Origin of the sequence: Dietzia maris, assembly GCF_036287335.1 — a bacterium.
GTDB lineage: Bacteria > Actinomycetota > Actinomycetes > Mycobacteriales > Mycobacteriaceae > Dietzia > Dietzia cinnamea.
This window is the reverse complement of sequence record NZ_CP143053.1, coordinates 968505-1199190: the sequence shown is the minus strand read 5'-3', so window position 1 is coordinate 1199190 and position 230686 is coordinate 968505. Positions and strand designations below refer to the sequence as shown.

General features: G+C 71.7%; 206 protein-coding genes, 9 tRNA genes, 1 other RNA gene, 2 pseudogenes and 1 riboswitch (2 of these 219 only partly in view). Of the genes and pseudogenes, 86 read left to right on the top strand and 132 right to left on the bottom strand.

Features of this window, described 5'->3' with window-relative positions; all coding sequences use genetic code 11:
* The 4 genes and pseudogenes from VYL96_RS05485 to VYL96_RS05470 form a co-directional block, all read right to left on the bottom strand.
* A protein-coding gene (locus VYL96_RS05485; protein ID WP_131884912.1) for a valine--tRNA ligase crosses the window boundary here: on the bottom strand, window positions 1-2510 show its 5' portion. Its footprint begins 202 nt before the window's first position; only the first 2510 of its 2712 coding nucleotides appear in the window; the start codon lies at window positions 2508-2510; its stop codon lies off the left edge, out of view.
* A gap of 376 nt (window positions 2511-2886) precedes the next feature.
* Complete coding sequence (locus VYL96_RS05480) at window positions 2887-3879, bottom strand: malate dehydrogenase (protein ID WP_063974031.1); 993 nt, start codon at window positions 3877-3879, stop codon at window positions 2887-2889.
* 162 nt (window positions 3880-4041) lie between these two features.
* Entirely contained in the window at window positions 4042-4671 is a 630-nt protein-coding gene (locus tag VYL96_RS05475; RefSeq protein WP_061228476.1) for a 3-oxoacid CoA-transferase subunit B, read from the bottom strand.
* Window positions 4668-4847 (bottom strand): annotated as a pseudogene (locus tag VYL96_RS05470) (CoA-transferase); the annotation flags it as partial. The pseudogene VYL96_RS05470 and the gene VYL96_RS05475, both read right to left, overlap by 4 nt.
* On the opposite strand from VYL96_RS05470, the pseudogene VYL96_RS05465 reads away from it, so the two are divergent.
* A pseudogene (locus tag VYL96_RS05465) lies at window positions 4847-5503 on the top strand (acetyl-CoA C-acyltransferase); the annotation flags it as partial. The pseudogenes VYL96_RS05470 and VYL96_RS05465 sit on opposite strands and share 1 nt — an antisense overlap.
* A gap of 366 nt (window positions 5504-5869) precedes the next feature.
* Here the strand turns inward: VYL96_RS05465 and catC are convergent.
* The 7 genes from catC to VYL96_RS05430 form a co-directional block, all read right to left on the bottom strand.
* The gene (catC, locus tag VYL96_RS05460; RefSeq protein ID WP_131884913.1) at window positions 5870-6154 is read right to left on the bottom strand and encodes a muconolactone Delta-isomerase; all 285 of its coding nucleotides are present in this window, start codon (window positions 6152-6154) and stop codon (window positions 5870-5872) included.
* Between the two features lie 66 nt (window positions 6155-6220).
* Complete coding sequence (locus tag VYL96_RS05455) at window positions 6221-7108, bottom strand: muconate/chloromuconate family cycloisomerase (RefSeq protein ID WP_279432734.1); 888 nt, start codon at window positions 7106-7108, stop codon at window positions 6221-6223.
* Between the two features lies 1 nt (window position 7109).
* The gene (gene clpX, locus VYL96_RS05450; RefSeq protein ID WP_061228474.1) at window positions 7110-8378 is read right to left on the bottom strand and encodes an ATP-dependent Clp protease ATP-binding subunit ClpX; all 1269 of its coding nucleotides are present in this window, start codon (window positions 8376-8378) and stop codon (window positions 7110-7112) included.
* 146 nt (window positions 8379-8524) lie between these two features.
* Window positions 8525-9148: an ATP-dependent Clp protease proteolytic subunit gene (locus VYL96_RS05445; RefSeq protein WP_007626669.1), complete on the bottom strand. Its 624-nt coding sequence runs from the start codon at window positions 9146-9148 to the stop codon at window positions 8525-8527.
* 68 nt (window positions 9149-9216) lie between these two features.
* The gene (locus VYL96_RS05440) at window positions 9217-9858 is read right to left on the bottom strand and encodes an ATP-dependent Clp protease proteolytic subunit (protein ID WP_007626671.1); all 642 of its coding nucleotides are present in this window, start codon (window positions 9856-9858) and stop codon (window positions 9217-9219) included.
* Between the two features lie 237 nt (window positions 9859-10095).
* A complete protein-coding gene (gene tig / locus VYL96_RS05435) occupies window positions 10096-11493 on the bottom strand; it encodes a trigger factor (RefSeq protein ID WP_106385802.1) in 1398 nt (465 codons plus the stop codon).
* Window positions 11494-11544: 51 nt separating this feature from the next.
* A tRNA-Pro gene (locus VYL96_RS05430) sits at window positions 11545-11621 on the bottom strand.
* Window positions 11622-11822: 201 nt separating this feature from the next.
* Between VYL96_RS05430 and VYL96_RS05425 the strand changes: the two genes are divergently transcribed.
* Window positions 11823-11896: transfer RNA gene (locus VYL96_RS05425), tRNA-Gly, on the top strand.
* Window positions 11897-12110: 214 nt separating this feature from the next.
* On the opposite strand, the gene VYL96_RS05420 is transcribed toward VYL96_RS05425, so the two are convergent.
* From VYL96_RS05420 to VYL96_RS05410, 3 genes are all read right to left on the bottom strand, one after another.
* Window positions 12111-12947 carry an Fpg/Nei family DNA glycosylase gene (locus VYL96_RS05420; protein WP_131884914.1) on the bottom strand — a complete coding sequence of 279 codons (837 nt, stop codon included), beginning with the start codon at window positions 12945-12947 and terminating at the stop codon, window positions 12111-12113.
* A gap of 41 nt (window positions 12948-12988) precedes the next feature.
* Window positions 12989-13462: a ribose-5-phosphate isomerase gene (locus VYL96_RS05415; RefSeq protein ID WP_063974016.1), complete on the bottom strand. Its 474-nt coding sequence runs from the start codon at window positions 13460-13462 to the stop codon at window positions 12989-12991.
* Window positions 13463-13525: 63 nt separating this feature from the next.
* Window positions 13526-14152 carry a mycothiol-dependent nitroreductase Rv2466c family protein gene (locus VYL96_RS05410; RefSeq protein WP_063974013.1) on the bottom strand — a complete coding sequence of 209 codons (627 nt, stop codon included), beginning with the start codon at window positions 14150-14152 and terminating at the stop codon, window positions 13526-13528.
* Between the two features lie 110 nt (window positions 14153-14262).
* Here VYL96_RS05410 and pepN point away from each other — a divergent pair, with 110 nt between their 5' ends.
* Window positions 14263-16872, top strand: coding sequence for an aminopeptidase N (gene pepN / locus VYL96_RS05405; protein WP_131884915.1), 2610 nt, complete (start codon window positions 14263-14265; stop codon window positions 16870-16872).
* Window positions 16873-17017: 145 nt separating this feature from the next.
* Here the strand turns inward: pepN and VYL96_RS05400 are convergent, their stop codons facing one another.
* Window positions 17018-17629 (bottom strand): HNH endonuclease, encoded by a 612-nt coding sequence (locus tag VYL96_RS05400; protein WP_131884916.1) that lies wholly within the window; start codon window positions 17627-17629, stop codon window positions 17018-17020.
* Between the two features lie 432 nt (window positions 17630-18061).
* Between VYL96_RS05400 and VYL96_RS05395 the strand changes: the two genes are divergently transcribed.
* Genes VYL96_RS05395 through VYL96_RS05385 form a run of 3 tightly spaced genes read left to right on the top strand, consistent with a single transcriptional unit; the run spans window position 18062 to window position 20809 of the window.
* Entirely contained in the window at window positions 18062-18457 is a 396-nt protein-coding gene (locus VYL96_RS05395; RefSeq protein ID WP_082904694.1) for a globin, read from the top strand.
* Window positions 18458-18495: 38 nt separating this feature from the next.
* Window positions 18496-20046, top strand: coding sequence for a glycoside hydrolase family 13 protein (locus tag VYL96_RS05390; RefSeq protein WP_207913514.1), 1551 nt, complete (start codon window positions 18496-18498; stop codon window positions 20044-20046).
* 19 nt (window positions 20047-20065) lie between these two features.
* Window positions 20066-20809 (top strand): SDR family NAD(P)-dependent oxidoreductase, encoded by a 744-nt coding sequence (locus VYL96_RS05385; protein ID WP_131884918.1) that lies wholly within the window; start codon window positions 20066-20068, stop codon window positions 20807-20809.
* Here the strand turns inward: VYL96_RS05385 and VYL96_RS05380 are convergent.
* The 8 genes from VYL96_RS05380 to VYL96_RS05345 form a co-directional block, all read right to left on the bottom strand.
* On the bottom strand, window positions 20806-21984 hold the full coding sequence (locus tag VYL96_RS05380; RefSeq protein ID WP_131884919.1) for a site-specific DNA-methyltransferase: 1179 nt from the start codon (window positions 21982-21984) through the stop codon (window positions 20806-20808). The two genes, VYL96_RS05385 and VYL96_RS05380, sit on opposite strands and share 4 nt — an antisense overlap.
* A complete protein-coding gene (locus tag VYL96_RS05375; protein ID WP_061917288.1) occupies window positions 21981-22673 on the bottom strand; it encodes a DUF8185 domain-containing protein in 693 nt (230 codons plus the stop codon). The genes VYL96_RS05380 and VYL96_RS05375 overlap by 4 nt, the downstream gene beginning before the upstream one ends.
* Window positions 22670-23155, bottom strand: a complete 486-nt coding sequence (locus VYL96_RS05370) for an acyl-CoA thioesterase (RefSeq protein ID WP_083961772.1) — start codon at window positions 23153-23155, stop codon at window positions 22670-22672. Before VYL96_RS05370 ends, VYL96_RS05375 begins: the two co-directional genes overlap by 4 nt.
* Window positions 23152-23610 (bottom strand): acyl-CoA thioesterase, encoded by a 459-nt coding sequence (locus tag VYL96_RS05365; protein ID WP_007626689.1) that lies wholly within the window; start codon window positions 23608-23610, stop codon window positions 23152-23154. Before VYL96_RS05365 ends, VYL96_RS05370 begins: the two co-directional genes overlap by 4 nt.
* The gene (locus VYL96_RS05360; protein WP_131884920.1) at window positions 23607-24083 is read right to left on the bottom strand and encodes an acyl-CoA thioesterase; all 477 of its coding nucleotides are present in this window, start codon (window positions 24081-24083) and stop codon (window positions 23607-23609) included. The genes VYL96_RS05365 and VYL96_RS05360 overlap by 4 nt, the downstream gene beginning before the upstream one ends.
* A gap of 5 nt (window positions 24084-24088) precedes the next feature.
* Window positions 24089-25762 carry an energy-dependent translational throttle protein EttA gene (gene ettA / locus VYL96_RS05355; protein WP_061228462.1) on the bottom strand — a complete coding sequence of 558 codons (1674 nt, stop codon included), beginning with the start codon at window positions 25760-25762 and terminating at the stop codon, window positions 24089-24091.
* 124 nt (window positions 25763-25886) lie between these two features.
* Window positions 25887-26402 carry a single-stranded DNA-binding protein gene (locus VYL96_RS05350; protein WP_063974005.1) on the bottom strand — a complete coding sequence of 172 codons (516 nt, stop codon included), beginning with the start codon at window positions 26400-26402 and terminating at the stop codon, window positions 25887-25889.
* 166 nt (window positions 26403-26568) lie between these two features.
* A complete protein-coding gene (locus tag VYL96_RS05345; RefSeq protein ID WP_061230010.1) occupies window positions 26569-28599 on the bottom strand; it encodes a bifunctional copper resistance protein CopD/cytochrome c oxidase assembly protein in 2031 nt (676 codons plus the stop codon).
* A 108-nt stretch (window positions 28600-28707) separates the two neighbouring features.
* Here VYL96_RS05345 and VYL96_RS05340 point away from each other — a divergent pair.
* Window positions 28708-28780, top strand: a tRNA-Arg gene (locus VYL96_RS05340).
* A gap of 666 nt (window positions 28781-29446) precedes the next feature.
* Here the strand turns inward: VYL96_RS05340 and VYL96_RS05335 are convergent.
* On the bottom strand, window positions 29447-30436 hold the full coding sequence (locus tag VYL96_RS05335) for a TIGR03557 family F420-dependent LLM class oxidoreductase (protein WP_063973991.1): 990 nt from the start codon (window positions 30434-30436) through the stop codon (window positions 29447-29449).
* 78 nt (window positions 30437-30514) lie between these two features.
* On the opposite strand from VYL96_RS05335, the gene VYL96_RS05330 reads away from it, so the two are divergent.
* Entirely contained in the window at window positions 30515-31246 is a 732-nt protein-coding gene (locus tag VYL96_RS05330) for an HAD family hydrolase (protein ID WP_329439396.1), read from the top strand.
* A gap of 91 nt (window positions 31247-31337) precedes the next feature.
* On the opposite strand, the gene VYL96_RS05325 is transcribed toward VYL96_RS05330, so the two are convergent.
* Entirely contained in the window at window positions 31338-32642 is a 1305-nt protein-coding gene (locus VYL96_RS05325; protein ID WP_007626697.1) for an MFS transporter, read from the bottom strand.
* 295 nt (window positions 32643-32937) lie between these two features.
* Here VYL96_RS05325 and cmrA point away from each other — a divergent pair, with 295 nt between their 5' ends.
* The 3 genes from cmrA (at window position 32938) to VYL96_RS05310 (ending at window position 34619) form a co-directional block, all read left to right on the top strand.
* Window positions 32938-33759 (top strand): mycolate reductase, encoded by an 822-nt coding sequence (gene cmrA, locus VYL96_RS05320; RefSeq protein ID WP_063973990.1) that lies wholly within the window; start codon window positions 32938-32940, stop codon window positions 33757-33759.
* 45 nt (window positions 33760-33804) lie between these two features.
* A complete protein-coding gene (gene orn / locus VYL96_RS05315; RefSeq protein ID WP_007626700.1) occupies window positions 33805-34473 on the top strand; it encodes an oligoribonuclease in 669 nt (222 codons plus the stop codon).
* A gap of 73 nt (window positions 34474-34546) precedes the next feature.
* Window positions 34547-34619: transfer RNA gene (locus tag VYL96_RS05310), tRNA-His, on the top strand.
* A 63-nt stretch (window positions 34620-34682) separates the two neighbouring features.
* Here VYL96_RS05310 and VYL96_RS05305 read toward each other — a convergent pair.
* Complete coding sequence (locus tag VYL96_RS05305) at window positions 34683-35672, bottom strand: DUF2804 domain-containing protein (RefSeq protein ID WP_063973989.1); 990 nt, start codon at window positions 35670-35672, stop codon at window positions 34683-34685.
* An 83-nt stretch (window positions 35673-35755) separates the two neighbouring features.
* On the opposite strand from VYL96_RS05305, the gene VYL96_RS05300 reads away from it, so the two are divergent.
* The gene (locus tag VYL96_RS05300) at window positions 35756-37039 is read left to right on the top strand and encodes a cation:proton antiporter domain-containing protein (RefSeq protein WP_131885002.1); all 1284 of its coding nucleotides are present in this window, start codon (window positions 35756-35758) and stop codon (window positions 37037-37039) included.
* A gap of 11 nt (window positions 37040-37050) precedes the next feature.
* Here the strand turns inward: VYL96_RS05300 and VYL96_RS05295 are convergent, their stop codons facing one another.
* Window positions 37051-38280, bottom strand: a complete 1230-nt coding sequence (locus VYL96_RS05295; RefSeq protein ID WP_131884921.1) for a L,D-transpeptidase — start codon at window positions 38278-38280, stop codon at window positions 37051-37053.
* Between the two features lie 235 nt (window positions 38281-38515).
* On the opposite strand from VYL96_RS05295, the gene VYL96_RS05290 reads away from it, so the two are divergent.
* A tRNA-Lys gene (locus tag VYL96_RS05290) sits at window positions 38516-38588 on the top strand.
* Window positions 38589-38813: 225 nt separating this feature from the next.
* Here VYL96_RS05290 and VYL96_RS05285 read toward each other — a convergent pair.
* Window positions 38814-39089, bottom strand: a complete 276-nt coding sequence (locus VYL96_RS05285) for a DUF3618 domain-containing protein (RefSeq protein WP_131884922.1) — start codon at window positions 39087-39089, stop codon at window positions 38814-38816.
* Between the two features lie 148 nt (window positions 39090-39237).
* Here VYL96_RS05285 and VYL96_RS05280 point away from each other — a divergent pair, with 148 nt between their 5' ends.
* Both VYL96_RS05280 and VYL96_RS05275 read left to right on the top strand, forming a co-directional pair.
* Entirely contained in the window at window positions 39238-39744 is a 507-nt protein-coding gene (locus VYL96_RS05280; RefSeq protein WP_131884923.1) for a peroxiredoxin, read from the top strand.
* Between the two features lie 7 nt (window positions 39745-39751).
* Window positions 39752-40498, top strand: coding sequence for a TetR/AcrR family transcriptional regulator (locus tag VYL96_RS05275; protein WP_007626718.1), 747 nt, complete (start codon window positions 39752-39754; stop codon window positions 40496-40498).
* A gap of 83 nt (window positions 40499-40581) precedes the next feature.
* Here VYL96_RS05275 and VYL96_RS05270 read toward each other — a convergent pair whose 3' ends face one another.
* From VYL96_RS05270 to VYL96_RS05260, 3 genes are all read right to left on the bottom strand, one after another.
* Complete coding sequence (locus tag VYL96_RS05270) at window positions 40582-41145, bottom strand: holo-ACP synthase (protein WP_131884924.1); 564 nt, start codon at window positions 41143-41145, stop codon at window positions 40582-40584.
* The gene (locus VYL96_RS05265) at window positions 41142-50591 is read right to left on the bottom strand and encodes a type I polyketide synthase (protein ID WP_243699560.1); all 9450 of its coding nucleotides are present in this window, start codon (window positions 50589-50591) and stop codon (window positions 41142-41144) included. The genes VYL96_RS05270 and VYL96_RS05265 overlap by 4 nt, the downstream gene beginning before the upstream one ends.
* A gap of 358 nt (window positions 50592-50949) precedes the next feature.
* Window positions 50950-51513, bottom strand: a complete 564-nt coding sequence (locus VYL96_RS05260) for a hypothetical protein (RefSeq protein ID WP_131884926.1) — start codon at window positions 51511-51513, stop codon at window positions 50950-50952.
* A 147-nt stretch (window positions 51514-51660) separates the two neighbouring features.
* Between VYL96_RS05260 and VYL96_RS05255 the strand changes: the two genes are divergently transcribed.
* Both VYL96_RS05255 and VYL96_RS05250 read left to right on the top strand, forming a co-directional pair.
* Window positions 51661-53334 (top strand): sodium-dependent transporter, encoded by a 1674-nt coding sequence (locus tag VYL96_RS05255; protein ID WP_131884927.1) that lies wholly within the window; start codon window positions 51661-51663, stop codon window positions 53332-53334.
* A 3-nt stretch (window positions 53335-53337) separates the two neighbouring features.
* Window positions 53338-53478, top strand: coding sequence for a methionine/alanine import family NSS transporter small subunit (locus VYL96_RS05250; RefSeq protein ID WP_082767821.1), 141 nt, complete (start codon window positions 53338-53340; stop codon window positions 53476-53478).
* Window positions 53479-53525: 47 nt separating this feature from the next.
* Here VYL96_RS05250 and VYL96_RS05245 read toward each other — a convergent pair whose 3' ends face one another.
* Window positions 53526-54920, bottom strand: a complete 1395-nt coding sequence (locus VYL96_RS05245) for a glucose-6-phosphate dehydrogenase (RefSeq protein WP_131884928.1) — start codon at window positions 54918-54920, stop codon at window positions 53526-53528.
* Between the two features lie 122 nt (window positions 54921-55042).
* Between VYL96_RS05245 and VYL96_RS05240 the strand changes: the two genes are divergently transcribed.
* Complete coding sequence (locus VYL96_RS05240; RefSeq protein ID WP_131884929.1) at window positions 55043-55882, top strand: maleylpyruvate isomerase family mycothiol-dependent enzyme; 840 nt, start codon at window positions 55043-55045, stop codon at window positions 55880-55882.
* A gap of 14 nt (window positions 55883-55896) precedes the next feature.
* Window positions 55897-56466, top strand: coding sequence for a gluconokinase (locus VYL96_RS05235; protein ID WP_131884930.1), 570 nt, complete (start codon window positions 55897-55899; stop codon window positions 56464-56466).
* A 28-nt stretch (window positions 56467-56494) separates the two neighbouring features.
* Here VYL96_RS05235 and VYL96_RS05230 read toward each other — a convergent pair whose 3' ends face one another.
* The 3 genes from VYL96_RS05230 to VYL96_RS05220 form a co-directional block, all read right to left on the bottom strand.
* Complete coding sequence (locus VYL96_RS05230) at window positions 56495-57019, bottom strand: DUF421 domain-containing protein (RefSeq protein ID WP_061229717.1); 525 nt, start codon at window positions 57017-57019, stop codon at window positions 56495-56497.
* Window positions 57020-57090: 71 nt separating this feature from the next.
* On the bottom strand, window positions 57091-57645 hold the full coding sequence (locus tag VYL96_RS05225; protein WP_165001104.1) for a CAP domain-containing protein: 555 nt from the start codon (window positions 57643-57645) through the stop codon (window positions 57091-57093).
* Window positions 57646-57692: 47 nt separating this feature from the next.
* Window positions 57693-57774 (bottom strand) — tRNA-Leu (locus tag VYL96_RS05220).
* A gap of 59 nt (window positions 57775-57833) precedes the next feature.
* Between VYL96_RS05220 and VYL96_RS05215 the strand changes: the two genes are divergently transcribed.
* Window positions 57834-58397, top strand: a complete 564-nt coding sequence (locus tag VYL96_RS05215; RefSeq protein WP_131884931.1) for a hypothetical protein — start codon at window positions 57834-57836, stop codon at window positions 58395-58397.
* The gene (locus VYL96_RS05210) at window positions 58394-58768 is read left to right on the top strand and encodes a DUF3817 domain-containing protein (RefSeq protein ID WP_070722092.1); all 375 of its coding nucleotides are present in this window, start codon (window positions 58394-58396) and stop codon (window positions 58766-58768) included. The genes VYL96_RS05215 and VYL96_RS05210 overlap by 4 nt, the downstream gene beginning before the upstream one ends.
* A gap of 6 nt (window positions 58769-58774) precedes the next feature.
* On the opposite strand, the gene VYL96_RS05205 is transcribed toward VYL96_RS05210, so the two are convergent.
* The 7 genes from VYL96_RS05205 to clpS all read right to left on the bottom strand — a co-directional run bounded on the left by VYL96_RS05205 (window position 58775) and on the right by clpS (window position 63630).
* Entirely contained in the window at window positions 58775-59461 is a 687-nt protein-coding gene (locus VYL96_RS05205; RefSeq protein WP_131884932.1) for a non-canonical purine NTP pyrophosphatase, read from the bottom strand.
* Between the two features lie 2 nt (window positions 59462-59463).
* Window positions 59464-60249 carry a ribonuclease PH gene (gene rph, locus VYL96_RS05200; protein ID WP_131884933.1) on the bottom strand — a complete coding sequence of 262 codons (786 nt, stop codon included), beginning with the start codon at window positions 60247-60249 and terminating at the stop codon, window positions 59464-59466.
* A gap of 46 nt (window positions 60250-60295) precedes the next feature.
* Complete coding sequence (locus tag VYL96_RS05195; RefSeq protein ID WP_131884934.1) at window positions 60296-61075, bottom strand: MBL fold metallo-hydrolase; 780 nt, start codon at window positions 61073-61075, stop codon at window positions 60296-60298.
* A gap of 73 nt (window positions 61076-61148) precedes the next feature.
* Complete coding sequence (gene murI, locus VYL96_RS05190; RefSeq protein ID WP_131884935.1) at window positions 61149-61964, bottom strand: glutamate racemase; 816 nt, start codon at window positions 61962-61964, stop codon at window positions 61149-61151.
* A complete protein-coding gene (locus VYL96_RS05185) occupies window positions 61961-62650 on the bottom strand; it encodes a rhomboid family intramembrane serine protease (protein ID WP_131884936.1) in 690 nt (229 codons plus the stop codon). Before VYL96_RS05185 ends, murI begins: the two co-directional genes overlap by 4 nt.
* 10 nt (window positions 62651-62660) lie before the next feature.
* Window positions 62661-63281 carry a DUF2017 domain-containing protein gene (locus VYL96_RS05180; RefSeq protein WP_131884937.1) on the bottom strand — a complete coding sequence of 207 codons (621 nt, stop codon included), beginning with the start codon at window positions 63279-63281 and terminating at the stop codon, window positions 62661-62663.
* 4 nt (window positions 63282-63285) lie between these two features.
* The gene (gene clpS, locus VYL96_RS05175) at window positions 63286-63630 is read right to left on the bottom strand and encodes an ATP-dependent Clp protease adapter ClpS (RefSeq protein ID WP_131884938.1); all 345 of its coding nucleotides are present in this window, start codon (window positions 63628-63630) and stop codon (window positions 63286-63288) included.
* 53 nt (window positions 63631-63683) lie between these two features.
* On the opposite strand from clpS, the gene VYL96_RS05170 reads away from it, so the two are divergent.
* Window positions 63684-65042: a nicotinate phosphoribosyltransferase gene (locus tag VYL96_RS05170; RefSeq protein WP_131884939.1), complete on the top strand. Its 1359-nt coding sequence runs from the start codon at window positions 63684-63686 to the stop codon at window positions 65040-65042.
* A 33-nt stretch (window positions 65043-65075) separates the two neighbouring features.
* Window positions 65076-67184, top strand: coding sequence for an ATP-dependent DNA helicase (locus tag VYL96_RS05165; RefSeq protein ID WP_131884940.1), 2109 nt, complete (start codon window positions 65076-65078; stop codon window positions 67182-67184).
* Window positions 67185-67190: 6 nt separating this feature from the next.
* Here VYL96_RS05165 and VYL96_RS05160 read toward each other — a convergent pair whose 3' ends face one another.
* Window positions 67191-68903 carry a siderophore-interacting protein gene (locus tag VYL96_RS05160; RefSeq protein ID WP_131884941.1) on the bottom strand — a complete coding sequence of 571 codons (1713 nt, stop codon included), beginning with the start codon at window positions 68901-68903 and terminating at the stop codon, window positions 67191-67193.
* A 214-nt stretch (window positions 68904-69117) separates the two neighbouring features.
* Here VYL96_RS05160 and VYL96_RS05155 point away from each other — a divergent pair, with 214 nt between their 5' ends.
* The gene (locus VYL96_RS05155; RefSeq protein WP_131884942.1) at window positions 69118-69882 is read left to right on the top strand and encodes a helix-turn-helix domain-containing protein; all 765 of its coding nucleotides are present in this window, start codon (window positions 69118-69120) and stop codon (window positions 69880-69882) included.
* Here the strand turns inward: VYL96_RS05155 and VYL96_RS05150 are convergent.
* From VYL96_RS05150 to ctaD, 3 genes are all read right to left on the bottom strand, one after another.
* On the bottom strand, window positions 69879-70673 hold the full coding sequence (locus VYL96_RS05150) for an aminoacyl-tRNA hydrolase (RefSeq protein WP_131884943.1): 795 nt from the start codon (window positions 70671-70673) through the stop codon (window positions 69879-69881). The genes VYL96_RS05155 and VYL96_RS05150 overlap by 4 nt on opposite strands.
* Window positions 70670-71899, bottom strand: a complete 1230-nt coding sequence (gene serB / locus VYL96_RS05145) for a phosphoserine phosphatase SerB (RefSeq protein ID WP_131884944.1) — start codon at window positions 71897-71899, stop codon at window positions 70670-70672. The genes VYL96_RS05150 and serB overlap by 4 nt, the downstream gene beginning before the upstream one ends.
* 133 nt (window positions 71900-72032) lie before the next feature.
* A complete protein-coding gene (ctaD, locus tag VYL96_RS05140) occupies window positions 72033-73793 on the bottom strand; it encodes an aa3-type cytochrome oxidase subunit I (RefSeq protein ID WP_131884945.1) in 1761 nt (586 codons plus the stop codon).
* Window positions 73794-74045: 252 nt separating this feature from the next.
* Between ctaD and VYL96_RS05135 the strand changes: the two genes are divergently transcribed.
* The gene (locus VYL96_RS05135) at window positions 74046-75182 is read left to right on the top strand and encodes a TroA family protein (protein WP_243699561.1); all 1137 of its coding nucleotides are present in this window, start codon (window positions 74046-74048) and stop codon (window positions 75180-75182) included.
* 124 nt (window positions 75183-75306) lie between these two features.
* Here VYL96_RS05135 and nrdF read toward each other — a convergent pair whose 3' ends face one another.
* The 5 genes from nrdF to ykgO form a co-directional block, all read right to left on the bottom strand.
* Window positions 75307-76323: a class 1b ribonucleoside-diphosphate reductase subunit beta gene (gene nrdF / locus VYL96_RS05130; protein ID WP_131884946.1), complete on the bottom strand. Its 1017-nt coding sequence runs from the start codon at window positions 76321-76323 to the stop codon at window positions 75307-75309.
* Between the two features lie 49 nt (window positions 76324-76372).
* Window positions 76373-78454, bottom strand: coding sequence for a class 1b ribonucleoside-diphosphate reductase subunit alpha (nrdE, locus tag VYL96_RS05125; RefSeq protein WP_243699574.1), 2082 nt, complete (start codon window positions 78452-78454; stop codon window positions 76373-76375).
* Window positions 78455-78522: 68 nt separating this feature from the next.
* The gene (nrdI, locus tag VYL96_RS05120) at window positions 78523-78969 is read right to left on the bottom strand and encodes a class Ib ribonucleoside-diphosphate reductase assembly flavoprotein NrdI (protein ID WP_007627785.1); all 447 of its coding nucleotides are present in this window, start codon (window positions 78967-78969) and stop codon (window positions 78523-78525) included.
* A 51-nt stretch (window positions 78970-79020) separates the two neighbouring features.
* Window positions 79021-79251 (bottom strand): glutaredoxin-like protein NrdH, encoded by a 231-nt coding sequence (gene nrdH / locus VYL96_RS05115; protein WP_109148944.1) that lies wholly within the window; start codon window positions 79249-79251, stop codon window positions 79021-79023.
* 709 nt (window positions 79252-79960) lie between these two features.
* Window positions 79961-80083: a type B 50S ribosomal protein L36 gene (gene ykgO, locus VYL96_RS05110; RefSeq protein ID WP_007626209.1), complete on the bottom strand. Its 123-nt coding sequence runs from the start codon at window positions 80081-80083 to the stop codon at window positions 79961-79963.
* Between the two features lie 213 nt (window positions 80084-80296).
* On the opposite strand from ykgO, the gene nadE reads away from it, so the two are divergent.
* Complete coding sequence (nadE, locus tag VYL96_RS05105; protein WP_007626208.1) at window positions 80297-81163, top strand: NAD(+) synthase; 867 nt, start codon at window positions 80297-80299, stop codon at window positions 81161-81163.
* A gap of 22 nt (window positions 81164-81185) precedes the next feature.
* Here nadE and VYL96_RS05100 read toward each other — a convergent pair whose 3' ends face one another.
* The 3 genes from VYL96_RS05100 to VYL96_RS05090 all read right to left on the bottom strand — a co-directional run bounded on the left by VYL96_RS05100 (window position 81186) and on the right by VYL96_RS05090 (window position 83338).
* Window positions 81186-82280, bottom strand: coding sequence for a serine hydrolase domain-containing protein (locus VYL96_RS05100; protein ID WP_007626201.1), 1095 nt, complete (start codon window positions 82278-82280; stop codon window positions 81186-81188).
* Between the two features lie 95 nt (window positions 82281-82375).
* Window positions 82376-82448 (bottom strand) — tRNA-Ala (locus tag VYL96_RS05095).
* 152 nt (window positions 82449-82600) lie between these two features.
* Window positions 82601-83338, bottom strand: a complete 738-nt coding sequence (locus VYL96_RS05090; RefSeq protein ID WP_007626199.1) for a DsbA family protein — start codon at window positions 83336-83338, stop codon at window positions 82601-82603.
* Between the two features lie 227 nt (window positions 83339-83565).
* On the opposite strand from VYL96_RS05090, the gene VYL96_RS05085 reads away from it, so the two are divergent.
* On the top strand, window positions 83566-85500 hold the full coding sequence (locus VYL96_RS05085) for an HNH endonuclease signature motif containing protein (protein ID WP_243699562.1): 1935 nt from the start codon (window positions 83566-83568) through the stop codon (window positions 85498-85500).
* Window positions 85501-85620: 120 nt separating this feature from the next.
* Here the strand turns inward: VYL96_RS05085 and ssrA are convergent.
* From ssrA to prfB, 8 genes are all read right to left on the bottom strand, one after another.
* Window positions 85621-85994: a transfer-messenger RNA gene (ssrA, locus tag VYL96_RS05080) on the bottom strand.
* A gap of 82 nt (window positions 85995-86076) precedes the next feature.
* Complete coding sequence (locus tag VYL96_RS05075) at window positions 86077-86922, bottom strand: DMT family transporter (RefSeq protein WP_061229891.1); 846 nt, start codon at window positions 86920-86922, stop codon at window positions 86077-86079.
* On the bottom strand, window positions 86922-87431 hold the full coding sequence (gene smpB / locus VYL96_RS05070) for an SsrA-binding protein SmpB (RefSeq protein WP_007633865.1): 510 nt from the start codon (window positions 87429-87431) through the stop codon (window positions 86922-86924). Before smpB ends, VYL96_RS05075 begins: the two co-directional genes overlap by 1 nt.
* Before the next feature lie 97 nt (window positions 87432-87528).
* Window positions 87529-88431 carry a permease-like cell division protein FtsX gene (ftsX, locus tag VYL96_RS05065; protein ID WP_131884948.1) on the bottom strand — a complete coding sequence of 301 codons (903 nt, stop codon included), beginning with the start codon at window positions 88429-88431 and terminating at the stop codon, window positions 87529-87531.
* Window positions 88431-89120 (bottom strand): cell division ATP-binding protein FtsE, encoded by a 690-nt coding sequence (gene ftsE, locus VYL96_RS05060; protein ID WP_131884949.1) that lies wholly within the window; start codon window positions 89118-89120, stop codon window positions 88431-88433. Before ftsE ends, ftsX begins: the two co-directional genes overlap by 1 nt.
* A gap of 102 nt (window positions 89121-89222) precedes the next feature.
* Window positions 89223-89990: a hypothetical protein gene (locus tag VYL96_RS05055; RefSeq protein WP_165928418.1), complete on the bottom strand. Its 768-nt coding sequence runs from the start codon at window positions 89988-89990 to the stop codon at window positions 89223-89225.
* Complete coding sequence (locus VYL96_RS05050; RefSeq protein ID WP_061229888.1) at window positions 89990-90886, bottom strand: mechanosensitive ion channel family protein; 897 nt, start codon at window positions 90884-90886, stop codon at window positions 89990-89992. The genes VYL96_RS05055 and VYL96_RS05050 overlap by 1 nt, the downstream gene beginning before the upstream one ends.
* Window positions 90886-91992 carry a peptide chain release factor 2 gene (gene prfB / locus VYL96_RS05045; protein WP_131884950.1) on the bottom strand — a complete coding sequence of 369 codons (1107 nt, stop codon included), beginning with the start codon at window positions 91990-91992 and terminating at the stop codon, window positions 90886-90888. The genes VYL96_RS05050 and prfB overlap by 1 nt, the downstream gene beginning before the upstream one ends.
* A 162-nt stretch (window positions 91993-92154) precedes the next feature.
* Here prfB and VYL96_RS05040 point away from each other — a divergent pair, with 162 nt between their 5' ends.
* From VYL96_RS05040 to VYL96_RS05030, 3 genes are all read left to right on the top strand, one after another.
* Complete coding sequence (locus VYL96_RS05040) at window positions 92155-92964, top strand: inositol monophosphatase family protein (protein WP_131884951.1); 810 nt, start codon at window positions 92155-92157, stop codon at window positions 92962-92964.
* Window positions 92965-93085: 121 nt separating this feature from the next.
* Window positions 93086-94492: an acyl-CoA dehydrogenase family protein gene (locus tag VYL96_RS05035; RefSeq protein ID WP_131884952.1), complete on the top strand. Its 1407-nt coding sequence runs from the start codon at window positions 93086-93088 to the stop codon at window positions 94490-94492.
* 49 nt (window positions 94493-94541) lie between these two features.
* On the top strand, window positions 94542-95747 hold the full coding sequence (locus tag VYL96_RS05030; RefSeq protein WP_131884953.1) for an acyl-CoA dehydrogenase family protein: 1206 nt from the start codon (window positions 94542-94544) through the stop codon (window positions 95745-95747).
* Between the two features lie 119 nt (window positions 95748-95866).
* Here VYL96_RS05030 and VYL96_RS05025 read toward each other — a convergent pair whose 3' ends face one another.
* Both VYL96_RS05025 and VYL96_RS05020 read right to left on the bottom strand, forming a co-directional pair.
* Window positions 95867-96577: a chymotrypsin family serine protease gene (locus VYL96_RS05025; RefSeq protein ID WP_106385777.1), complete on the bottom strand. Its 711-nt coding sequence runs from the start codon at window positions 96575-96577 to the stop codon at window positions 95867-95869.
* 150 nt (window positions 96578-96727) lie between these two features.
* Window positions 96728-97372, bottom strand: coding sequence for a TetR/AcrR family transcriptional regulator (locus VYL96_RS05020; protein WP_106385776.1), 645 nt, complete (start codon window positions 97370-97372; stop codon window positions 96728-96730).
* A gap of 169 nt (window positions 97373-97541) precedes the next feature.
* Here VYL96_RS05020 and VYL96_RS05015 point away from each other — a divergent pair, with 169 nt between their 5' ends.
* Complete coding sequence (locus tag VYL96_RS05015) at window positions 97542-98669, top strand: acyl-CoA dehydrogenase family protein (RefSeq protein ID WP_407935073.1); 1128 nt, start codon at window positions 97542-97544, stop codon at window positions 98667-98669.
* Here VYL96_RS05015 and VYL96_RS05010 read toward each other — a convergent pair.
* From VYL96_RS05010 to VYL96_RS04990, 5 genes are all read right to left on the bottom strand, one after another.
* On the bottom strand, window positions 98666-99859 hold the full coding sequence (locus VYL96_RS05010; RefSeq protein WP_165928420.1) for an FAD-dependent oxidoreductase: 1194 nt from the start codon (window positions 99857-99859) through the stop codon (window positions 98666-98668). The genes VYL96_RS05015 and VYL96_RS05010 overlap by 4 nt on opposite strands.
* A gap of 220 nt (window positions 99860-100079) precedes the next feature.
* Window positions 100080-100156, bottom strand: a tRNA-Met gene (locus tag VYL96_RS05005).
* A 232-nt stretch (window positions 100157-100388) separates the two neighbouring features.
* Window positions 100389-100465 (bottom strand) — tRNA-Met (locus VYL96_RS05000).
* A 117-nt stretch (window positions 100466-100582) separates the two neighbouring features.
* Window positions 100583-103660 (bottom strand): UPF0182 family protein, encoded by a 3078-nt coding sequence (locus VYL96_RS04995; protein WP_207913507.1) that lies wholly within the window; start codon window positions 103658-103660, stop codon window positions 100583-100585.
* A 66-nt stretch (window positions 103661-103726) separates the two neighbouring features.
* Window positions 103727-104788: a YlbL family protein gene (locus VYL96_RS04990; protein ID WP_131884956.1), complete on the bottom strand. Its 1062-nt coding sequence runs from the start codon at window positions 104786-104788 to the stop codon at window positions 103727-103729.
* Window positions 104789-104867: 79 nt separating this feature from the next.
* On the opposite strand from VYL96_RS04990, the gene VYL96_RS04985 reads away from it, so the two are divergent.
* Window positions 104868-106265 carry a zinc-dependent metalloprotease gene (locus VYL96_RS04985; protein ID WP_131884957.1) on the top strand — a complete coding sequence of 466 codons (1398 nt, stop codon included), beginning with the start codon at window positions 104868-104870 and terminating at the stop codon, window positions 106263-106265.
* 29 nt (window positions 106266-106294) lie between these two features.
* On the opposite strand, the gene VYL96_RS04980 is transcribed toward VYL96_RS04985, so the two are convergent.
* A complete protein-coding gene (locus VYL96_RS04980) occupies window positions 106295-106999 on the bottom strand; it encodes a M48 metallopeptidase family protein (protein WP_329439323.1) in 705 nt (234 codons plus the stop codon).
* A gap of 134 nt (window positions 107000-107133) precedes the next feature.
* Here VYL96_RS04980 and VYL96_RS04975 point away from each other — a divergent pair, with 134 nt between their 5' ends.
* Both VYL96_RS04975 and VYL96_RS04970 read left to right on the top strand, forming a co-directional pair.
* Window positions 107134-108270: a hypothetical protein gene (locus tag VYL96_RS04975; RefSeq protein ID WP_243699563.1), complete on the top strand. Its 1137-nt coding sequence runs from the start codon at window positions 107134-107136 to the stop codon at window positions 108268-108270.
* Between the two features lie 7 nt (window positions 108271-108277).
* Complete coding sequence (locus VYL96_RS04970) at window positions 108278-109594, top strand: ABC1 kinase family protein (protein ID WP_131884959.1); 1317 nt, start codon at window positions 108278-108280, stop codon at window positions 109592-109594.
* A 33-nt stretch (window positions 109595-109627) separates the two neighbouring features.
* On the opposite strand, the gene VYL96_RS04965 is transcribed toward VYL96_RS04970, so the two are convergent.
* Window positions 109628-111772, bottom strand: a complete 2145-nt coding sequence (locus VYL96_RS04965; protein ID WP_207913515.1) for an ATP-dependent DNA helicase UvrD2 — start codon at window positions 111770-111772, stop codon at window positions 109628-109630.
* 138 nt (window positions 111773-111910) lie between these two features.
* Between VYL96_RS04965 and VYL96_RS04960 the strand changes: the two genes are divergently transcribed.
* Window positions 111911-112180, top strand: a complete 270-nt coding sequence (locus VYL96_RS04960) for a mycoredoxin (RefSeq protein ID WP_043567235.1) — start codon at window positions 111911-111913, stop codon at window positions 112178-112180.
* 53 nt (window positions 112181-112233) lie between these two features.
* On the opposite strand, the gene nudC is transcribed toward VYL96_RS04960, so the two are convergent.
* From nudC to VYL96_RS04920, 8 genes are all read right to left on the bottom strand, one after another.
* Window positions 112234-113160 carry an NAD(+) diphosphatase gene (nudC, locus tag VYL96_RS04955; RefSeq protein ID WP_131884960.1) on the bottom strand — a complete coding sequence of 309 codons (927 nt, stop codon included), beginning with the start codon at window positions 113158-113160 and terminating at the stop codon, window positions 112234-112236.
* Between the two features lie 82 nt (window positions 113161-113242).
* Window positions 113243-114322 (bottom strand): potassium channel family protein, encoded by a 1080-nt coding sequence (locus tag VYL96_RS04950; RefSeq protein ID WP_131884961.1) that lies wholly within the window; start codon window positions 114320-114322, stop codon window positions 113243-113245.
* Between the two features lie 61 nt (window positions 114323-114383).
* The gene (locus tag VYL96_RS04945) at window positions 114384-117710 is read right to left on the bottom strand and encodes an ATP-dependent helicase (RefSeq protein WP_131884962.1); all 3327 of its coding nucleotides are present in this window, start codon (window positions 117708-117710) and stop codon (window positions 114384-114386) included.
* Window positions 117707-120985: a UrvD/REP family ATP-dependent DNA helicase gene (locus VYL96_RS04940; protein WP_243699564.1), complete on the bottom strand. Its 3279-nt coding sequence runs from the start codon at window positions 120983-120985 to the stop codon at window positions 117707-117709. The genes VYL96_RS04945 and VYL96_RS04940 overlap by 4 nt, the downstream gene beginning before the upstream one ends.
* A gap of 73 nt (window positions 120986-121058) precedes the next feature.
* Complete coding sequence (locus VYL96_RS04935) at window positions 121059-122354, bottom strand: MFS transporter (protein ID WP_063935665.1); 1296 nt, start codon at window positions 122352-122354, stop codon at window positions 121059-121061.
* Window positions 122351-123241 carry a TIGR02569 family protein gene (locus tag VYL96_RS04930; RefSeq protein ID WP_063935684.1) on the bottom strand — a complete coding sequence of 297 codons (891 nt, stop codon included), beginning with the start codon at window positions 123239-123241 and terminating at the stop codon, window positions 122351-122353. The genes VYL96_RS04935 and VYL96_RS04930 overlap by 4 nt, the downstream gene beginning before the upstream one ends.
* Before the next feature lie 26 nt (window positions 123242-123267).
* Complete coding sequence (locus tag VYL96_RS04925; RefSeq protein WP_131884964.1) at window positions 123268-124512, bottom strand: ThiF family adenylyltransferase; 1245 nt, start codon at window positions 124510-124512, stop codon at window positions 123268-123270.
* Window positions 124509-125519, bottom strand: a complete 1011-nt coding sequence (locus VYL96_RS04920) for a DUF3152 domain-containing protein (RefSeq protein WP_083324505.1) — start codon at window positions 125517-125519, stop codon at window positions 124509-124511. The genes VYL96_RS04925 and VYL96_RS04920 overlap by 4 nt, the downstream gene beginning before the upstream one ends.
* Window positions 125520-125682: 163 nt before the next feature.
* Here VYL96_RS04920 and VYL96_RS04915 point away from each other — a divergent pair, with 163 nt between their 5' ends.
* On the top strand, window positions 125683-126342 hold the full coding sequence (locus VYL96_RS04915) for a TetR/AcrR family transcriptional regulator (RefSeq protein ID WP_061228030.1): 660 nt from the start codon (window positions 125683-125685) through the stop codon (window positions 126340-126342).
* Window positions 126343-126419: 77 nt separating this feature from the next.
* Here VYL96_RS04915 and VYL96_RS04910 read toward each other — a convergent pair whose 3' ends face one another.
* On the bottom strand, window positions 126420-126647 hold the full coding sequence (locus tag VYL96_RS04910) for a DUF3107 domain-containing protein (protein ID WP_131884965.1): 228 nt from the start codon (window positions 126645-126647) through the stop codon (window positions 126420-126422).
* A 217-nt stretch (window positions 126648-126864) separates the two neighbouring features.
* On the opposite strand from VYL96_RS04910, the gene VYL96_RS04905 reads away from it, so the two are divergent.
* Window positions 126865-128478 (top strand): DEAD/DEAH box helicase, encoded by a 1614-nt coding sequence (locus VYL96_RS04905; RefSeq protein WP_407935082.1) that lies wholly within the window; start codon window positions 126865-126867, stop codon window positions 128476-128478.
* A gap of 29 nt (window positions 128479-128507) precedes the next feature.
* On the top strand, window positions 128508-129848 hold the full coding sequence (locus VYL96_RS04900) for an Rv3212 family protein (RefSeq protein WP_243699565.1): 1341 nt from the start codon (window positions 128508-128510) through the stop codon (window positions 129846-129848).
* A 25-nt stretch (window positions 129849-129873) separates the two neighbouring features.
* Here VYL96_RS04900 and VYL96_RS04895 read toward each other — a convergent pair whose 3' ends face one another.
* Window positions 129874-130302, bottom strand: a complete 429-nt coding sequence (locus VYL96_RS04895; protein WP_109149117.1) for a hypothetical protein — start codon at window positions 130300-130302, stop codon at window positions 129874-129876.
* A 387-nt stretch (window positions 130303-130689) separates the two neighbouring features.
* On the opposite strand from VYL96_RS04895, the gene VYL96_RS04890 reads away from it, so the two are divergent.
* Window positions 130690-130938, top strand: a complete 249-nt coding sequence (locus VYL96_RS04890; RefSeq protein WP_007630625.1) for a WhiB family transcriptional regulator — start codon at window positions 130690-130692, stop codon at window positions 130936-130938.
* A 78-nt stretch (window positions 130939-131016) separates the two neighbouring features.
* Here the strand turns inward: VYL96_RS04890 and VYL96_RS04885 are convergent, their stop codons facing one another.
* The gene (locus VYL96_RS04885; RefSeq protein ID WP_061228033.1) at window positions 131017-131232 is read right to left on the bottom strand and encodes a biotin/lipoyl-binding carrier protein; all 216 of its coding nucleotides are present in this window, start codon (window positions 131230-131232) and stop codon (window positions 131017-131019) included.
* Window positions 131233-131336: 104 nt separating this feature from the next.
* Here VYL96_RS04885 and VYL96_RS17265 point away from each other — a divergent pair, with 104 nt between their 5' ends.
* On the top strand, window positions 131337-131411 hold the full coding sequence (locus VYL96_RS17265; RefSeq protein WP_370650909.1) for a 50S ribosomal protein bL37: 75 nt from the start codon (window positions 131337-131339) through the stop codon (window positions 131409-131411).
* A 98-nt stretch (window positions 131412-131509) separates the two neighbouring features.
* Here VYL96_RS17265 and VYL96_RS04880 read toward each other — a convergent pair whose 3' ends face one another.
* Complete coding sequence (locus tag VYL96_RS04880; protein WP_061228034.1) at window positions 131510-131836, bottom strand: zf-HC2 domain-containing protein; 327 nt, start codon at window positions 131834-131836, stop codon at window positions 131510-131512.
* A complete protein-coding gene (locus tag VYL96_RS04875) occupies window positions 131836-132513 on the bottom strand; it encodes a sigma-70 family RNA polymerase sigma factor (RefSeq protein WP_061228035.1) in 678 nt (225 codons plus the stop codon). The genes VYL96_RS04880 and VYL96_RS04875 overlap by 1 nt, the downstream gene beginning before the upstream one ends.
* A gap of 105 nt (window positions 132514-132618) precedes the next feature.
* Here VYL96_RS04875 and VYL96_RS04870 point away from each other — a divergent pair, with 105 nt between their 5' ends.
* Complete coding sequence (locus VYL96_RS04870; RefSeq protein ID WP_243699567.1) at window positions 132619-133188, top strand: aminoacyl-tRNA deacylase; 570 nt, start codon at window positions 132619-132621, stop codon at window positions 133186-133188.
* On the opposite strand, the gene VYL96_RS04865 is transcribed toward VYL96_RS04870, so the two are convergent.
* On the bottom strand, window positions 133185-133988 hold the full coding sequence (locus VYL96_RS04865; RefSeq protein WP_131884967.1) for an SOS response-associated peptidase: 804 nt from the start codon (window positions 133986-133988) through the stop codon (window positions 133185-133187). The two genes, VYL96_RS04870 and VYL96_RS04865, sit on opposite strands and share 4 nt — an antisense overlap.
* A 40-nt stretch (window positions 133989-134028) precedes the next feature.
* Between VYL96_RS04865 and aroA the strand changes: the two genes are divergently transcribed.
* Both aroA and rsgA read left to right on the top strand, forming a co-directional pair.
* Window positions 134029-135348 carry a 3-phosphoshikimate 1-carboxyvinyltransferase gene (gene aroA / locus VYL96_RS04860; RefSeq protein ID WP_131884968.1) on the top strand — a complete coding sequence of 440 codons (1320 nt, stop codon included), beginning with the start codon at window positions 134029-134031 and terminating at the stop codon, window positions 135346-135348.
* Window positions 135349-135357: 9 nt separating this feature from the next.
* A complete protein-coding gene (gene rsgA, locus VYL96_RS04855) occupies window positions 135358-136407 on the top strand; it encodes a ribosome small subunit-dependent GTPase A (protein WP_061228038.1) in 1050 nt (349 codons plus the stop codon).
* A 61-nt stretch (window positions 136408-136468) separates the two neighbouring features.
* On the opposite strand, the gene VYL96_RS04850 is transcribed toward rsgA, so the two are convergent.
* The 4 genes from VYL96_RS04850 to VYL96_RS04835 form a co-directional block, all read right to left on the bottom strand.
* Entirely contained in the window at window positions 136469-137587 is a 1119-nt protein-coding gene (locus tag VYL96_RS04850; protein ID WP_131884969.1) for a ferredoxin reductase, read from the bottom strand.
* A 108-nt stretch (window positions 137588-137695) separates the two neighbouring features.
* A complete protein-coding gene (locus VYL96_RS04845; protein ID WP_106385757.1) occupies window positions 137696-138217 on the bottom strand; it encodes a DUF6912 family protein in 522 nt (173 codons plus the stop codon).
* 60 nt (window positions 138218-138277) lie between these two features.
* A complete protein-coding gene (locus VYL96_RS04840) occupies window positions 138278-139675 on the bottom strand; it encodes a wax ester/triacylglycerol synthase family O-acyltransferase (RefSeq protein ID WP_131884970.1) in 1398 nt (465 codons plus the stop codon).
* 4 nt (window positions 139676-139679) lie between these two features.
* The gene (locus VYL96_RS04835; RefSeq protein ID WP_108846878.1) at window positions 139680-140090 is read right to left on the bottom strand and encodes an HAD family hydrolase; all 411 of its coding nucleotides are present in this window, start codon (window positions 140088-140090) and stop codon (window positions 139680-139682) included.
* 129 nt (window positions 140091-140219) lie between these two features.
* Between VYL96_RS04835 and VYL96_RS04830 the strand changes: the two genes are divergently transcribed.
* Window positions 140220-140786, top strand: coding sequence for an Rv3235 family protein (locus VYL96_RS04830; RefSeq protein ID WP_243699568.1), 567 nt, complete (start codon window positions 140220-140222; stop codon window positions 140784-140786).
* A gap of 31 nt (window positions 140787-140817) precedes the next feature.
* On the opposite strand, the gene secA is transcribed toward VYL96_RS04830, so the two are convergent.
* From secA to VYL96_RS04770, 12 genes are all read right to left on the bottom strand, one after another.
* Entirely contained in the window at window positions 140818-143595 is a 2778-nt protein-coding gene (gene secA, locus VYL96_RS04825) for a preprotein translocase subunit SecA (protein ID WP_131884971.1), read from the bottom strand.
* A 165-nt stretch (window positions 143596-143760) separates the two neighbouring features.
* Complete coding sequence (hpf, locus tag VYL96_RS04820; RefSeq protein ID WP_131884972.1) at window positions 143761-144462, bottom strand: ribosome hibernation-promoting factor, HPF/YfiA family; 702 nt, start codon at window positions 144460-144462, stop codon at window positions 143761-143763.
* A 238-nt stretch (window positions 144463-144700) separates the two neighbouring features.
* Window positions 144701-145489 carry a ComF family protein gene (locus tag VYL96_RS04815; protein WP_243699569.1) on the bottom strand — a complete coding sequence of 263 codons (789 nt, stop codon included), beginning with the start codon at window positions 145487-145489 and terminating at the stop codon, window positions 144701-144703.
* 4 nt (window positions 145490-145493) lie between these two features.
* Window positions 145494-147230 (bottom strand): LpqB family beta-propeller domain-containing protein, encoded by a 1737-nt coding sequence (locus VYL96_RS04810; protein ID WP_131884973.1) that lies wholly within the window; start codon window positions 147228-147230, stop codon window positions 145494-145496.
* Window positions 147227-148954 (bottom strand): MtrAB system histidine kinase MtrB, encoded by a 1728-nt coding sequence (gene mtrB / locus VYL96_RS04805; RefSeq protein WP_131884974.1) that lies wholly within the window; start codon window positions 148952-148954, stop codon window positions 147227-147229. Before mtrB ends, VYL96_RS04810 begins: the two co-directional genes overlap by 4 nt.
* Window positions 148951-149631 carry an MtrAB system response regulator MtrA gene (gene mtrA, locus VYL96_RS04800; RefSeq protein WP_063974228.1) on the bottom strand — a complete coding sequence of 227 codons (681 nt, stop codon included), beginning with the start codon at window positions 149629-149631 and terminating at the stop codon, window positions 148951-148953. Before mtrA ends, mtrB begins: the two co-directional genes overlap by 4 nt.
* 91 nt (window positions 149632-149722) lie before the next feature.
* Window positions 149723-150406, bottom strand: a complete 684-nt coding sequence (locus VYL96_RS04795) for a dTMP kinase (protein ID WP_131884975.1) — start codon at window positions 150404-150406, stop codon at window positions 149723-149725.
* A gap of 11 nt (window positions 150407-150417) precedes the next feature.
* Window positions 150418-151884, bottom strand: coding sequence for an adenosylhomocysteinase (gene ahcY, locus VYL96_RS04790; protein WP_131884976.1), 1467 nt, complete (start codon window positions 151882-151884; stop codon window positions 150418-150420).
* Between the two features lie 81 nt (window positions 151885-151965).
* The gene (gene manA / locus VYL96_RS04785; protein ID WP_131884977.1) at window positions 151966-153183 is read right to left on the bottom strand and encodes a mannose-6-phosphate isomerase, class I; all 1218 of its coding nucleotides are present in this window, start codon (window positions 153181-153183) and stop codon (window positions 151966-151968) included.
* A 4-nt stretch (window positions 153184-153187) separates the two neighbouring features.
* Entirely contained in the window at window positions 153188-154282 is a 1095-nt protein-coding gene (locus tag VYL96_RS04780; protein ID WP_131884978.1) for a hypothetical protein, read from the bottom strand.
* On the bottom strand, window positions 154275-155651 hold the full coding sequence (locus VYL96_RS04775; RefSeq protein ID WP_131884979.1) for a phosphomannomutase/phosphoglucomutase: 1377 nt from the start codon (window positions 155649-155651) through the stop codon (window positions 154275-154277). The genes VYL96_RS04780 and VYL96_RS04775 overlap by 8 nt, the downstream gene beginning before the upstream one ends.
* A gap of 92 nt (window positions 155652-155743) precedes the next feature.
* Window positions 155744-156250, bottom strand: a complete 507-nt coding sequence (locus tag VYL96_RS04770) for a DUF3499 domain-containing protein (protein WP_131884980.1) — start codon at window positions 156248-156250, stop codon at window positions 155744-155746.
* Window positions 156251-156435: 185 nt separating this feature from the next.
* On the opposite strand from VYL96_RS04770, the gene VYL96_RS04765 reads away from it, so the two are divergent.
* Window positions 156436-156939: a metallopeptidase family protein gene (locus tag VYL96_RS04765; protein ID WP_407935081.1), complete on the top strand. Its 504-nt coding sequence runs from the start codon at window positions 156436-156438 to the stop codon at window positions 156937-156939.
* Between the two features lie 44 nt (window positions 156940-156983).
* Here VYL96_RS04765 and VYL96_RS04760 read toward each other — a convergent pair whose 3' ends face one another.
* Window positions 156984-157295, bottom strand: coding sequence for a WhiB family transcriptional regulator (locus VYL96_RS04760; protein WP_007627711.1), 312 nt, complete (start codon window positions 157293-157295; stop codon window positions 156984-156986).
* Between the two features lie 364 nt (window positions 157296-157659).
* Between VYL96_RS04760 and cofD the strand changes: the two genes are divergently transcribed.
* On the top strand, window positions 157660-158721 hold the full coding sequence (gene cofD / locus VYL96_RS04755) for a 2-phospho-L-lactate transferase (protein ID WP_131884981.1): 1062 nt from the start codon (window positions 157660-157662) through the stop codon (window positions 158719-158721).
* Complete coding sequence (locus VYL96_RS04750; protein ID WP_063974191.1) at window positions 158718-160142, top strand: coenzyme F420-0:L-glutamate ligase; 1425 nt, start codon at window positions 158718-158720, stop codon at window positions 160140-160142. The genes cofD and VYL96_RS04750 overlap by 4 nt, the downstream gene beginning before the upstream one ends.
* Here the strand turns inward: VYL96_RS04750 and manB are convergent.
* A complete protein-coding gene (gene manB, locus VYL96_RS04745; RefSeq protein ID WP_407935072.1) occupies window positions 160124-161239 on the bottom strand; it encodes a mannose-1-phosphate guanylyltransferase ManB in 1116 nt (371 codons plus the stop codon). The genes VYL96_RS04750 and manB overlap by 19 nt on opposite strands.
* A gap of 99 nt (window positions 161240-161338) precedes the next feature.
* A complete protein-coding gene (locus tag VYL96_RS04740; protein ID WP_131884982.1) occupies window positions 161339-162238 on the bottom strand; it encodes a glycosyltransferase family 2 protein in 900 nt (299 codons plus the stop codon).
* A gap of 194 nt (window positions 162239-162432) precedes the next feature.
* Between VYL96_RS04740 and VYL96_RS04735 the strand changes: the two genes are divergently transcribed.
* On the top strand, window positions 162433-163923 hold the full coding sequence (locus tag VYL96_RS04735; protein ID WP_182642814.1) for an LCP family protein: 1491 nt from the start codon (window positions 162433-162435) through the stop codon (window positions 163921-163923).
* 67 nt (window positions 163924-163990) lie between these two features.
* Window positions 163991-164686 carry a TIGR03089 family protein gene (locus tag VYL96_RS04730; RefSeq protein ID WP_131884984.1) on the top strand — a complete coding sequence of 232 codons (696 nt, stop codon included), beginning with the start codon at window positions 163991-163993 and terminating at the stop codon, window positions 164684-164686.
* Window positions 164687-164887: 201 nt separating this feature from the next.
* Here VYL96_RS04730 and VYL96_RS04725 read toward each other — a convergent pair whose 3' ends face one another.
* The 5 genes from VYL96_RS04725 to VYL96_RS04705 form a co-directional block, all read right to left on the bottom strand.
* Window positions 164888-166057, bottom strand: coding sequence for an acyl-CoA dehydrogenase family protein (locus tag VYL96_RS04725; RefSeq protein WP_131884985.1), 1170 nt, complete (start codon window positions 166055-166057; stop codon window positions 164888-164890).
* A gap of 215 nt (window positions 166058-166272) precedes the next feature.
* The gene (purE, locus tag VYL96_RS04720; RefSeq protein ID WP_106385742.1) at window positions 166273-166785 is read right to left on the bottom strand and encodes a 5-(carboxyamino)imidazole ribonucleotide mutase; all 513 of its coding nucleotides are present in this window, start codon (window positions 166783-166785) and stop codon (window positions 166273-166275) included.
* Window positions 166786-166900: 115 nt separating this feature from the next.
* Window positions 166901-168187 (bottom strand): 5-(carboxyamino)imidazole ribonucleotide synthase, encoded by a 1287-nt coding sequence (locus VYL96_RS04715; RefSeq protein WP_131884986.1) that lies wholly within the window; start codon window positions 168185-168187, stop codon window positions 166901-166903.
* A 20-nt stretch (window positions 168188-168207) separates the two neighbouring features.
* A complete protein-coding gene (locus VYL96_RS04710) occupies window positions 168208-168771 on the bottom strand; it encodes a PH domain-containing protein (protein ID WP_061228055.1) in 564 nt (187 codons plus the stop codon).
* Between the two features lie 3 nt (window positions 168772-168774).
* Window positions 168775-169653, bottom strand: coding sequence for a biotin--[acetyl-CoA-carboxylase] ligase (locus tag VYL96_RS04705; protein WP_061228056.1), 879 nt, complete (start codon window positions 169651-169653; stop codon window positions 168775-168777).
* 109 nt (window positions 169654-169762) lie between these two features.
* On the opposite strand from VYL96_RS04705, the gene VYL96_RS04700 reads away from it, so the two are divergent.
* The 3 genes from VYL96_RS04700 to VYL96_RS04690 all read left to right on the top strand — a co-directional run bounded on the left by VYL96_RS04700 (window position 169763) and on the right by VYL96_RS04690 (window position 172055).
* Window positions 169763-171412 carry an acyl-CoA carboxylase subunit beta gene (locus tag VYL96_RS04700; protein WP_131884987.1) on the top strand — a complete coding sequence of 550 codons (1650 nt, stop codon included), beginning with the start codon at window positions 169763-169765 and terminating at the stop codon, window positions 171410-171412.
* Entirely contained in the window at window positions 171409-171654 is a 246-nt protein-coding gene (locus VYL96_RS04695; protein WP_131884988.1) for an acyl-CoA carboxylase subunit epsilon, read from the top strand. Before VYL96_RS04700 ends, VYL96_RS04695 begins: the two co-directional genes overlap by 4 nt.
* Before the next feature lie 164 nt (window positions 171655-171818).
* Window positions 171819-172055 carry a hypothetical protein gene (locus VYL96_RS04690; protein ID WP_131884989.1) on the top strand — a complete coding sequence of 79 codons (237 nt, stop codon included), beginning with the start codon at window positions 171819-171821 and terminating at the stop codon, window positions 172053-172055.
* On the opposite strand, the gene VYL96_RS04685 is transcribed toward VYL96_RS04690, so the two are convergent.
* Window positions 172024-173166, bottom strand: coding sequence for an IS630 family transposase (locus VYL96_RS04685; protein WP_061917901.1), 1143 nt, complete (start codon window positions 173164-173166; stop codon window positions 172024-172026). The genes VYL96_RS04690 and VYL96_RS04685 overlap by 32 nt on opposite strands.
* Here VYL96_RS04685 and VYL96_RS04680 point away from each other — a divergent pair.
* The 4 genes from VYL96_RS04680 to VYL96_RS04665 all read left to right on the top strand — a co-directional run bounded on the left by VYL96_RS04680 (window position 173165) and on the right by VYL96_RS04665 (window position 176492).
* A complete protein-coding gene (locus VYL96_RS04680) occupies window positions 173165-173629 on the top strand; it encodes a hypothetical protein (protein WP_254425955.1) in 465 nt (154 codons plus the stop codon). The two genes, VYL96_RS04685 and VYL96_RS04680, sit on opposite strands and share 2 nt — an antisense overlap.
* A 29-nt stretch (window positions 173630-173658) precedes the next feature.
* The gene (locus VYL96_RS04675; RefSeq protein ID WP_243699795.1) at window positions 173659-173817 is read left to right on the top strand and encodes a cupin domain-containing protein; all 159 of its coding nucleotides are present in this window, start codon (window positions 173659-173661) and stop codon (window positions 173815-173817) included.
* Window positions 173818-173839: 22 nt separating this feature from the next.
* On the top strand, window positions 173840-174520 hold the full coding sequence (locus VYL96_RS04670) for a Maf family protein (RefSeq protein ID WP_131886467.1): 681 nt from the start codon (window positions 173840-173842) through the stop codon (window positions 174518-174520).
* Between the two features lie 184 nt (window positions 174521-174704).
* Complete coding sequence (locus tag VYL96_RS04665) at window positions 174705-176492, top strand: acetyl/propionyl/methylcrotonyl-CoA carboxylase subunit alpha (protein WP_007628901.1); 1788 nt, start codon at window positions 174705-174707, stop codon at window positions 176490-176492.
* Between the two features lie 162 nt (window positions 176493-176654).
* Here VYL96_RS04665 and VYL96_RS04660 read toward each other — a convergent pair whose 3' ends face one another.
* On the bottom strand, window positions 176655-178439 hold the full coding sequence (locus VYL96_RS04660; RefSeq protein WP_131886466.1) for a glycerol-3-phosphate dehydrogenase/oxidase: 1785 nt from the start codon (window positions 178437-178439) through the stop codon (window positions 176655-176657).
* An 81-nt stretch (window positions 178440-178520) separates the two neighbouring features.
* Between VYL96_RS04660 and glpK the strand changes: the two genes are divergently transcribed.
* Window positions 178521-180080, top strand: a complete 1560-nt coding sequence (gene glpK / locus VYL96_RS04655) for a glycerol kinase GlpK (RefSeq protein WP_131886465.1) — start codon at window positions 178521-178523, stop codon at window positions 180078-180080.
* 15 nt (window positions 180081-180095) lie between these two features.
* On the opposite strand, the gene VYL96_RS04650 is transcribed toward glpK, so the two are convergent.
* Window positions 180096-181502 (bottom strand): NAD(P)H-quinone dehydrogenase, encoded by a 1407-nt coding sequence (locus VYL96_RS04650; RefSeq protein WP_131886464.1) that lies wholly within the window; start codon window positions 181500-181502, stop codon window positions 180096-180098.
* Between the two features lie 150 nt (window positions 181503-181652).
* On the opposite strand from VYL96_RS04650, the gene VYL96_RS04645 reads away from it, so the two are divergent.
* From VYL96_RS04645 to VYL96_RS04635, 3 genes are read left to right on the top strand one after another with little or no spacing between them, the layout of a single operon-like run.
* Window positions 181653-182186, top strand: a complete 534-nt coding sequence (locus tag VYL96_RS04645; protein ID WP_063974224.1) for a gamma-glutamylcyclotransferase family protein — start codon at window positions 181653-181655, stop codon at window positions 182184-182186.
* Between the two features lie 7 nt (window positions 182187-182193).
* Entirely contained in the window at window positions 182194-183075 is an 882-nt protein-coding gene (locus VYL96_RS04640; protein ID WP_131886463.1) for a purine-nucleoside phosphorylase, read from the top strand.
* A gap of 38 nt (window positions 183076-183113) precedes the next feature.
* On the top strand, window positions 183114-184673 hold the full coding sequence (locus VYL96_RS04635) for a phosphohexomutase domain-containing protein (protein WP_131886462.1): 1560 nt from the start codon (window positions 183114-183116) through the stop codon (window positions 184671-184673).
* 78 nt (window positions 184674-184751) lie between these two features.
* Here VYL96_RS04635 and upp read toward each other — a convergent pair whose 3' ends face one another.
* Entirely contained in the window at window positions 184752-185375 is a 624-nt protein-coding gene (gene upp, locus VYL96_RS04630) for a uracil phosphoribosyltransferase (protein ID WP_007628887.1), read from the bottom strand.
* A 111-nt stretch (window positions 185376-185486) separates the two neighbouring features.
* On the opposite strand from upp, the gene VYL96_RS04625 reads away from it, so the two are divergent.
* Genes VYL96_RS04625 through VYL96_RS04605 form a run of 5 tightly spaced genes read left to right on the top strand, consistent with a single transcriptional unit; the run spans window position 185487 to window position 188971 of the window.
* Window positions 185487-185882 (top strand): type VII secretion target, encoded by a 396-nt coding sequence (locus VYL96_RS04625; protein ID WP_007628886.1) that lies wholly within the window; start codon window positions 185487-185489, stop codon window positions 185880-185882.
* A gap of 4 nt (window positions 185883-185886) precedes the next feature.
* Window positions 185887-187083: a C40 family peptidase gene (locus VYL96_RS04620; RefSeq protein WP_131886461.1), complete on the top strand. Its 1197-nt coding sequence runs from the start codon at window positions 185887-185889 to the stop codon at window positions 187081-187083.
* A gap of 29 nt (window positions 187084-187112) precedes the next feature.
* Window positions 187113-187349, top strand: coding sequence for a hypothetical protein (locus VYL96_RS04615; RefSeq protein ID WP_243699794.1), 237 nt, complete (start codon window positions 187113-187115; stop codon window positions 187347-187349).
* Complete coding sequence (locus tag VYL96_RS04610; RefSeq protein ID WP_131886459.1) at window positions 187346-187726, top strand: YbaB/EbfC family nucleoid-associated protein; 381 nt, start codon at window positions 187346-187348, stop codon at window positions 187724-187726. Before VYL96_RS04615 ends, VYL96_RS04610 begins: the two co-directional genes overlap by 4 nt.
* Window positions 187727-187750: 24 nt before the next feature.
* Complete coding sequence (locus tag VYL96_RS04605; protein ID WP_207913600.1) at window positions 187751-188971, top strand: SatS C-terminal domain-containing protein; 1221 nt, start codon at window positions 187751-187753, stop codon at window positions 188969-188971.
* 67 nt (window positions 188972-189038) lie between these two features.
* Here VYL96_RS04605 and VYL96_RS04600 read toward each other — a convergent pair whose 3' ends face one another.
* A complete protein-coding gene (locus VYL96_RS04600) occupies window positions 189039-190370 on the bottom strand; it encodes a thymidine phosphorylase (protein WP_131886458.1) in 1332 nt (443 codons plus the stop codon).
* Window positions 190367-190849: a cytidine deaminase gene (locus tag VYL96_RS04595; RefSeq protein ID WP_131886457.1), complete on the bottom strand. Its 483-nt coding sequence runs from the start codon at window positions 190847-190849 to the stop codon at window positions 190367-190369. Before VYL96_RS04595 ends, VYL96_RS04600 begins: the two co-directional genes overlap by 4 nt.
* A 190-nt stretch (window positions 190850-191039) precedes the next feature.
* On the opposite strand from VYL96_RS04595, the gene sdhC reads away from it, so the two are divergent.
* The 6 genes from sdhC to VYL96_RS04565 all read left to right on the top strand — a co-directional run bounded on the left by sdhC (window position 191040) and on the right by VYL96_RS04565 (window position 196359).
* Window positions 191040-191447, top strand: a complete 408-nt coding sequence (sdhC, locus tag VYL96_RS04590) for a succinate dehydrogenase, cytochrome b556 subunit (RefSeq protein WP_082904708.1) — start codon at window positions 191040-191042, stop codon at window positions 191445-191447.
* A gap of 14 nt (window positions 191448-191461) precedes the next feature.
* The gene (locus VYL96_RS04585) at window positions 191462-191893 is read left to right on the top strand and encodes a succinate dehydrogenase hydrophobic membrane anchor subunit (RefSeq protein WP_063974176.1); all 432 of its coding nucleotides are present in this window, start codon (window positions 191462-191464) and stop codon (window positions 191891-191893) included.
* A gap of 60 nt (window positions 191894-191953) precedes the next feature.
* Window positions 191954-193723 (top strand): succinate dehydrogenase flavoprotein subunit, encoded by a 1770-nt coding sequence (gene sdhA / locus VYL96_RS04580; RefSeq protein ID WP_109148824.1) that lies wholly within the window; start codon window positions 191954-191956, stop codon window positions 193721-193723.
* Window positions 193723-194514 carry a succinate dehydrogenase iron-sulfur subunit gene (locus VYL96_RS04575; RefSeq protein ID WP_007629654.1) on the top strand — a complete coding sequence of 264 codons (792 nt, stop codon included), beginning with the start codon at window positions 193723-193725 and terminating at the stop codon, window positions 194512-194514. The genes sdhA and VYL96_RS04575 overlap by 1 nt, the downstream gene beginning before the upstream one ends.
* Window positions 194515-194963: 449 nt before the next feature.
* Window positions 194964-195281 (top strand): hypothetical protein, encoded by a 318-nt coding sequence (locus VYL96_RS04570; RefSeq protein WP_243699793.1) that lies wholly within the window; start codon window positions 194964-194966, stop codon window positions 195279-195281.
* A 22-nt stretch (window positions 195282-195303) separates the two neighbouring features.
* Complete coding sequence (locus VYL96_RS04565; protein WP_243699792.1) at window positions 195304-196359, top strand: D-alanyl-D-alanine carboxypeptidase family protein; 1056 nt, start codon at window positions 195304-195306, stop codon at window positions 196357-196359.
* Window positions 196360-196427: 68 nt separating this feature from the next.
* On the opposite strand, the gene VYL96_RS04560 is transcribed toward VYL96_RS04565, so the two are convergent.
* Window positions 196428-197024 carry a TetR/AcrR family transcriptional regulator gene (locus VYL96_RS04560; RefSeq protein WP_131886456.1) on the bottom strand — a complete coding sequence of 199 codons (597 nt, stop codon included), beginning with the start codon at window positions 197022-197024 and terminating at the stop codon, window positions 196428-196430.
* 258 nt (window positions 197025-197282) lie between these two features.
* Between VYL96_RS04560 and VYL96_RS04555 the strand changes: the two genes are divergently transcribed.
* From VYL96_RS04555 to VYL96_RS04540, 4 genes are all read left to right on the top strand, one after another.
* The gene (locus tag VYL96_RS04555; protein WP_131886455.1) at window positions 197283-198377 is read left to right on the top strand and encodes a flavin reductase family protein; all 1095 of its coding nucleotides are present in this window, start codon (window positions 197283-197285) and stop codon (window positions 198375-198377) included.
* 40 nt (window positions 198378-198417) lie between these two features.
* The gene (locus tag VYL96_RS04550) at window positions 198418-199695 is read left to right on the top strand and encodes a fatty acid desaturase family protein (RefSeq protein ID WP_131886454.1); all 1278 of its coding nucleotides are present in this window, start codon (window positions 198418-198420) and stop codon (window positions 199693-199695) included.
* A gap of 44 nt (window positions 199696-199739) precedes the next feature.
* Window positions 199740-200003 carry a hypothetical protein gene (locus VYL96_RS04545; RefSeq protein WP_131886453.1) on the top strand — a complete coding sequence of 88 codons (264 nt, stop codon included), beginning with the start codon at window positions 199740-199742 and terminating at the stop codon, window positions 200001-200003.
* Between the two features lie 302 nt (window positions 200004-200305).
* A complete protein-coding gene (locus tag VYL96_RS04540; RefSeq protein WP_131886452.1) occupies window positions 200306-201313 on the top strand; it encodes an RNase H family protein in 1008 nt (335 codons plus the stop codon).
* A 138-nt stretch (window positions 201314-201451) separates the two neighbouring features.
* On the opposite strand, the gene trpS is transcribed toward VYL96_RS04540, so the two are convergent.
* From trpS to VYL96_RS04500, 8 genes are all read right to left on the bottom strand, one after another.
* Window positions 201452-202498 (bottom strand): tryptophan--tRNA ligase, encoded by a 1047-nt coding sequence (gene trpS / locus VYL96_RS04535; protein WP_131886451.1) that lies wholly within the window; start codon window positions 202496-202498, stop codon window positions 201452-201454.
* Between the two features lie 27 nt (window positions 202499-202525).
* On the bottom strand, window positions 202526-202999 hold the full coding sequence (locus VYL96_RS04530; protein WP_007628547.1) for a PPOX class F420-dependent oxidoreductase: 474 nt from the start codon (window positions 202997-202999) through the stop codon (window positions 202526-202528).
* 105 nt (window positions 203000-203104) lie between these two features.
* The gene (locus VYL96_RS04525) at window positions 203105-203959 is read right to left on the bottom strand and encodes an exodeoxyribonuclease III (protein ID WP_131886450.1); all 855 of its coding nucleotides are present in this window, start codon (window positions 203957-203959) and stop codon (window positions 203105-203107) included.
* 116 nt (window positions 203960-204075) lie between these two features.
* Window positions 204076-205230 carry an XRE family transcriptional regulator gene (locus VYL96_RS04520; protein ID WP_082767634.1) on the bottom strand — a complete coding sequence of 385 codons (1155 nt, stop codon included), beginning with the start codon at window positions 205228-205230 and terminating at the stop codon, window positions 204076-204078.
* A complete protein-coding gene (locus tag VYL96_RS04515; RefSeq protein ID WP_061914017.1) occupies window positions 205175-205846 on the bottom strand; it encodes a hypothetical protein in 672 nt (223 codons plus the stop codon). Before VYL96_RS04515 ends, VYL96_RS04520 begins: the two co-directional genes overlap by 56 nt.
* A 77-nt stretch (window positions 205847-205923) precedes the next feature.
* Entirely contained in the window at window positions 205924-207192 is a 1269-nt protein-coding gene (locus VYL96_RS04510; protein ID WP_165928535.1) for an MFS transporter, read from the bottom strand.
* Window positions 207193-207240: 48 nt separating this feature from the next.
* Entirely contained in the window at window positions 207241-208113 is an 873-nt protein-coding gene (locus VYL96_RS04505; RefSeq protein ID WP_131886449.1) for a bile acid:sodium symporter family protein, read from the bottom strand.
* 114 nt (window positions 208114-208227) lie between these two features.
* Window positions 208228-209451, bottom strand: a complete 1224-nt coding sequence (locus VYL96_RS04500) for an NADP-dependent isocitrate dehydrogenase (RefSeq protein ID WP_131886448.1) — start codon at window positions 209449-209451, stop codon at window positions 208228-208230.
* Between the two features lie 155 nt (window positions 209452-209606).
* Window positions 209607-209722: riboswitch (SAM riboswitch) on the top strand.
* Between the two features lie 54 nt (window positions 209723-209776).
* Here VYL96_RS04500 and VYL96_RS04495 point away from each other — a divergent pair.
* From VYL96_RS04495 to VYL96_RS04485, 3 genes are read left to right on the top strand one after another with little or no spacing between them, the layout of a single operon-like run.
* Window positions 209777-211111, top strand: a complete 1335-nt coding sequence (locus VYL96_RS04495) for an O-acetylhomoserine aminocarboxypropyltransferase/cysteine synthase family protein (RefSeq protein ID WP_131886447.1) — start codon at window positions 209777-209779, stop codon at window positions 211109-211111.
* A 9-nt stretch (window positions 211112-211120) separates the two neighbouring features.
* Window positions 211121-212290 (top strand): homoserine O-acetyltransferase MetX, encoded by a 1170-nt coding sequence (gene metX, locus VYL96_RS04490; protein ID WP_061228087.1) that lies wholly within the window; start codon window positions 211121-211123, stop codon window positions 212288-212290.
* The gene (locus tag VYL96_RS04485; RefSeq protein ID WP_061228088.1) at window positions 212287-212760 is read left to right on the top strand and encodes a hypothetical protein; all 474 of its coding nucleotides are present in this window, start codon (window positions 212287-212289) and stop codon (window positions 212758-212760) included. The genes metX and VYL96_RS04485 overlap by 4 nt, the downstream gene beginning before the upstream one ends.
* Before the next feature lie 282 nt (window positions 212761-213042).
* Here VYL96_RS04485 and VYL96_RS04480 read toward each other — a convergent pair whose 3' ends face one another.
* Window positions 213043-214518, bottom strand: a complete 1476-nt coding sequence (locus tag VYL96_RS04480; RefSeq protein WP_329436936.1) for an IS1182 family transposase — start codon at window positions 214516-214518, stop codon at window positions 213043-213045.
* 288 nt (window positions 214519-214806) lie between these two features.
* Between VYL96_RS04480 and VYL96_RS04475 the strand changes: the two genes are divergently transcribed.
* The gene (locus VYL96_RS04475; RefSeq protein WP_243699699.1) at window positions 214807-215736 is read left to right on the top strand and encodes a type IV toxin-antitoxin system AbiEi family antitoxin domain-containing protein; all 930 of its coding nucleotides are present in this window, start codon (window positions 214807-214809) and stop codon (window positions 215734-215736) included.
* Window positions 215737-216070: 334 nt separating this feature from the next.
* Here the strand turns inward: VYL96_RS04475 and VYL96_RS04470 are convergent, their stop codons facing one another.
* Both VYL96_RS04470 and VYL96_RS04465 read right to left on the bottom strand, forming a co-directional pair.
* The gene (locus VYL96_RS04470) at window positions 216071-216424 is read right to left on the bottom strand and encodes a DUF3017 domain-containing protein (protein ID WP_174521548.1); all 354 of its coding nucleotides are present in this window, start codon (window positions 216422-216424) and stop codon (window positions 216071-216073) included.
* 8 nt (window positions 216425-216432) lie between these two features.
* Window positions 216433-217290, bottom strand: a complete 858-nt coding sequence (locus VYL96_RS04465; RefSeq protein ID WP_061229101.1) for a bifunctional methylenetetrahydrofolate dehydrogenase/methenyltetrahydrofolate cyclohydrolase — start codon at window positions 217288-217290, stop codon at window positions 216433-216435.
* A 60-nt stretch (window positions 217291-217350) separates the two neighbouring features.
* Between VYL96_RS04465 and VYL96_RS04460 the strand changes: the two genes are divergently transcribed.
* Genes VYL96_RS04460 through VYL96_RS04440 form a run of 5 tightly spaced genes read left to right on the top strand, consistent with a single transcriptional unit; the run spans window position 217351 to window position 221204 of the window.
* Window positions 217351-217842, top strand: coding sequence for a tRNA (cytidine(34)-2'-O)-methyltransferase (locus tag VYL96_RS04460; protein ID WP_007628191.1), 492 nt, complete (start codon window positions 217351-217353; stop codon window positions 217840-217842).
* Window positions 217843-217856: 14 nt separating this feature from the next.
* Window positions 217857-218840, top strand: coding sequence for a metal ABC transporter substrate-binding protein (locus VYL96_RS04455; protein WP_407935071.1), 984 nt, complete (start codon window positions 217857-217859; stop codon window positions 218838-218840).
* Entirely contained in the window at window positions 218837-219655 is an 819-nt protein-coding gene (locus VYL96_RS04450; RefSeq protein ID WP_061229072.1) for a metal ABC transporter ATP-binding protein, read from the top strand. Before VYL96_RS04455 ends, VYL96_RS04450 begins: the two co-directional genes overlap by 4 nt.
* A complete protein-coding gene (locus tag VYL96_RS04445; RefSeq protein WP_061229073.1) occupies window positions 219652-220521 on the top strand; it encodes a metal ABC transporter permease in 870 nt (289 codons plus the stop codon). The genes VYL96_RS04450 and VYL96_RS04445 overlap by 4 nt, the downstream gene beginning before the upstream one ends.
* The gene (locus VYL96_RS04440) at window positions 220518-221204 is read left to right on the top strand and encodes a metal-dependent transcriptional regulator (RefSeq protein WP_061229074.1); all 687 of its coding nucleotides are present in this window, start codon (window positions 220518-220520) and stop codon (window positions 221202-221204) included. Before VYL96_RS04445 ends, VYL96_RS04440 begins: the two co-directional genes overlap by 4 nt.
* A gap of 71 nt (window positions 221205-221275) precedes the next feature.
* Here VYL96_RS04440 and VYL96_RS04435 read toward each other — a convergent pair whose 3' ends face one another.
* Together VYL96_RS04435 and VYL96_RS04430 are read right to left on the bottom strand one after the other, a co-directional pair.
* Window positions 221276-221722, bottom strand: a complete 447-nt coding sequence (locus VYL96_RS04435) for a hypothetical protein (RefSeq protein ID WP_061229075.1) — start codon at window positions 221720-221722, stop codon at window positions 221276-221278.
* An 83-nt stretch (window positions 221723-221805) separates the two neighbouring features.
* Complete coding sequence (locus tag VYL96_RS04430; RefSeq protein WP_243699698.1) at window positions 221806-223197, bottom strand: FAD-binding oxidoreductase; 1392 nt, start codon at window positions 223195-223197, stop codon at window positions 221806-221808.
* Window positions 223198-223303: 106 nt separating this feature from the next.
* Here VYL96_RS04430 and VYL96_RS04425 point away from each other — a divergent pair, with 106 nt between their 5' ends.
* The gene (locus VYL96_RS04425) at window positions 223304-224335 is read left to right on the top strand and encodes an SLAC1 family transporter (protein ID WP_061229077.1); all 1032 of its coding nucleotides are present in this window, start codon (window positions 223304-223306) and stop codon (window positions 224333-224335) included.
* Between the two features lie 91 nt (window positions 224336-224426).
* On the opposite strand, the gene VYL96_RS04420 is transcribed toward VYL96_RS04425, so the two are convergent.
* Complete coding sequence (locus VYL96_RS04420; RefSeq protein ID WP_174521549.1) at window positions 224427-227750, bottom strand: error-prone DNA polymerase; 3324 nt, start codon at window positions 227748-227750, stop codon at window positions 224427-224429.
* A gap of 33 nt (window positions 227751-227783) precedes the next feature.
* Window positions 227784-228707 carry a ferredoxin family protein gene (locus tag VYL96_RS04415; protein WP_082767732.1) on the bottom strand — a complete coding sequence of 308 codons (924 nt, stop codon included), beginning with the start codon at window positions 228705-228707 and terminating at the stop codon, window positions 227784-227786.
* Window positions 228708-228793: 86 nt separating this feature from the next.
* Here VYL96_RS04415 and VYL96_RS04410 point away from each other — a divergent pair, with 86 nt between their 5' ends.
* Window positions 228794-229435, top strand: coding sequence for an AMIN-like domain-containing (lipo)protein (locus VYL96_RS04410; RefSeq protein ID WP_061229079.1), 642 nt, complete (start codon window positions 228794-228796; stop codon window positions 229433-229435).
* Between the two features lie 50 nt (window positions 229436-229485).
* Here VYL96_RS04410 and VYL96_RS04405 read toward each other — a convergent pair whose 3' ends face one another.
* Window positions 229486-230686, bottom strand: the 3' portion of a protein-coding gene (locus tag VYL96_RS04405; RefSeq protein WP_061229104.1) for a DNA polymerase Y family protein. It continues 452 nt past the right edge of the window; 1201 of the gene's 1653 nt are visible here — the last part of the coding sequence; its start codon lies beyond the right edge, outside the window; its stop codon occupies window positions 229486-229488.

The following is a 230686-nucleotide window of genomic DNA, read 5'->3' as shown; positions in this document are numbered from 1 at the left end:
CGCTCGGCGGCGAGGTCGATCGTCCCCGACGTGTCGATCTCGACGTCCACCGTCGACAGGCCGAGCCGGACCTCGAGCGACGCCGTGGCGGTGAAGTCGTCCGCGGCCGGCGTGAGGCGGGCGAGCGAGGCCACCTGGTCGAGCAGGTCGGCCGGCAGGTCCGCGCCGTCGACGCCACCGATACGCGCCGGCACGCGCTGACCGGGCTTGAGGCCCTGATCCGAGCGGAACCGGCGGATCTCCGTGACCAGCGTCTGGGCGTCGCCCACCCGCCGCACCGCGTCCGAGGCGTCGTCGGCCGGGACCACGTCGGTCGGCCACGGCGCGATCACGAGCGATTCACCGCCGGTGAGGGCGGTCCAGAGGGTCTCGGTGACGAACGGGATCACCGGGTGCAGCATCCGCAGCAGCACGTCCAGGACGTGGCCCAGCACGAGCCTCGTCCGCTCGGCCCGCTCGGAGGCGCGGGACTCGTCGTCGTTCCCGAACTGGACCTTCGCGAGCTCGAGATACCAGTCGCAGACCTCGTCCCACGCGAAGTGGTAGAGGGCCTCGCACGCCTTGGAGAACTCGTAGCGCTCCAACGCCTCGTCGACGGTCTCCCGCACCTGCCCCAGACGGTGCAGGATCCACCGGTCGGCGTCGGTGAGATCCGCGGCGTCGGGCACCGGACCGACCTTCGCGCCGTTCATGAGCGCGAAGCGGGTGGCGTTGAAGAGTTTGGTGGCGAAGTTGCGCGAGGCCTGCGCGGAGTCGTCGCCGACGGACAGGTCGCCGCCGGGGTGCGCGCCTCGCGCCAGCGTGAACCGCAGTGCGTCCGCGCCGAAACGGTCGACCCAGTCCAACGGGTCGATACCGTTGCCCTTGGACTTGGACATCTTCTGACCGTGCTCGTCACGGACCAGCCCGTGGAGGAACACGTCGGTGAACGGGACCGTGCCGGGCGCGGCCTTGTCGCCGCCGAGCCGGCGGCCCACGAACGTGCCGAACATCATCATCCGCGCCACCCAGAAGAACAGGATGTCGTAGCCGGTGACCAGCACCGACGTCGGGTAGAAGCGTTCGAGGTCGGCTGTGCGCTCGGGCCAGCCCATCGTGGAGAACGGCCACAGCGCGGAGGAGAACCACGTGTCGAGGACGTCGGCCTCCTGCGTGTACCCGGCGGGCGGCTCCTCGTCGGGGCCCACGCACACCACCTCGCCGTCGGGCCCGTACCAGATCGGGATCCGGTGGCCCCACCACAGCTGGCGCGAGATGCACCAGTCGTGCATGTCGTCGACCCAGTCGAACCACCGCGGTTCCTGGCTCGTCGGGTGGATCACCGTGTCGCCGTCGCGGACCGCGTCGCCGGCCATCTTCGCCAGTTCCTCGACGCGGACCCACCACTGCAGCGACAGGCGCGGCTCGATCGGCTCCCCGGACCGCTCCGAGTGACCGACCGAGTGCAGGTAGGGCCGGACCTCCTTGACGATCCGCCCCTGCGCCGCCAGGTCCTCGCGGACCGCCGCACGTGCCTCGAAACGGTCCATGCCGTCGTAGCGGGTGCCGGTGCCCGTGATGTGGCCGGTGGCGTCCATGATCGTGGGCATCTCGAGCCCGTGACGCTGGCCGATGGCGAAGTCGTTGGGGTCGTGTGCCGGCGTGACCTTGACGGCACCCGTGCCGAACTCCGGGTCCACGTTGTCGTCGGCGACCACACGCATGGTCCAGCCGTCGCGGAACGGATGCGGGATCTCGGTGCCCACCAGATGCGCGTAGCGCTCGTCGTCCGGGTGGACGGCGATCGCGGTGTCGCCGAGCATGGTCTCGAGACGGGTCGTGGCCACGACCAGGTGCGGCTCGGAGTCGTCCATCGAGCCGTATCGGAAGCTGACCAGCTCGCCCTCGACGTCGGAGTACTTGACCTCGATGTCGGAGATCGCGGTCTGCAGCGTGGGCGACCAGTTGACCAGTCGCTCCGCGCGGTAGATCAGCCCTTGGTCGTAGAGTTCCTTGAAGATCGTCTGGACGGCCCGGGACAGGCCCTCGTCGAGGGTGAACCGCTCGCGCGACCAGTCCACGCCGTCGCCGAGGCGGCGCATCTGCTCGCCGATCGTGCCGCCGGACTCACGCTTCCACTCCCAGACCTTCTCGATGAAGGCCTCACGACCGATCTCGTGCCGGTCGATCCCCTCGTCGCGGAGCTTCCGGTCCACCAGGGTCTGCGTCGCGATGCCGGCGTGATCCATGCCGGGCAGCCACAGCACCTCGTACCCCTGCATGCGCCTGCGCCGGGTGAGCACGTCCATGAGGGTGTGGTCGAGCGCGTGGCCCATGTGCAGACTGCCGGTGACGTTTGGCGGGGGTAGGACTACCGAGTACGCGGGCTTGCCGCTGGATGCGTCGGCCTCGAAGTAGCCGGCGTCCACCCAGCGCTGATACAGCTCGGCCTCCACCTCACCTGGGGTCCAGGAGGCTGGCAGGGCGTCCGCGCGGTCGGCGTTCGGAGGGGAAGCGGCTGGAGTGGTCACCCGGCCATCTTAGGCCGTCCTCCGAACTCGCCCGAAACACGGTGAAACCGGTTCGACACACCGGACACGTGGCTTTCTGCGCGTCGCTGTCGGAGAACATCGTCTGCAGAAGGAACCCACCATGGAGCACACCGGACATCACGCGGCGGAGACGCTGGAACGCGGACTGGGGAGGCGCGGGTTCCTGCGGGCAGCCTTCGCCGTGAGCGCCGCCGCCGGGGCCGCGGGCATGGCCGGGTGCCCGCACGCGCCGACGGTGGGTGCGCATACCGCGCCGGGCACCTCGGGGCCCCTCGCCACTCGGGCGTCACGCGTACGCCCACCTGTCCGCGGCGTCGGACTTCACGGTGTCGAGGGTCGGTGGAGGATCGCGGGGTCAGTCCGCCAGGCCGAGAGCGCGCACAGCGTCCCGCTCGGAGACCAGTTCCGCGACCGAGGCGTCGATGCGGGCCCGCTGGAAATCGCTGATCTCCAGGCCCTCGACGACCTCCCACTCGCCGCCCCGGCTGCGGCACGGCAACCCCGTCACCACACCGGGGACCGTGCCGTACTCGCCACCCGACGGCAACGCGACGGTGGTCCAGCTCTCGCCGGACGTGCCACGCACCCAGTCCCGCATCTGGTCGACCGCCGCACCGGCCGCGGAGGCGGCCGACGACGATCCCCGGACTGCGATGATCTCGGCGCCGCGGCCCGCGACGCGCGGGATGAAGGTGTCGGCCAGCCACTCGGGGTCGAGCCCGGCGGTGACTGGTTCGCCCCCGCGCGTCAGATAGGTGACGTCGGGGAACTGGGTCGCGGAGTGGTTGCCCCAGACCACCACCCCGTCGAGCTCGGACACCCGGGCCCCCAGCCGCGTTGCCAGCTGGCTCAGCGCGCGGTTGTGGTCGAGACGCATGAGCGCGGTGAAGCGTCCGGCCGGGACGTCGGGCGCGTGACGGTGGGCGATGTACGCGTTCGTGTTGGCGGGATTACCCACGACGACCACGCGGATGTCGTCGGCAGCGTGGTCGTTGATCGCCCGCCCCTGTTCGCGGAAGATCGCCCCGTTCGCGGTGAGGAGATCGGCCCGCTCCATGCCCTTCCCGCGCGGTCGGGCACCCACGAGGAACGCCGCGTTCGCGCCGTCGAACGCCTCTGTCACGTCGTCGGTGATCTCGATCGAGTCGACCAACGGCAACGCGCAGTCCTCGATCTCCATCGCCACTCCCTCGGCGGCGACCACGGCCGACGGGATGTCGAGGAGCCGTAGGCGGACCGGGGTGCCCGGCCCGAAGACCAGGCCGGACGCGAGCCAGAACAGCAGCGAATAGGCGATCTTGCCGGCCGCACCGGTGACGGTGACGGTGACCGGGGTGTTGGTGTTCATATCCGAGGGCCTCCCGGGGACGACGACGGGGTCGGCCCCTACAGTAGTGAGAATCCGACCCCGTACCGTGTGCCCGCTCGTCGACCTCGTCCGCACCGCCCGGCGGGCGAGCGGGCGGGCGGAGTTCCCCGGCGCGCGGAGTTGCCGGGCGGGCGGCGCTGATCAGGCATGGACCGGCGCAGCCGTCTTCTGACGGACCTCGTCGATCGTCACGTCGGGCGCCAGCTCGACCAGGCGGAAGCCCTCCTCGGTGATGTCGAGGACGCACAGATCGGTCACGACCCGCTGGACGCAGGCCTTTCCGGTGTACGGGAGGGTGTTCTCCTCCATGAGCTTGAGACCGCCCTTGCGAGTGACGTGGTCCATCATCACGATCACACGGCCGGCACCGTGGACGAGGTCCATCGCACCGCCCATGCCCTTGACCATCGCGCCCGGGATCATCCAGTTGCTCAGGTCGCCGTGCTGCGAGACCTGCATCGCGCCCAGCACCGCCACGTCGACGTGGCCGCCCCGGATCATGGCGAACGAGTCCGAGGAGCCGAAGAACGCCGCGCCGGGTGCGGCGGTGATCGTCTCCTTGCCGGCGTTGATCATCTCGGGGTCCAGCTGTTCCCGGGTCGGATAGGGGCCAACGCCCAGGATCCCGTTCTCCGAGTGGAGTGTGACACGCACTCCCTCGGGGAGGTGGTCGGGGATCAGCGTCGGCATCCCTATGCCGAGGTTGACGTACTGGCCATCGGTGAAGTCCGCGGCGATCCGGGCGGCCATCTGCTCATGGGTCCAGCTCATGACTGATCCTCCCCGTTGCTGCTGAGCTTCTCGATCTCCACGCCGGTCTCCTGGCGTCCGACCTCGACGATGCGCTGGACGTAGATGCCGGGCAGGTGGACGTCGGCGGGGTCGATCTCACCCTCGCAGACGACCTCCTCGGCCTGGACGATCGTGACCCGGCCGGCCATGGCCGCAGTCACACCAACGGGCGGTCGCCGCACAGCGGTCCGGCGCATTCGGCGAGGAGATCGTCCCGGTCACCGTCCCGCAGCGCAAGGGCGACGACCTGGTCGTGGACACCGACGAACACCCGCGTGCGGACTCCAGCGTGGAGGCGCTTGCTGAGCTGCGCCCGATCATGGGACGTGCGGACTCCGAAGCCACAGTCACCGCCGGCAACGCCTCCGGTCAGAACGACGGCGCCGCGATGTGCGTGGTGACCACCGCCGACAGGGCGGCAACTCTCGGCCTGACCCCGATCGTGCGTCTGGCCTCCTGGGCCGTCGCGGGCGTCGCCCCGGAGACCATGGGCATCGGTCCGGTCCCCGCGACCGCCAAAGCACTCGACCGGTTGGGACTCACGCTGGCCGACATGGACGTCATCGAACTCAACGAGGCGTTCGCCGCCCAGGCTCTGGCCGTCATGCGTGAGTGGGACATCGATCCGGCCTCCGAGCACCTCAACCCGCACGGTTCCGGCATCTCTCTCGGCCACCCCGTCGGCGCGACCGGTGCCCGGATGCTCGCGACCCTCTCCCGCGAAATGGTCCGCCGGGACGCGCAGTGGGGCCTGGAGACCATGTGCATCGGCGGTGGCCAGGGCCTCGCCGCCGTGTTCGAGCGGGTCTGACGCCGACGCCGCGACCGCAACCGCCCACCCGGGCGCAGCCCCCCGGGAAGGCCGCGCCCGGGCATTACGCCAGCGCACCTCGCGGGGGTCGCGCTGCGCCTTCGACTCGCGCTGGCGGAAAGGTCCGTTCCCGCAGCGCACCCCCGGGATTTCCGTACGGAGAGGCAGCGTGAGCCGAAGAACCAGCGCACCTCGCGGAGGTCGCGCTGCGCCTATGCCCGCGGTAGTGCGGAGGGGAGGCACCGACCGGCCCGCCCGGTGCCCGGAACAACGCACCCGCCGCCGGGACGTCCTGGGAAGCGACGACGCCCCCGGGGTGGACCGCGTGTTCCGCGCTCCGCCCCGGGGGCGTCCGACATGTCGCCGTCAGCCGTCGATCCGGGACGGGTGCCGGGTCAGGGTCATGACCTCGATGTCCATGTACGGGAACAGTGGGAGTTCCTGGAGGATCTCGTGGAGCTCGTCGCCGGACTCGACGTCGAAGATGCTGATGTTCGAGTACTGGCCGACGATGCGCCAGAGCTCACGCCACTTCCCGGACCGTTGCAGCTCCTGGCTGTAGGCCTTCTCGCGCGCCACGGTCTCGGCGCGGACCTCCGGGTCCAGGTCGTGCGGGATCCTGACGTCCATGCGGACGTGGAACAGTGCCATTGTCGGCCTTTCCTTCTTGTCGGTGGTGTGGGTCGGGCGTTTGTCAGTGGTGGGTCGGGGCGGTCATCAGCGGCGGGTGAACCGCTCCACCGCGTCGTGGTCGGGCTCCACGTCCAGGCCCGGTCCCTCCGGGAGGTGTACGCGGCCCTCCTCGTAGCGGATCGGCGTGGTGACGTACGTCTCGGCCAGCAGCAGCGGGCCGAAGAGCTCCGAGCCGTAGTTGAAGCCGGGCTCCGCGCACGCCAGGTGCAGTGAGGCGACCGTGCCTATCGGCCCCTCCAAGGACGTCGCCGCGTGGCAGGCGATCCCCGCTGCGCGGGCGACCGCCACGACCTCCTTGCCGCGGGTGAGCCCGCCGAGCTTGGTGGTCTTGACCGCGATCACCCCGGCCGCGTCCCGACGGGCGACCTCGAGCGCGTCGTGCGGCGACTGGACCGACTCGTCCGCCATGAATTGCACCGGCAGCGACCGGTTGAGCTCGGCGAGCACCTCGACCTGCTCGGTGGGGGTCGGCTGCTCGATGAGCTCGATCCCGGCCTCCACCGACGCGGGCAGATGCACATTGGCGGCGAACCGGTCCCAACGGGCGTTGATGTCCACCCGCAGACCGGCGCGACCGTTCAGCCGCTCCGCGAGCGCGGCAATGCGGGCCACGTCCTCCGCCGGATCCAGCGCGCCCATCTTCAGCTTGAAGGTGCGGTGCCGGTCCGCCGCCAGCAGCTCGTCGATCTCGGCGACCATCTCCTCGAGCGGCATGGCGCCCAGCGCCCAGGTGCACTCGATCGAATCACGCACCGCGCCGCCGAGCAGCGAGCGAACCGGCACGTCCGACGACCGGGCCCACGCGTCGAACATCGCGATCTCGAGGGCGGCCTTGGCGAACCGACCGCGGGCCACTACGCCCTCCATCGCCTCGAGCACGGCGGGGATCTCCTCCACCCGCCGGCCGGTCAGCTCACGCCGAGCGCTCGCGGGGCTCCTCCTCGGAGACCGGGACGATCGTCGGGAGGACGTTGTCGCGCACCGTCTCGCCGGTGACCACCACGCGGGCGACGTCGTCGCGGCCCGGGATGTCGTACATCACCGGCAGGAGCACCTCCTCCATGATCGCACGCAGACCACGGGCGCCGGTGCCGCGAAGGATCGCCTGATCGGCCACTGCCTCGAGCGCGTCCTGCGTGAACTCGAGCTCCACGCCGTCCATCTCGAACAGGCGGGCGTACTGCTTGACCAGCGCGTTCTTCGGCTCGGCGAGGATGTTCACCAGGGCCTCGCGGTCGAGGCTCGTCACGGTCGCCACCACGGGCAGGCGCCCGATGAACTCCGGGATCAGGCCGAACTTGACCAGGTCCTCGGGCATGACCTCCGAGAAGTTGTCCGTGGTGTCCAGCTCGTTCTTACTGGCCACCTCCGCGCCGAACCCCAGGCCCTTGCGGCCCACGCGGTCGCCGACGATCTTCTCCAGGCCCTGGAACGCGCCGGCCACGATGAACAGCACGTTGGACGTGTCGATCTGGATGAACTCCTGGTGGGGATGCTTGCGCCCGCCCTGCGGCGGCACCGACGCCTGGGTCCCCTCGAGGATCTTGAGCAGCGCCTGCTGGACGCCCTCGCCGGACACGTCCCGCGTGATCGACGGGTTCTCCGCCTTGCGCGCGATCTTGTCGACCTCGTCGATGTAGATGATGCCCATCTCGGCGCGCTTGGTGTCGAAGTCAGCGGCCTGGATGAGCTTGAGGAGGATGTTCTCCACGTCCTCGCCCACGTACCCGGCCTCGGTCAGCGCCGTGGCGTCCGCGATCGCGAACGGCACGTTGAGCATCTTGGCGAGGGTCTGCGCGAGGTAGGTCTTGCCGCAGCCGGTCGGGCCCAGCATGAGGATGTTGGACTTGGCCAGCTCGACGCCGTCACCACGTCCGAGGGTCGCGCCCACGCGGATACGCTTGTAGTGGTTGTAGACCGCCACCGCGAGATTGCGCTTGGCCGCGTCCTGCCCCACCACGTACTCGTCGAGGAACGCGTGGATCTCGGCCGGCTTGGGCAGCGCGTCGAGACCCGCCTCCTGCGACTCGTCGACCTCCGACTCGATGATCTCGTTGCACAGCTCGATGCACTCGTCGCAGATGTAGACCCCGGGACCGGCGATCAGCTTCTTGACCTGCTTCTGACTCTTCCCACAGAAGGAACACTTCAACAGGTCGCCGCTCTCACCCACACGCGCCATGAGTTCTACGTCCTCGCATTCCGGGGGCGTCGATGTCACGCCCCGTAGTCGACGGTACGCGGGAGCGGCCACAAAAGCCGCCCCGCGCGATCAGTTCATTGCACCCGACGGCGCACCGCTCCCCTGAGCGGCGCGCCGCCGCCGCGTCAGTTGCCCGCCGACAGCTTGCGGTAGTCGAACACGGTGTCGATGATGCCGTAGTCCTTGGCCTCCTCGGCCGTGAGGATCTTGTCGCGGTCCGTGTCCTTGCGGATCTGGTCGGCGTCACGACCGGTGTGACGGGCGAGGGTGGTCTCCATGAGTCGACGCATCCGCTCGATCTCCGCGGCCTGGATCTCGAGGTCCGAGACCTGGCCCTGGATGCCGCCGGTGGCGGGCTGGTGGATGAGGATGCGGGCGTTGGGAAGCGCGGCGCGCTTGCCCTTCGTGCCCGCCGCGAGCAGCACGGCCGCGGCCGACGCGGCCTGCCCGAGGCACACCGTCACGACGTCCGGGCGCACGTACTGCATCGTGTCGTAGATCGCCATGAGCGACGTGAACGAGCCGCCCGGCGAGTTGATGTACATGGTGATGTCGCGGTCCGGATCCTGGCCCTCCAGGACCAGGAGCTGGGCCATGATGTCGTTCGCCGAGGCGTCGTCGACCTGGGTGCCCAGGAAGATGATGCGCTCCTCGAAGAGCTTGTTGTACGGGTTGGATTCCTTGACGCCGTAGCTGGAGTGCTCGACGAAGGACGGGAGAATGTAGCGTGAGGACGGCAGTGAGGTCATCGGGGACTCCGTGGTCGTGTGCGGGGCTGGACGGTCGGCGGGAGCGCTCCCGCCGGGGAAGGACTCGATCACGACGGCGAGGACCCGCCGGACTGGGACGCACGCGAGATGACGTGGTCGACGAAGCCGTACTCCTTGGCCTGCTCGGCCGTGAACCAGCGGTCGCGGTCGGAGTCCTCGGTGACCTGCTCGAACGACTGACCGGTGTGGAAGGCGATGAGCTCGGCCATCTCACGCTTGGTCGCCGCGAACTGCTCGGCCTGGATGGCGATGTCGGCGGCGGAGCCTCCGACGCCGGCCGACGGCTGGTGCATCATGATCTTGGCGTGCGGCAGGGCGTAGCGCTTGCCCTTCGTCCCGGCCGCCAGCAGGAACTGGCCCATCGAGGCGGCCAGACCCATGCCGTAGGTGGCCACGTCGCACTCGACGAACTGCATGGTGTCGTAGATGGCCATACCGGCCGTCACCGAGCCGCCGGGCGAGTTGATGTACATCGCGATGTCGCGGGAGGGATCCTCCGCGGCGAGCAGGAGCATCTGCGCGCAGAGGCGGTTGGCGATGTCGTCGTCGACCTGGGACCCCAGGAAGATGATCCGTTCCTGGAGGAGACGTTCGTACACCGAGTCGCCGAGAGTAAGTCCGTGGGACCCCGGCGAGTTGAGGGCGGGCTGTGTCGAACCGGGCTGAGCCGCTGAACCGTTCTGGGCCACGGGGAACCTACCTTCGCTCATCGTCTTCACCGCTCGCGCGGCGCCCGGCCGACCGGTGGCCGGGGAACCGTTACGTCAAACACTAACCAACGCCGGGGACGGAACCGTCCCGCCGGGGCGGGTGTTCGCTCTCAGCGTCGGCCGACCCCGCTCTCCGCCGGGGCAGCCCCTGACGAGGAGAGGGCCGGGGACCACGCGTGGTGGTCCCCGGCCCCCGGGTGCGACTGGGCGTGCCGATCAGGCGTCGGTGTCCTCGCGCGACTCGTCGACGGAGTCGGTCGCCTCATCGGCGGCGTCCTCGTCCGAGGCGTCCTCACGGGTGCCGAAGAACTCGGAGGTGTCCACGATGTTGCCCTCGGCGTCCTTGACGGTGACCTGCTGGATCACGTCGGCCAGAGCCTTGGAGCGGCGGACGTCGGAGAACAGCGAGCCGAGCTGACCGGCCTGCTGGATCTGCTGCACGAACTGGTTGGGGTCCATGCCGTAGCGCTGGGCCTGGAACAGGATGTGCTGCGTGAGCTCCTCCTGCGAGACGTCGGTGGAGGCCTCCTCGGCGACCGCGTCCAGCAGGAGCTGGCTACGGATGGCACGGGCGGTGGCCTCGAGCGTCTCCGCATCGAAGGTCTCGCGGTCGGTGCCCTCCGCGGCGAGCATGGAGTTGATCATGTCGTCGTCGTGCGCGGCATCGCCGAAGATCGAGTGCAGCTGCTGGTGCGCCTCGGCCTCGACGAGGGCGTCGGGGGTCGGGACGTCGGTGGCCTCGAGAAGCGCGTCGAGCACCTTGTCGCGGATCTCCCCGGCCAGGCCGGCCTTCGCCTGCTGGGCGACCTTCTCGGTGAGGTCGGCGCGCAGCTCCTCGAGGGTGTCGAACTCGCTGGCCATCTGGGCGAACTCGTCGTCGGCCTCGGGCAGCTCGCGCTCCTTGACCGACTGGACGGTCACCGTGATGACGGCCTCCTTGCCGGCGTGCTCACCGGCGACGAGCGAGGAGGTGAACTCCTTCGACTCGCCGGCCTTCAGGCCCTCGGCGGCCTCGTCGAGACCCTCGATGAGCGTGCCCGAGCCGAGCTCGTAGGACAGGCCCTCGGTGGAGGCGTCCTCGACCGGCTCGCCGTCGACGGTGGCGGCCAGGTCCACGGACAGGAAGTCGCCCTTGGTGGCGCCGCGCTCGACGCCCTTGAGGGTGCCGAAGCGGGCGCGGAGGTTGTCGAGCTCGGCGTCGACGGCGGCGTCGTCGGTCTCGGGCGCCTCGACGGTGACCTCGAGGTCCTCGAACTTCGGCAGGGTGATCTCCGGGCGGACGTCGACCTCGGCCGTGAACTCCACGACGTCGTTGTCCTCGAGCTTGGTGACCTCGATCTCCGGCTGGGCCAGGACCACGAGCTCGTGCTCGTCGACGGCCTGGCTGTAGCGCGCGGGGATCATGTCGTTGATGACCTGCTCGAGGACGGCCGGGCGACCGATCCGCGACTCGAGGAGCTTGGCCGGGGCCTTACCGGGACGGAAGCCCGGGATATTGACCTGGCCGGCGAGCGACTTGTAGGCCTTGGCGAAGTCCGGCTCGAGCTCCGCGAACGGCACCTCCACGGTGATCTTGACCCGGGTCGGGTTGAGCTGCTCGACAGTGCTCTTCACGGTGATGTTCTCCTAGGAAGTCTTCTGGGGGTTCGTGTCTTTCGGCTCCGCTGGTCGGGATGACAGGATTCGAACCTGCGACCCTCCGCTCCCAAAGCGGATGCGCTACCAAGCTGCGCCACATCCCGGTGGGTCGCGCGGCCGACCACCCCGCTGTCACGCACGGGAAATCCGCCGGGCCGCCAAACCAACTCGCCCAGTGTACGACAGGCCGACCTCGGCACCGATTCCGACTTATCGGCCCGGAAGTTGGGAGCGCCGCGTGGCGTCCGGTAGTGTTGTCACAGCGTGAGCGGAACCCGGGGAAAACCCCAGGTCAGGCCACCGACGCGGGTGTAGCTTAATGGTAAAGCCCCTGCCTTCCAAGCAGGATACGCGGGTTCGATTCCCGTCACCCGCTCCACAGAGAGCCCCGCCCGTCCCCACCGACGGCTCGGGGCTTTTCTCGTCAGCACGCCCCCGTCGATGCGCAGTCGCTCCCGCGGATGTGGTCTCGCGCGCCCGCCCGACCGGCCCGCCCACAGCCGCCCCTCGCCATGGCGTCTCGCCCCGACTCCGGTGCGCGCCAGACGCCATGGTCGCGCGCGGCTGCACACCCCCCACCCGGAGCCGCCCGGTCAGCGGCCGGGCCGCCCCGGCTGGCAGGTGGGACACCAGTACAGGGTCCGCGCCTCCATCGCCTGCTGACGCACCTGGTCCCCGCAGACCCGGCACTCCCAGCCGTCGCGTTGGTAAACGTAGTTGCGCGGCCGGTCGGCGCCACGCCTCGGCACGTCGCCGTGATCGTGTTCGGGACGGATGGTGTGGATGGCCCCGGTCCGTACCCCGATCTCCATCAGCGCGACGAGGTCGTCCCACACGGCGTCGAACTGCGCGCGATCGAGGTCCTTGCCCGGACGGAACGGGTCGATCCCGTGCCGGAAGAGCACCTCGGCGCGGTAGACGTTGCCGACGCCGGCCAGGACCTTCTGGTCCATGAGCAGGGCACCGATGGGCCGGGCGCTGCGCGCGATCCGGGCCCAGGCTCGCTCCGGCTCGGCGTCCGGGTCGAGGGGGTCGGGGCCCAGTCGGTCGCGCACTTCGCCGACCTCCGCCTCGGCGATCACCTCGCACCGGGTCGGTCCACGCAGGTCGACCCAGTGTGCGGGCGCCCCGTCGGCGATCGCGCCCACCCGCATGCGGACCTGCCCGACCGGAGCCGGCGGGTCCTGCCCCTCGGGAACCAGGTGGGTGTCGAAGAAGCCGTACAGGCCCAGGTGGACGTGGACGGCGAGGCCGCCCTCGTAGTGGTGGAAGAGGTGCTTGCCGACCGCGGTGGCGCGCTCGAAGTACCGTCCGTCGACGACGACATGGTCCGCGAACCGGCCCTGGGGGCTGGACACACGGACGGGCCCGCCTGCGAAGTACTCGGTGTGCAGGCGTGCCAGCCGGTGGAGGGTGTGCCCCTCAGGCACGGTGACGCTCGGACACGGTGGGGACCGGGCCGGTCAGGGGATCAGGCGCCGGGGACCGCGGGGGCCTCGCCGGTGCGCTCGTACTCGGCGAGGATGTCGATGCGCCGCTGGTGTCGCTCGGCTCCCGACCACTCCTGGTCGAGGAACGCGTCGACGATCGCCAGCGCCTCCTCGCGGGAGTGCATACGCCCGCCGATGCCGATCAGCTGCGCGTTGTTGTGCTCACGCGCGAGCCGGGCGGTCTCGACGCTCCACGCGAGGGCGCAGCGCGCGCCGGGCACCTTGTTCGCGGCGATCTGCTCGCCGTTGCCGGACCCGCCCAGGACGATCCCGAGGCTGCCCGGATCGGCGACGACCTTCCGGGCGGCGTCGATGCAGAACGCCGGGTAGTCGTCCTCGGCGTCGTAGGTGTGGGCGCCGCAGTCGACGACCTCGTGGCCGGAGCCCTTCAGATGCTCGGCGATGACGTTCTTGGTCTCGAAGCCGGCGTGGTCCGCTCCCAGGTAGATGCGCATGGCGGCGATTCTGCCACGCCCCGGGTGCGCCCACCCCCGGGGCACCGGTGCCGACAGTGCCGCTCAGTCGAACCGCGGATCCTCCGTGCGGCTGCGCTTGAGCTCGAAGAAGTACGGGAACCCGGCGAGCAGCGCGGCACCGTCGAACACCTTGCCGGCCTCCTCGCCACGCGGGATGCGCGTCAGGACGGGCCCGAAGAAGGCCACCCCGTCGACGTGGACCACCGGCGTGCCGACCTCGTCGCCCACCGGGTCCATGCCCCGGTGGTGGGAGGCGCGGAGCTCGTCGTCGTACTCTTCGGTCCCCGCTGCCTCGGCGAGGTCGGCGTCCAGGCCGGCCGCCTGGAGCGCCTCGGTGATGACGGTCGGGTCCTCGACGCCACGACCCTGGTCGTGGATGCGGGTGCCCATCTCGGTGTACAGCGGCCCGAGGACCTCCTGGCCGTGGCGCTTGGCGGCGGCGATCGCCACCCGCACGGGGCCCCACGCGAGCTTCATCTTCTCCACGTAGTCCTCGGGCAGGTCCCGGCCGTCGTTGAGCACGGCCAGGCTCATGACGTTCCACGTCAGCGAGATGTCGCGGACCTTCTCGACCTCGAGGATCCAGCGGCTGGTGACCCACGCGAAGGGGCACAGCGGATCGAACCAGAAATCGACGGAACGGGTGGCGGACTGCGTACTGGAGGTCATGTCCCCATCCTCCCCGCCCGGCGCGCGTGCCGCCACTGGCGCTTATGTGTCGGGTCCGGGTGGTAGGACTGGTGCGGTAGCCGAACCCCCACCGAACCGAGGTCCCACAGATGCGCTCGCTCAACCTCACCCGCGCCGACGCCGGCGCGCGGTCGGAACTGCTCAGCGTCGAGTCGTACGACGTGGAGATCGACCTCACCGACGGCAACGGCGGGCCCGGGTCCGGCACGTTCCGCTCGCGCACCGTGGTGCGGTTCTCCTGCGCGCGCCCGGGCGCGGAGACCTTCATCGACCTGCGGTCGGCGGTGATCAGGTCGGCGGTCCTCAACGGCCGGGAGCTGTTCCCGGCCGGGGAGGAGAACCGGTACGACGACGAGGAGGGCCTCACCCTTCCCGACCTGCAGGAGTCCAACGAGCTCGTGGTGGACGCCGATCTGGCGTACACCACGACCGGTGAGGGCCTGCACCGGATGGTCGACCCCGCGGACGGGGAGGTCTATCTCTACTCCCAGTTCGAGACCGCGGACGCCAAGCGGGTCTTCGCCTGCTTCGACCAGCCGGATCTCAAGGCGAGGTACACGCTCACGGTGACCGCACCGGAGAAGTGGGTCGTGGTGGCCAACACGCTGGCCGAGGAGTCACCGGCGGAGGGCGGGGGCGTGGTCCACCGCTTTAAGCCGACCGAGATCATGTCCACCTACCTGGTCGCACTCATCGCGGGCCCGTATCACGTGGTGGAGGACGCCTACACCGACGAGCACGGCACCATCCCGCTGCGGCTGCTGTGCCGCGCCTCGCTCGCCGAGTACCTCGACGCCGACCGCCTCTTCGCGGAGACAAAGGAGGGCTTCGGCTTCTACCACCGCGAGTTCGGGCTGCCGTACGCGTTCGGCAAGTACGACCAGATTTTCGTCCCCGAGTTCAACGCGGGGGCCATGGAGAACGCCGGCGCGGTGACGTTCCTCGAGGACTACGTCTTCCGCTCCCGGGTGACCGGCTACCGCTACGAGCGGCGCAACGAGACGATCCTCCACGAGATGGCCCACATGTGGTTCGGGGACCTCGTGACCATGCGGTGGTGGGACGACCTGTGGCTCAACGAGTCGTTCGCCACCTTCGCCTCCGTGCTCGCCCAGGTCGACGCGACCCAGTACACGGAGGCGTGGACGACGTTCGCCAACGTGGAGAAGTCGTGGGCGTACCGCCAGGACCAGCTGCCGTCGACGCACCCCGTGGCGGCGGACATGACCGACCTGGAGACGGTCGAGGCCAACTTCGACGGCATCACCTACGCCAAGGGCGCCTCGGTGCTCAAGCAACTCGTCGCCTACGTCGGGCGCGAGCCCTTCCTCGCGGGTCTGCGCGCGTACTTCGCCGAGCACGCGTTCGGCAACGCCGAGTTCGACGACCTGCTGTCGGCGCTGGAAAAGTCCTCCGGTCGGGACCTGTCCGGCTGGGCCGACCAGTGGCTGCGGACCACCGGCATCAACCCGATCTCCGTCGACGTGGCCGTCGCCGGCAGCGGAGAGGGTGCCCGCATCTCCGAGCTGACGGTGGTCCAGGGGCCCGCCGCGCCGGGGGCCGGGGAGCTGCGCACCCACCGCCTGGGGGTGGGCCTGTACAACCGCGACGACTCCGGCGCACTCGTACGGACCGCCCGCGCCGAACTCGACATCACCGGCGAGCGGACCGTCGTCGCCGACCTGGCCGGACAGACGGTGCCCGACCTCGTCCTGCCCAACGACGAGGACCTGACCTACTGCTCGGTCCGTCTGGACGAGCGGTCGCTGGCCACCGTCCTGGACTCCCTCGAGAACATCGTGGACCCGCTCGCGCGGACGCTGTGCTGGTCGGCGCTGTGGGAGATGACGCGGGAGGCGCGGCTCCCGGCCCGCCGCTTCGTCGAGGTGGTCTCGCGTGCCGTCCCGCGCGAGTCCCAGATCGGCGTCGTCCAGCGTGTGCTCACGCAGGCGCAGACCGCGTTGGCACGCTACGCCGACCCGGACTGGGCGGCCGCGACCGGGTGGGCGACGTTCTCCGGGGCCATGCTCGCCGCGGCCCGCGACGCCGAACCGGGTTCGGATCATCAGCTCGCGTTCCTCACCGCGCTGTGTGCGTGCCCGATCGGGATCGATCAGCAGCGTGTGCTCGGGACGCTCCTCGACGCGGGTGCCGAGGACGCGGGCCTGCCCGGCCTCGTCGTCGACACCGATCTCCGCTGGACCGTGCTCACGTCACTCGTCGCCGCGGGCGTCGAGGGCGTCGACCGCATCGATGCCGAACTCGCCGCCGACGACACGGCCGGCGGGGCGCGCCGGGCCGCCACCGCCCGGGCGGCTCGCCCCTCCGTCGCCGCGAAGGAGGAGGCGGAGGAGTTGCTCCTGACAACGGGCGCCGACGCCCCGACCAACGCGATCGTGCGTGCCACGCTCCTCGGGCTGGATCTGCCCGGCCACGAGCACCTGCTCACTGGGCTCTGCGAGCGCTATCTCGACGACGTCACCGCGTTGTGGAAGGCCCGCCCCGGCGACCTCGCGCAGACCGTCGCCGAGGGGATTTTCCCCTCCTGGGCGGTCGACAGCGAGACCGTGGAGCGGTTCGAGCAGGTGATCGCCGACGAGTCGCGGCCGTCGTCGCTGCGTCGGATCATCGCCGAGCAGACCGCGGACATGACCCGCGCGTTGGCGGCCCGGGCCGTCGACGCCGCCGAGGCCGACTGACCGGCGTTTAACCCACCGGGCCACAGCCGCCCCTCGCCATGGCGGCATGCGCGCACCGCGGGGCGGGCGAGACGTCATCGCCGGGGGCGGCTGGGCGTCCCGGCGCGCCCGCCTGACCCGCGGCCCCGGGACGCGGAGCCGTGGATCAGGCGGCGTCGAGGTAGAGGTAGTCCTCCCAGTACGGGCCGATCTCCCGCAACTGCGAGACGAGCCTCCACGTTCGACCACGCGGGGCGACGAGCGGCACCTTGAGCTCCCAGCCCAACTCGGAGAGGAGCTTGTCCGCCTTGCGGTGGTTGCACGGTGCGCACGAGGCGACACAGTTCTCCCAGTTGTGCGCTCCCCCACGGCTGCGTGGGACGACGTGGTCGACGGTCGTGGCCTTGGCGTTGCAGTAGCCGCAGCGGTGCCCGTCCCGGTGCATGAGCGCGGCGCGGGTCATCGGCACCTGCGAGCGGTACGGGATCCGGACGTACTCGCGGAGCCGGATGACGGAGGGCACGCGCACCGAGGTGTCGACCGAGCGCACCACGACCTCCACAGGGTGCTCGTGCACCACGTCGGCCTTCCCGCCCAGCAGCATCACCACGGCCCGGCGTGCCGGGAGGGCGGTGAGTGCCTCGTAGCTGGCGTTGAGCAGCAGCACGCGCGGTGCCGACGCGAGCGGGACCGGCCGGTCCGGGACCGGCTCCAGTCGCTTCGGGGCTCGAGCCCCCCGTTGTCGGTACTCCGAGTTCTCGCGCACTGCTGTGCCCATGGTCGGTCTCCGCTCGTCTGCTCCGAGCCCAGTGCACCATTCCCGACCGGGCCCGCAGTGAACCTTGCCTGCAACGATGATGCACCTTCGGTGAACTCTTCGCGCGGTTTACAGGTGAGCGGGCTCGCCGGGCCGCCCTGCCGGGACCAGTCGCGGCGGGGGCGGCACCGATTGTGCTCCGCGACGCCACGGTCGGGGGAACCACGCCGGTCTGATCACCGCGTGATCGAAATGTGGACGTAACCATGTCGCTCCGGAGCCCGGATCACCAGCCTGGTTACGTCCAAAACCGCCATGCGTACGTCCATATCGCCGCAAGCGTCGCGGCGGGCGGGGCGGGCACGGGTTCGGCGCGGCGCCACCACCTGCGCGGGGGCCCGCGGGTGTCCGCCCCGGCGGCCCGAAGGTGACCATGCAGGCATCATGGAATGCATGAGCAGCAGCACGTTCTATGACGAGGTCGGTGGGGCGGAGACGTTCCGGAAGATCGTCCACGAGTTCTACCGCCGCGTGGCGAACGACCCCGTGCTGCGCCCGATGTACCCCGAGGAGGACCTGGGCCCCGCCGAGGACCGCCTGCGGATGTTCCTCGAGCAGTACTGGGGAGGCCCCACCACCTACTCCGAGCAACGCGGGCACCCGCGACTGCGTATGCGGCACAATCCGTACGTCGTCGACCGCGCCGCCCACGACGCGTGGCTCACCCACATGCTCGCGGCGGTCGAGACGATCGACCGCGACACCCTGGGCGACGAGCACCGCGCCGCGCTGGTGGACTACCTCACCCGCGCCGCCGCCATGATGGTCAACACCGCCGACGTGCCGTGACCCCCTCCCCCGCGCACGCCCGGCGAGCATGGGACGACATGGTCCTCTACCAGATCTACCCACGCTCGTTCGCCGACTCCGACGGTGACGGGACGGGGGATCTGCAGGGCGTCCTCGACCGCGTGGGCCACCTCGAGTCGCTCGGAGTGGACGGGCTCTGGCTCTCGCCGATCATGCGTTCGCCGGGCGTCGACCACGGATACGACGTCTCGGACCCACGAGACGTGGACCCGCTGTTCGGGGACGTCGCCACCCTCGAGCGGCTGCTGGAGCGACTGCACGCCGCGGGCATGGTGCTCATCATGGACCTCGTGCCAAACCACACCAGCGCGGAGCACCCCTGGTTCGCCGACGCGGTCGCCGCCGGGCCGGGCAGCCCCGAGCGGGCACGCTACTTCTTCCGCGACGGGCGGGGCGAGGACGGATCCGAGCCGCCCAACAACTGGCCGTCCGTGTTCGGCGGCCCCGCCTGGACCCGCGTCACCGAGCCCGACGGCACGCCCGGGCAGTGGTACCTCCACCTCTTCGCCCCCGAACAGCCCGACCTCGACTGGTCGCACCCGGACGTCGCCGACGACCTCGAGCACACCCTGCGGTTCTGGCTCGACCTGGGGGTAGACGGGTTCCGGATCGACGTCGCACACGGACTCGCCAAACCCGCCGACCTCGCGGACCTGCCCGACGACGTGGAGATCGCGCAGCTCGTCGTCGACACCCGTGACACACGGTGGGACCAGCCCGGCGTCCACGATGTCCACCGACGGATCCGGCGCGTCCTCGACGACCACCCCGGCACCGCCGCCTTCGGCGAGGTCTGGGTGGGCTCGGTCGAGCGGTTCGCGCGCTACCTCCGGCCCGACGAGCTGCACTTCGCGTTCCACTTCGCCATCACCGGCGCCCCGTTCGAGGCGGCGGCGATCCGCGAGGCGATCGACTCCACCCTCGAAGCCGCCCGCGTCGCCGGCGCCGCCCCCACATGGGCGCTGTCGAACCACGACGTCGTGCGCGAGGCGACCCGCTACGGCAACGGCGCCATCGGCACCGCGCGCGCCCGCGCCATGCTCCTCGTCGCGCTCGCCCTGCCGGGCATCACGTTCGTCTACAACGGCGCCGAACTCGGCCTGCCCAGCGACTACTCCATCCCCCACGATCGGCTCACCGATCCGACCTGGGAGCGCACCGCCCACGCCGAGACGGGGCGTGACCACTGCCGCGTCCCCATCCCGTGGGACGGCGACCGGCCGCCGTACGGGTTCTCGGACTCGCCGCGGACCTGGCTGCCGATGCCCGACGGATGGGCGCCGCTGACGGTGGCAGCGCAGGAGGCCGACCCCCATTCCACGCTGGCGCTGTACCGGCGAGCGATCGAGATCCGGCGGTCGTGGCCTCCCGCGGGATCCTCGACGGTCGGGTGGGACGACAAACTTGACGGGTGTCTACTGTTTTGGCGCGAGGACGGCCCGGTCCTGTGCATGATCAATACGACGCGTCACCCGGTGCAGCTGCCCGACGGTGACGTGGTGCTCGCGTCGGGCCCCCTCGACGGGAGGAGACTGCCACCGGACACCGCCGTGTGGCTCCAGCGCTGACCATCGAAGGGTTCGGGATATGCGACTTTCCGGTAAGACGGCCATCGTGACCGGAGGGGCCGGCGGCATCGGCCGCGGCATCACGCGCGCGTTCGTCGCCGAGGGCGCGCGCGTCCTGGTTGTGGACATCAACGACGAGGCCGGGGAGGCGCTCGCCGCCGAGCTCGGCGACGCGGTGCGGTACCTGAACTCCGACATCTCGGTGGAGGCCAACGCGGAGAAGATCGTCGCCGCCGCTGTCGACGCCTTCGGCCACCTCGACGTGCTGGTCAACAACGCGCACGCCTCCCGTCAGGCCCCGCTGTTGCAGACCACCGGCGACATGATGGACCTGTCGTTCAACACCGGCTTCTACCCCACGTTCTGGCTCATGAAGGCCGCGCGCCCGCACCTGGCGGAGCGGGACGGCTCGGTGATCAACTTCGCCTCCGGCGCCGGGATCGACGGCAGCCCCACCCAGGCGTCCTACGCCGCCGCCAAGGAAGCGATCCGCGCGATCAGCCGGGTGGCCGCCAACGAGTGGGCTCGCGGCGGGATCAACGTCAACGTCATCTCCCCGCTCGCACTCACCGAGGGCGTCGAGGCGTATATCGAGGCGAACCCGGGGATCGAGAAGAAGCTGCTCGCGGGCACCCCCATGCGGCGGTTCGGCGACCCCGAATCCGACATCGGGCGGGTCGCCGTCTTCCTGGCCAGCGACGACGCGTCCTACATGACAGGGCAGACGATGATGGTCGACGGCGGCAGCCTCATGCTCCGCTAGTCACCGGCCCGGAGCCTCGGCACCAGGACGTCGCGGACGGTGTCGGGGTTGCGTTCGACCACCACCCACCGTCGGCCCAGCCCGCGGGCGGCCACCGCTGTCGTCCCCGATCCGGCGAACAGATCCACGACCAACTCGCCGGGTTCGGTGGCCAGCTCGACGATCCGCCGCATCAGCGCCTCCGGCTTGGGCGTGCGGAACCCGTCGACCCCGGCCGCCCGCAGCTCGGCGCGGGCGGTGTCGGTGGAGCCGACCTCCTGGGCCAGCCAGATCGTCTTGAGCTTCTTGATGCGGCCCGACTCGAATCTGTCGCGCTGGTACACGTCCACGCGCGGGCCGCTGCGCCCCCGGACGGTGCGGCACACCAGGTCCCCCACCCGCTCGCGAGCCCGGTCGCGCGACCAGCGCCACACCGCCGGCGTGAGGTCGCCGAACACCGGGAGGATCTCGACCAGGCCCGGGCCGGGCTCCACGGAGACGGCACCGGTCACGGGATCGCCGTAGAGCGGGTAGGTCATGGTGGGCGTGGTGCGGGGGTTGAAGCGCTTGTTGGTGTTGCGCAGCGGCAGGAGCCTGAAGCTGACGCCGTCGCCGTCTGTGAGCGGGAAGTCGGCGGGGTCGACCGCTGAGGCGACGCCGCCGGCGAGCCGCACCCGCTCCGGGTCGCGGGCGTACACCATGAGTCGGTCGTGGGACCCGGCGAAGAACCGGTCCAACTGGCGGCCCTTGGGGTTGCTTTCCACCGTGAGGTCGGCGATGAAGGCGTCGGTGCCGAAGACGTCGTCGAGCAGGCAGCGGACGCGGTGGGCCTCGGCGTCGTCGAGGTGGACCCACACGGTCCCCGTGTCGGCGAGCAGATCGCGGGCGACGACGAGGCGGCTCTCGATGTAGTCGAGCCACTCGAGGCGCGGCATGTTGTCGTGGTAGGAGTCGAATCGACCGCCGCGGTTGTACGGCGGGTCGAGGTAGACGAGCTGAGCGGCGCCGGCGGGCGCGAGGTCGTGCCCGGCCAGGGCGTCCGCGGACTCGGCGATCCGCGCTCCGTCGCCGACGAGGACGGCGCCGGCGTGCTCGCCGGGGAAGACCGCCTCGATCCGTGGGGGCGGCCCCTGCTCGGCGGGGGCCGGGACGCGTCCGCGCCCCGGCCACGAGATCGAGAACCCCGGGGAGGTCACCGCAGCGGTTCGAGGGTGAGGGCGTCCGTGCGGCGGAACGCCGTGCCGTAGCGGGCGTCCAGACGCAGCCAGGCGCCGCGTTCGCTCACCCGGACCGGCTCGCCCTCGGGGGCGCGGCCCGCCTTTTCCGGGACGAACCCGCACATCACCACGGAGAACACCGTGCGCATGTCCACGCCGACGGGGTGGTCGGTGTCCGCGCGGACGGTCAGCGCCTCCTGGTCGAGCAGCGAGGGCGGAAGTCCGGCCGGGCCGGCGTTCTCGCGCGCGGCCTCGCGCCCCGACTCGGTGAGGTCGAGGAACACCTGCGCGGGCACGTCCTCGACGCGGGTGAACCCGTCCGTGGGCGGCAGCAGCCCCTGCCAGGCGGAGACCAGAGGCATGCCGGGGTCGATGCGCCCCTCGAGGTCGCCGCGCTGCAGGACGTCGAGCTCGGTGAGCAGGTGGTCGGCGCCGCAGACGACGTCGCCACCGGGGCACGAACCGCCGAGGACACGGACGACGAGCGCGCCGAAGGGGGTGCGGCCCCACACCCGCATCCGGTCCCCGCTCGAGGTGAGCCGGACGACGGCCGCCTCGTCGAGCCGCAGGAGCCGACGCAGGAGGGTCCGCAGGTCGTCGCGGTCGGCGGGATCCGGGATGCGGATCACGCTCTCCCCCTGCGCCGGGATCGGCCCGGGCGCCGTCACGCCGCGTCCTCGTGCCGGAACTCCAGGAGATAGCCGCGCTCGTCGCGCGTGAGCCGGCGGGGTCGCTGGGTGACGAGGTCGAAGGCGGCGATGGTGGCGGTGCAGTCCACCTCGGGTGGCGCAGAGTCCGGGGTGGTGCGCGCGCGGACCTCGTGTCGCGCCACGAACAGAGCACCGCCGACCTTCTCGCACCACATCCGCACACGGATGGGCCCGTCGGCGTGGCGGATCTGGCCGCGGTACCTGACCGCCAGGTCGGTCATCACCGCGCCGGCGGTGAGCGTGGCGGTCGGCAGCCCCTCGGAGAAGAGCCACGGGATCCGCGCCTCCTCGATGAGGGTGATCATCCGCGCGTGGTTGACGTGGCGGTAGAGGTCCTGGTCCGACCAGCGGACGGGCATCGCCGAGGTGAACACCCGACGTCCCGGCTCCCCCGACACGCCCAGCGGGCCGCCGGCCTCGTAGACGAGTTGGTCTGTCACCCGGCCGTCCCCTGGTCCGTGATCGCGGCCGGCTGACGGGCGGCCTCCAGCACGTTGCGGACCCCGGACGGGATCTCCACCGCCGACGAGGTGGAGGTGTCATAGGCGACCATGACCACCCGCAGCGTGCAGCAGACCTCGCCCGCGGCGTCGTAGATCGTCTGCCGGATCTGGTACGAGGTGGTGCCGACGTGCTCGACCTCGATCTCCACGTCCACTGTCGTGGAGTCCCGCAGGACGGGCCGCAGGTGGTCGATCTCGGTCCGGCGGACCACCTGCGGGAGGTTCCCGAGGCCGAACGGCCCGAAGCGGCTGCGGATGAACAGGATCCGCGCCTCTTGGGCGTACTCGATGTACTTGATGTTGTTGACGTGCCCGTACTGATCGAAGTCCGCCCACCGCACCTGCAGGGTGCAGCGGAACGTCCCGGCGTCCGTCGCGTCGCGTGACGTCATCCCGCATCCTCCCGGTGGCCGAGCAGCGCGGCGCGCTCCTCGGGATTGATCTCCAACGTAGTGGTCTCGTCGGCCGCCGTCACCACCATGACGGTGTCGACGACCGCGCACGGCTCGGGGCCCGTGGACTCCGTGCCGATCGAGGTCCGCATGGTGTACGAGGTGCGGCCGACGCGCAGTGTCCGCACTTCGACCCACACCTCGGGCACACCCATGACGATGGTGCGACGGAAATCGATCTCCATCCACCGCGCCAGGGCGATCGGCACCCGCGATCCCGGGACGTCGAACTTCTCACGGAAGAACATTATCCGGGCGTCCTGGGAGAACTCCTGGAACCGCACGTTGTTGACGTGCGAGCCCACGAAGTCGGAGATGCGCAACGGGATGCGGACCCGGTGCACGGCGCCCGGCGCACCGCTCTCGGCCGGAGCCGGAGCGGTGCCCGTGTCGCGGGTGGCCGGTGTCGCCATGGACGTCAGCCCCGGGTGAGCTTGCGGTGGGTGACCCGGCTCGGGCGGGCCGCGTCGGGGCCGAGGCGCTCGACCTTGTTCTTCTCGTAGCCCTCGAAGTTGCCCTCGTACCAGTACCACTGGCCCTCGGCTACGTTGCCCTCCCAGGCGAGGATGTGGGTACAGGTCCGGTCGAGGAACCACCGGTCGTGCGAGATGACCACGGCGCAACCGGGGAACTCCTCGAGGGCGTTCTCCAGGCTGCCGAGGGTCTCGGTGTCGAGGTCGTTGGTGGGCTCGTCCAGCAGGATGAGGTTACCGCCGACCTTGAGGGTCAGCGCCAGGTTGAGGCGGTTGCGCTCACCACCGGAGAGGACTCCGGCCTTCTTCTGCTGGTCCGGGCCCTTGAAGCCGAACGCGCTGAGGTAGGCGCGCGAGGGCATCTCGTTCTGGCCGACCTCGATGAAGTCCAGGCCGTCGGAGACCACTTCCCACACCGACTTCTCGGGGTCGATGTTGGCGCGGTTCTGGTCGACGTAGCTGAGTTTGACGGTGTCGCCGATCCGGACGCTGCCGGCGTCCGGCTCCTCCAGTCCGACGATGGTCTTGAACAGCGTCGTCTTACCGACACCGTTGGGGCCGATCACGCCGACGATGCCGTTGCGGGGCAGCGTGAAGGACAGGTCCTTGATGAGGATCCGGTCGTCGAAGCCCTTCTGGAGGTCGTTGACCTCGACCACCACGTTGCCGAGGCGCGGCGGGGTCGGGATCTGGATCTCCTCGAAGTCCAGCTTCCTGTGCTTCTCGGCCTCGGCCGCCATCTCCTCGTACTTGGCCAGTCGGGCCTTGGACTTGGACTGGCGGGCCTTGGCGCCGGAGCGCACCCACTCGAGCTCGGCCTTGAGGCGCTTCTGCAGCTTCTGGTCCTTCTTGCCCTGGACCTCGAGCCGCTCGGCCTTCTTCTCCAGGTAGGTGGAGTAGTTGCCCTCGTAGGGGTGCAGCTTGCCGCGGTCGACCTCACAGATCCACTGGGCGACGTGGTCGAGGAAGTACCGGTCGTGCGTGACGGCCATGACGGCGCCGGGGTAGCTGGCGAGGTGCTGCTCGAGCCACAGCACGCTCTCGGCGTCGAGGTGGTTGGTGGGCTCGTCGAGCAGCAGCAGGTCGGGCTTGCTCAGCAGCAGCTTGCACAGCGCGACGCGGCGGATCTCGCCACCGGACAGGTTGGTGACCGGCGCGTCACCCGGCGGGCAGCGGAGCGCGTCCATCGCCTGCTCGATCTGCGAGTCGACCTCCCAGGCGTCGACCGCGTCCAGGTACTCCTGGAGGACGCCCATCTCCTCCATGAGCTCATCGGTGTAGTTGGTCGCCATCTCCTCGGCGACCTCGTTGTACCGCCGCAGCTTGACCATGGTCTCGCCGAGGCCGTCCTCGACGTTCTCCTTGACGGTCTTGTCCGGGTCGAGCTCGGGCTCCTGCAGGAGGATCCCGACCGTGGCCTCGGGGTCGAGGAATGCCTCGCCGTTGGACGGCTGGTCCAGGCCGGCCATGATCTTGAGGATCGAGGACTTACCGGCGCCGTTGGGGCCGACCACGCCGATCTTCGCACCGGGGTAGAAGGCCATCGTGACGTCGTCGAGGATCACCTTGTCCCCGTGCGCCTTACGAACCTTCTTCATGGTGTATATGAACTCGGCCATTCTACCCTCTCACCTGCACAAATAGGTCACATCACCGCGGCGGGCCGCGGGCACGACCCCCATGTTACGTGTCCGCCCGCGGCCCCGGCGTCCCCGGCGGACGCCGCCCCCTCCCCCGGTGCGTCTACCCGCCGGCGACCCCCACGAACTCGCCGTCGCCGGCCGGTACCGCCCCCGCCGCGTCGAGGTCGTGCGACCCGATCTCCATCGCGTCCTCGTCCTCCTCGGACAGGCCGCGCAGACCCGGCTCGCCGCCGTCGGTCGCCCCCTCCCCGGGCGCGTCCGGCTTGGCCCGGCGCACGGTGACGTCCATTCGGGACAGGTCCGGGCCCAGCGCGCTGACCCGCATCTCCAGATCGCGCATGAGGTGACCGTCGCGCTCGTACTCGTTGGTGAGCAACCGGCCGTGGACGATCACGCCGTCGCCCTTGCAGATCGACCCGGACGCCCGCTGCGCGAGCCGGCCCCAGCAGTTGGCCGAGAAGTACAGCGTGCCGCCGGTCTTCCACTCCCCCGACGTCCGGTCCTGGTAGCGGGTGTTGCTGGCGACCCGGAAGGAGAACACCTGGTCGTCGCCGACGCGCCGGGTGGTGGGGTTGGTGATCACGGTTCCGCGGACTGTGGTCTGGGCTTCGTTCATGGGCTCACTCCTGTCACGCTCGGCCGACCGTGCGCCGGCCTCGTGCCCTGCAGAGTGCCGCACCTCGTCGTCGTCACCCCTGGTCCCCACCGCGCGCGGTGGTCACCCTGTGGAGAGGGGGCGGGGTGTGGAGAGGAGGGGTGCGACGACGACGAGGTGCGCGACCTCAGCGCCGGCGGTCCGCGCGAGACATCTCGGCGAGCATCTCGTTATAGGCCCTGAGCTCGGCGTCGTCGTCCCGGTCGGCCTGCCGCTCCCCGCGCCGCGCCTCGCGCATGTCGCTCTGGTACCACTGCCACGCCAGGGCCAGCATGACGATCACCAACGGGATCTCCCCCATCGCCCAGGCGACGCCGCCGCCGACCCGCTGACTCTGCAACAGGTCCGGGATCCACGGCAGGCCGATGCCCGAGTACCAACCCTCCGCCAGCACCGTGGGGTAGTTCATGAGCAGGATGCCGAAGAACGCGTGGAACGGGAGCGAGGAGAGCAGCACCATGAGCTTGTACATCGGCGAGAAGTGCCGCGGTGCCGCGTCCACGCCGATGATCACCCAGTAGAACAGGTAGCCACTGATGAGGAAGTGGACGTTCATGAACATGTGGCCCAGGTGCTCGGAGGCCAGCGTCTCGTAGAACCCGCCGAAGTAGATGATGTAGAAGCCGGCCACGAACTGCACCGACGCGACGATGGGGTGGGTGAGGAATCGCGAGATCGGGCTGTTGATGAACTCGACCAGCCACTCGCGCGGCCCCGGCGGGTTGCCCCGACCGGCCGCCGGCAGCGCCCGTAGCGCGAGCGTGAACGGGCCGCCCAGCGCGAGCAGGACCGGCACGAGCATCGAGATGATCATGTGGCCCACCATGTGGCTGGCGAAGTCGGCCATCATGAACATCCCCATGCCCGAACTGGTCGTGAGGAAGAGGATCACGCAGCCGGACACCCAGAAGGCGGTGCGGCCGGCCGGCCACGAGTCACCGCGCCGGCGCAGGCTGAACAGCCCCCACAGGTACAGGCCCAGCAGGATTACCGCGGCCAGGCCCAACACCAGGTCGAAGCGCCACGTGCCGAACACGGTGCCGAATCCAAATGGGCCGGGCAGCTCGAAGCCGAGCAGCGCCTCCTGGCGGGTGGGCACGTACAGCGGCGCCGGCGGCGGGGTTCGACCCAGTGACACGGACAGTCCGATGGTGCCCGCCATGATGACGGACTCGGTGAGGATGATCCGCAGCATCGTCGCGCGGTCCACCGGGGCGTTGGCGCCCTTGGACTCGATCCGGTTGATGACCCGGCGGCGCACCGCCAGGCCGAACAGGGCGAGCAGGCACAGCACGAGCGCCTTGCACACCACCAGCAGCCCGTAGGTGGAGGTGAACAGGTCGGCGGGGTGCAGGCGCACGATCGCGTTGATCACGCCCGACAGGCCCAGCGCGATGATCGCCACCGTCGCCACCGCCGAGTAGCGACGCAGGGCCAGGGCCACCCGCGTGCCGCCGACCCACGTGTGGGCGATCACCGCGACGAGCCCGCCGATGTAGAACGCGGCACTGAACAGGTGGATGATCAGCGAGTTGGTGGCGATGTCGTGCGCGGTGCTACCCGAGGCGTGGCCCGTGGCCGCCACCGGTAGCAGCGAGAGCGCGGTGACGGCGAGCCAGATGACCGACCAGCGCCAGCTCAGCGTAAGTCGCTGCCCGATCCCGGCGACGAGCGCGATGATCGCGGCCCACCGCCACGAGGACGCCACGTCGATCTGGTTGATCGCCACCAGCCACTGGTCCGGCGGCAGCGACTGGAAGAACGTGCGCCCGGAGACGTCGGAGAGGGTCAGCGGGATGAGCAGCGCCGCCGCGACCGCCCAGGCGATGTTGGCCCAGGACGAGATCTGCTGCATGCGGTAGCCGTCCACATCGAGCGTCTTGTCCTTCTGCGGCGGAGTGAAGAACGCCGCGAACAGGGCGGCACCCACCGCCACCGACGCGAGCAGTTCGCCGATGGACCGCAGCGCCGGCAGCCCGGCCGTGGTGAGAACGCCCGGGTCGGGCACGCCCACCAGCTCCAGCGCGACGTCCCGCGACAGCGCGGAGAGCGGGATGACCACCGCGGCCGCCACCGCCGCGAGGAGCAGGACGAGCAGGACGATACTGCGGGTTCCGAGCCGCCCGGTGGTGGCTGGAGCGGTCTTCGACGACGTCATGACCACCATCGTAAGAACCCGGGCGCCCCCGGGCCGATTCGCCGGTGCCGGGACCACCCCCCGGATCGGCTACCATTCACCCGGCGACGCCCTCGCGGTGTGTCGCAGGCCTCCGTAGCTCAGTGGATAGAGCATCCGGTTTCTACCCGGCTGGTCAGGGGTTCGAATCCTCTCGGGGGCGCCCAGTGCGTCGGGATCCGGGGCTTCACCCATCGAGCAGAGCTTTTCGCACGCCGCCACTCGACAGATACGGGCGAAAAGCTCTTCTCGACGACTACGGACGATCGTGTCGTTCCGGTCGCCTGTGAGGTGGTCCGCCTACGCCTCGTCGCCGTTCGGCGCAGGAGAAGACTCCGGGCCACGCCCGGGCCCAGCGCCACGGCCCGGCCACATCACTTTCACCAGCCCGAGTATCGGAGGGGTGAGGAAGAAGCCGCCGGCGAGCGGGTTACCCGACGCGAAGAAGGCCACTGAGAGTGCCGTGAACAGCAGCAGAAGCGCTACTCCTGTGGGGGGGGTGCGGCAGTAGACCCGACCATGACGCTGACAGAAGCTGCGACTCCTCGCGAACTACGCCAGCCTGCGGTCCACTCGCCCTCGGATCTTGTTCCGGACCTGAGAGAACCTCGCCTCTGCGCTGGGCTGGGACTCCTCGGCGATCCGGGCCCGGCGAATCCGAGACGTCGGGGTCGATGTCATCCGATCCAACCCCCGCATCCCCGCGGTGAAGGCGCTCCGGCTTGCTTTCATGCCTTTCAGTGTAGCCACGAGCGTCCCCTTCCTCGGTCCTGTTCAACTCCCCCATAGGGCGCGACGGTAGGCGTGGGGTCCGACACGATCTGTCCGCTCAGCCCGCGGCCTCCCGCAGCCGGGCGAGCAGCGGCTCCGCCGCCTCCTCGAGGAACCGGTCGAGCGTGGAGTCGCCGATCTGGATGAGCGCGATGTCCGTGTATCCGGCTTCCCAGTAGGGCCGGACCTTCTCCACGATCGCGTCGAGGTCGGGACCGCAGGCGAGCTGCTCCCCCACGTCCTCGGGCCGCACGAACTGGGTGGCGGCGGCGAACCCGGCGGTGGTGGGCAGGTCGGAGTTCATGGCCCAGCCGCCGGCGAACCAGCGGAATTGGTCGTGCGCGCGCTCGACGGCGGCCTTCTCGGACTCGGGGTCCCAGCTGATGGGGATCTGCGCGATCGCGCGGGCACCGTCACCGATCCGCGTCTGCCCGTCCAGGGCGTTCCACTTCTCGATGTAGCTGCTCTCGGGCTCGGTCGCAATGAGGTGGTCGCCCAGCGGGCCGAGGTGCGCGAGCGCCTTCTCGCCCCCGGCGGCCACGCCGATAGGAACCCGCTTCTCGGGCAGATCCCACAGGCGGGCGGAGTCCACGCGGAAGTGCTCGCCGGAGTAGGTGACGAGGCCTCCGTCGAAGAGCTCGCGGATGATCTCCAGCGCCTCGACGGTCATCTCGTGCCGCTCGTCGACGGATGGCCAGCGTTGGCCGACGACGTGTTCGTTGAGGTTCTCGCCAGCGCCGATGCCGAGCATGAACCGGCCGTCGGACATGATCTGCACGGTCGCGGCCTTCTGCGCCACGACGGCCGGGTGGTACCGCAGGATCGGGCAGGTGACGTAGGTGCACAGGTCGACCCGTTCGGTGACGTGCGCGACCGCACCGAGCACGCTCCACACGTACGGCGCGTGTCCCTGCGAGCTCAGCCACGGGAAGTAGTGGTCGGAGGCCACCTCGAAGTCGAACCCCGCCTGCTCGGCCTTGGCGGCGTAGCGCACGAGTTCCTTGGGGCCCGACTGTTCGGTCATGAGTGTGTATCCGAAGCGCGTCATGCCAATCGATCGTGCGCGCGAGCGACGGCGAGCGCCACCGGTCGACGCGGCCGAGCGCCGGTGAATGACGCCCCCGGCGTGCCCGAGGACACACGTGTGCGGTTGCCGCCGCGCGGCGAGACGGGCACCTTCGGGGGCATGAGTTCCGAGCGCGCACTTCTTCTCGACGTCGACGGCACGCTGATCGACTCGACCTACGTCCACGTCGCGACCTGGTACCGGGCACTGGCGGAAGCCGGGGCGCCGGTTCCCTACGTAGAGGTCCACAAACGGATCGGCAAGGACGGATCCACGCTGGTGTCCGAACTCCTGGAACTCGCCGGTGTCGACGACGACGACGAGCGCGATGACATGGCGAGCCGGGCCAAGGACCTGCACACCGAGTATTACGCCGAGGCGCCCCTGAGGCTGCTCCGCGGTGGCCGTGAGCTCGTCCGCGGAGCCAAGGAACGCGGCTGGATCACCGTGCTCGCGACCTCGGCGGCGCCGTCGGAGTTCGAGCAGGCGCGCGAGTTGCTCGACGTGGACGACCACCTGGACGCCGTGACCACCGGCGAGGACGTCGACCAGGCCAAGCCGGATCCGACCATCGTGGCGATCGCCCTGGAGCGCTCCGGCGTCGACGCCGAGAACGCCATCATGGTGGGCGACGCGACCTGGGACGCGATCGCCGCGGCCAAGCTGGGCATCCGCTCGGTGGCGGTGCGCACGGGAGGGATCGGCGACGCCGAGCTCACCGAGGCGGGCTTTTCCACGATCGTCGATGACGCCGCGGCCGTCCTCGAACTCCTCGAGGCCGACGAGCTCTGACCGGCGAGCCCGGGGCGACCCTCCCGGGACGCCGGGGTAGCGCGCGGTCGCAGACGCGGCGGGCCGGACTCTTAATCAGCGGGTTCAGGGTTTACCGAACGTCCGCCCAGCTACCGGCCGCCTCGTCGCGGGTCGGCGTCCGCACCGGCAACAGCAGGAGCAGGCCCACCAGCAACACCAGGCCGATGCCCGCGATGCCCGCGCGATCCGTCGCGAACGCCCACGTGAACAGCCCGAACAGGGCGGGGGCGAGGAACGAGACCGCGCGGCCGGTGGTGGCGTAGAGGCCGAACATCTGACCATCGCTGCCCGCCGGGGCCAGCCTGGCCAGGAACGACCGCGACGCCGACTGCGCGGGCCCCACGAACAGGCACATGAGCAGCCCGAAGACCCAGAACATCGCGGGGCCGTCGACGAACAGCAGGACGGTCATGGTCGCGATCATCGCCACCAGCGAGCCGATGATCACCGCCTTGGGGCCGACCTTGTCGTCGACAAGGCCCGCGGCCGCCGCCCCCAGCGCCGCCACCACGTTGGCGGCTACGCCGAAGATGAGGACGTCCCCGGGCGCCAACCCGTAGACCGTCACGGCCAGGATCGCCCCGAAGGTGAACACCCCGGCCAGGCCGTCCCGGAAGATCGCGCTCGCGACGAGGAACTTCACGGTGCGCGGATCCCGCCGCCACAGGCGCTTCAGATCGACCCAGAGGATGCGGTACGACGCGAGGAAGCCGGGCTCGTCGTCGTCGACCTCACCGGCGGCCCCACGGGCAGCGGCCGGGCGGTGCTCCGGCACCGACCGCAGCACCGGTAGCGCGAAGGTCGCGAACCACACGGCGGCGAGCAGACACACCAGGCGCACGTTCATGCCGCCGTCGGCGGTGACGCCGAGCAGCCCGCGGTCGGGGCCTTCGCCGGCGATGAAGCCGAGGAACGCCCCGAGCAGCAGGAAGATCCCGCCGAAGTAGCCCATCGCCCAGCCGAAGCCGGACACCCGGCCGACCGTGGCGGGGGTCGAGACCTGGCGCAGCATCGCGAAGTACGACACTTCGGCGAACTCGAAGGTGATCGATCCGATCGCCAGCAGGGCGAGCCCGATGAAGAACCACGGGTACGGGGCGTCCGCGTCGACGAGGAACATCAGCGCGGTGAGCAGCACCGTCGCGTAGGTCCAGATCGCGAGCGACCGTCGACGCCGACCGCCGCGGTCGGCGCGCTGCCCCATCACCGGCGCGGTGAGCGCGATGACCAGCCCGGCGACGGCGACGGAAATCGACAGCCACGTCGCGGCCGACAGCGGTCCGTCGAGGTCCGCGCCCACCGAGTCGGTGAGATAGACGGAGAAGACGAAGGTCACGATCACCGCGTTGAACGCCGCCGACCCCCAGTCCCACATCCCCCAGGCCACGATCCGGCCGCGAGGCGTGCGCGTCGCGGCCGCCGAGGGTGCCGTCGGGACCGTGGACGCAGGTGAGGACGTTTCGGGGCGGTTCGACTGGTTCACACCCGTCACGCTATCCGGCCGGCGGCGGTGGATCGCTCAGCATGGGCTCGCTCGGGAGCTGACCCCCCCCCGCTCCCGTCCAGCCCTCCGGCGGCCCCCGGCGAATGACGTTCGCCGGGGGCCGCGTCCCGAGCTCCGGCCGGTACGCTCAGCCTCGGTCCGCCAGCCCGAAGCCCCGAGGAGCCCCATGTCCCTGCCCACTCCCACCACGTCGAACCGAGCAGTCGTCACCGGCGCCTCCTCCGGGATCGGCATGGCGCTGGCCACCGAACTCGCACGGCGTGGACATTCGCTCATCGTGGTCGCCCGGAGCGAGGGAATCCTGCAGACCCTCAAGACGCGGCTCGAGAGCGAGTACGGCGTGAGCGTCGACGTCCGCCCCTGCGACCTCGGCAGCCCCGCCGAGCGCCAGCCCCTGCTCGACGAGCTGGCCACGCGGGAGATCTCGGTCCTCTGCAACAACGCCGGCATCGCCACGTTCGGACCCGTGGCGTCGCTGGACCCCGCGTACGAGAAGCAGCAGATGCAGGTCAACGCGGTGGCCTGCCACGACCTGGTCCTGGCGGTCCTGCCCGGCATGGTCGAACGGCGATCGGGAGCGATCCTCAACGTCGGATCGGCGGCCGGGAACATGCCGATCCCGAACAACGCCACCTACGCCGGCACCAAGGCGTTCCTCAACACCTTCTCCGAGTCCCTACGGGGTGAACTCATCGGCTCCGGCGTCAACGTGACCCTCCTCGCGCCCGGTCCGGTGCGCACCGAGGAGATCGCCGAGGAGGACAAGACCTTCGTCGACCGCCTGGTCCCCGACCGCCTGTGGGTCGACACCGAGTACACCGCCCGCGTCTCGCTGGATGCGCTGGCCCGCAACAAGATGCGCGTGGTGCCCGGCCCGCTGAGCCAGGCCATGTCCGTGGCCGGGAACTACGTCCCGCGCGGGATCATGGCGCCGATCGTGGGCAGGTTCTACGCCAAGCTCGGCGAGGGACAGCAGGGCGGGGCCTGATCGGCCGACAGCAGCCGGGCCGTCCTGCGGCGATATAGTCGAACGATGCCCGAGTCGACCTCCGCCGAGACCGCTGCCCCGTCGTCGTCACCGACGCCCCACCAGGAATCCAAGAACGACCGCATCGTCTGGATCGACTGCGAGATGACCGGCCTCGACACCACGAACGACAAGTTGGTGGAGATCGCGGCGCTGGTCACCGACTCCGACCTCAACGTGCTGGGCGAGGGCGTCGACATCGTCATCCACGCCTCCGACGCCGCGCTCGACGCCATGGTGCCGGTGGTGCGGGACATGCACGCCTCCTCCGGCCTGACCGAGGAGATCCGCAGGTCGACGGTGACGGTGGCCGAAGCCGAGAAGGCCGTCCTGGACTACGTACGGGCGTGGGTGCCGGTGGCCGGGTCCGCTCCCCTGGCGGGCAACTCGATCGGCACCGACCGCGGCTTCCTCGCCCGCGATATGCCCGAGCTCAACTCCTACCTGCACTACCGGATGATCGACGTCAGCTCCATCAAGGAACTGTGCCGCCGGTGGTACCCCCGCATCTACTTCGGCCAGCCCGAGAAGGGCATGTCCCACCGGGCCCTGGCGGACATCAAGGAGTCGATCCGCGAGCTGCAGTACTACCGGGCCACCGCGTTCGTCCCGCAGCCCGGGCCGACCAGCGACGAGGTCAAGAAGGCCGCCGCCGAGCTGCCCGCGGTCGAGTAGCCTCACCTGCGGATTTCCCGGCGAGACCACCTAGAGGGTAAAGTCGTCAGCGCTGTCCGCGAGGGCAGCGGTGGTGGCTGTAGTTCAGCTGGTAGAGCACCAGATTGTGATTCTGGTTGTCGCGGGTTCGAGTCCCGTCAGCCACCCCGACCGCGATGGCGGGTGATGCGCACTCCGGTGCGGGTCACCCGCCATTCGCATCTGCGGCCCTACCAGCGGTTGCGGGACTGCTCCGCCCAGCCCACCAGCCCGTCGAGCGAGACCTCCGTGCCGTCGTCGAGCACGCCGGTTCCGTGCCACGTGCCGAACGCCTGATGCGTCTTCACCGCCAACACCCCGAGCTCGGTGATATCGCGGCGCATATGAAACGGCGTGAGCGTGGCATCCAACCGCTCGCCCCGCACCCGCCACGGCCCGGCCGGGTCCGACACGTCATAGGTCCACTGCAGGTCGTCGCCGATCTTGTGCATGCGGCCGTCGACGAGGATCCCGTTCTCGGTCGACCCGGTGCCGTCGGTCCACGTGCCGCCCACCTGGACAGCCCGCGTCGAGCCGCCCACCACGCCGCTACCCGCGCCCCAGTTCCAGGTGGTCGCGTACCGCCAACGACCCCGCCCGCGGTCGAGGACCGCCCAGCCGGCCCCGAGGTCATGCGTCGTGCCGTCGACGGTCACCGACCCGGTGACGGGATTGGCCAGATCCTTGAGGGTGTACTGGAACCGCCTCTCACTCCACGGGACCACCACCGCGAGGCTGTCGTGCCCCGGGCGGCTGAACTCGAGCTGGACCCGCACACCGCGCGCCTGCACACGGATGGAGGTGGCGTCCTCGTCGTCGTCGACCTCGATGGACACCCGACCCCCACCCACGCCGGCCGATCCGCGCAGGGCGCCGTCCCCCGGTTCCTCACCGAACGGCGGCCGGTGGAGCGGCCTGATCCCGCTGCGGCTCTCCTCCCGCCCCGTGTGCCGATCCAGGACGTAGACCGCGCAGTTGGCCAGATAGTCCAGCCCGGCGACCGTCAGACCGACCACGAACCGGTCGGTGACGATCCCCCAGTACTCCCAGCGCTTGGTCCGCCCCCAGCCGGCGATGTGAGTGCGATGCAGGGGGCGCCGGGACCAGCCCACGGCGTCCGGGTTGAGCCTCCGGCCGTGGGCCAGGTCGACGGGTCGAGTGATCTCGCGTTCGGCGGTCATGGGGTCACTGTCGCACGCGCGCCGCCGGCCGAGGCGGAGGGTCCGGACGCGGGACCCGGATGCGCGCCCCGGCGGCCTTTCCTATGGTGCGGATGACCGACCGACGCAAGGAGGGACCGTTGCCCACACTCGATCTGTTGCTCGCGGCCGTGGGCGCTCTCGGGGTGGTGATCGTCGCCCTCTCCGCGCGGATGACGCGCTGGCCCGTGTCCGAGCCGCTGATCGCACTCGCCGGCGGCGTCATCCTGGGGCCCGCAGTCCTCGGTGTGTTGGACGTGCCCGACATCCTCGCCGAGCAGTCGACCCTCCACAACGGAGCGGAGATCCTCCTCGCCGTCTCGGTGATGGGTGTGGCCCTGCGCTACCCGTTCTCCGCCATCCGCGAGCACTGGCGGCGTCTGGCGCTCCTGCTGGTGGTGGTCCTGCCCGCGATGGCACTGATCTCGACGGGCCTGGCCATGTGGGCTCTGGGCATACCGTTCGCCCTCGCTCTGCTGTTCGGCACCGCCATCTGCCCCACTGACCCCGTCCTGGCCTCCGCCGCCGTCACCGGCGACGCCGCCGAGGAGGACCTACCCGAACACGACCGCCAGCTGCTGTCCCTGGAGTCCGGGGCCAACGACGGCCTCGCGCTGCCCCTCGTCCTGGTCGCGCTCGCCGTGGCCACCCCCCTCACCGCCGGTCAGGCCGCCACGGAAGCCCTCTGGCAGATCGGAGCAGCCCTCGCTGTGGGCGCCGTCGGAGGAGTCGCCGCCGCGAAGGCCCTCCACTTCTCGGAACGACACCACGACACCGAGAAGGGGGCCATGCTCATGTACACCCTGCTGCTGTCGATCCTCGTCCTCGGCGTGTCGGGTCTCCTCGAGGCCAACGGGGTGTTCGCGTCCTTCGTCGCCGGGCTGGCGTTCAACCTCGCGAGCTCCGGTAGCGAACGCAAGACGGAGGTGGAGATCGACGAGGCGGTCAACCAGTTCGCCGTCCTGCCGTTCTTCCTCGCCCTGGGCGCGATGATCCCGTGGACCGCCTGGGCGGAGCTCGGCTGGGGCGCCGTGTGGCTCACGGCCGGCGTCCTGCTGCTGCGTCGCCCACCGCTGCTGTTCGCCCTGATGAAGCCACTCGGCCTGAAGGTGCGCGGGGCCGCCTACCTCGGCTGGTTCGGCCCCGTCGGGGTGGCAGCGATGTTCTATCTGACCGAGGAGGCCTCGCGGGCCGGTGCGGATCCGATACTCCTCGGTGCCGGGACACTGGTCGTGGTGGCGAGCACCGTGGCGCACGGCATCACCGCTGCACCCGGCCGTGCGCTGTTCCGGGCCGCCGCCGAGCGCGAGCAGACGACGACCTCGTCGTCGTCCCGGTCGTCGTCCTAGTCACCCGGGGCTCAGGCGCCGCGGTCGGCGTTGCCGGCCTTCCAGGTCTCCCACGGGACGTTCCAGTCACCGAGGCCGTCCCAGCCGGGCAGCGTGGGGCCGACGGTCCCGGTGACCTCAAAGATGTCACCGCGCTTGGCATTGTCGTAGAACCACTTGGCGTCCGCCGTGGTGACGTTGAGGCAGCCGTGGCTGGTGTTCTGGCTGCCCTGCGCCCACACCGACCACGGCGCGGCGTGGACGAAGATCCCGCTGTACGACATCCGCGTGGCGTACTGCACCGGCGTCCGGTAGCCCTCCGCCGAGTCCACCGCCACGCCGTACGTGGACGAGTCCATGATCATCGAGGCGTGCTTCTCGCCGATCACGTAGGTGCCGTTGGGCGTCGGGGTGGCGTCCTTGCCCATCGAGGTGGGCATGGTCTTGATGACCTCGCCGTTGCGCTCGACGGTGATCATCTTGGTCGAGTCGTCCACCCGGGAGATCACGGCGTCGCCGATCTCGAAGTTGCTGTGGGCGTCCTGCTGCCCGTACATCCCGCCGCCGAGATCCTCGCCGTAGATGTCCACGTGGACGTCGATCTTGGTTCCGGGCGCCCAGTACTCGGCGGGGCGCCAACGGACCTCCTGGTCGGAGACCCAGTAGAACGCGCCCTCGACCGCCGGCTCGGTGGTGATGTGGATGTTCTCCTGCGCCGCGCGGCGGTCCGCGATGGGCTCGTCGAACATCACCGCGACGGGCTGGCCGATCCCCACCACGGACCCCTCACCCGTGGTCAGGTAGGCGGCCGTCATGATGTTCGGCGTCAGCGTGGTGAACGTGGCGTTCTTACGCGTCACGAGCCCGGCTTCGTCAGTGGCGGTGGACTCCACCGTGTACTGCCGGCCGTACCCGAGCTCCTCGGTCGTGCGCCACTCGGTGAACTCCGGGTTGAACTCGCCCTGCACCTGCACGCCCTCGGGGTTGCGCACCACGACGGAGTCGAGCTTGCCACCCTCGGCGGTGAGGACGATCGGCTCGGCGGGGTTTGCGTCGGTGGCGCCGTCCGCGACCGACAGGTCGATCACCGCGGCCGGATCCGCCGGCGCCTCGGCCACGGGGGTGTCTTCCACCGTGCCGTCGCCGATGGTGCAGCCGGTGAGGACCAGTGCGCCGGTGAACACCGCGGCCAGACCGAGACGGGCCTTCGACCGGGCCCCGGTCGCTCGCCGCGCCGTCCGATCCGTTGTCCGCAGGTTCACTGATGGCCCCTTCCAGCTGTCTCTTCCGCCCGGACGTGGCCACGACCGGGGGATGTCTACACCAGTATGCCTGCCAGGGTGCCCGCGTTCCATATCGAAACACCGGAGGGTGTCACATCACGAACCTCTCGAGTTGGACGGCGACACAAACGGTGACCAGGCGATTTCGTGATCCGGGCTCACGGCTGTTACTGTTTCTCTCGCACCACGGAAGGCCGCGAGGCCGGAAGTACAAGCGCCATTAGCTCAATTGGCAGAGCAGCTGACTCTTAATCAGCGGGTTCGGGGTTCGAGTCCCTGATGGCGCACCGAGCGAAAGCCCCGGGTTTCACGACCCGGGGCTTTTTCGTGTGCGCGGGGCCGGGGGCCGCGCGGGGGCCGCTGACCAACGAGAAGAGCGTCCCGCACACATCGACCGAGTGGGAGTGTGCGGGACGCTCTTCTGGATGCAGCTGAACCGGAGCCGAGCGGAAGCCGCGCCGACGCCTACGCCGGAGCCGGCCGGACCGGGTCCGTGACGAGCGACGGCGGGCTCAGAGGGCCCTGCGGGCCGCCAGGTACGCCTCGATGCGCTGGCGTTCTTTGCGCTTGTTGACCATGGACACCGTGATCCCGCCGACGACCAGGGCCGCGATCCCGCCGAGCACCGCCAGAACGCGCGGATCCTTCAGGGCCGCGGTCGCACGCTCCTTGCCCTCGGTCGCGAGGTTCTTGGGATTGACCCGGTCGATGATCTCGTCCAAGGTCGTCGCGAGATCGTCACGCGCCTTGGCGATATCGCCCTCGATGCTGTCGTAACTCCTGGACACGAGACCTCCGTCGATCGCTCGTCCGCGGGTGCCCCGCGGGTCTTGACCACGCCCACGCTACTGCACACCGACTGGATCCGCGCCCGAGCGCCGGTGCATCGGATAGGTTGGGAGGGTCCGACGCCCCGACTCGACCCCAGGAGCACCGGTGACCACACCACGGCTCGAGGTGGGCCAGCCGGCCCCCGCGTTCACCCTCCCCGACGCCGACGGCACGCCCACGTCGTTGCAGGACCTCCTCGCGGAGCACGGGAAGGTGCTCGTCTACGTCTACCCCGCCGCCATGACGCCGGGGTGCACAACCGAGACCGTGGACTTCGAGAACGCCCTCCAGCAGCTGCGGGACGCGGGCATGGGCGTCGTCGGCGTCTCCCCCGACGCGCCCGAGAAGCTGGCCCGGTTCCGGGACAAGTACGGCATCACGTTCCCGCTCCTGTCCGATCCCGACAAGACGATGCTCACCGAGTGGGGCGCCTTCGGCGAGAAGAAGAACTACGGCAAGACCGTCATGCGAGTGATCCGCTCGACCTTCGTGGTGGAGTCGGACGGCACCATCTCGATGGCCCGGTACAACGTCCGCGCGAAGGGGCACGTGGCGATGGTCGCCAAGCTGCTCGGTGTGGAGCTCCCCGAGCCGCAGCCGGCGGAGGGCTGAACCACCCATGCCGACCGAATCGTCCGAGCGCGCCCACGAGCCGTCACGGGATATCACCGACGAGGCCGTCCAGGACGAACCGAACATCCTCGTCCCCCGCCGCCGACCGATCCAGGAGCGCAGCCGCCGGAAGTTCCAGGCACTCCTGTCGTCGGCCCGGGAAGTGCTGGTCGAGGTCGGCTTCGACTCGTTCACCTGCGAGGAGGTGGCGTCGCGCGCGGGCGTGCCCATCGGGACGCTGTACCAGTTCTTCGCCAACAAGTACGTCCTGGTCTGCGAGCTCGACCGCCAGGACGCGCACGGGGTGATCGAGGAGGTCGAGCGCTTCGCGCAGAAGATCCCCGCGCTGGACTGGCCGGAGCTGCTCAACGACTTCCTCGACCATCTGGCCGACCTGTGGCTCCGGGATCCGTCGCGGCGCGCGGTCTGGCTGGCCACGCAGGCCACTCCCGCCACGCGGGCCACGGCCGCCGTGAACGAGCGCGAGATCGCCCGGATGATCGCCAGCGTCCTCGCGCCGCTCATGCCCGCCACCGAGCGGGAACGCCGCGCGTTCATGGCCGAGGTGTTGGTGCACGTGGCCTACTCGATGCTGAACTTCTCCGTCAGCGCCGGCCCGGTGCCCGGCGGCGAAGCGGGTGACACCGTCGGCTCCGCCGGCGGCGAGGACATGCACGACGCGACCGTCACCGAGCTCAAGCGGATGCTCACCGCCTACCTGTGGCTGGCGGAGAAGGAAGCCCAGGCCGACTGAGGCGGCCCCGCCGCTCCCCCGTCGCCCCGTCCGGCACCGCCGCGCGCCGCGCACCGCGCCGCCACCCGCCCACCGCGGCGCGGCTATCCGCGCGGCGGCCCCTCGAGCACGACGAACGCGATCGCGGAGCCGCCGTCGTGGCTGAGGGAGACGTTCCAGCGCACGTCGTCGCCGAGGGTCGCGGCCACCTGCCGGGCCACCTCTCCCCCGAGACGCACCGTCGGTCGGCCCCACGCGTCGCACACCGTCTCGATCTCGGCCCAGCGCAGCAGGTCGGGCGGGATCGGCGGGGGCGCGCCGTACAGCGCGGCGGACCACGCCTTGATGACGGCCTCCTTCGCGGCCCAGCGGGCGGCGAGGTGGCGCGCCAGTGGGTCCTCGTCGCGGCGAGGCGTCACCGCCCCGGGCGGCGACGACGCCGCGGCGGGAGACGAGGACGCGGGCGACGCTGACGTAGGTGACGACAGTGACGACGACGAGAACCCACCCGCCCGGCCGGCCCCGCGGGCCTCGGCGCGTTCGCGACACTGCCTCCGCTCGGTCGGCGAGAACGCGCGCGTGAGCCGCGTCCCCGGTTCGGCCAGAGACGCGGCGAAGGCGCCGAGGTCGACGATGTCGACCCCGACGCCTCTCACCCCGGTCGTCACCGCCCGGAGCGCTCCGTCCCGGCGACCTCCGCGGCGATCTCCGCGGCGACACCGGCCGACAGCACGCCGTCGGCGTCGACGCGGGCGGCCGGGTCGAGCAGGACCGCGGCCTCGCGCTCCTTGACCTCGTCGCCCGAACCCTCACCGAGGCGACGGGCCTCGGGGCGGGTGTAGAGCGCCTCGCCGCCGTAGATCGCGTCGGTCAGGCGCCGGGCGCCCTCGCGCTCGCGGCGCAGGCCGGCCTCGCGGATGCGCTCGGCCTCGTCCTCGCCGTACGCCGCGGCCACGGCCCGGTGGTAGGCCTCCGGGTGCACCACGGCGATGAGGCCGGAGACGTGGCCGAAGCCCAGCGAGGTGAGCAGACCGGCCTTGAGGGGCAGGTCGCCGCCCAGCTGCAGGGTCTCGCGCAGCCACACCAGGTGCCGGTGGTGGTCCAGGACGTCGTCGACGCAGTCCAGGGAGCGGTTGGGCGGGATGGTGCCCGACCGCAGCATCTGGGTGAGCCCGATGAGCTGGAACGCCGCGGCACCGCCCTTGGCGTGGCCGGTAAGCGTCTTCTGCGACACCACGAACAGCGGGTTGCCCTCGGACCGGCCGATCGCCTCGGCGAGACGCTCGTGCAGGTCCGACTCGTTGGGGTCGTTGGCCTTGGTCGAGGTGTCGTGCTTGCTCACCACGGCCACGTCGTCGGCGGTCAGGCCCAGCTGGGCGAGGCCGCGGGCGAGCGGCGAGCGCTTCCCGCCGCGACCGGCGCCCAGCGCACCCAGCCCGGGGGCCGGGATGGAGGTGTGCGCGCCGTCGGCGTACGAGCCGGCCCAGCCGACCACGCCCAGGACGGGCAGGCCCATGCGGGCCGCGACGTCACCACGGGCGAGCAGGATGGTGCCACCGCCGGCCGACTCGACGAACCCGCCGCGACGGCGGTCGTTGGCCCGGCTGTAGTACCGCTCGTCGATCCCCTTGGCCGCCATGGCCGCGGAGTCGGCGGTGGCGGACATGTCGGCGAAGCCCTGGATGCCCTCGATGGACAGGTCGTCGAACCCGCCGGAGACCACGAACTCGGCCTTGCCGGCGCGGATCTTGTCGAAGCCCTCCTCGACGCTCACCGCGGTGGTGGCGCAGGCCGCCACCGGGTGCACCATCGAGCCGTAGCCGCCGACGTAGGACTGCATGACGTGCGCGGCCACGACGTTGGGCAGCGCCTCCTGCAGCGTGTCGTTGGCGCGGCTGCGGCCGAGGATGCCGTCGATGTACAGCGAGCGCATGCTCGTCATGCCGCCCATGCCGGTGCCCTGCGTGTTGGCGACGTCGGCCGGGTGGACGTGGGCCAGCAGCTCGGCCGGGGTGAACCCCGACGAGATGAAGGCGTCCACGGTGGCCACGAGGTTCCACGCGGCCACCCGGTCGATGCCGGAGACCATGTCCGCGGGGATGCCCCACGCCGTGGGGTCGAACCCGGTCGGGATCTGGCCACCGACCACGCGCGTGAGCATCGTGCGGCGCGGAACGCGGATCTCGGTGCCGGCCTTTCGGGTGACCGTCCACTCCCCGTCCTCGCTCTGCGTGACGACGGTGTTCTCCGGGTCGTCCGAGAGGTAGGCGCGGGCCTGGGCCTCGTCGTCCACGACGAAGGACAGGTCCTCCGGCAGGAACACCGAGGTCAGCTGCGGTGCGGCGTTGTCGAACATCTCGGCGCGGGCGTCATCGGCGTACGTGCGCACGCCCACCCGGGCCAGGACCTCGTCGCGGAACCGCTCGGCGATGTCCGCCTCGTCGATCGCCTCGCCGGTGGCCGTGACGGTCCATCCCGCGCGGGGCGAGTCCTCCCACGTGATCAGGCCCGTCGACCAGGCCAGCTCGACCACGCCGGCGGCGGTGAGGTCGCCGGTGGTCTCCACCTCGAAGCGGGTACGGGCGCTGCCGTAGGGGCCGACCTCGCCGGCGCCCACGATGACGACCATGTCCTCGAGGTCCTGGGTGACCTCACCCCACTCGGGCCGCTCGTCGGCGGCGACCGTCGGCAGCGAGGGCAGCGCGGCGATCGTGCCGGCCGTGTCCTCGGCCGGGGTCGTCGCGGAGGCGGTGGGCCGGTCCGCGGCGAGCGCGGACATGTCCAGGTCGGCCGTGCCTAGCCCGCCCGTGAGGTCCACGGTGACCGGCTTCTCGGCGGCGGCGTCGCGGAACTCCGGTGCGCACCAGCGCAGCAGCTCGGTGGCCATCCCCGCGGTGGACCACGTGGACACGCCCGCGGCCTCGACGGCCTCGACGAGCGGGTCGTTGTGGCCCATGAGGCCGGTGCCCCGGACCCACCCGATGATCGCGTGGACGAACGTCACCCGCTGCGACCAGGCCTTCTCCGAACCCCACTTGGCGATCATGGCGTCGAGGGCGGCCTTGGCCTCGCCGTAGGCGCCGTCGCCGCCGAAGATGCCGCGGTTGGGCGAGCCCGGCAGGACCACGTGCAGGCGGGAGTCGACGTCGGTGTCCGCGCCGATCGCGCCGAGCCCGGCGACGAGCTTCTCCACGCTCCAGAGGAGGACGCGCATCTCCGTCTCGGCCCGCGGGCCGGCGTCGGCCATCGAGCCCTGGACGCGCGGCGCGGCGAACGGGAACAGCAGCGTCGGCGTGAGCGCCGGCTTGAGCACGGTGGTCTGGCCACCGGCCGACTCCGAGTGCTCCGAGCCGACCCACTCGACCAGCGCGTCGACGTCCGAGTAGGAGGTCATGTTGGCGGGCAGGACCCACAGCGCCGCGCCACCGCGGGCGTTGGAGCGGTAGAGGTCCTTGAAGAACGCCAGCTTGCCCTGGTCGAGGCTCGAGGTGGTGGCCACCACGGTGGCGCCACCGGCCAGGAGGCGGCCGGTGACCGCCGCGGCGATGGAGCCCTTTCCGGCGCCGGTGACGACGGCGACGTCGTCCGCGTACTCGCCGACAAACTCCTCCGCCGCGGCCTCCGAGATCTGCCGGAAGGCCGTGGCCAGGGCGTCGCGGCGGGCATCGGTCGCCCGGGCCGCCCACCAGCGGGCCTGCTCGGCGACGATCTCGCCCGCGCCGCGGAAGGCCTCCGCGGCGTCGGCCGGCACGTCCGAGGCGGTCCACAGGCGGGCCAGGTCCTCGCGGGCCGAGGCCCAGCGGTCGTCCAGCAGGACGGCGCGGTTGGCGTCGAAGGCCGGGGCCACCACGCGGCGCCAGTCGGAGCCCAGCTCGGCGGCCACGAGGTCGGCGAGCTCGGAATCCGGATCGGCGTCGGCCAGCAGGTCGACGGCCTCCGGCTCGAGGTGCCCGAGCCGGGTGAGCAGGCCGCGCGCGGCCTCCGCCAGGACGCCGTCGCGGCCGGTGAGCTCGTCGGCGAACTCGGTCAGCGCGGCGGAGTCGACGACCCCGCCTCCGCCGGCGCCCGAGGAGGGCATGGCCACGGACACACCGTGGGCGGCGCCGACCGCCTGCACGGCCGCGTCGATGAGCGCGTCCAGGCCGGCGACGTCCTTGACGCCCGAGGCGTCGAGGGTCGCGAGGTCGCCACCGCGGATCGAGGCGCCGTCGCGGGTGCCCAGCGCGATCTCGGCGGTCACGTGGTGGGCCCAGCCGGCGCCGAGCTCCCACGCGCCGGTCACGCGCTCGGTGATGTACGCCGGGCGCTTGCCGCTGCGGCCCAGGACCGCGCGCAGGGCCTCCCCGACCGCGTCCGACAGGACGGGGCCGAAGGGGGCGTAGCCGCGGGCCAGGCGCGAGACCTGGTCGGCCAGGGTCGGGAAGTCCGCCTCGGCGGCGCCGTCGATGGCGCCCAGGCTCAGCTCGGTGCCCAGGTCGAGCAGCAGCTGGTTCCGGCGCGAGGACACGCCGTCGCACAGCGTCTCGATGGAGTCGCCGGCGGCGATCTGCTCGGGGCGGACCTTGGTGCGCAGCGCCACCAGCATGCGGGTGGCGGCGGGTGCGCCGAACTCCAGGTCGTCCGGGCGGGGAGCGCCGGGGGCGGCGGCAGGCGCAGCTGCCGGTTCGGATCGGTCCGCACCGGCCGTGCCGGGGGTGTTGACGGCCGGTGCGGGGTCTGTGGGGGCCGCCTGACCGGCGGCCGGGGTGGAGGCGGAACCGGTGCCGGTGTCCGTCTCGTCGTCGTCGACCTCCACGCTGGGCGGCAGGGTGCCGTACAGCGTCGCCGAGTCGCGCTCGACGTTGATCACCTGGGCGCGCGGCCCGCGGTGGGTGGGCAGGTCGAGGGTCTTGGAGGCGAGGTTCGCGACGGTCGGGGCGTTGGCCACACCGACCTCGATGAACTGCTCGACGCCGAGTCCGCCACGCTCGATCGGCGTGAACAGCAGCTCCTGCGTCTCGATCCAGCGGACCGGGCTCGCGAACTGCCAGGCCAGCAGCTCGACGAGCAGCAGGCGGCCCAGTCGCGTGGGCGTGGCGGCCCAGGCGTCCCAGTTCGCGAGGACGTCGTCCAGGGCCTCCGCCGGCACGAGGTCGGCGATCTCCTGCACGAAGTCGCGCTCGAGGCTGAACAGGCGCGGCACGAGGTTCGGGATGTAGCGGCCGACGAGCACCGAGATGTCCACGTCCTCGGGGATCAGCGCGTCGAGGGTGGCCCGGAAGTCCGGGACGCCGCCGCGCAGCACCGTGGAGTGGAACGGCACGTCGATGCCGGGCACCAGGATGAAGGCGTTCTTGCCGCCCGAGCGCTCGAGCTCCCGGTTCACCGCCTTCTCCAGCGCGGCGCAGCCGGCGACCGTGCCGGCCAGCGCGTACTGCGAGCCCGCCAGATTGTAGTTGACGATCTCGATGAACTCGCCGGACTCGCGGGCCACGTCGGCGACCCACTGCGCGATGTCCTCGTCCGAGATGCCCATCTGCGACGGGCGGATGGCGGCCATGCGGTAGTCCGACCGCCCCTGCGCGTCACGCGGGACCAGCTGGTGCATGGTCGAGCCACGCTGGAACACGATCTCCAGCAGCGGCTCGAGCTCGAGCACGCCGGAGATGGCGGCCAGGGCGTCGTACTCGCCGATCGAGTGGCCGGCGAAGTAGGCGCCGTCGACGAGCAGGCCGTCGGCCTCGAGTTCGGCGCGCTGGGCGACCGCGAGGCACGCCATCGCGACCTGGGTGAACTGGGTCAGGTAGAGCACGCCGTCGGGATGCCGGTGGACCTCGCCGCGGACGGTGACCTCGGTCGGGTTGTCGCGGACGAGCGCCAGGATCGAGAAGCCCAGGGCCTCACGGGTGTGCTTGTCGGCGCGGTCCCAGATCTCGCGGGCGGCGGGGCAGCGGGTGCGCCCCTCCATGCCCATCCCCTTTGCCTGGATGCCCTGTCCGGGGAACGCGTAGACGGTGCGCGGGGCCTCGGTGAGCGCGGTCGCGGCCATGACGGTGGCGCCGTCGACCGTGCACGTGACCTCGAGGACCTGGCCGCCGGCGTGGCGGCCGGTCTGCACGGCGCGGACGGTGATGTGGTCGCCCGGGCGGACCGGCGCGAGCATGCGGGCGGTCCAGCCGGCGATCCGCAGCGCGGGGGTCTTGCCGTCCGAGGCCTGCACGGCGTGCTGCGCGGCGGCCGAGAGCCACATGCCGTGGACGATCACGCCGCCCAGCCCGGCCAACTCGGCCGCGGTGTCGGAGACGTGGATCGGGTTGTGGTCGCCGGAGACCAGCGCGAACGCGGTCATGTCGTGCGGGGCCGTGAGCGTGGCGGACACGCGCTGCTGGCGCGTGGTCTCCGCGGGCTCGACGACGCCACCGGACGGGGTGACCAGCGCGCCACCGGCCGGGCGGGGATCGCCGACCTCGGCGCCGCCGGTGCGGCCACGGATGGCGAAGCGCTCCGACAGGGTGCACAGCGGGGTGCGGGAGCCGTCACGCGCCTCCGTGGCCACCTCGACCGACACCTCGACGACGCGGCCGAGGTCGGTGTCGCGGACACCGCCGGACCGGGCGACGACGACGAGGTCGGTCGTCTCCTGCGGCAGCGCCGCGTGCATGCGGACGCCGTGGTCCAGGTGGACCAGATCGAGCAGCCCCTCGACGACCGTGCCGGTGCCGCGCGGGCGACGCGTCTGGCCGAGCACGGCGAAGACGGTCGGCCAGGCGGCGCCCACGAGGGCGTCCGGGACGCCGACGGACGGCACGAGCGAGGTGGGCAGGCTGCCGGCGGTGACGCCCGTGTGGTCCGTGGCCAGGGTCGGCTCGAACGTGAACCGCGCGGTGGCGACGCCGTCGGTGACCTCGGGCAGCGCGTCGATCCGGGTGCCGCCCGCTCCTCCGCGGCCGACGCCGGCGGCGGTGGCCAGCAGGGTGCGCATGGCGGACTCCGCGGCGTCATCGGTGACGACGGGCGCGGCACCGGTGGCCACGGCGTCGCCCACGGTGAGGGTGATGGTCATCTCGGCCGGGCCGATCGGCAGCGTCAGGTCGACCGTCTGCCCGTCCGTGTCCGGGGTGAGGACGGCGCCGGAGACCGGGTGGCGACCGATGCCGTCGGCGTCGATCTCCCACGCTTGCAGGACGCCCAGGCGGTGGACGGGGTTCACGACGAGCCGGCCGGCCCAGGTGACGTCGGGGCTGTTGAGCACGTCGGCGACGGGGCCGGTGGCGGTGGTGACGACGCCGCGGCGGCGGCTCGACACGGCCTCGGTGGCGGGGAGGTAGCCACGGACCCGGTCCGCGGTGGCGGCCTCGAAACGGTCGAGGAGCTCACCGACCGGCTCGTCGACGCGGGTGATGCCGGCCACGGCGGTGGTCCCGGGGATCACGCACACGGCGTCGGCGTCGTAGCGCGGGTCGTGGGCCTGCCACAGCGAGTCCGAACGCCACCAGCGGCGGACGTCGGCGTCGACGACGGGGACGAACGGCACGGGCTTGCCGGGCATGCGACAGATGTCGAGGAACTCGGCGGCGTCGGCCGGGTGCAGCACGGCGCTCGCGAGCTCGGGGTAGCGGGCGGCGAGGGCGTCGATCACCTCGGCCGGGCGCTCCATGGACTCCACGCGCGGGTACGCGGAGCGGATGCGGCCGCTGTCGGCGGCGTCGAGGCGGGCCTCGGTGCGCTGGACCATGCGGTGGAAGCGCTCGCGGATGGTCGGGTCGAGCCACACGGAACGGGTGCCGTCGGCGACGGCGGCGGCGAAGTCGCCACCCACGTCGAACGAGTCGTCGCCCCCGGCGACCGACCCGCCGGCGCCGGCGCCGGACGCGAGCGAGAGCTCGACGAAGCGACGCAGCCACTGCTCGTAGGTCATGGAGTCGAGGTCGCCGAAGTAGGGCTTGGCGGTGCCGTTGATGGCCGCGATGATCTCGTCGCGGCGGGCGGCCACGGCCTCGGCGTCGCCGGCCACCTCGTCGAGGAGGCGTCCGGTGCGCGCGGCGGTGTTGTCGATCTCGTGGATGTCCGCGCCGAGCTGGCTACGGCCGGAGGCCATGCCTCCCTCGGCCTGGCCCGCGCCCACCCAGGCGTCGACGCCGGTGGTGTCCACGAGCAGCTGCTTGACCTGGGGGCTGGTGGTGGCCTCGAGGGTCGCCATGGCGGCGGTGCCCACGAGGATGCCGTCGACCGGCATGGCCGGGTAGCCGTGAGCATTGGCCCACGAGCCGGTGAGGTAGTCGGCGGCCCGCTCGGGGGTGCCGATGCCGCCGCCGACGCACAGGACGACGTTGGGGCGCTCGCGCAGCTCGCCGTAGGTCGACAGCAGGAGGGCGTCGAGGTCCTCCCACGAGTGGTGGCCGCCGGCGCGCCCTCCCTCGACCTGGACGATGACGGGCATGTGCGGGACCTCGGCGGCGATCCGCACGACCTGGCGGATCTGCGCGACGGTGCCGGGCTTGAAGCTGACGTACCGCAGGCCCGCCTCGGTCAGCTCCTCGATGAGGGCCACCGACTCGTCGAGCTCGGGGATCCCCGCGGTGACGATCACGCCGTCGAAGGGGATGCCCGCGGCCCGAGCCCGCTGGACGAGGCGCTTGCCGCCGACCTGCATCTTCCACAGGTACGGGTCGAGGAACAGGGAGTTGAACTGGGCGCTGCGGCCGGGCTCGAGCAACTCGGCCAGACGGCGGGTGTTCTCGGCGAAGATCGCCTCGGAGACCTGACCGCCGCCGGCGAGCTCGGCCCAGTGGCCGGCGTTGGCCGCCGCCGCGACGATCTGCGGGTCCACGGTGGTGGGCGTCATGCCGGCCAGCAGGATCGGCGAGCGCCCGGTGAGGCGGGTGAACGACGTCTCCACGTGGACGCTGCCGTCGGGCAGCGTGATGAGCTGCGGCTGGAACGCCGTCCACGGCCGCTCGATGGGCGGCGTGGCGCCCGGGGTGAACAGGTTGCGCAGGCCCCCGCGGGTGGCCGCGGCGACCACGCCGACGCCCTGACCGCGGACCACGGACCGGTTGAGGCGGGTCAGCGCCTCGCCGGGGCCCATGTCGAGGACCCACTGGGCACCGGAGTGCAGGGCCTCGGCCATCTCCTCGACCCAGTCGACCGGCTCGATGAAGACCTGGCGCGCCAGGTGGACGGCGCGCTCGACGTCCAGATCGCAGGCGCGGGCCCAGCGGGAGACGATCTCGACCGCCGGCGCCATCGCCGGGTGGTGGAATCCGACCTCCACGTCGAGCGGGTCGAAGACGGGGGCGAAGACCTCGCCGCCGGTGAGCTTTGCCTCGCGACGACGACGCGACTCGGCCTCGAGGTCGGCGCAGTGACGACGCAGGTCCTCGAGGTCGTCCGGTCGGCCGACCACGACGTGGCGGCGCTGCGCGTTGCGGATGGAGACCGACGGGCGGATCGACGCGTCGACGTCCGAGAACAGCTCGTCGACCAGCGATCGCAGGGCCTCGCCGTCGATCCCGGACACCCCGACCATGGGGCTGGCCTGGCCACGGCGGAACAGACCCACGCGCCGCCCGACCAGGGTGGCGGCGGCGCCGATGAGCTCGGCGACGGCCAGCAGCCGGTCGTCGATGGACCCGAAGGTCTCCACCGACTCCACGGCCAGCACGCCCTGGGAGTGTCCGACCACGGCCGCCGGGGCGGTGTCGTTGACGTCGAAGCCCTCGGCCGCGAGGGCGCGCAGTGCACCCATCTGGGTGAGCAGGACCGCGGGGAGGGAGACCGCGGCGGCCGACAGGGAGGCGTCGTCGGGCAGGTCAGCCGCGTCCTCGTCCTCGCCGGTGGTGGTGTTGGCCCACTCGATGGGCCGGAAGCCGTGGGTCCGCACGACCGCGATCTCGTCATGGACGGGCTCGGTGAGGGCGACGGAGGCGTCGACGAGGTCCTGGAGCTCCGGCCCGATCCCCGTGCCGTCGATGAGATCGCTGAGCGCGTCGCGCCAGGCGATCCCCTGCCCGCCGAAGGCGAGCGCATAGGCCGTACCCTCACGGAGTTCGTCCGCGAGGGCGCGGGCGGCGCTACGGGCCGCGAACCCGGTCTCGATCGGGCGGGGGGTGAGGTCGCGGTCGTCGATCGTCACGTGTGGAACTCCTTGGCACTGCGTCAGGGACATCGCCGGAATCGGTGACCGGTTTCGGCGCAGCGCACAGATTGCCACACAAAGTTGAGGGGCCCCTCAGATTGCGGGGGTACGACCGACCGAATCGCGGGTCAGCCGTCGGTCGGCGGCGGTGATGCCCGCCACAAAAAGACATGACGCGCGCCTCATATCTACAGGTGAGGCCACCCTCAGGTTCTGCGTTTGCGCGGTTATCGAATTGTTACATCTTTTCAGGGACTCTCGGGCTACCAGGGCGTGTCGTCCAGCCCATACGGGTGTGCTGCCGACGCGCCCGCGACCCGGTACGGGACGACGCGTCGCCACTGCCGTGCCGCGATCAGGCGCCGCAGCGCAGCTCCTCCATGGCCCGCGCGTCCAACCCTTCGGCAGCGCACAGATCGGCGGCCAACCGGCGCGGCCCGGACGACCACTCGACGTGGGCGGCCCGCGCGGCCCGCCCGAACGACACGGTGACCAGGCCACCGATACCGGGCGTCTCGTCCGGCGCGAGCGCCCCCTCCCCCACCCGGTCGATCGCCACGACCTCGGCGACGGTCGCTGCCCCGGGCGCGGGGATCAGCCGCAGCTGCACGAGGTGACCGTCGAACGCCCCCATCCAAACGGCGAACGTACCGGTGCCGTCCGGCCGGAGCTCAAGCGTGCGCCCGTGCGAGAACCACCGGCCGGTCTCGCGCACGACGTCCGTGGGCGTCAGGACGGCCGGGGGCGGTACGGACGCGGCCACCGGTTCGACGGGCGCCACCACGGTCGGAACCGCCGGCCCGCCCGGCGCGAGCGTCCGCGGGGAGGCGGCGACGAAGCCCGCGCCGGCGGTGAGCGTCACGAGCGCCGCGGCGACGAGCAGCCGATTCGCGGTCCGCCCTCCTAATTGGTGCCTCATGGGATTACCCTAATCACACCAGCCACGTGACCGAGTACCCGACTTGCGTCGATTCGATCACCAAATGGCAACCGTCCGACTAGAAGTAGGGGACTCGGAGCACGGCTCAGACCTGAACCCGCCCGCTCCCCCGCTGAGGAGGAATCCATGTCCACACCCGCCGCCACGGGCGGTACCAGGAGACGCGAGGCCTTCTCGGGGCGCTCCGTCTTCGTGTTCGCCGCCATCGGCTCCGCCGTCGGCCTCGGCAACATCTGGCGTTTCCCCTTCGTCGCCTACGACAACGGCGGCGGCGCGTTCCTCATCCCGTATCTGGTCGCGCTGCTCTCCGCCGGTATCCCCCTGCTGTTCTTCGACTACGCCATCGGCCACCGGTTCCGCGGCTCCGCTCCCCTGAGTTTCCGCCGCATGAACCGTTTCGCCGAGCCGATCGGTTGGATCCAGGTGTTGGTGTCCTTCGTGATCGCCGTCTACTACGCGGTGATCCTCGCGTGGGCGGCCTGCTACGCCTGGTTCTCCGTCGACGGCCGCTGGGGCGAGACCTATGAGGAAACCGCCACCTTCTTCTCGGAGGACTTCCTCCGCGCCGGGTCCGGCTTCGGCCTGGACTTCGTGCCGCTCATCACGGGCGTGTTGGTCGTTGTATGGCTGTTCACTCTCGGCGTCCTCATCGCGGGAGTTCAGAAGGGCATCGGCCGGACCGCTCAGATCTTCATCCCGCTGTTGATCGTCTTGTTCGCGGCCCTGGTCATCCGGTCCCTGTTCCTCGAGGGGGCCGCCGACGGCCTCAACAACTTCTTCACGCCCGACTGGGGCGTGCTGACCGACCCCGGTGTGTGGATCGCCGCCTACGGGCAGATCTTCTTCTCCCTGTCGGTGGGCTTCGGCATCATGCTGACCTACTCGTCGTACCTCAAGCGCCGGTCGAACCTCACCAGCTCGGGTCTCGTGGTGGGCTTCTCCAACTCCGCGTTCGAGGTCCTGGCCGGTATCGGCGTCTTCGCCACCCTCGGCTTCCTGGTCTCCTCCGCCGCGGGTGCGGGTTGGGACGATGTCAGCGGCGGGCCGGGCCTGGCGTTCATCGCCTTCCCCGCGCTCATCTCACAGATGCCCGGCGGGCCCATCTGGGGCGTCGTGTTCTTCGCGTGCCTCATCCTCGCCGGCCTCACGTCGATGATCTCGATCGTCGAGGTGGTCATCTCCTCCTTCCAGGATAAGGTCGGCGTCTCCCGCACCACCGCAACGTTGGCGATCGGCGGCCCGATGGCCATCGTGTCGATCCTGCTCATGCCCACCGAGACGGGCCTGCAGAACCTCGACATCCTGGACAAGTTCGCCAACAGCATCGGCATCGTGGGCATCGCGCTCATCGCCCTCATCGTGGTGATGTTCGCGCTGCGCCTGGGTCCCACCCTGCGCGACCACCTCAACTCGGTCTCTTCGTTCAAGGTCGGCCCCATCTGGATCGTGTGCATGGCGGTCGTCACCCCGCTCGTCTTGGCGTACGCGCTGTTCGGCGAGATCCGCAGCCTGGTCTCGGAGCCGTACGAGGGCTACGACGCCGCCGTACTCGGCGTCTGGGGCTGGGGCATGATCGCCGCGATCCTGGTGCTGTCGGTGATCCTGTCCCTGCTGCCCTGGCGCGGGGCCCGTCACCTCGACGGCCCGCCGGCGACGGACGACGATCCAAGCGACGCCTTCTACGAGGACCAGTTCGACGCGTCGGGCTCCCCCGTCCGGGCCGACGCGGCCAGCGCGACCCGCACGGCCGGCACCGGTACGCGCGGCAACCGTACCGAGACCACCCGAAACGAGGGCTGAACCATGGACACCGCAGCGATCATCATGATGGTGCTGTTCCTGCTCGTCATCTGGGGAGGCCTGGCACTGAGCATCGCGCACTTCGTCCGGCAGCCCGACGACATGACGGAGGAGAACGCCGCGCGCACGGCGCGGAAGGTCTGACTCCCGGTCATCGACCGTAGGCCCCGGTTCCACAGCGGAACCGGGGCCTACGTCGTCCCGGGGTTCCCCTCGACCGGGCCGTCCGAGCCCGCCTCGTACTCCTCCATTGGGACCGCGCCGGACTCCCAGGCCTCGATCACCGGGGTGAGGATCCGCCAGCACTCCTCGGCGACGTCGCCGCGGACGGTGAGGAGCCGGTCCCCGTCGAGGATCCGCCCGAGGACCTCCCCGTACGGGAGCAGGTCGCTGTCGCCGAGCTCGGTGTCGAGGCGGGAGTCCTCGAGCGCGAGACTGTCGCCGGAGGCGCTGGTCGCCAGGTCGAGTGCCACCCGGCCGGGCGCGATGCCCATCGTGAGCCGGCTCGGCGGGGCCCCGCCCGCGAACGCCTCCGGAACGTGTGGCGGCGGCCGGAACGTCACCGTCACCCGCATCGAGTCCTCACCCAGTGCCTTGCCTGACCGGAGCCGCACGGGCACTCCCGCCCAGCGCTGGTTCCGGACCTCGAGCACCACCTCGGCGAGCGTCTCGGTCCCCCGCGACGGATCGACGCCCTCCTCGTCGGTGTAGGCGACGACGTCACGGCCGCCCGCCCTGCCGGCCGTGTAGCGGGCGCGACGAGAGCACGCGGACGGGTCGTCCCGCCACACGTGGGTGGACCGGAGGGTGGTGGCGAGCAGGTCGTGCAGTTCGGTGGCGTCGAGTCGCGCGGGCGCCTCCATGGTGACCAGCGCCGTCATGAGCAACAGGTGCGACTGGAGCATGTCGACCAGCGCACCGGTCGAGTCGTAGTAGCCGGCACGGCCCTCAAGGGCGAGGGTCTCGTCGGCCACGACGTCGATGCGCTCGACGTGCTCGGCTGTCCACACGGGTTCCAGGACCCGGTTACCGAACCGCATTCCGAGGATGTTGAGGACGTTCGCGTCGCCGAGGAAGTGGTCGACGCGGTGGACGCGGTCCTCCGGGACGAGGTCGAGGAGCAGCGCGTTGAGGTCGCGGGCCGAGGCGAGGTCGGTGCCGAACGGCTTCTCGACCGCGAACCGTACGTCGTCGCGGAGTGGGCGGCCGCGCAGTCCCTCGCACGCCGTGGCGGTGACGGCCGGGGGCAGGGCGAAGTACAGCACCATCGGGCCGTCGAGCCCGTCGATGAAGTCGGCGAACGCGTCGGCGTCCGTGACGTCCAGGGCGACGAAGCGAGTCGTCGCCGCGATCCGGTCGGCCTGGTCCGGTCCGCAGCCGCCCTCGCGCAGCGCTGACCGGACGAGTCCGCGCCACTCGTCGTCGTCCATACCGGATCGGCCGGAGCCGACGACGGTGACGTCCCGCCCGGGGTCGCGCGCCAGGAGCGAACCCAGGCCGGGGAGCAGGAGGCGCTCGGTGAGATCACCCCCGGCCCCCAGGATCGCCAGGGTGGGGCGGTCGTTCTGTGACGTGGTGGTCGGCATGCGGTCGGGCCTCCGGGCGGGTCGTCGCCCGGCGGCTCGGTCCGGGCACTACTCGGCTGCTCGCCCGACGCTACCCGCGCGATCGTCCACCGGCCGGGCGCGACGCCAGTAGCCTCGGCGGCATGGACAGCGAGTCGAGCGACACGGCACCCGTCGAGGTGCGCCACCTGGTGCAGCAGTGGAAGCGCCTCGACGAGGTGCTGGCAGGTCTGAAGAAGGACGACTGGACGGCGGCGACCGCGCTGCCGGGATGGACCGTGCGCGACATCGTGGCGCACATCGCCGGCACCGAGCACATGCTCGCCGGCGAGCCGGTCCCGGACATCGAGTTGCCGGAGTCGGCGCGCGAGCACGTCCGCAACCCGATCGGCGAGCTCAACGAGAAGTTCGTCCAGGAGGCCCGGTCGCTCGCGGTCGAGGACGCGTTCGCCGATTTCCGGGAGGTCGTCGCCGAGCGCACGGAACAGCTCGCGGAGCTGTCCGCCGCGGACCTCGAGGCGGAGACGGACTCCCCCGTCGGTCGCGTGCCGTACCGCCGCTTCATGGGGGTGCGGGTCTTCGACTGCTGGGTCCACGAGGACGACATCCGGCAGGCGCTCGGCATGAAGCACCATCTCGGCGGTGACACCGGGCGGTTCGCCGTCGAGGAGATCGTGCGGGCCCTGCCGCGCATCGTCGGGAAGGGCGCCGGCGCCCCCGACGGGTCGCGTGTCCGGTTCCGCGTCGTCGGTGAGGACGACGCGGATCTGCCGCTGGCCACCGACGTCGTCGTCGACGGACGCGCGCGGCTCGCCGACGTGGACGACGCCGCGCGGCCCACCGTCGAGCTGGTCTTCGACACGGCGACCTTCGTGCGCGCGACGACCGGCCGCATCACCGCCGAGCCGGGTCACGGCGTGGAGGTCACCGGGGACGAGGATCTCGGCCGGGCGATCCTCGGATCGTTGGCCTTCACCATCTGAGCCCTCGGGAGGTGGTGACGACGACGAGGAGCTCGGCAGCCGACGAGCCGGGGCACGCGCCCGGTCCGCACATCGTCGTCATGGGGGTCTCCGGCGCCGGGAAGTCGACGGTCGCCCGGGCTATCGCCGAACGGGCGGGTGCGGAGCTGGTGGATGCCGACGACCTGCATCCCCCTCGCAACATCCGGAAGCTGGCGGCCGGGGAACCCCTCGCCGACGACGACCGCTGGCCGTGGCTGGAGGCGGTCCGCGACCGCATGAGGGACCACGACCACCCGCGCGGGTCGGAGGCGCCGGGGCCCGACCGCGGCCTCGTCGTCGCGTGCTCGGCGCTGCGCCGCGCCTATCGCGATGTGTTGCGCGACGTTCGCCGCCCGGTGTTCTTCGTCGAGCTCGGCACCGATCCGGAACTCATCGCCGCCCGTCTCGCCGCCCGCCGCGGCCACTTCGCATCCGATCGGATCCTTGAGTCGCAGGTGCTCACGCTGGAGCCGCTCGCGGCCGACGAGTACGGGATGCTCTGCCCGATCTCGCGGCCGGCGGACGAGATCGCCGAGGACGTGCTGGCCGCGCTGTCGGGATGAGGCGGCGGTCAGCCGGGCTCGGCCGCCGTCAGCCCCGGTGCTGCCGCGCCCACCCCGGGACGTCCTCGAGGACGGATCCGTCGCCCAGCGACGACCCGGTGATGACACTCATGCTGCCGTCGTTCTCGAGGATGACGGCCGCGACGTCGCCCAGGTCGCCGACGCCGGAGGAGCGGATGGTCTGGCGGATGTCGGCGTGGGTGAGGCGGTGGCGGGCGATCTGGTCGTCGAGGAAGACGCCGTCGCGCACGAGCAGCGTCGGGTCGGCGGTGAGGACGGCCCGCCCGGCCCGCGACCTCCTCAGCCGCGAGACGGCGTACTGCAGGACGACGAGCAACGCCATCGCGATCGCGCCCTCGGTCCAGGACACGTCGGAGCTGAGGATGATGGTCGCGAGCGTGGAACCGAGCGCGACGGTGACGACGAAGTCGAAGGCGTTGAGCTGCGTCAGGGTGCGCTTGCCGAATACCCGCACCACCAGCACGAGGAACGCGTAGGCGGCGGCGCCGACGAGCAGGACGCGGAGAACGTCAGGCCAGTTGTCGAACCACATGCCCGCACCGTACCGACGAGCCGGCGCCGACGAGCCCCCGTGCCGACGAGCCCCCGTGCTGGCGGCCCGGGCTACCTCTCCGCCATCGGGGTGGCGAAGTGCTGGACGTAGAGATGCGCCTCCGGCAGGCCCTGGTAGGCGGCGGTCCGCATGCAGACACCCACGCGGGTGAAGTCCGGGTCGAGGATGTTCTCCCTGTGGCCCGGGCTCTGCATCCACTGGGCGACCGGGTCGGGCCCGCCGGTGGACGAATAGAAGAGGTTCTCCGCTGCCCTGTGGTAATCGACGCCGGCCTCGCGGATGAACGTGCCCGGGCCGCCGCTGCCGTCAGGCGCGTGATGCGCCCAGTAGTCCCTCGCGATCATGTCGTCGGCCTTCGCACAGGCACTGTCGCGGAGCTTCTCGCTCGCGTCCAGTGCCGGGAGCCCGTTCTCGCTGCGCTGCGCGTTCGTCCGCTCCTCCACCGGGGACGGTTCCGCCGGAGGCTCGAGCGGCGCCGCGCCACGGGGGTCCGTCCACGGGAGTCCCCCGTTCACCGCGAGATCCGACTCCGCGCAGCCACTCATCACCGACGCCACCAGGATCACCGACGCGACCGCCGCCCTCGCGACTGTCCGGTTGCTCATCCTCATCACCCGACATCCTGATCACCCGGTCCGAGTGGAGAGACCTGTGCGCCCGGGGAGACTTGAACTCCCACGTCCGTAGACACTGGAACCTAAATCCAGCGCGTCTGCCAATTCCGCCACGGGCGCGTCACCCGGGGGTACCGGGCGAGATGAGCTTACCGCGTGGTCAGCGGTACCGTGGAGGCGTGTCCGACACCCTGAGTTCCCGAGCGACCGGAGACGAGGCCGCGTCCGCGGATCCGGCGCCGTCCTCGGTCAAGCACCGTCCGGCGTGGATCGCGTTCGTCGTCCTCGGCGCGATCGTGTGCATCGGGATGGGCCTGTGGCAGCTCGCCCGCTACCAGGAGGCCAGCGGCACCGTCCAGAACCTCGGGTACACGTTCATGTGGCCGTTCCTCGGGGGCTTCCTCATCTACGCGTACCTCAAGTACGTCCGGATGGAGGCCGCCGAGGACGACTGGGCCTCCGCCTCGGACAGTGCCGTCGGTGCGCGGGGTACCGAGGACGATGACGACGACGAGGCCGACCCCCGCGCGGCGGACCTGCCGGCCGCCGGGAAGAACGGGTCGGGCCGGGACCGCTTCGGCGTCCTGACGGAGATCCCCTCCGACCTGCTCCCGACCCGTCGTCCCGCCGCGGACGCCCGGGCCCGTGACGAGGGCCTGGACGCGTACAACGCCTATCTCGCCGAGCTGGCCCGGAAGGATCGGGCGGCCGGCGGCAACCACCAGGAGAGATCCGCTTCATGACCGCCGCAACCACGCCGCAGACCGACAACCGCAGGCCGGACCCGGGTGGGAAGGTCGCCGGTGCGCTCAAGCGTTACCGCGTGCTCGCCTGGATCACCGGTGTGTGGCTGCTCGTGCTCACCGTGGAGATGATCTACAAGTACCTCATCCTGGCCGACTCCTCGGACGCGCCCGAGTGGTTCACCTACATCGGTCAGGCGCACGGCGTCTTCTACATCCTGTACCTGTTCATGACCCTGGATCTGGCGATCAAGGCCCGCTGGCCCGCGACGCGCACGCTGCTCACCGCGCTTGCAGGGACGATCCCGTTCCTGTCGTTCTGGTTCGAGCACAAGCGGACCCGCGACGTCCACGCCGAGTACGCGATCTGACCCCGCTCAGCCCTCGGCGCGCGCGGCGAGCACCCGCAGCGCCGGCGCCAGCGCACGCAGCGCCCGGCCGCGGTGCGAGGCGGCGTCCTTCTCCTGCGGGCTGAGCTCGGCCGCCGACCGGTCGGAGCCCTCGGGCAGGAACAGCGGGTCGTAGCCGAACCCGCCCTCCCCGCGCGGCTCGCGGAGCACGCGTCCGGGCCAGCGACCCTCCTGCACGACCTCACCCTGCAGGCCCTCGTCGGTGCCCTCCCCGTGCACCCGCGGGTCCCGTGCGGCCCGGGCGACTCCGGGCACGCCCGGCCCGACCAGCGCGCACGCCGAGACGAACGCCGCGCCCCGCCGCTCGTCCGGGACGTCCGACAGCTGGGCGAGCAGCAGGGCGTTGTTCGCGGCGTCGTCGCCGTGACGGCCGGCCCAGCGCGCCGAGAGCACGCCCGGCATCCCGTTGAGCGCGTCCACGGCCAGGCCCGAGTCGTCCGCCAGGCACGGCAGCCCGGTCGCCAGCGCCCCGGCGCGCGCCTTGATCAGGGCGTTCTCGGCGAACGTGGCGCCGGTCTCGGGCTCCTCCGGGAACTCCGGCACCTCGTCCAGCCCCACCGGCTCGATGCCGAGGACCCCCTCGGACTCGAGCACCCGGCGCAGCTCGGTCAGCTTCTTGGCGTTGCGGCTGGCGACCAGCAGACGGACGGCCACGGCTACCGCCCCCGGTTCCGCGCGGCGGGCGGGCTGGGCAGCTCGCCCGGGTACGGCGCGGCGAGCGCCTCGCGCTGCAGCGCGAACAGTCGCTCGCAGCCGGCCTGCGCCGAGTCGAGCATCGCGTCCAGCACGTCGCGGCCGAACGCGGCGCCCTCGGCCGTGCCCTGTACCTCGATGAGCTTGCCGCCGTCCGTGCACACCACGTTCATGTCCACCTCGGCGCGCGAATCCTCCTCGTACGGCAGGTCGCACAGCACGTGTCCGTCGACCACGCCGACGCTCACCGCGGCGACCGCCCCGGTGAGCGGGTTACCGGTGACCGCGCCGGAGGACTGCAGCCACGTGATCGCGTCGGCCAGCGCCACGTACGCACCGGTGATCGCCGCGGTGCGCGTGCCGCCGTCGGCCTGGAGCACGTCGCAGTCCAGCGCGATGGTGTTCTCCCCCAGCGCGGACAGGTCGATGCACGCGCGCAGCGAGCGGCCGACGAGGCGGCTGATCTCGTGGGTGCGACCACCGACCTTGCCGCGCACGGACTCGCGGCCCGACCGCTCGTGGGTCGCCGCCGGCAGCATCGCGTACTCGGCCGTCAGCCAGCCCAGCCCCGATCCCTTACGCCAGCGCGGCACGCCCTCGGTGACGCTGGCCGTGCACATGACGCGGGTCTGCCCGAAGGTGACGAGCACCGACCCCGCCGGATGCGAGGTGAAACCCCGCGTGATGGTCACGTCGCGCAGCTCGTCGACGCCGCGCCCGTCTGCCCTGCTGAAGTCTGAAGAGGTCACGACCGCCGATCCTAGCGGGCGCTCCCCTGGGCGGTGATCCGCAGATCTAGACGGTGATCCGCAGATCCGGCTCCGCGAGCAGGATCTCGCCGTCGAACTCGGCGGCCGCCTCCGCTCGGACCGCCTCGTGGTCGGTCCACGGCGGGATGTGGGTGAGCACCAGGCGACCCACCCCGGCCCGCCGGGCGGTCAGCCCCGCCTCGGAGCCCGACATGTGGATGCCGGGCGGGCGCCCCTCCTCGTGCGTCCAGGACGCCTCACAGAGCAGGACGTCCGCGCCGACCGCGAGCTCGACCAGGGCATCGCAGTACGCAGTGTCCCCGCTGTACGCCAACACTCTCCCGTCACCGGACTCCAGGCGGAGGCCGTACGACTCCGGCGGATGCTCCACCCTCTCGGCCCGCACATGCAGGGCCACCTCGTCGTCGTCGCTCCTCATCGCCACCTCGGGCGTGACGTCCCACGTCGACACGTCGAACGTGTCCGACAGGTCGTCGACCGCTCCCGGCTCCTCCGCCGACGCGACCCCGATCCGGTAGGCCGTCCCCGACGGCCCCACCAGCGGCACCCGGCCCGCGCCCCGCGCGCCGGGGCCGAAACGCCGCAACACCAACAGGCTAGGCACGTCCAGACAGTGATCCGCGTGCAGATGCGACAGAAGGATCGTCGCGTCCTCGGGCGCGACGTGCCGCTGCAACGCGCCGAGCACCCCGGGCCCCATGTCGATCACCACGGGCGCCAGACCGTCGACCTCCACGAGGTACCCGGAGGCCGGCGACGTGGGTCCGCCGATACTTCCCGAGCAGCCGAGGACAGTCAGAAACATGGGCACTATCGTGCCACGCCCCGCCGCGTGTCGTGGTGATCGTGACCGCGCGCGCGCCGCGCGTGACAGCGCCTCACCGGACGTCCGTCCGGCCCACCGCCACCAGCCCCGGCCCCAGGAACCGCGACGCCACCCGCCGGAACGCGTCCGGGTCGCCCGTGACGAGGTACTCGCGCGTCGGCGGGTCCGCCCGGTCGTGCGGCCGCAACAGATCCTCCGCCGTGAGCACCCGCAGCACGTCCTTTGCCGTCTCCTCCGCGCTCGAGACCAATGTGACGTGATCGCCCGCCGCGAGCTGCACCACCCCGGACAGCAACGGGTAGTGCGTGCAGCCCAACACCAGGGTGTCGACGTCGGCGTCCCGGATCGGGGCGAGATAGGCCTCCGCCAACCCGAGCACCTGACGGCCGCTGGTGATGCCGCGCTCGACGAACTCCACGAACTTGGGGCACGCCACCGACGTCAGCTCGACCCCGGCGGCCGCCGCCACCGCGTCGTCGTACGCCCGCGACGCCACTGTCGCCCGGGTCGCGATGACCCCGATCCGGCCCGACCGCGTGGTGGCGACCGCGCGTCGCGCCGCGGGCTGGATGACCTCCACCACCGGCACCGGATATCGCTCCCGCGCGTCCCGCAGCATCGCCGCCGACGCGGTGTTGCACGCGATCACCAGCGCCTTGACGCCGCGGTCGACGAGCTGGTCCGCCACCGCGAGCGCGTGCGCGCGGACCTGCGCCAGCGGCAGCGGCCCGTACGGCCCGTTGGCGGTGTCCCCGACGTAGACCACCGACTCGTCGGGGAGCTGGTCCACGATCGCCCGGGCGACCGTCAGCCCCCCGGCGCCGGAGTCGAACACGCCGATGGGGGCCCGCGGATCGGGGCGCGTCACCTCCGCGGTCCGGCGGGACGCCCCGCCCGGCCGGCGGTGAGGCGACGTGCCCCGCGGTCACGGTCGCGCCTGAGGCCGTACGCGGACGCCACGCCGCCGACCGCGCCGCCGAGGTGTCCCTGCCACGACACGCCGTCGAGCATCGGCGACAGTCCCGCCAACGCCTCGAGTCCGTAGTAGAAGCCGATGACCAGGCCGATCACCAGGTGCAGGATCCGCCGGGAGAAGAAGCCGCGGACGATGACGTAGAAGATGTAGCCGAACACGATGCCGGATGCCCCGATGTGGACGGTGCCGGCGCCGCCGAGGAGCCACGACACCACGCCCGAGGCCAGCCACGAGATCAGTGTGACGCTGAGCAGCGGCCGGATTCCCGACAGGGCGATGATCGAGCCCAGCACGAGCAGGGCGATCGAGTTGCCGATGAGGTGCGCCCAGTCACGGTGCAACAGCGGTTGGAACACGATGCCGAGCAGCCCGTCTGTCGACAGCGGCTGCACACCGTAGTCGTCGAGGGTCTGCCGGGGGCCGACGAGCTCCACGATGACCCGGTCCGCGGCCTCCACCACCCACATCAGGGCGACGAACGACCACAACAGGACCAGTGCCGGCCACCGCCGCGGACCCGGGTCCGCCGACCGGGCCGCTCCGGTGCCCGGCCAGGGCGATCTCGGGTCACGGTTCACGGTGTTCTCCTCACTGCCCGTCCAGGGCGGTGCACAGGGAGTCCTGCATGAAGGTCAGCCAGTGGTAGACGTCCAGCTGGGCCGACCGGGGGTCGTCGTCCGGCACGTACTCGGGGATGTCGGTGGCAGGTGTCCCGTCCGTCGAGCCGGCCTCGAGCAGCACGGCCCCCAGGCCCAGGCGCACGTCGTTGAGGCAGCGCATCCACGCCCCCGCCTGGTCGAGGGTGAGCGACACGGTGCCGCCGCGCGAGGGCAGCGAGCGCAGCACCACGCCCGCGCAGTCGAGCTTCGCGTCGATGATGGCCGGCTCGTGGATCATGCGCATACCCGCGTTGTGGGCGCGCGCGACGGCCGCCCGGTCCGCCTCGGACCCGTCCCGGCGATCCGCGGCCTCCGGTCGGTGGAAATCCGGCAGCAACCGCGCGAGCGGCGCCTCGGCCGGGAGCTCGGAGTGCCCGCTGCGCATACCCGTGATCTCCGCCAGTTCGTCCCGCGGCGCCGAGTCACGACGCTGCTCGAGCATGTCCACGATGTTCGACACCAGCGCGTGCAGGATCTGCACCTCGTGGCTCTCCATGACCGACTTGATCCGCGTCCCGCCCAGGGACGACTTCCGCTGCCAGGCCTTCACCGGCTCACGCTTCCCGCTGCATCGTGGCCCACAACCCGGCCTCCTGGAGCTTGCGGACGTCGCTCTCCACCTTGTCGCGGCTACCGGACGAAACCACCGCGCGACCGTCGTTGTGGACCTTGAGCATCAACTCGTGCGCCTTCTCCCGGCTGTAACCGAACACCCGCTGGAACACGAACGTCACGTAGCTCATGAGGTTCACAGGGTCGTCCCACACCACGGTCAACCAGGGATTGTCCACCCCGCCGTCGAGGTCCGCGTCCGTGGTCTCCACGGGCGCGGCCGACGGCATCGCCAACACCGGGGCGGTGCTCCGGACGGCCGCAAGCGGTGTCGTCACAGGGTGCATGGTTCCCAGGATACGGATTCGCGGCGGGTCGGCCACGCCGTAGAGTCGGCCCCGTGACCTCGACGACCTCCTCCCCTGTCACGCCCGGCTCCGGGCGACCGTCCACCGCCCTGCTCACGGACAAATACGAGCTCACCATGATCCAGGCGGCGCTCGCGGACGGCACGGCCGACCGGCCGTGCGTGTTCGAGGTGTTCGCCCGGCGTCTGCCCGCCGGCCGCCGTTACGGCGTGGTCGGCGGCACCGGACGCCTCCTCGAGCGGGTGGCCGACTTCCGGTTCGACGACGAGGAGATCGACGCACTGGCCGACTCGCTCGACGAGCGGACCATCTCCTGGCTGCGGGCCTTCCGCTTCACCGGCGACGTCGACGGCTACCCCGAGGGCGAACTGTTCTTCCCCGGCTCCCCCGTCCTGAGCATCCGGGGCGGCTTCGCCGAGTGCGTGGTGCTGGAGACGCTCGTGCTGTCCGTGCTCAACCACGACAGCGCCATCGCCTCGGCCGCGGCGCGGATGAACTGGGCCGCGGACGGCCGGCCCATCATCGAGATGGGCTCGAGGCGAACCCACGAGGAGGCCGCGGTGGCCGCGGCCCGCGCCGCCTACCTCGCCGGCTTCGACGCCACCTCCAACGTCGAGGCGACCCGACGCCACGGGGTGCCGTCGGCCGGCACCTCGGCCCACTCGTTCACCCTGCTGCACACCGGCCCCGACGGTCCCGACGAGGCGGCGGCGTTCCGGTCCCAGGTCCGCGCGCTCGGCGTCGGCACCACGCTCCTCGTGGACACCTACGACATCACGGCCGGGGTCGAGACCGCGATCGAGGTGGCCGGGCCCGAGCTCGGCGGCGTCCGTATCGACTCCGGGGACCTGGGCGTCCTCGCCCGGCAGGTCCGCGACCAGCTCGACTCGCTGGGCGCCTACAACACCCGGATCGTCGTCTCCGGGGACCTCGACGAGTACGCGATCGCAGCGCTGCGCGCCGAGCCCGTCGACGTCTACGGGGTCGGGACCAGGCTCGTCACCGGCTCGGGCGCCCCCACGGCGGGGATGGTCTACAAGCTCGTCGAGGTCGACGGGATGCCCGTGGCCAAGCGGTCCGCGCACAAGGAGTCGCTTCCCGGGGCCAAGCGCGCGATCCGCCTCCACCGGCGCACCGGCACCGCGGTCGAGGAGGTGCTCCTGCCGTTCTCCGCGGAGGCCCCCGAGGAGAACGGGCTGGAGCAGCGCGAACTCATGATCCCGTTGATCCGGGGCGGCGAGATCGTGTCCGGACTGCCGACCCTGGAGGAGTCGCGCGCCCATCACGCGTCGGTCATGGTCTCGCTGCCGTGGGAGGGGCTCGCCCTGAGCGAGGGCGACCCCGCGATCCCCGTGCGGGTCGTGCCGCCGGGGGCACTGCCCGGCGCCTGACCCGGTGTCCGGGCGGGCCGCTAGGGTAGCCGCGTGACCGACTCGCTCCCCTCTGTCTCCGACCTGCTCGCCACCGCGGTCGAGAGCCTGGGTGGCAGCGAGCGGACGGGGCAGCTCGCGATGGCGGAAGCCGTCGGCAACGCGTTGTCCACCGGCGAGCACCTCGCCGTCCAGGCCGGCACCGGCACCGGCAAGTCCCTCGCCTACCTGGTGCCCTCCCTCCGCCACGCGGTCGCCACCGGCGGCACCGTGGTGGTCTCCACGGCGACCATCGCGCTGCAGAACCAGCTGGTCGACCGGGACCTGCCCCGCCTGGCCGCCGCGCTCCGCCCCGAGCTGGGTGTGAGCCCGTCCCACGCGATCCTCAAGGGCCGCGGCAACTACCTGTGCCTGCACCGGGTGAGCACCGGTCCGGTCGACGAGGCCGACCCGGAGGAGATCGAGACCGAGGAGCTGTTCGACCTCCCGATCGGCGGCGAGTCCACCACCGCGCGCACCCCCCGACAGGCCTCCACGCGCGACACCGGACCCAGCTCCTGGCTCGGACGCGAGATCGCGCGGCTCCACGACTGGGCCCAGGAGACCGACACCGGTGACCGCGACGACCTCCCCCGCGGCGTCTCCGACGCGGCGTGGCGGCAGGTGTCGGTGACGAGCCGGGAGTGCCTCGGGCAGGTCTGCCCCGAGTTCACCGAGTGCTTTGCGGAACTGGCACGTCAGAAGGCCGGCCAGGCCGATGTCGTGGTGACCAACCACGCCCTGCTCGCGATCGACGCGATGACGGACGTGTCGGTCCTGCCCGAGCACGACGCCGTGGTGATCGACGAGGCGCACGAGCTCGCGGACCGGGTCACGGGCGTGACCACCGCGGAGCTCACCGGCGCCGCTGTCATCCAGGCCGCGCGCCGGGCGGCCAAGCTCGTGGATCAGCAGACCGCGGACCGCATGGTCGCCGCCGGCGAGGGCCTGGCGACCCTGCTCGAGATCTGCCCCGAGGGGCGCTGGGACCTCCTGCCCGAGGGAGCCGACCTCGCCCTGGCCGCCGTGCGCCACACCGCCGAGAACTGCCGCAGCGCCGTGCCTGGCCCCAAGCCCGGGGAGGTCGCCAACGACCCGCAGGGGGCCTCCGACCGGCAGAAGACCCTCGCCGCGCTCGACGAGATCGCCGACGCGGCCGACCGGATGCTGTCCTCCTACGAGAAGCCGGTCACCGAGCGCGTCGAGATCGTGTGGATGAGCGTCGAGGACCGTCGCGGTCGGATCCTGCGGGTGGCGCCCCTCTCGGTCGCCGGGCTGCTGCGCGCCCGGTTGTTCGCCGAGTCGACCGTCATCCTCACCTCCGCCACGCTCACCACCGGGGGGAGGTTCGACGGACTCGCCGCCACCTGGGGCCTGCCGCCGGCGTCGTCCGCGCGCCCGGACACCGCGAGCGCCGTCGCGCTCGAACCGCCGTCCGACGACGACGCGAGCTCCCTGCGCTGGACCGGCCTCGACGCGGGCTCACCGTTCGACTACCGCCGCAACGGCATCCTCTACGTGGCCTCGCACCTGCCCGCGCCAGGTCGGGACGGGACCTCACCGGCCGCCGAGGACGAGCTGGTGGACCTCATCACCGCCGCCGGCGGCCGCACGCTCGGCCTGTTCTCCTCGATGCGCGCGGCCAAGGCCGCGGCCGAGCTCCTGCGCGAGCGCCTGGACACCCCGGTGCTGTGTCAGGGCGAGGACTCGACGGCCAACCTCGTCGCGCAGTTCGCCGACGACGAGGAGACGACCCTCGTGGGGACCCTCTCGTTGTGGCAGGGGGTCGACGTCCCGGGGCGGACCCTGTCCCTCGTCGTGATCGACCGCATCCCGTTCCCCCGGCCGGACGATCCACTGCTCTCCGCGCGACAGCGTGCGGTGGGGGCCCGCGGGGGCAACGGCTTCCTCGCCGTCGCCGGCAACCACGCCGCCCTCCTGCTCGCCCAGGGCGTCGGCCGCCTGCTCCGACGCACCGATGACCGCGGCGTGGTCGCCGTGCTCGACTCCCGCCTGGTGACCGCGCGGTACGGCGGCTACCTACGCGCCTCGCTGCCGCCGTTCTGGCAGACCACCGACCGCGACGTCGTGATCGGCGCGCTGGAGCGCCTGCGTAACGCCTGACGCACGTCAGGTGGCCGGGCCGGGCCCGGCCGCGAGTGCGAACTCGGCCGCGACGACCCCCCAGCCGATGCCGCGGTGCGAGATGCTCGTCCACCCGCCCGCCGCCGCCAGCTCGGCCACGCGCTCCGGCGACCGCGGTGCGGCCGCCGTGACCGCGAACTGCAGGACGGTCTCTTCCGCCGCGGCCGGGGAGAGCCCGTCGGGAGCGCTCGCGTCGATCACGACCAGCCGCGGGGCCAGGTCCGCCAGGCCACGGAGATGGGCGCACGCCGCGTCGTCATCGAGATGCCCGAGCAGCATTGCCGACACGGCGACGGTCGCCCGGCCCCCGCCGCCCCCGGCACCGTCCCCCACCGACCCGGCACGCACCGTCGTGAGCCCGTGTCGGCGGGCGAGGTCCTCGACCAGACGCGCCCCCGGCCCCACGACCACGACGTCCCCGGTCCCGAGGGACCGCAGGACACGCACGAGACCGTGCTGCAGGTACACCAGCGACCCGGACTCATGGGCGAGATGATCCGCGAGCTCGGGATCCCTGCGCAGTGAGTCCGCGAACGCCTCCCCGTGCGCGATCTCCCACGCCGACGTGCCCGTACGCAGAGACCGACCGAGGTGCTGCAGGGCGAGCGCGCGGTCGGCCTCGGGTCCGGCGAACTCCTCCCTCGCGTGCGGGTCGTCGAGCAGGTCCTCCGCGGCACCCGAGAGCGCCCACCTCCCGTCGGACCCGGGCTCGAGCAGGGCGAGGGAGGCCAGTCCGCCCAGAAGCGGCCCGAGCTCCCCCACGGCGCCGATCCGCTCACCCAGCTCCGCGGCCGACAGTGCACCCCCGCGCACCGCCTCGAACAGGCCCAGCTCCAGCGCCGCCCGGACCATGAACCACCCGACCGGGACGCCGGGCAGCGCGGGACCCGGGGACCCCGCGGCGTCCTCGTCCGTGTGCCAGTACCCCGTGATGCTCCGGTGCCCACGCCCCACCGTGGGGCCGATCCGTCGACGCAGGGCGAGGAGCGCCCGGGATTCCCCGGCGGCCCACACGAACGGGCGGTCGCCCAGGTCCTCCGCCGCGCTGATCCTGTCGAACAGTGCCGCGTAGGTGTCCGCCCCGGCCACCCCCGGCCGCTCGAGCGTGACACTCGTCGCGGACCCGGCGGGCAGGTCACGGGGCGCGTCATCGCCGACCACCACGGCGACGTGCACCGGCACCGGCACGGTGACCTCGGTGAGGAACCTCCGGATCGCGGGGATCGCCGTGTCGTCCCCCAGGAGCACGATCGCGGTCACGTCGTCCGGGAGGACCATCGAGGACTTCGGCCCGGCGAAGCTCAACGTGTCCCCCGGCTCCGCCGCGGTCGCCCAGCGGGCGGCCGGCCCGTCCCCGTGGAGCACGAAGTCGATAGAGAACGCACCGGTCACCGGGTCCACGTCATGCGGGGTGTAGTCCCGGGTCAGACGATGCTCCGACGGCGTCCACTCGATCCCGTCGGGATGCTGGCGCGGCAACGCCGCCGCGACGTCACCGTCCGCGGCGAGGATGATCTTGACGTGGTCGTCGAAACCCGGCGCCGCGAAACCCGGGTGCTCCAGGCCGTCGCGCGTGAACGGCCGCAACTGCTCGCCACCCAGACGGACCCGACGGACGCGCCCCGGCAGGGTCTGCACGTCCGTCACCACGGCGGTGCGGACCACCAACGGGTGGACGAGGAGGTCGGGCCGGCTCATCGGCGGCCCGCCCCGCGAGGTCGCCCAGCAGGGGTCGTACGGATCATCGGTCCTCCGGCTTCGAGTCAGTGAGGTGAGCCTAACCACCAGGCACTCGATGAAGGGTAGAGGCAGGGCGCGGGCGAGAGCTCGCCGGAGGCGACACGGCTATGATCCGGATGCGACATGTTCTCCTGCCCGGGCTCTCGTCCCGCGGCCGCCTCCGAGGAGCCCGATGGGATTTCGCCGCGAGCTCGCCGATGCCGTCCCCGAGAACCGTGTCCGCTTCGTCGGTCACCCCGAGCACGTCCACGAGGTCCCCCATCTCGTCCACATGGTGATGGGCCGCGGTCACCTCCGCGTCGACGGCGAGTCGATCACCCTCGAGCCGCGCACGTCGGTCCTCCTGGCCCCGCTGGTGCCGCACTCACTCGAGCTGGACGAGCACTCGATCGCGCTCGGCCCCTTCCTCTCCCACCGCGCCAGCCCGGTGGAGCGGGTCCGCAGGCTCGGGGTGGTCCCGGAGATCACGCATCTCATGCTGGCCCGACTCGCGGCCCAGCCGTACACCGATGAGCAGGTCGCGCCGTTCACCGACGGCCTCGAGGAGATCCTCGCCCACCTGCACACCGACGAGTTCGCCGCGCCGCTTCCCGTCCACCCCACGGCCCGGCAGATCGCCGCCGCGGCCACCGGATCGGCCGACACCCTGGCCTCCCTGTGCGCCGGTGCCGGGATCAGCACGCGGCAGGTTCAGCGTCTCTTCCTGGCGGAGACCGGTCTGTCGTTCCACCGCTGGCGCACCCGCCGACGGCTCAACCGTGCCATCCGTTCCCTACGGGGCGGCTCGAGCGCCGAGGGCGCAGCCCGCGCCGCCGGGTACTCGGGTCGCGGGAGCCTGCTGCGGGCGCTGAGCCGGGAGACCGGGGTGCCCGTCGAACTCCTGAGGGACGATCCCCTCGGGCACCTCGCCCACGCGAGACGACCGGCGCCCGTCTAGTCGGGTACGGGCCGGCCGTCGGCGGCGATGACGGTCAGCGACCCCGGAGCCACCTCCGTGTACCCCGCGTCGACCACTGCGGCGACACCCGGCGTACCCGCGGCGACCGTCTCGGACAACGCCCGCCAACGGAGGTGATCGGCCTCGCGGACCGCGATCGGGCACCCGTCGGCGATCCAGCGCTCGAGTCGGCCGCGCGACATCTCGGCGATGAGCAGCATGACCCCGTGGCCCACCTGCGCCGCCGCCTTGCCGACCGACATCTCGAGGGCGCGGTCGATCCACACCACCGGCGTCCCCGGCTCCGGTTTCGGCGGCTCGTCGCGCGCCAGGTCCGTGCCGCCGATCTGCAGCTTCCGCAGCCGCGGGTCCACCTCGTCGACCGGGCCGGGCACGAACGCCCGCGCCGCGCACCCGTCGACCTCACGGGTGATCCCCGGCACCTCGAGCGCGGCCCGCCACTGGGCGCCGCGCGCCCGGCGGGCGATCTTGCGCATCCGGGCGTCGAGCCAGTCGGCGTAGGCCTCGTGCCACGGCCCACCCGGGGCGACACGCTCGTCCAGACAGACCGCCGCGACGGCCCCGGCCACCGCCTCCAGCAGGGATGTGCGGCGCGGGGGCTCGTTCTTGGGCAGGTGGAGCACGATCGGCATCGCCCGCACCGTCGACCGGTCCTCCGGGTCCTCGGCACCACGCGACCCGGCCCGCAGCCGGGAGTGGCACCAGTCGAGCGCGGACCCGGACGCCGCGCGGCCCCCTTCGCCGGCTGCGGCTCCGGGGCCGTCCGTCACGTGAGCGGGACGCGGCGATAGGTCCCCGCCGCCGTGTCCGCGGCCTCGATCTCGTCGCGGGTGATGCCGAGCACGAACAGAACGGTGTCGAGGAACGGCTTCGACAGCGAGGCGTCCGCGACCTCCCGCAGCGCCGGCTTGGCGCAGAACGCGATACCCAGGCCCGCCGTGGTGAGCATGTCGATGTCGTTCGCACCGTCCCCGACGGCGACGGTCTGGCTCAGCGCGATCCCGAGCTCGTCGGCGAACTCCCGGAGGTACTCCGCCTTCGCTTCACGGTCGACGACCTCCCCGACCACCCGCCCGGTGAGCTTCCCGTCGACGATCTCGAGCGTGTTGGCCTTGGCGAAGTCGAGGCCGAGTTCCTCGACGAGACCCGCGATGACCTGGATGAAGCCCCCGGAGACCACTCCGCACCGGATGCCCAGTCGCTTGAGGGTGCGGATGGTGGTGCGGGCGCCGGGCGTGAGGACGATGTTCGCGGCGACTTCGTCGAGGACCGAGGCCGGCAGGCCGGCGAGGGTGGCCACCCGCTCGTGGAGGGACTGCGCGAAGTCGAGTTCACCGCGCATGGCGCGCTCGGTGACCGCGCGGACCTCCTCCTCCTTGCCGGCGTGGGCGGCGAGCATCTCGATGACCTCGCCCTGCACGAGCGTGGAGTCGACGTCGAAGACGACGAGACGCTTCGACCGCCGTCCCAGGCCCGCGCCGTCGACCGAGATGTCGACCCCGTGGGCGTCGGACAGCGGGGCGAGGGCCTCGCGGAGCCGCGCGTCGTCGGCCGCGTCGCGCCGCGCCGTGGACACGTGGAGCTCGATCCCGGTCACGGGATAGTCGGCGATCCCGCGGATCCAGTCGATGTTCGCGCCGATCGAGGCGAGCGCCCCCGCGACGGCCGAGAAGGCCGACGCCGTCACCGGGCTCCCGAGGATCACGACGGCGTGGGTGGACGGCGGGGCCGCGGGCGCGATGTCGTCGAACTGGACCTCGAGGTGCATCCCGAGTTCGTGGATCTGCTCGGTGAGTTCGCGGACCACCGCGACGACGTCGGCGTCACGGTCGACCCGGACCATGAGGCCGAGCGAGAGGTGGCCGTTGACGACGACCTGCTCGACGTCGACGAGGTCGGCGTCGTGGGAGGCGAGGACGGACATGACCCGCGCGGTGACCCCGGGCCGGTCGGGCCCGGTGACGGTGAGGAGGGCCGGGGTGCCGGAGGTGCTCACAAGTGCTCCTGACGGGTGATCGTGGTGGGCGGTGCTGGGGTGGGGCGGGCTGACAAACGGGAACCCCGCCGGTGGACGAGCCAGCCGACGGGGTTCCCGGGACCTGTGCCCGTGGGTGAGTACGGGCGGGTGGTCAGCCCTGCTGCGGAGAGGTCCCGCGCTCCGCGACGTCCTTGACGGAATCCGGATCCTGGGACTTCTTCCGACCGCCGACGTGCGCCTCGGCACGCATGCGCTCGCTCATGTGCGGGTAGTGCAGCTCGAACGCGGGGCGCTCGGAGCGGATGCGGGGCAGCGTCACGAAGTTGTGGCGCGGCGGCGGGCACGAGGTGGCCCACTCCAGGGAGTTGCCCGCGCCCCACGGGTCGTCGACCGTGACGATCTCGCCGTAGCGCCAGCTCTTGATGACGTTCCAGATGAACGGGAGCATCGCGATGCCGAGGATGAACGAGCCGACCGTCGAGATCTGGTTGAGGACGGTGAAGTTGTCCGAGTCCAGGTAGTCGGCGTAACGGCGGGGCATGCCCTGGTTACCCAGCCAGTGCTGGACGAGGAACGTGGTGTGGAAGCCGATGAAGATCAGCCAGAAGTGCAGCTTGCCCAGCCGCTCGTCGTACATCCGGCCCGTCATCTTGGGGAACCAGAAGTACACGCCGGCGAAGGTCGCGAACACGATCGTGCCGAACAGCGTGTAGTGGAAGTGCGCGACGATGAAGTAGGTGTCCGAGATGTGGAAGTCGATTGGGGCCGACGCCATCATGACACCGGTCAGACCACCGAAGAGGAAGGTGATGATGAAGCCGAGGGCGAACATCATCGGGGTCTCGAAGGTGATCTTGCCCCGCCACATCGTGCCGATCCAGTTGAAGAACTTCACGCCGGTCGGAACGGCGATGAGGAACGTCATGAAGGAGAAGAACGGCAGCAGCACGGCGCCGGTGACGAACATGTGGTGCGCCCACACGGCCATCGACAGCGCGGCGATCGCCAGGGTCGCGAAGACCAGGCCGGCGTAGCCGAACAGCGGCTTACGGGAGAACACCGGGAAGACCTCGGACACGATGCCGAAGAACGGCAGCGCGAGGACGTACACCTCGGGGTGACCGAAGAACCAGAACAGGTGCTGCCACAGGATCGCGCCGCCGTTGGCCGGGTCGAAGATCCGGCCGCCGAACGTGCGGTCGTAGAACACGCCCAGGGCCGCTGCGGTGAACAGCGGGAAGATGAGCAGGATGAGCACGGACGCCACGAGGATGTTCCACGTGAAGATCGGCATACGGAACATCGTCATGCCCGGGGCACGGAGACAGATGATCGTGGTGACGAAGTTGACGGCACCGAGGATGGTGCCGATACCGCCGATGCCCACGCCCAGGATCCACAGATCGGCGCCGACGTTAGGCGAGTGGATCTTGTCCGCGAGCGGCATGTACATCGTCCAGCCGAACGACGCCGCACCACCGGGGGTCAGGAAGCCCGACAGCATGATCGTGCCGCCGGCGGCGAACAGCCAGAAGCCGAGCGCGTTGAGACGCGGGAACGCCACGTCCGGGGCGCCGATCTGCAGCGGCATGATGTAGTTCGCGAACCCGACGACGATCGGGGTGCCGTAGAGCAGGAGCATCACCGTGCCGTGCATGGTGAACAGCTGGTTGAACTGCTCGTTCGACAGGAACTGCATGCCCGGGAAGAAGAGCTCCGCCCGGATGAGCAGGGCCATGAGGCCGCCGATGAAGAAGAAGATGAAGCAGAGGACGATGTACATGATGCCGAGCATCTTGTGATCGGTCGTCGTCAGCATCTTCCACACGAACGAGCCCGGCCGGGAGTTGCCGGTGGGTTCACCCGGTGGGTGGTCGAGTTCGTGGACCGGCTTGGGGGCCACTGCGGTCATAAGGGTCCTCCTGAACGCCTCACCCGACGTCGCGGGTCGAACCACCGACCCCACGTCGAACGCATAGGAATAGTGCGTGACCGCAATCCTAACCCTCGGCTGAGAGCGACGCCCATCCGACCCGTCGATCTCGTCACCGGTGCTCACCCCCGTTAACGGCGACACCTGCCGCAGCGCGGAGCGCCCGTCACCGGAGGGCGTCGACCTCGGCGGGAGCGTCCCCGGCGGACCCATCTCCTAGGCTGTTGTCCCATGACCGAAACCGTTCCCGTCCTCCGCCGACGCCCCGGGCGGGGGTATGCGCGGCGTGCCGCCCGGGCCGCCCTGCCGCTCGCGGCCGGTCTGGCGCTCGCCGCGTGCGGCCCCTCCCCCGTCGACATGGTCGAGTACCCCGTGACGACGACGCCGTCACGGATGGCGGGCGAGGAACTGCAACGCTCCGCGGAGCCCGAGGAATCGTGCGCGCCCGCGCCGGCGCCCGCCGAGTTCCCCGGCGCGGGCACCCGCAGGGTCGACTCCACCGGGCCGGGCCCGGACAGTGTGGCGGTCCCGAGATCGCCGGAACGCATCCTCGCCCTCGGTGTGGGGGCCGTGGACACCGCCTGCGCCCTGGGCCTGCAGGACCTCGTCGTCGGCACCGCCGGGCTGCCCCACGACGCCGCCGTCTACCTGCCCGACCCGCTGTTGGCGCTGCCCGCCCTCGACCTCGGGGGCGGGGCCGACGCAGCCGGGATCGCCGATTCCGCGCGCGGCCTCGCACCGGACCTCATCGTGCTGGCGGGGACGGCGGACCTCGATCCCGCGCTCGTCGACGCCCTCTCCGTCGTGGCCCCGACCGTCGTCTACCCGGGCGACGTCCTCGACTGGTCGGAGGCGACTGAGTCCGTGGCGGACGCCTACGGTCGGCCGCGGGCCGGCGGCGACCTCCTACTGGACGTCATCGACCGGGCGCGCTTCACCGAGGGCGCGACGACACCCTCGGACACCTGGGTGTCCCTGGTCTCGGTCGCCGACGGCTCCGGCGAGAGCGCGCGTGTGCAGGATCCGGACACGCTCGGCTCTCTCATGTTGGAGGCCGTGGACGCCGGGCGCCCGCCGGCGCAGCGCACCCGGGCCGGCGAGCGGGTGCCGCCGCTCCCGGAATCCCCCGCCGTGGGTGACGAGCTCGACGGCGACGTGATCTTCGCGGTGGTGGGCGGTCGGCCGGAGTCCGAGGAGGCGGCGCGCGAGGTCTTCACCTCGGATCGGTGGAGGGAGCTGGACGCCGCGGGCGCCAACCGTGTGTTCGTGATGGACAGGGCCGTGTGGGAGGGCGCCGGGCCCGTCGCCGCGAGAGCGGTTCTCGAGGACATCCGGAAGTCGATCAACGGGATCGCCCCGGACGGCTAGAAGCTAGGCCGGCCCCCGGACATGGATACGGCGACGCCGTTCCGCCGGTCGGCGCTCCCCCGACAGCCCGACGCCCCTGCGACCACGGTCGGTCGCAGGGGCGTCGTCGTTCACGGAACCCGGGTCAGAAATCCCAGTCCTCGTCCTCGGTGGCCTCGGCCTTGCCCATCACGTAGGAGCTGCCAGAGCCGGAGAAGAAGTCGTGGTTCTCGTCGGCGTTGGGACTCAGCGCGGACAGGATGGCCGGGTCGACGTCCGTCTCGTCCTTGGGGAACATCCCCTCGTAGCCCATGTTCATGAGCGCCTTGTTGGCGTTGTACCGCAGGAACTTCTTGACGTCCTCGGTCCAGCCGACCGGGTCGTAGAGGTCCTCGGTGTAGTCGGCCTCGTTGTCGTACAGCTCGAACAGCAGCTCGAAGGTGTAGTCCTTGAGCTCGTCCCGCTCGGCCTGGGTGACGTGCTCGAGACCGCGCTGGTACTTGTACCCGATGTAGTACCCGTGTACGGCCTCGTCGCGGATGATGAGCCGGATGACGTCGGCGGTGTTGGTGAGCTTGGCCCGCGAGGACCACCGCATGGGCAGGTAGAAGCCCGAGTAGAACATGAACGACTCGAGCATGACCGAGGCGATCTTCCGCTTGAGCGGGTTGTCCCCGGCGTAGTAGCCGAGGATGATCTTGGCCTTGCGCTGCAGGTACGGGTTCTCCTCGGCCCACCGGAACGCCTCGTCGATCTGCGGCGTGGAGCACAGGGTGGAGAAGATCGTCGAGTAGCTCTTGGCGTGCACCGACTCCATGAAGGCGATGTTCGTGAGAACGGCCTCCTCGTGGGGCGTGGTGGCGTCGGGGATCATGCTGACCGCACCGACCGTGCCCTGGATCGTGTCCAGCAGCGTGAGGCCCGTGAACACACGGGCGGTCATAGTCTGCTCGTACTCGGTCAGCGTCTGCCACGACGGGATGTCGTTGGAGACGGGCACCTTCTCGGGCAGCCAGAAGTTGGTGGTCAGCCGGCCCCAGACCTGGTCGTCGACCTCGTCCGGGATGCGGTTCCAGTTGATGGCCGACACCCGGTCGACGAGCTTGGGCTGGATGCCGGCGGCAGGGCTGTGGGAACCCGGGGCGTGCAGCTCGGCGGTCATCGGTTCTCCTCTGTGAAGCGGGTGGGGGTCGTGGCGCGGCACCGGCGGGTCAGAGCATGCACGAGACGCAGCCCTCGACCTCGGTGCCCTCGAGCGCGAGCTGACGGACCCGGATGTAGTACAGGGTCTTGATGCCCTTGCGCCACGCGTAGATCTGCGCCCGGTTGACCTCGCGGGTGGTGGCGGTGTCCTTGAAGAACAACGTCAACGACAGGCCCTGGTCGACGTGCTGGGTGGCCGCCGCGTAGGTGTCGATGATCTTCTCGTACCCGATCTCGTACGCGTCCTGGTAGTAGTCCAGGTTGTCGTTGGTCAGGTAGGGCGCCGGGTAGTAGACGCGCCCGATCTTGCCCTCCTTGCGGATCTCGATCTTCGACGCCACGGGGTGGATCGACGACGTCGAGTTGTTGATGTAGCTGATCGACCCGGTCGGCGGCACTGCCTGGAGGTTCTGGTTGTAGATGCCGTACTTCTGCACGTCGGCCTTGAGGGCGCGCCAGTCGTCCTGGGTGGGGATGGCGACGCCGGAGTCCGCGAAGAGCTGACGCACCCGCTCGGTGGCCGGCTCCCACGACTGGTCGGTGTACTTGTCGAAGAACTCACCGGAGGCGTACTTGGACTCCGGGAAACCGGCGAACCAGGTTCCACGCTCACGCGCGATCAGGTTGGAGGACCTGAGGGCGTGGTAGAGCACGGTGTAGAAGTAGATGTTCGTGAAGTCGATGCCCTCCTCGGATCCGTAGTGGATCCGCTCGCGCGCGAGGTAGCCGTGCAGGTTCATCTGCCCCAGGCCGATCGCGTGCGACTCGGAGTTGCCGCGCTCGATGGACGGCACCGAGTTGATGTGCGTCTGGTCGGACACCGCGGTCAGGCCACGGATGGCGGTCTCGATGGTCCGGCCGAAGTCGGGCGAGTCCATGGCCTTGGCGATGTTGAGCGAGCCGAGGTTGCAGGAGATGTCCTTACCCACGTGCGAGTAGGTGAGGTCCTCGTTGAACTCCGACGCGGTGGAGACCTGGAGGATCTCCGAGCACAGGTTGGAGTGCGTGATCTTGCCGGCGATCGGGTTGGCCCGGTTCACGGTGTCCTCGTACATGATGTACGGGTAGCCGGACTCGAACTGCAGCTCGGCGACGGTCTGGAAGAAGTGCCGGGCGTTGATCTTGGTCTTCTTGATCCGGCTGTCCTCGACCATCTCGTGGTAGTTCGCCGAGATGTCGACGTCCGCGAAGGGCTTGCCGTAGATCCGCTCGACGTCGTACGGCGAGAACAGGTACATGTCGTCGTTGCGCTTGGCGAGCTCGAACGTGATGTCGGGGATCACGACGCCCAGCGAGAGGGTCTTGATCCGGATCTTCTCGTCCGCGTTCTCGCGCTTGGTGTCCAGGAACTTGAAGATGTCCGGGTGGTGCGCGTGCAGGTACACCGCGCCGGCCCCCTGGCGGGCGCCCAGCTGGTTGGCGTAGGAGAAGGAGTCCTCCAGCAGCTTCATCACGGGGATGACGCCCGAGGACTGGTTCTCGATGTGCTTGATCGGGGCGCCGTGCTCACGGAGGTTGGACAGCAGCAGCGCCACCCCGCCGCCGCGCTTGGACAGCTGCAGGGCGGAGTTGATGCCGCGACCGATGGACTCCATGTTGTCCTCGATACGCAGGAGGAAGCACGAGACGGGTTCGCCGCGCTGCTTCTTCCCGGAGTTGAGGAAGGTCGGGGTGGCCGGCTGGAAGCGGCCGTCGATGATCTCGTCGACCAGCTGCCGGGCGAGGGTCTCGTCGCCGGCGGCAAGGGTGAGCGCCACCATGCAGACGCGGTCCTCGTAGCGCTCGAGGTAGCGCTTCCCGTCGAAGGTCTTCAGGGTGTACGACGTGTAGTACTTGAACGCGCCCAGGAAGGTCGGGAAGCGGAACTTCTTGGCGTAGGCGTGGTCGAAGAGCTCGCGCACGAAGTTGCGCGTGTACTGGTCCAGGACCTCGCGCTCGTAGTAGTCCTTCTCGACGAGGTAGTCGAGCTTCTCGTCGAGGTTGTGGAAGAAGACCGTGTTCTGGTTGACGTGCTGGAGGAAGTACTCCCGCGCCGCCTGACGGTCCTTGTCGAACTGGATGTTCCCGTCCGCGTCGTAGAGGTTGAGCATGGCGTTGAGCGCGTGGTAGTCCAGACGCTGGCCCTCCCCCGCCTCTCCCGCGCTGGCGCTCTCAGGGTTCACGGTTGGTGCTGCCAAAACTCTTCCAATCCCTCTCGGACGCGGATGACGTCCTCGTGTGTGCCCATCAACTCGAAGCGGTAGAGGTACGGGACCCCCAGCTTCTTGGCGATCACGTCGCCGGAGCGACCGAAGTCCGCTCCGAAGTTGGTGTTGCCGCCGGCGATGACTCCCCGGCACAGACTTCTGTTGTGCGCGTTGTTGAGGAACGCGACCACCTGCCGCGGGACCGCGGCCCCGCTCTTACCCGTGATCTCGAGGCTTCCCCCGTAGGTCGGGACGATCAGAACATATGGGTCCGACACGACCGGCATGGGCTCGGTCTTCCGCACGGGTATCCGCACCGCCGGGAGACCGAGCTTGTCGACGAACCGCTTGGTGTACTCCGAGATGTTGGAGAAGTAGACGATCCTCACCGGCTGATCGGCCGGCAGCGGAGCCGCCATCGACGCCCCCTTGTCACAGGAACTCGAAAAGGTGCTGGTGCCCTCGGGCCGTCAGGCCGCCACGGAGGCGAGCGCCTTGATGCGGTCCGGGCGGAAGCCGGACCAGTGGTCGGAACCGGCCACCACGACGGGCGCCTGGAGGTGCCCGAGAGCCATCACGTACTCACGGGCCTCGTCGTCCACCGAGATGTCGATGACCTGGTACTCGATGCCCTGCTTGTCGAGCGCCTTGTAAGTGGCGTTGCACTGGACGCACGCGGGCTTGGTGTAGACGGTGACCATGTGTGTCTGGACCTCTTTCGGCACGGCGCCGGACGGCGCGAGGGGCTCTTCTGGTGATGGCCGTCTCGTCCGGGGTTTCTGGCCCGGACGAAGGGGCGGCCGCGTGTCTGTCGGTGGTCGTGCGCCGAATCGCATGGATGGCATTCATCGGTGCTTCAACACCTCCCAACACTACCCCTAGTGGCGAGAAGGTCAACTGACCACAACATTTTGGTCTTACATCCCTGGAATTCCCAGGTCGTGATCCCGCCTTGTGGGATGCCCCTGCTCAGCGTGGAACCGGGGGCACCGGGGCCCTCAGCGGCGGGCGCACCACCCCATCGTGGCATCCCGGAGCGCGTTCCGAAACACGGTTTCGGCAACCCACAACGCGCCCCCAGAGCCCTCACAACGCGCCCCCGGTTGTCCCCATCCCATCCACAGGTTGCCCACCGTTCCGCCCGGAACCGCACCCCTCGCCGTCACCCCCGCCGACCGGGCGCCGGGGCGCCGCGGGCACCGGACGGGGTGCCCCCGAGACCGCCCGGGGAGGCCGTGGGACGCCGCGGGTGGGCGCGGCCGGCGTCTGCGGGCGGCGGTGCCACTCGCCTCACCGTGTGGCGGCGGGGCACCACTGTCGACGGGGAACGACGGGAACGACGACGAGGGCCCGCCTCCGGCGAACCGGAGGCGGGCCCTCGGGGGGTGCGTGAGTACTCACACGGTCGACTCAGCCCTGGCGGGCCTTGAACCGGGGGTCCTTCTTGTTGATCACGTAGGTCTTGCCGCGACGACGGACAACCTGGGCGCCCGGCTTGTTCTTCAGCGACCGAAGGGACTTGCGGACCTTCATGTGGCGCTCCTTAGGCTCTCGGGGCGGCCGCGATGGCCGCCGACACGACTGGGAATCACTGTGCGACACGTCCGGCCACGGGGTCGGATGTACGACACACAACTGGTCCATCGTAACGGACCACCCGGCAAGAACTCCAACCGACGAGGGACCGCACCACGGACCGCGCACTGATGTCACGTGGACGTCACACGCGGTTCCTAAGCTGAGCGCATGAACCAAACGCCACCCGACTCCAGTGCGCTGCGCGCCTCCATCATCGCCGAACTCGGCGTGCGGCCCGACATCGACCCCGCCGAGGAGGTCGAGACGCGGGTCGCCTTCCTCGTCGACTACCTGCGCTCCACACCCGCCTCCGGCTTCGTCCTGGGGATCAGCGGCGGTCAGGACTCGACGCTCGCGGGGCGACTGTGTCAGCTCGCGGCCGAGCGCCTCCGCGAGGAGGGGATGGAACAGGCCCGGTTCGTCGCGATGCGCCTTCCGTACGGCGTACAGGCCGACGAGGCCGACGCGCAGATCGCACTCGAGTTCATCCGCCCGGACGCGTGCCTGACGGTGGATGTCCGTGCAGCGTCCGACGCCGCCGCCGAGGCCGCCTCCACGGCCCTTGCGGCACTCCCCGACCAGGCGGGTCCGCTCCGGGACTTCGTCCGTGGCAATGTCAAGGCGCGTGAGCGGATGATCGCCCAGTACGCCGTGGCCGGGCAGGTGAACCACCTCGTCGTCGGCACCGATCACGCCGCCGAGGCGGTGACCGGCTTCTTCACAAAGTACGGCGACGGCGGCGTCGACCTGACCCCCCTGACCGGTCTCACCAAGCGCCAGGGCGCCGCGCTCCTGCGCCACCTCGGCGCGCCCGAGTCCACCTGGCGCAAGGTCCCCACCGCCGACCTGGAGGACGACAGGCCCGGCTTACCCGACGAGGTCGCGCTCGGCGTCACCTACGCGCAGATCGACGACTACCTCGAGGGGCGCGAGGGTGTCCCGACCGACGCCGCCGCCCGCATCGAGTCCCTGTTCCTCGGCTCACGGCACAAGCGCACCGCCCCCGCCACGCCGCTCGACACGTGGTGGCGCTGACCGGCTCAGTGCCGCTGATCGCTCAGCCCAGCAGCGACCACACCGTCTCCAGCGCCTCCGCCGTGCCGGGCACGTCGAAGGCCTGCGAGGTGAACACCGCCGCGGACCGGCCGGCACGGCGGTCGACGTAGCCGATCGTGCCCAGTCCCCCGGCCCAGCCCACCGTCCCGTCGGGGCGGACCTCGACCTGGAACCCGTAACCACATCCGGGCTCCAGGAACCCCTCGGCGGAGGCCCGCTGGCGCTCGGTGAGGTGGTCGGAGGTCATCAACCGCGCGCTCTCCGCGCCGATGAGCGGACCGCCGTCGACGAGTACGTCCAGGATCGCCAGGTAGTCGTGCACCGTCCCGGCGAGCCCGCAGGCGAGGGAGTCGAACACCGGCCGGGCCGTGAGCCTGGCCGAGGTGTTCACCGGCGCCACCCGGCCGTCGGGCCCGAGTCCGTACGTGACGACCAGTCGGTCCGGATCGGCCGTGAACCCGGTGTCGGTCAGACCGAGGGGCCCGGTGACGTGTTCGGCGACCAGCTCCCCCACCGACGCGCCTGTGGCGCGGGCGAGAAGGACTCCGAGGATGTCACTGCACGTGTGGTACCACCACCCGCCGCCCGGCTGTCCGGCGAACGGGAGCTCGGCGAGCCTGCGCAGGTACTCCCCCGGCGGGACGGCCGGTGCGTACGGGCCGGGCGCGACCCCTCTGACGGCCATGGCCTCGCCCAGGTCGGGGTTGCGTACCGGCCACCCGACGCCGGCGGTCATCGTGAGCAGGTCCCGGACCGTGACAGGTCTTTCAGCCGGTACCGTCCGGTCCAGCAGCCCGTCGGGTTCGGCCAGCACCCGCGGCCGTGCGAGCTCGGGCAGCTGCGCGTCCACCGGATCGTCGAGGGCGATCACGCCACGCTCCACCAGCCGCATCGTGAGGATGCCCGCGATCGGTTTGGTGTTGGAGGACAGCGGGAACACCGCATCCTCGCGCATTGGGGACCCGCCCATGGACCGCGTACCGCCCGCGGCGAGACGTGTGTGTCCGTCCTGCCGGACGCCGCAGACGTACCCGATCAGTCGGCCGGCGTCGACGAGCTCGTCGAGCACGGCGGCGATCTCCCGCGGCTCCGCCATGTACCGACCCTACGTCCGCACGAACCGCCGCGGAAGACGGCGAAATGACGAGATCCCGGGCGGTCGTCTCCGACCTCCCGGGATCTCGTCCTCGGTGGAGCTAAGGGGACTCGAACCCCTGACCCCCACACTGCCAGTGTGGTGCGCTACCAGCTGCGCCATAGCCCCGTATCCATTTCTCTGCCGTTCCCCTCTCGGTGACCGGCCCGACTTAAGTTACACCACCACGGTCCGGCCTTCCAAATCGGCCCCAGCCCCGCCGGAAAAGGCGAGGCCGGGCACGAAAACGGTGGGCGCGTGGCCCGCGAGACCGCAGAGGATCAGGCGACGATCTCCTGCAGCCAGGCGGCGTTCGCGAGGTCCACGACCTCACCTTCGAACGCGACGGTCGGGGTCGACACGCGATCGGTGATCTCCCGGATGGTCTGCTGGGCGTTGTCCGCACTGTCGGAGGCCTTGTCCATGCCGCCGTTAGTCTCCACGTTGCCGATGCACTCGACCGTGTCCGGGTTCGCACCGGCCTCCTCGGCGATCCCGGCGAGTTCCTGCGCCGAGAGGTCGCCGCCACCCTCGGCGGGCTGCTGGGCGAAGAAGGCGTTCTTGACGTCGAAGAACACGGGCAGGGAGTCCTTCGCCGCGACGCACTGGACGGCCGCCAGGGCGCGCGTGGAGTACTCGCCCGACCCCGACTGGCCGTTGAGGAAGTTGAGGGTGTGGAACTCGACCCGCAGATCCCCGGCCTCGACGGCCTCGGAGATGGACTCGCCGTACTGCGCCTCGAAAGAGCCGCAGGCGGGGCACATGTAGTCCTCCCAGACCTGGATGGTCGGGGCGTCCTGCTGCCCCACGATCACCACGCCGGTGTCCGTGATCTCGATCTGCTCGTCGGCGGTCTCACCGAACGTGATGGGGTTGGCCTCGCCGCCCCTCTGGGCCATCCAGACCACTCCACCGAGGACTACCACCGCGACCGCGATGAGCGCGACGACGGTGATGATCATCCCGTTGTTGGACTTGGTCTGCAGCACTTTGGTGCTCTTGTTGGGCTTGGCGTTCACGTGTCCGCGGGCCTTTCTCTACTGGGAGACCGTCGACCCCTTCCGGGTGACCGGCACTAGGGAAAGGGTACCGAAGCCTTGGTCACCGACCCCCTGGGTGCACGTGCGCCGGCACCGTCAGCGATACAGACGAAGCTCTTGTGGTGTCGAACACGTGGACGTAGACTAGAACACGTATTCGAGACAAGTCGCGGCGCGGCCGCACGGTCGATCACGGGGGGTGGGGCATGGACGGCGATCCCGAGCGCGCGGCCGGTGGCCCCACTGGCGCGTCCGGTGCTGCCGGCTCGTCCGGCCGTGCCGGCTCGTCCGGCCGTGCCGGCTCGTCCGGTGACGGCGCCGCCGCGGCGATGACGGGCCTGACGGCGGCGGCGCGGGCCGGGTGGGCGGCCGAGAATCGCGCGGCGGCGCAGCGTCTGGTGGCCTGTTACGCGCTGCTGCAGGAGTGTTGGCGCGAGTACGGCCACGGTATCGACGGCAGCCACGAGGCCCGCCCCGGCCACGCGGTGGTCGACGGCCTCGTCGCCGCCGCCGGCTACGTGGTGGCGGCGATGTCCATCTCCGCCAGACGCGCGGAGAAGATGCTGTCCTTCTCCTGGGAACTACACACCCGCTACCCGGCGATCCTCGAAGCCATGGCCGCCGGACTGATGGAACAACGCGTCGCCGAACTGCTCGCCCGGCAGATGGCCACCGTCCGCGGCGACGTGCTGGAGCAGGTCCAACGCCAGGTCGTCGACGACTACCTCAACGGCATCGCCGCCGGCATCCGACTGGGCGACAAGGCCCTACGCGATGAGATCGACGCCGTCATCGGCCGCCACGACCCCGACGCCATCCGGCTACGCAAAGAAGACGCCAGCCGCACCCGCGGCGTACGCATCGGCAAAGGCGTCGACGGCATGTCCAGCGTCTCCGCCCTGCTGGCCACCGAGGAAGCCGCCGTGTTGGCCGAGGCCCTCGACCAGCGGGTCGCCGAACACCAGGCCGCCGACGCCGACACCACCGCCGCGGCTGCCGGCCGGGCCGCCGACCCCGACACCGACCCGGACGAGCCGGCCGAGCCGGAGCCGAACTACTCCACAGCCGAACGCCGCGCCGACGCCCTGATGTCCCTGATCTGCGGCGACACCCCCAATCGCCCCGACGCTGCCAACGCTTCCGATGACGCCGCGAGCACAGACGATGCCGCCGACGGCGCCGTGGGCGCGCCCGCCGGCGCCGGCGGCGGTCCGGCTCCGGTGTTGCGGCCGAAGGTCACCGTCATCGCCACCGGCGACAACGGCCGCGACGAACACGGCGCGCGGGTGGAGTTCACCCGCACCGGCGAAGCCGCCCTGCAGACCCTGCTGGAAATGCTCGCCACCTCGGATGGGGCCACCTTCGAGCAGGTCGATCCCCGCCTCGGCGCCGCCGACGACACCGACGCCGCCCTGAGATACCGGCCCGGTGCCCAGTTGGCGCGCCGTGTCCGGCTCCGCGACGGCACCTGCCGCCACCCCGGGTGCACGATCCCGGCCGACGACTGCGACCTGGATCATGTGGTGCCGTTCAACCACGCCGACCCCGCCGCCGGCGGCCAGACCATCGAGGCGAACCTGGTGGCCCAATGCCGGCGCCACCACCGGTTCAAAACCTTCTCCGACTGGACCTACAAGCTCCAACCCGACGGCACCCTGATCGTGACCACCCCCGACGGCACCGTCATGCTCACCCGCCCCGACGGCCCGCTGGCCCACTACCGGCGCGAACAACAACGCGACGAAGCCGATGCCTGGGCACGCCAGCAACGCCGCAACCCCAGCCCCGTCTACGGGGCCGGGGTCCTAGACGAGGCCACCTACTTCGCCCGCCGCGCCCAACGCCTGGCCCGCGAACGCGCCCGCACCGCCGCCCGCAACACCGCCGAAGCCACCGACACCGCACCGACCGCGCCGCCACCCGACACCGGCGCCGAGGCAGCCGAGACCGCCCCAGACCCGAACGCGGGTCCGGACTCGAACACGGCCCCGGGCCCGGCCCCGCGTGAGCGTATGACCCCCGCCGCGGCCAGCCGCTGGTGGCAACGCAACAAACCCACCGACAGCACCCTCGAAAAAGCCATCCTCCACGCCCTCCACGAGCACCTCGACGAACTCCTCCAACCACCACCACCCTTCTGAGGCGGGAGGGAGTCAGCGCCGGCGGTCGGCGCGCGAACGGACTCTGCATCGATCGTTCCGAGCAACACCCTGAAATGCACTGAACCCCCGGTCGTCGAGACGACCGGGGGTTCAGTCCGATTGTGGAGCTGCCGGGAATTGAACCCGGGTCCTCCGCAGCATCGGCAGGGCTTCTCCGTGCGCAGTCCGCGTTGGCCTCTACTCGGATCTCGCCCTCATGCGGACGTGTTGGCGATGACGATCCCAGTCACTGTGAGTTGTCCCGACCCACCCCGTGACCGGGTGAGCCGGTGATCCCTCTAGATGATGCCGGGTTCCGGGGCGAGAGCGACCCCGGGCCGACAGACTACGGGCTCGCTATCAGGCAGCGAGGGCGTAGTCGCGCTGATTGGTATCGGCGCGTAATTGGTTGCCACGACGCTTACGGTGGTCTCTGGCCTGCACCGGCACGCTTCCCCTGCGTCAGCTCACGTAGTCGAAACCACATCAGCCCCTCAGGAGCCGCCGACTTCCGCCGACGGACCTCCAACCATACCCCGGGGGACCGTCGATTACCAGGGTAACGTCCGTCTCCGGTCAGCCAAGCGTGAGGAGGACGATCGCGACGCCGGCCAGGCCCAGCCCAGCCAATTGGACCGCGCGCATCCGCTCGCCCCCATGCGTGACCGCCAGCGCGACGGTGAAGGCGGGGTACAGGGCGGCGATAACGCTGACGAGGGAGAGCATCCCTGCCTGGGAGGCGAAGTAGAACGCACCATTCGCGATCGCGTCGAACACGGCGATCACCACCCCGATCGCGATGAGCCGGCGCGGGAAGCGGAACGACTCACGCGCGGCCACGGCAGCGGCGAGCAACATCACCGTCGCGCCTACCCGCGACGCCGCGACCGGCCAGAGCCCCTCGCCCGCGGGCACCCGCGACAACAGGACGAAGAAGGCGGCGAACGCCGAGCCCGACACAACCGACATCACCAGGAGCGACGCCGTCAACCGCCCGTGCGCGGCGGACGAGCCGTCCGCGCCCTCCAGGGACACGAGGACGGTGGCCACGAGCGCCACCGCCATCCCCGCCATCGCCGCGGACCCGGGCCGCTCCCCCGCCGCCAACCCGAAGGCCAGAGGTCCGGCGGCGGCCAGGACCGCCGTGATCGGTGAGATGACGCTCATCGGCCCCCGGGACAGCGCCACATAGAACGTCCACACCGCGGCGCCGGATGCGAGCCCGGACGCCAACCCCCACCCCAGGCCCGCCGGAGTAGGTGACCCGCCCGCGACGAGGGCCGCGACCCCCACGAGCACGATCGAGACAGGGTAGGCCACGCTGACGACGCGCAACGCCCGCGCGCGGCGGGACGCCACGCCACCGAGATAGTCACTGATGCCGTACGCCACCGCCGAGGTCGACGCCAGCGCGACCGGCATCACGCCCGCATGCCCTTGATCTTCCTGCCCAGCTCGCGGACCGCTTCGCGCTCGGCCGTCCGCCGGGCGATGTCCTGCCGCTTGTCGTGGGCCTGCTTACCCCGCGCGACGGCCAGTTCGACCTTGACGCGACCGTTCACGAAGTAGAGCGACAACGGGACGAGCGTCGCGTTCCCGTCGCGCACCTTGCCCACGAGCGAGTCGATCTCCCGGCGGTGTAGCAGGAGCTTCCGCGCCCGCTTGGGGGCATGATTCGTCCAGCTCCCGTGCGAATACTCGGGGATGTGGAGCCCGCGGAGCCACACCTCGCCGTCGTCGACCGTCGCGAACGCGTCGACCAGCGAGGCCTTACCCTCCCGCATGCTCTTGATCTCGGTGCCCACGAGGGCGATCCCGGCCTCGTAGGTGTCCAGGATGTGGAAATCGTGCCTGGCCTTGCGGTTACTCGCGACGATGCTCCCGTCGGAGCCGAGGGAGGACGCGCCCTTCTTCTTGTTTTTCTTGGCCACGTCGGTTCACCTCCTCGTTGCTGTTGCGCAGCCCCCAGAGTCTAGACGAGCCGGAAGGGGCGGCGGCCGTCAGTGCCGGGCCATCAGTACCGGGCCATCAGTGCCGGACCGTCAGCCTCAGGGTCACCCACGCCGTCAACGCGGAGGCCACCGCGCCGGCGACGACGAGCCCCGGGGCGAGAACCAGAATGTCGGAGGTCGTGATCCTCTCGACGAGATTCGCCCGGTACGCCTCGTCCAGCACCCTGTCGAGGAACACGCTCTTGGCCACCAACAGACCCCCCACCGCAAGGACGGCGCCGGTGATCGCCGCGATCACCGCTTCGAGCACGAACGGCAACTCGGTGTACCACCGGCTCGCGCCCACCAGGCGCATGATCCCGACCGCGGTGCGTCGCGTGAACGCCGCGATCTGGGTCATGTTGGCGATGAGCAGGACGGTCGCCACGAGCTGAACCACCGCTATGGCGAACGCCGCGTTGCGGATGCCGCCGAGAACCGAGAAGACGCGCTCGACCAACTCACCCTGCCCCTGCACGACCTCGATCCCGGACACGTCCGCCAGATCCACCGCGACCTCCTCCGCCCGCGTCGGATCGGACAGAGTGAGGGTGAACCGCGAGCCGAGAGCGTCCGGCGACGTCGACTCCACCAGAACCGGGTCGGTCGAGGCGAACAGCTCGACGAACTCGGAGTAGGTCTCCTGCGGGTTCTTGTACTCCACAGACGCCACACCCGGCGTCTCCTCGAGCTGCTCGCGGATCCTCGCGCACTCCGCCGCGCATTCCGGGTCCTCGACGGAGATCGAGCGGTCCACGTAGACGCGGAACTCGTTGAGGTAGTCGTACTTGGCCTGGCTCGCGGACGCGGTCATCGCCACCAGCAGGCCGGCCCCCAGCATCCCCAGCGCGACGGCCGTGGTGATGATCATGGCCAGCGTCATGGAGAGGTTCCGGCGCAGTCCCTGCGCGACCTCCGACGCGATGAACCTGACGGCCATCAGCGATCCGCCCCGTAGGTCCCGCGTGCGTCATCCCGCACGACCGCACCGTCGACCAGTTCCACGACCCGGCGGCGCGACCGGTCCACGATGTGGCGGTCGTGCGTGGCCATGAGCACCGTGGTGCCCGTCCTGTTGATCCGGTCGAGCAGCAACATGATGTCCTCACTGGTCTCCGGGTCGAGATTGCCCGTCGGCTCATCCGCGAGCAGCAGCACGGGACGGTTCACGAACGCCCGGGCGATGGCGACTCGCTGCTGCTCTCCCCCGGACAACTCGTGCGGCCGACGATCCGCCTTGGTACCCAGTCCGACCATGTCGAGCGTCTCCGGGACGACCTTCTCGATGGTCCGGCGGGACTTGCCGATGACCTGGAGCGCGAACGCCACGTTCTCCGCGACCGTCTTGCCCGGCAGGAGGCGGAAATCCTGGAACACGCAACCGAGCGAACGCCGCAGCCCGGGCACATCCGAGTTCTTCATGCGTGTGAGGTCGTGGCCGGCCACGACGAGCCGACCCGAGTCCGGCCGCTCCTCCCTCAGCAGCAGCCGCAGGAAGGTCGACTTACCGGAGCCGGAGGCACCGATGAGGAAGGCGAACTCGCCGTCGTCGATCTCCACGCTCACATCGGACAGAGCCGGGCGCGTCACGGACGCGTACGACTTGGTCACATGGGAAGCACTGATCACACGAGCAGCGTAGCGCCACACCGGTCACCTGTTGGCGCCGCTGGCCGAACACCGTGATCCGCCGGCGGGACCGCCGAAGCGCCGCCCGGTGCCCGAGAGGCGTCACCCCTCGAGGGCGCCGCCGCTCGGAACAGAGGTCGCAACGCCCTCGGGTGCCTGCTGACCAGTCTGCTGTTGCGACTGCTGCTGAGGCTGCTCCTGCGGCGCCTGTTGCTGCGGCGCCTGTTGCTGCGGCGCCTGCGTCTGCTCCTGCCGGGTGGGAGTCGATCCCGCCGTTCCGCGCAAGCCACCCGGGCCCGGGCTGGTGGTGGCGGTGCCCTCGGGGCCGGTGGTCGTCGTCCCGGTCGTCGCGGTCCCCGTCTGATCCGGCCCTGTCGTGGGAGTGGGATCGGTGGTGCCCGTAATCTCCGACGGCCCGGTCTGCTCGGACGATGACTCAGCCGGCTCGGTCGGCGCACTGGTCGCGGGCGGGGCCGGCGGGCCGAAGGCGACGACCGGCTGCTCACGGACGAGCAGATACAGCACCCCGGCGACGACGAACGCGCCGAGAAGGATCGCGGTCGTCCGCGACATCGACAGGAACTCCCCGATCAGCGCCACGATCGCGGGCTTCGGCCGGCGTGAGGGCGCGTCGGGCGGTGGCGTGCCGCCGAGGCCCAGCGGATCGGGCTGTTCGCGGGCGGACGGGTCCTGGCGCAGCACGGGCTCCTGACGCGTGGCGTCATCCTCCCGGGCCGTACCGGCGTCGGGTGTCGTATCAGCGTCGGGGGTCGCGTCGGCGCCCCGGGCCACGTCACCGTCGCGGATCGTGTCGTCGTTCCGGGTCGTGTCGTCGTTCCGGGTCGTGTCGTCGTCTCTGTGCCGTGCCATCAGACGCTCCCCTCTCCGGTCTGCGGGCGGAGCATCCCCGCCCGGATGGCCGCGAGCGCCTCCGGTTCCAGGACTATGCCCTCCTGCCTGAACCGTCGCAGGATCACCGCGCGCATGCGCCGGCCGACCTCCCACTGCATTCCCGGCTTGGTGCGGGCGAGCAGGCGGATGATGGTCTGCTCCAGCTTGATGGACTGCACGCCCATCACGGACGGCTCGTCGAGCACGTACTCGCCCACACGGTCGTCGTCGACGATGTCCCGGCACACCTCGGCCAGCACCTCGTGCGCCTTGTCCATGTCGGCGTTGTTGGGGACCGGAACGTCGATGATCGCCCGCGCCCAGTCCTGCGACTGGTTGACGGCGGTGACGATCTGACCGTTGGGGACGATCACGGCCTCACCGTCCAGCGTGCGCAGCCGGGTGACGCGGAGAGTGACGTCCTCGATGGTGCCGGCGGCGACGCCGGTCGCTGTCGTGAGCTCCACGATGTCGCCGTACCCGTACTGCCTCTCGGCGAGGACGAAGAATCCCGCGAGGAAGTCCTGGACGATCTTCTGCGCGCCGAAGCCCAGTGCCGCGCCGAGGACGGTCGCCGGCGCGACCAGGGCGACGAGGTTCACGCCGAAGCGCAGGAGGATCTGGATCCCGAAGAGGACGTAGAGGACGGCGACGGCGACATAGGAGAGCACCTGGATCAGCGAGTGCAGGTGCTTGGACTCCTCGGACCACAGCTCCTTGTCCGCGTTCTTGGCGTCGATCCGGCCGGTCCACATCCGGGCGATCTTGCCGATCACGCGGGTCAGCAGGGCCGCCCCCAGGACGAGGAGGACGACCTCCAGCCCCTCGTTGCTCAGCCAACGGAGAATTCCGCTGAAGTCGGTCTGGACCCTCACTAGGCGTCGGCCCCCTCCCGCATCCGCCACCGGATGCCGGCTTCGATGAATCCGTCGATGTCACCGTCGAGCACCGCCGACGGGTTGTTGACCTCGTGCTCGGTCCGGAGGTCCTTGACCATCTGGTACGGGTGCAGCACGTAGGAGCGCATCTGGTTGCCCCACGACGCGTTGCCGCCCGAACCGAGGGCGTCCATCGCGGCCCGTTCCTCCTGCCGCTTGCGCTCGAGCAGCTTGGCCTGCAGAACCTTCATGGCCGCGACCTTGTTCTGCAGCTGCGACTTCTCGTTCTGACACGTCACGACGATCCCCGTGGGGATGTGCGTGAGGCGCACCGCGGAGTCGGTGGTGTTGACCGACTGCCCACCGGGACCCGACGAGCGGTACACGTCGACGCGGACCTCGTTCTCCGGGACCTCGATCGAGTCGACCGTCTCGACCACGGGAAGCACCTCGACCTCGGCGAAGGAGGTCTGGCGGCGCCCCTGGTTGTCGAACGGCGAGATGCGCACGAGGCGGTGGGTGCCCTGCTCGACCGAGAGGGTGCCGTACATGTACGGGCCCTTGACGATGAAGGTGGCGGACTTGATGCCGGCCTCCTCCGCGTACGAGGTGTCGTAGACCTCGACCTTGTGGCCGTTCTTCTCCGCCCAGCGCACGTACATCCGCATGAGCATCTCCGCGAAGTCCGCGGCGTCGACACCGCCGGCGCCCGCGCGGATGTTCACGACGGCCTCACGCTGGTCGTACTCACCGCTGAGCATCGTCTTGACCTCCATGGCCTCGACGTCCTCACGCAGGCTCGCCCGCTCGGCATCCGCCTCCTCGACGGCGTCGCCGCCTTCCTCCTCCGCGAGCTCGTACATCAGCGGCAGATCCTCGATCCGCTGCCGCAGTTCGCGGCAGCGACGTAGGTCCGCCTGGATGTACGACAGCTCGCTGGTGACCTTCTGAGCCCGGTCCTGGTCGTTCCACAGGTCCGGGTCGGCGGCCATCTGCTCGAGCTCGTCGACGCGGCGGGCGAGCTCGTCGATGTCGAGAACCTTCTCGACGGTGGTCATGGTCGCGTCGAGGGCTGCGATGTCGGCGGAGACTTCAGGGTGCACGAGACGAGTCTACGCGGCCCGGGCGTCGCCCACCGTTTCCCCGCCCGTCGCCCCGACGTGACCCGCCACACCACCCGTGGTCGCCCGCCGCGGGTAGCGTCGAGAGCCGCGGACCCGCTGCCGCCCGTGGTCAGCGCGCCGCGACCCCAGCGGAGGAAGTGCATGTCCATCGACACCGGCCACCCGCGCCCCCTGCCCGACGAGCACACCGGGCGACTGACCGACGTCGACCTGGCCGCCCGCCTCGTCGTCGACGCCGGCACCCTGGCGCGCCGCCTGCGCGAGGACGGACTCGACGTCCGGCGCAAGACGTCCGTCTCGGACGTCGTCACCGAGGCGGACGACGCCGCCGAACGACACATCACCGCGCTCCTCGCCGCCCACCGGCCGGACGACGGCGTCCTCGGCGAAGAGGGAACCCTGGTCGCCGGCGGCCACGACCGGCGGTGGGTCGTGGACCCCGTCGACGGCACCTACAACTTCGTCTCCGGCTCCGACTACTGGTGCTCGGCAGTGGCACTCAGTGGCCCCGACGACTACCTGCTCGGCGCGGTCCACCGCCCCGCCACCGGCGAGACCTTCGTCGGCGGCTCCGAGACCCCCACCCGCCGCAACGGCGTCCCCGTGACCCCGCTGTCCCCCGGCGACCTCGCCGCCGGCAGTCTCGCCACCTACCTCCACCCGCCGTTCCTCACCGACCCCGATCTGGCCGAGCCGTTCCACCGCGTGAGCCGGGGCGCGGCGACCATCCGGATGCTCGGATCCGGATCGGTCGACCTGGCCTCGGTCGCCTGCGGGATCCACACCGTGTGGTGCCAGCACTCCTGCCCGGAGTGGGACTGGCTGCCCGGCCGCGCACTCGTCGAGGGCGCGGGCGGGGTCTGCGCGACCGTGGAGGTCAACGGCTACGACTGGTTCGTGGCGGGCCGCCAGGGTGCCGTCGACCAGGCGGTCGCCCTGCTCCGCGGCTGAACCAACCCCCGCCGAACAACGGTGCCGAGAACTTCAGGGGAAAGTGTGGCGCTCGGAACTTACTCCGAAGTAAGGTGTTGGCGACCACACCGCCCACCGTCCGTCACGAGAACAGCTGGTGATGATGAGTAAGAACCCCACGACCCCGCCCACGACGGGACGCGCGAAGACCTCCACACCGGGCAAGAACCCCACACGCATCGACGCCATCGGCGCCGCGATGCGTGCGCTGACCACGATCACCGGGTCGGAGTTCGCCGAGCGGTTCGGACTGCGCCAGAAGGTCGACCGGGTGACCTACGAGGCCACCAAGACCGGATTCAAGACCCTCGGGGCAGCGACCAAGTCGTTCAAGAAGGTGTCCGGCGGCGGCGCGCCCAAGCGCCTGCCCGACGCCGACACCGAGGCGCGGCCCGACCTGTTCGACCTCACGCTGGACGACGACCAGCAGATGATCTCCCAGACCGTGCGCGAGTTCGCCACCGAGGTCATCCGCCCGGCCGCCCACGACGCCGACGCCGCCGCCGAGGCACCCGCCTCACTTCTCGAGCGGTCCGCCGAGATCGGCGCCACCATGCTCAACGTCCCGGAGGAGTTCGAGGGCATCGCCTCCGAGCGCGGCGTGGTGACCAACTCCCTCGTCGCCGAGGCCCTCGCCTACGGCGATATGGGCCTGGCCCTGCCGATCCTCGCGCCGTCCGGCGTGGCCACCACCCTGACCCAGTTCGGATCCGACACCCAGCAGAAGTCCTACCTGCCGGCGTTCGCCTCCGAGAAGGTCCCGGCCGCCGCCGTCGTGGTGGCCGAGCCCCGGCCACTGTTCGACCCGTTCGACCTGAAGACGACCGCCGTGCGTACCCCCGGCGGCTTCACGCTCAACGGCGTCAAGTCGATGGTGCCCACGGCCGGGAACGCGGAACTCTTCGTCGTCGCCGCCACCCTCGACGGCGCGCCGACCTTCTTCGTCGTGGAATCCGACACCGACGGACTCGTGGTGGAGGCCGATCCGTCCATGGGCCTGCGCGCCGCCGGCCTGGGTCGCCTCGTCCTCACCGACGTGGCCGTGCCCGCCGACGCGATCCTCGGCGGCCCGGACGTGTCCCCCGAGGACCGCGCCGCCGCCTACGCCGACGTGATCCGCCTCTCGCGCCTCGGATGGGCGTCGCTGGCCGTGGGCACCTCCCACGCGGTCCTCGACTACGTCACGCCCTACGTCAAGGAGCGCCACGCGTTCGGCGAGCCCATCGCGCACCGCCAGGCGGTCGCGTTCGCCGTGGCCGACATGGCCACCGAGCTCGACGGCATGCGCCTGGTCACCTGGCGCGGCGCCTCCCGCGCCGAGCAGGGGCTGTCGTTCGCCCGCGAGGCCGCCCTGGCCCGCAAGATCGCCGCCGACAAGGGGATGAAGATCGGCCTCGACGGTGTCCAGCTGCTGGGCGGGCACGGGTTCACCAAGGAGCATCCCGTCGAGCGCTGGTACCGCGACCTGCGCGCCGTGGGCGTGGCCGAGGGCGTGGTGGTCCTGTGACCGCCCCCCGCCCCGCCACCCTCCCGAACCGGACCAAGGACATCCAGCGATGATCAACCTCGAACTACCCAAGAAGCTCCAGGCGGGTGCGAACCAGGCCCGCCAGGTGGCCACCCAGATCTTCCGGCCCATCTCGCGCAAGTACGACCTCGCCGAGCACGGGTACCCCGTGGAACTCGACACCCTCAAGGCCATGATGGAGGCCATGGAGGACGCCGGCCAGGCCGCCTCGGGCGCCACGATGGGATCCGGCGGCGCCCCCAAGCGCGAGGGCGTTTCCAACGGCGGCAACATGAAATCGCTGCTCAACATCATCGAGACCTGCTGGGGCGATGTCGGCCTCACGCTCTCGATCCCCCGGCAGGGCCTGGGGAACTCCGCCATCGCGGCCGTGGCCAACGACGAGCAGATGGAGAAGTTCGGCCGCGTGTGGGCCTCCATGGCCATCACCGAGCCGGACTTCGGCTCCGACTCCGCCGCCGTGTCGGCCACCGCCCGCCTCGACGGCGACGAGTACGTCCTCAACGGCACCAAGATCTTCGTCACCTCCGGTGCCCGTGCCGACCACATCGTCGTGTGGGCGACCCTGGACAAGAGCAAGGGCCGCGCCGCCATCAAGTCCTTCGTCGTGCCGCGCGACCACCCCGGCGTCTCCGTGGACCGGCTCGAGCACAAGCTCGGCATCCGCGCCTCCGACACCGCGCAGATCACCTTCACCGACTGCCGCGTCCCCAAGGAGAACCTCCTGGGCGACCCGGAGATCCGCGTGGACAAGGGCTTCGCCGGCGCCATGCAGACGTTCGACAACACCCGTCCGCTGGTCGCGGGCATGGCGGTGGGCGTCGCGCGCGCCGCGCTCGAGGAGATCCGCACGCTCCTCGAGGAGGCCGGGATGGAGATCGACTACGACCGGCCCGCCACCAGCCAGCCCGCCGCCGTGGCCAAGTACCTCGAGCTCGAGGCCGACTGGGAGGCCGCGTACCTCCTCACGCTGCGCGCGGCGTGGATGGCCGACAACAAGATGCCCAACACCAAGGAAGCGTCGATGTGCAAGGCCAAGGCCGGGCGCACCGGCTCTGCCGTGACACTGGGCGCCGTCGAACTCGCGGGCAGCTACGGCTACTCCGAGCGCAGCTTCCTCGAGAAGTGGTCGCGCGATTCCAAGATCCTCGACATCTTCGAGGGCACCCAGCAGATCCAGCAGCTGGTCATCGCCCGGCGCATCCTCGACCTGTCGAGCGCCGAGCTGAAGTGAGCTGACCCGCCGGACGGGGCGACGAGACCCGTCGGATCAACGAGAAGAGCGTTCCGCACACCACGCCGAGCGGGTGTGCGGAACGCTCCTCTCGATGGATCCCGGGGCCGGCCGGGCCGTCAGGCCATCCGGAAGCCGCTTCCGGGCCAGTTGCGCGCGGTGGCGTCGGCGACGATCGCGTCGAACGAGTACCCCAGCGCGGGCAGGAAGAACGGCGACTGGGCCGGGTGCAGGCACGAGGGCAGAACAGGGCCGAGGCTGCCGGCCGCCCCGGCCGCCGGCGGCATGTGGCCGCCCGAGACCAGGCCCACGAGCCGGCCGTCGCGGGTGATGGGCCCGCCGGAATCCCCGTACCCTGCACAGGCGTGGCTCCAGAACCTGTCACCCTCGCGCTGCCAGGTGATGCCGCACGTGTGGCCGGTCGACAGGCCGTCCTTGCAGACGACGTCGCCGAACTCCGGCGCCGGCCCGCGGCCGACCACGCCGGCCTGGCGGACGGGGACCGCGACGCCCGGGTCCAGGCGGATGACCGAGTAGTCGAGGATCTCGTTGCGGGTGGCGACCGTGCCGATCACGCCCGCGCCCTGGTTGTCGCGGAGGATGACCGGGACGTTTATCCGATCGCTGCAGTGGGCGGCCGTGAACGCGACTGGGGTGCCCGCCGCGTCGTAACCGGCGGCGGTGATGGTGCATCCCGCCACTCCCCCGACGAGCACGGGGGTCGCGCCGCCGACGGGCACCGCCGCCTGGGCGGCTGCGGGCGCCATCAGCGTGGCGGCGCCGGCCATCACGGCCGTCGCGGCGAGTTTCGCCAGACGGGTGAACCTCATGAGCGTGTCCTTCCCACCCCTGGCGGAATGCCCGGGTCTACGCTCCGTCAGACTAGCGGCCGGGGCCCCGCCGTGCACGACGCACGCGCGCGTCACCGGCGCGCCTCCCGAATCCGGGTGCGGCGCCACCGCCCAGCGGCACACCGCCGGTCAGTGCTCCCCGACCGTGATCCGGATGGTGGGACGTCGGTCGTCGGCACCGCCGATCCGACACCAGATCGCGGCCACGATCGGTTCGAGGAACAGTTCGCCGACCTGCCCCATGAGGGTGCGCACCACCTGGACCTTCTCCGAGGAGCGCGTGGAGGCGTGGCCGCCGCGGCGCAGACTCTCGACCTCCCTGGTGGTGAGGTCGACGATCGCCGCGAGCAGCGGAGCGCCCCGGCCGTCGGGCTCTATCAGGGCGCGGTTGATGTACTTCACCACCATCGGGTTGCGCTCGAGCATGTCGCGCACGGCGGCGTCGCGGGCCGCGACCACCTCCGCCGGGGACCCGGTGTGCTCGACGGTCGCCAGCGCGTCGACGACGTGCTCCACCACGAGGTCGTCCACCGCGCGGCGCAGCCCCTCTTTGGTGCCGAAGTGATGCTGGATCAGCCCGATGGTCACGCCGACCTCGGCGGCGACACGGCGCATGGAGACCCGGTCCTCGCCGTGGTCCGAGTACAGCTCCAGGGCGGCGTACCGGATCCGCGCGCGGGCGGTGAGGTCGCCGTCGGCGGAGCGCGGCGGGCCGGAGTCGCCCGCCCCTGCGCCGCCGCCGGACCCGGGGCCAGCCGAACCCACCTCGCCCATCACGCACACCTCTCGCCGCGACGTGCGGCGCCCGAGGCGACCGCCGGAATGACGACCATACACCTGTATGCCATGCGGTTGTATGGTGGTGCTCGACAAGGCCACGCCGGCCCCCACCTCACTCTGGAGTCGCCCCGTGTTCGAGCCCGCCCCCTTCCGCTCCCCCTGGATGACTGACGACCTGGACGCTCTCCGTGCGCACACCCGCGCCTTCCTCGAGAAGGAGACCGCCCCGCACCTCGAGCGGTGGGCCGAGCAGGGCGCGGTGGACCGCGAGTTCTGGAACAAGGCCGGCGACGCGGGCCTGTTGTGCATCTCGATCCCCGAGGAATACGGGGGCGGCGGCGGCTCGTTCGCCCACGAGGCCGTCATCGCGGAGGAGCAGACCCGGGCGCTGGACGACGGCTGGGGCAACTCGGTCCACAGCACGATCGTCGCCCACTACATCCTCCAGTACGGCACCCAGGAGCAGAAGCAGCGTTGGCTGCCGAAGCTCGCGACCGGCGAGATGGTGGGCGCCATCGCCATGACCGAGCCCGGCGCCGGGTCGGACCTGCAGGCACTGCGCACCACGGCCACGCGCGACGGCGACGACTTCGTGGTCAACGGCTCCAAGACGTTCATCTCCAACGGCATGCACTGCGACCTGCTCGTCATCGTGGCGCGCACGGGCGGGGAGGGCGCACAGGGCCTGTCCCTGCTGGTGGCGGAGACGCCCGGACTGAAGGGCTTCAACCGCGGCCGCAAGCTCGACAAGATCGGCCTGAAGTACCAGGACACGATGGAGTTGTTCTTCGACGACATGCGCGTCCCGGTGGGCAACATCCTGGGCGGCGAGGGCCAGGAGGGGCAGGGCTTCATCCAGCTGATGCAGCAGCTCCCGCAGGAGCGCCTCATCATCGCGGTGACCGCGGTCGCCGCCGCCGAGACCGCCGTGCGCCTGGCGACCGACTACGCCAAGGAGCGTGAGGCGTTCGGCAAGCCGATCCTCAAGTTCCAGAACCTGCGCTTCGAGCTGGCCGAATGTAAGACCGAGGCGCTGGCCGCCCGCACTCTGCTGGACCACTGCATCTCGCTGCATCTCAAGGGCGAGCTCGACCCGGCGACGGCGTCCATGGCCAAGTACTTCTGCACGGACAAGCAGTGCGAGATCATCGACCGCTGCCTGCAGGTCTTCGGCGGCTACGGCTTCATGACCGAGTACCCGATCGCCCGCATGTACGCCTCGGCGCGCGTGCAGAAGATCTACGGCGGGACCAACGAGATCATGAAGGAGCTGATCTCCCGGACGCTCTAGAGTCGCGAGCCCTCCCGCAGGTCCGCGACGATCTGGCGCACGGCGTCACGGCCCGCCCGGTTGGCCCCCACGGTCGACTGGGACGGGCCGTAGCCGATGAGGAACAGTCTCGGCTGGTCGAGCGCCCGTCCGTCGGCGACGCGGATCCCGCCCTCGGCCGTCCGCAGCCCGAGCGGGGCGAGATGGGCGATCGCGGGCCGGAACCCGGTGGCCCAGAGGATGACGTCCGCCGGCTCGAGCCGCCCGTCGGGCATCCGCACTCCGTCGGGCTCGATGCGGGTGAACATCGGGTGGCGCACGAGGACGCCGCGCGCGTCGGCGCGGTCGATCCACGGCGCGCGGTACATGCCGGTGACGCGGATGACACTCTCCGGCGGCAGCCCCCTCGCCGTGCGCTCGGCGACGCGGTCGATTGCGGCGGAGAAGTTGTCCGGCGGCGGGCCGGTCTCCCACTCGATCTCCCGCCGCGTCACCCACAGGGTGTCGGCGACACGGGATATCTCCTCGAGCAGCTGCGTGGCCGAGATGCCGGCGCCGACGATCACGACGCGCTGCCCGGTGAACTCGTCGGCCGACACGTAGTCGTGGACGTGGACCTGTCGCCCGCGGAAGGTCTCCTGTCCGGGGTAGTACGGCCAGAACGGTCGGGTCCAGGTGCCGGTGGCGTTGATGACGTAGCGGGCCGCCCAGGTCCGTGGGTCTCCGGGGCGAAAGGTGCCGCGGCGGGGCGCACCGGTCGGTTCGGTGACGACGACGAGGTGGTCTCCGGCCGGGTCGACCCTCCCAGGGACCGGTCTGCGTACCGAGCGGACACGGACCGGTCGCCGGACGTCGAGGTCGTGGCGGGCCTCGTAGTCGGCGAAGTAGCGGGGCAGGATCTCGCGGCTGGGCGTGTCCGGGTCGACGTCGGGCACGGGGTGGTCCGGGAGGGCGAAGATCCCGTTGACCGTGCGCATGGTGAGCGACTCCCAGCGGTGCTGCCACGCGCCGCCCGGGGCCTCGTCGGCGTCGAGCATGACGAAGGTGCGCTCGCTCCGGTCCTCACCCGCGGCCCGGCCGGCCGGGGCGAAGCCACGGCGTCGCAGGTGGTATCCGGCGGACAGGCCGGCCTGCCCGGCTCCGATGACGACCACGTCGACGGGCGCGGCGGGTGTCCCGGGTTCGAGTGTCACGCCCCCATGGTCGGTCATCCGGGCCGTCCGAGTCGACGAGGGCCCTTCGTCGATGGCGGCGCGGGTCTTCATACCGGTGTCCTCCAGGGTCCGCAGCAGGTCCCCGGGGGGTTCGACGCCGGCGGGCGCGCGGCGGTCGCCGACGCGGATCGGACACTAACCCGGTGGCCGCGCCGGACGGGGTTCCTCCCGAAACGAGCTCAGGCCCGGCTCCCTGAGGGAACCGGGCCTGAGTGCGTGGTAGCGGGGACAGGATTTGAACCTGCGACCTCTGGGTTATGAGCCCAGCGAGCTACCGAGCTGCTCCACCCCGCGTCGATCATCCGGGCGATACCGGGTGACGTGAGACCGTCCGGCGGTCGAGTGGTCTCCCTCTCGGCTCCGCTTCGGTCAGGTACGACCTTAGCAAAGAGCGACCGCGAACCACGAATCGGCCGGGGGCGCCGATGCCGTGCGGAGCGATGCCGTCCGGAGCGATGCCGTCCGGAGCGACCCCGCCCGAACGACGAAGGGCCCCTCCGTGAGGAAGGGCCCTTCGTCGTGCACGTGGTAGCGGGGACAGGATTTGAACCTGCGACCTCTGGGTTATGAGCCCAGCGAGCTACCGAGCTGCTCCACCCCGCGTCGATTGCATCTATGACACTACGTGCCACTGAACCGACAAGGCAAATCGGCCGGCCGTACGACGACGCCCGGGCCGGTCACACGGGGAGACCGGCCCGGGCGGACGGAGTCGGGTCGTCAGTTGCCGTTGCCGAGCGCCTGGTAGGCGTCGACGGCGGCCTGCAGGTCCTCGAGCGCCTGCCCGAGATCGGAGAGGTCTCCCCCGCTCTGGGCCGAACGGACGGCGTTCAACGCCTCGTTGAGCTCGCGCACCGCGGCTTCACGGGAGGCCTCGTCGCCGCCACCACCGCCACCGCCGGCCGCGGGTGAGGACGGGCGGGGGGCCGTGCCCTCGGCGGGCCGCGACGTGCCGCCCTCCGCCTGGGCCTCGGCCTGACCGGTCTCGTCGATCCGCACGGTGTCGGGATCCGTCTCGATACCGACCTGCTGCAGCGCCTCGTACAGGGTGGGCGCGTACCCGACCGCGCGGTCGTAGCTCACCATCACGCGCAGCAGACGCGGGAACGCGGAGTCCTGGTCCTTGCGCTGCGTGTAGATCGGCTCGACGTACAGCACCGAGTCCCCGGCCAGCGGCAGCGCCAGAAGGTTGCCCTCGGTGATTTCCGCCGTCTCACCCCACAGGCGACGGTCCTGGGCGATCGCCGGCGAGGCGATCATGATGTCCTGCGCCTGGTTCGGGCCCTGCGCCAGCGGCTCGGTGCGCCGCTGCACGCGCACGGTGATCTCGCCGTACGTCTCCGGGTCCGAGCTCGCCGACATGTGCGCGGCGAGGAACTCGCGCTCGTACCCGCGGAACGCGGAGATGAGCTGGAACGAGGGCTCGTCGGACTCCGGGTCCGTCGGGTCCGAGACCACCACGTAGTACGGCGGCTGGCTCGGGCCGTCGCGGTCCACGGTCTGTGCCCCGGCCGGGCCACCCGCGGTCCCGGGAGCGGGGGCGGTGCCGGGCCCGGCCGCCGGCGGGGTCTGCGGGTTCTGGATGGACGAGGTCACCGTCGGGTCGGACGGCACCGACCAGAAGGCGTCGTTCGTGAAGAACTGACCCGGATCGTCGACCTGGTACTTGGCGAGCAGCTCGCGCTGCACCTTGAACAGGTCCTCGGGGTAGCGCAGGTGCTCGGAGAGCTCCTCGGAGATCGCGTCACGCGGCTGCACGATGCCCGGCAGGGCCTTCATCCACGTCTGCAGCACCGGGTCGGACTCGTCGAACGCGTACAGGTCCACCGTGCCGTCATAGGCGTCGACGGTGGCCTTGACCGAGTTGCGGATGTAGGAGACCTCCTCGTCCGGCAACACGCGGCCGCTGCCGTCGCTCAGGGAGTCCGAGGTCATGGCCTCCAGCGAGCTGAGCTCGGCGTACGGGTAGGTCTTGAGCGTCGTGTAGCCGTCGACGATCCACTTGATGCGCCCGTCGATCACCGCCGGGTACGTGTTGGTGTCCGTGGTCAGCCACGGGGCGACCTTCTGCACGCGGTCACGCGGGTCGCGGTCGTAGAGGATCTTCGAGTCGTCACCGATGAGGCTCGACAGCAGGATGTTCCGCTCGGCGAACTTCAACGCGTACGCGATCCGGTTGACCCACCCGCCGATCGGCACACCGCCTGAGCCGGTGTAGGTGTACTGCTCGGCGTCGGTGTCGTACTCACGCGGGCCGTCGCCGTTGTCACCGACGATCGCGTAGTCGGGATCCGACTGGGCGATGAGCTCACCGAAGTAGATCCGCGGCTGCGTGACCGGGATCATCATGTCCTCGCCGTTGTTGATCGCGTCGAGGTCCGACACCTGGTAGTTGGGCAGGCCACCACGGTCCGAGCCCGCGTCGTCGGCGATCTCGTTGACGCGGTTCGCGGGAGCGGCCACGAAGCCGTTGCCGTGGGTGTACACGGTGTGGCGGTTGATCCAGTCGCGCTGGTTGGCCTGCAACGACGCCGGGTTGAGCTCGCGCGCGGCCACGAGGAAGTCCTGCATCTCGCCGTCGATCGTGTACCGGTCGATGCTCAGGGTCTCGGGGAAGCCGTAGAAGTTGCGCAGCTGCTGCTGCTGGGTGAAGGTCGGCGCCAGGACGTTGGGGTCGAGCACGCGGACGTTGGACAGCGTCGTGATGTCCGAGGCGGCCTCGCGGGGGTTCGGGTCGGCCGAACCCCAGTTGTCGATGTAGGTCACCCGGTCGTCACCGATGTCGTAGGCGGCGCGCGTCGCCTCGATGTTGCGGGCGATGTACTCCCGCTCCTTCTCGGCGCGGTTGGGGTTGACCGAGAACTGCTCGACGGCCAGCGGCCACGCCGACCCCACCACGAGGGCGGAGAACAGGAGCAGGACCGTGGCCAGCGCGGGGATCCGCAGGTCCCGGATGACGATGGCGGAGAAGAACGCGACCGCACACACCAGGGCCACCGAGAACATGAAGATCTTGGCCGGCATGAGGGCGTTGACGTCGGTGTAGCTGGCGCCAGTGAACGTGGCGTTCTCGCTGAACAGCAACTCGTACCGGTCGAGCCAGTACGCCGCCGCCTTGGCGAGGACGAACAGGCCCGCGAGGCTCACCAGCTGGATGCGGGCCGCCCGGGTAAGCGCACCCTCGCGGGCGCCGGGGCGGAGACCGCCGAAGATGTAGTGCGTGACGAGGTTGGCCAGGAACGCCAGCACGATGGCGACCATCAGCCACGTGACGATCGCGCGCCACATCGGCAGCTCGAACGCGTAGAAGGAGATGTCGAGCCCGAACTGCGGGTCAGTCTCACCGAACGGCGTCGAGTTGAAGAACGCGAGCACCGTCTGCCAGCCGGTCTGCGCGACCGAGCCGGCCAGGACGGCGAGCACGGCCGGGATCCAGAACACGGTCTTACCGGGCGAGGCGCCCATGGCCGCGCGGTACCGGGCCAGCGCGTCCGGCATCCCCGGCTGGGCGAGGAAGACGGGACGGGCGCGGTAGGCCAGCATGATGCCGGCGGTCACCGCCAGCCCCACCAGGAGCGCGACCACGACGAACACCCCGAGTCGCGTGAGCAGCTCGGTGCGGAACACGCTCGTCGCGTCGACGCTGCCGAACCACAGCCAGTCCGTATAGGCCGTGTTCAGTCGCGGTAGGACCTGGATGAGGAGGATGAGGACGACGACGGCGACGGCGACGGCCCGACCGCGACGCGAGATCGCGATCGGCCGACCTGGGGGGTTGCCGGGTGGGCGGACGGACACCTGGGATGCTCCTGCACTGCTGGGGCGGACATGCTCGTGGGCCCCACCTTACGGAAAACCCCCGCCTCAGCCGCAGGTCGGTGGCCGCCCCCCGGAAGCGGCCGTCTCCAGCGCCTCCACCGCGCCGCCCAGGGTCGACACCTCGATGAGCCGGATGCCCTCGGGAGGGTCCTGCACAGCCTCCGCACAGTTGGCGGCGGGCACGAGGAACTCGCTCACCCCGGCCTCGTGGGCGGCCCGGATCTTGTGCCGGATGCCGCCGATCGACCCGACCGTGCCGTCGGGCAGGATCGTGCCCGAGCCCGCGACCCGCGCCCCCCCGGTCGTCTCCCCCGGTGACAGCTTGTCCACGATCGCCAGCGCCAGCACCAGGCCCGCCGAGGGGCCGCCCACACCCGGATCCACCGTGATGTCCACGTCGGTGCCGTCCGCCGGGGAGTCACCGACCAGGATGCCCAGCCGGCCCTGGTCTGGATCGCCGTCCGGCCCGGCCGGCTGCAACCTCGTCGTCGTCGACCCCTCCCGGCCGTCCCGGGTGTACCCGATCGTGATCTCATCCCCCGCTCGGCGCTCGCCGACCCGCTCGACCACGGACGTGGCGTCCTCGACCGGCTCCCCGTCGATCGACGTCAGCACGTCGCCCTCCTCCAGACGCCCGGCGACCGCGCCGTCGGGCTCCACACCCTCGACGCGGGGCTGCATCGGGATCCCCAGGTGGCGGTAGGCGGCCGCCTCGGCCGAGTTCTCCGACCCGACCATCTGCGCGGCGTTGGACTCACGCACCTCGTCGCGCGACCGGTCCGGCGGGAACACCTGGTCCCGCGGCACGACGACCTGCGCAGGGTCCAGCCAGAAGCGCGCCGCGTCGACCAGGGTGAGACGGTCCCGCACCGCCACCGTCGTCATGAGCAGCGACCCCGCGGTCTCGTCGGCCGGCCTGCCGACCACGTCGATCACCGGGACCCGCTCGACCTCACCGTTCTCGGTCTCCACCTCAGCCGTCCCGAAAGTGTCATAAGTGGGCCCCGGGCCCATCGACACCAACGGGACGGTGGCCGATGTCGCCAGGACGAGCAGCAGGACCGCCGGCACCAGCGCGGCGAGGACGGTTAAGAGGCGGCGGCTCACGGGGGCAAGGGTAGTCCGCGCCCGGCCGCCACCGCGTCGCGGCCGAACCCCGCACCCCTGCACGCTGTACCGTTGTGGCATGAACCAGCCCTTCGGTTTCTCCGCCTCCGACGACGACGGGCGCGACGACGACCGGGACCGTAATCCCGGCGGATCGGGCGGCGCCGGTGGCCCCGGTGGCCCCGGCGGATTCGACCCCTCGCAGTTCGGCAACCTCGGCCAGATGCTCTCCCAGTTCGGGCAGATGCTCGGGTCCATGGGATCGGCCATGTCCGGCCCCGGCAGCTCTGGCCCCGTCAACTACCAGCTGGCGCGGACGGTCGCCCTGCAGGCGCTCGGCCGCACGCCCGTGATCACCGACTCCTCGCGCACGGCCGTCCAGGAGTCCGTCCGCCTCGCCGAACTGTGGCTCGACGACACCACCCTGTTCCCCTCCGGCGTCCACCGCACCGAGGCGTGGACCCCGCAGCAGTGGGTCGAGCAGTCGCTGCCCACCTGGGAGAAGATCTGCACCCCGGTCGCCGAGCAGATGAACTCGGCCACCAAGGGCGCCATGCCCGAGGAGGCCCGCCAGCTCGCCGGCCCGCTGCTCGGCATGCTCGACCAGATGGGCGGCATGGGCTTCGGCATGCAGCTCGGTCAGGGACTCGGCAAGCTCGCCCCGGCCGTCCTCTTCTCCTCCGAGGTGGGCATCCCGTTCGGCGCCGACGGGGTGGCCGCCCTCTCGCCCGCCGCGATCGACGCGTTCGCCGACGAGCTGGAACTGCCCCGCCAGGAGGTCGTCGTGTTCCTCGCCGCGCGCGAGGCCGCCCACCTGCGACTGTTCTCCGGCGCGCCCTGGCTGCGCGCCCGCTTCCTCGCCACCGTCGACGAGTACGCGCGCGGCATCCGCGTCGACACCTCCGGGCTCGACGACCTCGCCTCCGGGCTGGACCCGTCGATGCTCCAGGACCCGGCCAAGCTGCAGGAACTGCTCTCCGGCGGCGCCGGTGCGATCGGCCCCAAGGTCACCAACGTCAACGAGGCGGCCCTCGGCCGCCTCGAGACACTCCTCGCCCTCGTCGAGGGCTGGGTCGACGCCGTGGTCACGGCCGCCGTCGGCGACCGGCTCCCCAGCGCCGACAAACTCCGCGAGATGTGGCTGCGCCGCCGCGCCACCGGCGGGGCCGCCGAGCAGGCCTTCGCCAGCCTCGTCGGGCTCGAACTGCGCCCGCGGCTCGCCCGCGAGGCCTCCGAACTGTGGCGCCGGGTCGGCGAGGCCGTCGGCATCGAACGCCGCGACGGTCTGTGGAGCCACCCCGACCTGCTGCCCGTCGGCGAGGACCTCGAGAACCCGGCCGCCGTGATCGACCGCCTCCTCGACGACTCGAGCGGCGACTCCGGCGGCGTCGACGAGATCGAGCGGTTCCTCCGCGAGTCCGGCGGCGGGATCGGTGGAGACGGCACCGGCTCCGAGGGGCCGCGCGACGCGGACTGACCCGCCCGCTCGGCCCCGGGCGGGGCCGGTCAGGGCGAGTCGGCCTCGTCGTCGTCTCCTTCGATCAGGTCCCCCACTCCCTCGCCGGCACCGCCGCCCCCGTCGTCGGGGGCGGCGTCCCCGCCCCCGGGTGCGCCCGCGGCGCCACGGAGGACCCGCGAGTACGCCTCGAGGTACCCCATCGCGCGCTCGGCGCGCGGGAAGCGGCGCACCACCTCCCAGAACTCCGGCGGATGCCCGCCCGGCACCACGAGGTGGGCCAGTTCGTGGACGAGGACGTAGTCCAGCACGTACGCCGGGACGTCCCGCAGCGCCTCGCTGATCCGGATCTCCCCCGACGCCGGTGAGCACGACGCCCACCGCGTGGTCATCGACGGCACCCATCGCACCGACGACGGCCGCGGGCGCCCCTCCACCCACCTGTCCGACAACCCGGAGGCCCGCCGCATCAGGTCCTCGTCCGACACCCTCGGACCCCGACGGCGACCCGACCGTGCCAGACGGCCGAGCATGTCCGAGACCAGGCGTCGCTCCTCGGCCCGGGGCAGCCCCGCCGGCATGAGCACGACCACCGTCTCCCCCTCCACCCGCGCGGACACCGTCCGCTTGCGGCGCCGCGACCGCCGGATCTCGATCCGCGGGTCGTCGGGGTCCGTGGGCAGCGCCGACGCCGCGGCCGGACCGCCGGGGGCGGTGTCCTCGGATCGGCCGGCGGGGCGAGGGGCTGACGGCACGCCGACCACGGTAGACCACCGGACGACGCGCCCTCGCGGGCCGCCGTCCACACGCGCGATCCGCCCTCCCGTGCCTGTGGATAACCCCGCCGGCGGGCCCGGTGCCCCGGCGATCACGTGCCACGATGACACCCGTGACCCCGCCTACCCCGCTCACCGCGCCCGCCGACGCACCCCGGCGCGCCACGGAGCCGCCACGTGCCACGGAGCCGCCGCGCGGCGTCGTCATCGCCGCGCCCGCCGAGGTCGGGGCCACCGCGACCGGGCCCGTCCGTCCGGATACCTCGTCGCCTCTCGGCACCTCGTCGCCGATCCGCGCGACGCTGCGTCCGGGCACCGTGGTCGTCGTTCGAGACGGCCGCAGCGTGCAGGTCGGGCTCGCGCCGGACAGGGCGGTGGTCGTCGACGCGCCGGCCGCCGTCGACGCCCGCCGCCTCGCCGCCCTGCTCACCGGGCTCGAGGGCGGGGCCGACCTCGACTCGGCCGCCCGCCGCGCCGGGATCGACGCCACCGGGCGGACCGCCGTCGCACGGATCCTCGCCCGCCTGGCCGATCTCGGGCACGTCCACCTCGACGCGCCCGGCCCGAGCGCACCCGCACTCGCGCCCTCCACACCCGCGCGCTCCACGTCCGCGCGCTCCACGCCTGCGCCCTCCGCGACGCCCGCCCGGGCGCGGCCCGCCCCCGTCCGCCGGGTCCACATCCTGGGCTCCGGTCAGGTCTCCGAGGTCCTGCGCGGACCGCTGTCCGTCAACGGATGCCGGGTGAGCACCGGACCCACCCCCGGATTGGCGCTCGACGCCGAACGGCCACCCTGGCACCGCCGCGGACAGCCACCCGACCTCGTGATCCTCACCGGCACCGTCTCCGTCGACCCCGTCATCACGACCGCCCTCAGCCGCGGCGGGCAGGCGCACATGCACGTGTACTGCCGCGACGGTAGGGTGGTGGTGGGACCGACCGTCGTGCCCGGACTCAGCACGTGCCTGCGGTGCACCGACCTGTTCCGGGCCCGCAGGGACCCACGCTGGCCGTTCGTCGCCGCCCAGCTCATCGGACACTCCCCCGACGCCGGCGTCCCCGCCCTGACCGCCGCGGCCGCGCTCGTGCTGGCCGAGGTCGCCGCGACCCGCGAACCGACCGGTCGGATGCAGACGGTCGGCGCCTCCGTCGAGATCAACCCGGCCGAGGGACTGTGGCGTCGTATCGAATGGCCGGCCGTCGAGGGCTGCGACTGTGGGGCCGCCCCGGGGGCCCATCCTCTGTCATGATTGGGGCGTGTCCGATCTACCCCGTACCTCGTCCCGCCGCGCAGCACGCCTCGCGGGACTACCACTGGGCATCGCCGGCCGCGCTGCCGGATCGCTCGGACGCCGCGCCTTCGGGCGGGGCGAGGGGGATCTGACAGAGGAGCTCGCCGACCAGGCCGCGGAGCAGGTCTTCGCCGTCCTCGGAGAGCTCAAGGGCGGCGCCATGAAGGTCGGGCAGGCCCTGAGCGTGTTCGAGGCCGGCATGCCGGACAAGTACGCCGAGCCGTTCCGCGAGGCGCTCACCAAGCTCCAGTCCGAGGCCCCGCCCATGCCCGCCGCCGAGGTGGAACGCGTCCTGGACGCCCAGCTCGGGCTGCGGTGGCGGGAGCGGTTCTCGGAGTTCGACGGCGAGGCCGCCGCGGCGGCCTCGATCGGCCAGGTGCATCGCGCCGTCTGGTCCGACGGCCGCGAGGTGGCCGTCAAGGTGCAGTACCCGGGGGCCGACGAGGCCCTGCGCTCGGACCTGCGCCAGCTCCGCAGACTGGCCCCGCTGTTGCGCCCGCTCAACCCGGGGACCGACATCAGGGGCATCATCGACGAGCTGTACGACAGCACGGTGAGCGAACTCGACTACCGCACCGAGGCCGACACCCAGCGCATCTTCTCGGCCGCGTTCCGCGACGACCGCCAGTTCCACGTCCCCTCCGTGCTGGCCTCCGCGCCCAAGGTGCTGGTCACCGAGTGGGCGGACGGCCGCGCGCTGAGTCGGATCTCCGCCGACGGCAGTCCCGAGGAGCGTAATCTCGCCGGGGAACTACTGACCGAGTTCCAGTTCAGCTCCCCCGTGCGGGCGCGGTTGATGCACGGCGATCCGCATCCGGGCAACTTCCTGCTGGCCGACGACGGTCGCCTGGTGGTGCTGGACTTCGGCGCGTCCATCCCGCTCCCCGAGGGCATACCGACCGTGCTGACCTCGATGCTGCGGCACGCGCTGGCCGATGACGCGGATGAGCTCGTGAGGGTGATGACCCGCGCGGGCTACGTGGGGCGGGGCGGGCTGGATCCCGCCGACGCGATGGCGTTCCTCAACCCGTTCATCGAGCCGATGCGCGAGCCGGTGTTCCACTTCGACCGCGCGTGGATGCAGGGCATTATGGCCGTCTACGGGGACGTCTCGGGTCGGGAGTTCCGGACCTCGCGCTCGTTCGCGCTGCCCCGGGAGTTCGTGCTGATCCACCGGGTGCTGTCGGCGTCGGTCGGCATGCTGTGCCAACTCCAGGCGTCCGCGCCCTACCGGGAGATCGTGCGGCGCTGGATGCCCGAGATCTTCCCCGACGAGGACTGAGGCCGCCGGTCGTTCGAGGCCGCCGATCGGCCGTCAGGTGCCGCGGACCAGCTTGAGCACGTCGTCGCCGTACTCACCGAGCTTGTGCGCGCCGATCCCGCCGATCCGGCCCAGGGACCTCGTGTCGGCGGGACGGTCGCGGGCGATCTGTGCGAGGGTCTCGTTGGTGAACACGGTGTAGGCGGGTTTACCGATCCGTTCCGAGGTCTCGCGACGCCACTCGCGTAGCCGCTCGAACAGTTCGGTGTCGACCTCGACCGAGCAGTCGGGACACAAGCCGAGCGCCCGGTGCATGGGCCCGTTGAGCCTCTCCCCGCAGCCGCGGCAACGTCCCTTGTCGGACGAGTCGGTGGACCGCCGGGCGGCTGCCGGGGCCTGCGCCGGACGGACGGGATCGAGAAAGCGACTCGGCCGCCGGGTGGCTCGCCCCCCCGCGCGGCGGCTGCGACTCCACGAGAGCGACAGGTGCTCGCGGGCGCGGGTGATGCCCACGTAGAGAAGGCGGCGTTCCTCCTCGATCGCGTCGGGCCCGGCGTTGATCGCGTGGCTGATCGGCAGGCTGCCCTCGTGCACGCCGATGAGGAACACCGCGTCCCATTCGAGGCCCTTGGCGGCGTGGATCGACGCCAGCGTCACCCCCCGCTCGTCCGGCGCGTGCCGAGCGGCGGCGCGTTCCCTCAGGCCGGCCACGACCGGGAGCAGTCCCGGGCGGCTCTCGGCGGTGGCGATCTCCTCCGCCAGTCCCACCAGCGCGCTCAGGGAGTTCCACGTCTCGCGGGCCTGGGTGCCGGAGGGTTCCGCGGCGGTCAGGCCGAGGGGCTCGAGCGCCTGCCGGATGACCGCGACGATGTCCGCCGGGTCGGTCAACCCGGCGTGGGCGCCGGCCATCGCCTCGTCCGAGCCGTCGACGAGGCGGTCGATCGCCGACATGGCCCGGCGCACGACGGGGCGTTCGAAGAAGCCCTCGCCACCCTTGAGCCGGTACCCGATGCCGGCTTCGTCCAGAGCCGCCTCGATCCTCTCCGACTGGGCGTTGACCCGGTACAGCACGGCGATCTCCGCGGGATCGGTCCCGCCGTGCACTAGGTCGGCGACGGCCGCCGCGACGGCGTCGGCCTCCGAATCCTCGTCCGCGTACTCGGCGAGCACCGGCTCGGGCCCGGGCGGCCGCATACCGCGCAGCGTGAGGCCGGCGCTGCGGAACCGACCGGCTCCGGCGCCGATCACCGCGTTCGCCAGGTCCACGACCTGCGGGGTCGAACGGTAGTCGGACTCCAGCTTCACGACGGTCGCGCCGGGGTAGCGGTCGGCGAAGCCGAGGAGGAAGTCGGGCTCGGCGCCGGCGAAGGAGTAGATCGTCTGGTTGACGTCGCCCACCACCGTGAGGTCGTCGCGATTACCCAGCCATGCGGTGAGCAGCCGCTGCTGGGCCGGCGTGACGTCCTGGAACTCGTCCACGACAAAGCAGCGGTACCGGTCCCGGAACTCCTCCGCGATGGCCGGCACCTCCTCCACGAGCTCCGCCATGTGCGACAGGAGATCGTCGAAGTCGAGCATCCGGACCGGGCCGGAGACCTTGAGGTCCTCGTACGCCCGGAACGCCCGCGCCACCTCGGGCGCGGGAACCGGCAGGTCCCGTCCCAGAGCGACCGCCTGCTCCGCGTAGCTGTCGGGGGTGAGCAGGCTCGACTTGGCCCACCCGATCTCGGTCAGCACGTCGCGGATCGTCTCGGTGGCGGGATCGAGTCCGGCTCGCCTGACCGCCTGGGCGACCGCACGGAACTGACCGTCCAACAGCTGCCACGGCTCCTCGCCGTAGACCCGGGGCCAGAAGTAGGACAGGTTGCGCAGGGCAGCCGAGTGGAAGGTCCGCGCCTGGACCGGCCCGGTCCCGGCGTCCGCGACGCCGAGGCCCGCCAGGCGCATGCGCAGCTCCCCCGCGGCGCGGGCGGTGAACGTCACCGCCAGCACCTGGTCCCCGCGGACGTGTCCGGTGGTGACCAGGTGTGCGATGCGTCTGGTGATGGTGCGGGTCTTGCCCGTTCCCGCACCCGCGAGGATGCAGACGGGTCCGCGGGGCGCCAGCACGGCGCGACGCTGCTGCGGGTCCAGGCCCTCCAGAGCCGACTCCGCACCGCCTCGGCGCCCGACTCCCCGTCCGCCGACCTGGCCGCCCATCCGGCCGCCTTCCTGGCCACTCTCCCGGCCGCCGCGCCCCGTCTCACTCACGCCCCCATCGTGGCATCCGTGTCGGACACCGCGCCGGGGGCCTCCCCCCGGGGATGATTCCCACCGGCGTGGGCGTTACACCCCGTCATGAGCGATGTGACGACCAACGACGCCCTGACCCTGTACACCACCTCGTGGTGCCCGTTCTGCACGCGGCTGAAGAAGCTGCTGGACGAGAAGGAGATCGGCTACACGGAGATCGATGTGGACGCCGACGCCGAGGCGGCGGCGTTCGTCGAGAGCGTCAACGGCGGCAACCGGGTAGTGCCGACGGCCCTGTACTCGGACGGCACCACGGCCACCAACCCGCCGGCCTCCCAGGTGCGCGCGAAGCTCGCCGAGCTCGCCGGCGCCTGAGGCCCGGTCGTACGCGGGGCACCGCCGGGCCGGGTCGGCGGCGCCTCCTCGCGTCAGGCCCCGCCGTCGCGGTCGACGGCCGCGACCCAGGAGCGCAGCATGACGTGCGCGATGGACACCGGCGGGGCCACCATGAGGTCACCTCGACCGGCCAGCGCGTCCCGGACCCGGTCGACATCGAACCAGGCGGCCTCGCTGATCTCCTCGTCCTCGAGCAGGATCGGCGCCTCCGGGTCCGCCAAGGCCTGGAACCCGACCATGAGCGAGCGCGGGAACGGCCAGGGCTGGCTGCCCAGGTAGCGAACGCGGTCCACGACCACACCGACCTCCTCGGTGACCTCCCGGCGCACACATCCCTCGAGGGACTCGCCCGCCTCGACGAAGCCGGCCACGTGCGAGTACATCCCCGCCGGCCACACCGGTTGCCGCGCGAGGAGGACCTGCCGGCCGCCGTCGTGAACGAGGCAGATCACGGCGGGATCGGTCCGCGGGTACTCGAGTCCGCCGTGGAAGGGGTCCTCGATGGCCCACCCCGCTTCCTTCCGACGCGGGTGGTGGTCCGGCTGCCGGCCCCTGACGTTGTCGCGGTGCCACCCGAGAAGTGCCATGGCCTGCGCGGCCAGCGATCCGTCTCCTTCGACCAGGTCCGCCCCGCACGCGCGGAGGTTGCTCACGGCGGGGCTGTCGGGCAGCTCCTCGACGGGCACGGCCCAGATGTGTCGGCCGTCGTCGGTGCGTCCGAGGAAGACCGCGTCCTCGGGCAGTCGGTCGGCGTGGTCGAGGGCCGGCTCGAGCCGGATCCGCTTGCGCTCACCCGCGGTCGGTTCGGTCGCGAACCGGTTCCGCCGGTCGACCCTCATGATCCTCGCCGAGGCCCATCCCGCCGCGAGTCCGTCCGCGTCCTGCCGGAGCGGGGCGGCCCGGTCGGGCGCGGCCACCGACAGCACGGGATCGGAGTCCAGGGTGAAGTCCAGCGGCATCGTGACGGGTCCTTTTCGCCGGTCGTGAGGGGCGCCGATCAGCGTAGTCCGGCGGACCGGCCGGACGGCGCCGACCCGGGGATCAGCCCGCGACCATCCGGATGTAGAGCAGCCTGTCGCCGGCCTCCAACGCGTCCGCCTCCGGCTCGTTGACCTTGAGCAGCTGCCCCTTGCGCACCACGCCCAGCACGAGTTCGGCCAGGTGCCGCGGTGAACCGCCGACCTCGGACTCCTCCACGCGGCGCTCGGCGATCGAGAAGCCCTCGTCGGGCGTGAGCAGGTCCTCCATCATGCCCACGACGGTCGGGGTGATGGTGGCCAGGCCCAGCAGCCGGCCGGTGGTCTCGGCGGAGACCACGACGGAGTCGGCGCCGGACTGCTTGAGCAGGTGCTTGTTGTCGCTCTCACGGACCGTCGCGACGATCTTGGCGTGGGGTGCCAGTTCGCGGGCGGTGAGCGTGACCAGCACCGCGGTGTCGTCGGAGTTGGTGGCGACCACGACCGCGGAGGCGCGGGTGAGCCCGGCCAGTTTGAGCACGTCCGACCGGGTCGCCGACCCGTGGACGGTGACGAGCCCGTGGGCGGCCGCGACCTTGAGCGCCTGGGGGTCGGTGTCCACGACGACGATGTCGTCGGGGGCGATCTCGTCGGCGAGCATGGCGGCGACGGCCGACCTGCCCTTGGTGCCGTAGCCGACGACGACGGTGTGGTTGCGCACGACGCTCCTCCAACGCTGGATCTTCAGGGCCTGACGGGATTGTTCGGTGAGGACGGCGAGGGTGGTGCCGACGAGCAGGATGAGGAACACCAGGCGCAGGGGCGTGACGACGAGCGTGTTGATCAGCCGGGCCTGCTGCGTAATCGGGGTGATGTCCCCGTAGCCGGTCGTGGAGAGCGAGACGGTCGAGTAGTAGAAACAGTCGATCAGCGTCATCTCACCGTTCGGCCCGCCGCCGCCGGAGTAGCCGCCGCGGTCGGCCCAGACGACCAGCACGTTGAGGCACAGCGCGACGAGGGCCATGAGGACGCGCTTGCCGATCAGCCGCCACGGGCTCCCGACGTTCTCGGGGATGCTGACGACACCCACGAGGGCGTGGTCGGGGCTCTCGTCCAGTGGATCGTTGCCACGGAACCGGGACGCCAGTGCGCGTTTCTCGACCATGGGACTCCGTTTCCGCTGGCGGACCCCCGCTGAGCCCACCGTCATCGAGGAGAATCGTCGCCTATCGACCACTCTCGGACAACAACCGACCCCGGCCGGGGCCCTCGGAGAGGATACGCAGCAGTTCATCGGCGTCGGGCAGGTCCGCCGGTTCGATGGTCCGGCCGGAGCGCACGTAGTGGAACGCGGCGCGGACGGAGCCCAGCTCGACGGTCCTTCCCAGGCGGGCCCCCACGACCTGCGCCCACGCGTACCGGTAGACCGCCAACTGGAGGGCGACGGCGGGCATGTCCCGCTCCGCGGGCACGCGCCCGGTCTTCCAGTCCACGACGATCCATCCGTCGCCGTCGGCGAACACGGCGTCCATCCGGCCGCGCAGGAGGTGTCCGCCCAGGCCGACCTCGAAGGGCACCTCGACGGCCTCGGGCGTCATCCGCGCCCACCGCGACGCCTCGAACGCCTCCTGGAGGGCGGTGAGGTCCGCCTCGGACAATCCGTCGACGGCACCCTGGTCACCGGCGCCGGGCAGGTCGTCGATGTCGAGCAGGTGGGTGGCGCCGTAGCGGTGCTCGAGCCAGGCGTGGAACCTGGTGCCGCGCCGCGCGAACCGGTCCGGGCGGAACGGCACGGGCCTGCGGAGGCGGTCGGCGAACTCGGCGGGGTCGGTCGCCATGGCGACGATCTCCCCGGCGGTGAGACGGCGCGGGAGGTGGACCTCGTCGCGGCGCTGCGCGGCCCGCCGCGCGTCGGCGAGGAGGGACGCCGCGGCCAGGTGCCAGCGCCGGGCGGGCCCCGACTCCGGTGGCGCCTGGGCCTCCGGGTCCACGGGTGTGGCCGCCTCCACCGCCCGCGCGGCGGCGAGGCGGTCGGGCGCGGCCTCGCGGGGCCACGTCGCCTCGACGGTGCCCGCGGTGGCCGGATTCGTGGGAGAGGGTGTGACGACGAGGTGGTCGATCACCCCGAGCGGTGGTTCTCCCCCGCACGCGTCGAGCACGTCCTTCAGGAATTCCGACGGCCCCTTGGGCGTGGTGGCCGATCCCAGCCAGTGCGATCCGGACAGCAGCAGTGTCTGCTCGGCCCGGGTGACCGCGACGTAGAACAGTCGGCGGTCCTCGTCGAGCGAGCGCCGCTCGACGCGCTTGATGTGTTTCCCCAGCGCCTCTTCCAGCAGCTTGCGGTCGGTCACGCCGTCGAGTCGCGGGACCGGCACCCCTCCGGGGTTGTCCTCGGTCTCGCGGTCCCCCCGCAGCTGCTCGGGCAGCTGGGTCGCGGCGCGGACGGAGGTCTGCGGTGGCTGGCCGGAGGGGAAGACGCCCTCTGCCAGGTGCGGCACTGCGACGATCTCCCATTCGAGGCCCTTGGCGGAGTGGACGGTGAGGATCTGCACCCGGCCGGGTGTGGAGGCGACCTCTCCGCGGGCGAGCCCGCCGTCGATGGAGCGGGCGAGGTCGAGGTACCCCAGAAACGCGTCCAGCCCGGTTCCGCGCTCGGGCCGGAAGCCGGCGGCCACCTCCTGGAGCGCGTCGAGTTGTTCGCGGGCCTCGCCACCGCCGGCGCGTTGGCGCAGGCGGACCTCGGCGTCGAGCCCGAGGGCCTGTTCGGCGGCCGCGACGAGCCGCGCGGGCGGCGCGGACGCGCGGGCGCGGAGCCCGGAGATGATGGCCGCGAGTTCGCTGATCCGCTGGGCGCCGGCGGGGCTGTACTGGTCCTCCGGGCCCGGATCGGCGAGCGCGTCGGCCAGTCCGGCCGAGTCCGTCTCCTCGCCGCGGGCGAGGGCGTCGAGGAGGTCGTCGAGTTCGCGGGGGTCGGAGACGGCCCCGGTGGCCGTCTCGGGCCTGCGCAGGGACAGCTGCGACGCGCGTCGGGCGAGGGCGGCGAGGTCGGCCGCGCCGAGCGCGAACCGGGAGCCGCTGAGCAGTCGCAGCAGCGCGGGGCCGGCGCCCGGGCGGGCGACCACGGTGAGCAGGGCGACGACGTCGGCGACCTCGGGCACGTCGAGCAGCCCGCCGACGCCGACGATCTCCACCGGCAGGCCGCGGGCCTCCAGTGCCTCGGCGATGGCGGCGGAGTCGCCGTTGCGACGCACGAGGACCGCCGCGGTCGGCACGCGACCGGCCCGTTCCGCCGCGCGGTACCGGTCGGCGAGGGTGTCGGCGAGCCACTCGCGCTCGTCCTCGGCCGTGTCGAGCAACGCGACCCTGAGGTCGGCGCGTTCGGCCCCGGGCCGGGCGCGGAGCTCGGGCACCGGGATGGATCCGGGACGGTCGCGCAGCGGCGCGGTGATCCGGTTGGCCAGCGCGAGGACCTCCGGCGGGTTGCGCCACGAGGTCGTGAGTTCCCTGAGATGCGAGGGGCGTCCCCCTGGCAGCGGGAAGTCCTCACGGAACCGGTCGAGGTTGGACGCCGACGCCCCCCGCCACCCGTAGATGGACTGCATGGGGTCGCCGACCGCGGTCACGGCCGGGACCGGGTCGGCCCCGGCGCCGAACAGGGAGGACAGGAGCACCCGCTGGGAGTGCCCGGTGTCCTGGTACTCGTCGAGCAGCACCACACGGAACGCGCGGCGCTCGGCGAGCCCGACCTCGGGGTGGTCGCGGGCGACGGTGGCGGCCAGGGCCATCTGGGAGGCGTGGTCGAGCGCCGACTCCGCCCGCATGCGGGCCGCGACGGCGTCCACCAGGTCCGCGAGTTCCTCGCGGTGGCCCTGGATCTCGGCGGTCCTCCCGAGCCACGCGGTGGGTGTCGCCTTCTGCCGCGGACCGGGCGGGAGGGTCGCGATGAGGGTCGTGATCAGGTCCGGGTGAGCGCGCAGGTCGTCAGTGCTGACGAGGTGGTCGGACAACTGCCCGGCAAGGGCCAGCACGTCGCGGGTCACCGTGCCGGGATTCGATCCGGTGGTCAGCGGGCTCTCCCACCTCGACACCACGTCGTGCGCGAGCTGGAAGGCGGCGGTCGGGGTGAGCAGCCGCGAGTCGGGTTCGACGGGTACGAGCAGCCCGTAGGTGCCGAGCAGGGTGCCGGCGAAGGCGTGATAGGTGGAGATCTGCGGGTCCTCGGTGCGGATCGCCTCGGCGATCGTGGGGTCCGCGCCGGGCCCGGTGCACAGCGCGCTGCGGGCGAGCGCGTCCAGGCGGCGGCGTATCCGCCTGGACAGCTGCTGGGCGGCCTTACGGGTGAAGGTCAGGCCGAGGATCTCCCCCGGTCGCGCGTGTCCGTTGGCCACCAGCCACACGACCCTGGCCGCCATGGTCTCCGTCTTGCCGGCGCCCGCCCCGGCCAATACGAGAGTGGGTTCGGTCGGCCCGGCGATCACCTCGGCCTGCTCGGGGGTGGGTCGATGGATGCCGAGCGCGTCGGCGATGGCGGCCGGGTCGATCGTCGCGGTCACCCGATCACCTGCTTCCCCTCGGGCTGCGCGGGGCAGCTGGATCTGACGCTGCAGTGCTCGCACCACCGGCCCACGCGCGCGGTGTAGCGGGGGCCGACGGTCGCGCGGCCGGCCTCCTGAACGCGATCGACCAGGGCCTCGGCGCCGTCGCTCCCGAGGGGGTCCTGCACCCGCTCGGTCGGCATCCGGCCCTCGCGGCCGGCCAGGTAGAGCAGGAGCCCGCCTCCGGGTTCGCGACCGTCCGCGGCGGCCACCGCCCCGCGGGCGACCGCGAGCTGGTACAGGGCCAGCTGCGGATTGACCGCTGCGTCCTTCTTGCTGGCCGCCGCGGCCGAGGTCTTCACGTCGACGGGGACGACCTGCCCCGCGGAGGTCGCCTCGAGCCTGTCGATCCGCCCGCGGACCCGCACCCCGCCGCCGGCGTCGAACTCGAACGGCTCCTCGACCGCGGCGGTCGTGTACTCGTCGCGGGTGGACGAGCGCCACCTGCGGAACGTCTCGGCCATCTCCACCATCGTCTCGGCCCCGCGCTCGGCGAACCACCCGCGGGACAGGGTCAGCGCCTCGGCCCGCCGGCAAACGGTCGAGCGGATCGTGTCCTCGTCGATACCGCCCTCCACGGCCTGGGTCAGGGCGTGCACGGCCGACCCCCGGACGAGCGGGGCGGCCGATCCGGCGTCGGACGAGTCTCCCCCGACCGACTGCAGGAACCACCGCAGCGGGCACTCCTCGAGGGCCCCGAACCCGGACGGCGAGAGCACCGCGATCGGCCGGTCGGGGGCGTCGGGTGTGAGCGGCGCGTCCGTGGAGGGTTCGGTGGCGCCGAACCACGTGCGGGGGTCCGCCTCCTCCACCCCGGCGTCGCGGAGGCCGACGAGCAGGCCGGCCGCGTGGCGCGCGTCGGCGGGGTCTGTCGACGGGTCGTGGAGCGCGGCCCGGAGATCCACCGCCAGGTGCGGCAGGGAGAACACGGTGGGCGCGTGGCGGGACGGACCCACCGGGGCGCCGGGGGACGCGACCGCGGTGGCGACGGTCGCCAGGTCGGCGATCTCGTCGATGAAGCGGGAGGGGGCGACGTCGCCCTCCTCGGGCGACTCCACGGCGGTGACGAGCAGGTGCTCGCTGGCGCGGGAGCACGCGACGTAGAACAGGCGGCGCTCCTCGGCCGACCGGGCGGCCGCGGAGGACACGGCCCGCTCCGCCTCGGACGGCACCGGTCCGTCCCCGGCGATCTCCGTCAGGTCGACCAGCTCGTCGATGCCCAGCAGGCCGGACCGGCGGCGGGGCGCCGGCCAGACACCGTCCTGGACGCCGCACACCGCGACGGCACGCCACTGACGGCCCACCGCGGCGTGCGCGGACAGCACGCTCACCGCGCCGCCCCGTGCGCGTGTGTCGGCGCGCCGCGGCGCGGGCAGGTCCTCGCCGGAGACGACGTCGCAGAACAGTCCCACGGAGCCTCCGGGGACCCGGTCCACGAAGTCGGCGGCGTGGTCGAACAGGGACACGACCGCGTCGAGCGACCGGTCCGCGGATCGCGACCAGGGGTCGGCGGCCACCGCCTGCCGGACGAGGCGGCGCTCCAGCCGGGAGGCCGTCCACGCGGCCCAGAGGACTTCCTCGGCGGTCCCTCCCGCGCGCAGCTCGGCCTGCACGGCCCGGCGCGCGCGGCGGACCCGGGTGACGGGGGCGAGCTCGACGGCGGTGAGCCCGGGGGGGAGATCGTCCTCGTCCACCAGGACGAGGCGCCGCAGGGTCTCGGCGCTGGGTTCGGTCCCGCCGATCCCCGAGCGGCGCAGTCCGCGACGGAGACGACGCATGGCCACCGCGTCCGCGCGGCCGATCGGCCCCGACAGGAGCGCCAGGACCCGCTCGGCGTCGCTGCCCTCGGCGCCCTCGAGCGCCGAGCGCACCAACAGCAGCAGCGCCGAGGCGACGGGGTCGTGGGCCGGCGGGATCTCGGCGCCGGCGTCGACCACCGGGACGCCGGCGGCGTCGAGCGCGGCCAGCAGGGCGTCGGCCACACGCGGCAGCGAGCGGGTCACCACTGCCATCTCGCCGTAGTCGATACCGTCCAGGACGTGCCGGCGGCGCAGGAAGTCGGCGACGACGGCGGCCTCCGAGGCGGCCGACCCGGCCACGCCGACGCCCACCTTCCCGTCCGGTCCACCGTGCGCCTCACGGGGGTGCGCCTCGCGGGGCCGGTGGCGGGCGGCCCCGGGCAGGCGGGAGGCGATCCGCGCGGCGACCGCCGTGACGGCCGGGGACATGCGGTGGCCGACCGGGAGGTCGACCGCGCGGCCGCCCTGCTCGATCACTGCGCGCGCCAGGCCGCCGTCGGCGCCGCGGAACCGGAAGACCGACTGGTCGCCGTCCTCCACGACGAGCAGGACGTCGGCGCCGCCGCCCACCGTCGCGACGAACTCCGCGGCCAGCGGATCGAGGTGATGGGCGTCGTCCACGGCCACGAGGCGCCGGGAGCGGAAGATCTCGCGCAGCTCCGGGTCGGCCGTCAGCGCATCCAGCGCGGCGCCCACCAGCTCGGCGGCGTTGAGGGCCTCCGGCACGTCCGCCTGGGCGCCCCGCACGCCCGACCGCAGGGCCATCTGCTCCTCGTGCCGGCGGAAGAAGCCCGCGGCCGCCACCCACGCCGGCCGGCCCGCCGTGCGGCCGAGCCGCGCCAGCTCGCGGGGCCCGATCCCCCGCTCGAGCGACCTCAGCAGCAGGTCGCGCAGCTCGCGCGCGAACCCGACCGTGGACAGCGCGGGACGCATCTGTTCGGGCCAGTGCGGCGCCCCGTCGGACAGCTCACCGAGCAGGGTCTCGCGCACCAGTGCGTCGTGTTCGGCGCCGGTACGCAGCCTCGGCGGCGGGGCGTCGGCACGGGCGGCGGCGAGCCGCACCACGGCGTGGGCGAGCGAGTGGACCGTCCGTACCGGCGCGTCGGTGCCCACCACGAGCTCCGGCGGCATCCCGCGGGTGGCCTCCTCGAGCAGCGAGGCGGAGGCCGTGGCCGAACCGGTGAGCACGAGTACGCCGTCCATCCCCACACCGCCGGTGACCGCGGCGCGGACCACGTCGACGATCAGCGAGGTCTTGCCGCTGCCCGGGCCGCCGCGGACGACCCACCGGTCCTGCCTGCCGGCGCGGGGGGCGCTCCAGTCACGGCCGACGAGGTCGCCGAGACCGGCCGGCCAGGTCCGGCTGCTGTCGGGCCGGCCGGATCCGGTGGTGGGCTGGGCGGGGGCGGATGGAGTGGGGGCGGGCGCTGTCACGGCTCGATGAGACCACACGACTCCGACATCGCACCCCCGCCCGGAGTGACCGGTCCGGTACGACGGCCGACCGTCAGCGGAGGGTGTCCTCGAGCATGTTCGGCCGGCACGCGGTCCGCGACACGATCAGCATGAGGAGCAGCACGACGGTGAGGAACGCCAGCCCGGACGCCAGCCCGGGACCGTCGAACAGCACCCCGAACACGATGGGCCCGAGGCACGCGGCCGTGTACCCGACGCCCTGGGAGAAGCCGGACAGCGCGGCCGAGCCGGCCTGGGTGCGGGTGCGGAGGTTGATCAGGGTCAGGCAGAGCGGGAACGTGCTGGGCCCCACGCCGAGGAGGCAGATCCACAGCCACGGGGCGAGGTCGGGCGCCCAGAGCAGGCCGGCGAAGGCCCCCAGGTAGGACACGACGGAGACGACGACGACGGCGTACGGGTCCTCGAACCGGCCCGCGATGTAGGGGACGGCCAGCGCGGCGACGAGTCCGATCGCCGAGTACACCGCCAGGGCGAGGCCGCCCTCGGCGCGTGTCATGCCGATCGATTCCGCCACGGCCGGGAGCCACGTGAAGAACGCGTACGTGCACAGGGAATTCGTGCCGAAGAACAGGGCGAGCGCCACGCCGACGGGCGAGCGCCACGGGCGGATGCGGCGCGCCGGCGCGGTCGCGGTCGCCGCCCCGGCGCCGCCCCCCGCGGACGCCTCGCCGGTGGCGGGCCGGGGATCGCCGGTCGGTGCGCCGGTGGCGGGCGCGCCGGCGTCGGTCGGTGTGCCCGGGCGCAGGATCTCGACGACCCACGGCACGGCAGCGATGACCGCCAGCACCGCCCACCAGCCGATGGAGACCCGCCACCCGGCGGCCTCCTCGACGGGCACGGCCGCGAGCGCCGGCACCACCGTGCCCAGCTGCAGTCCGGTGATGTAGGCCATGCTCACGGCCGCCACGTGCCGGGGGAAGTACTTCTTGACCAGGGGCGGGGCGACGACGTTGCCGATGCCCATCCCGGCCAGGGCGACGAGCGACCCCGCGCCCATCAGCCACGGGTCGTGCGCGAGGGCGCGGATCACCTGCCCCACCGCGGCGGCGATCATCGCCAGCACGGTGAGCACCTCGAGGCCCACCCGCCTGAGGACCATCGGCGTGAGCACACCCCAGACCGCGAACATGAGGGTGGGGATCATCCCGAGCAGGCCCATGCCGGCGGCACCGAGGCCGATCTCGGCGTCGATCACCCCGAGCAGCGGGCTGAGCGAGGTGACGGCGGTGCGCAGGTTCAGCGAGACGAGGACGACGCCGACGAACGCGACGAGCGGGAACGTGACGGCGCCACGGCGGGATCCAGCCCGCGGGGAGCGGGCGTTCACGCGGCGGTGTCCGCCACGAACTCGCCGACCTGCCGGGCCATGGCCTGGAGCCCGTCCATCGCCGCGGGCCTCGATCCCGGGTGCAGCGCGTGCACCGCGAGACGGAAGACCGCCGCCCGCAGGACCATCTGGGGCCAGTGCTCGAGGTGCCGCCACCGTGTGAGGACGCCGGCGTCGACCGTTCCCCAGGATAGGTGGTCCACGGCGACGACCGCCGCCGACCACGACGCCGGCCGTGCGTAGGGCACGACGTCGGACAGCGCCGGCTCGGCGGAGGCGTCGAAGAGCAGGCCCCGGGCGAGGTCACCGTGCACCACGCCCGCGCCGGGGACCGTGACCGGGCGCCGGTGCCGGATGAGTCCGGTGGCCCCGAGCAGGGCGGCCGCGCGATGCGTGGCGAAGGGGGTGCCCCGGTCCTCCATCCCGGGCGCCAGATCGTGTTCGGGATCGCCGTCCCAGGCGGCGGCCTCGGCGAACGAGAACAGGTCGGTCTCGGACCACGGTCGCGTGGCGGGCCGACGAACCAGCCGGGGTCGCTCGACCTCGGTGAGGGCGGCGTTGATCCTGGCCGACCACGCGATGGTCTCGTCCGCCCGTGCCTCGGGCCGACCGGACACGGCCCGGTCGGCGCGCCACCCGCTGACGACGTGCCGGCCGTCGCGCGACCGCACCGGCAGCGAGACACGCAGCCCGGTCACGTCGAGCTCCTCCCGCACCCGGGCGGACCAGTTGGCCAGTGCCGTGTCCGCGACGGGGCGCAGCACCACGGCGCCGCCCGGCGCGGGGATCAGCCAGCCCGTGCCGGAACCGGCGACCACGGGGGAGGCCGTGCCGTCCGCCACGCCGAAGGCGCCGCGGACGTGCTCGGGGACGGTCACGTCGTTCACGCCGACCACGGTACCCACCCCGGTCGTCAGTACCCGGGCAGGGACGGGTCCACGTCGCGTGTCCACGCTTCGATGCCGCCCGCGAGCGACCGGACGCCGGGGAAACCGGCGGCGGACAGGGTCGCCGCCGCACGCGCCGACCGGACCCCGGACTTGCAGTACACGACCAGCGGACCGCGCTCGGCCGCCCGGCCGAGGACGCCCGTCGGGTCCCCGGCGACCTCGGCGACCGAGTCCAGCGGCACCCACACGGACGGGTCGATCCTCGCGATCGACCTCTCGCCGGCCCCGCGGACGTCCACCAGCACCGGTGCCACCGCGCCGGGTCCGGACGACCCGGTCGGACCCGACCCGGCCAGCTCCGCCGCGAGGTCGGTCGCGGATACGGTCGGCACCTCCGGCAGCCCGGGATCCGGGAGCTCGCAGGAGACGTCCCCGGCGCCGTCCGGCAGCTCGGTGACCGGCTCGCGCGACGGGTCCGGGCGGACCGTGACCGTCCGGTTGGTGGACTCGAGCAGGTCCATGAGGACGAGACGGCCGAGCAGGGGCCGCCCCGCCCCGGTGACGAGCTTGACGGCTTCCATCGCCATCATCGACCCGACCGTGCCGCAGAGCGCACCCACGACCCCGGCCTCGGCGCAGCTGGGCACCGAGCCCGCGGGCGGCGGCGCCGGGTACAGGTCCCGCAGGGTCACCGCCTCGGCCGGTGCGGGCGGGCGGGACCAGAACACGGCGAGCTGTGCCCGGAACCGGTCGATCGTCCCCCAGATGAGCGGGATCCCGGCGATCTCGCACGCGTCGGAGACCAGGTAGCGGGTCGCGAAGTTGTCGCTGCCGTCGATCACCAGGTGGTGCCCCTCGAGCAGGGAACCGATGTTCAGCGCGTCCAGCCTGGCGTGCACGGCGTCGACCCGGACGCCGGGGGCCAACTCGGCCAGCCGGTCCCGGGCCGAGTCCACCTTCGGCCGGCCGACGGCCCCGACGGAGTGGATCACCTGCCGGTGCAGGTTGCCGAGGTCCACCTCGTCGTCGTCGACGACCGTGATCCGCCCGACGCCGGCCGCGGCGAGGTACATGAGCACCGGCGCGCCCAGGCCACCCGCGCCCACGACGAACACCGACGCGGCGCGCAGGCGCCGCTGCCCCTCGTCGCCGATCGCCCCGAGCAGCAGGTGCCGCGAGTACCGCGCCCGCTCCTCCGCGCTCAGTTCGGGCACCGGGTCCACCAGCGGCGGCAGCGACCGGTCCGCCGACCCACCCGCGGCGCTCATCGCGCCACCGTCGCGCCGTCGGGGAACGGCCACGCGTTGTACCGGCACGTGTCGTCGTTGTCCGGGACCACGCCCTCGGGATCCAACCGGTGGATCTCGGCGTTGTTCACCCCGAACGTCTGCTGCATCATGATCGGCGCCAGCGCGCCGTCCGCGGGGCACGGCTCGTGCGCCGGGAAGCCGATCGCGTGGCCGACCTCGTGATTGACGAGGTACTGCCGGTAGGAGCCGATGTCCCCCTCGAACGACCGCGCACCCCGCACCCAGCGCGCGAGGTTGAGGTACACGCGCCCCGTCGCCGAGTTGTAGCAGCTCGCCTCGAGCTCGATGTCGTACCCGCAGTTCTCGCGGACCGTCATGGGGCTGGTCAGCGAGACGCGGAACGCGGGCTCGCCGCGGGTGATGCGCTGGAAGGCGACGGCCCCGTCGGCCGTCCAGCTCTTCGGGTTGGCCAGGGTCGCGTCGATCATCCGGGCGACCGAGTCGTCCCCGCCGAAGTCGACCGTGTCGATCCCGTCCTCGACCTCCACCGTGTAGGTGAACTGCTCCGCCGTCGGCCGCCCGACCGGGTCGGTCCCGCCGGGCACGAGCCGGAACTCCCCACCGGCCGCCTCGACGAACGGGCCGCCCTCGGGCAGCTCGCCGCTGGGCGGCACCTCGCCGGCCGCGGGCGCACCGACGATCGCCGGCGTCTCCTGGGCCCGCACGGCCCCGTCGTCCGGCTGCGCGTCCGGCGAGACGACGGCGTCGGCGATGACGAGCGCGGTGAGCACCACGAGCACCGGGATCGCGTACGCGCGCCAGCCCCACGTGGCGAAGAACCGCCCGACCGGCGTCTGCTTGCGCAGGTGGTCCCGGGACCCGGGCACCGACCGGCGGCGCCCCGGGGTCGACTCCTCCGGGTCCCACGGCGCGCGCAGCGGCTCACCGTGTGGCGGGTAGTACGGTGCCCGCTGACGCGCGCCGGGTTCCGCACCGGCCGGCGTCCGACGACGGCCGTCGCTCATCCGTACACCTCCACGTCCGCTGACGATCGGCCACTGCCGATCACGGTCTCCACGATCCCACATACCGGGTGAGGCGCGTCCCGCCGCACTCCACAGGTGCAGGTATTGTCCGTCTGACCCGGTCGGCTGTCGACTCTCGCCCGGGCGGAGAAGGAGCCACCAGATGACGAGCCCGGACGGACCGGCCCCGGCCGCCCCGGGACGCGCCCGAGCGGCCCGGCTCCCCCGCGGCGCGCGGCGAAGCCAGCTGATCGACGCCGCCGGAACGGTGTTCGTCGAGCAGGGCTTCCACGCCTCCGGGATGGACGACATCGCCGTCCTCGCCGGGGTGTCCAAACCGGTGCTGTACCAGCACTTCGACTCCAAGCGGGACCTGTACATCGAGGTCCTCCGCCACCACGTGGACGCGCTGCTCGGCCGGATCCGGGCCGCGCTCGACTCGACCTCCGACAACCGCCGCCGCGTCGAGGCGGCCGTCGACACGTTCTTCGCCTACGCCGACAACGACACCCGGGGCTTCCGACTGGTCTTCTACTCGGAGTCCGGGGACGAGGACGTCCGCCGCGAACTCGACCGGGCCACCGAGGGGTGCATCGACGCGGTGCACGACCTGGTGCGGGGGGACTCCGGCCTCGACGTGCACCGATCGCGCCTGCTCGCCGTCGGGCTGGTCGGCGCCAGCCGGGTCAGCGCCGGCCACTGGCTCGACGCCGGTCGGCCGATCCCACGCGAGGACGCGGTCTCGACCACGGTCACCCTGTGCTGGGGCGGCCTGTCGAAGATCCCGCGCCACGGCGGTGACCGGCCCGCACCCGAGGCCTGACCCCGAGCCGCGCGCGGCCCGCCCGCCCGGGAGCGCGGACGCTCGGCGGACGGTCGGCGGACGGACGGTCGCCGGCGTCAGGACAAAAAGCCCACCGGTCGCCGGGCGGACTCGCCGATCTCCACATACGCCACCCGGTCGGTCGACACAAGGTAGCGACGGCCCTTCTCGTCCTCGAGCTCGAGGATCCCCTCGGCGTCCGCGGTCAGGGCCGCCTCGACGCGCTTGTGCACGTCGTCGGGCTCCATCCCGGTCTTGAACACGAGCTCACGGTTGCTGTCGGCGATGCCGATCTTGACCTCCACGGTGCCTGCCCTTCTCGTCGTAGGCGCATGTCACGCCGTCATCGATGATGCGTGCGACCCAGGCTAGCCCGAGCCCCGCCCGGGGCGGCGGCACGGGATAGGATGGGCGCACGTGGACCACTCTCCGCGCCCGGCCACACCGGCGTCGGGTACGGCGGGTCCCGTGGAAATGTGCGCGCGCCCCGCTCGCGAGGCCGAACTCCGACGGCCCGACACCATCCGCGCGCGAGACGAGAAAGGCACCGCCCTGTCCACCACAGATGTCACCACAGAAGACGTAGACGGCATGGCCACGACGACCGCGGTCGTCGACGCCCCGTCCTCCGACTCCTCCCCCAGCTTCGCCGAGCTCGGCGTCCGACCCGAGATCGTCACCGCCCTCGCCGAGCGCGGCATCACCCACACGTTCGCCATCCAGGAACTCACCCTGCCGCTCGCCCTGGCCGGCTCGGACCTCATCGGTCAGGCCCGCACCGGGATGGGCAAGACCTACGGGTTCGGCGTGCCGCTCCTGCACCGCATCTCCACCGGCGAGGCGACCCGTGAGCTCGACGGCACGCCCCGCGCGCTGGTGATCGTGCCCACGCGAGAGCTGTGCATCCAGGTCACCCAGGACCTCAAGATCGCCGCCACCGGGCTCACCGCGTCCACCGGCTCGGGCACCGGTCCCCTCAAGGTCCTCGCGATCTACGGCGGCACCCCGTACGAGCAGCAGACCGAGGCCCTCGAGAAGGGCGTCGACGTGGTCGTGGGCACCCCCGGGCGCCTGCTCGACCTGGCCAACCAGTCCAAGCTCGTGCTCGGCAAGGTCGAGGCCCTGGTCCTGGACGAGGCAGACGAGATGCTCGACCTGGGCTTCCTCCCGGACATCGAGAAGCTGCTGCGCATGGTGCCCGAGAAGCGGCAGACCATGCTCTTCTCCGCCACCATGCCCGGGCCGATCATCACCCTGGCCCGCACGTTCCTCACCAAGCCCACGCACATCCGCGCCGAGGCCGCCGACTCCGGCGCGACCCACGAGAACACGACCCAGCACGTCTACCGGGCGCACTCGTTGGACAAGCCCGAGGTCGTGGCGCGCATCCTGCAGGCCGAGGGCCGCGGGGCCACCATGATCTTCTGCCGCACCAAGCGCACCGCCCAGAAGCTCGCCGACGACCTCGCCGAGCGCGGCTTCCGCGTGGGCGCGATCCACGGCGACCTCGGCCAGGGCGCGCGCGAGAAGTCACTCAAGGCGTTCCGCTCCGGTGACGTCGACGTCCTCGTCGCCACCGACGTCGCGGCCCGCGGCATCGACGTCGACGACGTCACCCACGTCATCAACTACCAGTGCCCCGAGGACGAGAAGACCTACGTCCACCGCATCGGCCGCACCGGCCGCGCCGGGCGCACCGGCGTCGCGGTCACGCTCGTCGACTGGGACGACCTGCCCCGGTGGGGACTGATCGACAAGGCCCTCGGGCTGGACTTCGGCGAGCCCGCCGAGACCTACTCCACCTCCGCCCACCTGCGGAGCGACCTCGGGATCCCCGAGAGCGCCGGAGGTCGGATCGGCGCCCCCACCGGCACCGGGTCCGGCCGCCGCACCGAGGACCGTGGCACGCGCGGGTCCGGCCGCGAGTCGGGCTCCGGATCGCGCCCCGCGCGCCGGCGCACCCGCGGCGGCGGGTCCGGAGAGGACGGGCCCTCGACGCCGGCCCCCGCCGCCGACTCCCCCACCGCGTCCGGTGACGCGGACTCCCCCGCCCCCTCGGGGGACGCCCCCGCGCGGCGCCGCCGTCGCCGTCGCCGGCCCTCGTCGTCGTCGCCGGATCAGGCCGGCCGGGACTGACCCGCCCGTCCGCACCACGCAGGTCACACGTGCGCGCATCCGACGACGCCCCCACCGGCCGCCGCCGGCCGCGCCGGGGCGTGCCCTCCGAACGCCGCACCCGGCGCGACCTGGTCACCGCGGCGGTCATCACCGTCGTCATGGTGGCGGCGACCGGCGTCGTCCTCCTCACCGGGAGCGCCGCCCGCTCGGACTTCTCCGCCGCCGACGCCGGACAGCCCGTCTACGGACCCGCCACCGCGCCACCCACATCGCTCCGCGCCCTGTGGTCGCACCCGTCGGCGGATCCGGGCGCGCCCCTGACCACCAAAGGCAACCTCGTCACCGTCACCGACGACGGCACGCTCGTCGGTCGGGACGCCGGCTCGGGCGAGCAGACGTGGTCCTACTCCCACGCCGGGCCGCTCTGCGCGGCGACGTTCTACGCCGACATCCTCGCCGCCGCCTTCGACGGCGCGGCCGGGTGCAGCGACGTCACCGCGCTCGACCCGACCACCCAGCAGTACAGCAGCACCCGCCAGAGCGCCTTCCCCGACACCATGCAGCTCACCTCCACCTGGCGGCACGCCCTCGCGTCCAGCCCCGCACGGCTCGAGATCTGGCGCGACGACCTCGTCCGCACGGTCGAGTACGGGGCCGTCGAGGCGCCCCAGGAGGCGGACATGCAACCGCGCACCGGCTGCACCCTCGGGACCGCCGACCTCACCGACGAGCGCTTCGCCGTGGCCGAACGCTGCCCCGGCGACGACTCGGCTCGGCTGACCCTGTCCGAGACGGTGCCCGAGGACAGCCGCAAGCCCGAGGAGATCGCCTCCGACACCACGGGCGCCGACGGGCTGTGGATCATCGACGTCAGCGACGACGGGGTCCTCGCCCTGACTGATCGGGGCGGCGCCTGGGCGGTCGAGTGGTTCACCTCCCCCCGTGACTACGCCCCGGTCCTGCCGCTGCCCGCCGAGCCCGCCGCCAAGCCCGACCCGCGGACCGTGGCCGGCGACGACACGCAGGCGCGCTGGTTCGACGGCACCGCCACACACGCCTTCTCCGCCGTCACCGGCGCGCACTCCTGGACAGCCCCGGCGACCACCGGGCCCGGCCTGACCGGCGGCTGGTCCCCCGACCCCGACGTCGCCACCGCCCGCGACTGGGTCCTGGTGCCCGACGCCGGTGGCTTCCGCGTCCTCGAGCACGACACGGGGGCCGGGCCCCGGCAGGTGCCCGTCACGCCCGGCGAGGGCGCGGGCGGGGAGCCCTCCGGGGGCGGCCCCTCCGCCGGGGGCGGGCCGGACGTGACCGGCCTGTCCCAAATCGGCGACATCCTCTACGAGCACCGGGACGGCGCGGTCCACGCCTACAAGATGCTGGCCTGACGCCGGGCGGGTCGCGCCGGGAGGGTCAGACGGCGTACCACTCGACCGCGTCGCGCCGGAAGAGCGACACCAGCGCCGTCGCAGACACCACCGCCAGGACGATGCCGGCGAGGTACTGCCCCGACCCCACCCCGACGTACCAGGCCACGAACAGCAGCAGGAGCTCGGCGATCACGACGAGCCCACGGCCCCATCGCCGACCGCGGAGCAACCCGACCCCGGCGGCCAGCAGCCCGCCGCCGAGGATCGCGAACCACACCGCGGTCCCGTAGCCGCTGATGACGACGGTCTCCTCGCGGTGCCCGCCCAACGCCCGGACGAACAACACCACGGCCACGCCGACACCGATCAGTCCCTGGGCCGAGGAGATCCACCCGGCGAGGCGGACCGGCGTGGGGATCGCCGTGCGGGGATCGGCCGGAACACCACGGTCATCTGGTCGTCTCACGTTCACCTCTCCAGACTAAGCGGGCCCCGCCACGCCACCGAAACCACCAGTCGGACCGGGGTCCAATTAGGCCATTACCGCCTCTGGTGTGCGGTTTTCCGACGATTTGACAAGCCGCGTGACGTTTACCACATAGACGCGCAAACGTATTGACTTGTCATGAAATCGTGGGACGATCATTTGTAACAGCGCAGACACACCGTGTTTGCCTCGCCTTAACCGGGAGCCCCTCCGACAGGAGCGAGCCCGCGGAAAGGGTACAGATCCCCCACCACCCGCCGGGTGCCATCGATCACGCACGTCCGCCAGTGGACTCTACATGTCCGCGAGTCGGCGGCGGCTGGTCGTGCTGCCCGGCGCACCCGATCACGGTCTCACATCAAAGGAGTTCCCATGGACTGGCGCCACAAGGCCATCTGCCGCGACGAGGATCCCGAGCTGTTCTTCCCCGTCGGCAATTCCGGGCCCGCCCTCGCGCAGATCGCCGAGGCGAAGATCGTCTGCAACCGCTGCCCCGTCACCGCCGAGTGCCTGTCCTGGGCCCTCGAGTCCGGCCAGGACGCCGGCGTCTGGGGCGGCATGAGCGAGGACGAGCGTCGCGCCCTCAAGCGTCGCCGCGCCCGCACCCGCACCGCCGTCTGACACGGACCACATACGCCGAAGGCCGGCCCCCTCCCCCACGGGAACGGGCCGGCCTTCGGCGTGAGGGCGGGCAGCCCGTCAGTCGATGACCGCGATGAGGTCGCCCGCCTGGATGACGTCCCCCGGCTTCACCGCCACCTCGGTCACGGTGCCGGAGGTCTCACACAGCACCGGGATCTCCATCTTCATCGACTCGAGGAGCACGATCGTGTCGCCCTCGGCGACCTCGGTGCCGACCGCCGCGACGACCTCCATGACGTTCGCGACCATCTCGGCACGGACCTGTTCAGCCATACGGATTATTCCTCTACTTCCTCGAAGGCGGCCCCCGGACACCTCCAATGCAACCACACGGGCCCGCGCATGGAAGACTTGTACACCGACGAAAGGAGGCGACCATGGGCAAGCGTGGCCGCAAGAGGCGGGATCGCCGCAAGAAGAACGCTAACCACGGCAAGCGTCCGAACAGCTGAGTTCAGGAACGCACGAACGACGAAGGGGCGGGCACCGAACAGGTGCCCGCCCCTTCGTCTGTGTCCGGCGCGGCCGTGACGTCGACCGCCCGGCCGGTCTAGGTGAGGTCGCGCCGCTCCACCGTCGTGCGCTGGTGCACCACGGTCGTGCCGTCGACGTCCGTCGTGGTCACCGTCGTACGCCGGATCTCCACCATGAGACGCTCCCGCAGGCCCGACGGCGCCTTCTCGCAACACGAACTCGAGAGCTTGGCCTTGAGACGCCGCTCCGACAGGAACATCTCCCGGCAGTCCGGGCAGCCGGCGAGATGGTGCTCGAGGCGCGAACGGCAGGCGTCGTCGCATTCGAGATCCACGAGCAGTGAGAGGTCGCGCATCGCGGCGCGACAGTCGATCTCGTCGAGGCGCGGATCGTGCTCCTTCATCACTTCGCCCCCTCCTCACGGTCACGGCCGAAGCCGCGCTCGGTGGCCACGTCGCGCAGGAGTTCCCGCAACTGCTTGCGGCCGCGGTGCAGACGCGACATCACGGTCCCCAGGGGGGTGTCCATGATCTCGGCGATCTCCTTGTACGGCAGGTCCTGGACGTCGGCGTAGTAGACCGCCATCCGGAACTCCTCGGGGAGCTCGGCCAGCGCCGCACGGATCTCGTCGTCCGGCAGCAGCTCCATGGCCTCGACCTCCGCCGAACGCAGCCCCGTCGAGGTGTGCTCGGCCGCCGCGGCGAGCTGCCAGTCGGTGATCTCGTCGGTCGGGTACTGCGCGGGCTGCCGCTGCCGCTTGCGGTAGTGGTTGATGTAAGCGTTGGTGAGGATGCGGTGCATCCAGGCCCGGAAGTTGGTCCCCGGCTTGAACGAGTGGAACCCGGCGAACGCCTTGGCGTAGGCCTCCTGCACCAGGTCCTCGGCATCGGCGGGATTCCTGGTCATCCGCAAGGCGGCGCCGTACAGCTGGTCGAGCAGTGGCATGGCCAGCTCCTCGAACTGCTCGGCGCGCTGGTCGGCCTCGTCGGGCTGCAACTCGGTCGGCAACCGGAACTCCTCACCTGTCGATGTCCCGGAGTCTAACCGCACATCCGGGGCGTCGAGGACCGCGGTCCGCATCGCACCCTCCTTCCCGTCCCCGGACCATCCCGGGGCACTCGCCCAGAAACAACGCGGGCCGCCGCACCCGTATTCCGGAGCGTGAGGGAACTACGCTGGTCGACCGTGGGCAGGAAGAGCGGACGCGGTGACGCCGCGACGGGTGGACGCGGTGGTGCACGCGGTGGTGCCGCGGCGACCCCCGCGATCGCCGCGCTGCGGGCCGCCGGGGTCGCCCACGAGGTCCACATCTACGACGCGAGCGGCGAGACCGCATACGGCGACGAGGCCGCCCGCGTGATGGGCGAGCGCCTGGGGGTAGATGCCGACCGGGTGTTCAAGACCCTGGTCCTGGCGACAGCGCGTCCGCCGGCGGGTTCCCGCGTCGCGCTGGCGGTGGCGGTGCTGCCGGTGACCTCTTCGCTCGACCTCAAGGCCGCGGCCGCCGCCCTCGGGTGCGGCAGGGCCACGCTCGCGCCGGTCGACGTCGCCGAGAAGACCACCGGCTACGTGGTGGGTGGCGTCTCCCCCATCGGCCAGAAGCGTCCCCTGGCCACGGTGGTCGACGCCTCCGCGCTCGGTCACCGCACGGTCCTGTGCAGCGCCGGGCGGCGCGGCTGGGAGATCGAACTCGACCCCGCGGAGCTGGTCCGGCTCACCGGCGCGGTGACGGCCCCGGTCACGACGTCCCGCTAGAACAACATCCCCTCGGTGGGGTCGACGGGCCGGACGAGCTCCGGCCCCTCGTTGCGGACGTTCGACACCGCCCGGGAGACCGGGCGGATCTCGACGGACTCCGCCCACTCCCCGAGATCCCCGCCCGCGCCGTCGACCAGCGCGCGGGGGTCGCCGATCACGGCGGGATCGAGCCAGTCCGCCACCAGGTCCGGGTGGACGGCCAGCGGCATCCGGTCGTGGACGCGCCGGAGCGGGCCCAGCGCCTCGGTGGTGAGGATCGTGCACGACAACTGGGAGACGGACGGGTCGACCGGGTCGCGCCGCGCCTCCCACAGTCCGGCCATCAACAGGCCGCGGTCGCCCGGCAGGCTCATGAAGTACGGCTGCTTGGGCCCCGCCTTAGCACCCGGGGAGGCGGGGTCACCGGGCACCCACTCGTACCAGCCGTCCATCGGCACCACGCAGTGCCGGCGGGCGACGGCGGCGCGGAACGCCGGCTTGGAGGCCGCGGTCTCCACGCGGGCGTTGAACAGAGTGGGCAGGCGCTGGGACTCCTTGGTCCACGACGGGACCAGCCCCCACCGCATGGCCCGGAGCACCCGTCGCGGGGCGGCGGGGCCGACGGCCTCGTCGAGGCTCTCGCGCGGCACGTCCAGCGTGAGGACCGGGACGGTGGTGGTGGGCGCGATGTTGAACCGCGGCGTCGGCGGCGCGGTGTCCGGGTGAAGGCCGACGGGCGGGGCGGACGCCTCGTCGACCGCGTCCAGTTCCAGCGCGAGCTGCGCCGGCTCGGAAGAGAGCGAGAACCGTCCACACATGCCGACATCCTCGCACCCGAGTCCGCCGGGAGCGCCCGCGATGGGCGACAATGGCCGGGTGAGTCATTGGAGCGCCCCCGTCGCCGCAGCCCCCGTGGACGCCGACGTCATAGTCCCCGGATCCAAGTCGCTGACCAACCGCGCCCTCCCCCTCGCCGCCCTGGCCGACGGCCCCTCCCGCCTGACCGGCACCCTGCGCAGCCGGGACACCGACCTCATGATCGGCGCCCTGCGGTCCCTGGGCGCCCGGATCGAGGGCCCCGCCGGCGATCTCCGCCCCGACGACACCGACCTGCTCATCACCCCGGGGCCGCTGCGCGGCGGGGAGATCGAGTGCGGGCTGGCCGGGACGGTCATGCGCTTCGTCCCGCCGATCGCCGCTCTCGCCACCGGCCCCTCGACCTTCGACGGCGACCCCGCCGCGAGGATCCGCCCGCAGTCCACGGTGCTCGACGCGCTGCGGGCCCTCGGAGCCGAGATCGACGGCGAGCGCCTGCCCTTCACCGTCTCGGGCGCTGGGTCTCTGCGCGGGGGCCGCGTCGAGATGGACGCCTCGGCCTCCTCGCAGTTCGTCTCCGGCCTCCTGCTCTCGGCCGCCCGCTTCGACGAGGGCGTCGACCTCGTCCACGTGGGGGCCTCGCCCGTCCCGTCCGGACCGCACATCGAGATGACACTGGCGATGCTCCGCGAGTCCGGCGTCACCGTCGAGCAGCCGACCCCGTCGTCATGGCGTGTCGCCCCCGGCCCGATCGCGGCCGTCGACCGGGTCGTCGAGCCCGACCTGTCCAACGCCACCCCGTTCCTGGCCGCCGCGGCGGTCACCGGCGGAACCGTCCGCGTCCCGCACTGGCCCGCCACCACGACCCAGCCCGGCGACGCCATCCGCGACATCCTGCGGGCCATGGGCGCGTCCGTGACCCTCGAGATCGCCGACGGTGCGGACCACGGCACCCTCGTCGTCGTCGGCCCCTCGAGCCTCTCCCCCGTCGACCGGGACCTGTCCGCCGTCGGCGAGCTCACCCCCACCGTCGCCGCGCTGTGCGCGCTGGCCGACGGCCCGTCGCGCCTCACGGGGATCGCGCACCTACGCGGGCACGAGACCGACCGCCTCGCCGCGCTGGCCGCCGAGCTGGGCGCCGTCGGTTGCGGCGTCACCGAGCTCGACGACGGCCTCGAGATCTCCCCCGCGCCCCTGCGCGGCGCCCCGTGGCGCGCCTACGCCGACCACCGCATGGCCACCGCCGGCGCCATCGTCGGGCTGGTCGTGCCGGGCGTCGAGGTCGACGACATCGGGTGCACCTCCAAGACCCTGCCCGGCTTCACCGCCATGTGGGCCGACATGCTCGCCGGACGGGGCTGACGGGCGGCCATGCCGAGCGGACGGGGCGCGGGCGGCGCACGCGGGTGGGACGAATCAGACGTCCGGATCAGGCCCGGCAAGGGGTCGCGGCCGCGCACCAAGCGCCGGCCCAGCCACGACGACGCGGCCGCCGCGATGGTCGTCGCCGTCGACCGCGGCCGGTGGGGGTGCGTGCTGCTCGACGACGGGCCCGGGCACAGCGCCGGCACCCGCGTCGTCGCCATGCGGGCGCGCGAACTGGGCCGCACGCCCGTGGTGGTGGGTGACCGTGTGGGCGTGGTCGGTGATCTGTCCGGCGCGCGCGACACCCTCACCCGCATCGTGCGCGTCGAGGACCGCTCCACCGTGTTGCGTCGCACCGCCGACGACTCCGACCCCTACGAGCGCGTCGTGGTGGCCAACGCCCAACTGCTGCTCATCGTGGTCGCCGTGGCCGACCCGCCGCCCCGCGCCGGCTTCGTCGCCCGCGCGCTCGTGGCCGCCTACACCGGCGGGCTGGAACCGGTCCTGTGCCTGACCAAGGGCGACCTCGACGACCCGTCCGTGTTCGCCGCCGAGTTCGCCGCCCTCGACGTGCCGGTCCTGCGGGTGGGGGTCGACGACGAGCTGGACGATCTCCACGCCGTGATCGACGGCCGGATCTCCGCGATGATCGGCCACTCCGGGGTCGGCAAATCGACGTTGGTCAACCGCCTGGTACCCGACGCGGACAGGGCGACGGGCGTGGTCTCCGGCGTCGGGAAGGGCCGGCACACGTCCACCCAGTCGGTCGCGCTCGAACTGGCCGCCGGCGGCTGGGTGGTGGACACGCCCGGCATCCGCAGTTTCGGACTGGCACATGTCTCGCCCGACGACGTGGTGGCCGCGTTCTCCGACCTCGACGAGATCGCGGCGGACTGCCCACGCGGGTGCACCCACCAGGGACCGCCGGCCGACCCCGAGTGCGCGTTCGACGCCATCGACGATCCGGCCGTACACCGACGGGCGATGGCCGTGCGCGAGCTGCTCGGGGCGCTGCAGTCCAACGACCCCTGGGCGCTGGGACTGGACCAGGACTGACGCGCCGCCACGGGCACGCGGGCGGCGGGCGGCGCGGGCCCGCGGCGGGCGCCGGGCGGCGTCAGAGCTTGAGCTCGACGTCCCCCAGCGCGACCGACACGCACGTCTGGATCCGCTCGCCCGGGCCGTGATCGGTGCCGTTGCGCAGATCCCGCACGTGCCCCTCGTCCAGGCCCACGACGCAGGTCTGGCAGATGCCCATGCGACACCCGAACGGCATCTGCACGCCGACGCTCTCCCCGCCCTCGAGGATCGTCGTGGCCCCGTCGAGTTCGACGGTCTTGCCGGTGGAGCCGTACTTGACCGTCCCGCCCGAGGCGCCCGCGTTGCGGTCCACGGTGAACCTCTCGACGTGCAGGTCGTCGCGCCCCGAGGCCTCGAAGTGCTCGGTCAGTTCGTCGAGCATCGCCGACGGACCGCAGGCCCACGTGGGCCGCTCGGACCAGTCCGGCACCAGCGCCGCCATCTGCTCGGCGTTGATACGGCCCTCCTCGCTGGTCACCCGCAGGTGGAGGGTGTACCCGGGCTGGGTGCGCTCCAACGCGAGCAGCTCGTCGTGGAACAGCGCGTCCTCACGGTCGCGGATCGAGTGGACGTGGACCACGTCGGGGAACCGCTCGTCGGCCGAGCGCCGGTCCAGCGATCGCAGCATGCCCATCACGGGGGTGATGCCCGACCCGGCGGTGACGAACATCAGCTTGTCCGGCGTCGGGGAGGGAAGGTGGAAGTCACCGGCCGGGGCCTGCAACCGGACGATGGTGCCCGGCTCGACGGTGCCGACGATGTGATTGCTCAGCAGGCCCTCCGGCATCGCCTTGACGGTCACCGAGTACTCGCCACGACCGCTCGTGGGCGCCGAGGTCAGCGAGTACGACCGCCACGTCCAACGGCCGTTGAGCAGCACACCGATCCCCAGATACTGGCCCGGGCGGTACTCCGGGGTGGCGCCCCAGCCCGGCTTGATGACGAGCGTCACCGCGTCGTCGGCCTCGCGGCGCACGGAGACGATCTCGCCGCGCAGCTCCCGCGCGGACCACAGCGGGTAGATCAGCGACGAGTAGTCGTCCATGCGCAGCGGATGGGTCAGACGGTTGAGGAACCGACGTGCGCCCCGGGGCTCGGGGACCCGCGCGGCCGCCACCCGCATGATGCGACTGAGCCCGCTCTTCGACTCGAACATTGGTGCCTCCTCGCGTCCGGCCACCCGCGGCCCGGGGATCGGACCGACGCTGCCAGAAGATGAACCTACGGTAGCGTAGGTTAGCCGTCCGCGCCCATACCGTCGCCCTCAGAGCAGGGTGAGCAGGAACGGCAGTTCCACGGCGTCGTACCACGCCAGGTCCACGTCGAGGGCGTCGCCCACGGTGAGCTCCGCGTCCTCGTCCCCGAGATCGGCCCGATCGACCGCCTCGACGGCGTCGCGCACCAGATCGACCGCTCCCGCGAGGTCCACGTGCACGGCCGCGATGTCCGCCATCGCGACCGTCCCGCCCGCCAGGCGCACGACGGCGGTGTCGAGATCCGGGCGTGGGGTGACCTGCTCGTCGGGCACGTCCGCGCTCACCACGACACGCCGGTACGGGTGGGCCTCGTGCGCCGTCCCCGAATCGAGCTCGCCGCCGAGCAGGCGGAGTGAGGCGCGGGCGGCCTCGAGGAACGCCACGTGCTCGATCTCCTCCATGTCGCCCTCCGCGTACGACTCGATCAGGGCAGGGGTCGCCGCGAACGCGGTCCCGCTCCGCACGGGCATCTCGCCCGCATCCAGCAGGGTCTCGAGCATCGTCAGCGTGGCGGGGATGAACAGTCGCATCGGTGGGCCTTCCTGGGGCGGGGGCGGTTACGGGGGCGCCGGTGGGTCGGCCGGGACCGGTCAGCCGGCGGAACCGGCGAGCTCGTCCAGGGCCGACGCGATCAGCTCGCCGATCTCCTCGACGTCCGGGACGGCCTGGCGGTCGGAGGTGAAGCCGCAGTACACGGTCCCGGAGTAACTGCTCATGGACACGGCCAGCGCCTGGCCCTCAAGCAGCGCCGGAACGGGGTAGACCTCGACCAGCTCGCCGTCGCCCCAGAACACCTTGTGCTGCGGGCCCGGGGCGTTGGTCACCACCAGGTCGTAGCTCTCCGACGGCAACATGATCGCCGCCCGGGACGCCAGCGCGTGCAAGGTGGGCGGGGCGAACCCGGAGAGCCGAGACAGGGACTTGGCGCCGACCGCCTCCCGCGGGGAGCGCTGGGTCGCGGTCTCGCGGGCGATCTGCGCCAACCGCATCCGGGGGTTGGGCTCCCCCACCGGCATGCCGATGAGCGCCGAGGCGATCTCCGCGGACGTCACGTCCCCGGGCGCCTCGGCGCCGTCGGCCTCGGCGGTCACGGCCATCGGGACGATCGCGCGCAGGCTGTCCGACGTCGACAGTGGATGACCGCAGGACAGGATCCACGACCGCAGCGCCCCGCACAGGACAGCGAGCACCACGTCGTTGACCTTGCAGGAGTGCGCCCGGGCGATCTCCCTCGCCTCGGACAACGGGAACGACGCGAGCCCGACCCTGCTGCCCCGGGGGCGAGCGGTGCGGAACATCTCCGACAGACCCCCTCCGGGACGCAGCACCGACAGGGTGGCCGCCCCCACGAGGCCGCGTGTGGCCCGCTCCAGCGCGTTCGCCAGGCGTCCCGAACGCCGGACCAACTCCAGGGGGTCGGTCGCGATGGTCATGAGCGCGTCCAGCACCAGCACCCCGTCTCCGGGTGACGGCACGGGCGTCCAGGTGGCGACCTCGTCGACGTCCGCGGAGACGCGCTCGTCGGTCATGAGCACCTGCGCCAGATCGACGGCGTTGGGCCCGCCCAGCAGGACGTGGTGGGTCTTCGTGAGGATCGCCAACCGGCCGTCGGGCAGGCCCTCGATGAGGTACAGCTCCCACAGCGGACGGTCCGCCTCGAGGGGCCTGTCGACCAGCCTGGCCACCAGGTCGGCCAACTGCCGCATCCCGCCCGGCGCCGGCAGCGCCGACCGGCGGACGTGGAAGCTCAGGTCGAAGTCGGGGTCGTCGACCCAGACCGCCCGTGCCAGACCGAACGGGACCTGGCGGATCCGCTGCCGGTAACGGGGCGCGTCGGCCAGCCGCGTGTCGACGAACTCCATGACACGGTCGATGTCCCACGGCTCGTCGCGGGCGACCAGGGCCAACGAACACGAGTGCCGACTCCGGGAACGCGCGGCGTTCCCGAGGAGCAGGTCCGCGTCCGCGGTGGCCAGCCTGGTCGCCACGGCGTCAGACCGCCTCGTCCAACCCGAGCAGACCGCGGATCTCCACGGCCGCCCGATCGAACACCTGGTAGAACACGCCGATCATGCCGGTCTGCACCGCGCCGAGGATGTTCTCGATCGCGTCGTCGACCATCACGCACTCCCTCGGCTCGAGCTCGAGGCGGCGGGCGGCCTCGAGGAAGGCCTCCGGCTCCGGCTTCTCGACGCCGATCGCGCCGCTGAGCACCACGTGGTCGATCCCGTACTCGCGGGCGTCCTCGCGGACGCGGTCGGCGCCCGGCCCCTCGGGTTCGTTGCTCAGCACGGCGAGGCGCACATCGTTGGCCCTCGCACCGGTCAGGATCGACCGCCAGTTCTCACGGTCCTCGTCCGTGCCGTCCAGCACGCCGAAGTAGTCGACTATCAGTCCACGCATGGGGACAGCCTAGGCAACACCCGTCGGGTGTGCAGTAGACGAGGTGGAACCACGGGCCCGATCCGTCGCGTCAAGAGGGTAGAGGACGCGAGACCACCGAATGGTCGAGCGCGGGAGGAGCCCAGCCAGATGACACCGACACCCGTATCCGCACCGACGTCCGGCCGGCCGCCGCCGGCCGCCGTGATCGCCTCCGGAGGCGCCGCGGAGACGCCCACGGAGGACGGCCGGGTCCGTCCCCTGCCGTCGACGGAACCCGGACCGGATTCGCGGGGACGTGAGCGCGAGCGCGTCGTCCAACGCACCCCGGGACCCGCGCCCGCCCCGGACGAGGAGGTACCCGTGCCTGCACGACGGGCCGCCCACGCGCTCGTCGTCATGGCGCTGGAGGTCGTGGATCGTCGGCGCGCGCCGCAGAACACCCGTGGGGCGTTCCCGCCGCATCTCGTGGAGATGCTGCGCTCCCTCGCGCGCACCGGTGTACCCGGACAGCACCTGGGGCCCGCCAGACTCCACCGCCTCCACATCCATGCCGCCGGCGCCGTGGCGACGGACGCGGGGCCGGACGGAAACCCCGGGTCCCGGGACTACGAGGTCTGCGCCACGTACGCGCGCGGGCCGCGACTGTTCGCCGTCGCGGCCCGCATCCGGGTGACCCCCACGGGGGCCGGCTGTACGGCCCTGCGGTTGGTGTGAGCGCCCCGGCGCGGCGGCCGGGCGGGACCGATCAGTCCCGGCGTCCGCGCGAGGCGGTCCGGGCGGCCCGCTCCCGGCGCTCGGCCCGCTGCTGACGCTCCTGCGAGCGGCGCTCGGCCCGGTTGGCGCTGGCGCCCTCGTCGACCAACTGGGCGTCGCCGCTCTCCGACGGGCCGGAGAACTGCATCTGCTCCTCGCTCACGTCCCGGCCGGTGCCAGCCGCCTGGAGGATGGGATTGCCACCCGCCAGCGCCGCGGCCTGCGCGGCCGACGGGCCGGCCATCGCGGCCTGCTGCTGGCCCGCCTGGACCTTGACGTTGAACAGGAACGCCACGGTCTCCTCGCGCACTCCGTCCATCATCGCCGAGAACATGTCGTAGCCCTCGCGCTGGTACTCGACCAACGGGTCGCGCTGGGCCATCGCCCGCAGACCGATGCCCTCCTTGAGGTAGTCCATCTCGTAGAGGTGCTCGCGCCACTTGCGGTCGAGGACCTGCAACATGACCGACCGCTCGAGCTGGCGCATCGCGCCCTCGCCGCCGATCCCCTCGATCTCGGCCTCGCGCTCGTCGTACCGGGCGAAGACGTCGTCGAGGACGGCGTCCTTGAGGTTCTTGGCGGACAGGTCGCCGGGAGAGTCGTACTCGTCCCCGTCGATGATCTCCTGCGCGGTGATCGACACGGGGTACAGCTGCCGCAGCGCGTCCCACAGCTTCTCCAGGTCCCAGTCCTCGACGTACCCCTCGGCGGTGGCGCCGTCGACGTAGGCGCTGACCACCTGGTAGATCATCGACTCGACCTGGTCGGTGATGTCCTCGCCCTCGAGGATGCGCTTGCGCTCGCGGTAGATGACCGTGCGCTGCTGGTTCATCACCTCGTCGTACTTGAGCACGTCCTTGCGGATCTCGAAGTTCTGCGACTCGACCTGAGTCTGGGCGTTCTTCACGGCGCGCGAGACCATGCCGGCCTCGATCGGCACGTCGTCCGGCAGGCTCAGCCTGTTCATGATCGCCTCGACGGCGGCGCCGTTGAAGCGCCTCATGAGCTCGTCACCCAGCGACAGGTAGAAGCGGGACTCCCCCGGGTCGCCCTGGCGCCCCGAGCGGCCACGCAGCTGGTTGTCGATGCGGCGCGAGTCGTGCCGCTCGGTGCCCAGCACGTAGAGGCCACCGGCCTCGCGGACCCGCTCGCCCTCCTCCTTGGTGAGCTTGCGCATCCGCTCGATCTCGGCGTCCCACGCGGCCTCGTACTCCTCCGGGGTGGTCACCGGGTCGAGACCGCGCTCGCGGAGGTTGAGGTCGGCGATGATGTCCGGGTTGCCGCCCAGCACGATGTCGGTACCGCGGCCGGCCATGTTGGTGGCGACCGTGACCGCGCCGGGCCGGCCGGCCTGGGCGATGATCTGCGCCTCCTGGGCGTGGAACTTCGCGTTGAGGACGTGGTGCTTGATGCCCCTACGGGTGAGCAGCCGGGACAGGTGCTCACTGCGCTCGACGGAAGCGGTGCCCACGAGCACCGGCTGCTTCTTCTCGACCCGCTCGGCGATGTCCTCCACCACGGCGGCGAACTTGGCCTCCTCGGTCTTGTAGATGAGGTCGGGCTGGTCCGCGCGGGCCATGGGGCGGTTGGTCGGGATGGGCATGACCTCGAGCTTGTAGATCTGGTACAGCTCGGCCGCCTCGGTCTCGGCGGTGCCGGTCATGCCGGCCAGCTTCTCGTAGAGCCGGAAGTAGTTCTGGAGCGTGATGGTGGCCAGGGTCTGGTTCTCGGCCTTGATCTCCACGCGCTCCTTGGCCTCGATGGCCTGGTGCATGCCCTCGTTGTAGCGGCGACCGTCGAGGACGCGCCCGGTGAACTCGTCGACGATGATGACGTCGCCGTCGCGGACGATGTAGTCCTTGTCCTTGGTGAACAGCTCCTTGGCTTTGATGGAGTTGTTCAGGTAGCTGACCAGCGGCGAGTTGGCGGCCTCGTAGAGGTTGTCGATGCCCAGCTGGTCCTCGACGAATTCCACGCCCTGCTCGGTGACGCCGATGGTCCGCTTCTTGCGGTCCACCTCGTAGTGGGTGCCCTCCTCCAACAGCGGGGCGATGCGCGCGAACTCGGCGTACCACTTGCTGGAACCGTCGGCGGGACCGGAGATGATGAGCGGGGTCCGCGCCTCGTCGATGAGGATGGAGTCGACCTCGTCGACGATCGCGTAGTTGTGGCCGCGCTGGACGAGCTGGGCGGTGTCGTGCGCCATGTTGTCGCGCAGGTAGTCGAACCCGAACTCATTGTTCGTGCCGTAGGTGATGTCGGCGTGGTAGGCCTCGCGCCGCTGGTCGGGCGTCATGCCGCTGAGGATGGCGCCCACGGACAGGCCCAGGAAGCGGTGGACGCGGCCCATCCACTCGGCGTCGCGCTTCGCGAGGTAGTCGTTGACCGTCACCACGTGCACGCCCTTACCGGACAGGGCGTTGAGGTAAGCGGGCAGCACACAGGTCAGGGTCTTGCCCTCGCCGGTCTTCATCTCGGCGACGGACCCGGTGTGCAGCACGATGGCGCCGATGATCTGCACCTTGTACGGCTTCTGCCCGAGGACGCGGTACGCGGCCTCGCGCGCCACGGCGAACGCCTCGGGCAGCAGGTCGTCCAGCGTCTCCCCCTCGGCCACCCGACGCTTGAACTCCCCGGTCTTCGCCCGGAGCTCGTCGTCGGTCAACTTCTCCGTGTCGGCGGAGAGCGAGTCCACGTAGTCGGCGAGAGCGGTGTACTTCTTGAGCTTTCGCCCCTCGCCGGCCCGGAGCAGCTTGGAAAGAATGGACACAGTCTCGAACGTCCTCGTGGTCGGGGAAGTGGTCGTGGTATCTGCGACCTGCGTGGTGGCACGCGGGCCCGGGTTCATCCTAGGTGCTTCGGGCCGTCCTGACACGCCGAGGGCGGTCCGGTCGAGTGGGACCGGACCGCCCTCGGCGGGTGCGGGTGGAGGCCGTCAGCCCTCGTCGCTCAGGGTGATGAGCCCGTAGTCGAACGCGTGCCGGCGGTAGACGACGGTGGCGCGTCCGGTCTCCGCGTCGCGGAACAGGTAGAAGTCATGACCCACGAGTTCCATCTTCTCGAGCGCCTCGTCGACCGACATCGGCGTGCCGTCGTGCTCCTTGCGACGCACGATCTGCCCGGGCATCGAGGCGTCGACCCCGTCGTCGTATTCCACGCCGTCGAGCTGCTGGTCCAGCGCGTCGACCGGGGCGGCGTCGGCGGCCAGCTCGGCGGTCGCCTCGGCGACCGACTGCGGCCGCCGGTGCCCGGAGTGGCTGATCTTGCGACGGGTGCGGGCCTTGCGCATCTGCCGCTCGAGCTTGGCCACGGCCGACTCGAGAGCCGCGTAGAAGGTGTCCTCGGCCGCCTCGGCCCGGGCCACTCCCGGCTTGCCCTTGACGGTGATCTCCACGCGCTGGCTCACCTTGGCCAGCCTCGGGTTGTTCTCGTGCAACAGGATCACGTCGAACCGCTGGATCAACGGCGCCATCTTCTCGACCTTCGCCAGCTTGGTGTTGATCCGGCTCGCGAAATGGTCGGGGACCTCGACGTTCCGGCCGCGGATGGTGACCTGGGCCTCGGGGGTGCCGGGATCGTCGGTCTCGGGACCGTCGAAGGTGGCGGGGTCGAGCAGGACTGTGGGGGTCTTCGCCATCGAAGCTCCTCCTCATCGGGCCTGCGGCGGACCGCTGCGACCGGTCCGGTAACCGCCCGGAATCCCGGCCGAAGGGTCCACCCACATGGCTGAGTGGACACTCTGCGGACACGGCCCACCGGATCCGACAGGCGGCGAATGTGCTGGTGAACCCGTCCGAAGCCCACCCTACCCGCTCCCGCTGACGCCGCACCCGAGACGGCGAAGCTCACCTCGGTCCGCACGCGACGGCGCTCGCTCAGGCGGCGGTGACGGCCAGGACAGCGGTCACCGGCAGGCCTCCCGCCGCGAGGACCGCCACGCACTCGGCGGCCGTGGCGCCGGTGGTCACCACGTCGTCGACGAACAGGACCGTGGCCGGGGTCGCCAGCAGGGCGGCCACCGTGTCCGGCGCCCCGGGGGAGGCGCGCAGCACCGTCCCGGCGGGGCGTCGGCGGATGCGCCCGGAGAGGTTGTCGGCGCGGGCCCGCGCACCGAGGCCGGAGGCGTCACGCACTCGTCCGCGGACCTCAAGCAGCGGCGCCACGACCACCGGGCCGGTCGGTAGCGAGCCGGCGAGGTCGGCGGCCAGGACGTCCACGATGTCACGGACGTGGTCGAACCCGCGCCGTCGGCGGGCCCGCGCCGACGCCGGGGCCGGCACGAGGACGGTGGGACGCTCCCCCGCCTCGGCGATCTCCCCCGCCTCGCGCAGGCGGTCGATCGCCGCGGCGAGGGCGGTGCCGAACGGGCGCGCGAGGTCGGATCTGCCGCGGTCCTTGTAGGCGGACACGGCGCGTGCGGGCGGGCCGGCGTGCCGGGCCAGCGCCCAGGCGGGGACGCGGAGGTCGGCGCGGGTCCGTACGACGAGCGGTGGTCCAGCCAGGGTCGCGGCGCACCCGGGGCACCACCTGTGGCGGGCGCGTCCGCAGCCGGCGCACTCGAGCGGCACGACGAGGTCGGCCAGGGCGGCGGCCCAGGTGTCGGTGCCGCGCCGGCGAGGCGTGGCGCGTCCGGAGGGCGGCGCGCCCTTGTCCCCGGCGGTCACCGGGTCAGCCCGCGACCACCGGGTCGGCGCGGATCGCGGCCAGTCCGGGGATCTCCCGCCAGTACCGGTCGCCGGTCTGGGCGCCGGTGTCGAGGCGCAGCAGGGACCGCTGGTCCACCACGTAGATCTCGCGTCCGGCCGCGGCCACGGCGGTCACCGGTCCGGAGATGTTGCGCTGGGACAGCGGCCTCGCGATGGCCCCGTCGACGGAGACGGTCGCGACGGGTGCCTCGGTGGTGTCTCGCCCCACGACGATCGTCGAGCGGTCCCGCCACGCCACCGACGTGGCGGTCTCCCCGAGTGCGCGGCCGACCTGCCGGAAGGTGCCGGCGAGCGGCTGCCCCGTCTCGGCGGACAGTGAGCCGATGAACACCTTGCCGTCGGCGACCACGGCCATCCGGGTGCCGGACTGGTCGATGCGCAGGGCGGTGACCCGGCCGCCGAGGGACCGGATCGGGCCGGCTTCCATCTCCCGGACGTCGGGGCCGCCGCGTCCCATCCCGATGCGGACGAGGCGCGTGTCGTCGACCATCACCCACGCCCGGCCGTCGACCGGGTGGAACGTGGGCCCGGCGACGCTCCGCGCGGTGAGGACCTCGGTGGGCTCGCCGTCGATCGGTCCCACGAGGAGCCGGCTGGTCCCCGCCGCCTCGTCGCCGACCACCATCGCGAGGACGCGCCCGTCGTAGGACACCGCGGCGCTGCTGCCCCCGCGGACCTCGGACCACGGTCCGCCGGCAGGGCGGGCGCCGCCCGGTTCGAGCCGGACCAGGCCGTCCGCCGCGGTGAGGGCGTAGCGCATCGGCTCGGCCGGCGGGTAGGGGTCGAAGTCGCGGACGTCCTCGGTGGTCCACCCGTTCGCGTACCGCTCGTCGAGGGGCGCGCCGTCGCGTTCGAGTCGGTAGGGCCCGGGGACGTCGGCGCGCGCGAGGGTCCACACGACCTGCGCGGCGAACTGGGTGGTGGCCTGGCTGCTCAGCACCGGCAGCCCGGCGAAGTCGATGGTCGTGCCGGGGACGTCGGCGCCGTCGTCCCCGCCGGGGCGGACGGAGACGGAGTCCGGGACGCGGGACAGGACGGAGTCGGTGAGGCCGGGGCGGGGCCCGGTGGCGAGGAGGTTGACGAGGGAGTACTCGAGGTCGGTGCGGTCGGCGGCCGTCCACCGGGGGTCCGGGACGAGGGCGTCGCCGGAGCCGGACAGGAAGAACAGGTCGCGCTGGGCGTAGGTGGAGAAGAACTCGGCCTTCTCGATCACCACGCCCGGCGGCAGTTCGTCGATCCGCCACTGTCCGTCGGTGCGGGTGAGCCCGATGGTGACCTCCAGCTGGCCGACGTCCTCGCGGAAGATGCCGCCGGGGTCGAGGGAGCCGACCTTCTCCGCGCGCAGCGTGTACTCGGCGCGGTCGGCCGAGCGGCCGCCCTCGGCGCTGAGGTCGGCGCGCAGGACGATGATGGTCTCGGCCAGGTCGTCCCAGGTCTCCGCGGCTTCCGGGGTAAGGAACTGGCGCGCTGCGGCGTGTCGCTGGTCGGCGATGGCCGCCGCCTTGAGGAAGTCCCGGACGAGGAGGTCCGGTTCCTGGTCGGGCACCGGGGTGGGGACCGCCGGCTCGTCGCCCTCCGGTGCGAACGTGTCGATGACCTGGGGCGACGACGACGAGGGCAGCGTGGCGCAACCGGTGGCGGCCAGCCCGGTGGCGCAGGCCAGCGTCACGGCGACCGTCAGGATCCGGGGTCGGGTCATGGTGTGTCCTCCGCCGTTCCGGGGACCCGCTCGAGTGGGGTCGGCGAGCCGGTGGTCACGAGGCGCGCCTCGTCATCGGGGGTGAGGGGCAGCGGGCTCGAGGTGAGCGTGCCGCCGCGGCGGCGCGGGATGGTGAGCCGGAAGCACGATCCCTCGCCGGGGCTGCCCCAGCAGTCCAGGCGGCCGCCGTGCAGTTTGGCGTCCTCGAGGGCGATCGCCAGTCCGAGGCCGGTGCCGCCGGAGCGGCGCACCCGGGAGGGGTCGGCGCGCCAGAACCGGTTGAACACGCGTGTCTCCTCGCCGGGTTTGAGCCCGACGCCGTGGTCGCGGACGGAGACGGCGAGGGCGGCGTCGGAGCCGCGGAGGGTGACGCGCACGGGCTTGGACTCGCAGTGGTCCAGCGCGTTGGCCACGAGGTTGCGCAGGATCCTCTCGACGCGCCTGGAGTCGACCTCGGCCATGACCGGTTCGTCGGGCATGTCGACCTCGACCTCGACGCCGGCGGCCTCGGCGATGTGGGCGACGGTGCCCACGGCGTCGCGGACGGCGTTGCGCACATCCAGCTCGGCCGTCGACAGCTCGGCCATGCCGGCGTCGTGGCGCGAGACCTCGAGCAGGTCGGTGAGCAGGCTCTCGAAGCGGTCGAGTTCGGACTCGAGCAGCTCCACGGCGCGCTTGGTGGGGGCGTCGAGGTCCTCAGCTGAGTCCGAGATGATGTCGGCGGCCATCCGCACCGTGGTGAGCGGGGTGCGCAGTTCGTGCGAGACGTCGGAGGTGAACCGCTTCTGGAGATCGCCGAACTCCTCGAGCTGGGTGATCTGGTCGGACAGGCTCTGGGCCATGTCGTTGAAGGCCATCGCCAGCCGGGCCACGTCGTCCTCGCCGCGGATGACCATGCGTTCCTTGAGGTGGCCGTTGGCGAAGCGCTGGGCGATCGAGGCCGCCTGCCGGACGGGCAGCACCACCTGCCGGGCGACGATCCACGCGATCGCCGCGGACAGCACGATGATCGCCAGGCCGGCGGTGGCGACGATCCCCCGCATGATGCCGAGGGTCTGTTCCTCGGCGATGAGCGGGTACACGAGGTAGAGCTCGAGCCCGGGGATGGACGAGTCGGTCGGGGTGCCCAGCATGAGCGCCTTGGCCTGCTCGCCGCGGAAGTCGACGGTGACGTACTGGTAGGCGATGCGCCCCCGCTGGACGAGGGACTGCAGTTCGGGCGGCACCTCCGCCTCGGCGGGACTGACCACCTGACCGCGGCCCGTCTGGTCGGGGACGACGAGGATGGGGTCGAACGTCCCGGCGTGGACGGAGTCTCCACCGGACGCGACGCCGCGGTCGCTGATGGCGCTGCGCGCCTGGTCGAGCCGCGACTGTTCGCTGGTGCCCTCGTCGGTCGCGGCGATCTGCGCCTCGACCGTGAGGCGGAGTCGGCCGGCCTGCTCCATGGCGGCGTCGAGTTTGGTCGACAGCAGCTGGGCGGCCATCTGGCTCTGCAGCATGAACGCGATAGTGAGGATCACGCCCATCGACAGTGCGAGGGTCGACGTGACGACCCGCAGCTGCAGGGAGCGTCGCCACATGCGCGCGATCCGCACGCCCAACGCGGCGGGGTCCAGAGAGGACAGCCGTTCGCGCAGGGTCGGGTTCGCGTCGCCGGCGTCCCGGGTGTCGCGCTCGTCCCCGGTGGACGCCGCCGCGTCGTCGGGACGAGCGGTCGTCACGAGACCGGGCCCGCCTTGTAGCCGACGCCACGGACGGTGAGGACGACCTCGGGGTTCTCCGGGTCCTTCTCGATCTTCGCGCGCAGGCGCTGGACGTGGACGTTGACCAGGCGGGTGTCGGCCGAGTGGCGGTAGCCCCAGACGTGCTCGAGCAGGACCTCACGGGTGAACACCTGACGGGGCTTGCGGGCCAGTTCGACGAGGAGGTCGAACTCGAGCGGGGTCAGCGGGATCGGCGTGCCATCGCGGGTGACCGTGTGCGCGGGCACGTCGATGGTGACGTCGCCGATGTGCAGGATCTCGCTCGGCTCGTCCTCGCCCCGGCGCAGGCGCGCGCGGATGCGGGCGACGAGCTCCTTGGGCTTGAACGGCTTCATGATGTAGTCGTCCGCACCGGACTCGAGGCCCAGGACCACGTCGACGGTGTCGGTCTTGGCGGTGAGCATGACGATCGGCACCCGCGACTCGGCGCGAATCTCCCGACATACGTCGATCCCGCTCTTGCCGGGCAGCATGAGATCCAGCAGGACCAGGTCTGGCTGGACGGCCCGGAAGGTCTCGATGGCCTGTACACCGTCGCCGACGATCTCGGTCTCGAACCCCTCGCCCCGCAGGACGATGGTGAGCATCTCTGCCAGCGCGGCGTCGTCGTCGACGACGAGGATCTTGGGGGTCATGGTCACCACTTGTGTCGGCGTGTCGGGTCGGCATCGTCAGTCGCACGACCGCCGGTACGTACCGGGGGTCGTGTTCCTGCCGCTTCAGACATTACCCGGCCACCCCACGCGATCGCGGGTGCGGCGCGGGGCCCGGGGTGGGGTCGACGACGAGGTCGGCCAACTCCGGCACCGCGGGGTCGGTCCCGAGCACGCGCCAGGGCGAGCGCCACGCGGCCGCGGCGAGTCGGCGGTAGACATCCCCGGTCGCCGCCTGGAGGTCCGCGTCGCGTTCGTAGCGGTCCCGGGCGCGGCCCGGGTCGGCGGCCTCGCGGGTGCCGGCCCGCTCGGCGGCCACCTCGACGGGGGTGTCGAGGAGGAGCTGCAGATGCGGGGCAGGCAGTCCGAGCCGGTCGAACTCGAGCGCGCCGATCCACGCGATGACCTCGTCCTCACGGTCCGGCCCGAGCCGGGCGGCGGTGTACGCGGCGTTGGAGGCCACGTACCGGTCGAGGAGCACGACGTCGTGGGCGGCGGCGAGACCGGCGAGGGCGTCGAGCGCGGCGTGTCGGTCCAACGCGAACAGCAGTGCCATCGCGTGGGGCGAGTCCGCCGCCCCGGCCTGGCCGCCGTGCAGGGCGTCGGCGGCCAGGTCGGCGTGGAGGGTGCCGTAGCGCGGGAAGGCCAGCCGGCCGACCGAGAGTCCGCGGGCGCCGAGCTCGGCGACGAGGCGGGTCGTCAGCGTGTTCTTACCCGCGCCGTCGAGCCCCTCGACGACCACGAGCCGTGCACTCATCGGCGCTGCGCTCAGTAGCGGTAGTGGTCGGGCTTGAAGGGGCCCTCGACGTCCACGCCGATGTACTCGGCCTGGTCCTTGGCCAGGCGGGTCAGGGTGCCGCCGAGCGCCTCGACGTGCAGGCGGGCGACCTTCTCGTCGAGGATCTTGGGCAGCAGGTGCACCCCGATCGGGTACTGGTCGGCCTTGGTGAACAGCTCGATCTGCGCGATCACCTGGTCGGAGAAGCTGTTGGACATCACGAACGACGGGTGCCCGGTGGCGTTGCCCAGGTTGAGCAGGCGTCCCTCCGAGAGCACGATGATCGAGCGGCCGTCGTCGTCGAACACGAACTCGTCGACCTGCGGCTTGATGTTGATGCGGGTGACGCCCTCGGCGGACTCGAGCCCGGCCATGTCGATCTCGTTGTCGAAGTGGCCGATGTTGCCCAGGATGGCCTTGTTCTTCATCCGCTTCATGTGCTCGAAGGTGATGATGTCCTTGTTGCCCGTGGCGGTGATGACGATGTCGGCATCGGCGATCGCCTGGTTCACGGTGACCACGTCGAACCCGTCCATCATCGCCTGCAGCGCGTTGATCGGGTCGATCTCGGTGACCTGCACGCGCGCGCCCTGACCGGCCAGCGCCTCCGCGCAGCCCTTACCGACGTCGCCGTAGCCGCACACCAGGGCCTTCTTGCCTCCGATCAGGGCGTCGGTGCCGCGGTTGATGCCGTCCAGCAGCGAGTGACGGGTGCCGTACTTGTTGTCGAACTTGCTCTTGGTGACCGCGTCGTTGACGTTCATCGCCGGGAACGGCAGCACGCCCTCGGCGTGGAAGTGGTACAGCCGGTGCACGCCGGTGGTGGTCTCCTCGGTCACGCCCTTTACCGACTCGGCGATCGCCGTGTACTTACCCGGGTTCGCGGGCACCGACTCGCGCAGCAGCGCGTGGAAGACCTTCTCCTCGGCCGACCAGGACTCATCGTCGGACGGCACGGCGCCGGCCTGCTCGAACTCCTTGCCCTTGATCACGAGCATCGTGGCGTCACCACCGTCGTCCAGGATCATGTTCGGCTCGGTGCCCGGCCACGTCATGATCTGCTCGGTGCACCACCAGTACTCGGTCAGGGTCTCGCCCTTCCACGCGAACACCGGCACACCCTGCGGTGACTCGGGGGTGCCCTCGGGCCCCACCACCACGGCGGCGGCGGCCTCGTCCTGGGTGGAGAAGATGTTGCACGAGGCCCACCGGACCTCCGCGCCCAGCGCGGTGAGCGTCTCGATCAGCACAGCGGTCTGCACCGTCATGTGGATCGACCCCGCGATCCGGGCGCCGGCCAGGGGCTGCTCGGCCGCGTACTCCTCACGCAACGCCATCAGGCCCGGCATCTCGTGCTCGGCCAGACGGATCTGCTTGCGCCCCGCCTCCGCCAGCGACAGATCCGCCACTTTGAACTCGACACCGTTGACGGACTGAACCTGCAGATCAGCGGACATGTTCTTCGACCAGCTCCTCGTTGACTCTCGAAAGATCTCCGCCCCACACTAGCGGCAGCGCCTCTTCGCGCGTCGGCCCCGTCACCGGTCGCCGACGCGGGTGCGGAACACGGTCGTCCCGTCGAGACCCTGCAGGCACACCCGCGTCGTCGAGGCCGGCACCCACACCGCGCGCCCAGGCCGGAGCACCTCCCCCGCACCGTCCTCGTCGACCTGCGCCTCGCCCGAGGTGCACAGCAGCACCTCCGGCCCGTCGGGTCGCCAGGTCACGAGCCGTCCGGCGGGCAGGTCGATGCGCGACAGCGCGAAATCCGGTTCGGGCGTGGGGTAGTCGACCTCACCGGGGATACCGCGGTCGGCGGGGATCGCGTCGACGGTGGGGTCGGCCAGCGGGCCGAACTCGAGCACCCGCATCAGCTCGGGCACGTCGACGTGCTTGGGGGTCAGTCCGCCACGCAACACGTTGTCGGAATTGGCCATGACCTCCACCCCGACGCCGCGCAGATAGGCGTGCAGCTGCCCGGGTCCCAGGTACACGGCCTCGCCCGGCTGCAGGACCACCCGGTTGAGCAGCAGGACGCCCAGGACGCCGGGGTCCGCGGGATAGCGCTCGGCGAGCTCCGCCACCGTCGTGGCGACCGCGGACCACGGGGCGTCGACCCCGTTCACGGTCAGATAGGACACGGCCCGGGCCACGAGGTCGGACACGACGTCGGCCAGCACGATGTGGGGCATCGTGACGAACGTGGTGAACACCGCGCGCAGGCCCTCGGCGTCGGGCTGCCCGGCGAGCATGTCGCGGTAGGGCCGCAGCGAGTCCACGTCGAACGCGTCGAGCAGGGAGATCGTGCGCTCGACCGGGCGGAATCCCACCAACGCGTGGAACTCAGTCAGGGCGACCAGGATCTCGGGCTTGTGATTGGCGTCGCGGTAGTTGCGGTCAGCGGCGTCGACGGCGATCCCCCGGGCGTCCTCCGCGGCGTAGCCCTCGCGCGCCTTCTCCGGTGACGGATGCGCCTGTAGGGACAGCGCCTGCTCGGCCGAGAGCAACTTCACGAGGAACGGCAGTCCCCCGCCGTGCTCGGCCAGGACCCGGGCGCCCAGTTCCCTCTCGGGGTCGTCGGCGATCCGTGCGTCGAGCGCCCGTCCGTCAGCGCACAGGGAGGATCCCGAGTCGTGGGCACCGAACCAGTGCTCGGCCACCGGGTGGGGTGACGGCGACGCCGTTCCGCACAGCTCGGGGAGGGCGGTCCGGGAGCCCCATGCGTAGGCCTGGACGACCGGTTCGAGGGCGACCACGGACCTACAGACCTCCGACGAGGAGGTAGGCGGCGGACAGCTCCGTGCGTGCCATGTGCGCGGCCACCTTTCCGCTCAACGGGGCCGGGGCGTCGCCGACCGTGTCCCGACCGCGATCGGTCACCCACTCGACGTCCGCGAGCGGGCCCGCGGCCAGCCGGACGATGTCCTCGTCCGCGTTCAACACCATACCGAGGTAACGCACGCGCACGACCTCTAGCGGCCCATCGAGTTCCTCATCGTGGAAAAGGTCTGCCAGCGGATCCACCGGCGGGCGCCCCTGAGCACGTTCGGCGCCGGCGCGCACGGCGTCCCCGACCGACGAGGCCGCGGTGATCCTCCCCGCGTCGCAGAACGCCGCGACCGCGCGCTCGCAGCAGGCCGCGGAGACCGCGTCCGCGTGGATCCACACGAGCGGGTCGCGGCCGCTGACCGAGGTGGCGAGTAGCTTGGCGGGGTTGACGGGGGTCGCCAGTTCGGGCCCGATCCCCTCGAGTTCGACGTCGACCGCGTCGGCGGCGGCGCACACGTCCAGCCCCCGCGCCCCGAGGGCCGTGAGGACCGCCATGCCGGCCGCGAGGTGCCGCAGGACACCGCGGTGCGGGGGCAGGTACGGCAGCGGCTCGATCCAGGAGGCGCGCCCCCGGCCCGCCTCGGAGACCGGCCCCTCGCGGGGCACGTCCACGATAACCGCGGCCCCGCGGCCGGCAGCGGCGTCGATCGCCGCCGCCAGGTCGGGATCACCGGCGTCGTCTCCGGAGACCAGGACGACGTCGAGCGCTCCCACCCAGGCGGGCAGTGTGCGGGCGTGTACCAGCGGTGGGACCGCGGGCCCGCCGGCCGCGCCGGCGAGGGCTGCCACGACGCCGGCCGCCTGTCGCGCGCGGTCGGATCGGCCGGACACCCACACCACTGCGCGGGGTCGGAAGCCGGTGAGACCGTCGAGAGCCCCGCCGTCGACGGCGGTGGCCACGGCCCGGAGCTGCGCCCCGGCCATCGACGCGTGCAGCAGGGCCCCCGTCGCGTCCGCCGCGCGCAGCGCTTCGGGGTCGTCGAGGTCGACCCGCCCGGCCCCGGTGTCGCTCGACAGGTCAGGCACGGACGATCGCGAGGACCTCGTCGACCACCGCGTCGACGTCCCCCCTGGTCGGTGCCTCGGCGTTGAGGCGTAGCAACGGCTCGGTGTTGGAGGCGCGCAGATTGAACCACGCGCCGTCGCCGAGGTCGACCGTGACGCCGTCCAGGCGGTCGACCGACACCGCACGGTCGGAGAACGCGGTGACGACGGCCTCCATGCGCTCGGTCTGCGCCTCCGCCGAGTCGAGCGTGGAGTTGATCTCCCCGGAGGCTGCGTAGCGGGTGTACTCACCCATGAGCTCGGACAGTGTGCCGTCCTGACCGCCGAGCGCGGCCAGCACGTGCATGGCGGCCAGCATCCCCGAGTCGGCGCCCCAGAACTCGCGGAAGTAGTAGTGCGCGGAGTGCTCGCCGCCGAAGACGGCACCCGTGTCGGCCATCTGCGCCTTGATGAAGCTGTGGCCCACCCGCGTGCGGACGGCGACGCCGCCCTTCTCCTCGACGAGTTCGGGGACGGCCCTGGAGGTGATGAGGTTGTAGATGATCGACGCACCCGGCTCCTTCGCGAGCTCCCGCTCGGCGACCAGGGCGGTGATGGCCGACGGGGCCACCGGCTCGCCGCGCTCGTCGACCACGAAGCAGCGGTCCGCGTCGCCGTCGAAGGCCAGGCCGATATCGGCTCCGCTCTCCCGGACCAGGGCCTGCAGGTCGACGAGGTTGGCGGGCTCGAGCGGGTTGGCCTCGTGGTTGGGGAAGTTCCCGTCGAGTTCGAAGTACAGGGGCACGATATCGAGCGGCAGTCCCCCCAGGACGGCGGGCACGGTGTGGCCACCCATGCCGTTGCCCGCGTCCACCGCGACCTTGAGGCGGCGGATCCCCGAGAGGTCGACCAGCCCTCGCAGGTACTCGCCGTAGCCCTCGAGCACGTCGCGCTCGGAGACCGTGCCGGCCTCCCCGTCGTGCGCGGGGACACCCTCGATGACCTCGTCGGCGATCGTCCGGAGCCCGGATTCCTGGCCCACCGGCTTGGCTCCCGCCCGGCACAGCTTGATGCCGTTGTACTTCGCCGGGTTGTGGCTGGCGGTGAACATGGCGCCGGGGCATTCGAGCAGACCGGAGGCGAAGTACAGCTGGTCGGTGGAGGCCAGGCCGATCATCACCACGTCGAGACCCTGCGCGGTCACCCCTTCAGCGAACGCCGTCGACAGTCCCGGGGACGAGTCGCGCATGTCGTGCCCGATCACCACGGAGTCCGCGCCCTCGGAGCGCATGAGCCGGGCGAAGGACGCTCCGACCTCTCGGACGAAGTCCGCGTCGATCTGCTCGCCGACGACGCCACGGACGTCATAGGCCTTGATGACTGCTCGGACGGACTCGGCGCTGCGTGCCACGTGCTGCTCCAGGGGGTGAGACGGGGTCGGTCGATGTCTCCCGTGACACTACCCGCGCCGATCACGCGGCGGACCACCCTGCGGGCGGCGGGTCAGCGGGCGGTGGGGCCGGACCCGCCCGCGCCGCCGCCGTGCCGGTCGGCCTCGTGCTCCCGGGCAGCGGACACGTCGGGGACCACCCGCAGGTGGGGGCGCCCTGAACCGGTTGGCGACCCGAGGTCCGGGAGCGGGTCGCTGCCGGCCAGCGCGCGGTCCAGCGCGGGCTCGGGATCGGAGACCCCGAGTCGGCGCAGGCGATCGGCGTCGACCAGTGCCGCCCCGGCCCGCCGCCCTCCGACGGGGCCGCCGGTGACGGCGTCCAGGAGGGCCGTGAGATCGGAGTCCTCGGCCGAGGTGTCGAGGTCCGGATGACGCACGAGATCCCAGCCGCGGGGGGCGGTGATGCGCAGTGCGTGCACGGCGCAGAGGTCCCAGGCGTGCGGCTCCTGGACCGCGGGCAGTGGCCCGATGACGGCCGTGGAGTCCGCGTACACGTAGGTGAGAGTGGCGACCGCGCGGTTGGGGCATCCCGGGCGGCAGCAACGACGGTTCTCACTCACGAGGCCCCAGCGTAGCCCCGCGCACTGTCCGGGTGGGCCGCGACCCGCCCACACCGGTGCGACCCGGCCACCACCGACGGGGTTATCCTCGCGCCATGACCCCGACCGCCCCGGTTCCCGGACGGCCGCCCACAGGGACCGCGATCCCGGGCGCCGGCCAGTCCGACGTCGCCGCGGGCAGCCGTATCTCCGTCCGCGATTTCCCCGGCGATCCCGGGCGCCGCAGGCCGCGCGTGGTGACGTCGCGCCGCGCGGACCGCCGCGGTCACGGGCCCCGCGGGCCGATCCTGCCGCCCGAGGTGCCCCGCTGGCGCAGCCGGTCGGCGGAGTTCGACGCCGCCGCCCTCGAGGCGTTCGCGGAGATCGACCAGCACTGGCACGCGCGCCTCGAGCACCTGGACCTCGCCGTGGACATGGTGCCGCGGATGCGCCTGCGCCCCGGGGAGACCTGGCCCGAGGAGGTCGTGGCCGACGGCGACGTCCCGCTCGCCCGGCTCGTGCCCGCGGGCGTGGACCGGTCGGGGCAGCCGACCCGCGCGCGGCTGGTGCTGTTCCGGAAGCCGCTCACCCGGCGTGCGCCGGAGGGCGACGACCTGCGGGATCTCATCTACTCCGTGCTCGTGGAGCTGGTGTCGCAGCACCTGGAGATCTCACCGGACGAAGTCGAGGCGGGCCCGGAGGGGGACTGAACGCCGCGCACCTGCGGACGGGATGATCGCGCGGCGGCCGGGGATCAGATGACGGCGTCGCGCTTGATGCGTCGCCGCTCGCGCTCGGACAGCCCGCCCCAGATGCCGAACCGCTCGTCGTTGGCCAGCGCGTACTCGAGGCACTCCGCCTTGACCTCGCACCCGGTGCAGATCTTCTTGGCCTCGCGGGTCGAGCCGCCCTTCTCGGGGAAGAACGCCTCGGGATCGGTCTGCGCGCACAGAGCCCGGTCCTGCCAGCTCTCCTGCTCGTCCTCGACGAACAGGCCGGGGACACCGAGGTCGACCAGAGCCAGCTCGGGTCCCGCGACGGTGCGTGACTGTCGATCCACGGTCATCCCTTCGTGTTGCGTTGTTCGTCTGCGAAAGATCCGCGATGGAGTGCCCGTCACCGGCGCGATCGCGTAAGGCCTCGATCGTCAGGGCGCCGTCGGCCCGGCGCCCGTCCGGTGTCCGTAATGTGGTTTACCGTCACCCACCAGGGAATGACACACCTGTGATTACACACATGCAAGCCGCGAAGGTCAAGCGAAATCGGCGGGACCTACCATTTTCCCCTGCGGCTATGACCGGTGACACGCCGCCCCGGATGTGGCGTGTGACACGCCGCCGCGCCGGGCTCCGCCGCCACCGCCACTCCGTTCTCCGCAACCCAGCGGGGTCGCGCCCCCGGCCCCCGGGTCCGTCACTACGCTCGTCCCCGTGAAGATCTGTGTTCTGGCCGGAGGCGTCGGTGGCGCCCGTTTCCTCCTCGGCGCCCGCCGGCTGCTCGCGCTGGACTCCGAGTCCACCCGCGTCGACTCCCCCCACCGCATCGACGCGGTGGTCAACGTCGGCGACGACGCCTGGATGCACGGCGTCCGCATCTGCCCCGACCTCGACACGTGCATGTACACCCTCGGCGGCGGCATCGACCCCGAACGCGGCTGGGGCCACGCCGGAGAGACCTGGAACTGCCGCGACGAGCTCGCCGCGTACGGCGTCCAGCCCGACTGGTTCGGCCTCGGCGACAAGGACCTGGCCACCCACCTCGTGCGCACCCAGATGCTGAACGCCGGCTACCGCCTCACCGACGTCACCGAGGCGCTCTGCACCCGCTGGTCCCCCGGCGTGCGCCTGCTGCCCGTCACCGACGACCGCTGCGAGACGCACGTCGTGGTGACCGACCCGCCGGCCGCGGACGGCGGGGCCGGGGCGGGTGAGGCGGGCGGGTCCGCCACCGGCTCGCGGGCGATCCACTTCCAGGAGTGGTGGGTCCGGCACAGGGCGCAGTTGCCCGCCTCCGGCTTCGTCCAGATCGGCGCGGAGTCCGCCTCCCCGACACCCGAGGCGCTGGAGGCCATCGAGACGGCCGACCTCGTCGTCGTCGCCCCCTCCAACCCCGTGGTCTCCGTCGGCGCGATCCTCGCGGTGCCCGGGATGCGCGCCGCGCTGCGCTCCACCCCCGCCCCCGTCGTGGGCATCAGCCCGGTGATCGGCGGCGCGGTGCTGCGCGGCATGGCCGACGCGTGCCTCACCGCGATAGGCGTCGAGACCTCCGCCACCGCGGTCGCGCGCCACTACGGCGCCCGCTCGGGCACGGGCCTCATCGACGGCTGGCTCGTGGCCCCCGGCGACGGCCCCACCGACGGCTCCGGCTCGGTCGACGGCGTGGCCGTGCGCGAGGCGCCGCTGCTCATGACCGACCCCGACGCCACGGCGGACATGCTCGCCGCGGCGATCGAACTGGCCGGGCTCGAGGTCCCGGCGCGGGGCGACCGATGACCGACGGCGCCGTCCCCGAGATCCGCCGCTGGAGCGTCGAGCACGCCGCGCCCACCGACGTCACGCTCTGGGCCCCAAACGGGCTGCCCGAGTTCCGTCCGGGCGACGACCTGGCGCGCATCCTCGCCGACGCGCTCACCGCCGACCCGCACGGCCTGACCGACGGCGACGTGGTGGTGCTCACCTCCAAGGTCCTGTCCAAGACCGAGGGCCGGATCGTGCCCGCGCCCACCGACCCCGACGAGCGCGACGCCCTGCGGCGGCGGCTCGTCGACGCCGAATCCGTGCGCGTCGTGGCACGGGTCAACCGCACGCTCATCACCGAGAACCGGCTGGGGATCGTGCAGGCCGCCGCGGGCGTCGACGGCTCCAACGTCGACGCCCGCGAGCTCGCGCTGCTGCCCGAGGACCCCGACGCCTCCGCCGCCGCCCTCGCCCGCGAGCTGCGCGAGCGGACCGGCGCGCGCGTGGCCGTGGTCGTCACCGACACGATGGGCCGCGCCTGGCGCACCGGCCAGATCGACATGGCGATCGGCGCCGCCGGCCTCCGCGTGTCGGTGGGCTACGACGGCGCGGTCGACCGTCAGGGCAACGAGCTGCTCGTCACCGACGTCGCGGTGGCCGACGAGATCGCCTCCGCCGCCGACCTGGTCAAGGGCAAGCTCGGGGCCCGGCCCGTCGCCGTGGTGCGCGGGGTGGGCCACCTCCTGGTGGACGACGAGGGGGACGACGACGAGGCGGACGTCCCCCGGCGGGCCCGAGACCTGGTCCGCGGCGGGGAGTTCGATCTCTTCCGCCTGGGCACCGCCGAGGCGCTGGCGCAGGGGCGGCGTGAGGCCGTCCCGTCCCGCCGCTCGGTGCGCAGGTTCTCGGACGACCCGGTCCCCGCCGACGACCTGGCCGACGCCGTCGCCGACGCCCTGACCGCGCCCGCGCCGCACCACAGCACGCCGATCCGGTTCGTGCGCGTCGCCGGCGACGCGCGGACCCGGCTGCTCGACGCCCTGCGCGCGGACTGGGAGCGCGACCTGCGTGCCGACGGGCACACCGGCGACGTCCTGGCCCGCCGCCTCGCGCGCGGCGATCTGCTGCGCACGTCCCCGGAACTGATCGTGCCGTTCGTCGACGACGCCGCCGGCGCCCACGACTACCCGGACGCCCGGCGCGCGGCCTGCGAGGAGACCATGTTCACCGTCGCCGGTGGCGCGGCCGTGCAGTCACTGCTCGTGGCGCTGGCCGCGCGTGGTCTCGGCTCGTGCTGGGTGGGCTCGACGATCTTCGCCGCCGACACCACGCGCCGCGAACTGGGCCTGCCGTCCACGTGGCGGCCGCTGGGCGCGGTCGCGGTGGGCTACCCGGCCGAGCCGGTCCCGCCGCGGGAGCCGCGCCCGGCCGGCGACGCCTACATGTCCGTGGAGTAGCGGATCCCGCCGTCGGGGATCTCGACGCCCGGCCACACGCGGGCGCCGCGCAGGAGCTCGCAGCGGGCGCCGATCACGGCGCCGTCGCCGATCACGCCGTCACGGACGAGCGCCCGGTGGCCGATCCGCGCGCCGAAGCCGACGATCGACCGCTCGACCGTCGCGCCCGCCTCGATCCGGGCGCCGTCGAAGACGACGGCGCCGTCCAGCCGGGCGCCCGCGCCGATCTCCGCGCCCCGTCCCACGACCGTGCCGCCGACGAGCACGGCGCCCGCGCCGACCCCGGCGCCCTCGTGCACGAGGGCCTCCCCCGCGTGGCCGTCGAGCGCCGGCGAGGGGGCGATCCCGCGGACGAGGTCCGACGAACCGCGCACGAAGTCCTCCGGGGTGCCCATGTCGCGCCAGTAGGCCGAGTCGACGAAACCGTAGACGCGCCTGCCCTCACCGAGCAGCTGCGGGAAGGTCTCCCGCTCGACCGAGACGGGCTGACCCTCGGGGATCTGCTCGATGAGCTCGCGGCGGAAGACGTAGCAGCCCGCGTTGATCTGGTCGGTCGGCGGATCCTGCGTCTTCTCCAGGAACTCCTGCACGCGGCCGTCGTCGTCGGTCGTGACGCACCCGAACGCGCGCGGGTCGGACACGCGCACCAGGTGCATGGTCACGTCCGCGTCCTTGGCCCGGTGCAGGGCCAGGATCTCCCGCAGATCCGTGCCGCCGAGCACGTCGCCGTTGAACACCATGACGGTCGACGCGGCGAGCTCGGGCAGCACGTTGCGGATGCCGCCGCCCGTGCCCAGCGGCTCGGTCTCCACCACGTACGAGATGTCGAGGTCCAGGTCCGAGCCGTCGCCGAAGTGCTCCTCGAACACCTCGGCCTTGAACGACGTGCCCAGCACGACTCGCCGGATGCCGGCCGCGCGGATGCGCGACAGCAGGTGGGTGAGGAACGGCAGGCCCGCGGTCGGGAGCATGGGCTTGGGCGCGGAGATCGTCAGGGGCCGCAGCCGCGTCCCCTTACCGCCGACCAGCACCACCGCCTCGGTGTCGGCGATCAGGTCGTCGCCGGTCGCGGCGCTCCCGGTGGTCGTCGAGGTCACGATGAAGCTCCTGGGGTCGTCGGGCCCCGCGGTCGCGCTCGCGAGCCGCCGGGGCGGTGGGTGGATGTCGGTCGTGGGTCGGACCCGGTTCCCGCGGGCTCAGCCGTGGCGGCCGCGGGGTGGGCGCGCGGCACGCCGCGCGGACCGGATCGCGAGACGGCACCGCAGTTCCAGGCCCGCTCTGAGCGCCCAGCGTATCGGGGCCTGCCACGTCCGTGGGTGCCTGTCCGCCTGGAACAGATAGGCGCTGCGGTGGTGGGCCCGGAGGGTGAACTCGGGCACCGCCTTCGCCGCGTGGCCCCGGTCGTGGTGGATGACGGCGTCCGGGACGTAGACGTTCTGCCACCCGGCGCGCCCGAGTCGGTCGCCCAGGTCCACGTCCTCCAGGTACATGAAGTAGCGCTCGTCGAACCCGCCGAGCGCGTCGAAGGCCTCACGGCGCAGCAGCAGGCACGAACCGGACAGCCAACCCGCGGTCCGCTCGGTCTCCATGTCCGCGCCGTCGAGGTAGTGGGCGGTCCACGGGTTCCCCCGCCACACCTGCCCGAGCAGGGCGTGACCGATCCCGGCCCCGAGCCGCGGCACCGAGCGGGCCGACGGGTACACCGACCCGTCCGTCTCGGAGATGCGCGGGCCGAACGCGGCCGCGCGCGGCCACCGCCGCGCCGCCTCGAGGAGGGCATCCACCGAGCCGGGTTCGAACGTCACGTCCGGGTTGACCACCAGGACGAACTCCTGGTCGAACTCGTCCGGACGCGCGGCGATCTCGGCCACGGCCCGGTTGATCGCGGTGCCGTAGCCGAGGTTGCCGCCGGTCGGGAAGAACTCGGCGAAGTCGTACCGGGCGGCGACGGCCTCGGGCGCCCCGTCTGTCGACCCGTTGTCCGCCATCACCAGCGCCACCGGCCGGGACGTGGCCGCCGGGAGCGTCTCGACGAAGCTGTGGAGGTGGTCGCCCGGCGAGTACGTCACCGTCACGACGGGTAGTCGGGTCGTCACGCGCAACACCCTACGACGCGGCCCGTCGATTCCGACGCCCGGCGCGCGGCGCGGTACCGTGGGATGATCGTCGGCGGCCTCGAGCGGCCCCTAATCGAGGACAAGGACGGTGGATGAGCGCCGAGCTGCCAGTGACTCCCCGTCGCGCCCACAGCCGGGCGCGGGGTAGGCGGCACGCCACCCCGGCCCACCCGATGGCCTCGCGTATAGGCCGCGTCCTCGCCGCTCTCGTCTCCGCGGTCTGCCTCCTGGTCACCGGCGTCGGCTGGACGCTCGTCAACGGCCTCAGCTCGGACCTGTCCTCCGCCGGCGGCCTGGACGTGGGCGACGGCGGCCTCGACGGCGCGGTGGACATCCTTCTGGTCGGCACCGACAACCGGACCGACGCCCAGGGCAACCCCCTCAGCCAGGAGGAGCTCGCCACCATCCGCACCGGTGAGGAGGACGGCGAGAACACCGACACGATCCTGCTCATCCGCATCCCGGAGGACGGCAGCTCCGCCACCGCGATCTCCATCCCGCGTGACGTGTACGTGGAGACCAGCACCGTCGGCGGCAGCAAGATCAACGGTGTGTACGCGGCCAACAAGGAGGCCCACCTCGAGCGGGTCGTGGCCTCGGACCCCGAGGGCGTCATCACCGAGGAGGACCAGCGCGCGGCCGTCAACGCTGGCCGGAACGGGCTCATCGGCGCCGTCGCGGACCTCACCGGCGTCCAGGCCGACCACTACGCGGAGATCGGGCTGCTGGGTTTCGTACTGCTCACCGACGCGGTCGGCGGTGTCCCCGTCTGCCTCAACGAGCCCGTCGACGAGCCGCTATCGGGCGCGAACTTCGACGCGGGTGTCCAGACGGTCTCCGGCTCGGACGCCCTGAGCTTCGTCCGCCAGCGCCACGACCTGCCCGCCGGCGACCTCGACCGCATCGTCCGCCAGCAGGTGTTCATGTCCCAGCTGGTCAAGAAGATCCTCTCGGCCGGCACCCTCACCGATCCCACGAAACTCGGTGCGCTGGTCGACGCCGCCAAACGCTCGTTCGTGATCGACGAGAACTGGGACTTCGTGGACTTCGCCATGAAGCTCAAGGACATCAGCGGCGGCAGCGTCCGCTTCGAGACCATCCCGGTCACCAGCATCGACTCGTACACCGAGTGGGGCGAGTCCATCGTGACCGCCGACCCCGTCCAGGTGTCGGAGTTCGTCGCGGGCTTCGCCAGCACCGAGGATGACGCGGACGCCGCCGAGGGCGGCGACGGCGAGCCCGCCCCCGGTGAGCCCGGCGTCGACCCCTCGACGGTCGCCGTGTCGGTGGTCAACACCACCGCGATCGACGGGCTGGCCGCCCGCGTCTCCGGTGCGCTCACCGAGCTGGGCTACACCACCGGTGATCTGCTCACCGATCCGGCCGCCGCCTACACCTCTCACGTGGCGGCGGGCTCGGCCGACGACGCCGCCGCGTTCGCCGTCTCCGACGCGCTCGGTGGCCTGCCGGTCCAGGTCGACCCCGCGGTCCCGCCCGGCACCGTGCGTGTGGTCCTCGCGGACGACTACAGCGGCCCCACCGGTGAGGCCGCCACGACCGAGTCCTACTCCCCCGCCACCACCACGTACGCGCCGCTCCCGCCGTCGATCGCGCAGCGTCCGACCTTCGACGCCGGCGGCTCCGACGTACCCTGCGTGAACTGACCCCGGAGGCGGACGCGCCGCCCGCCGCACCGGGGGAACCACCCCACGACGCCAGGAGGCCACCCGAGTGAACACCGCCGCAGACACCGTGCTCCAGCCGCTGCTCGCGCTCGACCCCGGGGCGCCGATGGTCACCCACTACGACCAGGCCGCCCCGTCCCGCGTCGAGCTGTCGGTCACCTCGACCGCCAACTGGGCGGCGAAGATCGCGGGCCTGCTGCGCGACGAACTCGGGGTGACGCCCGGTGACGTGATCGTGTGCGACCTGCCCGCCCACTGGCTCACCGCCGGTGTCCTGCTGGGCGCCTGGTGGGCGGGCGCCGAGGTCCGCACAGGGTCCGCGGACGACGCCGTCGTCGTCGTCACCGTCCCCGACCGCCTCGACCGCCTCGACCGCCATCCCACCGACGTCGAGACCCTCCTCATGACCACCGACCCGATGGGCCGCCCCCTGGCCGCCGCGGGCGTCGAGGTGCCGCCGGGCGTCACCGACCTCGCCGAGGCGTGCCGCATCCACCCCGACGCGTTCGTCCCCTCCGGCGGCGGTGACCTCGCCCTCGACGGCCTGACGCTCGACCAACTGGCCGACCGCGCCCTCTCCGGTCGCGCGCTGGTCGCCGGCCGCGAACGCGACGACGTCGTGGCCACCCTCGCGCGGGTGTTCGCCTCCGGCGGCACGGCCGTGCTCGTCACGGGCGCCGACGCCGACGACCCCGCCGTGGCGGGGATCGCGGACACCGAGCGCACCACGCTCACCGCCTAGGGCACCGGACACCGAGCGCCGGCGGAGCGTTCCGGCGCCGGCGGGGCGGGGCGTTCTCCTCCCGCCCCGACTCCACCCGCCGCCTACCAGGCTCGATCCGGGCCGCAACGCGATCTGCCCCTCCGATTGCGATCCGCCCCCGGGGTTCCGGGGGTCGATCGCGATCGGAGGGGCAGATCGAGGCGGGGTTCAGCCGACCGGTCAGGCCAGGAGCTGGCGGGCCATGACCATGCGGTTGATCTGGTTGGTGCCCTCGTAGATCTGGGTGATCTTGGCGTCGCGCATCATCCGCTCGACGGGGAAGTCACGCGTGTAGCCGGCGCCGCCGAACAGCTGCACCGCGTTGGTGGTGACCTCCATCGCCACGTCCGAGGCGAAGGTCTTGGAGGCGGCGGCCATGAAGCCCAGCTTCTCGCCACCGGGCGCGCTGCCGCGCTCGGCGTTCGCGGCGGCGGTGTAGACCATCAGCCGCGCCGCCTGCACCTTCATGGCCATGTCCGCCAGCATGAACTGCGTGTTCTGGAAATCCGAGATCGCCTTGCCGAACTGGCGACGCTCCTTGGTGTAGGCGATCGCCGCGTCGAGTGCGCCCTGCGCGATACCCACGGCCTGCGCACCGATCGTCGGGCGCGTGTGGTCCAGGGTCTGCAACGCGGTCTTGAAGCCGGTGCCGGGCTCGCCGATGATCCGGTCGCCCGGGATGCGGACGTTCTCGAAGTACAGCTCCGCGGTGGGAGAGCCCTTGATGCCGAGCTTCTTCTCGGTCTTGGACACCCCGAAACCCTCGTCGTCGGCGTGCACCATGAACGCCGAGATGCCACCGGCGCCCTTGTCCGGGTCGGTCACGGCCATGACCGTGTACCAGGTGGACTTGCCACCGTTGGTGATCCACGCCTTGGAGCCGTTGAGAATCCAGTCGTCCCCGTCGGCCTTGGCACGCGTGCGCATCGAGGCGGCATCCGAGCCGGCCTCACGCTCCGACAGGGCGTAGGAGGCCATCCTGCCCGCGGCGATCTCGGGCAGCACCTTCTGCTTGAGCTCCTCGCCGCCGGCCAGGATCAAGCCCATCGTGCCGAGCTTGTTCACCGCCGGGATCAGCGAGGACGAGGCGTCGACCCGGGCGACCTCCTCGATCACGATGCACGCCGCGACCGAATCCGCGCCCTGCCCCTCGTACTCCTCGGGGATGTGGACCGCGTTGAAGCCCGACGCGTTGAGCGCATCGAGGGCCTCCTGCGGGAACCGCTCGTTCTCGTCGACGTCCGCGGCGTGGGGCTCGATCTCCTTCTCCGACAGCGCGCGGATCGCGGCACGCAGCTCCTCGTGCTCCTCCGCCGGACGGTACAGATCGAAGTCGGGGTTACCGGACATGTGCGGGCCTCCAAAGGGGGTTCGTCAGTGCTGGTCACGCGGCGGGCGCCGGTGTCCGGACATCGGTGAGTGCCGGTCGCGCAACGGCGTCGGCTCGCGAGTGGATCCGGGGTGCACCCGGCCACCCAGGTTACCAGCGGCTAACTGGATTCCTCCCCCGCCTGCGACCCCGCTTTCCGCATCGCGGAACGTCTCGGCGTGATGCCACCCGCCTGTCAGCCGAGCAGGCGCTGCCGGAGCGCGTCGTCCTTGCGCTCGACCATCGCCTCGAGCTCCGCTTGGAAGCCCTCCATCCGCTCGCGCAGCGCGGGATCGGCGGCGGCGAGGATCCGGACCGCCAGCAACCCGGCGTTACGGGCTCCCCCGATCGAGACGGTCGCCACCGGGACCCCCGCGGGCATCTGCACGATCGACAACAACGAGTCCATCCCGTCGAGGTGCCTGAGCGGAACCGGCACTCCGATCACGGGCAGCGCGGTCGCGGAGGCGACCATGCCCGGCAGGTGCGCGGCTCCGCCCGCGCCGGCGATCACCACGCGGATGCCGCGACCGGCGGCCGAGCGGGCGTAGTCGAGCATCTTGTGCGGGGTGCGGTGCGCGGAGACGACGCCCACCTCGAACGGGATCCCGAACTCGGCGAGCGCCTCTGCCGCCGCCTCCATGGTGGGCCAGTCGGAGTCACTGCCCATGATGAGGCCGACCTGCGGCCCGTCCTGTCGCGCGGTCATCTCGTCGCCTTTCGTGGAGGTGTGTCAGCCGTGGGTGGCCGGGGCGCCGGCCGCCCGGGGGTCGTCCGGTAGGTGCCGCGTCCGGGTGGCGGGCCGTCCGGACGGGGCGGTGAGCTCAGCGTTCGAAGTCGCCGACGGGCGCGCCCGTGTGCGGGTCCCAGCCGTCGGCCCAGCGGGCGTGGGAGAGCCAGTGGGCGGCCAGCTCGGCCACCGCGCGCACGGCGGCCACCTGGTCCTCGTCGTCCGGGTCGAGCCCCGGGTCGGCGAGCACGTTGACGTGCCCGATCTTGCGCCCGTGTCGCTCGGACTTGCCGTAAAGGTGCACCTTGGCGTGCGGGAACCGCGCTGCGAGGTGGTGGACACGCTCGTCCATACTCATCTCGGGGGTCTCGGGCGCGCCGAGGACGTTGGCCATCACGGTGAGCGGGGCGGTGGACACGGTCGAGCCGAGCGGGTAGTCGAGCACGGCACGCAGGTGCTGCTCGAACTGGCTGGTGGTGGCCCCGTCCATGGTCCAGTGCCCGGAGTTGTGGGGCCGCATCGCCAGCTCGTTGACCAGCACGCCGGGGCGACCGTCCGAGCCGACGACCTCGAACAGCTCGACGGCCATGACGCCGGTGACGTCCAGGTGCTCGGCGAGCTTGAGGGCGGTCGCCTGGACGGCCGAGCGCAGGTCGTCGGGGAGTCCGGGGGCGGGAGCGATCGCCACGGCGCAGATCCCGTCGCGCTGTACGGTCTCGACGACCGGCCACACGGCGCCCTGCCCGAACGGGGACCGCGCGACCATGGCGGACAGCTCCCGGGTCCACGGCACCCGGGCCTCGGCCATCATGGGCACCCCGGCGGCGAGCTGCTCGGAGGCGATCCGCTCGGCCTCCTCGAGCGAGTCCGGCATCCAGACGCCGCGCCCGTCGTAGCCGCCGCGGGCGGACTTGAGGACGATCCGCCCGTCCTGCTCATCGTGGAAGCGCCGGACGTCCTCGACCGTGTCCACGCCGGTGAACGGCGGGATCGGCGCACCGATCTCGGCGAGGGCACGCCGCATGACGAGTTTGTCCTGGGCGTGGATGAGCGCGGAGGCACGCGGGCGGACGGCGACGCCCGAGGCCTCGAGGTCGAGCAGGATCTGCGGGGGCACGTGCTCGTGGTCGAACGTCATCACGTCGGCGCCCTCGGCGGCGGCACGGACGGCGTCGGGGTCGTCGTGGGCGCCGATCACGACGTCGGGCGTGACCTGGGCCGCGGGGTCGAGCGGGTCGGCGGCGAGGACCCGGAGGGTCTGGCCCAGGGCGACGGCCGACTGGTGGGTCATGCGGGCGAGCTGCCCGCCGCCGATCATCGCCACGACGGGCGCTGCGAGTGGATTGCGGCGGATGCGCGAGTCGTCGTTCACGCCGCCCATCGTCTCACGCCGCCCGGGTGTCAGCGCCGCCCCGGCAGGCCCCAGCGCGAGCGCGGGGCGGCGGCCAGCGGGGCGGGCGGCGATGGCGGGGGCAGCCGGAGCAGCTCGTCGTAGACGGCGGCGTGGACGCGGGCCACGTCGGGCACGTGGTCGATCTCGATGGGCGGGAGGTGCCCCAGTTCGAGGATGAGGCAGCCCGTGCCCAGGGCGCGGTCGGCGAGGGTGTGGCGGAAGCGGACGGCGCTGATGCGGCGCAGCGGCACGTCCACGCACCGCCGGTTGGAGCCGGCCGGGCGATAGAGCACGCGCTCGTCGGTGACGACGAGGTCCGTGCGCGCCCAGCGGATCAGCGGCCAGAGGGCGAACCGGAGGACGACGAGCGAGAACAGCACCGCGACCATCGCCCAGGTAGCGGTCCGGTCCCCGGCGTGGACGACCTGGACCTCGATGAAGCCGCCGGCGATACCGGCGAGCCCGGCGCCGACGAGGGTGACGAGCGCGGGTCTGACGAGCGCGCGCCAGTGCGGGTGGGTGTGGACGATGAGCGTCTCCCCCGGCGCGAGGACCGATCGGACGAAACCCACGGCTCAGCCGCCCCACCGACCGCCGACGCCGCGGACGTGGGTGACGTCGCCCGCGGCCACGGGGAACTCGCCGTCGGTGTCGACGACGACGAGGCGGCCGTCTCGGTCGACCCGGTCGGCTCGCCCGGTCCGCACGATGTCCCCGGGCAGCTCGACCCTCACGTCGGCGCCGATGGTGGAGCAGGCCTCGGAGTAGGTCGTCATGAGCGTGTCCGAGATGGTCGATCCGCTCCCGCGTTCACACTCGCGCCACTGGCCGTGGCGAAGGGCCAGCGCCTCCAGCACGGATCGCGCGAGGCGGTCGCGGTCGACCGATCCGCCGGCCAACGCGAGCGAGGTGGCGTGCGGTACGGGCAGTTGCGCCTGCGTGAGGGACACGTTGATCCCGACGCCCACCACGATGGCGGGCAGGCGCACGGAGTAGTCGCCCCCGGCGGGGACCGTGGTCACCTCGGCGAGGATCCCGGCGATCTTCCGGCCGTCGACCAGGACGTCGTTGGGCCACTTCAAGGTGGCGTCCACACCGCCGGCCTCGCGGAGCCCGTCGCGGATCGCCAGGCCGGTGACCAGCGGCAGCCACCCGAAGAGCGTCGGCGAGACCGCACCCGGTCGCAGTAGGACGCTGACGGCGACCTGCGTGCGGGGCGGGGCGGTCCACACGCGGCCGAGCCGGCCACGCCCCGACGCCTGATGCTCGGCCAGCAGCACACTGCGGTCCGCCGCGCCCGCGGCCGCGCGGGCGAGGAGTTCCGCGTTGGTCGAGCCGATGTCCTCGACCACCTCCAGCGAGGAGTAGGGGGCGTCCGGTCCCTCCACCAGGACGCGACGGAGCGCGTCGCCGTCCAGCGCGGGCGGGGTCTCGGAACCGGTGTCTGCGTGCACGACACCCAGGGTATGTGCCCGCTCCGACACGGGGCGCGGGCCGTCTGGCGGGGGACGTTGGCCGGGTCACGTCGCCACGGGGCGCGGCGACTAGTTAGAGTCTTGCAACATGACGACTGCCTCAGAACCGGACGTGAGCGCCGACGTCCAGACGGACGCCGCGACCCCCGACATCCACACGACCGCCGGGAAGCTGTCCGAGCTGCGTCGGCGCCTCGACGAGGCCCGGGCCCCCATGGGGCAGGCCGCGGTGGACAAGACCCACGAGAAGGGCCTGATGACGGCCCGCGAACGGATCGAGAACCTCCTCGACCCGGGCTCTTTCGTGGAGATCGACGCCCTGGCCCGCCACCGCGCCACCACCTTCGGCCTCGCCGAGCGTCGCCCGCTCGGTGACGGCGTCATCACCGGCTACGGCACGATCGACGGCCGCAGCGTCTGCGTGTTCTCCCAGGACGCCACCGTCTTCGGCGGGTCGCTCGGTGAGGTCTACGGCGAGAAGATCGTCAAGGTCATGGACCTGGCCCTGAAGACCGGCCGCCCGATGATCGGCATCAACCACGGTGCCGGCGCCCGCATCCAGGAGGGCGTCGTCTCGCTCGGCCTGTACGGCGAGATCTTCCACCGCAACGTCCTGTCCTCCGGCGTCATCCCGCAGGTGTCCCTCATCATGGGCCCGTCCGCCGGCGGCCACGTGTACTCCCCCGCCCTGACCGACTTCACCGTGATGGTCGACAAGACCTCGCAGATGTTCGTCACCGGCCCCGACGTCATCAAGACCGTCACCGGCGAGGAGGTGTCGCAGGAGGAGCTCGGCGGCGCCACCACCCACATGACCAAGTCCGGCGTCTCCCACTACACGGCCAGCGACGAGCAGGACGCCCTCGACTTCGTCAAGGACCTGCTGTCGTACCTGCCGAGCAACAACCGGGCCGAGGCCCCGCGACTGCCCTACCCCGTGGCCGAGGGCGCGATCGAGGACAACCTCACCATCGAGGACCACGAGCTCGACACGATCATCCCCGACTCCTCGAACAGCCCGTACGACATGCACGAGGTCATCTCGCACATCGTCGACGACGGCGAGTTCCTGGAGGTCCAGGGCCAGTACGCGATGAACATCATCGTCGGCTACGGCCGCATCGAGGGCCGCAGCGTCGGCGTCGTGGCCAACCAGCCGACCCAGTTCGCCGGCTGCCTGGACATCAAGGCCTCCGAGAAGGCCGCGCGCTTCGTCCGCACCTGCGACGCGTTCAACATCCCGATCCTCACCCTGGTCGACGTCCCGGGCTTCCTGCCCGGCACCGGTCAGGAGTTCGACGGCATCATCCGCCGCGGCGCCAAGCTCCTCTACGCCTACGGTGAGGCCACCGTCGGCAAGGTCACCGTCATCACCCGCAAGGCCTACGGCGGCGCGTACGACGTCATGGGTTCCAAGCACATGGGTGCGGACATCAACCTGGCGTGGCCGACCGCCGAGATCGCCGTCATGGGCGCCTCGGGCGCGGTCGGGTTCGTCTACCGCAACGAGCTCAAGCAGGCCGCGGCCAACGGCGAGGACGTCGACGCCCTCCGCCTGAAACTGCAGGCCGAGTACGAGGACACCCTCGTCAACCCGTATGTCGCCGCCGAGCGCGGGTACGTGGACGCGGTGATCCCGCCGTCGCACACCCGCCTGCAGGTGGCCCAGGCCCTGCGCCTGCTCGACCGCAAGGTCGTCGAGGTGCCGGCCAAGAAGCACGGGAACATCCCGCTGTGACCGGCGACCAGCAGCAGGACCGGGCCACCGGCGCCGAGAAGCCGTTCTTCGAGGTCGTCGGGGGCAACCCGTCGGCCACCGAGGTGGGCATCCTGGCCGCGGTCTTCGCGACAGCCCAGGGCAACGCCGCCCACGGCGGGCACGACACCGGCATCAAGAACGACTGGGGCGCTTTCGAGGACCGGCTCCGGCCGCCGTTCGGCTACAACCCCAACTCGTTCCTCAACCGCCGCCAGTACTGACCGGTCGGCCCGGCGCGCCACGCGCCGGGTCCGCCCCGTCGCCCCGCACCGCGGGCCCGGCCACCCGCCGCGCCCGCACGCGCCCCGCACCGCGACCACGCCGGTAGGCTGGCAGAAGGCGCCGCCCGGCCGGTGGGCGTGCCGGTGCGCGAGGAGGGGGTCGCATGTCCGAGGGCCGCGAGCACGGCAGGCGGGCGGGCACCGACGAGGGCACCGCCACCCATCACACGGGGATCATCGGACGCGCCGAACCGTCGGCGGACCGTCCCGGCGCCACCGTCATCCACCAGGACGAGACGACCAAGGTCGTGGCGTTCGAGTTCGCCGAGGGTCAGGAACTAGTGGGCATCTCCGTTAGTTCGTCGGGGGTCATGCTGCGCGGAGGGTGCCGTCGTTGTTGAGGCGGTCGAGGTGGCGGTTGAGGTCGTCGCGGGTGTACTTCCAGCCGAACGGTTCGGCGCTTCGGTTGTAGCGATCCTGGAACGCGAGGATGCGTGCGGCGAGATCGTCGAGGTCTGCGAAGTCGCCGGTGGCGATGGCTTTGCGCTGCAGGATCGAGAAGTAGATTTCGACCTGGTTGAGCCACGAGGCGTGCACCGGAAGGTGCACCAGGACCGCGTTGGGAAACGCATGACGCATCCGGTCTTTCGAGGCCTGACCTGCGTGGGATGAGCCGTTGTCGACGACCCAGAACACTCGCTTCGCGGATGCGTATGGCTCTTGGGTCATCACCTGCTCGACCAGTTCGGTGAACGGGGCGATCCCTGTCTTGGGTGCGGTCATCCCCATCACGCGGGCCTGGTGGACGTCGTAGGCGGCGAAGTAGGCCAACGTCCCACCGCGGCGGTACTCGAACTCCACGCGCCGCGGCTGACCGGGCCTGGCGGGAGTCTCGGCGTGACGGCGTTTGAGGGCTTGGAGCTGTGATTTTTCGTCCGCACTGATGACGTACTCATCGTCGCCGAGAGCAACGCCGTTCCAGCGCCGGTGGTACAGGTCCAGCACCCGGGCGGCCTTGACGGCGAAGTCGGGGTCGCGGGGAAAAATCCACGACCGGTGCTGCCACGGCTTGATCGCATCTGCGGCCAGCCAGCGCCCGATCGTCGCCGACGCCACGGGGCGCACCAGCCCTGTGGCCACGGCGTGGGCTCTCAACTCGGCGGCCGACCATCTGGTCAGTGGCAGACCGTGGTCAGCCGGGCGCGTACACGCCAACGCTTTGACCTGGGCGACCTCGACGGGGGTGAACACTCGCGGTCGTCCCGAGCGGGGCCGATCTTTGAGACCCTCCAGGCGCTCGGTGCAGAACCGATGCCGCCACTGGCGCACCGTGTCTTCGCACACCCCGACCTCGCGGGCGATCGCAGCGTTGGCATCACCGGCAGCGGCCGCCAGGACGATCCGGGCTCGCAGTACATCGCGGTGCGCACAACGAGCAGCGTGCGCGCGGCGGGTCAGCACGTCGCGTTCTTTGCCGGACAGGATGACGATAACGGCGCTGGTGGGAGGCATGTTCATTTCTGACGCACCCAGCGGCGCCCGCCAAGCCGCCACGCCGGAACAAGCCGAAAGTCGAGGGCGAGAAACGGCGGCGGCGATGATGGAGACCATGGCCAAGATCCCCGACTCGACACAGACCTCACTGCGACAGAAACTCCTGGCCCGCGCTGCCGAACGGTGGCCCCAGATCCAGGCCCTGCACACCCGCTACCGGGCCGGATTCGCCTACATCGATGCCACCTTGACCGACGGGGACGAAGTCAAGCTCTGCCGACTGCGCTACGCCGGATCAGCCAGCCAGTGGGGTTTTGCGATCTACCGCGCCAGCCACGACGACTACCAGCAAGCCGCCCTGCCAAACGGATGGCCCTCAGGCACTCCCGCAGAAGCCCTCGACACCGCCTGCGGCCTCTATCTCGGCGACCCCACCGCCTGGATCACCGACCCCCGACGAACTAACGGAGATGCCCACTAGCGGATCACGCCGCCTTCCACCCGATCCTCGTGCAGCTGCTGCGCGGCCGCGTCGAGTTCGGGTTGCCGGACCGCACCCTCGACCTGCGCCCCGGCGAGATCGTGCACCTCACCGCCAAGCTCCGACACCGGGTCCGCGCCCTCGAGCCCACCACGTTGACCGTCACCATGCTGCTGCCGCGCTCGTGAGCACGTGGCTACGCTCTAGCCCATGATCGCGTTCGTCCTCGCCTCCGCCTCCCCGTCCCGTCTCCACATCCTCGAGCAGGCCGGTGTCGACCCGCTCGTCCGGCACCCGGAGGTCGACGAGGACGCGCTCCAGGCCGGCATGCCCGCGGGCACACCACACGTGCGGGTCGTCGAGGAGCTGGCCCGCGCGAAGGCGGAGGATGTCCTGCACCGCGAGGGCGCGCAGCTCGCAGAGGAGGCGCGGTCAGCCGGGGCGGACACCCTGATCGTCGTGGGGTGCGACTCCATGCTGCTGGTCGACGGTCGCCTCGAGGGCAAACCGCACACCTACGAGCGCGCGCTCGAGCGGTGGCACAAGATGCGCGGTCGCCACGGCGTCCTGCTCACCGGGCACGCGCTCATCGTCGCCGACCTCGCCGGCGACGCCCCTTACGCCGTGACCTTCTCCGACTCGGACACCTCCGACACCACGGTGCACTTCGGCGCCCCGTCCGACGCCGACCTCGACGTGTACCTGCGCACCGGCGAGCCCCTGGAATGCGCGGGCGCGTTCACGATCGAGTCGCTCGGCGGCTGGTTCATCGACCGGATCGAGGGCGACCCGTCGAGCGTGATCGGCCTCAGCCTGCCGCTGCTGCGCCGCCTGCTGGAGGCCGCGGGGATCAACGCGCACCGCGTCTGGCGCCCCGAGCTGCGCGGCTGACCCCGCCACCCCCGTTCGGAACCTGCAGGTCACCCCGGCCACGGGCCATCGGGGTCCGCCCCCGGCGGTCGGACCGCCGACCCCAACACCACACATGAGGGAGGCCTCTCATTAGACTGCGGAAGAACTCGGTGGGCCTCCCGGCCGACCGCCAGTAAAGACGTCCATCACCAGGAGGCCCTGAGTGCCCAGTCATGCCAGCTCTCACATCACCAAGGTCCTCGTCGCCAACCGCGGCGAGATCGCCGTCCGTGTGATCCGCGCGGCGAAGGACGCCGGCCTGGCCAGCGTGGCCGTGTACGCCGAGCCCGACGCCGACGCCCTGTTCGTCAAGCTGGCCGACGAGGCCTTCGCCCTGGGGGGCACCACTTCCGCGGAGTCCTACCTGGTCTTCGACAAGATCCTCGACGCCGCCGCCAAGTCCGGCGCCGACGCGATCCACCCGGGATACGGCTTCCTGTCCGAGAACGCCGACTTCGCGCAGGCCGTCATCGACGCCGGCCTCATCTGGATCGGGCCCCCGCCGCAGGCCATCCGCGACCTCGGCGACAAGGTCACCGCCCGCCACATCGCAGAGCGGGCCAACGCCCCCATGGCCGCCGGCACCAAGGACCCGGTCGCGAACGCTGACGAGGTCGTCAAGTTCGCCGAGCAGTACGGCCTGCCCATCGCCATCAAGGCCGCCTTCGGTGGCGGCGGACGCGGCATGAAGGTCGCCCACAAGATGGAGGAGGTCGCCGAGCTCTTCGAGTCGGCCACCCGTGAGGCCACCGCCGCCTTCGGTCGTGGCGAGTGCTTCGTCGAGCAGTACCTCGACAAGGCCCGCCACGTCGAGGCGCAGGTCCTCGCCGACCAGCACGGCAACGTCATCGTCGCCGGTACCCGCGACTGCACCCTGCAGCGTCGCTTCCAGAAGCTCGTCGAGGAGGCCCCGGCGCCGTTCCTCACCGACGAGCAGCGCAAGCGCATCCACGACTCCGCCAAGGCCATCTGCAAGGAGGCCGGCTACTACGGTGCCGGCACTGTCGAGTACATGGTCCAGGGCGACACGATCTCCTTCCTTGAGGTCAACACCCGCCTGCAGGTCGAGCACCCGGTCACCGAGGAGACCGCGGGCATCGACCTGGTCCTGCAGCAGTTCAAGATCGCCGAGGGCGAGGTGCTCGAGTTCACCGAGGACCCCGAGCCCCGCGGCGTGGCGTTCGAGTTCCGTATCAACGGCGAGGACGCGGGCCGCAACTTCCTGCCCGCCCCCGGCACCATCACCGCCTACCACGAGCCCACCGGCCCGGGCGTGCGCATGGACTCCGGCGTCGAGCAGGGTGACACGATCGGCGGCCAGTTCGACTCGATGCTCGCCAAGCTCATCGTGTGGGGCGAGGACCGCGACCAGGCGCTCGCCCGCTCGGCCCGCGCCCTGGCCGAGTACAAGATCGAGGGCATGGCCACCGTCCTGCCGTTCCACCAGCACATCGTCACCCACCCCGCGTTCGTCGGCGACGGCAAGAAGTTCGACGTCTACACCAAGTGGATCGAGGAGGAGTGGGAGAACCCGATCGAGCCGTGGACGCCCACCGGTGCCCCGGCCGACGATGACGAGCCCGTCGAGCGCAAGAAGGTCGTCGTCGAGGTGGACGGTCGTCGCGTCGAGGTCTCGCTGCCCGGCGACCTCGCGTTCGGTGGTTCGCACGCCGGCGGCACCGTCCGCCGCAGGGCCAAGTCCCGGACCCGCGGCGGCGCCGCCGGTGCGGCCGCGTCCGGTGACGCCGTGTCGGCGCCCATGCAGGGCACCGTCGTCAAGGTCGCCGTCTCCGAGGGCCAGGAGGTCAAGGCCGGCGAGCTCGTGGCCGTGCTCGAGGCCATGAAGATGGAGAACCCCGTCACCGCCCACAAGGACGGCGTCGTCACCGACCTGTCCGTGGACGCCGGTGCCGCCGTCACCCAGGGCACGGTTCTCTGCGAGATCAAGTGATCCGCTGACGGCGCGGGCGGGACCCGTCCGCGCCGTCGACGACCCACCCCCGGAATCCGCTACTCCCCCTACGGATCCGCTACCCCTGCAGGCGTAGCGGATCCCGGGCCGGAGTAGCGGATTTCGCGGTTGTGGGGGCCTACCGCCCGGCGTCGGCGGGTCTCAGACCCCAGGGCCGGCCGAGTGCTCGATCACGGGCTCCGCGCTGGCGGGATCGAACGCCGCGTCCACCAGGAACTCCCGGACCTCGGGCACACCCCTGAGAAAGTTGTCCGCCTCGTCGTCGGACTCCACCACCTGGCTCGCCCGCTCGGCGACGACCCGCCGCTCGAAGAGCTCCACCTCGCGAGCGACGCGGTCGGAGCCCCATCCGAGCACCCCGGCCATGAGGTCGGCGACCTCGCGCGCGCAGTCGACGCCACCGTGCTGGTATTCCATAGAGATCCGCGTGCGGCGGACCAGGACGTCCTCGAGGTGCAGCGCGGCCTCGGCCTGCGCGGCGTGCACGATCTCCACGCGCAGGTAGCGCTCGGCCCCGCCGACGGGATCGAGCAGGTCGGGGCGGTCCGCCGCCAGGTCGAGGACGTCCTCGGCCAGCGTGCCGTAGCGGCCGAGCAGGTGCTGCATCTGATCCTCACGGATCTCGTAGTGATCGGCGATCCGGTCGGCGCGGTTGACCATCGCCGGATAACCGTCGGCACCCAACAGCGGGATCCGCTCGGTGGTCGAGGGCGGCACCGACGCGGCCCGCTCCCCCAGCTCGGACACCGCCGCGTCGACCGCGTCGGCGGCCATCACGCGGTAGGTCGTGTACTTGCCGCCGGCCACCACGACAGCCCCGGGGGCGACGGTCATCACCGCGTGCTCGCGCGAGAGCTTGGCGGTGGAGTCCGCGCCGCCGGACAGCAGCGGCCGCAGCCCCGCGTAGACGCCACGCACGTCCTCGCGGCGGATGGGCGTGGTGAGCACGGCGTTGACGTGGCCGAGGATGTACTCGATGTCCGCTCCGGTGGCCGCCGGGTGGGCCAGGTCGAGCTGCCAGTCGGTGTCGGTGGTGCCGATGATCCAGTACTCGCCCCACGGGATGACGAACAGCACGGACTTCTCGGTGCGCAGGATCAGCGCCGCCTCCGAGTCGACCCTGTCGCGGTCCACGACGATGTGCACGCCCTTGGACGCCCGGACGGTGAAGCCGCCCTCCTCCCCGAGCATCCGCTGCAGCTGATCGGTCCACACGCCGGCCGCGTTGAGCACGACCCCGGCACGCACGTCGGTCTCGCGCCCGGTCTCCGCGTCACGGACGCGCACGCCGGTGACCCGGTCGCCGTCGCGGAGGTACCCGATCACCTGTGTCGAGTTGGCCACGACCGCCCCGTGATGGGCGGCGGTGCGGGCGAGGGTGAGGGTGTGCCTCGCGTCGTCGACGAGGGTGTCCCAGTAGCGGATCCCGCCGACCACGGCGTCCTCGCGCAGTCCGGGGGCGACGCGGCGGGCGCCGGCCCGGCTGTAGTGCTTCTGCGGGGGGACGCTCTTCGCACCACCCATCACGTCGTAGAGCACAAAGCCGGCGGCCATGTACGGGCGTTCCCAGAAGCGGCGGGTCAGGGGGAAGAGGAACTTCAGCGGGGTGACGAGGTGCGGCGCCAGACGCGTCATGCTGAGCTCCCGCTCGTGCAGCGCCTCGGCGACCAGGCCGAAGTCGAGTTGCTCGAGGTAGCGCAGCCCGCCGTGGAACATCTTGGAGCTGCGGGAGGAGGTGCCCGCCGCGAAGTCGCGGGCCTCGACGAGTGCCACGTTCAGCCCGCGCGTGGCGGCGTCCAGCGCACTGCCCGTGCCGACCACACCCCCGCCGACTACCACGACGTCGAAGGTGTCCTCCTCCAGCCTGCGCCACGTCTCCGCGCGGCGATCGGGTCCGAGGACGGATCGGGACCTGGTCGTGGGCATGGACGCTCCCTCCACGGCCGGGCGTGGGGTTCCGGCCGGTCGGCCCCGACTCTACGCGCGGGCGGACGTAGTCTTGGGCCCGTGACTCGCAACACCTACATTCTGGCGATCGATCAGGGCACCACGTCGACGCGGGCGATCCTCTTCGACAACCAGGGAATGCCGGTCCCCGCGGCCACGGTCCAGGTGGAGCACCGGCAGATCCTGCCGCGGGCGGGATGGGTGGAGCACGATCCGATGGAGATCTGGGCGAACGTTCGCACCGCGATGGGCCAAGTGGCGGGCCGGGTGGACCTCGAGCCGGCGGCGGTCACCGCGATCGGCATCACCAACCAGCGCGAGACGACCGTGGTGTGGGACCGGGTCACCGGCGAGCCCGTCTACAACGCGATCGTCTGGCAGGACACGCGCACGTCGGGGCTCTGTGCGCGCCTCGCCGACGGACACCCCGACGGAGACGACCGCTTCCGAGATGTCACCGGGCTGCCCCTGTCGACCTACTTCGCCGGGCCCAAGATCCGGTGGATCCTCGATCACCTCGATTCCCGGGGAGAGCGCGGCACCGAGCGCGCGGAGGCCGGGGAACTGCTGGCGGGGACCATCGACTCGTGGCTGGTGTGGAACCTGACCGGTGGGAGGCGTGGGGGTGACGACGGCGAGGCGGCCCTCCACGTCACGGATGTCACCAACGCGTCGCGCACTCTGCTCATGGACCTGCGGACCCTGCAGTGGAGCGAGGAACTCTGTCGCGAGATCGGTGTGCCCCGCGCGATGCTCCCGGAGATCGTCCCCTCCTCCGGGGTGCTGGGTCACGTGGCCCGGCGCAGAATGTTCGGCGGTACGCCCATAGCGGGGATCCTCGGCGATCAGCAGGCCGCGATGTTCGGCCAGACCTGCTTCGAGCCCGGCGAGGCCAAGAACACCTACGGAACGGGCGCGTTCCTCTTGCTCAACACGGGAACGACGCCTCAGTTCAGCGACAACGGCCTGCTCACCACCGTGGCCTACCAGCTCGGGGACGACGACCCGGTCTACGCGCTGGAGGGCTCGGTGGCCGTGGCCGGGTCGTTGGTGCAGTGGCTGCGTGACAACCTCGGGGTGATCTCCACCGCGGGCGAGACGGAGGGTTTGGCCAAGTCGCTCGAGGACAACGGGGACTGTTATCTGGTGCCCGCGTTCTCGGGGCTGCTGGCCCCGCGCTGGCGGCCGGACGCCCGTGGCGCGATGGTGGGGCTCACCCGCTTCCACACGCGCGCGCACCTGGCCCGAGCGGCCCTGGAGGCGACCGCGTTCCAGACCCGCGAGATGACCGACGCGATGGTGGCCGACGCCGGTGAGTCCGCGGATTCGCTGCGCGTCGACGGCGGGATGGTGGTCAACGACTACCTCATGCAGTTCCAGGCCGACATCCTCGGCGTGGACGTGATCCGGCCCCAGGTCACCGAGACCACCGCGCTCGGGGCCGCGTTCGCGGCCGGGTTGGCGGTGGGTCAGTGGGATTCGCCCGACCGCCTACGCGAGTTGTGGCGGGAGGACTGCCGCTGGTCGCCGCAGATGCCCGGGCAGGAGCGCGAACGGCTGCTCGCGCGGTGGAACGACGCGGTCGAGCGCACGCTCTGCTGGGCGGACGCCGAGGGCTGAGCCCGGCGGGCGCGATCAGTCCAGGTCGTCGTGGCGCATGAGCTGGCGCGCCGCCTCGGTGATCGTGCCCGTCATCGACGGGTAGACCGAGAACGACCCCGCGAGGTCGCCCACCGTCAGCTGATTCCGGACCGCCACCGAGATCGGCAGGATCAGCTCGGACGCCGTGGGGGCCACGACCACGCCGCCGATCACCACGCCGGAGGCCGGGCGACAGAAGAGCTTGACGAAGCCGCGCCGCAGGCTGCGCATCTTGGCCCGCGGGTTGCCGGCCAGCGGCATGACCTCGACGCGGGCGGGGACCTCGCCGCTCTCGATCTGCGCGTGCGAGATGCCGACCGTGGCGATCTCGGGCCGCGTGAACACCGCGGAGGCGACGGTCCGCAGCTTGATGGGGTTCACGCCCTCACCGAGCGCGTGGTACATCGCGATGCGGCCCTGCATGGCGGCCACCGAGGCCAGCGGGAACAGGTCCGTGCAGTCGCCACCGGCGTAGATGCCCGGGGCGGTGGTGCGGGAGACGCGGTCGACCTTGATGTGGCCGCTGGGCTGCAGCTCGACGCCCGCGTTCTCCAGACCGAGGCCCTGGGTGTTGGGCACCGACCCGACGCAGATGAGGGCGTGCGAACCCTTGACCGTGCGCCCGTCGCCGAGGCGGACGATGATGCCGTCCTCGAAGTGCTCGACCGCGTCGGCGCGCGCGTGCTTGACCAGCGACACGCCACGCTCGCTCAGGGCCTCCTCCAACACCAGGGCGGCGTCGGCGTCCTCGTGCGGCAGCACCCGGTCGCGGCTGGAGACCATCGTGACCTTGACGCCCATCTCGGTGAACGCCGAGACGAACTCGGCACCGGTGACGCCCGAGCCGATGACGACCAGGTGGGTGGGCAGCTCGGTGAGGTCGTAGAGCTGACGCCAGTTGAGGATCCGCTCGCCGTCGGGCTCGGCGCCCCGTAGCACGCGGGGGCTGGAACCGGTGGCCATGAGGACCACGTCGGCGTCGAAGATCTTCTCCTGCCCGCTCTCGAAGGTCACGGCCACCCGGTGCGAGGCCATGCCCGGCTGGGAGTCGTGCAGACGCGCCCAGCCGGAGATCAGCCGCACGCCCTCACGCTGCAGCTGCGCCCGGATGTCGGCGGACTGCGCACGGGCGAGCGACTTCACACGCCCGTTGACCTGCCCGAGTTTGTACGCGGTGGGGTCGAAGTGCGCCTGGACGCCCATCTCCTCGGCGCGACGCATGTCCGTGCGCACGCCCGTGGTGGCGATGAACGTCTTGGACGGCACACAGTCGCTGAGCACACAGTTGCCGCCGATGCCGTCCGAGTCGACGATCGTGACGTCCGCACCGTACTGGGCGGCGACCAGCGCCGCCTCGTAGCCGGCGGGTCCGCCGCCGATGATGATGATGCGTTGCGTCACATGTCCTCCACGGCTCACAGGGGTAAGGGCCGATCGCCGCGCCCCGCTGTGGCGGACCGCGTCACGTCCGCCGTACACGGTAGTCGAACGACCCGACCGGGGCCGAGGACGTCGGGCCCGGTGCCGCCCCCAGGGACTAGGGTTGTGGCCGTGCCTCTCTACGCCGCGTACGGGACGAACATGCATCCCGATCAGATGAACACCCGCGCGCCGCACTCCCCCTTCGCCGGGACCGGGTGGGTGGACGGCTGGCGCCTCACCTTCGCCGGGGACGATCCCACCTGGGAGGGCGCCGTCGCCACGGTCGTGCCGGACCAGGGGTCGAGGGTCTTCGTGGTGCTCTACGACGTCCCCGAGGAGGACGTCCGGGCCCTCGACCGCTGGGAGGGCACCGACGAGATGCCCGCGCGGAAGATCCGCGTCCGCGTCACCCGCCAGCCGACCGTGCCCGACGGCCCCCCGGTCGACGCCCAGGAATCCGAGTTCGCCGTGGACACCACCCCCACCGGCACCGACGACACCGTGCTCGCGTGGCTGTACGTCATGGACGCCTTCGAGGGCGGGCTGCCGTCGGCGAGGTACCTCGGTCTGCTCGCCGACGCCGCCGAGTGCGCGGGTGCCCCCGACCAGTACGTGCACGAGCTGCGCACGCGGGAATCACGCAACGTCGGCCCGGGCGCCTGAGCAGCCGATGGCGCCCCTGCTCTCCCCCACCGACGACGCCCGCGACGCGGCCGCACAGATCGCGCGACTGAGCGGTCGCGACCGCCACGACATCGCCCTCGTGTTGGGCTCGGGATGGTCCGAGGTCGTCGCCGGGCTCGCCGACCCGGGCACGGCCGTGACCGTCGCGGCCGCCGACCTGCCCGGGTTCGTCACCCCCACGGCCGCCGGTCACCGCGGCACCGTGACCAGCTGCCTCGTCGACGGCGTGCCGCTGCTGTCGATGGCCGGCCGCACCCACCTCTACGAGGGCGCGGGTACCGGGCCCGTCGTCCACCCCGCCCACGTCGCGGCCGCCGTCGGAGCCCGCACGCTGGTGCTCACCAACGCCGCCGGTGGCCTGCGGGACGACATGACCGTCGGGGATCTCGTGCTCATCCGCGACCACCTCAACCTCACCGGGCGCTCGCCGCTGACCGGGCCGCGGTTCGTCGACATGGTGGACGCCTACTCCCCGCGCCTGCGCGCCGCGTCCGCCGACGCCATCGCGGCCGCCGGGGCGGGGGAGGTCGCCGGCGCCGATCCGGGTGCCGACCCCGCCCACACGGACGCGCGTCCCGCCGAGGGCGTCTACGCCGCCATGCCCGGCCCGCAGTACGAGACCCCGGCCGAGATCACGATGCTGCGAACCCTCGGCGCGGACCTCGTGGGCATGTCGACCGTGCCCGAGACCATCACCGCCCGCGCGCTGGGTCTGGACGTGGTCGCCGTGTCGCTGGTGACCAACCTCGCCGCCGGCGTCACCGGTCAGCCCCTCGACCACGCGGAGGTCCTGGCCGCCGGCGCCGCCGGATCCGCCCGCCTCACCGGAGCGCTGCGCGCGCTCGTCCCGGTCGTCGCCCGGGCCTGACCGCCTATGCTCACCGCGAGGAACCGACGGAGCAGCCCGTGCCCCTGACCTTCGGCACCGCCGGCGTCCGCGCTCCCCTCGGGCCCGGGCCGGACGAGATGAACGACCGGACCGTCGCCCTGGTCGCCACCGCCGTCGCCCGGCACCTGCGCGAACATGAACCCTCCGGTTCGACGGTCATCGTTGGCGGGGACGCCCGGCACGGGTCCGCCCGATTCGTCGACGTCGCGGCTGCGGTGTTGGCGGCGCACGACCTCGTCGTCGTCGTCCCCGGATCCCCGGTGGCCACCCCGGTCGTCGCCGCGGCGGTCCGCGCGCGCGGCGCCGCCGCCGGGCTCATGGTGACCGCGTCTCACAACCCGCCCGGCGACAACGGCGTCAAGGTCTACGGGCACGGGGGCGCGCAGATCATCCCGCCCACGGACGCCCACATCGAGCGGCACCTGCGCGCCGCGGCGCGCGAGGGGGTCACGGTCCCCACGGCCGCGCCCGGATCGGCGCGCACCGGCCCCGCCCCCGGGTCGGTGCGGGTGGACCCCACGCTGGTCGACGACTACGTGGCCTCCGTCGTCGCGGCCCTGCCCCGACCGGCTCGGCCACCCCGCGTGGCCCTGACCCCCGTCCACGGGGTGGGGGGCGATCTCTGCGTCCGCGTCCTGGCCGGCATCGGTGTGGACGATGTGACGATGGTGCGCGAGCAGGCCGACCCCGACCCGGACTTCCCCACCGTCGCCTCGCCGAACCCCGAGAGGCCCGACACCACAGCGCGGCTGCTGGAGCTCGCGGCGCGGATCGACGCCGACGTGGCGATCGCGCTCGACCCCGACGCCGATCGCTGCGCTGTCGGCCTGGCCGGCCCGGACGGGCGGTGGCGGATGCTCGACGGCGACGAGACCGGGGCGGTCCTGGCCGACCATCTGCTGCGCGAGCCGCTCCCGGGCGCGGGCGGCGGCCCAGGGGCGGACGCGGAGGCCGATGCGAGGGTGCCGGTCGTGGCGTCGACGATCGTGTCCTCGCGGCTGCCGTCCCTACTGATCCCGGCGCGCGGCGGGCGGCACGTGGAGACGCTGACCGGGTTCAAGTGGCTCGTGCGCGCCGGTGAGCCGCTCCGCTACGCCTATGAGGAGGCCATCGGGCACTGCGTGCTGCCGGACCTCGTGGCCGACAAGGACGGCATCGCGGCGGCCGCGGCGTGGTGCGCGATGGTCGGCTCCGGCGGCCCGTCGGTCGCCGCGCGGCTCGACGCGCTCGCCGGGGAGTTCGGGGCGCACGTGCGGCGCAACGTCCCGCTGCCGCTATCCGCGGGGACGGACCCGGGGGCCGTGCTCGACCGGGTGGGCGCGCTGCTCGCCGACGTCGGCACGGTGCGCGCGCTCGACGGCACGGCGGGCCTGCGCGTGGACGGCGACGGTGCACGCGCGGTGGTGCGCCCCTCGGGCACGGAGCCCCTGCTCAAGACCTACGTGGAGGCGTGGACCCCGCCCGCGCCGTCGCCGGCGGACCGGGAGGATGCCGAGCGGCGGCTGGCGAGGCTGGGCGAGGCGGTGGCCGGTGCCGTCGCCGAGGCCGTGGCCGTTGCCCGCGGCGACGTGGACTGACCGGCGGGCGTCAGACGGGGTCTCGCGTCGGCGGGAGGCTCGCGTCTGCGGGGGGCTCGCGTCAGACGGGACCGCCGTTCAGCGGGGGCCGAAGAGGCGGTCGCCCGCGTCGCCCAGGCCGGGGACGATGAAGGCGTTCTCGTCGAGGCGCTCGTCGATCGTCGCGGTGACCAGCGTCGCCGCCAGGCCAGACTCGCGCACGGCCTCGATCCCCTCCGGCGCGCACAGGACGCACACCACCGTCAGGCCGGTCGCGCCCCGCGCCGCGAGAGTCTCCAACGTCGTGACCAGCGAGCCGCCGGTCGCGAGCATCGGGTCGAGCACCACCACGTGGCGTCCGGCGAGGTCCTCGGGCAGCGAGCACAGATACGACACCGGCTCGTGGCTCTCCTCATCGCGGGCCAGGCCGATGAACCCGACCTGCGCCCCGGGCAGCAGCCGGGTGGCCGGGTCCAGCAGGCCCAGGCCCGCGCGCAGGACCGGGACGACCAGCGGCACGCCGTCCACGGCCACCCCCGTCGTCTCGACGATGGGGGTGGTCACCGGGACCTGCTTCGTCGGGATCGAGCGGAACGCCTCGTAACAGAGCATGGTCCCGAGCGCGTCCATCGCGGCCCGGAACCCGGCGGTGTCGGTGGCGGAATCGCGCAGGGTTCGGAGCCGGTCCCCGACCAGCGGGTGGTCCACGACGATGATGTCCATGCCCGTCAGGATTCCACACCGGACAAATCGCGGACCGGGTGGAACCGGATCGCCTCCCCTGCGCGTCGAACCCTGTGACGGACGAGAAGACGGCGTTGAGGGGACGAGGCCATGGCGGACGGGGCGATCGATGTCGATGTCGACGGTTTACGGGAACTGGGCACGGGGCTGACCACCCTGGCCGACACGCTGGGGAGCGCGCTCGAGGCGGTCGACGCGGTGCCGATCGACGCGGTCGCACCGGTCGTGGGTCCGGTCGGGGCCGACTTCATGTCCGCGTTGCTGGCCGCCACCGCACGGCATCGCGAGGTGCTGGCAGGCCTCACGCGCGTCACGGACGCCGCCGGCGACCTGGTGCTGCAGACCGGCCGGCTGTTCGAGGAGTCCGACGCCGCGGGCGCGGCCGCCATCGGGGCGGCGGGCACCGGCGGTGCAGGAGCGGCGAGTGCCGCGGGATCGGCGGGAGCGGGCTCGGCGGGGCCCGACATGACCGAGAGGCGGGTGTGATCCGGTGATCGCCGACGCGTTGGCCTACGCGGGCCCCATCAGGCAGATCCTCGATCTGCTGTCCGCGGAGGAGTTCGTCCCCGACGAGGCCCGCGACATCATGCGGCCGGTCAGCGAGGGCCTGGAGGTGGCCCAGCAGATGGGGCCGTCCCTCGAGCGGCTGCTGTCCGAGTCGTGGAACTCGCTCGCCTCCCTCGGCGCGGCCCACTCGATCGCCGAGGTCGGGCGGACCATGGGCGCGCTCGGCGAGTCCGCGGCGGAGATCGCGCGCGTCACGGCGGTCGCGGCGGAGATCGTGGTCCGCGGCACCGTCGAGGTGCTCGGCATCGTCCAGCAGTTCCTCGCCCGCGCCGCCGCCCTCGGGCCCGCGCTCGTGACCCCGGCCGGCCAGGGGGCGCTGCTCGGACTGGCCGCCGAGCACCTGGCGCGAGGCATACAGGTGGCCGAGCGCGTACAGAACGAACTCCGGATCCCCACGGCGGAGATGCGGGCGATCGCCGCGGGCATCCCGCCGGCGCCGCGCATGCCGGGCGCGCTCGCCGCGGACAGCAGCACCGGCGGCGCGATCAACGCCACGACGGTCGCCTACTCGGGGTCGGGACCGGGCGCGATCACCGCCGGTGGCGGCGGCGGGGGCCACGCAACCGGCGGGGGCGGCGGGGGCTACGCAACCGGCGGGGCCGCGTCGGGGGCCTCGGGCGCGACGGCGTCGCTGGCCGGGTACGGCGGATCGTCCGAGGGGGCGGCGTCCGCGGCGCCCGGTTCAGTGGGTTTCGGGGACGCCGGCTCCGGCCTGATCGGCGGCGGTACCGAGGTCGCGCTGCCCGACGGCTCGGTCGTCACCGCCCCCAACGAACAGGCCGCCGGGGCGGTGCGCAACGCGCTCAGCCAGCAGGGCGTGCCCTACGTGTGGGGCGGCACGACCCCGGGCCAGGGGCTCGACTGCAGCGGGCTCACGCAGTGGGCGTACCGGGACGCCGGGGTGGAGATCCCCCGGCTGGCCCAGGAACAGGGCGTCGGCGTCCAGGTGTCGGCGCAGGACCTCATGCCCGGTGACCTGCTGGTGTGGGACGGTCACGTCGCCATGTACATCGGCAACGGGCAGATCGTGGAGGCCGGGGACCCTGTAGCGGTATCCGGGCTCCGCACCGACAATATGGGCATGTCCTTCTACGGTTTCTACCGCCCGACGGGCGGATGACCCGCGACACGTGCCGTCACACCGACCCCATGACCGGAGTGGTCGCCGAGGTCGGCACCGACGGCGTGCCGGTGGGCCTGGCCCTGCCGGCCGACCTGCTGAACCGCCCGTCCACCGAGGTGGCGCGGGCGGTCCTGCGCACGCTCACCGCCGCGGCGGGCGACGCCCGCGAGCTCCTCGAGCGCCTCGCCTCCGAGGAGGGTGACGGACACGGTCGTGACGAGTGGGAGTGGGACGACGACGAGGTGCGGGAGGCCGTCCCGTGAGCGGCGGCGGACTGGACGTGGAGGCCTTCCTCGACCGTCTGCGCGGCATCGCGGCCGAGTGGGAGTCCGCCCACGACCAGCTGGAGACACTGCGCGTGGTGTCCAGCAGCAGCGACCAGCTCGCCACCGCCACCGCGGACTCCGGCGGCACCGTGGTGGACCTCGTCCTGGCGCCCGGCCTGCGCCGCCACGGCTCTGAGACGGTCGCCGCGTCGATCCTCGAGGCCACCGCGGACGCCGTCGAACAGGCCAACGCGCGACGCGCCGAGCTGGTGTCGGGCTCGGTGGCGCTCGCGGTGATCGGCCGCAGACGCGCCGCCGAGGACGCCGCCCGCCGGCACCCGGACGCCACGCGGGCGGGCCGTGGCACCGGCTGAGCGGGCGTGGATATGCTGACCAGCATGGCCAAGGACATCGTCCCGATCGAGCTCGGTCTCCCGGAGGGAGACGTCACGACCCTCTGGGCACCCAGCTGGCGCGAGGACAACGACGACTGGGAGGCGTTCCTCGGCCTCGGCGACGACCTCTACGCGTTCGACTCGACGGCCGAACTCCTGGCCCTGGTCCGCAGCGGCGCCGAGCACGACCTGCAGGACCACCCCTCGTGGGAACAGTTCGCGCAGTCCGACGTCCTCGACTTCCGCGCCGCCGACGAGAACTGCTACGACCTGGTCGGCGTCCTCGAACTGCTCGGCGAGAACCCCACCGAGTCCTCGGTCGACGAGATCGACCAGTCCTTCGCGATCGCCCGCTCGATCGGCGAGGTGTGCGAACTCGACACCGTGACCAAGTTCTTCAACGGCAACCCCGTCCTGGCGTCCGTCACGCACGGCATGGACGAGTTCTACGGCCGCGACGGGCTCAAGCTGTGGAAGTCCATCCGCAAGACCGTCGCCAAGGGCTGGGACGACGTCCTCGACGCCATCCAGGACGTCATGACCACCCCCGAACTCGACCGCAGCGAGGTCGAGCGGGCCCGGCACGACCTCGAGACCGCCGAGGCGGCCCTCCCCGAGCCGGAGCCGGAACCCGAGCCCGCACCCACCGGCTACCCCGAAGGCTCCCTGTGGGAGAGCGTCGGGATCGACCCCATCAAGATCGTGTTCGCGGACCAGGAGTACCTCAGCCTGCGCTGCTACCTCGGGGACCGCCCCGTGTTCCTCGGCGACGGCGACCAGGCCTACGTCTTCACCAGCCCCCGCGGCCTGGCCCGCTTCCTGGCGGACAACGACGACGCGACACTCAGCCGGGTGGCCACGTACGAGCGCGTCAAGCTCGCCGCGGTCGACGGCAGCCTCGACGTCCACGTCACCGACGACAACGCCTACGTCCTGGCAGGCCTCGACCGCGACATCGAGGTCGGCCCCGACATGGTCGACTCCGACCAACTCGCCCTGGCCGTGGAACTCGTCACCGACCTCGCCAACTATGTCGGCGACGCCGACCTCGAGGCGTCGGTCACCGGCCGCGGCTCGGCGCTGCGCCGGTTCCTGCACTACGTGCTCAACCCCGACGACGCCAAGCTGCTCGAGCCGACCGCGCCGTTCGACGACGAGGCCACCGAGTGGCGCGACCTCGTCGACGACGTCGAGAAGCTCGTCACCACGCCCGACATGGCCTGACTCCCCGGGTCCGGGCGCCCTGACCCCGTCGCCCCGCCCGGCAGGTCCACGGGCCGGGCGGACCCGCTCACCAGCCGCGCAGGCGCTCCAGCACCGCGCCGGCCGGGCCACGGTCACTCCCGGGCTCCCCTGCACCGATGTCCAGCGCGCCCGTCAGCTCGGCCAGTGCACCGGGCAGCCGGTCCGCGTCGCCGGTGTGGACGGTGGCCACCACGTCCCCGGCCCTGACCGTCTCGCCCTCGACGCGGTGCAGCAGGACGCCGGCGGCGTGGTCGACCGCCTCGCCCGGGCGGGATCGCCCCGCCCCGGACAACCACGACGCGCGGCCGACACCGAGGGCGTCCCACCGGACCCGGCCCGCCGCCGATGCCCGCACCTGTTCGACGTGTGCGGCCTGCGGCAGCGGCGCGTCCGGGTCGCCGCCCTGGGCGGCGATCATCGCCCGGTAGGAGTCCATCGCCCGCCCGTCGGACAGCCGCGCCCGCGGGTCGGCGTCGTCGATCCCCACCGCGGCCAGCGCCTCGCGGGCCAGCGCACAGGTCAGGTCGATCATGTCCTCGGGTCCCCCGCCACCGAGGATCTCGAGGCACTCGGCCACCTCGAGCGCGTTGCCCACGGCGCGGCCGAGCGGAGTGTGGTTGGCGGTGACGAGGGCGCTCGTCCGGACGCCGGCGGCGGTGCCGATCTCCACCATCACGCGGGCCAGCTCGCGGGCGTCGGCGGGATCCGGCCGGAACGCGCCCGAGCCGTACTTGACGTCGAGCACCAGCGCCCCGGTGCCCTCGGCGATCTTCTTGCTCATGATCGACGCCGCGAGCATGGGGATCGACGGCACGGTCCCGGTGACGTCCCGCAGGGCGTACAGGGCGCGGTCGGCGGGCGCGAGGTCGGACCCGGCCGCGCAGATCACCGCCCCCGTGCGACCCAGGACGTCCCGCATCGCGGCGGCGTCGAGGTCGGCGCGCCACCCGGGGATCGACTCGAGTTTGTCGAGGGTGCCGCCGGTGTGGCCGAGTCCGCGGCCGGACAGCTGCGGCACGGCGACGTCCCAGGTCGCGAGCAGCGGCGTGAGCACGAGGGTGATCGCGTCGCCCACCCCGCCGGTCGAGTGCTTGTCGACGGTCGGCACCACGGCGCCGCCGCGAGGCACGGTGGACAGGTCCAGTCGGGTGCCCGAGCGGACCATGGCGGAGGTCCACCGGGAGATCTCGCGGTCGGTCATGCCGCGGAAGTAGATCGCCATCGCCAACGCCGACATCTGCTCCGGCGCGACGACCCCGCGGGTGAACCCGTCGACGATCCAGTCGACCTCGTCGTCGTCCAGCTCCCGCCCGTCCCTCTTCGCCTCGATGATCCGCACGGCGTCATGGCGTCGCGCCGGACCGACCCGCGCGCTCACGCCAGATCCCCCGGCCCGAAGGCGTCCGGGAGGAGCTCGCCGAGGCGCACCGCGCCGCGAGCGGTGTGGACGACCAGGTCGGGGCCGCCGTGTTCGTGGAGGAGCTGCCGGCAGCGCCCGCACGGCGAGAGCGGCTCGCCGGTGTGGGTGACGACGACGAGCTCGAGCAGCCTCCCGCCTCCGGTGCGGTGGAGGTCCGACACGAGCGAACACTCGGCACACAGGGTCAGCCCGTATGAGGCGTTCTCCACGTTGCACCCGACGACGATCCGCTCCCGCCCGTCTCCCCGGCCGGCGGGCGACGTGATCTCCGGTTCCGTTCCCGCGGCGGCGCGGCCGACGGGGGGCCCGGCCAGCGCGGCGGCACCGACCCCCAGGCCGGAGTAGGGGCGGTACGCGTTCCGCGCGGCCGCCAGTGCCGTCTCCGTGAGAGTGTCGACAACCGCGCTGCGTTGTGCTGCGGATTCGTCATGCGTCACGTCGATCTACCCCTCGGTAACTTCATTTAGGGTCGGCTAACAGGCATTACCCGCCCCGACCACGCTACCCACCCTGGTTTTCGTCAGGCAGATCTCAGGTCTAAAGTCCTAGTAGGCGCCCGCTGTGCTCTCGGGCCGGAACGCGCGCCGATGGCATCAGGCCCAGACGATTCGGAGGCACGACAAGCCCATGAGTACTGCGCAGGCGCCGGCGCGTCCGGCCCCCACAAAGAAGCTCAATTTCTACAAGGGTGACCCGGGGATGTGGTCGTGGGTCGCCCACCGGATCTCCGGCGTCGCGATCTTCTTCTTCCTCTTCGTGCACGTCCTCGACACATCGCTCGTCACGGTGAGCCCGGAGAGCTACAACGCGGTCATCGACACGTACAAGACGCCGATCGTCGGGCTGATGGAGATCGGCCTCGTGGCGCTCGTGCTGTTCCACGCGCTCAACGGCCTGCGCATCGTCCTGGTGGACTTCTGGTCCAAGGGCGCCAAGTACCAGCGCCAGATGCTGTGGACGATCCTGGCGATCTGGGTCGTGGTCTTCGCCGCCGCGACCGCACGCCTCCTCTTCCTCCTCTTCGAGCACCTCTAAGGAGAACGATCACCATGGCAGACGCACCTGTTCTCCAGACGTCCTACGACCGCCCCGCCTCGCTGGCGCAGCCCCGGTCGCCGCGCCTCCGCTCGCGCTTCAACTTCGAGCGCACCGCGTGGATCTTCATGCGCTACTCCGGCGTCGCGCTGGTCATCCTCACCCTCGGCCACCTCACGGTCGGCCTCATGATCGACGAGGGCGTCCACCGCATCGACTGGGCCTACGTGGCCGATCGCTGGCAGAGCCCGTTCTGGGCGACCTGGGACATCCTCATGCTCTGGCTGGCGATGCTGCACGGCGCCAACGGTGTCCGCACCATCATCGCCGACTACTCGCGCAAGGACTCGACGCGGTTCTGGCTCAACTCGATCCTCCTCGCCGCCACCGTCCTGACCCTGGTCCTGGGCACCTACGCCATCTTCGGCCTCGCCTACGACATCTGATCGACGGCAGTATCCGTCCGGCGGACTTCACCATTTTCGAAAGCGAGCACTGAGAAACCCATGACCGATCGTCAGGTCCACCAGCACCAGTACGACGTAGTGATCGTCGGCGCGGGCGGCGCAGGCATGCGCGCGGCCATCGAGGCGGGCCCGCGTACCCGTACCGCGGTCCTCACCAAGCTCTACCCCACCCGCTCCCACACCGGCGCCGCCCAGGGCGGCATGTGCGCGGCCCTCGCCAACGTCGAGGAGGACAACTGGGAGTGGCACACGTTCGACACGGTCAAGGGCGGCGACTACCTCGTCGACCAGGACGCCGCGGAGATCATGGCCAAGGAGGCCATCACCGCCGTCATCGACCTGGAGAACATGGGCCTGCCGTTCAACCGCACGCCCGAGGGCAAGATCGACCAGCGCCGCTTCGGCGGCCACACCCGTGACCACGGCAAGGCGCCCGTCCGCCGGGCCTGCTACGCGGCCGATCGCACGGGCCACATGATCCTGCAGACGCTGTACCAGAACTGCGTCAAGCACAAGGTCGAGTTCTTCAACGAGTTCTACGTCCTGGACCTGTGCCTCTCGGAGACCCCCGAGGGCCCCGTCGCCACCGGCTGCGTCGCCTACGAGCTCGCCTCCGGCGACCTGCACGTCTTCCACTCCAAGGCCACCGTCTTCGCGACCGGCGGCTCGGGCCGTATGTACAAGACCACCTCCAACGCCCACACCCTCACCGGTGACGGCATGGCCGTCGTCTTCCGCAAGGGCCTGCCGCTGGAGGACATGGAGTTCCACCAGTTCCACCCGACCGGCCTCGCCGGCCTGGGCATCCTCATCTCCGAGGCCGTCCGTGGTGAGGGCGGCATCCTGCGCAACGCCGACGGCGAGCGCTTCATGGAGCGCTACGCCCCCACCATCAAGGACCTCGCGCCGCGTGACATCGTCGCCCGCTCGATGGTCCTCGAGGTGCGCGAGGGTCGCGGCGCCGGCCCCGAGAAGGACTACGTCTACATCGACGTGACCCACCTCGGCGCCGACGTGCTCGAGGAGAAGCTGCCCGACATCACCGAGTTCTCCCGCACTTACCTCGGTGTGGACCCCGTCACCGAGCTCGTGCCGGTGTTCCCCACTTGCCACTACGTCATGGGCGGCATCCCGACCAACGTCCAGGGCGAGGTGCTGCGCAACAACGAGGACGTCGTCCCCGGCCTGTACGCCGCCGGCGAGTGCGCCTGCGTGTCCGTCCACGGCTCCAACCGCCTGGGCACCAACTCGCTGCTGGACATCAACGTCTTCGGCCGCCGTGCCGGCATCGCCGCGGCGGAGTACGCTGCGAACCACGAGTTCGTCGAGCTCCCCGAGGAGCCGGAGAAGATGGTGCGCGAGTGGATGGAGCGGATGCTGTCCGACCGCGGCAACGAGAGCGCGGCCGACATCCGCAGCGAGATGCAGGCCATGATGGACGACAAGGCGTCGGTGTTCCGCACCGAGCAGTCGCTCACCGAGGCCCGCGACGAGATCCGCGCGCTCAAGGAGCGCTACGAGCACGTCACGGTCAGCGACAAGGGCCGGCGGTTCAACACCGAGCTCCTCGAGGCCGTCGAGCTGGGCTTCCTCCTCGAGCTGGCCGAGGTCACCGTCGTGGGTGCCCTCAACCGCAAGGAGTCGCGTGGCGGTCACTCCCGCGAGGACTACCCGGACCGCAACGACGACGAGTACATGAAGCACACGATGGCGTTCAAGGAGAACGGCCTCGATCTGCTCTCCGACATCCGGCTGGACTGGAAGCCGGTTGTGCAGACCCGCTACGAGCCGATGGAGCGTAAGTACTGATGACCACCGCAGTCGACACCACCAAGGCCACCGACGGCAGGGACCCGAACTCCAACCGTCCCGTTCCGCCCGGCTCGACCATGGTCACGTTGAAGATCGCCCGGTTCAACCCGGAGGATCCGGATTCGGCGGGTTGGAAGGAGTACGAGGTCCCGGCCCTGCCGTCGGACCGTCTGCTCAACCTGCTGATGTACGTCAAGAACTACATCGACGGGTCCCTGGCGTTCCGCCGGTCCTGTGCGCACGGCATCTGCGGTTCGGACGCCATGCTCATCAACGGCGTGAACCGCCTGGCGTGCAAGGTCCTCATGAAGGACATGCTCCCCAAGGACGGCAAGTCCATCACCATCACGGTGGCGCCGCTGCGCGGCCTGCCGGTGGAGAAGGACCTCTACGTCGACATGGAGCCGTTCTTCAAGTCGTACCGCGACGTCATGCCGTACCTCATCACGTCCGGCAACCAGCCGACCGCCGAGCGCATCCAGTCGCAGACCGACCGCGCCCGCTTCGACGACACCACCAAGTGCATCCTCTGCGCCTGCTGCACGACCTCCTGCCCCGTGTTCTGGGCCGACGGGTCGTACTTCGGGCCGGCGGCGATCGTCAACGCGCACCGGTTCATTTTCGACTCCCGTGACGAGGGCGCCGCCGAGCGTCTCGAGATCCTCAACGACGCCGAGGGCGTGTGGCGCTGCCGCACCACCTTCAACTGCACCGACGCGTGCCCCCGTGGCATCCAGGTGACGCAGGCGATCCAGGAGGTCAAGCGCGCCCTGCTGTTCGCCCGCTGATCATCTCCACACGGGGCGTCCCAGACGCCGCCGCGTGCCCGGGGCCGCATCCTCCACTTCCGGAGGGTGCGGCCCCGCCCGCATTTCCGGCCCGCTCGCGGCCTGCTCTCTGCCCGCGTCACTGCGCACCTACCCATGCCTCCCATAGCCGCCTCTCGCCATGGCGTCTGGCGCGTACCGATGCGCGCGCGAGACGACATGTCCGCGCGCGGCTGTCGAAAGCTCCCGAGCGAGACGCCATCGGGAGGAGCGAGACGCCATCGCCGAGAGCGGCTGCAAGCGACGCCGGGAGCGAGACGCCATCCCCGGGAGCGGCTGCAGGGACGTGCGGGCGTCGCAGGTGCCGCGGAGAGCCCGAGCCCGTCCCCGAGCGAGCGCGAGCCCTCGCGGGCCCGTCTCACGGCGGGTCCGGCCCACGAACGCCCCGGCCGGTCATAGAATCTGGACCCGTGACCAGCCCCCGACGACGGCCCGCACACCGCGCCGCCGGCCTCGCGACCGCAGCCCTCGTCGCGCTGACGCCCCTCGCCGCCGCGGGCCCCGCTACGGCCGTCGAGCCCGCGCCGGACCTCCCGCTCACGGAGGCGCCGCCGGCGGCCGTGTTGCCGTCGACCACCTCGTCGTCGTACTTCGACACCCCCCGTGACATCACCGGTTGTCCCCACCGCACGACCCCGCCCGCACCGGTCGACGAGTCCGAGGTGCCGCTACCCGGGCAGACCGTGCCCGCCCCTCCCCCCCGTCCCCGAGACCCCGCCGGGCGGTGACGCGCTGGTCGGCTGCGACGTCGTGGCCCCGGACGGTTTCACCACGCCCCGCGACGTCACGGCGAGCGCGTGGATGATCTCCGACCTCGACACCGGCGAGATCGTCGCCGCCCGCGACCCGCACGGTCGCTATCGCCCCGCCAGCCTCATCAAGACGCTGCTCGCCACGGTCGTCCTGGACACGCTCGACCCGGCGCGGATCGTCCACGTCACCGATGCCGACCTCGAGGGGGCCGAGGGCAGTCTCGTGGGCGTCGGCCCGGGTGGCGCGTACTCCGTCAAGCGGCTGCTCAGCGGGCTGCTCATGTCGTCGGGCAACGACGCGGCCGTGGTGCTGGCCCACCAGATGGGCGGGATCGAGCAGACCCTCGAGGCGATGAACGCCCACGCCGCGGCGATCGGGGCGCGCAGTACGTACGCCGCCACGGTCAACGGGCTCGACGGCCCCGGCATGATGTCCAGCGCCTACGACATGTCGCTGATCTTCCGCGACGCGATGACCCGTCCGGCGTTCGCGGAGATCGTCGCCACGCCGTCCACCGGATTCCCCGGCTATCCCGCCGGCGAGGGCGCGGGCCCGCCCGACCCCGCCGACGCGCCGCCGAACACCGGGCCGATCCTCCGCCCGGACGGCGTCACCGTCAACCCCGGCTTCGTCGTGGGCAACGACAATCAACTGCTCTACAACTACCCGGGCGCGATCGGCGGCAAGACCGGCTTCACGGACGACGCCCGCCACACCTACATCGGCGCGGCCGAGCGGGAAGGGCGGCGGCTGGCGGTGGTGCTGCTCGACGGCACCCGCGTGCCCGCGGCCCCGTGGCAGCAGGCGGCGGCCCTGCTCGACGCCGCATTCGCCACTGACGGCTCGGTCGGGTCGCTCGGTGCCGGTGAGCAGGACGCGGGCGACGACGCGACGTCCCATCTCGCCTCCGGGCCGCTCGGCACGGCGGGGCGCCCGGGCGCGGCAGACGTCGGCGGCTCGGTGCTGGGGCGCTACGGGCCGTGGCTGGCGCTCGGTGCGGCCGGCCTCGTGGTGCTCGCCGGCGCGGTGCTGGCGCTCCGCTCGCGACGCTGAGCGCGGGGCGCCGGCCCGAGTGCGGTACGGGGGCGCCGGCCGGGTGGCGCTGATCGCGTGGGCCGTGCTCAGGAGACGGCGGCGCCGGCGAGGATGACCCGCAACCGCGCCGCGCACTCGTCGCGCGCCGTCCGCGCCGCGTAGCCGACGGAGACCTCCACGAGGAGTCGGAGGAGGACGACGACGACGAGGTCGGCCGCGATGTCCACGGCGGTGCCGTCCGCTCCGGAAAGCGTCTCGAGCCGGCCCAGAGCGATCCCCAGCCGACGGCGGGCGGAATCGACGGCCGCCGTGAGGACGCGGTGATCGGGGTGAGCGGTGTCGGCCAGTCCGCGGGCGAACATCCCCCAGGTCTGCCGATCCCGGGTCGCGGCGTCGGCGGCGCGGGCCGGCCAGTCGGTCGTCGGGTCCTCGGTCGGGGTGGCGACCAGCTCGTCGACGAACGACCCGAGCACCTCCGCCGCGCCGGCCGCGAGTTCGGAGGCGAGGTCGTCGACGGACTCGAAGTGGCGGTAGAACGCGGTGGGCACGATGCCCACCTCGCGGGCGAGTTCGCGGACGACGAGTCCGGTGAACCCGCGGGACGCCACCGCGTGCCGGCCCGCCTCGACGATGAGTGCACGGGTGTGCCGCTTCTGCTCCGCTCGCGTCCTGGGGGTCGTCACGGGCCCGATCCTATCGGCTATCTGCTGAGACCGCGCAGCCCGGTGGCGTCCGCGCGCAGTGGAGCAGGCCATTATCGCGGGGGCTTTTCATTTCGGAGAACGTCTGTACACTCAAACTCGTCCGGTGGTCGAACCGGGCGGACGCGCCCCCTGGACGCGACCACGCCCCACGAGGGCGTGTGGCGCGAGGACCACACAGGGGCGAGCGCGGCCGACGGTGCACGACCACACCGACCCACACTTTCCACGGAGGTCCCCATGACCGCCCCGCCCCTTCGCCGACTCTTCTCCCGACGCCTCACCCGCACCCTGCTGACGCCGCATCCGGTCGAGCACTACGTCCGCTCGCTGGGCGTGGCCTGGTCGGACGACCCCACCGGCGCGACGGTCGTGGCCGTCGACCGGCCCGTCCCCGACGTCACCGTGCTCACCCTGCGACTGCCCACCGGCGTCCCGAGGCCCGCCCCCGGCGGCGCGCTCGAGATCGGCGTGGTGATCGACGGCGTCGTCCACCGCCGCCACTACTCCCCCGTCGACCCGGCGTCCCGCGCCGACGGGCTCGCGACCATCGCCGTCCGTCGCCATCCCGGCGGCACGGTCTCCGAGTACCTGTGGGCCGACGCGGTGGCCGGGATGCGGCTGCTGCTCGGTAACCCTGCCGGCGAGATGGCGTTGCCCGAGGCCCGCCCGGCCGACGTGCTCCTCGTCAGCGGCGGCAGCGGCATCACGCCGATGCTGGCGATCGCCTCGACCCTCGCCGCAGAGCAGCACTGCGCCGGTTCCGGCCGCGTGGCGTGGTTGCACTATGCCCGCCGTGTGCAGGACGTGCCCTTCCGCGATCGGCTCCGCGAGCTGTCGCGCGCGGGCATCGACGTTCGAGTGGTGCCCACCGCCGATGGGTCGACGCCCGACGGCCTGGCCGGCCACCTCAGCGCCGAGCACCTCGAGGCGATCGCCCCATGGCACCGCGACTCGACGGTGTTCCTCTGCGGCCCCGAGCCCCTGGCCGTCGGGCTCGAGGAGACGCTCGGCGCGGAGCGCTTCTCCGGCGTCCTCCGCGAGCGCTTCACCGCCTCGACCGGGCCGGTCCCGGACGGCGACGGCGGCACGGTGACCCACCTGCGCAGCGGCGTCACCGCCCGCAACGAGGGCACCACCTTGCTCGAGGGCGCCGAGGCGGCGGGGTTGAGCCCGCAGCACGGGTGCCGCATGGGCATCTGTCACACCTGCACGGCCGTGCGTCGCTCCGGCGCCACGCGCGACCTGCGGACCGGCGAAGTCGACGCCACGCCCGACTGCCACGTCCAGATCTGCGTCAACGCGCCCGTCGGCGACGTCGAGATCGAGCTGTAGACACCACCAACCGGATTCCGACCCGGAAAGGAAACGCATCATGGCTCTCCTGCAACTCCCCACCCTGCGGCCCAAGAAGTCCGCGAATCCGAAGAAGGCCGCCGCCAAGGCGGCTGGCAAGGCGGCCGGCAAGGCGGCCGGCAAGGCGTCCGGCACGCCCGAGAAGAAGGCCGGCACGCCCGAGAAGAAGTCCGTTCCCACTCCCGAGCCGATCGTCCTGTCCGCCGAGTCGGTGGAGATCATCGGCCGCGAACTCGACGCGATCCGCGACCGGATCGTCGCCGACCTCGGCACCGCCGACCGCGACTACATCCTGCGTGTGGTTCGCACCCAGCGCCGCCTGGAACTCGCCGGCCGCGGCCTGATGCTCCTCGGCTTCCTGCCGCCCGCGTGGCTGGCCGGGGTCGCGGCGCTGAGCGCGTCCAAGATCCTCGACAACATGGAGATCGGCCACAACGTCATGCACGGTCAGTACGACTGGATGCGCGACGACATGCTCCACTCGTCCAGCTTCGAGTGGGACAACGTGTGCCCCTCCGACCAGTGGCGGCACTCGCACAACTACATGCACCACACGTACACCAACATCCTCGACCTGGACCGTGACATCGGCTACGGCATCCTGCGGATGGAGTACGAGCAGAAGTGGACCCCGCTGCGCCTGGGCAACCCGCTGTACGCCTTCGCGCTGATGATGCTCTTCGAGTGGGGCGTGATGCTCCACGACCTGGAGTACGACAACGTGCTCAAGGGCAAGCGCAAGTGGTCCGACGTCAAGGGACTCGTCGCCGGCTGGTGGCGCAAGGTGCGCGGCCAGGTCACCAAGGACTACCTGGTACACCCGGCGCTGACCGGTCCCCTGTTCCCGCTGACGTTCGCCGGCAACCTCACCGCCAACCTCGTGCGCAACGTGTGGGCGTTCTCGGTGATCTTCTGCGGGCACTTCCCCTCCGGTGCGCAGGTCTTCACGCAGGAGGAGACGGCCGAGGAGACCCGCGGCGAGTGGTACGTGCGCCAGATGCTGGGCTCGGCCAACATCTCCGGCAGCCCCTTCATGCACCTGGCGACCGGAAACCTCTCGCACCAGATCGAGCACCACCTGTTCCCGGACCTGCCCGCGCACCGCTACCCGGAGATCGCGGACGAGGTGCGACGCATCTGCACCGAGCACGGCCTGCCGTACACGACCGGCCCGCTGTGGAAGCAGGTCGCCTCGGTGTGGGCGAAGATGTTCCGCCTCGCCCTGCCGCTGCCGCCGAAGCCGGAGGACGCGCCCGCAGTGATCATCGAGCGCAGGAAGACTCCCGCCGCGGCGTGAGCCGCGGGTACCGTCGTGGGCACCATCGTCGAAGGGAGCGGTCCGTGAGCGACTTCGAACGCAACAAGGACCAGGTCCAGGCGGGTGTCCAGGCCGGGGCGTCGCTGGTGGGTCGGATCGCCGTCATCATCACCGACGCGATCGGGTCGATCGCCAAGGAGATCGGCGACTTCGTCACCGAGGGCATCGAGATGCGCGAGGCGGCCCGCATCTCCCGCCGCGAGGAGCAGCAGCGAATCGCCGACGACCCGCCGGTCGACCGGAACGGCATCGCCGCCCGCACCGAGGACGACGACCCGCGGGGCTGACCGCCGACCGGCCGCTTCTTCGGCCGCCTCATCGGATGCCTTGCCGGATGCCTTGTCGGTCGCCAGCGACGAGACCCACGCGGACGAACGCCTCCTCGGTCGCCAACGACACGACTCGGAAGAACGCCGCCTATCGGATCGCGCGCCACCTACGGGCCCCCTTAGGTGGCGCGCCTTCGGATAGGTGAACCTCGGGCGGAGACCCGCAGCGCACGCGGCCTGGCCCCGTCGCCGGTAGCCGGTAGCCGGTGCGCAGTGGCCGGTGCGAAGTGGCGCCGGCCACGGTGGCAGGATCCCATGTCGTGACGATCATCGCCGCCGCGGACGGCTCCGCTCTCGGAAACCCCGGTCCTGCCGGATGGGCCTGGTACATCGACGACTCGACCTGGCGCTGCGGTGGCTGGAAACGCGGCACCAACAACCAGGGCGAGCTCACGGCCGTCCTGGACCTGCTGCGCCAGACCGCCCACTCGGACGAGCCGCTGCACATCCTGTGTGACTCCCAGTACGTCATCAACTCGGTCACCAAGTGGATGAAGGGCTGGAAGCGCAAGGGCTGGAAGAAGGCCGACGGCAAGCCCGTGCTGAACGTCGAGGTGATGAAGGCCCTCGACGAGGCCATGCAGGGGCGCGAGGTGACGTTCGAGTGGGTCAAGGGCCACGCCGGCCACGAGCTCAACGAGAAGGCCGACGCCCTGGCCAACGGCGCCGCCAAGGCGCACTCATCGCGCAAGGAGCCCGAGCCCGGGCCGGGTTTCCCGGGTGCGCAGGACGTCGGCGCGGGCGAGGACCCGGCCGTTCCCCCCGCCGCGGGCGGTGCCGCCCGGCGGTCGCCGTCCGCGGGAGCGTCGGGGACGAGCGGGGCGACGACGACGAGGTCCGCGGCCCAGTCCGAGCCCGACCTGTTCTCCCTGGACGCGAACACCTCGGCCGGTCCCGCGGACGAGGACGGGAGTTCCTCCGCCGCCGGCCCCGCGACCGAGGACCTCGTCGTCGACCTCGAACGCTCCCTGTTGACCGACGCCGTCCGCCGGGACCGCCGCACTCTCACGCGGCTGCTCGACGTGCGGTGGCGGCAGGTGGACGCCGCGGGCCGCACCCGCACCCGCCGCCAGCTCGGCGACGCGGACGAGTCCGTCGAGGACGTCGATCTCGAGGTGACCGAGACCCGGCGGCTCGGCGACGACGCGGTCCTGGTGCTGTGGCGCGCGACCGCCCCCGGCGGCGAGGTCTCGCTGGGCAGCTCGCTCTGGCAGCGGTTCGGCGACGACTGGAAGCAGGTCTACCAGCAGGCCACCCGCGAGGCCTGACGCGGTGCCGGGCACGCCGGTCGACCGGCACCCGGACGCCGCGGCGCCCCTCACCGCGTCCGGTGAGGGGCGCCGCCGCATGACGGTGGCGCGGTGGTCAGAGGCCACCCAGCAGCAGCGGCCGCGCCGACGCCCGGGTCAGCCCCGACGGGGCGCGGTGAAGCCGACGGCCTGGTAGACCTGCGACAGGACCGGGCCGGCGACCGCCCGGGCCTTCTCCGCGCCGTCCGCGAGGATCCGCTCGAGCTCGGCGCGGTCGGACATGTATTCGTCGAACCGCCCGCGCAGCGGCGTCACGAACGCCTCGAGTGCGTCGGCCGTGTCGGTCTTCAGCGCGCCGTAGCCGGCTCCGGCGGCCTGGTAGTCGGCGACGATGTCGGCGATCGCGCGCCCGGTGAAGGCGGACTGGATGGCCAGCAGGTTGGACACGCCGGGCTTCATCTCGCGGTCGTACCGGATGTTCCCGTCGGAGTCGGTGACCGCGCTGCGGATGCGCTTGGCGGAGACCTTGGGGTCGTCGAGCAGGTTGACGATGCCCTTGGGGTTCTCGCCGGACTTGCTCATCTTGGCGGTGGGGTCCTGCAGGTCGTAGATCTTGGCCGCCCCCTCGAGGATCTTGCCCTCCGGCACCACGAACGTCTTCTTGTAGCGGGAGTTGAACCGCATCGCCAGGTCGCGGGTGAGCTCGAGGTGCTGGCGCTGGTCCTCCCCCACCGGCACGAGGTGCGGGCGATAGAGCAGGATGTCGGCGGCCATGAGCACCGGGTAGGTGAACAGGCCGACGGTGGTGCCGTCGGTGCCCTGCTTGGCGGCCTTGTCCTTGAACTGCGTCATCCGGGCGGCCTCGCCGTAGCCGGTGATGCAGCCCAGCACCCAGGCGAGCTCGGCGTGCTCGGGGACGTGCGACTGCACGAACAGCACCGAACGGGCGGGGTCCACGCCCAGCGCGAGCAGCTGCGCGCAACCGCGGAAGACCCGCTCGCGCAGCTCCTTCGGGTCCTGCTTGACGGTGATCGCGTGCAGGTCCGGGATGAAGTAGTAGGCGTCGTAGTCGTCCTGCAGCTCGACCCACTGCCGCACGGCGCCCAGGTAGTTGCCGAGGTGGTACGAGTCGGCGGTGGGCTGGATGCCGGACAGGACACGCTGACGCTTCGCGGGAGCTGCGGAGGAGGACGGCTCAGACATGGCCATCATCATCCCACGCGGCCCCGATCAGCCTCCCGCGGGCGGTGCCATCTCCGGCGGGAATCCGCCGGTGGCGATCGGACCCCAGTCGTCGATCGTCACGCGGATGAGGCACTTGCCCTGGCGCACCATCGCGGCGCGGTACTCGTCCCAGTCGTCGTGCTCGCCGGCCACGCTGCGGAAGTAGTCGACCAGCGGCTCGACCGCCTCGGGCAGGTCGATGATCTCCCCGCGGCCGTCGAGGTGGACGTACGGGCCGTTGAAGTCGTCGGAGAGCACGCAGACACTCACCGCGGGGTCGCGGCGGATGTTGGCCACCTTCGCCCGCTGCGGGTAGGTCGCCACGGTGAGCCGCCCCTCGGCGTCGACGCCGCACGTCACCGGCGAGGACTGCAGGCCCCCCGACGACTTGCGGGTGATGAGGATCGCGCGGTGCCGGGGGCGCAGGAACTCCTCGAGTCCCGCTCGATCAGGGTGCTCAGCGGTCGCGTACTTCGGCATGGTGCCGAGGCTACGGGGTCGCCCGACGCGCGGCACCCGCGATCGCGGGCCTGCCCGGTACGGACGCCCTCGTCGTCGTCGTCATACTCGTCGCCCCGGGCGCCGTCACTCGTAGACGACGGTCACCGGCGCGTGGTCGGACCACCGCATGTCGTACGCCTCGGCGCGGTCCACCCAGTCCTTCACCGCGCGGTCCACGAGGGCGTCGGACACCACCTGGTAGTCGATGCGCCAGCCCGCGTCATTGTCGAAGGCCTTGCCGCGCTGGCTCCACCACGAGTACGGGCCCACCTCGTCGGGGCGGCGGTGCCGCACGATGTCCGTCCAGCCGCTGCCGTCGGCGAACACGTCGGTCATCCACTCCCGCTCGTGCGGCAGGAAGCCCGAGCTCTTGTGGTTGCCCTTGTGGTTCTTAAGGTCCTCTTCGCGATGGGCGATGTTCCAGTCGCCGCAGATGATCATCTCGTGCCCCTCGCGGCTCTTCAGCTCGGCGGCGCGCTCGGCGAGGAACTCCCGGAACGTCTTGAGGAACCGGTCCTTCTCGTCCTGCTTGGGCGTGTTGGCCGAGCCCGAGGGCAGGTACAGGCTGGCCACGGTGACGGTCTCCCCGTCGACCGCGCCGGGGTAGACGGCCTCGATGTAGCGGCCGGACTCGGCGAACTCCGGATCGCCGTAGCCCACGCACACGTCCGACGGCTCCTGGCGCGACAGCAACGCCACGCCGGCACGGCCCTTCATCGACGACGCCGAGCCGATGAGGTGCCACCCCGCGTCGAGCGCGGGGGCGAGCGCCTTGCGGGTCTGGTCCTCGTCCGCGCGCACCTCCTGGAGGGCGACGACGTCCGCCCCGCTGCTCTCCAACCAGGGCAGGAACCCGAGGTTGGTCTCCGAACGCTGCTTGACGGCGGCGCGGATCCCGTTGACGTTGACAGTGCTGACCGTGAGACTCACGGCCGCCATCGTAGCCACCCCCTCCAACACGGCCGGGCCGGGATCAGGCCGCCTCCGACCGCCGGACCCAACCCGGGGCACCGGTGCAGCGGCAGTGTCGGACGTCGTGCCACTGGAAACCGGGGCTAAGCGCCCCCGACGACCAACCGGAGCCCACTCGCGTGACGATCGCCCTCATCCGGCTCCGTGCCCGGAGTGGAGGGAGCACCAGGTCGAGCCACGGCAAGGAGTTGGCCGAAGGTGAGGGTGTTTATGTCGTCAGGCGAGAGTCCGGTCTCGGCTGCGAGATCCTCCACGATCGACCGCCCCAGGATCTCCCTGGCGGCGTCGAACACCTTGGATCGGGGCCACGGCATCGACGAGCCCGGTTCCGCACGTCGGAAGCCCCTCGCCGAGAGATCGCGGAACATCTTGGTGATCGAGGAATCCCCCACCACCCCGGCCCGCCGAAGGCCCGAGACGTACGCCATCGCGGACACACCCCATCTGAGCTTCCCGGCGATGAGCGGGTCCAGTCCCACCTCTGGCAGTCCCTCGCTCTGCAGCGTGAGCGTCGGGAGGAGAAGCTCGGACGCGAACGCATCGGCCTCTTTTTCGCACTCGGCCGTGGGATATGGCTCATGTGCGTGGAGAACGAGATGGCCGAGTTCGTGGGCGAGGTCGAATCGCGATCGCTCCGGGGTTTTCAGGCGGGAGAGGAAGACGTATGGACGGCCGTCACGCCACAGGCTGAAGGCATCGACGTCGGCGGACCGTCCCTGCAGGCCCATCACTCGCACCCCGTGCGCCTCCGCGAGCTGCACCAGATTCGGCAGGGGTCCCGGACCCAACGTCCATGCCGACCGCAGCACTCGTGCGGCCTCTTCCGGATCGCCCACCTCGGACAACACCGGCACATCAACCCGGGGCAATGTCAGGCGCCTCGCGAGCGCGCTGTAGAACTCGATTCCGACGAGCCCGTCCCCCGCTGCCGCAGCTCGCGTCGACGACGACGCCGACCGACGCGATCGAAAGTAAATCAAATCCGGCTCAAGCACGTCCGGCTCGTCCAGCTCGAGAAAGGCCCGCGATACCCCTGTCGCTGCCGAAAGGGCGCCCAATCGCCCCACCGGAACGCCCGTGGCCTCCCATGTCCGAACCGTCGACCCCGCGACTCCCACCACGTCCGCCAGTTCTCGCCGGGTCAGACCGGCGCGTACCCGGGCGAGGGCCAGCCTGGATCCATCAGCCTTCTCCTGCGGCGTGGATCTCGAAGTCGACGTCGTCGAACGCGGAGACATCGGTCGCCCTCACTTCCATGGCCGAGAACTGCATGGGGGTATCGATGATTGCACGGTCGCCCCACCGGGTCACCTTGCCACCCTCGATATCCAGCGGGAGCGACACCTCAGCAACGCTCGCCTGCGTCCCGATGTCGTGCCGGTACAGAAGCATCCACGTCTGACACGCACCCGCTCCGTCTCGGTTCGACTCCACGTCTATGTCCAGAGCCAGTTGGATCTGCTGATGCCGCCCGGGATCGTTCGATCGGACGTGTTCTTCCACAGCACGCCCCTTCGGGTTGGACGTCGACGGAATCGCCTCGGGGTCACCGGTACCCGAGTCGCCGCTCGCCACGATGAGGCGCACACGCCCGTCCGGCGACACGATCGTGGGCAGATTCTGCTTGTCCGCCAGCTTCCAGCCGTCGGTCGCCAGGTGGCGCCGGATCGACGCGACCGTCCCTGCCCAAGCGTAGAAACCCGGAGCGATCTTCGGCGCCGCGGGATCGAGGGCGAGCCCTTCGGCGAGACCGTCTCGAACCGCCTCGACTACAGCTCGCTCCGAGATTCCCAGACGTCCGAGGATCTCCTTCGACGCCGGACGCCCGGGCGTGGCTTGCGCTGCATTCCCCATGGTCAGCCTCTCGGTGTGGTGACGAAAGCCGGTTGTCCCGGCCGCGTGCCCGCACCTTCTCAGACGGCTACGACATTTCAGGGCGCCGCGGTTTCTCCCTCGCGCACCGACCGCACGGCCACGACGAGGATCGCCAGCCCGAGCGCCGCCAGCGCGGCACCGGCGAGGGCGGGCGAGGTGTAACCCCACCCGAACGCGATCACGACCCCGCCGAGCCAGGCGCCGAGCGCGTTGGCGGCATTGAGTGCCGAGTGGTTGAGCGCGGCGGCCAGCGTCTGCCCGCGGCCGGCGTGCCGCATGAGCCGCGACTGCAGCCCGGGCACGAGCGCCGAGCCCGTGGTCCCCACGAGGAACAGACCGATCACCGCGGTCACGGGGTGATGCGCGGCGAGCGCGAACCCCGCCAGCACGAGCGTCATCACGGCGGCGATGCCGACGAGGCCCCGGTCGAGATCGCGGTCGGCGATGATGCCGCCCACCACGTTGCCCGCGACCATGCCGAGCCCGTACATCGCCAGCACAGCGGGCATCCAGGCGCGATCGATGCCGGCGACGTCGACCATCGTCCACTGGATGTAGGTGTAGATCGCGAACATGCCGCCGAAACCCACCGCGCCCACCGCGAGGGTGGCGAGGATCTGTGGCCGCGCCAGGGCGGCCAGCTCCTCGCGGGCGCGCACGACCACCGTGCCGGCCGGTTCGGGGACGACGACGAGGATGGCCGCCACGGTCAGTGCGCCGATCACCCCGACCGCGAGGAAGGCCGACTGCCACCCGACCGACTCCCCGAGCCAGGTCGCGGCCGGGACACCGATCACGTTCGCGACCGACAGGCCCAGCAACACCTGGGAGACCGCGCGCGCCTGCCTGCCCGGTCCCGCGAGGGACGCCGCGACCAGCGAGGCGACACCGAAGTACGCGCCGTGCGGGATGCCCGCGACGAAGCGGGCGACCACCAGCAGTTCCGCGGTCGGCGCGAAGGCCGCCGCCACGTTGCCGACGGTGAACAGGGCCATGAGCACCAGCAACAGGGTGCGACGGCGCCACCGCGACGTCCACACGGTGAGCAGCGGCGCACCCACCACCACGCCGAGCGCGTAGGCGGTGATGACGTTGCCGGCCTGTGGCTCGGTGAGGCCGAACCCGTCCGCGATCGAGCGCAGCAGACCCATCGCGGCGAACTCGGTGACGCCGATGCCGAACCCGCCCAGCGCGAGCGCGAGGATCGCCGCCGCCACCCGCCGGGCGGTGGGCGCGGGCCCCGCGGTGGCGGACGCGGACGCCGCGGTGGCGGAGACGGTGGGGGCGGCGGCCGGCTCGGCGGCGGGGTCGGGGCGCGTGGTCACCGGAGCAGGCTACGCCGCCCGAACAGGTGGTCCCGCCGCGCAACCCTCTCAGGGGGCGGTACGCATGAGGCGCCGTCCGCCGTAGACCACGAGGAACGAGGTGACATACATGACGATGCTGTAGACGGCGGCGGCGAGACCGACCTCTTCGTCACCGATGACCGTGAAGGCGATGAGCATCGTCAGGGTCGTGTTCTTGATGCCGAACTCCACCGCGACGGCGATCTGCTCGGCGCGGCCCAGTCGGCATACCCACGCGAGGAGCCCGCCCAGGAGGATGAACGCGATGTTGAGGACGATCACCGCCGGGCCCACGGTCGCGACCAGGTCGACGATCCGGTCCCGCTCGCCCAGGACGATGCCCACGATCAGCGCCACCAGCACGATAAGCCCCACCACCCCGACGAACCGCTCGATGCGAGCGGCCAGCGACGGCGCCTTCGCCCGCAGCACCATGCCGATCATCACAGGGATGAGGATGACGCCCAGCAGCAACCCGAAGGTCTGACCGAGCGGGACGTTGACCTCCGAGTCCGCCGCGCCCGGGATGAACCGGACGCCGAGGTCGAACCACAGGGTCAGTGTGAGGATGACGGCGACGGACGTGATGGCGGTGAGGATGACCGAGAGGGCGACGTTCCCGCGGGCCAGGTAAGTGATGAGGTTGGACGTGGCACCGCCGGGTGTCGCCGCCACCAGCACCACCCCGAGTGCGAGCATCGGCGTGAGGTCGAAGAGAAGGGCGACCCCGACGCCCAGCAGCGGCACCAGGACGAGCTGGCCGACCAGGCCGACGATCGTGGCCCGCGGCGATCGGGCCTGGACCGCGAAGTCCTCCCGCGTGAGACTGAGACCGATCCCGACCATGATGATGGCCAGGGCGATCGGCAGACCGACGTCGATCAGGGGGCTCTGGTCCACGGGACCTCGTGGGCCACTGGGCAGGAGCGGCCGCACTGTGATGTGGACCACTGTCCGGTTGACCGTAGCCCATCCCGCCACGGACGGCGTGCCCGTGCGCCGATTCGGCCCGACTCAGGAGCCGGCGCGGGTGCGCCTGAGGTTCTCGTCGAGCGCGGCGAGGAAGTCCTCTGTGTTGAGGTACTCCTGGTCGTCCCCGACGAGCAGGGCGAGATCCTTGGTCATCTGACCGCCCTCGACGGTGTTGATGACGACGTCCTCGAGCTGGTGGGCGAACTCGATCACCTCGGGGGTGTTGTCGAGCTTGCCGCGGTGCTCGAGGCCGCGGGTCCACGCGAAGATCGAGGCGATCGGATTGGTGGAGGTCGGCTCGCCCTGCTGATGCCGGCGGAAGTGGCGGGTCACGGTGCCGTGGGCGGCCTCGGCCTCGCAGGTCTTCCCGTCCGGGGTGAGCAGGACCGAGGTCATCAGGCCGAGTGAGCCGAAGCCCTGTGCCACGGTGTCGGACTGCACGTCGCCGTCGTAGTTCTTACACGCCCACACGTAACCGCCCTCCCACTTCAGCGAGGAGGCCACCATGTCGTCGATGAGGCGGTGCTCGTAGGTCAGGCCCGCCTTCTCGAACTCGTCCTTGAACTCGCGGTCGAAGACGTCCTGGAAGATGTCCTTGAAGGCGCCGTCGTAGGCCTTGAGGATCGTGTTCTTGGTGGACAGGTACACCGGGTAGCCGCGGTCCAGGCCGTAGTTGAACGAGGCGCGCGCGAAGTCCTCGATGGACTTGTTGAAGTTGTACATACCCATCACCACGCCGCCCTCCTCGGGCAGGTCCACCACCTCGTGCTCGATCGGCTCGGACCCGTCGGCCGGCGTGAAGGTGATGGTGACCTTGCCCGCCCCCGGGGCCTTGAAGTCGGTGGCGCGGTACTGGTCCCCGAAGGCGTGACGGCCGACGATGATCGGTTTGGTCCAGCCCGGCACGAGACGGGGGACGTTGGAGATGATGATCGGGGCGCGGAAGATGGTCCCGCCGAGGATGTTGCGGATCGTGCCGTTCGGCGAGCGGTACATGCGCTTGAGCCCGAACTCCTCCACGCGGGCCTCGTCGGGCGTGATGGTCGCGCACTTGACGCCGACGCCGTGCTTCTTGATCGCGTTGGCCGCGTCGACGGTGATCTGGTCGTCGGTGGCGTCCCGGCTCTCGATCCCGAGGTCGTAGTACTCGAGGTTCACGTCCAGGTAGGGGTGGATCAGCTCGTCCTTGATGAACTTCCAGATGATGCGCGTCATCTCGTCGCCATCGAGTTCGACGACCGTCCCCTCGACCTTGATCTTCGACATCGGTCCCTCTTTCCCCGCCCGGACCTCGTGAGACCGGCGCTGTCGGTGAACATCGTGACGTGCATCTCATGTTACTGATCCGGGCCCGCGGGGTCGGCTGAAGCGAGGTCGCCCCTCGTTGCAGCCGCGGAGCGGCTTAGGCTAGCCTGACCCCAGGTCATGAGTTCCAGCGCGAAGCCCCGGCTCGCTGGACGGCAACCCTCCACCGCGGTGGGGTGCCCCGGGAGACGACCTGGCCACCACCCGACCGGGTGACAGGCAAGCGCGGGTCCGCTGTCTCGAGAAGCGGCCGGACCCTTCTGAGGAAAGGAGGGGCTCCGCCCCTATGACCTACGACAACAGCAACCCCGACTGGGCGTTCGAGACCCGTCAGATCCACGCCGGACAGCCCGTCGACTCCGACACCGGCGCCCGGAACCTGCCGATCTACCAGACCACCTCGTACGTCTTCGCCGACGCCAAGCAGGCGGCTGATCGGTTCGCCCTCGCGGAGATGGGCCCCATCTACACCCGTATCACCAACCCGACGGTGGCGGCGGTCGAGGACCGCATCGCCTCGCTCGAGGGCGGCGTCGCGGGTCTGCTGTTCGCCTCCGGTCAGGCGGCCGAGACCGCCGCCATCCAGGCCATCGCCCAGTCCGGTGGACACGTGGTGTCCTCGCCGCGCCTCTACGGCGGCACGGACACCCTGCTGCGGCACACCCTGCCCAAGTACGGCATCGAGACCACGTTCGTCGAGAACCCCGACGACCCCGCCTCGTGGCAGGCGGCGGTGCGCCCCAACACCAAGCTGTTCTTCGCGGAGTCCATCTCCAACCCGCTCAACGACATCCTCGACATCCCGTCGATCGCCGAGGTCGCACATAACAACCAGGTGCCGCTGGTCATCGACAACACCGTGGCGACCCCCTACCTGATCCGCCCCCTCGAGCTGGGCGCCGACGTCGTGGTGGCCTCGGCGACCAAGTACCTCGGTGGACACGGCTCCTCCCTGGGCGGCGTCCTGGTGGACGGCGGCAAGTTCGACTGGCGCGTGCAGCGCGACGGTGAGGACGTCTTCCCGTCCTTCACGACCCCCGACCCGGCCTACCACGGCCTCGTCTACGCCGACCTCGGCGCGCCCGCTCTCGCGCTCAAGGCCCGCGTCACCCTCCTGCGGGACACCGGTGCGGCCGCGTCCCCGTTCAACGCGTGGACCCTCGCGCAGGGCATCGACACCCTGAGCCTGCGCATCGAGCGCCACGTGTCCAACGCGCAGCGCATCGCCGAGTGGCTGGAGGCCCGCGAGGACGTCGCCAATGTGCAGTACGCGGGTCTGGCGTCCTCGCCGTACAACGAGCTGCAGAAGAGGATCTCCCCCAAGGGCGCCGGCGCGATCGTGACGTTCGACATCGCCGTCCCCGACGGCGCGTCGGACGAGGACGTCAAGCAGCGGGCGTGGACGTTCATCGACGCCCTCAAGCTGCACTCGTGCCTGGTGAACATCGGAGACGTGCGGTCGCTCGTGTCCCACCCCGCCACGACCACCCACTCGCAGGGCACCCCCGAGGCCAACGCGATCGCGGGCGTCACGTGGGCGACCATCCGCCTCTCGGTGGGCATCGAGTCCGTCGACGACCTGATCGCCGACCTCGAGCTCGGTTTCGCCGCGATCTCCTGACCCGATCCCATGGTCAGCTCTACCGATCCGCTCGCGCTGTTGCCCCCGGGCGACGGCACCCTCGGCCACGTCGCCATCGGCGACATCACCCTGGTCACGGGTGTCGTCCTCCCGGGGGTGACGCTCGCCGTCCAGCGGTGGGGGCGGATCGCGGAGGACCGGTCGAACGTCGTGCTGGTCGAGCACGCGCTCACGGGTGACTCGCACGTCGTGGGGCCGGTCGACTCCCTGCATCCCACCCCGGGCTGGTGGAACGGGCTCGTGGGGCCCGGTCTGCCACTGGACACCGACCGCTACTGCGTGCTGTCGGTCAACGTCCTGGGCGGCTGCCGGGGCTCAACCGGTCCCAGTTCGCTGCATCCCGACGGCCACTACTGGGGAGCCCGGTTCCCTGCCGTCTCGGTGCGCGACATGGTCGAATCCGAGCGTGTTCTGGCCGATCTCCTGGGCATCGAGCGCTGGGCCGCCGTGATCGGCGGGTCCATGGGCGGCGCCCGCACCCTCGAGTGGATGGTCTCCCACCCGGACCGCGTCCGCGCGGCGTGCGTCCTGGCGGTCGGAGCCCGGGCGTCGGCGGACCAGATCGGCATCCAGACCGCGCAGATCATGGCCGTCACCTCGGACCCGCACTGGCAACAGGGCGGATACCACGGCACCGGCCGCACCCCTGTGACCGGGCTGGGCATCGCCCGCCGCATCGCCCACCTGTCCTACCGGGGTGAAGTGGAACTGGACGAACGGTTCGCCAACCGTCCGCAGCCGGGCGAGGATCCCCGCGGCGAGGACCTGTCCATGTCGGGCCGGTTCGCGGTGCAGTCGTACCTCGATCATCAGGCCGGCAAGCTCGTCTCCCGCTTCGACGCCTGCACCTACGTCCTTCTCACCGACGCCCTGAACCGCCACGATGTGGGCCTCGGCCGCGGCGGCGTCGAGGAGGCCCTGCGGTCGTGCCCGGTGCCGTGCGTCATCGGCGGCGTCACCACCGACCGGCTCTATCCGCTGCGTCAGCAGGAGGAGCTCGCCGCTCTCCTCCCCGGGGCGGACCCACTGGTCGTCATCGACAGTCCCGCCGGGCACGACGGGTTCCTCACCGAGGCGGACGTGGTCGGCCCGATGCTCGAACGCACCCTGGAACTCGCCGAGCAGGGGACCGCCGAGAAGACGCGGGGGCACGCGTGACGGGCCCGGACCGCAACGATCACCCGCATCACGACGCCGAGCGGGACCAGACTCCCCGCCCCGCCGTCATGGGTCTCGCGGGCCTGTCGGCGGGATTCGGCATCATCGGCGTCGCGATCGGCTTCGCCACCTTTCTGGGGGTCACCGCCACGGCCGGCGGTGGCGGCGACACGACGGGTTTCGGCCCGCTGCTGGCCAGCGCGGCCGGATCGTTCGTCGTGGGCATCCTGCTCGTCGTGGGTGCGGTGCTGCTGTGGCGCGCCCACCGGGCCGCCCGCGTGGTGATCGGGGTGGGAGTGGCCCTGCTCGCGCTGAGCTCGCTGTCCCGGATGGTCGTGGACAGCATCACGTTCATCTCGGTGGTCGGGACGGTGCTGTCGCTGCTCGCGCTCTTCGCGATGGGATACCTCCTCGTCTCGGACGACGTCCGCGATCACTTGCGCGAGGGCGTCCCCCTCCGGCTTCGCTGACCGGACCCTCCCCGCCCACGCGCTCGGTGCCGTCGAGTCGCAACACCACCCACGCGCTCTGTGCCGTCGAGTCGCAACGCCGCCCATCGGCTCACGCGCCACCTAAGGGGTCCCCTAGGAGCATGGGTCAGTAATGGCTCGAAGCGCGCCGAGAGTACGGCGGAGTGCGTGAGAGCGTTGCGCTCGGGCCGGCGTCACTGGCGGCCAGGTATTCGGTTTGCGAAGCCGCGGTGATGGCGTTCAGTCCGCGGGTCAGCCTGTAGGTCGCCCGGGCCTGCCAGTTCAGGCGATCTGGAGGCCGCCGAGCCCGGTGGCGCCGATATGACCGTGGAGCTTTCGCAGGTTGTGGCAGGCAGCGAGCAGTAGCCATTCACCGCGGGCGGCGTCCAGACCGCGAATCAGGAGTTGCTTGCCGTTCTGCAGGGTGCTCATCTGTCCGAAGACCGGTTCGACGATCGCTTTGCGCTGGGCGTAGACCGCTCGGCCTTTCTTCGTGGCGAGCTTGCGGGCCATGCGCTGCTTGTCCGTGGCGCTGGCCGGGATCGGTCCCCGGGGGGCGATCGGCGCCGGTTCCCCGCTGCGCTGTCGTCCGGTGGCGATGAAGAACTCGGTGCCCTGCTCGCCGGTGACCTCGGCGGAGGCGGCGAGGTTCGCGGCTGAGCAGTACCCGGCATCGGCGAGCATCTGCTTCGGGGCCTGCCCCGTGTTGCTGATGGCCTGCTCGGTCATGGGGATGAGGTTGCCGACGTCGGCGGCACAGTCGTTGACCTCGGCCGCCACGATGATCTGATGGGCGGCATCGACCACGGCCTGGCCGTTGTAGCACTGAGCGAACGACCCGTCCCCGGTGAGCATGATCTTCGACTCCGGGTCGGTGAAGTTGCGCTGGGCCTTCGGCCTGGGCGTGGCGCGCTCGGCGGCCTCAGCGGCCTTCTGCGCGACGGTGTCTTCGTCTTCGCCCTTACCGCGGGCCTTAGCCTCAGCCTTCTCCGCCGCATCGGCGGCGGCGTCGGCTTCCAGAGCAGCTTTGGCCTGGCGCAGCTTGACCAGGCGAGACTCTCGGCGGGCCAGCTCATCGGGCAGCTCGTCCCCGCGCCGGTTCTTGCCGAACTTGGCGTCCTCGGCCTTGTCGATGGCCTCGGCGGCGGCCAGCAGATCGGAGACCTCCTGGGCCAGTACCTTCTCCTTGTCCGTCAGCCGCGCGTACGACATGGCCTTGCGTTTGGAGGCGTTCGCCCGCAGCTTCGTCCCATCCAGCGCGACCTGTCCAAGCGTGACCATCCCGGCGGCCTGGCACAACGCCAACGCCTGCAAGAACAGGTTGCCCAGCGCGGCCAGGTGCCTCTTGCGAAACCTGGCGATCGCGCGGTAGTCCGGGGCCGCCCCGGCCGCCAACCACCGGAAAGCGACGATGTCGGTGCAGGCCTTCTCGATCCCGCGGGAGGAGCGCACCCCCGTGGTGTAGCCGAAGATCAGCAACCGCACCATCAACCGCGGATCGTACGGCGGGGCCCCGCGCCCCTCCTGGTAGGAGACGTAGATCCGCGATAAATCCAGGTGCTCATCGACCAGATCCGCCACGAACCGTGCCAGATGATCGGCCGGAAGCCAGTCATCCAGCGACGGCGGCAGCAACAACCCCTGGCCCGGGTCGAACGCCCGAAATGTCTTGCCTGCGCCCACCGGCTCGACCTCGCCCTGCCGGTCAGCCCGCTCGACGCGGAACTCCTCGGCGGCGAACAACCCTTCCTCGCCCATGACGACAATTATCCCGCCGAACCCGCCCCATCAGCGGACCTGAACTGGCGTGTTACTGACCCACGCTCCTAGGCGGCGCGCATCCCGATAAGTGACATGCGCTGCAGCGACGTGCCGGCGGGCGCGATCGTCCATCCATGACCCGCGCGCGGCGCGATGTGCGCTGCTCAGCCCGGAATCTCAAGCGCTCGTACTCGTCCATCCGCAGGCCCGGCGTTCTCCACAGGCAGGCCGCGTCAGGCGGTGCTGAACCGATTTCCCGGAGTCCCGGCCCAGATGATCGGGACCGTGAACACACCAGACCACCTGAACTCCCTGCTGGTCACCTCCGATCAGCTTCTCGCCCGCGGAATGTCGAGTCAGAGCATCAGCCGCGCGGTGGGGTCCGGCGACCTGATCCGACTCAGGCCCGGGTTCTACGTCGAAGGGCGAGCGCGTGACCTCGGAAGGCGCGAGCGCCACTTCTTGTCGATTCTTGCCGCGGACGCCGCACTCGACGCGCCGGTCTTCTCCCACTCATCCGCGGCTCTCATCCACGGGCTTCCGGAGTGGGGTCTTCCGCTGCGCAGGGTCGCGGTGTGCGAGGACGGCCCGACGCCGCGCTCCCGCACGACCAGCCTGACGACCTTCCGCACCGCGCCCGGCCTCTCCGATGAAGTGATGACGGTCAACGGATTGCGGGTCACCACCCCGGCACGGACAGTCGCGGACATCGCGATTTCGACACCCAGAGACGCTGCCGTGGCGGTCGCCGACGCGGCGTTGTACGGGGAGATCGTGACCAGGGACGAGCTCGACGAGTCTTTGCGCGCATCCGCTGGCCGTCGCGGGATCAGACGTGCACGACATGCACTGAGCCTCGTCGACGGGAGAAGCGAGAGCGTGGCAGAGAGCCTCAGCCGGCTGACCTTCCACGACTTCGGCCTGCCGGAGCCCGAGCCCCAGGTCGAGATCTACACCCCCGGCGGCGTTCGAGTCGCCCGTGTGGACTTCCTGTGGCGGGAGTACGGCGTGATCGGAGAGTGCGACGGCTTCGGCAAGTACTTCGACGGACTGAGCCCCGGTGAGACCCGGCACCGCTTGGGCATGGAGAAGGACCGCGACGCCGAACTGATGGCCCTCGGTTACCGGGTCCTCCATTGGCGGTGGCGCGATGTGCTCGAGCCTCATGTGCTGGCTGCGCGGATCAAGCGTGTGCTCTTCGCAGCCGCTGCGTGATCGCGAACGCTGCTGCGTGATCGCGGTCGCCCAGCGGGCCGGCCGCAGGGCAGAAACCGCCCGGCGCCCCTCCAGAGCGCGCGCCACCTATCCGACTACGCGCCGCCTGCGGGACCCCATAGGTGGCGCGTAGCCGGATAGGTGGCGTGCGATTCGATAGGTGGCGCTCGACTTGATAGGCGGCGTCGACGTCAGCGGGGCGAGCGAGCGCCTTCCGTTGGGGGCGGCCGAGCGCCTTCCGCAGGGGTGGCCGAGCGCCTTCGGCAGGCGCAGCCGCCGAGCTAGCAGAGCGGCCCGGCCGGGTACAGCACCCCGCCGTGCACGACCGGGAGAATCAGCCGGTACCGAGCGAGTCGACGGACGTGGCCAGCCACAGGATGACGGCCCCGATCCCGACGTAGAACGCGACGTCGAACCCCTTGCCGCGAACCCCGAGCAGTCGCGCGCGCTCGTCCGGGACCACGGCACGGAGGGTCGCCGCCGCCAGGGCGACCAGCCCCAGCAGGAACGCGCCCCTCCGCCAGCGCTCGAGGACGACGAAGCCCAGCGCCACCACGACCCCGGCCAGCACGAGCGCGAGCGGCCACTGCGCACGCACCTGCGCCCACGTCAGGCGCGCGGGGCGCGTCCGGCGGGGCCGGGCGTCGGTGGCCCGGTGCCGGGCGCGGTCGGGAGCGGGGTGTGTCACGGGAGCCGTCAGGTGTCGGCGTCGAGCCGCTCGCAGCGCTCGACCACGTTGCTCAGCAGGAACGCGCGGGTGAGCGGGCCGACGCCGCCCGGGTTGGGCGAGATCGCCCCGGCGACCTCCCACACGTCCGGGTGCACGTCACCGGCCAGCTTGCCGTCGAGGCGGGAGACCCCCACGTCCAGCACCGCGGCGCCGGGTTTGACCATGTCCGGGGTGAGCATGTGAGCCACGCCCGCGGCGGCGACGATGACGTCAGCGCGCCGGGTCTCCGCCGCCAGGTCGCGCGTGCCGGTGTGACACAGGGTCACGGTGGAGTTCTCGCTGCGGCGCGTGAGCATGAGACCGATCGGGCGACCGACGGTGACGCCGCGGCCGACCACCACGACGTGTGCGCCGTCGAGCTCCACCCCGAACCGGCGCAGCAGGTGGATGCACCCGTTGGGGGTGCACGGCAGCGGGGCGGGCTCGCCCAGCACGAGCTTGCCGAGGTTGACGGGGTGGAGTCCGTCGGCGTCCTTGGCCGGGTCGATGCGCTCGAGGATCGCGTTCTCGTCGAGATGCCCGGGCAGCGGCAGCTGCACGATGTACCCGGTGCACGCGGGATCATCGTTGAGCTCGTCGATCACGGCCTCGAGTTCGGCCTGGCTGGTGTCGGCGGGCAGATCGCGTCGGATGGAGGCGATGCCGACCTGCTCACAGTCACGGTGCTTCATCTTGACGTAGGAGTGGCTGCCGGGGTCGTCCCCCACCAGAACCGTGCCGAGCCCCGGGGTGATCCCCTTCTCCCGCAGCGCGGACACGCGCCGGGTGAGGTCGGCGACGATCTCGTCGCGGGTGAGCTTGCCGTCCAGCTTGATCGCGGTCACGCGCACCAGTATCCCACTCCCGGGCGCGGCCGTCGTCGGGGCGCTGCGAGAATGGCCCCCATGACCGGTGTGGGTGTGCGCGTGCTGTTCGACCGTCCGTGTATCCCACCCAACACCGGCAACGCGATCCGCATGGCGGCCGGCGCCGGGTGCGAGCTGCACCTGGCGGGCCCGCTGGGCTTCGACCTGTCGGAGCCGCACCTGCGGCGGGCCGGGCTGGACTATCACGACCTCGCGCACGTCGAGGTCCACGAGGACCTCGAGTCGGCGTACTCCCGGCTCCTGCCGGCGCGGGTGTGGGCGTTCTCCGCCCGGGCCGACCTCGCGCTGCCGCAAGTGCGGTTCGCCCCCGGTGACGTCCTGCTCTTCGGCCCCGAACCCACCGGCCTGGCCGAGGACGTCCTCGCCGATCCGCGCGTGACGGCGCGGGTGCGGATCCCGATGCTGCCCGGGCGGAGGTCGATGAACCTGTCCAACGCCGCCGCGGTGGCGGTCTACGAGGCGTGGCGCCAGCAGGACTACCAGGGCGGTATGGATTTTCCCGCCGATTGATTTAAAGTTTCGGTATGCCGAAACTCAGAGGCGCTGTCACCCGTAGCGCCGCCCCCCGTCGAGCAGCCGCCGCAGCGCGCGCCACAGCGCTCACCACTGCGCTCGCGCTGTTGTCCGGGTGCGCGGTCGGCGCCACCGGCCCGGCGGACGTCGACGACCGCCAGAGGTCCGACGCGTCAGGGGGCCGGGTGGTGGTGGCCACGACGTTCACGATCCTGGCCGACATGGTCGGGCGCGTCGGCGGCGACCGCGTGGTGGTCGAGTCGGTCACCACGCCGGGCGCCGACGTACATCAGTACGAGCCGACCGTCGAGGACCTCAAGCGGGTCGAAGGCGCGGACCTCGTGGTGAGCAACGGGCTGGGGATGGACGACTGGCTCCTGCGGTTCATCGACGGGACCGACGCCGCCCACCTCGTCACCACGGACGGAATCGAGCCCCTGCCCATCCGTGCGGGCAACTACACCGGCCGGCCCAATCCCCACGCGTGGATGTCGCCGGTCGAGGGCGCACGCTACGTCCGCGCGATCGCCGGCGCCCTCGCCGACCTCGATCCGGACGGTGCGACGGAGTACCGCGCCCGCGCCGAGGGCTACGTCGCCGACCTGCAGGCGATGGCGGTCCGCGCCCGCGAGGCGGTGGCGTCGGTGCCCGAGGACCGTCGCGTGCTCGTCACCTGCGAGGGCGCCTTCTCCTACCTGGCCCGCGACCTCGGGCTGGAAGAGCTGTACCTGTGGCCGGTCAACAGCGAGAACCAGGGCCTGCCCCGGCAGGTCACCGCGTTGATCGACCGGATCCGCGAGCGGGAGATCCCCGCCGTGTTCTGCGAGTCGACGGTCTCCGACGCCGCCATGGAGCAGGTCGCCGCCGAGACCGGCAGCCGCCTGGCGGGCCTGCTGTACGTCGACTCGCTCTCCGGCCCCACCGGGCCCGTGCCCACCTATCTCGACCTCCTCGACCACGACCTCGAGACGATCACCCGGGAGCTGACCTCATGACCGATCGGCCACTGCCCTTCTCCCCGGACGCCGGCCCTGCCGCCGTCGTCGTCTCCGATCTCACCGTCGACCGGGGACAGGTCCGGGCCCTCGACGCGGTGTCGCTGTCCGCGCCGAGGGGCGAGATCACCGTCCTGCTCGGCCCCAACGGCTCCGGTAAGTCGACCCTCCTGCAGGCACTGCTCGGCCTGGTCACCCCCACGGCGGGCTCCGTCCGCCTCCTCGGCACGTCCGTCCGCGGCGCGCTGCGCAGCGGACGAGTCGCGGCGGTGCCGCAGGCCGACGGCATCGACGAGCATTTCCCCGTCACGGCAGCCGAGGTCGTCATGCAGGGCCGTCGGCACTTCACCGGGCCGTGGCGTCGGCCGTCGGGACGGGACCGCGCCGCCGTGGCGGACGCCCTCGAGAGGGTGGGCCTGTCCGGGCTCGCGGCGCGTCGCATCGGCGAGCTCTCGGGCGGCCAGCGTCGCCGGGTCATGTTGGCGCGCTGCCTGGCCCAGGAAGCCGACCTGCTCCTGCTCGACGAGCCGTTCAACGGGATGGACGCCGGCAGCGAGGAGGTCTACATCGACGTCCTGCGCGAGCTCACCGCCGGCGGCCGCACCGCGCTGGTCTCCACCCACCACCTGGGCACGGTCGAGCGGCTAGCCGATTCGGTGGCCCTGCTCAACGGCCGCCTGGTCGCCCACGGCCCGGTCGCCGAGACCACGACGCCGCATGTCCTGTCGACCCTGCTCGGGGCCCGCCTCCCCGGGGCCGCCGACTCCGCCCGGGGCGCCGCCGCGTCCCCTGTCACCGATCGGGCCGTCTCGTGATCGAACTGCTCACCGAACCGATGTCGTACGAGTTCATGCGCCGCGCGCTGCTCGTGGTGACGGCCTCCGGGGTCGCCGGCGCACTGCTGAGCTGCTGGCTGGTCCACATGGGGTGGTCGCTCATGGGCGACGCCGTGTCGCACGCGGTCCTGCCGGGAGTGGTGATCGCGGCGCTGACCGGCATCCCGTTCGCGGTCGGCGCCCTCGTCGCCGCCCTCGTCGCCGTGTGGCTGATCGGCGCGGTCCGCGAGAGCGGGACGGTGCGGCCGGACGCCGCGATGGGCATCGTGTTCACGGCCCTGTTCTCGTTCGGTCTCGTGCTGATCGCCCGGTTCCCCACCCAGCAGGACCTGCACTCGATCCTGTTCGGTTCCGTGCTCGGCGTCCGCGACTCCGACCTCGTGCAGGTGCTCGTCGTGGCCGCCTTCACGGTGATCGTGCTGCTGACGTTCCGGCGCGACCTGATCCTGCTGGCGTTCGACCGGCTCCACGCCCACACCCTGGGGCTGCGCACCCGGGCGCTCACCGCCCTGCTGCTGGCGACGCTGGCCACCGCGACGGTCGCCGGGGTGCAGTCCGTGGGGGTGATCCTGGTCGTGGCGACGCTCATCATCCCGGGCGCGACCGCCCAGTTGGTCGCGGACACGATGCGGGGGACGATGATCCTCGCCGTCGTCGTCGCCCTGATCGGCGGTGTCACCGGCCTGTACCTCGGCTACTACGCCGACCTCCCGCCCGGTCCGGTCGTGGTCCTCACCCAGGCGGTCATCTTCGCGGTGGCGCAGCTGCTCGCGCCCCGGCGCGGGGTGATCCCGCGGGCGGTGGCGGGCGCCCGCGGTCGACGATCGGGGATGATGGCCACATGACCGTCGACCCGCCGAGAGCCCTCGCCGACCTCACCCCGACGATCCAGGCCTACCTCATGGCCGTGCACGCTCTCGGCGCCGGCGACGACCCGGTGACCTCGAGCGCGCTGGCGGAGCGTCTCGGCGCGTCACCGTCCTCCGTGAGCGAGGGCGTCCGCAAGCTGGTCACGATGGGCCTGGCCGAGCACCGGCCGTACGCGCCGGTGGTGCTCACGGAGGCGGGTCGGTCGTTCGCGGTGGCGATGGTGCGGCGGCACCGGATCATCGAGACCTTCCTCTCCCGGTGCCTGGAGTACCCGTGGGACGAGGTGCACGCCGAGGCCGACGCGCTGGAGCACGTGGTCTCGGACCGGTTCGTCGACGCCCTCGACGTGTTCCTCGACCACCCGCGCCGCGATCCCCACGGCGATCCCATCCCCACCCGCGACGGCCACCTCGACCCGCTCGGCGACACCCCGCTGGATCGCGTCGAAGAGGGCTCTACGGGTGTGGTGACGCGGGTCTCCGACCGTGACAACGCCGTCCTGCGCCACCTCGCCGAGATCGGCCTGCGCCCCGATTCCCCCGTGGAGGTGGTCTCCCGGCAGGTCGAGTTGGGGATCATCTCGGTGTCGCTGGCGGGCCGGGTCGTGCAGGTGGGCACGCCGGTGGCCGCGGCGGTGCGGGTCCGCGTCGACGACTGACGTCGGGCGCACCGGGCGGCGGGGGGACGACGACGACGAGGTCCGCGTCCGCCCCGCTCCCCCGCGGTCGCTCAGGCGGCGTGGGGGACGGTGGCCGGAGGTCGGGTGCTGGTGGGGGCGGCGGTGGCCGGGCGATCAGGTCGGGCCGCCCGCGCGGCGGGCCGTCGCAGACCGAGCGCGAGGAGCGTGGCCAGGGCGATCGCCCCGTCGATCGCGGCCGCGGCGGGCGCGCCGGTCACGTCGTGGCGGAGCAGGAGCACGGCGGTCATGGTCATGGACGCCTTGTGGAAGATCACGACCAGCCACAGCACGGCCGCTCCGGGCGGGGTCGCGCCGAGGTAGGCGGACAGGGCCGCGAAGACGAGCAGCCCGTAGGCGCGCCAGTAGCCGGTGAGTTGGTATTCGGGTGTGATGCTGGGCGCCTCGAGGCCGGCGGCGACGCCCAGGCCGAGCGCCACCGCCGCGGTCGTCAGCAGCAGGGACCGGTAGAGCAGCAGGCAGAGTCGGTCGGTGGCCATGAGGGGGATGCTCGTCGTCCGGGCGCGACCGTGCATCGGGGAGATCCCCCGGGATCGGGCCTGATTCCGTTCCGAAGCGGCCGCTACAGCATCGTGCCGGGGTTGAGAATCCCCTGCGGGTCGAGCGCGTTCTTGATGCGTCGGGTCAGGTCCATGACGTCGTCGCCCAGCTGCGCGGGCAGCCAGGGTGCCTTGAGTCGTCCGACGCCGTGCTCGCCCGTGATCGTGCCGCCCATCCCGATCGCGAGGTCCATCACCTCGCCGAACGCCAGACGGGCCCGCTCGGCGCGGTCCGGGTCGTCGTCGGTGAGGACGATGATGGGGTGGGTGTTGCCGTCCCCGGCGTGGGCGACGAGGGCGATCGGGACGTCCCGACGCGCGGAGATCTCCTCGATTCCCGCGACGAGCCGGGGCAGCGAGGGCAGCGGCACGCCGACGTCCTCGAGGAGCAGGGTCCCGACCTTGCCCAGGCTCGTGAACGCGGCCCGGCGCGCCATGGTGAACTGTTCGCCCTCGTCGGGGTCGTCGGTGGCGAAGACCTCGGTGGCGCCGTGGGTGCGGAAGGCCTCGGCCATGAACTCGGTCTCGGCCGCGCGGTCGGGTCCGGTCAGGTCGGACTGGGCGAGCAGCATGGCGCCGGCGTCGGTGTCGAGACCCATCCGCAGGTCCGCCTCGACGGCGCGGATGCTGACGGTGTCCATGAACTCGAGCATCGCGGGGCGGATCCGCCGGGTGATGGCCAGGACCGCCTCGCTGCACGCCACGACGTCGGGGAAGATCCCCACCACCGTCGACCGCGGTGGTTGGGCGGGGATGAGCCGCAGGATGGTCTCGGTGACGATCCCCAGGGTCCCCTCGCTGCCGACGAACAGCTTCGTCAGGCTGAGTCCGGCGGTGTCCTTGAGCCGCGGTCCGCCGAGTCGGACGGCGGTGCCGTCGGCCAGGACGACAGTCATCCCGAGGACGTAGTCGGTGGTGACGCCGTACTTCACGCAGCACAGTCCGCCGGCGTTGGTCGCGATGTTGCCGCCGATCGAGCAGATCTCGTAGGAGGACGGGTCCGGCGGGTACCAGAGGCCGTGCTCGGCGACGGCCTGCTTGACCTCGGCGTTGTACAGCCCCGGCTGGACGGTGGCGGTGCGGGTGACGGGGTCGACGTGGAGGTCGCGCATGAGTTCCGTGGACAGGACTATCCCGCCGTCCACGGCGGTGGCGCCGCCGGACAACCCGGATCCCGCGCCGCGCGGGACGACCGGCACGGAGTGGGTGCTCGCCCAGCGCATGACCTCCTGGACGTCCTCGGTGGTGCGTGCGCGCACCACGGCGAGGGGCATACCGGGGTCGGGGGCCTTGGCCCAGTCCTGCCGGTAGCTCTGCAGGACGTCGGGGTCGGTGATGAGGTGTGAGTGGTCGAGACGGGTGCGGAGGTCGTCGAGTGCCGCGGCGGGATGACGGTCGGCGGAGGGGACGCTCATGACCCGAAGGTACGGCCTCGCCCAGCCTGCCGCCGCGGTATCCGTGCATGGTCCGCGCCCTCCCCCCGGTTCTTCGCGCGGGGTCGGCCGGGGGCATAGTGTCCTGGTGACCGAGACCCCCGGAGCAGGACGAGGACCTGCGGCGCCCGCTGTTCCCGGCCCGGGGCCTGCGTGGTTCGGCGCGGTGATGGGAACCGGTGGCCTGGCCACGCTCCTGCAGATCCACTCGGTGCGGGTGCCCGGCTTCTCCCCGGCAGCGGTGGTCATGCTCGTCGCGGGTTGGGTGCTCTTGGTCGGGCTGGGCGCGGGGTTCGCCAGGTCGGTGGCGCGCGATCCGGACATGTGGACGGCCTCTGTGCGTGACGCGGCGATGCTCCCGCTGTGGGGCATGGTCTCGATGGGACTGCTCGCGGTGGGGTCGTCGACGTTCATCGTGGTGGAGGCCCACGCGCCGATGCTGTCGTGGATCGCCTTCGGTGTGGACGTGGCGTTGTGGGCCGCGGGCACGGTGCTCGGCCTGGCCACGGCGGTGGGGTTCGCGGTGTGGCTGTTCGCCACGCGACCCGACCATCCGCTCCCCACGTGGGCGTTGCCGATGGTGCCGCCCATGGTCTCGGCGACGGCGGGTGGCGTGATCGCCAGGCAGTTCGAGTCGGATGCCGCCAGGGTCCTGTTGTCGGCGGCGTGCGTGTTCTGCTTCGTGCTGGCCCTGGCGCTGGGGGGCGCGGTGATCGTGATGGCGTACCACCATGCGTGGTTCCGCACGCCGGTGCCGGTGGTGCTGTCGACCTCGACGTGGATTCCGCTGGGGATCGTGGGACAGTCCACGGCGGCGGCCCAGGTGCTCTCGGGTCCGGCACTGGCGGGTGTGGCCCGGGTGTACGGGGCCACCGTGCTGGTCGCCGGTGCGGGACTTGGCGCGTTCGCGGTTCTGACGACGGTGCGGGGGTTCCTGGCCCGGATGCCGTTCACCCCGGGGTGGTGGGCGATGACCTATCCGTTGTCGACCTGCGGCCTGGGCGCTCATTACCTCGGATGGCATGCGGCGAGCCTGCTGACGGTGGCGGTGCTCATCGCCATCTGGGTGGTGTGCGCGGTCGCCAGCGTCCGCGCGATCGCCTCGGCGCGGGCCGCCTGACGCCGTCCGTCGGCGTGGCCTCTCTGGCTCCGCCCCTCGACGTCTCTGACGCCGCCCCTCGACGTGGCGCCTCTGACGCCGTCCCGGGGTGTCACCGGAAGTCCCTGCTGCGGCCGATGGCCATGCCCAGGTGGAGCCGTTCGATCTTGTCCGCCACCACGCTGACCGCGCCCGAGCGGTTCTCCACCGTGCCGCGGACGATGAGCGCCGGGGCCGAGGAGACGATCGGCCGGTAGCGCGCCCACAGCCCGACCGAGCAGACGATATTGGTCATACCGGTCTCGTCCTCGAGGCTGAGGAAGGTCACGCCCTCCGCGGTGGCGGGCCGCTGTCGGTGGGTGACCGCCCCGGCGACCCGGATGCGGCTGCCGTCGGGGACGTGCGCGAGCCCGGCGGTGGTGCACACCCCCTGGGAGTCGAGCCACGGCCGGGCGTGGACGGTCGGGTACTCCTCCGGGCTGATGCCGGTGGCGGCGAGGTCCGCGGAGGTCAGTTCGAGGAGACTCATCCCGGGGAGTGCGGGGGCGTCGACCTGACTGAGCCCGGGCAGCATGCCGGGCTTCTCACGGGCCGCGGTGGCCGCCGACCACAGGGCCGCGCGGCGTCCACCCGTGCCGAGCGAGTCGAGCGCACCGGCGGTGGCCAGTGCCTCCATCTGCCGGACGGACAGTCCGGTGCGCCCGGCGAGGTCGGCCGCGGAGGTGTAGGGGCCGTGACTGTCGCGCTCGTCGGCGATCGCGGTGGCCAGATCCTCCCCGATCGCCCTCACGGACTCCAGGCCGAGGCGCACCTCGGTTCCGTCGTTCTCGCATGTGGCGCCGCCGAGCGAGCGGTTGACGCACGGCCGGTGCACGGTGACGCCGTGTCTGCGGGCGTCGGCCACCAGCGACTGGGGTGAGTAGAAGCCCATGGGCTGGCTGCGCAGCAGGGCGGCGCAGAAGATCGCCGGGTGGTGACACTTGAACCACGCGGAGTAGTAGACGATCGCGGCGAAGGACTGGGAGTGGCTCTCGGGGAAGCCGTAGTTGGCGAAGGCGCACATCTTCTCCCAGATCCGCTCCCCCACCTCCGGGCCGGTGTACGGGGTCCCCGGCGGACTGGTGCCGATACCGTGCAGTTCGCGCATGCCCGCGAAGAACCGCTCCTTCAGCCGCGCCATCCGTTCCGGGGACCGCTTGGCCCCCATCGCCCGGCGCAGCTGGTCGGCCTCCGCGCCGGTGAAGCCGGCGATCACCGTGGCGATCTGCATGAGCTGCTCCTGGAACAGCGGGATCCCCAACGTCCGTCCCAGTACCTCTTCCAGGGCGGGATGATCGAATTCCACTTTCTCCCGCCCGTTGCGTCGGCGGATGTAGGGGTGGACGGAACCGCCCTGGATGGGGCCCGGGCGGATGAGGGCGACTTCCACCACGAGGTCGTAGAACGTCCGCGGTCGCAGCCGGGGCAGGGTGGCCATCTGGGCACGCGACTCCACCTGGAACACGCCCACGGAGTCGCCGCGGCACAGCATCTCGTAGACCTGTGGGTCCGCGAGATCGAGCTTGGCCAGGTCCACGTCGAGGTCCTTGTGTTCGGCCGCCAGGTCGATGGCGTGGTGGAGTGCGGTGAGCATGCCCAGACCTAGCATGTCGAACTTGACCAGTCCGACCGCCGCGCAGTCGTCCTTGTCCCACTGCAGCACCGTCCGGCCCGGCATCCGCGCCCATTCGACGGGCACCACGTCGGCCACCGGGCGGTCACAGATCACCATGCCGCCGGAGTGGATGCCCAGGTGTCGGGGCAGGCCGACGAGCTGTCGTGCCAGCGCGAGCACGTCGGGCGGGACGGTGTGCTCGGTGGCCTCCCGCTCGTGGTTCTTCAGCCCCGACCACCGGTCGACGCTCTTGGACCAGGCGTCCTGCTGTCCCGGGGAGTACCCGAGCGCCCGGGCCACGTCCCGCACCGCCGAGCGTCCTCGGTAGGTGATGACGTTGGCCACCTGGGCGGCGTAGTCCCGGCCGTACCGGGAGTAGACGTACTGGATGGCCTCCTCCCGACGACCGGACTCGATGTCCACGTCGATGTCGGGCGGACCGTCGCGCTCGGGCGCCAGGAACCGCTCGAAGAGGAGGTGGGCGCGCACCGGGTCGACGTTGGTGATGCCCAGGGAGTAGCAGACCGCCGAGTTGGCGGCCGAGCCCCGGCCCTGGCAGAGGATGCCCTCGCGGCGGCAGAACTCGACGATGTCGTGGACCACGAGGAAGTACCCGGGAAAACCCAGCTCGGCGATCACCTTCAGCTCGCGGTCGATCTGCGCGTACGCCTCCGGCATCTCCTCGCGGGTGCCGTAGCGACGGGCGGCGCCGGCGTAGGCGAGCTCGGCGAGAATGGTGTCCTCGGTGTGGCCCTCGGGGACGTCGAACGGCGGCAGCTGCGGAGCGATGAGTTTCAGGTCGAACGCGCACTCCCGCCCCAGCCTGTCGGCCCCGGCGACGGCGTCGGGCCACCGGTCGAACAGGTCGGCCATCTCCTCTCCCGAGCGCAGGTGGGCGCCGCCCGCCGCGGGCAGGTGTGCGGCGTGGGTCTCGAGCGCGTCACGCGCGCCGAGGGCCGCCATGACCGAGGCCAGCCGCGCGTCCTCGGGCCCCGCGCAGTGGGCGGCGGTCGTGGCCACGACGGGCAGTCCCGCCCGGGCCGCGAGTCCGGCCAGCGCGTCGCACCGCTCGGTGTCCTCGGGCACCCCGTGGCAGGTGAGTTCCACGACCACCCTGTCCCGCCCGAACAGCTCGACCAACTGGTCCAGGGTCGTACCGGCCGCCTCGGTGTCGAAATCGGGGGCTCCGGTGCCGCCGCGTTCCAGCGCGCGACGGACGCGGCCGCGTCGGCACCCGGTGAGCACGTACCAGTGGCCCCCGGCCGCCTCCGCGAGCTCCGTGATCTCGTACCGCGGCTCGCCCTTGGCCCCGCCTCGCAGGTGGGCGCGGGCGATCGCGCGGGACAGCCGGCGGTACCCCTCCTGCCCCCTGGCGAGAACGAGCAGGTGCTCGCCACCCGGCAGGGACAGCTCCGCCCCGAACACCGTAGCCAGGCCCAGCTCGGAGGCGGCCTCGGCGAAACGCACCACCCCGTACAGGCCGTCGTGGTCGGTGATCGCGAGGGCCGTGAGCCCCAGGTCGGCCGCGGCCTCCGCCATCGCCTCGGGCGAGGACGCACCGTCGAGGAAGCTGAACGCCGTGTGTGCGTGCAGCTCCGCGTACGGCACGCGTCCCTGGACGCGCGGTCGCTGCGGGGGCGTGTAGTCACCCCGCGTGCGCGACCATGCGGGGGCGTCGCTGCCGTCGCCGGGATGGGGGTTCTCCGGCCCGCGCGGGTTCGGCCGCCCGGACAGCACCCGTTCGAGCTCTCCCCAGCTCCTGGGCCCGTGGTACCAGTTCACCGGGGCTCACCCGCCCGGTGCCGGTGGGTGCGGTCAGAGCCGGGTGAGGGACTCCACGACCCATGCGGAGGCCTTGCCCGGTGGCTTGCGGCAGCTCTGCGCGCGGGGCGGGAGCGGGCGTGTACCGGTCTCGACGCGCCAGGCGCGGCCGTCAGTGTGCTGGACGACGGCCACGTGCGGGTCGTCCGGGTCGATGTCGACGACGAGGTCGTCGATCCCCGCCTCCACTCCGGAGTCGCGGACGGCGACCTCCGCGACCTGCCCGGCCGGCGGCCACGTGCTGCGCCCCCGCAGGTGCTCGGTGACGACCCGGCCGTCCAGTTCGGCCTCGACGATGCGGACCGCGAGATCGGTCTCCGCGGGCCCGTAGGTGTACCCGGTCCCGGGCAGCAGCAGGACCGGGGCGAAGCGGTGTCCGCCGGTGTGGGAGCACTCCCACACCGCGGAGTCCTGATCGAGCGAGGACAGACGGTCCCCGAGACGGGACTCGAGTCCGGCCACGACCGGTCGGCCCCGGACGGCGCAGCACTGATCGCGCTTGGCGTGGGTACAGACGAGGACCACGGGCCCCTCGACCTCACGGGTGCCGTCCACGTGTCCGCCGGGTGAGAGATCGAGGTCGAGCATGTCTGCGGGGCGGTCGACGCGGCCGACCCTGATGTTCCGCCGACCGGGCCGCGTGTCACAGAGATAGAAGCGGTGCCGGTCGATGCGTTGGCCCTCGCGGCCGGGTCGCCTGATGAACAGCATGCGGGACCCGCAGTCGGATACGTGCTTCTTGAGGCGCTCGGAGAGCTCGTCGCCCAGCGCCTCTCCGTCGAAGATGTCGCGACCCCATCGCGCGGGGACCTCGAGCAACACCCACGACTCCTCGTGGGCAGCGGTGCCGGCCGGTGGTTCGTCGGCCGACTGGAGCGAACACCAGGCGGGGACTGGGGCGGGATCGATGACTGACACGCCCCCATGGTGCCCCACCGTGCGAAGTGGTGTAACTGTAGCCACCTTGTGGGACAAAAGTGATGAGAGGGATTTAGGGTGGGGCCATGCGTACCCGACACCGCCGCTTCGCCGCGGCCGCCGCACTGACCACCGCCGTGTCCCTGGCAGTGGCGGGGTGCGGGACCGACACCTCGACCGACGCCCCCGCCACGAGCCAGACGACCACCGCCGGCTCCTCGCCGGCCGCCCTGGCGCAGAACCTGTCCCCGGAGGAGACCGAGGCCGCCGACCCCACGGCCGGTCCGGCGGACTCCGCCCCCAAGAGCGAGACCCCGGATGCCGCCGCAGGGCGCGCCGAGCTGGTCGTGTCCGAGATCCGGATGGGCGACTACCAGGGTGAGGACCGCGTGGTCTTCGAGCTCGACGGTCGCGGCGTCCCGAGCTACTCCGTGGACTACGTGGACGCCCCCGCCCAGCAGGGCAGCGGTTTTCCCGTGGAGGTACCGGGCGACTCGTTTCTCCAGGTGATGATCGGAGGCCAGATCCTGCCGACCGAGACCGACATGGAGGAGGTCCCGGTGGGCACCGTGACGGGTGACGACGCCACCGGGGTGGCCGGCGTGGCGTTCGCGGGACAGTTCGAGGGACAGGCGCAGGCGGTGATCGGCCTCGAGGGCACCGATCGCGCCTTCTCCGCCTTCCTCCTGCAGAACCCGACCCGTCTGGTGGTGGACGTCGAGCGCTGATCGCGACCCGGGGCCGGGCACGGCCGACCGGGGCGTGAGCGACCGGATCATCATTCGTAGACCCCCTCGACCGTCCAGTTCTCCGACCCGTCCCCGAGTACGCCGCAGAGCAGCAACGCGGCCGCACGCTCGGGGACGACCTGCATGCGGGCCCGGGGCCGGCGGGGTTCCCCGTCGGGCGTGGGCTCCCACCAGGCCTCGTCGATCGGCCACGGCCGCGACCACCCGAGCAACGCGCAGCGGCGACCGCCCACCTCGATGACGGCGGGTCGCGCGCTGAGCAGACCGCGTGGGTTCACCCCGACGGCCGCCCCCTCCGCGCTGCGCAGCACGACTCCCCCGGCGAGCGGGACCCGCGCCGCGACGGCGGCCCCCGGGTCACCGTTCTCGCGGATCTCGAGCCGGTAGCCCGGTCCGGGCCACACCACCGACGGCGAGGGCGCGGGCAGCGCACCCGGCCACGGGCCGCGGGCCACGGGGTCGGCCGGGGCGTCCCCGTACGGCAGACAGCGCACCCGGTCGGCAGGACCGCGGCCACCCACCTCCACCGGCACCCGGACGGCCTCGGGTCCGAGCAGTCCCTGGACGCGAACGAGCGCGCGGTGGACGCGGGCCTCCGCGAGCCCGGCCTCTCCCCACAGCCCCTCCTGGACGCGGCCGGCGGGGACGACCTCCACCGGTTCCAGGACGAGGGCGGTGACCGCGCCCCCGACCCCGCCGGCGATCGCGGTGCCGGTGAGCCAGCCCTCGAGTTGCCAGCGCAGCCGGTCGGCGGTGCCCTCCGGGGTGAGCGGCGACGAGCACCGCCACACCCGGTTGACCTCCGTGCCCCCCTCGACCCGGGCCGTGATGGACAGCCGCAGACACGAGACCCCGGCCGCGGCGAGCACGGCGTGTAGTTCCCCCGCCAGCCGCCGGCCGAGGAACGCCGCCTCGTCGACCCGCTCCAGGGGCGGATCGCACCGGTGCTCGACCGCCGAGCCCGTGGGCACCGCGGTCACCGACGGCGGGCGCCACGGGACCGCGCGGGCGATCCGGTGCGCCACCGACCCGGCCTCACCGAAACGGGTGGCCACGTCCCGCGGCGGGAGGGCCGCGAAATCGCCCAGCGTCCGCACGCCGAGGCGGTGCAGGAGGCCGACCAGCTCCGACAGCATCTCGGGATCCCCCAGCGCGGGTTCCACCACGAGCGCCTCCACGGGCAGACCCGCCAGGTAGTCGGCGTCCCCACCCGGCTCCAACAGCGCCGAG

Bases quoted from the DNA above. Each gene is read 5' to 3' on its own strand.
- nrdF (WP_131884946.1), bottom strand. From the start codon at position 76,323: ATGACCGCCGAGCTGCACGCCCCGGGTTCCCACAGCCCTGCCGCCGGC.
- clpX (WP_061228474.1), bottom strand. From the start codon at position 8,378: ATGGCGCGTGTGGGTGAGAGCGGCGACCTGTTGAAGTGTTCCTTCTGT.
- VYL96_RS05250 (WP_082767821.1), top strand. From the start codon at position 53,338: ATGGACACCGCAGCGATCATCATGATGGTGCTGTTCCTGCTCGTCATC.
- VYL96_RS05475 (WP_061228476.1), bottom strand. From the start codon at position 4,671: ATGAGCTGGACCCATGAGCAGATGGCCGCCCGGATCGCCGCGGACTTC.
- aroA (WP_131884968.1), top strand. From the start codon at position 134,029: ATGGGCGACAATGGCCGGGTGAGTCATTGGAGCGCCCCCGTCGCCGCA.
- VYL96_RS05155 (WP_131884942.1), top strand. From the start codon at position 69,118: ATGGGATTTCGCCGCGAGCTCGCCGATGCCGTCCCCGAGAACCGTGTC.
- VYL96_RS05085 (WP_243699562.1), top strand. From the start codon at position 83,566: ATGGACGGCGATCCCGAGCGCGCGGCCGGTGGCCCCACTGGCGCGTCC.
- VYL96_RS05040 (WP_131884951.1), top strand. From the start codon at position 92,155: ATGTCCATCGACACCGGCCACCCGCGCCCCCTGCCCGACGAGCACACC.
- VYL96_RS04530 (WP_007628547.1), bottom strand. From the start codon at position 202,999: ATGCCGAAGTACGCGACCGCTGAGCACCCTGATCGAGCGGGACTCGAG.
- VYL96_RS04880 (WP_061228034.1), bottom strand. From the start codon at position 131,836: ATGAAGGAGCACGATCCGCGCCTCGACGAGATCGACTGTCGCGCCGCG.
- VYL96_RS04410 (WP_061229079.1), top strand. From the start codon at position 228,794: ATGCGTACCCGACACCGCCGCTTCGCCGCGGCCGCCGCACTGACCACC.
- VYL96_RS04915 (WP_061228030.1), top strand. From the start codon at position 125,683: ATGACGAGCCCGGACGGACCGGCCCCGGCCGCCCCGGGACGCGCCCGA.
- VYL96_RS05020 (WP_106385776.1), bottom strand. From the start codon at position 97,372: ATGGGCGAGGTGGGTTCGGCTGGCCCCGGGTCCGGCGGCGGCGCAGGG.
- VYL96_RS04575 (WP_007629654.1), top strand. From the start codon at position 193,723: ATGACCACCGCAGTCGACACCACCAAGGCCACCGACGGCAGGGACCCG.
- VYL96_RS04660 (WP_131886466.1), bottom strand. From the start codon at position 178,439: ATGCCCACGACCAGGTCCCGATCCGTCCTCGGACCCGATCGCCGCGCG.
- VYL96_RS04830 (WP_243699568.1), top strand. From the start codon at position 140,220: ATGACACCGACACCCGTATCCGCACCGACGTCCGGCCGGCCGCCGCCG.
- VYL96_RS05025 (WP_106385777.1), bottom strand. From the start codon at position 96,577: ATGAGGTTCACCCGTCTGGCGAAACTCGCCGCGACGGCCGTGATGGCC.
- VYL96_RS05410 (WP_063974013.1), bottom strand. From the start codon at position 14,152: ATGACCTCCAGTACGCAGTCCGCCACCCGTTCCGTCGATTTCTGGTTC.
- VYL96_RS04845 (WP_106385757.1), bottom strand. From the start codon at position 138,217: ATGCGACTGTTCATCCCCGCCACGCTGACGATGCTCGAGACCCTGCTG.
- VYL96_RS05260 (WP_131884926.1), bottom strand. From the start codon at position 51,513: ATGAGGCACCAATTAGGAGGGCGGACCGCGAATCGGCTGCTCGTCGCC.
- VYL96_RS05335 (WP_063973991.1), bottom strand. From the start codon at position 30,436: ATGACGCGCTTCGGATACACACTCATGACCGAACAGTCGGGCCCCAAG.
- VYL96_RS04585 (WP_063974176.1), top strand. From the start codon at position 191,462: ATGGCAGACGCACCTGTTCTCCAGACGTCCTACGACCGCCCCGCCTCG.
- VYL96_RS04965 (WP_207913515.1), bottom strand. From the start codon at position 111,772: ATGGGCGGCCAGGTCGGCGGACGGGGAGTCGGGCGCCGAGGCGGTGCG.
- VYL96_RS04735 (WP_182642814.1), top strand. From the start codon at position 162,433: ATGGCCTCGCGTATAGGCCGCGTCCTCGCCGCTCTCGTCTCCGCGGTC.
- VYL96_RS05360 (WP_131884920.1), bottom strand. From the start codon at position 24,083: ATGGCGACACCGGCCACCCGCGACACGGGCACCGCTCCGGCTCCGGCC.
- VYL96_RS05015 (WP_407935073.1), top strand. From the start codon at position 97,542: ATGACTGACGACCTGGACGCTCTCCGTGCGCACACCCGCGCCTTCCTC.
- VYL96_RS05245 (WP_131884928.1), bottom strand. From the start codon at position 54,920: ATGCCGACCACCACGTCACAGAACGACCGCCCCACCCTGGCGATCCTG.
- VYL96_RS04875 (WP_061228035.1), bottom strand. From the start codon at position 132,513: ATGCGGACCGCGGTCCTCGACGCCCCGGATGTGCGGTTAGACTCCGGG.
- VYL96_RS04605 (WP_207913600.1), top strand. From the start codon at position 187,751: ATGGCCAAGGACATCGTCCCGATCGAGCTCGGTCTCCCGGAGGGAGAC.
- VYL96_RS05100 (WP_007626201.1), bottom strand. From the start codon at position 82,280: ATGGCGGAGCCGCGGGAGATCGCCGCCGTGCTCGACGAGCTCGTCGAC.
- VYL96_RS05195 (WP_131884934.1), bottom strand. From the start codon at position 61,075: ATGTTTCTGACTGTCCTCGGCTGCTCGGGAAGTATCGGCGGACCCACG.
- VYL96_RS04865 (WP_131884967.1), bottom strand. From the start codon at position 133,988: ATGTGTGGACGGTTCTCGCTCTCTTCCGAGCCGGCGCAGCTCGCGCTG.
- VYL96_RS05395 (WP_082904694.1), top strand. From the start codon at position 18,062: ATGAGCAGCAGCACGTTCTATGACGAGGTCGGTGGGGCGGAGACGTTC.
- VYL96_RS04455 (WP_407935071.1), top strand. From the start codon at position 217,857: ATGCCGAAACTCAGAGGCGCTGTCACCCGTAGCGCCGCCCCCCGTCGA.
- VYL96_RS04890 (WP_007630625.1), top strand. From the start codon at position 130,690: ATGGACTGGCGCCACAAGGCCATCTGCCGCGACGAGGATCCCGAGCTG.
- VYL96_RS04760 (WP_007627711.1), bottom strand. From the start codon at position 157,295: ATGACCGTGGATCGACAGTCACGCACCGTCGCGGGACCCGAGCTGGCT.
- clpS (WP_131884938.1), bottom strand. From the start codon at position 63,630: ATGCACCCTGTGACGACACCGCTTGCGGCCGTCCGGAGCACCGCCCCG.
- VYL96_RS05035 (WP_131884952.1), top strand. From the start codon at position 93,086: ATGATGAGTAAGAACCCCACGACCCCGCCCACGACGGGACGCGCGAAG.
- VYL96_RS04615 (WP_243699794.1), top strand. From the start codon at position 187,113: ATGACCGGAGTGGTCGCCGAGGTCGGCACCGACGGCGTGCCGGTGGGC.
- VYL96_RS04625 (WP_007628886.1), top strand. From the start codon at position 185,487: ATGGCGGACGGGGCGATCGATGTCGATGTCGACGGTTTACGGGAACTG.
- VYL96_RS04960 (WP_043567235.1), top strand. From the start codon at position 111,911: ATGAGCGATGTGACGACCAACGACGCCCTGACCCTGTACACCACCTCG.
- VYL96_RS04985 (WP_131884957.1), top strand. From the start codon at position 104,868: ATGAACCAGCCCTTCGGTTTCTCCGCCTCCGACGACGACGGGCGCGAC.
- VYL96_RS04750 (WP_063974191.1), top strand. From the start codon at position 158,718: ATGACCGACGGCGCCGTCCCCGAGATCCGCCGCTGGAGCGTCGAGCAC.
- VYL96_RS05010 (WP_165928420.1), bottom strand. From the start codon at position 99,859: ATGACCGACCATGGGGGCGTGACACTCGAACCCGGGACACCCGCCGCG.
- metX (WP_061228087.1), top strand. From the start codon at position 211,121: ATGGTCAGCTCTACCGATCCGCTCGCGCTGTTGCCCCCGGGCGACGGC.
- rsgA (WP_061228038.1), top strand. From the start codon at position 135,358: ATGCCGAGCGGACGGGGCGCGGGCGGCGCACGCGGGTGGGACGAATCA.
- VYL96_RS05385 (WP_131884918.1), top strand. From the start codon at position 20,066: ATGCGACTTTCCGGTAAGACGGCCATCGTGACCGGAGGGGCCGGCGGC.
- upp (WP_007628887.1), bottom strand. From the start codon at position 185,375: ATGGACATCATCGTCGTGGACCACCCGCTGGTCGGGGACCGGCTCCGA.
- VYL96_RS05350 (WP_063974005.1), bottom strand. From the start codon at position 26,402: ATGAACGAAGCCCAGACCACAGTCCGCGGAACCGTGATCACCAACCCC.
- VYL96_RS04555 (WP_131886455.1), top strand. From the start codon at position 197,283: ATGACCGCCCCGCCCCTTCGCCGACTCTTCTCCCGACGCCTCACCCGC.
- VYL96_RS04460 (WP_007628191.1), top strand. From the start codon at position 217,351: ATGACCGGTGTGGGTGTGCGCGTGCTGTTCGACCGTCCGTGTATCCCA.
- VYL96_RS04850 (WP_131884969.1), bottom strand. From the start codon at position 137,587: ATGTTCGAGTCGAAGAGCGGGCTCAGTCGCATCATGCGGGTGGCGGCC.
- VYL96_RS04810 (WP_131884973.1), bottom strand. From the start codon at position 147,230: ATGACCCGACCCCGGATCCTGACGGTCGCCGTGACGCTGGCCTGCGCC.
- VYL96_RS05210 (WP_070722092.1), top strand. From the start codon at position 58,394: ATGACCGCCGCAACCACGCCGCAGACCGACAACCGCAGGCCGGACCCG.
- VYL96_RS05305 (WP_063973989.1), bottom strand. From the start codon at position 35,672: ATGACCGCCGAACGCGAGATCACTCGACCCGTCGACCTGGCCCACGGC.
- VYL96_RS05055 (WP_165928418.1), bottom strand. From the start codon at position 89,990: ATGGCACGGCACAGAGACGACGACACGACCCGGAACGACGACACGACC.
- VYL96_RS04440 (WP_061229074.1), top strand. From the start codon at position 220,518: ATGACCGTCGACCCGCCGAGAGCCCTCGCCGACCTCACCCCGACGATC.
- VYL96_RS04835 (WP_108846878.1), bottom strand. From the start codon at position 140,090: ATGCGTGGACTGATAGTCGACTACTTCGGCGTGCTGGACGGCACGGAC.
- VYL96_RS05030 (WP_131884953.1), top strand. From the start codon at position 94,542: ATGATCAACCTCGAACTACCCAAGAAGCTCCAGGCGGGTGCGAACCAG.
- VYL96_RS05255 (WP_131884927.1), top strand. From the start codon at position 51,661: ATGTCCACACCCGCCGCCACGGGCGGTACCAGGAGACGCGAGGCCTTC.
- VYL96_RS04550 (WP_131886454.1), top strand. From the start codon at position 198,418: ATGGCTCTCCTGCAACTCCCCACCCTGCGGCCCAAGAAGTCCGCGAAT.
- catC (WP_131884913.1), bottom strand. From the start codon at position 6,154: ATGGCACTGTTCCACGTCCGCATGGACGTCAGGATCCCGCACGACCTG.
- VYL96_RS05390 (WP_207913514.1), top strand. From the start codon at position 18,496: ATGGTCCTCTACCAGATCTACCCACGCTCGTTCGCCGACTCCGACGGT.
- ahcY (WP_131884976.1), bottom strand. From the start codon at position 151,884: ATGTCCGCTGATCTGCAGGTTCAGTCCGTCAACGGTGTCGAGTTCAAA.
- VYL96_RS05225 (WP_165001104.1), bottom strand. From the start codon at position 57,645: ATGAGCAACCGGACAGTCGCGAGGGCGGCGGTCGCGTCGGTGATCCTG.
- VYL96_RS04640 (WP_131886463.1), top strand. From the start codon at position 182,194: ATGGCGCCCCTGCTCTCCCCCACCGACGACGCCCGCGACGCGGCCGCA.
- VYL96_RS05275 (WP_007626718.1), top strand. From the start codon at position 39,752: ATGCCGACCGAATCGTCCGAGCGCGCCCACGAGCCGTCACGGGATATC.
- nrdI (WP_007627785.1), bottom strand. From the start codon at position 78,969: ATGGCGGCTCCGCTGCCGGCCGATCAGCCGGTGAGGATCGTCTACTTC.
- VYL96_RS04950 (WP_131884961.1), bottom strand. From the start codon at position 114,322: ATGGTCGAGAAACGCGCACTGGCGTCCCGGTTCCGTGGCAACGATCCA.
- VYL96_RS04670 (WP_131886467.1), top strand. From the start codon at position 173,840: ATGATCGCGTTCGTCCTCGCCTCCGCCTCCCCGTCCCGTCTCCACATC.
- ftsX (WP_131884948.1), bottom strand. From the start codon at position 88,431: ATGGCCGTCAGGTTCATCGCGTCGGAGGTCGCGCAGGGACTGCGCCGG.
- VYL96_RS05325 (WP_007626697.1), bottom strand. From the start codon at position 32,642: ATGTGGGACTGGGGGTCGGCGGCGTTCAACGCGGTGATCGTGACCTTC.
- VYL96_RS04925 (WP_131884964.1), bottom strand. From the start codon at position 124,512: ATGAGCGCCGCGGGTGGGTCGGCGGACCGGTCGCTGCCGCCGCTGGTG.
- VYL96_RS04500 (WP_131886448.1), bottom strand. From the start codon at position 209,451: ATGTCGAAGATCAAGGTCGAGGGGACGGTCGTCGAACTCGATGGCGAC.
- VYL96_RS05445 (WP_007626669.1), bottom strand. From the start codon at position 9,148: ATGACCTCACTGCCGTCCTCACGCTACATTCTCCCGTCCTTCGTCGAG.
- VYL96_RS04450 (WP_061229072.1), top strand. From the start codon at position 218,837: ATGACCGATCGGCCACTGCCCTTCTCCCCGGACGCCGGCCCTGCCGCC.
- orn (WP_007626700.1), top strand. From the start codon at position 33,805: ATGCCCGAGTCGACCTCCGCCGAGACCGCTGCCCCGTCGTCGTCACCG.
- VYL96_RS04520 (WP_082767634.1), bottom strand. From the start codon at position 205,230: ATGTCTCCGCGTTCGACGACGTCGACTTCGAGATCCACGCCGCAGGAG.
- hpf (WP_131884972.1), bottom strand. From the start codon at position 144,462: ATGGCGAAGACCCCCACAGTCCTGCTCGACCCCGCCACCTTCGACGGT.
- nrdE (WP_243699574.1), bottom strand. From the start codon at position 78,454: ATGCTCAACCTCTACGACGCGGACGGGAACATCCAGTTCGACAAGGAC.
- VYL96_RS04690 (WP_131884989.1), top strand. From the start codon at position 171,819: ATGTCCGAGGGCCGCGAGCACGGCAGGCGGGCGGGCACCGACGAGGGC.
- trpS (WP_131886451.1), bottom strand. From the start codon at position 202,498: ATGTCTGAGCCGTCCTCCTCCGCAGCTCCCGCGAAGCGTCAGCGTGTC.
- VYL96_RS04795 (WP_131884975.1), bottom strand. From the start codon at position 150,406: ATGAGTGCACGGCTCGTGGTCGTCGAGGGGCTCGACGGCGCGGGTAAG.
- nudC (WP_131884960.1), bottom strand. From the start codon at position 113,160: ATGCCGCTGGACTTCACCCTGGACTCCGATCCCGTGCTGTCGGTGGCC.
- VYL96_RS04700 (WP_131884987.1), top strand. From the start codon at position 169,763: ATGACGACTGCCTCAGAACCGGACGTGAGCGCCGACGTCCAGACGGAC.
- VYL96_RS05230 (WP_061229717.1), bottom strand. From the start codon at position 57,019: ATGTGGTTCGACAACTGGCCTGACGTTCTCCGCGTCCTGCTCGTCGGC.
- VYL96_RS05365 (WP_007626689.1), bottom strand. From the start codon at position 23,610: ATGACGTCACGCGACGCGACGGACGCCGGGACGTTCCGCTGCACCCTG.
- VYL96_RS05300 (WP_131885002.1), top strand. From the start codon at position 35,756: ATGGTGCGGATGACCGACCGACGCAAGGAGGGACCGTTGCCCACACTC.
- VYL96_RS05075 (WP_061229891.1), bottom strand. From the start codon at position 86,922: ATGCCGGTCGCGCTGGCGTCGACCTCGGCGGTGGCGTACGGCATCAGT.
- VYL96_RS05480 (WP_063974031.1), bottom strand. From the start codon at position 3,879: ATGAACACCAACACCCCGGTCACCGTCACCGTCACCGGTGCGGCCGGC.
- pepN (WP_131884915.1), top strand. From the start codon at position 14,263: ATGCGCTCGCTCAACCTCACCCGCGCCGACGCCGGCGCGCGGTCGGAA.
- VYL96_RS04430 (WP_243699698.1), bottom strand. From the start codon at position 223,197: ATGAGCGTCCCCTCCGCCGACCGTCATCCCGCCGCGGCACTCGACGAC.
- VYL96_RS05135 (WP_243699561.1), top strand. From the start codon at position 74,046: ATGACCGAAACCGTTCCCGTCCTCCGCCGACGCCCCGGGCGGGGGTAT.
- purE (WP_106385742.1), bottom strand. From the start codon at position 166,785: ATGACCGCGCGACAGGACGGGCCGCAGGTCGGCCTCATCATGGGCAGT.
- VYL96_RS05345 (WP_061230010.1), bottom strand. From the start codon at position 28,599: ATGACGTCGTCGAAGACCGCTCCAGCCACCACCGGGCGGCTCGGAACC.
- VYL96_RS05160 (WP_131884941.1), bottom strand. From the start codon at position 68,903: ATGAGCCGGCCCGACCTCCTCGTCCACCCGTTGGTGGTCCGCACCGCC.
- VYL96_RS04685 (WP_061917901.1), bottom strand. From the start codon at position 173,166: ATGCCTCCCACCAGCGCCGTTATCGTCATCCTGTCCGGCAAAGAACGC.
- cmrA (WP_063973990.1), top strand. From the start codon at position 32,938: ATGTCCCTGCCCACTCCCACCACGTCGAACCGAGCAGTCGTCACCGGC.
- sdhC (WP_082904708.1), top strand. From the start codon at position 191,040: ATGAGTACTGCGCAGGCGCCGGCGCGTCCGGCCCCCACAAAGAAGCTC.
- ettA (WP_061228462.1), bottom strand. From the start codon at position 25,762: ATGGCCGAGTTCATATACACCATGAAGAAGGTTCGTAAGGCGCACGGG.
- VYL96_RS04715 (WP_131884986.1), bottom strand. From the start codon at position 168,187: ATGGGCGGCGTGAACGACGACTCGCGCATCCGCCGCAATCCACTCGCA.
- ctaD (WP_131884945.1), bottom strand. From the start codon at position 73,793: ATGACCGCAGTGGCCCCCAAGCCGGTCCACGAACTCGACCACCCACCG.
- VYL96_RS04435 (WP_061229075.1), bottom strand. From the start codon at position 221,722: ATGGCCACCGACCGACTCTGCCTGCTGCTCTACCGGTCCCTGCTGCTG.
- VYL96_RS04525 (WP_131886450.1), bottom strand. From the start codon at position 203,959: ATGGCGGCCGTGAGTCTCACGGTCAGCACTGTCAACGTCAACGGGATC.
- VYL96_RS05400 (WP_131884916.1), bottom strand. From the start codon at position 17,629: ATGGGCACAGCAGTGCGCGAGAACTCGGAGTACCGACAACGGGGGGCT.
- sdhA (WP_109148824.1), top strand. From the start codon at position 191,954: ATGACCGATCGTCAGGTCCACCAGCACCAGTACGACGTAGTGATCGTC.
- VYL96_RS04725 (WP_131884985.1), bottom strand. From the start codon at position 166,057: ATGTCCGGTAACCCCGACTTCGATCTGTACCGTCCGGCGGAGGAGCAC.
- VYL96_RS04885 (WP_061228033.1), bottom strand. From the start codon at position 131,232: ATGGCTGAACAGGTCCGTGCCGAGATGGTCGCGAACGTCATGGAGGTC.
- VYL96_RS04495 (WP_131886447.1), top strand. From the start codon at position 209,777: ATGACCTACGACAACAGCAACCCCGACTGGGCGTTCGAGACCCGTCAG.
- VYL96_RS04480 (WP_329436936.1), bottom strand. From the start codon at position 214,518: ATGGGCGAGGAAGGGTTGTTCGCCGCCGAGGAGTTCCGCGTCGAGCGG.
- mtrA (WP_063974228.1), bottom strand. From the start codon at position 149,631: ATGACCCCCAAGATCCTCGTCGTCGACGACGACGCCGCGCTGGCAGAG.
- nrdH (WP_109148944.1), bottom strand. From the start codon at position 79,251: ATGGTCACCGTCTACACCAAGCCCGCGTGCGTCCAGTGCAACGCCACT.
- VYL96_RS05415 (WP_063974016.1), bottom strand. From the start codon at position 13,462: ATGCGCATCTACCTGGGAGCGGACCACGCCGGCTTCGAGACCAAGAAC.
- ykgO (WP_007626209.1), bottom strand. From the start codon at position 80,083: ATGAAGGTCCGCAAGTCCCTTCGGTCGCTGAAGAACAAGCCGGGCGCC.
- VYL96_RS04680 (WP_254425955.1), top strand. From the start codon at position 173,165: ATGTTCATTTCTGACGCACCCAGCGGCGCCCGCCAAGCCGCCACGCCG.
- VYL96_RS04920 (WP_083324505.1), bottom strand. From the start codon at position 125,519: ATGAGCGACGGCCGTCGTCGGACGCCGGCCGGTGCGGAACCCGGCGCG.
- VYL96_RS05240 (WP_131884929.1), top strand. From the start codon at position 55,043: ATGGACAGCGAGTCGAGCGACACGGCACCCGTCGAGGTGCGCCACCTG.
- nadE (WP_007626208.1), top strand. From the start codon at position 80,297: ATGAACCAAACGCCACCCGACTCCAGTGCGCTGCGCGCCTCCATCATC.
- VYL96_RS04515 (WP_061914017.1), bottom strand. From the start codon at position 205,846: ATGGGGAATGCAGCGCAAGCCACGCCCGGGCGTCCGGCGTCGAAGGAG.